The organism is Desulfosarcina sp. BuS5 (assembly GCF_028752835.1).
In the GTDB taxonomy this organism is placed as follows: Bacteria; Desulfobacterota; Desulfobacteria; order Desulfobacterales; family BuS5; genus BuS5.
Genome location: NZ_CP087952.1, coordinates 3,835,243 through 4,065,928, shown reverse-complemented (window position 1 = coordinate 4,065,928; position 230,686 = coordinate 3,835,243). Strand labels below are relative to the sequence as shown.

Annotated in this window: 235 protein-coding genes and 5 pseudogenes (2 of these 240 running past the window's edge); 71 read left to right on the top strand and 169 right to left on the bottom strand. The window is 40.3% G+C overall.

Annotation, left to right across the window (positions count from 1 at the left end):
- On the top strand, positions 1 to 187 hold the 3' portion of the coding sequence (locus tag BuS5_RS19675) for a response regulator (RefSeq protein ID WP_027353985.1). The gene continues 197 nt to the left of window position 1, outside the view; the window shows 187 of its 384 coding nt (coding positions 198–384); its start codon lies beyond the left edge, outside the window; it ends in the stop codon at positions 185 to 187.
- Positions 180 to 1,226: a sigma-54 interaction domain-containing protein gene (locus tag BuS5_RS19670; RefSeq protein ID WP_035265440.1), complete on the top strand. Its 1,047-nt coding sequence runs from the start codon at positions 180 to 182 to the stop codon at positions 1,224 to 1,226. Before BuS5_RS19675 ends, BuS5_RS19670 begins: the two co-directional genes overlap by 8 nt.
- A 39-nt stretch (positions 1,227 to 1,265) precedes the next feature.
- On the opposite strand, the gene BuS5_RS19665 is transcribed toward BuS5_RS19670, so the two are convergent.
- Genes BuS5_RS19665 through BuS5_RS19640 form a run of 6 tightly spaced genes read right to left on the bottom strand, consistent with a single transcriptional unit; the run spans position 1,266 to position 5,500 of the window.
- On the bottom strand, positions 1,266 to 1,682 hold the full coding sequence (locus BuS5_RS19665; protein WP_027353987.1) for a hypothetical protein: 417 nt from the start codon (positions 1,680 to 1,682) through the stop codon (positions 1,266 to 1,268).
- Entirely contained in the window at positions 1,679 to 2,170 is a 492-nt protein-coding gene (locus BuS5_RS19660) for a type II secretion system protein (RefSeq protein WP_035265442.1), read from the bottom strand. The genes BuS5_RS19665 and BuS5_RS19660 overlap by 4 nt, the downstream gene beginning before the upstream one ends.
- Entirely contained in the window at positions 2,160 to 2,549 is a 390-nt protein-coding gene (locus BuS5_RS19655) for a type II secretion system protein (protein WP_027353988.1), read from the bottom strand. The genes BuS5_RS19660 and BuS5_RS19655 overlap by 11 nt, the downstream gene beginning before the upstream one ends.
- A gap of 2 nt (positions 2,550 to 2,551) precedes the next feature.
- On the bottom strand, positions 2,552 to 3,040 hold the full coding sequence (locus tag BuS5_RS19650) for a type II secretion system protein (protein WP_051374785.1): 489 nt from the start codon (positions 3,038 to 3,040) through the stop codon (positions 2,552 to 2,554).
- 46 nt (positions 3,041 to 3,086) lie between these two features.
- Positions 3,087 to 5,000: a tetratricopeptide repeat protein gene (locus tag BuS5_RS19645; protein WP_027353990.1), complete on the bottom strand. Its 1,914-nt coding sequence runs from the start codon at positions 4,998 to 5,000 to the stop codon at positions 3,087 to 3,089.
- Positions 5,001 to 5,044: 44 nt separating this feature from the next.
- On the bottom strand, positions 5,045 to 5,500 hold the full coding sequence (locus BuS5_RS19640; protein WP_027353991.1) for a hypothetical protein: 456 nt from the start codon (positions 5,498 to 5,500) through the stop codon (positions 5,045 to 5,047).
- A 35-nt stretch (positions 5,501 to 5,535) separates the two neighbouring features.
- On the opposite strand from BuS5_RS19640, the gene BuS5_RS19635 reads away from it, so the two are divergent.
- From BuS5_RS19635 to BuS5_RS19600, 8 genes and pseudogenes are all read left to right on the top strand, one after another.
- The gene (locus BuS5_RS19635; RefSeq protein WP_274427635.1) at positions 5,536 to 5,922 is read left to right on the top strand and encodes a hypothetical protein; all 387 of its coding nucleotides are present in this window, start codon (positions 5,536 to 5,538) and stop codon (positions 5,920 to 5,922) included.
- Complete coding sequence (gene tnpB, locus BuS5_RS19630) at positions 5,919 to 6,281, top strand: IS66 family insertion sequence element accessory protein TnpB (RefSeq protein ID WP_274427634.1); 363 nt, start codon at positions 5,919 to 5,921, stop codon at positions 6,279 to 6,281. The genes BuS5_RS19635 and tnpB (BuS5_RS19630) overlap by 4 nt, the downstream gene beginning before the upstream one ends.
- A 53-nt stretch (positions 6,282 to 6,334) precedes the next feature.
- The gene (locus tag BuS5_RS19625) at positions 6,335 to 7,207 is read left to right on the top strand and encodes a DUF4338 domain-containing protein (RefSeq protein ID WP_274427862.1); all 873 of its coding nucleotides are present in this window, start codon (positions 6,335 to 6,337) and stop codon (positions 7,205 to 7,207) included.
- Positions 7,204 to 7,452, top strand: a complete 249-nt coding sequence (locus tag BuS5_RS19620) for a hypothetical protein (RefSeq protein ID WP_274427915.1) — start codon at positions 7,204 to 7,206, stop codon at positions 7,450 to 7,452. Before BuS5_RS19625 ends, BuS5_RS19620 begins: the two co-directional genes overlap by 4 nt.
- A 45-nt stretch (positions 7,453 to 7,497) precedes the next feature.
- Positions 7,498 to 8,617 (top strand): IS3 family transposase gene (locus BuS5_RS19615; protein WP_198028380.1). Its coding sequence is split into 2 segments (ribosomal slippage): positions 7,498 to 7,772 and positions 7,771 to 8,617, totalling 1,122 coding nucleotides; the frame shifts between segments, so codons are not numbered across the junction.
- A 234-nt stretch (positions 8,618 to 8,851) separates the two neighbouring features.
- Positions 8,852 to 9,049, top strand: a complete 198-nt coding sequence (locus tag BuS5_RS19610) for a hypothetical protein (RefSeq protein ID WP_274427654.1) — start codon at positions 8,852 to 8,854, stop codon at positions 9,047 to 9,049.
- Positions 9,050 to 9,476: 427 nt separating this feature from the next.
- Positions 9,477 to 10,775, top strand: a pseudogene (gene tnpC, locus BuS5_RS19605) (IS66 family transposase); the annotation flags it as partial.
- A 192-nt stretch (positions 10,776 to 10,967) separates the two neighbouring features.
- Complete coding sequence (locus BuS5_RS19600; RefSeq protein ID WP_274427914.1) at positions 10,968 to 11,126, top strand: hypothetical protein; 159 nt, start codon at positions 10,968 to 10,970, stop codon at positions 11,124 to 11,126.
- A gap of 140 nt (positions 11,127 to 11,266) precedes the next feature.
- Here the strand turns inward: BuS5_RS19600 and BuS5_RS19595 are convergent, their stop codons facing one another.
- The gene (locus BuS5_RS19595) at positions 11,267 to 12,421 is read right to left on the bottom strand and encodes an IS4 family transposase (protein WP_036019371.1); all 1,155 of its coding nucleotides are present in this window, start codon (positions 12,419 to 12,421) and stop codon (positions 11,267 to 11,269) included.
- A 551-nt stretch (positions 12,422 to 12,972) separates the two neighbouring features.
- Here BuS5_RS19595 and BuS5_RS19590 point away from each other — a divergent pair.
- Positions 12,973 to 13,278 carry a hypothetical protein gene (locus tag BuS5_RS19590; RefSeq protein WP_274427721.1) on the top strand — a complete coding sequence of 102 codons (306 nt, stop codon included), beginning with the start codon at positions 12,973 to 12,975 and terminating at the stop codon, positions 13,276 to 13,278.
- A 262-nt stretch (positions 13,279 to 13,540) separates the two neighbouring features.
- Here BuS5_RS19590 and BuS5_RS19585 read toward each other — a convergent pair whose 3' ends face one another.
- The 7 genes from BuS5_RS19585 to BuS5_RS19555 all read right to left on the bottom strand — a co-directional run bounded on the left by BuS5_RS19585 (position 13,541) and on the right by BuS5_RS19555 (position 16,755).
- Positions 13,541 to 13,969 (bottom strand): PglD-related sugar-binding protein, encoded by a 429-nt coding sequence (locus BuS5_RS19585; RefSeq protein ID WP_051375260.1) that lies wholly within the window; start codon positions 13,967 to 13,969, stop codon positions 13,541 to 13,543.
- Positions 13,970 to 14,098: 129 nt separating this feature from the next.
- Positions 14,099 to 14,497, bottom strand: coding sequence for a HEPN domain-containing protein (locus tag BuS5_RS19580; protein WP_027355168.1), 399 nt, complete (start codon positions 14,495 to 14,497; stop codon positions 14,099 to 14,101).
- Positions 14,494 to 14,808, bottom strand: a complete 315-nt coding sequence (locus BuS5_RS19575; RefSeq protein ID WP_027355169.1) for a nucleotidyltransferase domain-containing protein — start codon at positions 14,806 to 14,808, stop codon at positions 14,494 to 14,496. Before BuS5_RS19575 ends, BuS5_RS19580 begins: the two co-directional genes overlap by 4 nt.
- A gap of 258 nt (positions 14,809 to 15,066) precedes the next feature.
- The gene (locus BuS5_RS19570; RefSeq protein ID WP_274427806.1) at positions 15,067 to 15,669 is read right to left on the bottom strand and encodes a hypothetical protein; all 603 of its coding nucleotides are present in this window, start codon (positions 15,667 to 15,669) and stop codon (positions 15,067 to 15,069) included.
- Positions 15,666 to 15,776, bottom strand: coding sequence for a hypothetical protein (locus BuS5_RS19565; RefSeq protein ID WP_274428176.1), 111 nt, complete (start codon positions 15,774 to 15,776; stop codon positions 15,666 to 15,668). Before BuS5_RS19565 ends, BuS5_RS19570 begins: the two co-directional genes overlap by 4 nt.
- Before the next feature lie 83 nt (positions 15,777 to 15,859).
- Entirely contained in the window at positions 15,860 to 16,165 is a 306-nt protein-coding gene (locus tag BuS5_RS19560) for a hypothetical protein (RefSeq protein ID WP_274427913.1), read from the bottom strand.
- Between the two features lie 284 nt (positions 16,166 to 16,449).
- The gene (locus tag BuS5_RS19555; protein WP_274427721.1) at positions 16,450 to 16,755 is read right to left on the bottom strand and encodes a hypothetical protein; all 306 of its coding nucleotides are present in this window, start codon (positions 16,753 to 16,755) and stop codon (positions 16,450 to 16,452) included.
- 405 nt (positions 16,756 to 17,160) lie between these two features.
- Between BuS5_RS19555 and BuS5_RS19550 the strand changes: the two genes are divergently transcribed.
- Positions 17,161 to 18,531 (top strand): hypothetical protein, encoded by a 1,371-nt coding sequence (locus tag BuS5_RS19550; RefSeq protein ID WP_274427912.1) that lies wholly within the window; start codon positions 17,161 to 17,163, stop codon positions 18,529 to 18,531.
- A gap of 129 nt (positions 18,532 to 18,660) precedes the next feature.
- Here the strand turns inward: BuS5_RS19550 and BuS5_RS19545 are convergent, their stop codons facing one another.
- The 4 genes from BuS5_RS19545 to BuS5_RS19530 all read right to left on the bottom strand — a co-directional run bounded on the left by BuS5_RS19545 (position 18,661) and on the right by BuS5_RS19530 (position 21,193).
- A complete protein-coding gene (locus tag BuS5_RS19545) occupies positions 18,661 to 19,107 on the bottom strand; it encodes a 4-vinyl reductase (protein WP_274427911.1) in 447 nt (148 codons plus the stop codon).
- Positions 19,108 to 19,342: 235 nt separating this feature from the next.
- Positions 19,343 to 19,549 carry a hypothetical protein gene (locus BuS5_RS19540; protein WP_274427808.1) on the bottom strand — a complete coding sequence of 69 codons (207 nt, stop codon included), beginning with the start codon at positions 19,547 to 19,549 and terminating at the stop codon, positions 19,343 to 19,345.
- On the bottom strand, positions 19,530 to 19,652 hold the full coding sequence (locus tag BuS5_RS19535; RefSeq protein WP_274427809.1) for a hypothetical protein: 123 nt from the start codon (positions 19,650 to 19,652) through the stop codon (positions 19,530 to 19,532). Before BuS5_RS19535 ends, BuS5_RS19540 begins: the two co-directional genes overlap by 20 nt.
- Positions 19,653 to 19,822: 170 nt before the next feature.
- Positions 19,823 to 21,193 (bottom strand): hypothetical protein, encoded by a 1,371-nt coding sequence (locus BuS5_RS19530; protein WP_274427805.1) that lies wholly within the window; start codon positions 21,191 to 21,193, stop codon positions 19,823 to 19,825.
- A 405-nt stretch (positions 21,194 to 21,598) separates the two neighbouring features.
- On the opposite strand from BuS5_RS19530, the gene BuS5_RS19525 reads away from it, so the two are divergent.
- A complete protein-coding gene (locus tag BuS5_RS19525) occupies positions 21,599 to 21,904 on the top strand; it encodes a hypothetical protein (RefSeq protein ID WP_274427721.1) in 306 nt (101 codons plus the stop codon).
- An 85-nt stretch (positions 21,905 to 21,989) separates the two neighbouring features.
- On the opposite strand, the gene BuS5_RS19520 is transcribed toward BuS5_RS19525, so the two are convergent.
- The 22 genes from BuS5_RS19520 to BuS5_RS19415 form a co-directional block, all read right to left on the bottom strand.
- A complete protein-coding gene (locus BuS5_RS19520; RefSeq protein ID WP_274427910.1) occupies positions 21,990 to 22,346 on the bottom strand; it encodes a DUF5615 family PIN-like protein in 357 nt (118 codons plus the stop codon).
- Positions 22,346 to 22,579, bottom strand: coding sequence for a DUF433 domain-containing protein (locus tag BuS5_RS19515; protein ID WP_274427908.1), 234 nt, complete (start codon positions 22,577 to 22,579; stop codon positions 22,346 to 22,348). The genes BuS5_RS19520 and BuS5_RS19515 overlap by 1 nt, the downstream gene beginning before the upstream one ends.
- Positions 22,580 to 23,248: 669 nt before the next feature.
- A complete protein-coding gene (locus BuS5_RS19510; protein ID WP_274427903.1) occupies positions 23,249 to 23,593 on the bottom strand; it encodes a hypothetical protein in 345 nt (114 codons plus the stop codon).
- A 206-nt stretch (positions 23,594 to 23,799) separates the two neighbouring features.
- Positions 23,800 to 24,735 (bottom strand): SUMF1/EgtB/PvdO family nonheme iron enzyme, encoded by a 936-nt coding sequence (locus BuS5_RS19505; protein ID WP_027355130.1) that lies wholly within the window; start codon positions 24,733 to 24,735, stop codon positions 23,800 to 23,802.
- Entirely contained in the window at positions 24,702 to 25,043 is a 342-nt protein-coding gene (locus tag BuS5_RS19500) for a hypothetical protein (protein WP_027355131.1), read from the bottom strand. The genes BuS5_RS19505 and BuS5_RS19500 overlap by 34 nt, the downstream gene beginning before the upstream one ends.
- A gap of 206 nt (positions 25,044 to 25,249) precedes the next feature.
- The gene (gene tnpA, locus BuS5_RS19495) at positions 25,250 to 25,729 is read right to left on the bottom strand and encodes an IS200/IS605 family transposase (RefSeq protein WP_051375229.1); all 480 of its coding nucleotides are present in this window, start codon (positions 25,727 to 25,729) and stop codon (positions 25,250 to 25,252) included.
- Positions 25,730 to 25,794: 65 nt separating this feature from the next.
- Entirely contained in the window at positions 25,795 to 27,609 is a 1,815-nt protein-coding gene (locus BuS5_RS19490) for a hypothetical protein (RefSeq protein WP_274427907.1), read from the bottom strand.
- Positions 27,610 to 28,108: 499 nt separating this feature from the next.
- Entirely contained in the window at positions 28,109 to 29,368 is a 1,260-nt protein-coding gene (locus tag BuS5_RS19485) for a formylglycine-generating enzyme family protein (RefSeq protein WP_027354911.1), read from the bottom strand.
- 387 nt (positions 29,369 to 29,755) lie between these two features.
- Entirely contained in the window at positions 29,756 to 31,114 is a 1,359-nt protein-coding gene (gene ltrA / locus BuS5_RS19480; RefSeq protein ID WP_198028377.1) for a group II intron reverse transcriptase/maturase, read from the bottom strand.
- Between the two features lie 135 nt (positions 31,115 to 31,249).
- Positions 31,250 to 32,809: an IS66 family transposase gene (gene tnpC, locus BuS5_RS19475; RefSeq protein WP_274427632.1), complete on the bottom strand. Its 1,560-nt coding sequence runs from the start codon at positions 32,807 to 32,809 to the stop codon at positions 31,250 to 31,252.
- Positions 32,806 to 33,678, bottom strand: coding sequence for a DUF4338 domain-containing protein (locus tag BuS5_RS19470; RefSeq protein ID WP_274427862.1), 873 nt, complete (start codon positions 33,676 to 33,678; stop codon positions 32,806 to 32,808). The genes tnpC (BuS5_RS19475) and BuS5_RS19470 overlap by 4 nt, the downstream gene beginning before the upstream one ends.
- A 53-nt stretch (positions 33,679 to 33,731) precedes the next feature.
- Positions 33,732 to 34,094 carry an IS66 family insertion sequence element accessory protein TnpB gene (gene tnpB / locus BuS5_RS19465; RefSeq protein ID WP_274427634.1) on the bottom strand — a complete coding sequence of 121 codons (363 nt, stop codon included), beginning with the start codon at positions 34,092 to 34,094 and terminating at the stop codon, positions 33,732 to 33,734.
- Complete coding sequence (locus BuS5_RS19460; RefSeq protein ID WP_274427635.1) at positions 34,091 to 34,477, bottom strand: hypothetical protein; 387 nt, start codon at positions 34,475 to 34,477, stop codon at positions 34,091 to 34,093. The genes tnpB (BuS5_RS19465) and BuS5_RS19460 overlap by 4 nt, the downstream gene beginning before the upstream one ends.
- A gap of 858 nt (positions 34,478 to 35,335) precedes the next feature.
- Entirely contained in the window at positions 35,336 to 36,253 is a 918-nt protein-coding gene (locus BuS5_RS19455; RefSeq protein WP_027354949.1) for a PGN_0703 family putative restriction endonuclease, read from the bottom strand.
- A gap of 224 nt (positions 36,254 to 36,477) precedes the next feature.
- Complete coding sequence (locus tag BuS5_RS19450) at positions 36,478 to 37,380, bottom strand: cation diffusion facilitator family transporter (RefSeq protein ID WP_027354948.1); 903 nt, start codon at positions 37,378 to 37,380, stop codon at positions 36,478 to 36,480.
- 293 nt (positions 37,381 to 37,673) lie between these two features.
- Entirely contained in the window at positions 37,674 to 38,540 is an 867-nt protein-coding gene (locus BuS5_RS19445) for a hypothetical protein (RefSeq protein ID WP_027354947.1), read from the bottom strand.
- Positions 38,537 to 39,142, bottom strand: a complete 606-nt coding sequence (locus BuS5_RS19440; RefSeq protein WP_051375156.1) for a hypothetical protein — start codon at positions 39,140 to 39,142, stop codon at positions 38,537 to 38,539. The genes BuS5_RS19445 and BuS5_RS19440 overlap by 4 nt, the downstream gene beginning before the upstream one ends.
- A gap of 93 nt (positions 39,143 to 39,235) precedes the next feature.
- Positions 39,236 to 40,012, bottom strand: coding sequence for a hypothetical protein (locus tag BuS5_RS19435; RefSeq protein WP_274427906.1), 777 nt, complete (start codon positions 40,010 to 40,012; stop codon positions 39,236 to 39,238).
- A gap of 13 nt (positions 40,013 to 40,025) precedes the next feature.
- Positions 40,026 to 40,784, bottom strand: a complete 759-nt coding sequence (locus BuS5_RS19430; RefSeq protein ID WP_027354945.1) for a hypothetical protein — start codon at positions 40,782 to 40,784, stop codon at positions 40,026 to 40,028.
- Between the two features lie 20 nt (positions 40,785 to 40,804).
- Positions 40,805 to 41,122, bottom strand: coding sequence for a hypothetical protein (locus tag BuS5_RS19425; protein WP_157487473.1), 318 nt, complete (start codon positions 41,120 to 41,122; stop codon positions 40,805 to 40,807).
- 532 nt (positions 41,123 to 41,654) lie between these two features.
- Positions 41,655 to 43,028: a group II intron reverse transcriptase/maturase gene (ltrA, locus tag BuS5_RS19420; protein WP_036019348.1), complete on the bottom strand. Its 1,374-nt coding sequence runs from the start codon at positions 43,026 to 43,028 to the stop codon at positions 41,655 to 41,657.
- An 807-nt stretch (positions 43,029 to 43,835) separates the two neighbouring features.
- The gene (locus tag BuS5_RS19415) at positions 43,836 to 44,951 is read right to left on the bottom strand and encodes an HNH endonuclease family protein (protein WP_027355167.1); all 1,116 of its coding nucleotides are present in this window, start codon (positions 44,949 to 44,951) and stop codon (positions 43,836 to 43,838) included.
- 159 nt (positions 44,952 to 45,110) lie between these two features.
- Between BuS5_RS19415 and BuS5_RS19410 the strand changes: the two genes are divergently transcribed.
- From BuS5_RS19410 to BuS5_RS19390, 5 genes are all read left to right on the top strand, one after another.
- The gene (locus BuS5_RS19410; protein ID WP_274427635.1) at positions 45,111 to 45,497 is read left to right on the top strand and encodes a hypothetical protein; all 387 of its coding nucleotides are present in this window, start codon (positions 45,111 to 45,113) and stop codon (positions 45,495 to 45,497) included.
- The gene (gene tnpB, locus BuS5_RS19405; protein ID WP_274427634.1) at positions 45,494 to 45,856 is read left to right on the top strand and encodes an IS66 family insertion sequence element accessory protein TnpB; all 363 of its coding nucleotides are present in this window, start codon (positions 45,494 to 45,496) and stop codon (positions 45,854 to 45,856) included. The genes BuS5_RS19410 and tnpB (BuS5_RS19405) overlap by 4 nt, the downstream gene beginning before the upstream one ends.
- A 53-nt stretch (positions 45,857 to 45,909) precedes the next feature.
- A complete protein-coding gene (locus BuS5_RS19400) occupies positions 45,910 to 46,782 on the top strand; it encodes a DUF4338 domain-containing protein (protein ID WP_274427862.1) in 873 nt (290 codons plus the stop codon).
- Positions 46,779 to 48,338, top strand: a complete 1,560-nt coding sequence (tnpC, locus tag BuS5_RS19395) for an IS66 family transposase (RefSeq protein WP_274427632.1) — start codon at positions 46,779 to 46,781, stop codon at positions 48,336 to 48,338. The genes BuS5_RS19400 and tnpC (BuS5_RS19395) overlap by 4 nt, the downstream gene beginning before the upstream one ends.
- 1,027 nt (positions 48,339 to 49,365) lie before the next feature.
- Complete coding sequence (locus tag BuS5_RS19390; RefSeq protein ID WP_274427905.1) at positions 49,366 to 50,079, top strand: reverse transcriptase domain-containing protein; 714 nt, start codon at positions 49,366 to 49,368, stop codon at positions 50,077 to 50,079.
- On the opposite strand, the gene BuS5_RS19385 is transcribed toward BuS5_RS19390, so the two are convergent.
- The gene (locus BuS5_RS19385) at positions 50,036 to 50,341 is read right to left on the bottom strand and encodes a hypothetical protein (protein WP_274427721.1); all 306 of its coding nucleotides are present in this window, start codon (positions 50,339 to 50,341) and stop codon (positions 50,036 to 50,038) included. The two genes, BuS5_RS19390 and BuS5_RS19385, sit on opposite strands and share 44 nt — an antisense overlap.
- Before the next feature lie 405 nt (positions 50,342 to 50,746).
- On the opposite strand from BuS5_RS19385, the gene BuS5_RS19380 reads away from it, so the two are divergent.
- Positions 50,747 to 52,117, top strand: a complete 1,371-nt coding sequence (locus tag BuS5_RS19380) for a hypothetical protein (RefSeq protein WP_274427705.1) — start codon at positions 50,747 to 50,749, stop codon at positions 52,115 to 52,117.
- A 154-nt stretch (positions 52,118 to 52,271) separates the two neighbouring features.
- Entirely contained in the window at positions 52,272 to 53,054 is a 783-nt protein-coding gene (locus tag BuS5_RS19375; RefSeq protein ID WP_338000297.1) for a reverse transcriptase domain-containing protein, read from the top strand.
- 145 nt (positions 53,055 to 53,199) lie between these two features.
- On the opposite strand, the gene BuS5_RS19370 is transcribed toward BuS5_RS19375, so the two are convergent.
- From BuS5_RS19370 to BuS5_RS19355, 4 genes are all read right to left on the bottom strand, one after another.
- Positions 53,200 to 53,580 carry a DUF262 domain-containing protein gene (locus tag BuS5_RS19370; protein ID WP_274427904.1) on the bottom strand — a complete coding sequence of 127 codons (381 nt, stop codon included), beginning with the start codon at positions 53,578 to 53,580 and terminating at the stop codon, positions 53,200 to 53,202.
- Positions 53,581 to 54,454: 874 nt separating this feature from the next.
- A complete protein-coding gene (locus tag BuS5_RS19365) occupies positions 54,455 to 54,799 on the bottom strand; it encodes a hypothetical protein (RefSeq protein WP_274427903.1) in 345 nt (114 codons plus the stop codon).
- Between the two features lie 151 nt (positions 54,800 to 54,950).
- Entirely contained in the window at positions 54,951 to 55,256 is a 306-nt protein-coding gene (locus BuS5_RS19360; protein WP_274427902.1) for a hypothetical protein, read from the bottom strand.
- 355 nt (positions 55,257 to 55,611) lie between these two features.
- The gene (locus BuS5_RS19355) at positions 55,612 to 56,466 is read right to left on the bottom strand and encodes a restriction endonuclease (protein WP_027355184.1); all 855 of its coding nucleotides are present in this window, start codon (positions 56,464 to 56,466) and stop codon (positions 55,612 to 55,614) included.
- A 1,609-nt stretch (positions 56,467 to 58,075) separates the two neighbouring features.
- Between BuS5_RS19355 and BuS5_RS19350 the strand changes: the two genes are divergently transcribed.
- Positions 58,076 to 58,330, top strand: a complete 255-nt coding sequence (locus tag BuS5_RS19350; RefSeq protein ID WP_274427901.1) for a hypothetical protein — start codon at positions 58,076 to 58,078, stop codon at positions 58,328 to 58,330.
- 287 nt (positions 58,331 to 58,617) lie between these two features.
- Here the strand turns inward: BuS5_RS19350 and BuS5_RS19345 are convergent, their stop codons facing one another.
- The 10 genes from BuS5_RS19345 to BuS5_RS19300 all read right to left on the bottom strand — a co-directional run bounded on the left by BuS5_RS19345 (position 58,618) and on the right by BuS5_RS19300 (position 72,799).
- On the bottom strand, positions 58,618 to 58,992 hold the full coding sequence (locus tag BuS5_RS19345; protein ID WP_274427900.1) for a hypothetical protein: 375 nt from the start codon (positions 58,990 to 58,992) through the stop codon (positions 58,618 to 58,620).
- Positions 58,993 to 59,855: 863 nt separating this feature from the next.
- Complete coding sequence (locus BuS5_RS19340; protein WP_051375271.1) at positions 59,856 to 60,773, bottom strand: HNH endonuclease; 918 nt, start codon at positions 60,771 to 60,773, stop codon at positions 59,856 to 59,858.
- A gap of 1,603 nt (positions 60,774 to 62,376) precedes the next feature.
- Positions 62,377 to 62,607 carry a CopG family transcriptional regulator gene (locus BuS5_RS19335; RefSeq protein WP_274427899.1) on the bottom strand — a complete coding sequence of 77 codons (231 nt, stop codon included), beginning with the start codon at positions 62,605 to 62,607 and terminating at the stop codon, positions 62,377 to 62,379.
- A complete protein-coding gene (locus tag BuS5_RS19330; RefSeq protein WP_274427898.1) occupies positions 62,582 to 62,872 on the bottom strand; it encodes a BrnT family toxin in 291 nt (96 codons plus the stop codon). The genes BuS5_RS19335 and BuS5_RS19330 overlap by 26 nt, the downstream gene beginning before the upstream one ends.
- Positions 62,873 to 63,278: 406 nt before the next feature.
- Complete coding sequence (locus BuS5_RS19325) at positions 63,279 to 65,210, bottom strand: hypothetical protein (protein ID WP_157487498.1); 1,932 nt, start codon at positions 65,208 to 65,210, stop codon at positions 63,279 to 63,281.
- Between the two features lie 195 nt (positions 65,211 to 65,405).
- A complete protein-coding gene (locus BuS5_RS19320; RefSeq protein WP_027355075.1) occupies positions 65,406 to 66,002 on the bottom strand; it encodes a PEP-CTERM sorting domain-containing protein in 597 nt (198 codons plus the stop codon).
- A 320-nt stretch (positions 66,003 to 66,322) separates the two neighbouring features.
- The gene (locus BuS5_RS19315) at positions 66,323 to 66,766 is read right to left on the bottom strand and encodes a hypothetical protein (protein ID WP_027355068.1); all 444 of its coding nucleotides are present in this window, start codon (positions 66,764 to 66,766) and stop codon (positions 66,323 to 66,325) included.
- A 493-nt stretch (positions 66,767 to 67,259) separates the two neighbouring features.
- A complete protein-coding gene (locus BuS5_RS19310) occupies positions 67,260 to 67,838 on the bottom strand; it encodes a hypothetical protein (RefSeq protein ID WP_027355071.1) in 579 nt (192 codons plus the stop codon).
- A 146-nt stretch (positions 67,839 to 67,984) separates the two neighbouring features.
- Complete coding sequence (locus BuS5_RS19305; protein ID WP_027355072.1) at positions 67,985 to 69,313, bottom strand: HEPN domain-containing protein; 1,329 nt, start codon at positions 69,311 to 69,313, stop codon at positions 67,985 to 67,987.
- A gap of 369 nt (positions 69,314 to 69,682) precedes the next feature.
- Complete coding sequence (locus BuS5_RS19300; RefSeq protein ID WP_027355054.1) at positions 69,683 to 72,799, bottom strand: tetratricopeptide repeat protein; 3,117 nt, start codon at positions 72,797 to 72,799, stop codon at positions 69,683 to 69,685.
- Between the two features lie 649 nt (positions 72,800 to 73,448).
- Between BuS5_RS19300 and BuS5_RS19295 the strand changes: the two genes are divergently transcribed.
- The gene (locus tag BuS5_RS19295) at positions 73,449 to 73,595 is read left to right on the top strand and encodes a hypothetical protein (protein WP_274427893.1); all 147 of its coding nucleotides are present in this window, start codon (positions 73,449 to 73,451) and stop codon (positions 73,593 to 73,595) included.
- A gap of 237 nt (positions 73,596 to 73,832) precedes the next feature.
- Here BuS5_RS19295 and BuS5_RS19290 read toward each other — a convergent pair whose 3' ends face one another.
- On the bottom strand, positions 73,833 to 74,519 hold the full coding sequence (locus BuS5_RS19290) for a tetratricopeptide repeat protein (protein ID WP_051375243.1): 687 nt from the start codon (positions 74,517 to 74,519) through the stop codon (positions 73,833 to 73,835).
- A gap of 47 nt (positions 74,520 to 74,566) precedes the next feature.
- On the opposite strand from BuS5_RS19290, the gene BuS5_RS19285 reads away from it, so the two are divergent.
- A complete protein-coding gene (locus BuS5_RS19285; RefSeq protein WP_274427897.1) occupies positions 74,567 to 75,340 on the top strand; it encodes an IS110 family transposase in 774 nt (257 codons plus the stop codon).
- 79 nt (positions 75,341 to 75,419) lie between these two features.
- Here BuS5_RS19285 and tnpC (BuS5_RS19280) read toward each other — a convergent pair whose 3' ends face one another.
- The 4 genes from tnpC (BuS5_RS19280) to BuS5_RS19265 are packed head-to-tail and all read right to left on the bottom strand — an operon-like array spanning position 75,420 to position 78,647.
- Positions 75,420 to 76,979 (bottom strand): IS66 family transposase, encoded by a 1,560-nt coding sequence (gene tnpC, locus BuS5_RS19280; RefSeq protein ID WP_274427632.1) that lies wholly within the window; start codon positions 76,977 to 76,979, stop codon positions 75,420 to 75,422.
- The gene (locus BuS5_RS19275) at positions 76,976 to 77,848 is read right to left on the bottom strand and encodes a DUF4338 domain-containing protein (protein WP_274427633.1); all 873 of its coding nucleotides are present in this window, start codon (positions 77,846 to 77,848) and stop codon (positions 76,976 to 76,978) included. The genes tnpC (BuS5_RS19280) and BuS5_RS19275 overlap by 4 nt, the downstream gene beginning before the upstream one ends.
- A 53-nt stretch (positions 77,849 to 77,901) precedes the next feature.
- The gene (gene tnpB / locus BuS5_RS19270) at positions 77,902 to 78,264 is read right to left on the bottom strand and encodes an IS66 family insertion sequence element accessory protein TnpB (protein WP_274427634.1); all 363 of its coding nucleotides are present in this window, start codon (positions 78,262 to 78,264) and stop codon (positions 77,902 to 77,904) included.
- Positions 78,261 to 78,647, bottom strand: coding sequence for a hypothetical protein (locus tag BuS5_RS19265; protein ID WP_274427635.1), 387 nt, complete (start codon positions 78,645 to 78,647; stop codon positions 78,261 to 78,263). The genes tnpB (BuS5_RS19270) and BuS5_RS19265 overlap by 4 nt, the downstream gene beginning before the upstream one ends.
- Before the next feature lie 123 nt (positions 78,648 to 78,770).
- Here BuS5_RS19265 and BuS5_RS19260 point away from each other — a divergent pair, with 123 nt between their 5' ends.
- Positions 78,771 to 79,169: a transposase gene (locus BuS5_RS19260; protein WP_274427896.1), complete on the top strand. Its 399-nt coding sequence runs from the start codon at positions 78,771 to 78,773 to the stop codon at positions 79,167 to 79,169.
- A gap of 21 nt (positions 79,170 to 79,190) precedes the next feature.
- Here the strand turns inward: BuS5_RS19260 and BuS5_RS19255 are convergent, their stop codons facing one another.
- The 6 genes from BuS5_RS19255 to BuS5_RS19230 form a co-directional block, all read right to left on the bottom strand.
- Positions 79,191 to 80,603, bottom strand: coding sequence for a transposase (locus BuS5_RS19255; RefSeq protein ID WP_274427895.1), 1,413 nt, complete (start codon positions 80,601 to 80,603; stop codon positions 79,191 to 79,193).
- A 588-nt stretch (positions 80,604 to 81,191) separates the two neighbouring features.
- Positions 81,192 to 81,749, bottom strand: a complete 558-nt coding sequence (locus tag BuS5_RS19250; protein ID WP_338000296.1) for a tetratricopeptide repeat protein — start codon at positions 81,747 to 81,749, stop codon at positions 81,192 to 81,194.
- Between the two features lie 845 nt (positions 81,750 to 82,594).
- Positions 82,595 to 83,911 carry a transposase gene (locus tag BuS5_RS19245; RefSeq protein ID WP_274427662.1) on the bottom strand — a complete coding sequence of 439 codons (1,317 nt, stop codon included), beginning with the start codon at positions 83,909 to 83,911 and terminating at the stop codon, positions 82,595 to 82,597.
- A 221-nt stretch (positions 83,912 to 84,132) separates the two neighbouring features.
- Complete coding sequence (locus BuS5_RS19240) at positions 84,133 to 84,600, bottom strand: archaeosortase/exosortase family protein (protein WP_274427894.1); 468 nt, start codon at positions 84,598 to 84,600, stop codon at positions 84,133 to 84,135.
- A gap of 157 nt (positions 84,601 to 84,757) precedes the next feature.
- Positions 84,758 to 86,095: a hypothetical protein gene (locus BuS5_RS19235; protein WP_027354916.1), complete on the bottom strand. Its 1,338-nt coding sequence runs from the start codon at positions 86,093 to 86,095 to the stop codon at positions 84,758 to 84,760.
- Between the two features lie 604 nt (positions 86,096 to 86,699).
- On the bottom strand, positions 86,700 to 86,909 hold the full coding sequence (locus BuS5_RS19230) for a hypothetical protein (RefSeq protein ID WP_274428179.1): 210 nt from the start codon (positions 86,907 to 86,909) through the stop codon (positions 86,700 to 86,702).
- Between BuS5_RS19230 and BuS5_RS19225 the strand changes: the two genes are divergently transcribed.
- Positions 86,810 to 87,034, top strand: a complete 225-nt coding sequence (locus BuS5_RS19225) for a helix-turn-helix domain-containing protein (protein WP_027354914.1) — start codon at positions 86,810 to 86,812, stop codon at positions 87,032 to 87,034. The genes BuS5_RS19230 and BuS5_RS19225 overlap by 100 nt on opposite strands.
- Positions 87,027 to 87,809, top strand: coding sequence for a hypothetical protein (locus BuS5_RS19220; RefSeq protein ID WP_027354913.1), 783 nt, complete (start codon positions 87,027 to 87,029; stop codon positions 87,807 to 87,809). Before BuS5_RS19225 ends, BuS5_RS19220 begins: the two co-directional genes overlap by 8 nt.
- A gap of 3 nt (positions 87,810 to 87,812) precedes the next feature.
- Here the strand turns inward: BuS5_RS19220 and BuS5_RS19215 are convergent, their stop codons facing one another.
- From BuS5_RS19215 to BuS5_RS19200, 4 genes are all read right to left on the bottom strand, one after another.
- Positions 87,813 to 89,105, bottom strand: coding sequence for a hypothetical protein (locus tag BuS5_RS19215; RefSeq protein ID WP_027354912.1), 1,293 nt, complete (start codon positions 89,103 to 89,105; stop codon positions 87,813 to 87,815).
- 455 nt (positions 89,106 to 89,560) lie between these two features.
- The gene (gene ltrA, locus BuS5_RS19210) at positions 89,561 to 90,934 is read right to left on the bottom strand and encodes a group II intron reverse transcriptase/maturase (protein WP_274427762.1); all 1,374 of its coding nucleotides are present in this window, start codon (positions 90,932 to 90,934) and stop codon (positions 89,561 to 89,563) included.
- Positions 90,935 to 91,628: 694 nt separating this feature from the next.
- Positions 91,629 to 92,165, bottom strand: a complete 537-nt coding sequence (locus BuS5_RS19205) for a Panacea domain-containing protein (protein ID WP_051375258.1) — start codon at positions 92,163 to 92,165, stop codon at positions 91,629 to 91,631.
- Position 92,166: 1 nt separating this feature from the next.
- The gene (locus BuS5_RS19200) at positions 92,167 to 92,985 is read right to left on the bottom strand and encodes a hypothetical protein (RefSeq protein WP_027355161.1); all 819 of its coding nucleotides are present in this window, start codon (positions 92,983 to 92,985) and stop codon (positions 92,167 to 92,169) included.
- Positions 92,986 to 93,392: 407 nt separating this feature from the next.
- Between BuS5_RS19200 and BuS5_RS19195 the strand changes: the two genes are divergently transcribed.
- On the top strand, positions 93,393 to 93,539 hold the full coding sequence (locus BuS5_RS19195) for a hypothetical protein (protein ID WP_274427893.1): 147 nt from the start codon (positions 93,393 to 93,395) through the stop codon (positions 93,537 to 93,539).
- 343 nt (positions 93,540 to 93,882) lie between these two features.
- Here the strand turns inward: BuS5_RS19195 and BuS5_RS19190 are convergent, their stop codons facing one another.
- The 8 genes from BuS5_RS19190 to BuS5_RS19155 all read right to left on the bottom strand — a co-directional run bounded on the left by BuS5_RS19190 (position 93,883) and on the right by BuS5_RS19155 (position 97,692).
- Positions 93,883 to 94,656, bottom strand: a complete 774-nt coding sequence (locus tag BuS5_RS19190) for a hypothetical protein (protein ID WP_051375124.1) — start codon at positions 94,654 to 94,656, stop codon at positions 93,883 to 93,885.
- 79 nt (positions 94,657 to 94,735) lie between these two features.
- Positions 94,736 to 95,074: a type II toxin-antitoxin system PemK/MazF family toxin gene (locus BuS5_RS19185; RefSeq protein ID WP_027354850.1), complete on the bottom strand. Its 339-nt coding sequence runs from the start codon at positions 95,072 to 95,074 to the stop codon at positions 94,736 to 94,738.
- Positions 95,075 to 95,323 carry an AbrB/MazE/SpoVT family DNA-binding domain-containing protein gene (locus tag BuS5_RS19180; protein ID WP_027354849.1) on the bottom strand — a complete coding sequence of 83 codons (249 nt, stop codon included), beginning with the start codon at positions 95,321 to 95,323 and terminating at the stop codon, positions 95,075 to 95,077.
- A 135-nt stretch (positions 95,324 to 95,458) separates the two neighbouring features.
- On the bottom strand, positions 95,459 to 96,115 hold the full coding sequence (locus BuS5_RS19175; protein ID WP_027354848.1) for a DnaJ domain-containing protein: 657 nt from the start codon (positions 96,113 to 96,115) through the stop codon (positions 95,459 to 95,461).
- A 45-nt stretch (positions 96,116 to 96,160) separates the two neighbouring features.
- Positions 96,161 to 96,454, bottom strand: a complete 294-nt coding sequence (locus tag BuS5_RS19170; RefSeq protein ID WP_051375122.1) for a YgiT-type zinc finger protein — start codon at positions 96,452 to 96,454, stop codon at positions 96,161 to 96,163.
- Positions 96,451 to 96,768: a DUF4258 domain-containing protein gene (locus BuS5_RS19165; protein ID WP_027354847.1), complete on the bottom strand. Its 318-nt coding sequence runs from the start codon at positions 96,766 to 96,768 to the stop codon at positions 96,451 to 96,453. Before BuS5_RS19165 ends, BuS5_RS19170 begins: the two co-directional genes overlap by 4 nt.
- A 335-nt stretch (positions 96,769 to 97,103) precedes the next feature.
- Positions 97,104 to 97,520, bottom strand: coding sequence for a type II toxin-antitoxin system VapC family toxin (locus BuS5_RS19160; protein ID WP_027354846.1), 417 nt, complete (start codon positions 97,518 to 97,520; stop codon positions 97,104 to 97,106).
- Positions 97,513 to 97,692 carry a hypothetical protein gene (locus BuS5_RS19155; protein ID WP_027354845.1) on the bottom strand — a complete coding sequence of 60 codons (180 nt, stop codon included), beginning with the start codon at positions 97,690 to 97,692 and terminating at the stop codon, positions 97,513 to 97,515. The genes BuS5_RS19160 and BuS5_RS19155 overlap by 8 nt, the downstream gene beginning before the upstream one ends.
- Before the next feature lie 475 nt (positions 97,693 to 98,167).
- On the opposite strand from BuS5_RS19155, the gene BuS5_RS19150 reads away from it, so the two are divergent.
- Complete coding sequence (locus BuS5_RS19150; RefSeq protein ID WP_198012316.1) at positions 98,168 to 99,115, top strand: integron integrase; 948 nt, start codon at positions 98,168 to 98,170, stop codon at positions 99,113 to 99,115.
- A 243-nt stretch (positions 99,116 to 99,358) separates the two neighbouring features.
- Positions 99,359 to 100,999 carry a protein-disulfide reductase DsbD family protein gene (locus BuS5_RS19145; protein ID WP_027354843.1) on the top strand — a complete coding sequence of 547 codons (1,641 nt, stop codon included), beginning with the start codon at positions 99,359 to 99,361 and terminating at the stop codon, positions 100,997 to 100,999.
- 69 nt (positions 101,000 to 101,068) lie between these two features.
- Here the strand turns inward: BuS5_RS19145 and BuS5_RS19140 are convergent, their stop codons facing one another.
- The 3 genes from BuS5_RS19140 to BuS5_RS19130 are packed head-to-tail and all read right to left on the bottom strand — an operon-like array spanning position 101,069 to position 103,293.
- A complete protein-coding gene (locus BuS5_RS19140; protein WP_035266326.1) occupies positions 101,069 to 101,950 on the bottom strand; it encodes a deoxyribonuclease IV in 882 nt (293 codons plus the stop codon).
- A complete protein-coding gene (locus BuS5_RS19135; RefSeq protein ID WP_027354842.1) occupies positions 101,947 to 102,696 on the bottom strand; it encodes a glycine zipper domain-containing protein in 750 nt (249 codons plus the stop codon). Before BuS5_RS19135 ends, BuS5_RS19140 begins: the two co-directional genes overlap by 4 nt.
- Before the next feature lie 48 nt (positions 102,697 to 102,744).
- Positions 102,745 to 103,293 carry an ASKHA domain-containing protein gene (locus BuS5_RS19130; protein WP_274427892.1) on the bottom strand — a complete coding sequence of 183 codons (549 nt, stop codon included), beginning with the start codon at positions 103,291 to 103,293 and terminating at the stop codon, positions 102,745 to 102,747.
- 640 nt (positions 103,294 to 103,933) lie between these two features.
- On the opposite strand from BuS5_RS19130, the gene ltrA (BuS5_RS19125) reads away from it, so the two are divergent.
- Complete coding sequence (ltrA, locus tag BuS5_RS19125) at positions 103,934 to 105,307, top strand: group II intron reverse transcriptase/maturase (protein ID WP_036019348.1); 1,374 nt, start codon at positions 103,934 to 103,936, stop codon at positions 105,305 to 105,307.
- A 102-nt stretch (positions 105,308 to 105,409) separates the two neighbouring features.
- On the opposite strand, the gene BuS5_RS19120 is transcribed toward ltrA (BuS5_RS19125), so the two are convergent.
- The 5 genes from BuS5_RS19120 to BuS5_RS19100 form a co-directional block, all read right to left on the bottom strand.
- Positions 105,410 to 106,555 (bottom strand): ASKHA domain-containing protein, encoded by a 1,146-nt coding sequence (locus BuS5_RS19120; RefSeq protein WP_274427891.1) that lies wholly within the window; start codon positions 106,553 to 106,555, stop codon positions 105,410 to 105,412.
- Between the two features lie 3 nt (positions 106,556 to 106,558).
- Complete coding sequence (locus BuS5_RS19115; RefSeq protein WP_027353994.1) at positions 106,559 to 107,302, bottom strand: SIR2 family NAD-dependent protein deacylase; 744 nt, start codon at positions 107,300 to 107,302, stop codon at positions 106,559 to 106,561.
- Between the two features lie 23 nt (positions 107,303 to 107,325).
- Positions 107,326 to 108,165 carry an MBL fold metallo-hydrolase gene (locus BuS5_RS19110; protein WP_027353995.1) on the bottom strand — a complete coding sequence of 280 codons (840 nt, stop codon included), beginning with the start codon at positions 108,163 to 108,165 and terminating at the stop codon, positions 107,326 to 107,328.
- A 17-nt stretch (positions 108,166 to 108,182) separates the two neighbouring features.
- Entirely contained in the window at positions 108,183 to 108,956 is a 774-nt protein-coding gene (locus tag BuS5_RS19105) for a 50S ribosomal protein L11 methyltransferase (RefSeq protein WP_198012255.1), read from the bottom strand.
- 69 nt (positions 108,957 to 109,025) lie between these two features.
- The gene (locus BuS5_RS19100) at positions 109,026 to 109,772 is read right to left on the bottom strand and encodes an ATP-binding protein (protein ID WP_027353997.1); all 747 of its coding nucleotides are present in this window, start codon (positions 109,770 to 109,772) and stop codon (positions 109,026 to 109,028) included.
- A 331-nt stretch (positions 109,773 to 110,103) separates the two neighbouring features.
- Here BuS5_RS19100 and rplM point away from each other — a divergent pair, with 331 nt between their 5' ends.
- From rplM to BuS5_RS19080, 4 genes are all read left to right on the top strand, one after another.
- Positions 110,104 to 110,538 carry a 50S ribosomal protein L13 gene (gene rplM / locus BuS5_RS19095; RefSeq protein ID WP_027353998.1) on the top strand — a complete coding sequence of 145 codons (435 nt, stop codon included), beginning with the start codon at positions 110,104 to 110,106 and terminating at the stop codon, positions 110,536 to 110,538.
- Positions 110,539 to 110,676: 138 nt separating this feature from the next.
- A complete protein-coding gene (gene rpsI / locus BuS5_RS19090; protein ID WP_027353999.1) occupies positions 110,677 to 111,072 on the top strand; it encodes a 30S ribosomal protein S9 in 396 nt (131 codons plus the stop codon).
- Between the two features lie 308 nt (positions 111,073 to 111,380).
- Entirely contained in the window at positions 111,381 to 111,617 is a 237-nt protein-coding gene (locus BuS5_RS19085; protein ID WP_157487397.1) for a hypothetical protein, read from the top strand.
- The gene (locus tag BuS5_RS19080) at positions 111,611 to 112,003 is read left to right on the top strand and encodes a hypothetical protein (RefSeq protein ID WP_027354002.1); all 393 of its coding nucleotides are present in this window, start codon (positions 111,611 to 111,613) and stop codon (positions 112,001 to 112,003) included. The genes BuS5_RS19085 and BuS5_RS19080 overlap by 7 nt, the downstream gene beginning before the upstream one ends.
- A 178-nt stretch (positions 112,004 to 112,181) precedes the next feature.
- Here BuS5_RS19080 and BuS5_RS19075 read toward each other — a convergent pair whose 3' ends face one another.
- A complete protein-coding gene (locus tag BuS5_RS19075) occupies positions 112,182 to 113,021 on the bottom strand; it encodes a DUF4388 domain-containing protein (protein ID WP_084445968.1) in 840 nt (279 codons plus the stop codon).
- Positions 113,022 to 113,050: 29 nt separating this feature from the next.
- Here BuS5_RS19075 and BuS5_RS19070 point away from each other — a divergent pair, with 29 nt between their 5' ends.
- Positions 113,051 to 113,680 (top strand): hypothetical protein, encoded by a 630-nt coding sequence (locus BuS5_RS19070; RefSeq protein ID WP_027354003.1) that lies wholly within the window; start codon positions 113,051 to 113,053, stop codon positions 113,678 to 113,680.
- A 105-nt stretch (positions 113,681 to 113,785) separates the two neighbouring features.
- Here the strand turns inward: BuS5_RS19070 and BuS5_RS19065 are convergent, their stop codons facing one another.
- The 19 genes and pseudogenes from BuS5_RS19065 to BuS5_RS18975 all read right to left on the bottom strand — a co-directional run.
- Positions 113,786 to 116,131, bottom strand: coding sequence for an Lcl C-terminal domain-containing protein (locus tag BuS5_RS19065; protein ID WP_051374787.1), 2,346 nt, complete (start codon positions 116,129 to 116,131; stop codon positions 113,786 to 113,788).
- Positions 116,132 to 116,143: 12 nt separating this feature from the next.
- On the bottom strand, positions 116,144 to 117,811 hold the full coding sequence (locus tag BuS5_RS19060) for an Hsp70 family protein (protein ID WP_027354004.1): 1,668 nt from the start codon (positions 117,809 to 117,811) through the stop codon (positions 116,144 to 116,146).
- 26 nt (positions 117,812 to 117,837) lie between these two features.
- On the bottom strand, positions 117,838 to 118,584 hold the full coding sequence (gene grpE, locus BuS5_RS19055) for a nucleotide exchange factor GrpE (protein WP_027354005.1): 747 nt from the start codon (positions 118,582 to 118,584) through the stop codon (positions 117,838 to 117,840).
- Positions 118,581 to 119,678, bottom strand: a complete 1,098-nt coding sequence (ispG, locus tag BuS5_RS19050; protein WP_027354006.1) for a flavodoxin-dependent (E)-4-hydroxy-3-methylbut-2-enyl-diphosphate synthase — start codon at positions 119,676 to 119,678, stop codon at positions 118,581 to 118,583. The genes grpE and ispG overlap by 4 nt, the downstream gene beginning before the upstream one ends.
- 112 nt (positions 119,679 to 119,790) lie before the next feature.
- Complete coding sequence (fusA, locus tag BuS5_RS19045) at positions 119,791 to 121,824, bottom strand: elongation factor G (protein ID WP_027354007.1); 2,034 nt, start codon at positions 121,822 to 121,824, stop codon at positions 119,791 to 119,793.
- Entirely contained in the window at positions 121,821 to 122,384 is a 564-nt protein-coding gene (locus BuS5_RS19040) for a GerMN domain-containing protein (RefSeq protein WP_051374788.1), read from the bottom strand. Before BuS5_RS19040 ends, fusA begins: the two co-directional genes overlap by 4 nt.
- Positions 122,385 to 122,490: 106 nt before the next feature.
- Entirely contained in the window at positions 122,491 to 123,522 is a 1,032-nt protein-coding gene (locus BuS5_RS19035) for an elongator complex protein 3 (RefSeq protein WP_051374789.1), read from the bottom strand.
- Between the two features lie 21 nt (positions 123,523 to 123,543).
- Complete coding sequence (gene rnc / locus BuS5_RS19030) at positions 123,544 to 124,251, bottom strand: ribonuclease III (protein ID WP_027354008.1); 708 nt, start codon at positions 124,249 to 124,251, stop codon at positions 123,544 to 123,546.
- A gap of 144 nt (positions 124,252 to 124,395) precedes the next feature.
- Positions 124,396 to 125,268 carry a PHP domain-containing protein gene (locus BuS5_RS19025; protein WP_027354009.1) on the bottom strand — a complete coding sequence of 291 codons (873 nt, stop codon included), beginning with the start codon at positions 125,266 to 125,268 and terminating at the stop codon, positions 124,396 to 124,398.
- Positions 125,258 to 125,620 carry an RNA polymerase-binding protein DksA gene (gene dksA / locus BuS5_RS19020; protein ID WP_027354010.1) on the bottom strand — a complete coding sequence of 121 codons (363 nt, stop codon included), beginning with the start codon at positions 125,618 to 125,620 and terminating at the stop codon, positions 125,258 to 125,260. The genes BuS5_RS19025 and dksA overlap by 11 nt, the downstream gene beginning before the upstream one ends.
- A gap of 138 nt (positions 125,621 to 125,758) precedes the next feature.
- The gene (locus BuS5_RS19015; protein ID WP_027354011.1) at positions 125,759 to 128,050 is read right to left on the bottom strand and encodes a serine protein kinase PrkA; all 2,292 of its coding nucleotides are present in this window, start codon (positions 128,048 to 128,050) and stop codon (positions 125,759 to 125,761) included.
- A gap of 29 nt (positions 128,051 to 128,079) precedes the next feature.
- Positions 128,080 to 129,732: a SpoVR family protein gene (locus BuS5_RS19010; RefSeq protein ID WP_027354012.1), complete on the bottom strand. Its 1,653-nt coding sequence runs from the start codon at positions 129,730 to 129,732 to the stop codon at positions 128,080 to 128,082.
- A 10-nt stretch (positions 129,733 to 129,742) separates the two neighbouring features.
- Positions 129,743 to 131,119: a DUF444 family protein gene (locus BuS5_RS19005; RefSeq protein WP_027354013.1), complete on the bottom strand. Its 1,377-nt coding sequence runs from the start codon at positions 131,117 to 131,119 to the stop codon at positions 129,743 to 129,745.
- Positions 131,120 to 131,128: 9 nt separating this feature from the next.
- Positions 131,129 to 133,201: a serine protein kinase gene (locus tag BuS5_RS19000; protein ID WP_035265461.1), complete on the bottom strand. Its 2,073-nt coding sequence runs from the start codon at positions 133,199 to 133,201 to the stop codon at positions 131,129 to 131,131.
- A gap of 341 nt (positions 133,202 to 133,542) precedes the next feature.
- A complete protein-coding gene (locus tag BuS5_RS18995) occupies positions 133,543 to 134,190 on the bottom strand; it encodes a type IIL restriction-modification enzyme MmeI (RefSeq protein WP_338000295.1) in 648 nt (215 codons plus the stop codon).
- A gap of 6 nt (positions 134,191 to 134,196) precedes the next feature.
- Entirely contained in the window at positions 134,197 to 134,784 is a 588-nt protein-coding gene (locus BuS5_RS18990; protein ID WP_051374791.1) for a hypothetical protein, read from the bottom strand.
- Complete coding sequence (locus BuS5_RS18985; RefSeq protein WP_157487399.1) at positions 134,759 to 136,726, bottom strand: N-6 DNA methylase; 1,968 nt, start codon at positions 136,724 to 136,726, stop codon at positions 134,759 to 134,761. The genes BuS5_RS18990 and BuS5_RS18985 overlap by 26 nt, the downstream gene beginning before the upstream one ends.
- Before the next feature lie 187 nt (positions 136,727 to 136,913).
- Entirely contained in the window at positions 136,914 to 137,795 is an 882-nt protein-coding gene (locus BuS5_RS18980; protein WP_051374792.1) for an ATP-binding protein, read from the bottom strand.
- Positions 137,782 to 138,264: pseudogene (locus BuS5_RS18975) on the bottom strand (transposase); the annotation flags it as partial. The pseudogene BuS5_RS18975 and the gene BuS5_RS18980, both read right to left, overlap by 14 nt.
- A 141-nt stretch (positions 138,265 to 138,405) precedes the next feature.
- On the opposite strand from BuS5_RS18975, the gene BuS5_RS18970 reads away from it, so the two are divergent.
- Genes BuS5_RS18970 through BuS5_RS18960 form a run of 3 tightly spaced genes read left to right on the top strand, consistent with a single transcriptional unit; the run spans position 138,406 to position 141,032 of the window.
- Positions 138,406 to 139,560: an IS4 family transposase gene (locus BuS5_RS18970; RefSeq protein ID WP_274427886.1), complete on the top strand. Its 1,155-nt coding sequence runs from the start codon at positions 138,406 to 138,408 to the stop codon at positions 139,558 to 139,560.
- The gene (locus BuS5_RS18965) at positions 139,547 to 140,518 is read left to right on the top strand and encodes a hypothetical protein (RefSeq protein ID WP_027354039.1); all 972 of its coding nucleotides are present in this window, start codon (positions 139,547 to 139,549) and stop codon (positions 140,516 to 140,518) included. The genes BuS5_RS18970 and BuS5_RS18965 overlap by 14 nt, the downstream gene beginning before the upstream one ends.
- Positions 140,499 to 141,032 carry a hypothetical protein gene (locus tag BuS5_RS18960; RefSeq protein ID WP_027354038.1) on the top strand — a complete coding sequence of 178 codons (534 nt, stop codon included), beginning with the start codon at positions 140,499 to 140,501 and terminating at the stop codon, positions 141,030 to 141,032. The genes BuS5_RS18965 and BuS5_RS18960 overlap by 20 nt, the downstream gene beginning before the upstream one ends.
- Positions 141,033 to 141,138: 106 nt before the next feature.
- Here the strand turns inward: BuS5_RS18960 and BuS5_RS18955 are convergent, their stop codons facing one another.
- From BuS5_RS18955 to BuS5_RS18930, 6 genes are all read right to left on the bottom strand, one after another.
- On the bottom strand, positions 141,139 to 143,082 hold the full coding sequence (locus BuS5_RS18955) for a molybdopterin biosynthesis protein (protein ID WP_027354037.1): 1,944 nt from the start codon (positions 143,080 to 143,082) through the stop codon (positions 141,139 to 141,141).
- Between the two features lie 172 nt (positions 143,083 to 143,254).
- Positions 143,255 to 144,958, bottom strand: coding sequence for a DNA repair protein RecN (gene recN / locus BuS5_RS18950; RefSeq protein WP_027354036.1), 1,704 nt, complete (start codon positions 144,956 to 144,958; stop codon positions 143,255 to 143,257).
- 86 nt (positions 144,959 to 145,044) lie between these two features.
- On the bottom strand, positions 145,045 to 145,491 hold the full coding sequence (locus tag BuS5_RS18945; RefSeq protein WP_027354035.1) for a universal stress protein: 447 nt from the start codon (positions 145,489 to 145,491) through the stop codon (positions 145,045 to 145,047).
- Between the two features lie 16 nt (positions 145,492 to 145,507).
- Positions 145,508 to 146,413: a hypothetical protein gene (locus BuS5_RS18940; RefSeq protein ID WP_027354034.1), complete on the bottom strand. Its 906-nt coding sequence runs from the start codon at positions 146,411 to 146,413 to the stop codon at positions 145,508 to 145,510.
- 3 nt (positions 146,414 to 146,416) lie between these two features.
- Positions 146,417 to 146,983, bottom strand: coding sequence for a GAF domain-containing protein (locus tag BuS5_RS18935; protein WP_027354033.1), 567 nt, complete (start codon positions 146,981 to 146,983; stop codon positions 146,417 to 146,419).
- A 63-nt stretch (positions 146,984 to 147,046) separates the two neighbouring features.
- Positions 147,047 to 147,718, bottom strand: a complete 672-nt coding sequence (locus BuS5_RS18930) for a cytidylate kinase-like family protein (protein WP_027354032.1) — start codon at positions 147,716 to 147,718, stop codon at positions 147,047 to 147,049.
- A gap of 280 nt (positions 147,719 to 147,998) precedes the next feature.
- Here BuS5_RS18930 and mtaB point away from each other — a divergent pair, with 280 nt between their 5' ends.
- Positions 147,999 to 149,321 carry a tRNA (N(6)-L-threonylcarbamoyladenosine(37)-C(2))-methylthiotransferase MtaB gene (gene mtaB / locus BuS5_RS18925; RefSeq protein WP_027354031.1) on the top strand — a complete coding sequence of 441 codons (1,323 nt, stop codon included), beginning with the start codon at positions 147,999 to 148,001 and terminating at the stop codon, positions 149,319 to 149,321.
- Here the strand turns inward: mtaB and coaBC are convergent.
- From coaBC to argS, 15 genes are all read right to left on the bottom strand, one after another.
- Positions 149,305 to 150,549 carry a bifunctional phosphopantothenoylcysteine decarboxylase/phosphopantothenate--cysteine ligase CoaBC gene (gene coaBC, locus BuS5_RS18920; RefSeq protein WP_051374796.1) on the bottom strand — a complete coding sequence of 415 codons (1,245 nt, stop codon included), beginning with the start codon at positions 150,547 to 150,549 and terminating at the stop codon, positions 149,305 to 149,307. The genes mtaB and coaBC overlap by 17 nt on opposite strands.
- The gene (dnaB, locus tag BuS5_RS18915) at positions 150,539 to 151,906 is read right to left on the bottom strand and encodes a replicative DNA helicase (protein ID WP_027354030.1); all 1,368 of its coding nucleotides are present in this window, start codon (positions 151,904 to 151,906) and stop codon (positions 150,539 to 150,541) included. The genes coaBC and dnaB overlap by 11 nt, the downstream gene beginning before the upstream one ends.
- Positions 151,907 to 151,943: 37 nt before the next feature.
- On the bottom strand, positions 151,944 to 152,390 hold the full coding sequence (gene rplI / locus BuS5_RS18910) for a 50S ribosomal protein L9 (protein WP_027354029.1): 447 nt from the start codon (positions 152,388 to 152,390) through the stop codon (positions 151,944 to 151,946).
- Positions 152,391 to 152,418: 28 nt separating this feature from the next.
- Positions 152,419 to 153,369, bottom strand: a complete 951-nt coding sequence (locus BuS5_RS18905) for a YybS family protein (RefSeq protein WP_027354028.1) — start codon at positions 153,367 to 153,369, stop codon at positions 152,419 to 152,421.
- 182 nt (positions 153,370 to 153,551) lie between these two features.
- Complete coding sequence (rpsR, locus tag BuS5_RS18900) at positions 153,552 to 153,821, bottom strand: 30S ribosomal protein S18 (protein WP_027354027.1); 270 nt, start codon at positions 153,819 to 153,821, stop codon at positions 153,552 to 153,554.
- A 4-nt stretch (positions 153,822 to 153,825) separates the two neighbouring features.
- Entirely contained in the window at positions 153,826 to 154,320 is a 495-nt protein-coding gene (gene rpsF, locus BuS5_RS18895) for a 30S ribosomal protein S6 (RefSeq protein ID WP_027354026.1), read from the bottom strand.
- A gap of 286 nt (positions 154,321 to 154,606) precedes the next feature.
- Positions 154,607 to 155,854: a tetratricopeptide repeat protein gene (locus BuS5_RS18890; RefSeq protein ID WP_051374795.1), complete on the bottom strand. Its 1,248-nt coding sequence runs from the start codon at positions 155,852 to 155,854 to the stop codon at positions 154,607 to 154,609.
- Positions 155,855 to 156,314: 460 nt separating this feature from the next.
- A complete protein-coding gene (locus BuS5_RS18885) occupies positions 156,315 to 157,661 on the bottom strand; it encodes a two-component system sensor histidine kinase NtrB (protein ID WP_198012256.1) in 1,347 nt (448 codons plus the stop codon).
- A gap of 289 nt (positions 157,662 to 157,950) precedes the next feature.
- Positions 157,951 to 159,159 carry a type II secretion system F family protein gene (locus BuS5_RS18880; protein ID WP_027354025.1) on the bottom strand — a complete coding sequence of 403 codons (1,209 nt, stop codon included), beginning with the start codon at positions 159,157 to 159,159 and terminating at the stop codon, positions 157,951 to 157,953.
- 261 nt (positions 159,160 to 159,420) lie between these two features.
- Positions 159,421 to 161,202 (bottom strand): DNA mismatch repair endonuclease MutL, encoded by a 1,782-nt coding sequence (gene mutL, locus BuS5_RS18875; protein WP_051374793.1) that lies wholly within the window; start codon positions 161,200 to 161,202, stop codon positions 159,421 to 159,423.
- Positions 161,203 to 161,220: 18 nt separating this feature from the next.
- Entirely contained in the window at positions 161,221 to 161,400 is a 180-nt protein-coding gene (locus tag BuS5_RS18870) for a hypothetical protein (RefSeq protein WP_027354023.1), read from the bottom strand.
- A 130-nt stretch (positions 161,401 to 161,530) separates the two neighbouring features.
- Complete coding sequence (gene gatA, locus BuS5_RS18865) at positions 161,531 to 163,015, bottom strand: Asp-tRNA(Asn)/Glu-tRNA(Gln) amidotransferase subunit GatA (protein ID WP_027354022.1); 1,485 nt, start codon at positions 163,013 to 163,015, stop codon at positions 161,531 to 161,533.
- A gap of 16 nt (positions 163,016 to 163,031) precedes the next feature.
- Positions 163,032 to 163,319, bottom strand: a complete 288-nt coding sequence (gene gatC, locus BuS5_RS18860; protein WP_027354021.1) for an Asp-tRNA(Asn)/Glu-tRNA(Gln) amidotransferase subunit GatC — start codon at positions 163,317 to 163,319, stop codon at positions 163,032 to 163,034.
- A gap of 114 nt (positions 163,320 to 163,433) precedes the next feature.
- Complete coding sequence (locus BuS5_RS18855; protein WP_027354020.1) at positions 163,434 to 164,063, bottom strand: SPOR domain-containing protein; 630 nt, start codon at positions 164,061 to 164,063, stop codon at positions 163,434 to 163,436.
- Between the two features lie 9 nt (positions 164,064 to 164,072).
- Complete coding sequence (argS, locus tag BuS5_RS18850; RefSeq protein ID WP_027354019.1) at positions 164,073 to 165,749, bottom strand: arginine--tRNA ligase; 1,677 nt, start codon at positions 165,747 to 165,749, stop codon at positions 164,073 to 164,075.
- A 198-nt stretch (positions 165,750 to 165,947) separates the two neighbouring features.
- Between argS and BuS5_RS18845 the strand changes: the two genes are divergently transcribed.
- Positions 165,948 to 167,531, top strand: a complete 1,584-nt coding sequence (locus BuS5_RS18845; protein WP_027354018.1) for a peptide chain release factor 3 — start codon at positions 165,948 to 165,950, stop codon at positions 167,529 to 167,531.
- Positions 167,532 to 167,623: 92 nt separating this feature from the next.
- Here the strand turns inward: BuS5_RS18845 and BuS5_RS18840 are convergent, their stop codons facing one another.
- Both BuS5_RS18840 and BuS5_RS18835 read right to left on the bottom strand, forming a co-directional pair.
- Positions 167,624 to 167,911 (bottom strand): type II toxin-antitoxin system RelE/ParE family toxin, encoded by a 288-nt coding sequence (locus BuS5_RS18840; protein WP_255342816.1) that lies wholly within the window; start codon positions 167,909 to 167,911, stop codon positions 167,624 to 167,626.
- Positions 167,912 to 167,916: 5 nt separating this feature from the next.
- Positions 167,917 to 168,198, bottom strand: a complete 282-nt coding sequence (locus BuS5_RS18835) for a type II toxin-antitoxin system Phd/YefM family antitoxin (RefSeq protein WP_027354017.1) — start codon at positions 168,196 to 168,198, stop codon at positions 167,917 to 167,919.
- 358 nt (positions 168,199 to 168,556) lie between these two features.
- Here BuS5_RS18835 and trxA point away from each other — a divergent pair, with 358 nt between their 5' ends.
- The 4 genes from trxA to BuS5_RS18815 are packed head-to-tail and all read left to right on the top strand — an operon-like array spanning position 168,557 to position 170,950.
- Positions 168,557 to 168,883, top strand: a complete 327-nt coding sequence (trxA, locus tag BuS5_RS18830) for a thioredoxin (protein ID WP_027354016.1) — start codon at positions 168,557 to 168,559, stop codon at positions 168,881 to 168,883.
- 9 nt (positions 168,884 to 168,892) lie between these two features.
- Complete coding sequence (gene trxB, locus BuS5_RS18825) at positions 168,893 to 169,819, top strand: thioredoxin-disulfide reductase (RefSeq protein WP_027354015.1); 927 nt, start codon at positions 168,893 to 168,895, stop codon at positions 169,817 to 169,819.
- On the top strand, positions 169,806 to 170,507 hold the full coding sequence (locus BuS5_RS18820) for an outer membrane protein assembly factor BamD (RefSeq protein WP_232223057.1): 702 nt from the start codon (positions 169,806 to 169,808) through the stop codon (positions 170,505 to 170,507). Before trxB ends, BuS5_RS18820 begins: the two co-directional genes overlap by 14 nt.
- The gene (locus tag BuS5_RS18815; RefSeq protein WP_419761712.1) at positions 170,504 to 170,950 is read left to right on the top strand and encodes a 2-thiouracil desulfurase family protein; all 447 of its coding nucleotides are present in this window, start codon (positions 170,504 to 170,506) and stop codon (positions 170,948 to 170,950) included. The genes BuS5_RS18820 and BuS5_RS18815 overlap by 4 nt, the downstream gene beginning before the upstream one ends.
- 390 nt (positions 170,951 to 171,340) lie before the next feature.
- On the opposite strand, the gene BuS5_RS18810 is transcribed toward BuS5_RS18815, so the two are convergent.
- The 3 genes from BuS5_RS18810 to BuS5_RS18800 form a co-directional block, all read right to left on the bottom strand.
- Positions 171,341 to 171,715, bottom strand: coding sequence for a hypothetical protein (locus BuS5_RS18810; RefSeq protein ID WP_274427884.1), 375 nt, complete (start codon positions 171,713 to 171,715; stop codon positions 171,341 to 171,343).
- On the bottom strand, positions 171,706 to 171,840 hold the full coding sequence (locus BuS5_RS18805; protein WP_274427883.1) for a hypothetical protein: 135 nt from the start codon (positions 171,838 to 171,840) through the stop codon (positions 171,706 to 171,708). Before BuS5_RS18805 ends, BuS5_RS18810 begins: the two co-directional genes overlap by 10 nt.
- A gap of 90 nt (positions 171,841 to 171,930) precedes the next feature.
- Entirely contained in the window at positions 171,931 to 172,227 is a 297-nt protein-coding gene (locus BuS5_RS18800) for a transposase (RefSeq protein ID WP_274427882.1), read from the bottom strand.
- 157 nt (positions 172,228 to 172,384) lie between these two features.
- Between BuS5_RS18800 and BuS5_RS18795 the strand changes: the two genes are divergently transcribed.
- Together BuS5_RS18795 and BuS5_RS18790 are read left to right on the top strand one after the other, a co-directional pair.
- Positions 172,385 to 172,720: a type II toxin-antitoxin system RelE/ParE family toxin gene (locus BuS5_RS18795; protein WP_274427881.1), complete on the top strand. Its 336-nt coding sequence runs from the start codon at positions 172,385 to 172,387 to the stop codon at positions 172,718 to 172,720.
- Positions 172,713 to 173,000, top strand: a complete 288-nt coding sequence (locus BuS5_RS18790; RefSeq protein WP_274427880.1) for a helix-turn-helix domain-containing protein — start codon at positions 172,713 to 172,715, stop codon at positions 172,998 to 173,000. Before BuS5_RS18795 ends, BuS5_RS18790 begins: the two co-directional genes overlap by 8 nt.
- A gap of 317 nt (positions 173,001 to 173,317) precedes the next feature.
- Here the strand turns inward: BuS5_RS18790 and BuS5_RS18785 are convergent, their stop codons facing one another.
- Positions 173,318 to 173,692 (bottom strand): hypothetical protein, encoded by a 375-nt coding sequence (locus tag BuS5_RS18785; RefSeq protein WP_274427879.1) that lies wholly within the window; start codon positions 173,690 to 173,692, stop codon positions 173,318 to 173,320.
- A gap of 308 nt (positions 173,693 to 174,000) precedes the next feature.
- On the opposite strand from BuS5_RS18785, the gene BuS5_RS18780 reads away from it, so the two are divergent.
- A complete protein-coding gene (locus tag BuS5_RS18780) occupies positions 174,001 to 175,386 on the top strand; it encodes an IS1380 family transposase (protein ID WP_274427665.1) in 1,386 nt (461 codons plus the stop codon).
- 247 nt (positions 175,387 to 175,633) lie between these two features.
- On the opposite strand, the gene BuS5_RS18775 is transcribed toward BuS5_RS18780, so the two are convergent.
- Positions 175,634 to 176,077 (bottom strand): transposase, encoded by a 444-nt coding sequence (locus tag BuS5_RS18775; protein ID WP_274428174.1) that lies wholly within the window; start codon positions 176,075 to 176,077, stop codon positions 175,634 to 175,636.
- Positions 176,078 to 176,466: 389 nt separating this feature from the next.
- Between BuS5_RS18775 and BuS5_RS18770 the strand changes: the two genes are divergently transcribed.
- Positions 176,467 to 176,685, top strand: a complete 219-nt coding sequence (locus BuS5_RS18770) for a hypothetical protein (protein ID WP_274427878.1) — start codon at positions 176,467 to 176,469, stop codon at positions 176,683 to 176,685.
- A gap of 311 nt (positions 176,686 to 176,996) precedes the next feature.
- Here BuS5_RS18770 and BuS5_RS18765 read toward each other — a convergent pair whose 3' ends face one another.
- The 4 genes and pseudogenes from BuS5_RS18765 to BuS5_RS18750 form a co-directional block, all read right to left on the bottom strand.
- A complete protein-coding gene (locus BuS5_RS18765) occupies positions 176,997 to 177,209 on the bottom strand; it encodes a hypothetical protein (RefSeq protein WP_274427877.1) in 213 nt (70 codons plus the stop codon).
- A gap of 130 nt (positions 177,210 to 177,339) precedes the next feature.
- Entirely contained in the window at positions 177,340 to 178,134 is a 795-nt protein-coding gene (locus BuS5_RS18760; protein ID WP_274427876.1) for a transposase, read from the bottom strand.
- Positions 178,135 to 178,282: 148 nt separating this feature from the next.
- Complete coding sequence (locus BuS5_RS18755; RefSeq protein WP_051375220.1) at positions 178,283 to 180,400, bottom strand: trehalase family glycosidase; 2,118 nt, start codon at positions 180,398 to 180,400, stop codon at positions 178,283 to 178,285.
- A 233-nt stretch (positions 180,401 to 180,633) separates the two neighbouring features.
- Positions 180,634 to 181,524, bottom strand: a pseudogene (locus tag BuS5_RS18750) (transposase); the annotation flags it as partial.
- An 873-nt stretch (positions 181,525 to 182,397) separates the two neighbouring features.
- Between BuS5_RS18750 and BuS5_RS18745 the strand changes: the two are divergent.
- Positions 182,398 to 182,637: a type II toxin-antitoxin system Phd/YefM family antitoxin gene (locus BuS5_RS18745; protein WP_027355157.1), complete on the top strand. Its 240-nt coding sequence runs from the start codon at positions 182,398 to 182,400 to the stop codon at positions 182,635 to 182,637.
- Positions 182,634 to 183,032, top strand: coding sequence for a type II toxin-antitoxin system VapC family toxin (locus BuS5_RS18740; protein WP_027355158.1), 399 nt, complete (start codon positions 182,634 to 182,636; stop codon positions 183,030 to 183,032). Before BuS5_RS18745 ends, BuS5_RS18740 begins: the two co-directional genes overlap by 4 nt.
- Positions 183,033 to 183,349: 317 nt before the next feature.
- On the opposite strand, the pseudogene BuS5_RS18735 reads toward BuS5_RS18740, so the two are convergent.
- A pseudogene (locus tag BuS5_RS18735) lies at positions 183,350 to 184,282 on the bottom strand (transposase); the annotation flags it as partial.
- 313 nt (positions 184,283 to 184,595) lie between these two features.
- On the opposite strand from BuS5_RS18735, the gene tumA reads away from it, so the two are divergent.
- Entirely contained in the window at positions 184,596 to 184,826 is a 231-nt protein-coding gene (tumA, locus tag BuS5_RS18730) for an antitoxin TumA (RefSeq protein WP_274427874.1), read from the top strand.
- Complete coding sequence (tumE, locus tag BuS5_RS18725; protein WP_274427873.1) at positions 184,816 to 185,199, top strand: toxin TumE; 384 nt, start codon at positions 184,816 to 184,818, stop codon at positions 185,197 to 185,199. The genes tumA and tumE overlap by 11 nt, the downstream gene beginning before the upstream one ends.
- Before the next feature lie 67 nt (positions 185,200 to 185,266).
- On the opposite strand, the gene BuS5_RS18720 is transcribed toward tumE, so the two are convergent.
- Positions 185,267 to 186,271: a transposase gene (locus BuS5_RS18720; RefSeq protein WP_274427871.1), complete on the bottom strand. Its 1,005-nt coding sequence runs from the start codon at positions 186,269 to 186,271 to the stop codon at positions 185,267 to 185,269.
- A 70-nt stretch (positions 186,272 to 186,341) separates the two neighbouring features.
- Here BuS5_RS18720 and BuS5_RS18715 point away from each other — a divergent pair, with 70 nt between their 5' ends.
- The gene (locus tag BuS5_RS18715) at positions 186,342 to 186,515 is read left to right on the top strand and encodes a hypothetical protein (RefSeq protein ID WP_274427870.1); all 174 of its coding nucleotides are present in this window, start codon (positions 186,342 to 186,344) and stop codon (positions 186,513 to 186,515) included.
- A gap of 81 nt (positions 186,516 to 186,596) precedes the next feature.
- Here the strand turns inward: BuS5_RS18715 and BuS5_RS18710 are convergent, their stop codons facing one another.
- The 5 genes from BuS5_RS18710 to BuS5_RS18690 all read right to left on the bottom strand — a co-directional run bounded on the left by BuS5_RS18710 (position 186,597) and on the right by BuS5_RS18690 (position 191,216).
- Positions 186,597 to 186,902, bottom strand: a complete 306-nt coding sequence (locus BuS5_RS18710) for a PKD domain-containing protein (RefSeq protein WP_274428173.1) — start codon at positions 186,900 to 186,902, stop codon at positions 186,597 to 186,599.
- 169 nt (positions 186,903 to 187,071) lie between these two features.
- Positions 187,072 to 188,076 carry a transposase gene (locus BuS5_RS18705; protein WP_274427869.1) on the bottom strand — a complete coding sequence of 335 codons (1,005 nt, stop codon included), beginning with the start codon at positions 188,074 to 188,076 and terminating at the stop codon, positions 187,072 to 187,074.
- A gap of 26 nt (positions 188,077 to 188,102) precedes the next feature.
- Positions 188,103 to 188,264 (bottom strand): hypothetical protein, encoded by a 162-nt coding sequence (locus BuS5_RS18700; RefSeq protein ID WP_157487502.1) that lies wholly within the window; start codon positions 188,262 to 188,264, stop codon positions 188,103 to 188,105.
- Positions 188,265 to 188,531: 267 nt separating this feature from the next.
- Complete coding sequence (locus tag BuS5_RS18695) at positions 188,532 to 189,890, bottom strand: ATP-binding protein (RefSeq protein ID WP_051375225.1); 1,359 nt, start codon at positions 189,888 to 189,890, stop codon at positions 188,532 to 188,534.
- 321 nt (positions 189,891 to 190,211) lie between these two features.
- Complete coding sequence (locus BuS5_RS18690; RefSeq protein ID WP_274427867.1) at positions 190,212 to 191,216, bottom strand: transposase; 1,005 nt, start codon at positions 191,214 to 191,216, stop codon at positions 190,212 to 190,214.
- Positions 191,217 to 191,347: 131 nt separating this feature from the next.
- Here BuS5_RS18690 and BuS5_RS18685 point away from each other — a divergent pair, with 131 nt between their 5' ends.
- The 6 genes from BuS5_RS18685 (at position 191,348) to BuS5_RS18660 (ending at position 195,231) form a co-directional block, all read left to right on the top strand.
- Positions 191,348 to 191,581: a type II toxin-antitoxin system Phd/YefM family antitoxin gene (locus BuS5_RS18685; protein ID WP_027355021.1), complete on the top strand. Its 234-nt coding sequence runs from the start codon at positions 191,348 to 191,350 to the stop codon at positions 191,579 to 191,581.
- On the top strand, positions 191,578 to 191,949 hold the full coding sequence (locus tag BuS5_RS18680) for a type II toxin-antitoxin system VapC family toxin (protein WP_027355020.1): 372 nt from the start codon (positions 191,578 to 191,580) through the stop codon (positions 191,947 to 191,949). Before BuS5_RS18685 ends, BuS5_RS18680 begins: the two co-directional genes overlap by 4 nt.
- Positions 191,950 to 192,222: 273 nt before the next feature.
- Positions 192,223 to 193,773: an ATP-binding protein gene (locus BuS5_RS18675; protein WP_274427865.1), complete on the top strand. Its 1,551-nt coding sequence runs from the start codon at positions 192,223 to 192,225 to the stop codon at positions 193,771 to 193,773.
- 1 nt (position 193,774) lies between these two features.
- Positions 193,775 to 194,197: a type VII toxin-antitoxin system MntA family adenylyltransferase antitoxin gene (gene mntA / locus BuS5_RS18670; RefSeq protein ID WP_027355018.1), complete on the top strand. Its 423-nt coding sequence runs from the start codon at positions 193,775 to 193,777 to the stop codon at positions 194,195 to 194,197.
- Positions 194,198 to 194,218: 21 nt separating this feature from the next.
- The gene (hepT, locus tag BuS5_RS18665) at positions 194,219 to 194,638 is read left to right on the top strand and encodes a type VII toxin-antitoxin system HepT family RNase toxin (protein WP_051375185.1); all 420 of its coding nucleotides are present in this window, start codon (positions 194,219 to 194,221) and stop codon (positions 194,636 to 194,638) included.
- A 395-nt stretch (positions 194,639 to 195,033) separates the two neighbouring features.
- A complete protein-coding gene (locus BuS5_RS18660; RefSeq protein WP_027355016.1) occupies positions 195,034 to 195,231 on the top strand; it encodes a hypothetical protein in 198 nt (65 codons plus the stop codon).
- Positions 195,232 to 195,243: 12 nt separating this feature from the next.
- Here BuS5_RS18660 and BuS5_RS18655 read toward each other — a convergent pair whose 3' ends face one another.
- The gene (locus BuS5_RS18655) at positions 195,244 to 195,783 is read right to left on the bottom strand and encodes a hypothetical protein (protein WP_274427863.1); all 540 of its coding nucleotides are present in this window, start codon (positions 195,781 to 195,783) and stop codon (positions 195,244 to 195,246) included.
- 69 nt (positions 195,784 to 195,852) lie between these two features.
- Between BuS5_RS18655 and BuS5_RS18650 the strand changes: the two genes are divergently transcribed.
- The 5 genes from BuS5_RS18650 (at position 195,853) to BuS5_RS18630 (ending at position 199,812) form a co-directional block, all read left to right on the top strand.
- A complete protein-coding gene (locus BuS5_RS18650) occupies positions 195,853 to 196,239 on the top strand; it encodes a hypothetical protein (RefSeq protein WP_274427635.1) in 387 nt (128 codons plus the stop codon).
- Complete coding sequence (tnpB, locus tag BuS5_RS18645; protein WP_274427634.1) at positions 196,236 to 196,598, top strand: IS66 family insertion sequence element accessory protein TnpB; 363 nt, start codon at positions 196,236 to 196,238, stop codon at positions 196,596 to 196,598. Before BuS5_RS18650 ends, tnpB (BuS5_RS18645) begins: the two co-directional genes overlap by 4 nt.
- A gap of 53 nt (positions 196,599 to 196,651) precedes the next feature.
- Positions 196,652 to 197,524 carry a DUF4338 domain-containing protein gene (locus BuS5_RS18640; protein ID WP_274427862.1) on the top strand — a complete coding sequence of 291 codons (873 nt, stop codon included), beginning with the start codon at positions 196,652 to 196,654 and terminating at the stop codon, positions 197,522 to 197,524.
- Complete coding sequence (gene tnpC / locus BuS5_RS18635; RefSeq protein WP_274427632.1) at positions 197,521 to 199,080, top strand: IS66 family transposase; 1,560 nt, start codon at positions 197,521 to 197,523, stop codon at positions 199,078 to 199,080. The genes BuS5_RS18640 and tnpC (BuS5_RS18635) overlap by 4 nt, the downstream gene beginning before the upstream one ends.
- 111 nt (positions 199,081 to 199,191) lie before the next feature.
- A complete protein-coding gene (locus BuS5_RS18630) occupies positions 199,192 to 199,812 on the top strand; it encodes an IS66 family transposase (protein WP_274427861.1) in 621 nt (206 codons plus the stop codon).
- A gap of 80 nt (positions 199,813 to 199,892) precedes the next feature.
- Here BuS5_RS18630 and BuS5_RS18625 read toward each other — a convergent pair whose 3' ends face one another.
- On the bottom strand, positions 199,893 to 200,534 hold the full coding sequence (locus BuS5_RS18625; RefSeq protein ID WP_274427860.1) for a transposase: 642 nt from the start codon (positions 200,532 to 200,534) through the stop codon (positions 199,893 to 199,895).
- Between the two features lie 213 nt (positions 200,535 to 200,747).
- Between BuS5_RS18625 and BuS5_RS18620 the strand changes: the two genes are divergently transcribed.
- A complete protein-coding gene (locus BuS5_RS18620; RefSeq protein ID WP_274427859.1) occupies positions 200,748 to 201,500 on the top strand; it encodes a hypothetical protein in 753 nt (250 codons plus the stop codon).
- A gap of 245 nt (positions 201,501 to 201,745) precedes the next feature.
- Here the strand turns inward: BuS5_RS18620 and BuS5_RS18615 are convergent, their stop codons facing one another.
- Positions 201,746 to 202,750, bottom strand: coding sequence for a transposase (locus tag BuS5_RS18615; protein ID WP_274427858.1), 1,005 nt, complete (start codon positions 202,748 to 202,750; stop codon positions 201,746 to 201,748).
- A gap of 147 nt (positions 202,751 to 202,897) precedes the next feature.
- Between BuS5_RS18615 and BuS5_RS18610 the strand changes: the two genes are divergently transcribed.
- From BuS5_RS18610 to BuS5_RS18595, 4 genes are all read left to right on the top strand, one after another.
- Positions 202,898 to 203,533: a transposase gene (locus tag BuS5_RS18610; RefSeq protein WP_051375233.1), complete on the top strand. Its 636-nt coding sequence runs from the start codon at positions 202,898 to 202,900 to the stop codon at positions 203,531 to 203,533.
- Positions 203,534 to 203,546: 13 nt separating this feature from the next.
- A complete protein-coding gene (locus tag BuS5_RS18605; protein ID WP_157487503.1) occupies positions 203,547 to 203,840 on the top strand; it encodes a hypothetical protein in 294 nt (97 codons plus the stop codon).
- A gap of 112 nt (positions 203,841 to 203,952) precedes the next feature.
- Positions 203,953 to 204,255 carry a hypothetical protein gene (locus BuS5_RS18600; RefSeq protein ID WP_027355134.1) on the top strand — a complete coding sequence of 101 codons (303 nt, stop codon included), beginning with the start codon at positions 203,953 to 203,955 and terminating at the stop codon, positions 204,253 to 204,255.
- A complete protein-coding gene (locus tag BuS5_RS18595; RefSeq protein ID WP_027355135.1) occupies positions 204,245 to 204,622 on the top strand; it encodes a toxin-antitoxin system TumE family protein in 378 nt (125 codons plus the stop codon). Before BuS5_RS18600 ends, BuS5_RS18595 begins: the two co-directional genes overlap by 11 nt.
- 107 nt (positions 204,623 to 204,729) lie before the next feature.
- On the opposite strand, the gene BuS5_RS18590 is transcribed toward BuS5_RS18595, so the two are convergent.
- The 4 genes from BuS5_RS18590 to BuS5_RS18575 all read right to left on the bottom strand — a co-directional run bounded on the left by BuS5_RS18590 (position 204,730) and on the right by BuS5_RS18575 (position 208,401).
- Positions 204,730 to 205,734, bottom strand: a complete 1,005-nt coding sequence (locus BuS5_RS18590; RefSeq protein ID WP_274427857.1) for a transposase — start codon at positions 205,732 to 205,734, stop codon at positions 204,730 to 204,732.
- A 12-nt stretch (positions 205,735 to 205,746) separates the two neighbouring features.
- Positions 205,747 to 206,031, bottom strand: coding sequence for a hypothetical protein (locus BuS5_RS18585; protein WP_274427856.1), 285 nt, complete (start codon positions 206,029 to 206,031; stop codon positions 205,747 to 205,749).
- A gap of 387 nt (positions 206,032 to 206,418) precedes the next feature.
- A complete protein-coding gene (locus tag BuS5_RS18580) occupies positions 206,419 to 206,649 on the bottom strand; it encodes a hypothetical protein (RefSeq protein ID WP_274427855.1) in 231 nt (76 codons plus the stop codon).
- Between the two features lie 24 nt (positions 206,650 to 206,673).
- A complete protein-coding gene (locus tag BuS5_RS18575) occupies positions 206,674 to 208,401 on the bottom strand; it encodes a glycosyltransferase family 39 protein (RefSeq protein ID WP_274427854.1) in 1,728 nt (575 codons plus the stop codon).
- Between the two features lie 113 nt (positions 208,402 to 208,514).
- On the opposite strand from BuS5_RS18575, the gene BuS5_RS18570 reads away from it, so the two are divergent.
- A complete protein-coding gene (locus BuS5_RS18570) occupies positions 208,515 to 209,669 on the top strand; it encodes an IS4 family transposase (protein ID WP_036019371.1) in 1,155 nt (384 codons plus the stop codon).
- A gap of 7 nt (positions 209,670 to 209,676) precedes the next feature.
- On the opposite strand, the gene BuS5_RS18565 is transcribed toward BuS5_RS18570, so the two are convergent.
- The 7 genes from BuS5_RS18565 to BuS5_RS18535 all read right to left on the bottom strand — a co-directional run bounded on the left by BuS5_RS18565 (position 209,677) and on the right by BuS5_RS18535 (position 216,436).
- A complete protein-coding gene (locus tag BuS5_RS18565) occupies positions 209,677 to 210,003 on the bottom strand; it encodes a hypothetical protein (RefSeq protein ID WP_274427852.1) in 327 nt (108 codons plus the stop codon).
- A gap of 240 nt (positions 210,004 to 210,243) precedes the next feature.
- Positions 210,244 to 212,286, bottom strand: coding sequence for a hypothetical protein (locus BuS5_RS18560; RefSeq protein ID WP_027354985.1), 2,043 nt, complete (start codon positions 212,284 to 212,286; stop codon positions 210,244 to 210,246).
- A gap of 99 nt (positions 212,287 to 212,385) precedes the next feature.
- A complete protein-coding gene (locus tag BuS5_RS18555; protein WP_027354984.1) occupies positions 212,386 to 212,955 on the bottom strand; it encodes a hypothetical protein in 570 nt (189 codons plus the stop codon).
- Entirely contained in the window at positions 212,952 to 213,344 is a 393-nt protein-coding gene (locus tag BuS5_RS18550; RefSeq protein WP_027354983.1) for a GtrA family protein, read from the bottom strand. The genes BuS5_RS18555 and BuS5_RS18550 overlap by 4 nt, the downstream gene beginning before the upstream one ends.
- A complete protein-coding gene (locus BuS5_RS18545; protein WP_027354982.1) occupies positions 213,341 to 214,306 on the bottom strand; it encodes a glycosyltransferase in 966 nt (321 codons plus the stop codon). Before BuS5_RS18545 ends, BuS5_RS18550 begins: the two co-directional genes overlap by 4 nt.
- Complete coding sequence (locus BuS5_RS18540) at positions 214,303 to 215,256, bottom strand: UDP-glucuronic acid decarboxylase family protein (RefSeq protein WP_027354981.1); 954 nt, start codon at positions 215,254 to 215,256, stop codon at positions 214,303 to 214,305. Before BuS5_RS18540 ends, BuS5_RS18545 begins: the two co-directional genes overlap by 4 nt.
- Positions 215,257 to 215,431: 175 nt before the next feature.
- A complete protein-coding gene (locus BuS5_RS18535) occupies positions 215,432 to 216,436 on the bottom strand; it encodes a transposase (RefSeq protein WP_274427851.1) in 1,005 nt (334 codons plus the stop codon).
- 242 nt (positions 216,437 to 216,678) lie between these two features.
- On the opposite strand from BuS5_RS18535, the gene BuS5_RS18530 reads away from it, so the two are divergent.
- Positions 216,679 to 217,995, top strand: coding sequence for a transposase (locus BuS5_RS18530; protein ID WP_274427662.1), 1,317 nt, complete (start codon positions 216,679 to 216,681; stop codon positions 217,993 to 217,995).
- 367 nt (positions 217,996 to 218,362) lie between these two features.
- Here the strand turns inward: BuS5_RS18530 and BuS5_RS18525 are convergent, their stop codons facing one another.
- The 10 genes and pseudogenes from BuS5_RS18525 to BuS5_RS18485 form a co-directional block, all read right to left on the bottom strand.
- Positions 218,363 to 218,992, bottom strand: a complete 630-nt coding sequence (locus BuS5_RS18525; protein WP_157487435.1) for a hypothetical protein — start codon at positions 218,990 to 218,992, stop codon at positions 218,363 to 218,365.
- Positions 218,983 to 219,549 carry an FkbM family methyltransferase gene (locus BuS5_RS18520; protein ID WP_027354543.1) on the bottom strand — a complete coding sequence of 189 codons (567 nt, stop codon included), beginning with the start codon at positions 219,547 to 219,549 and terminating at the stop codon, positions 218,983 to 218,985. Before BuS5_RS18520 ends, BuS5_RS18525 begins: the two co-directional genes overlap by 10 nt.
- A gap of 177 nt (positions 219,550 to 219,726) precedes the next feature.
- Positions 219,727 to 223,155, bottom strand: a complete 3,429-nt coding sequence (locus tag BuS5_RS18515; RefSeq protein ID WP_027354542.1) for a glycosyltransferase — start codon at positions 223,153 to 223,155, stop codon at positions 219,727 to 219,729.
- Complete coding sequence (locus BuS5_RS18510) at positions 223,152 to 224,912, bottom strand: class I SAM-dependent methyltransferase (protein WP_274427850.1); 1,761 nt, start codon at positions 224,910 to 224,912, stop codon at positions 223,152 to 223,154. Before BuS5_RS18510 ends, BuS5_RS18515 begins: the two co-directional genes overlap by 4 nt.
- Positions 224,913 to 225,164: 252 nt before the next feature.
- Positions 225,165 to 225,401, bottom strand: a pseudogene (locus BuS5_RS20600) (DUF4214 domain-containing protein); the annotation flags it as partial.
- A 205-nt stretch (positions 225,402 to 225,606) separates the two neighbouring features.
- Complete coding sequence (locus BuS5_RS18505; RefSeq protein ID WP_027354541.1) at positions 225,607 to 226,830, bottom strand: ABC transporter ATP-binding protein; 1,224 nt, start codon at positions 226,828 to 226,830, stop codon at positions 225,607 to 225,609.
- Entirely contained in the window at positions 226,827 to 227,966 is a 1,140-nt protein-coding gene (locus tag BuS5_RS18500) for a glycosyltransferase family 4 protein (protein ID WP_035265904.1), read from the bottom strand. Before BuS5_RS18500 ends, BuS5_RS18505 begins: the two co-directional genes overlap by 4 nt.
- A 172-nt stretch (positions 227,967 to 228,138) precedes the next feature.
- Positions 228,139 to 228,918: an ABC transporter permease gene (locus BuS5_RS18495; protein WP_232223093.1), complete on the bottom strand. Its 780-nt coding sequence runs from the start codon at positions 228,916 to 228,918 to the stop codon at positions 228,139 to 228,141.
- Positions 228,919 to 228,960: 42 nt separating this feature from the next.
- Entirely contained in the window at positions 228,961 to 229,938 is a 978-nt protein-coding gene (gmd, locus tag BuS5_RS18490) for a GDP-mannose 4,6-dehydratase (protein WP_027354537.1), read from the bottom strand.
- 257 nt (positions 229,939 to 230,195) lie between these two features.
- Positions 230,196 to 230,686: the 3' portion of an AAA family ATPase gene (locus tag BuS5_RS18485; RefSeq protein WP_027354536.1), read on the bottom strand. The gene runs 31 nt beyond the window's last position; only the last 491 of its 522 coding nucleotides appear in the window; its start codon lies beyond the right edge, outside the window; its stop codon occupies positions 230,196 to 230,198.

Here is a 230,686-nt window from a genome sequence, read left to right as displayed (position 1 = left end):
TGCCATTATCTCGATAGCGAAAAAAAAATTTCCCGACCTCCCTGTCATTGCCATTACCGGCTGGGGGGAGCATCCTGAAGCATTGGCTGCCGAGGCTGATGCTGATTTGGTTATGGAGAAACCTTTTGAGCTTTCTGTTCTTGAAAGTAAAATTATGGAAATCCTTTCAGAGAAAAATAATGTATAATTTTGAGACCCCTTTAATCGGTGTCAGCCAGGCTATCATAAAGACACGAGAACTTATTGCACATGTTGCTGATACAGGTTTAAATATCGTAATCACAGGAGAAAGCGGTGTAGGCAAAGAAGTCGTGGCTCAGAATCTTTATTATAGTTCATCCAGAAGCGGAAAGCCTTTTGTGAAAGTAAACTGTGCCGCGTTGCCGGACGGTTTGCTCGAAAGCGAACTGTTCGGGTATGAACGTGGAGCTTTTACCGGCGCAGAAAAAAAGAAGCGGGGAAAATTTGAGCTTGCTAATGGGGGCGTTTTATTCTTGGATGAAATCGGCGATATGTCTATTCTTCTTCAGGCCAAACTCCTGCATGTCCTTCAGAGTGGAGAATTTGCGCCCCTTGGATCTGAAGCTGACAAAAAAACGGATACATGGGTTCTTGCCGCCACCAATCGCAAACTTGACAGTGATATAAAAAACGGAACTTTCAGAAAAGATTTATATTACAGATTAAACACAATAAATATTCATATTCCTCCTTTGCGTAAAAGACGTGAAGATATTCCTTTTTTGATTGAATATTTTGTGGATCTATATAACGAGCAATTTAAGCTAAAACCTCTTTATAAACCTGATAGGGAGACCATCGAGCGGTTGGTTTCATACCACTGGCCGGGCAATGTCAGAGAGTTGCAAAATATTTTAAAAAGATTAATGGTGGTGGGCGATTTTGAAGCCATCCGTCAAGAATTTGAAGAAGAAGCTGAATATGCAGCCGACCAGAGCCAACAGGGTACAAATGAAAAACAGGTTGCTACAACGCTGCCACATTCTAATGAGATCAAGGAGTCGGGAGAACCGGATTTTTCAAATTTTTCTTTGAAAAAAATCAAAAAAAAAGCTTCGGATAGGGCCGAAAAGAAAGCAATTGCTTTGGTGCTATCCAAAACTCACTGGAACCGGAGCAAAGCGTCAAAAATTTTACAGATCAGTTACAAGACCTTGCTGTACAAGATTAGCGAACTGGGGATAGAACCGACTGGGGGGCTATAGGACTACAGTTCCCTCGGGTTTTCCCCATAGCCTTATGAATTAATTATCTGAAAATCTATATTCGGTACCTGATTCATTAAGATTTTCTTTTACCATAATTGAGAGCAGCCGATTGTTTTTGGTCTCTTTTTTTACAAGAATTGAAAGCAGCCGGATAAGTTCCCTGTTTTGTTCAATGATTTCATCATATTTATCTTTTATCTCGTCTTTTTTGTTAATCAGTTCCTGGTTCTGGATGTGCAACAACCTGAGCGCCTTGATCGTATAAACCGCTCCAAGAGCTATTTGAGCCTGTTTAAAATCTGCATTAATGGAACTATTGGGCAGCGGTTTCAATGATTCAAATTCAACCCCGAATTCGTCTACAAGCTCATCAATCGACTCGCAAAAGGCATGACTGCCCCAGATAAAAGATAAAAACAATACAGCAATAGATAGCCTTTTTATTTTATTCATTTTTTTCCTTTCACCGTTTTGAGCAGATGTGTAAACTTCCAGTCGCTATATTTTTCGGAATCCTCAAAATCTTTATATTCTTTTGTAAAACCGCCTGTTTTTAAAGGTTTGTCGGTACTCTTGCTGTACACTCCCTTAATACCACCACCTGAATCCAAAATTTTTTCCCATTCCCCATCTTTTGTCATGGGGTCTTGATAAATTTTTCTCAAGTGCTTTTTTATTATATGGTGCCGGTTATCCTTCAGGAGATCTTTTAAGGTGCGGGGATATTTTTGCTGCCCGCCCTTAGCGCTGTTATAGTATGATTCAATAGCTTTTTCTATTTGATCACCCCGAAAAAGAAGTTCGGCCTCTTTGTCTCTCTTTACAGCGATGCTCCAGTACCTGCTTGCGCCGGTTAATGCTATTCCTGCAATAACTACCAGAATTAATACACTGATATATGTAAAACCGGCACTTTTCACATTTAAACTTTCACCATTCATTATACGGCACACCACTCAAGCTCACTTTATCACTGCCGCTGTGTACGTCATAAATTCCCCCGCCCTCTTCTTCTGCGTCTTCAGGAGGTATGATAATCCAGGTATCGGCTGAACCGGTAAAAGGGTCTTTTGGCACGGCTCTTATATATTTTTTGTCGCAAAGCTCATTAAGATTTTCGGGATATAAACCGTGATCTGCATAAAACTGATCGATTACATCGCGAAAGATAAAGAGTGAACGCTGAAGAGAAGTTTCTTTTGCCTTTATTCGTGATCTTTCATAATTCGGCTGCGCAATAGTCGCAAGAATAGCAATGATAGCCATTACGATCACGAGTTCTATCAGGGTATATCCTTTCCGGTTCATCATGGTTGGCATTTTCACCAATCCCTGTACCATGTTTCGTCAATGGCCTGTTTATCACTTAATGAATATATATCATAAACGTCCTGTCCTCCCCAGGTTTCACTATCCGGTTCATCGAAATATGATCTCAGGCCCCAGCTCCCGTCTTCTGAAAATGGATCTTTTGGAATTCTTCTTAAAAATTTTTTTTTAAACTTTACCTGTCCTTGCAGTTCAACCCCATCTACCAGTTCCTCAAGGGTTTTGGGATAACCGCTTGAAAGAGCCTCTTTGGGGATTTCGCCTTCATCAACGAAGCGTTTATATTCATCAAGGGCGGTTCTGATTATCCTTAGATTCTGCTTCAAGTCCAGCTCTCTTGTTCTTTTATATGTTGCCCGGGTAAGCGGGATTATCCCGGCTGCCAAAATAGAAAGAATAGCCATCGTAACAATAAGCTCTATCAGGGTGATCCCGTATATACCGTAAATACCTGTTTCAGCTTTTATTCTGCCAGCATCCATTTTCCATCTACCACGTTAATATTGTTTTCAAACCCTATTTCTTCCCTTAATTTTCGATTATAACTTCTGCCTTATCATGATTAACCACTTTGTTAATATCACTCAGCAATTTTTCAAGGTGCTGTTCCTCCGGTCTATCCAGATAATTGTCATTTTGAGCAGCATAGCTTTCATGTGGTTCTCTTAATGAAAAACTTTTTTCTTTTCCGGACCACATCTCTACAATATCATGTTGCGGAACTGTCTGGTTTCTTATAATTACCGGTTTAATCACCATAATGATATCTGTTTCTATGTTATCAGAATCCAGGTTGGAAAAGAGATGCCCTATTACAGGAATATCACCTATAAACGGAACTTTTCGTATGGTTTCACGTTCTATGTCTTTAATCAGGCCGCCAAATATGACACTATCTCCGTCTTTAACGGTCAGAACACTTTGGGCTGTCCTGGTGTTGATTGAATACTGGGGATCATCTACAGTCCCGACATTAGGCCCAAGAGAGCTGACATCGAGCAGGAGGCTCATGGAAATTTCACCGTCCATATTTATAACTGGCTCGACTTCCATTTTAACGCCGACATCATGATACTGATAGTCGGAAGTCACATCGCCTGTTGATGAATCTACCCGCCGGTTGACTCGCAGGGGAATCCTTTCACCTATGAGAATTGATGCTTTTTCTGCATTTTTTACGCGCAGCTGGGGATTTGCAAGTATTTTTGTATCAGTATCCTGTTTCAAAAGATTCAATGTTGCCTGGGGTGTTGTCATGATCAGCTCTTTATTGGATAGCCTCTCAAGGTCAGCCATTGATATCCATCCGACCAGACCTGTATCGCTGCTAATTCCATCGGTTTTTTCTCCTATGCCTATGGTGAATGATTCCGAATATTCAAGGCCGAATTGTTGCTCCTTGGTTTTGCTGACTTCAAGAATTTCAACATTCATGACCACCTCTGCCGGAAGCCTGTCATTGGCTTCGATGATTTTCGATGCAATTTCTATTACTTCCTTTGAACCTCGTATCACTAAAGAATTCAACTTTTCATTTGCCGTGATATCCCTGGCTTTCAGGATTTTGGAGAAAAGTCCGATAGCCTTTTGGGCTTTTAAGTTTGCGAGGTAAAAGGTTCGAACCTTAAGATCTTGATATTCTTTGGCCTTGGCAGGTGTGTCCGGATATATAATCAAAGTTTTTTCATCAACTGCTCTTGCAGCAAGATCGTTTGTTTTCAGCAGTACTTCCAGAAAGCGGTCAAAGGAAACATCATTCATAAAAAGAGTAACCTTACTTTCCTTCATATCCTTATCAAAAATAAAATTTATTCCGGCTATTTTTGTTAAAACTTCAAATACATTGATTATCGGTGTTTGTTTAAACTTAAGAGAAACAGGGGTGTCGGATTTATATTTTAATCTGAATTTTGGCGCATCTTCAACCAGTTTCCTATAATAGCCCAGGGCTGTTACAGCCTCTTTATTTTCAGGATTGAGTCGAACGGCTTTTTGAAAGGCTTTTCTTGCCTGCAGGTACTTCCTGTCTTTAATCAGGTTTTGTCCCTCTATAAAAAATTGATCAGATTTTTTTATATTATTAGCCTTTTTAATGAGAAAATCAGCTTTCCGGTTATCAGGATTTAAGTCAACGCTTTTTTTGAATTCAAGGATGGCATCATCAACAAATTTTTTTTCCAGCAATGCTTTTCCTCGTATTATATGTATCATAGATGCCTTCCACCTTGATTTAGTCAGCATCATCCTGGCCTCAATATCATCCGGGTTTGCCTTGCAGGCCTCCTGGAATATCTCCACGCTTTTGTCCCAGTCTCCCGCAGCCGCAGTTTCCTGCCCCTGTTTTATATATTGATTGCTGCCTAAACAACCAATTATAAATAAAAGCATACCTGTTAAAAACATCAATATCGGTTTTTTATACTTGAATTTTTTTATAATCATATTAATCACAAAATGCCTTATACGGACCAGGCTTGGTTTTAAAATTAAAAATCCCCCAGATCTATGTGCATCCGATCATCTATTTCTTCAGATTTCAAACTTACATCCTGTTGCGAAATTTTTTCCACAAGAAACTTACCATCTATTTTATCTCCCTTTCTAATCACCAACACCTGTTTTCCACGTTCAAAAAAGATAGCCTTATCATCCGAAGTTTCATACGAACCGAAAATTTTAAATTGACTTATCTCATTCTTTACTCTTTTAGTCGGGTTATCTTTCTGTGATATGACCTCTTTTTTTACAGCCTCCTCCTTGAAAAAAATATTTTTATATACCTTGTCGAAATGTTCAGGAGGATTCAAAAAATAATCCAGCATCACGTCCTGTATATTGGCAGTCCGCCTGGGATCGCGTACCGAGTCGGTTTTATTTGTTTTTGTGTGTCCTTTCGGCAAGCGTGCATGAAAAACAAATTCAAATAAGGTAGTATCGGTCATTCAAATCACGTAATATTATATAAGGAGGATGACCGATGAATCTTATGCAGCCTTCAGGCGAGTACAGTCTGGATGAAGTACGGGAAAAATTTAAACAATGGCGTAACAGCCGGGATAGAGGTAAAGCCATTCCGGAAGCATTATGGGAAGCCGCTGCCTCGTTATACCCTGCCTATTCTCTGCACCGTATATCAAAAGCCTTGAGCCTCAACCATACCAAGCTAAAGCATTACGTCCAGAATATATCACCAAATCCGTCCGTGCCGACGGCATCTTTCATCGAACTTGATGTAGCCCAAGCCCCTTTGCCTTTCAAGGGCATTATCGAGATGCAACATCAGAACGGTGCCAGGATGACAATGCAAATTGCGGACAGTTCTGACTTGATCAATATAACCCAACAGTTTTGGAGTCAGCCATGATTCAGATAACTCCGCAAATGCGTATCCTGCTGGCCATAGACCCGGTGGATTTCAGAAAAGGTATCGACGGTCTAAATGCTGTTTGTCGGCAGGTGCTGCGCTCCGATCCATTTTCAGGGTATGTTTTTATTTTTCGTAATAAAAAGGCAACTGCCATAAAGATCATTATGTATGATGGCCAAGGATTCTGGATGTGTCAGAAAAGGCTGTCTAAGGGACGTTTCAACTGGTGGCCAAACAAATCCGGTGAGGCGGTCAGGCCTCTGGCCGTTCATGAACTGCAGCTTCTGATCTGGAACGGTAATCCTGTAAAGGCTCATGTTGCACCATTGTGGCGGCCAATTCCTGTAAAAAAATAAAAAAAAATATTTAATGACTTGCGTTCCAGTAAAAAATGTGATATTTGATGCCCATGTTTACGTATAGAGGCAGAGTCGTTACTGACAAAGATATTATTTTTATCAAGGAGCTTATTGCTCAAAATCCGGATGCCAGCCGCCGGGCGCTTTCCAGAAAACTGTGCATAGCCTGGAATTGGGTCCAGGCCAATGGGGCATTGCGTGATATGGTCTGTCGGGGTATGATGTTAGAACTGCACCGTGCAGGATTCATACGTCTGCCGGACAAAAAATGTAATCCCCATAATCCATTTGTAGAACGTAGAAAACCTAAAAAAATTCAGATCAATCAAACTTTACTGGAAACAAAATTAGCCAAAATACGGCCGCTTGAATTTTGCCAGGTACGCAGAAGCCCGCATGAAAAAATGTTCAACAGCCTGATCGAGTATTACCATTATCTGGGTTACTGCCATTCAGTGGGCGAACAGCTGAAATACATCGTTTATACTGATGGGCGGCCAATAGCATGTTTTGCCTGGTCTTCTGCAGCGAGGCATATAGGCTGCAGGGACAGGTTTATCGGCTGGGATGCGAAGACGCGTAAAAAAAATCTGCACCTTTTGGCGTATAATACACGATTTTTAATTCTACCATGGGTGCGCGTACCACATCTGGCCTCCCATCTTCTTGGTCACATGATAAAAATCTTGGCCCTGGATTGGCGTAAAATCTACAATCATCCCATCTGGTACCTTGAAACTTTTGTGGACAAAACCCGTTTTGCCGGTACCTGTTACAAGGCTGCGAACTGGAAGTATCTTGGAGACACCACCGGCAGGGGTAAAAATGATCAAACATTTAAACCGAACCGATCTATAAAGGCTGTTTGGGGATATCCATTAGCCAAAAATTTTCGCAGCCTTTTACGGGGGGACACACAGTGAAGACCCCGGAACGTATAGACCTGGACGTCAAGCAGTTAGATGCTCTTTTAAAGCGTGTTAAAGAACTGTTGCCACCTGAGGACTATGAACTCATCAAGGCTATGGCTGACACTATCTACCTTTTAAGTCAGTGTGTGGACAATAAAGCCGCCTCCATACGACGGCTGTTGCGCATGCTGTTTGGTGCAACTACCGAAAAAACTGGAAAAACTATAATACTCCCCAAAAACTGGACAGTTGTTTAAGGTGTAAAATGAGTATATCCTGATCAACAAAAAGGAGGCTCATTAATGGGTAAAATTCGAAAAAATTACAGTGCATCATTCAAAGCTAAAGTAGCGCTTGAAACGGTTAAAAAGGAAAAGACGATTTCTCAACTATCTAGTGAATATGGAGTTCATTCAAATCAAATAAATCAATGGCGAAAGCGTCTATTAGAAGAATTGCCCGATATATTTTCAAAAAAGCGTCAAAAAAAAGAAAAAGACGCTGAAGAATTCCAGGCGGAGCTTTACCAACAAATCGGCCAATTAAAGGTCGAATTGGACTGGCTAAAAAAAAAATCTAACCTTCTCAATTGATATAAAGCGTCAATACATTGAGCCGAATCATTCTTTGATACCGGTAATGCGCCAGTGTGATCTTTTGGGAATAAACAGATCAACCTATTACTATCAATCCTGCAAAGATGAGAGCTATAACCTGGCTCTCATGCGATTGATAGACGAAGAATATACCCGATATCCGTTCTACGGTGTTGAAAAAATGACGGCCGTATTAAAGCGACAAGGGCACACTGTTAATCCTAAACGAATAAGACGTTTGATGCGGCTTATGGGACTTGAAGCTATATATCCAAAACCAAATTTGAGCAAAGCATCAAAAGAGCATAAAATTTATCCATACTTGCTGCGAGGCGTTTCCATTGAGCAAGTTGACCAGGTGTGGTCAACGGATATTACCTATATCCGTTTGAATTCAGGTTTTATCTATCTTGTAGCAGTGATAGACTGGTTTAGTCGGTATGTCCTGAGCTACGAATTTTCAACCACATTGGATAAGGATTTTTGTATAAAAGCCTTACAGGGTGCCTTAAAAATTGCAAAACCTAAGATTTTTAACACGGATCAAGGCAGTCAGTTTACCAGTGATGCCTTTACCGGCGTTTTAAAAAAAGCCGATGTGAAGATCAGCATGGACGGCCGGGGCCGTGCTCTGGATAACATTTTCGTAGAGCGCCTTTGGCGTACCGTGAAATATGAACGTGTTTATCTTCACAATTATGAGACCGTCAGGGAGGCTATTCAAAACATTGGAGAATATTTTGGCTTTTACAATAATGAACGACTCCATCAATCTTTGGATTACCAGACCCCGGCAGAGATATATTTTAAAACTTTTCCAGGGTAATTTCAGAACCACTTTGTATAATTAATTAGAATACCATTAAGTCGTATTGATATTATAAAAAATGTTTCCTGCTGCAAACAAGATAAAAGCGTACTATCCAACACATAATCAGTTGGTAGTAGAGTTTGTTTGAATATTGCATAACGCTAATCAAATATATAGCGTATTTTTAGGATGATTTTTTGAATAGCGTTGCACTTAATTCAACATACTATATGTTTTGGAGGTAAAAAAATGAGAGGAGGAAAACGTGCAGGGGCTGGTCGAAAAAAGAAACCAGACCATTTGAAACGAGAGCTTGTGACAATTAGATTACCACAGTGGATGATTTCACAGCTCAAGAGGAATGGTCAAATTGGTTATTTAATTGAGAGTCAATTGGCGAAAAAAGATTTTTTGAATTTGCCGGATGATTACGAAATTGATAGTTAAGATCGGACAAATTAAAGGAAGTAACAGGCAAGATTTATCAGCAATGGTGATCAATGTGAGGTTGTAAAAATAATATATTTTGGTGAATGCCCTATTCAACGTGCGGCATAAGTTATAAACATATTAATATTGAATTTTAACAGTATGTTAATGAGATACAAAAAAGTTATAAACATTTTATCAATAAGTTATGAACATTTTAGAATGGTATTATTATTTATTAAATCAATTAGTTAAGTTGTTTATGAACATTTTTATGATAAACAGAAACATATTTTTTTTATTTACTATTATTTTTTTAATTTTCAGGATTATTTATAGCTCAAAAGCGCACCTTAAAAAACCTTGTTTTTTGTCTTGACAATGGGGAGTACCTTAAACAAAGGCTCACCCAAAAAAGAAGAATTCTGTTAAAGCTAAAAAAGGTCATGGCCGCAAACCTGCTAAAAATTATACCGGGGCAAAAAAAGTCAGAGTCTTCCATGATACTCTTAAACCTGGAGACAACTGCCCTGAATGTTTAAAGGGCAAGGTATATGAATTAAAGGAGCCGCAGCGAATCATACGCATCACCGGAAACGCTCCATTAAGTGGAACTGTCTATGAAATGCAGCGTTTACGCTGTAATCTCTGTGGAGCAATTTTCACCGCATCGACACCTGAAAATGTGGGTGAAGACAAATATGATGCAAAAGCCAAGGCCATGATTGCTCTTTTGAAATATGGTACCGGTATGCCATTTAACAGACTTAAAGATCTTCAGCAAAGTCTTGGCATACCATTGCCTGCATCGACACAGTTCGAGATTGTCGATCAAATGGCAATGGAACTTACTCCGATTTATCAGGAATTTATCCGTCAGGGCGCTCAGGGCGATATCATTCATAATGATGACACCACTATGAAGGTTTTGTCCCTGATGAAGGAAAACAAAGAAAATAACCCGGAACGTAAAGGTATATTTACCACGGGTATACTGTCAAAAACCGATGATCATAAAATTGCACTGTTTTTTACCGGCCGTCAGCATGCCGGAGAAAACTTGATGGATTTACTTAAGCGTCGTATTGGTCTGAGCCCACCCATTCAGATGTGTGATGCTCTGTCCAGAAATGTTCCCAAAGAATTCGAAACTCTGCTGGCAAATTGTCTTACACATGGACGAAGACAGTTTGTTGACGTACTGCAAAGCTTCCCGGAAGAGTGCAGTTATGTACTCGAAATCCTCGCAGAGGTATATAAAAATGATAAGATTACCAAAGAACAGAACATGGAAGCTGAAGAACGGCTACGGTTTCATCAGGACAACAGCGGTCCGCTGATGAAAAAGCTCAACACCTGGTTTCACAAACAAATAGACCAACATTTGGTGGAGCCCAACAGCGGGCTGGGCCAGGCTATTGGCTACATGCTCAAACATTGGGAGGCGTTGACCCTTTTTCTCAGGGAACCAGGTGTACCTTTGGACAACAATATTTGCGAACAGGCTTTGAAAAAGGTCGTTCTGCATCGCAAGAATGCTCTGTTTTATAAAACTGAGCATGGTGCCATGGTAGGTGATCTGTTCATGAGTCTGATTCATACCTGTAATTTATCCGGTACCAATCCTTTTGATTACCTGACAGCACTGCTGGAACATGCCTCTGAGTTGTCAGAATCCCCAGATAAATGGATGCCGTGGAATTATAAATCCGCACTGATTGAACCGGACAATCCTGAAGCATAAAATCACTTTTTAATATTTCCATCCTGATTGATCAGCCGGGTGCCTGCAAAAAACAGGCACCTAACCGCTGACTGCTTACCTACGCCAAATTTTTTTTTGCGCTATGCACGCTTGCCGAAAGGACACGTTTTTGTATATACTTTAGAGTTTGTAAATGTTAACTGGGAAACAGTTTTCTGACGATAGGGATTCATGAGCCTATATGAAAGGGTAAGGGCAAAAATAACGCTTAATATTATTAAAATTTTTTTTTTGCTATCCATTGAAATACATAGGGAACTTACAGAAAATAATCTACGCATCCTGCTTGCCCTTTTGTCCGTCTTCTACGTTGCGGTAACAGTTGTATAGTTCACTATGCAACTGTTACCACGCCTTGAAGACGAACAAAAATTCTGCACGATATGCGTAGATTATTTCCTTCCAGTTCCCTTATCTGAAATAGGTTGACATTGTAATGGACATATCTACCTTTTCTCAGTAGTGTCCGGTTAAGTTTTTGCATATAGCATTTGCTCTTTGATAATCAGATTATTAGACCATACGTTTTTTTCGTCAGTACGTAATTCGTTCTGGATGGTATTTCTAAGCTGACGAATCCTCTTTATTGATACAGGTTCATTAAACTGTTCATGGCAGTATATGGCCATAAGCAGGTAGGTTATTAACCCCGCAAGGATTTGAACCATCAGGCCATATCTACTGTGAGCAATCAAGTGGTACACTTTTAAATGTTTCTTCCACCATTTGAAAAAAGTTTCGATATCCCATCTAAGCTTATAAACGGTTGCAACCTGCTCGGCTGTAAGATCATAACGATCAGTTGCCACAAAATATTTGACACCGGCAATTTTATAACCAACCAGTCGAACCGGCTTTCTGGTCTGGTTTACCCCAGGAGTGCCAAGAAGAACCACAGCATCATAAAAAATATAGCTGTCGGGATCAACAGGCTGCTCTTTGATAATAGTTCTTGTTGTTTTCGCTTTGATGCGGCAAACAAAATGTTTTTTTTCATCCTGAAGAAGATCAAAATCCTTATGTGATTGATACCCCCGATCCATGATTCCTGTTTGGCCTTTTGTAAGGATAGACCTGACAAAGGGGCGTTCAGCGCCATTTCCATTTGTCAGATGAATTTTTATAGGAATCTTGCGATTGACATCAAAGCCGAAATGGCCTTTTGCTTTTTTAGCGCCTTTTCTGTAATCAGCCCAGTACATGGACAGAACTGCATCAATTAAAGATCCATCAATGGAAACGAGTTCACCGAGATCTGAATAATTTGATGGTAAAGCATTTTGTGCCTGGCTGCAAAGAGCTTGAAAAACATATTCAAGCTGTTCAAGCCCTCGAGAATTGATAATTTCGGAAAAACTGCTACGACTGATCCCTCCATCTGGAGCGACACATTCTTTGGCAAAATCGTCTTCTTTAAGGTGTTGAATAAGATCACGAGCTGATTCATGTTCTTGTAGATGGAAAAATATCAGTGCGTGAAGCTGATCTTCAAAAGTCATTTTCAATGGCCTGTGACCTCGGGATTTAAGCTGTGGCGTGTCAGGAAAAATCTTTTGCAAAGGTTTGAGAAATCGAGCATGAGATTGGGGATTAAAATTCTTTTTTGGGATATTGAATATGTCCATTTTTGTCTTAACTCCTTGTTATAATTATATTTTATAACAAAACGATAAAAAATTTTTATTTGGTTTGTCAAGTAAAAAATGAACATTTTTCTAATTTTTTTATCCCATATAACATGCAAAAACCTAACCGGACACTACTGAAACATCCTTGATATTGCTCTGAATCCAACGTGTCCGACCAAAAATAGGCGTAAAGAAATAAAAATCAATTCCTCCTTACTATTAACCGACAATGTGTTCTTTTTACGTTCTTGTTCTAATTCTTGTCTATTTTTCCGGAGTTCAGACTTGTATTTATTTCGTTCATTTTTAGTACGTTTCAGCTCAGCTTTCTGATACTTAATTATACGAGTACGATCAACTGCTTTGTCTTTCCAGGCAGTTCTACTTTTTTTAATTTTGAAACTTTACTCATAGCAATAACCATCTTTTTGGTTAAAATATTTGAATATATAGGGAATAATAATTTTTTTCAATCAGCAATTTTGAATTATTGACGGCATTTTGTTATGGTCTACGCAAATTTTACTGAAAATATTGAAGGTGCCTGAATGACATATGATAGATTGCAAGCAAAAATAATCCCTGGCAAACATTGTAGCTTTTGTGGAAACGATTCTGTTCCTTTAATAAAAACAAAATGTTGTGACCAATGGATTTGCTGTGACACTTCTTTTGCATCTATAAAAGGTGGAGATTATTGCCAATATCATCACGAGCACGAGGGTCTCTGCCATTTTCATTACAATAACAGCCATTCAGGGATATGGCAGGAGTGCAAAGAATGCCGGGATTTGGTTGGGGAAGATAATTTTAATGCTGCATTTCATGACCCCAACAATGTGCCAAGATATTAATCGCACTCATGATAGGGCCAAAAGTTGAGCAAAAAAAGTAGCCACAAAACTGAGTTTTTGGACACCCCAGATTTAACGCTTCTTGTCACCACTGCACCCATTCCTACAACGGAGCCTTTTCCTATAATGATTGCCCTCTCATTAGTGCCTTGTTTAATCACAACCCCAGTTCCTATGTACTCATAATCCTCCACAACAACTTTTCCATTGCAATGAACGCTTGGAGCGAATGTAACAAAATCTCCAATTACACAATCATGAGCTACATAAGAATAAATATTAGCATGAAAAATCTTCCGATCTTTGCATTGGATGTTACAGTAGTAAAAGGGCATAGAATTGCACCTTCTCCTATTGTATTGTCGTCATAAGTGACGTTATTAAGGGCCTGTATAGTAAAAGGTTTAATATTGGACGTAAGCATTTTGTTGGCAATACGTTCGCGAGTTTTGTAGTCTGCAATTGCGATGTTAAAATATTTATTATCGGCTTGGCAAGAAAGGAAATATGACTCGCTAACCACTTTATGCCCATTAATGACTGTTTGTTTTTCGAGATTCTCAACAACAAAGACCAATTCATGTCCTTTGCTTCCATAAGTGTCGGCAATCATTTGGCGTGCAACCGGCATGACCTCTCGTCCAAATCCTCCCGCACCGATTATTCCATAGAGTTCTGTTCTGTAAATCATCGTGTAGCTCCTTTTGCTTTTGTCAAGTCTTTTTTTAAGAAATCGCATGAAGGCTAATCGCGGTGCCCGGCGACGCAGCCGCCTGGTTAGGGCAGGGCTTTCCCGAACCGGATAAAGAGAGTAAGTAAGTCAACTTATCTCTTTTTCAACCAAGCTGATGATAAACCCAACGAGTTGTTCTGCCTTTGAGATCCATGGCAAAACCTGTGGTTCTTGAAACCTTACAAAATCGATGTAGTCACCCTCTTGACGTCTCTCAAAAAGATCATTGTAGATCCGTGCCAAATCCTTCGGGATCTTACCCGTCCTCACATACTGCCTATTAAAAAGACTACGCACGCCCGTATGCTTGGATGATGACAGGCAGTGACGTACAAGAAGAGCCGATACCGCATAGAAGCAGGCATAATAGAGCCGGTTCACACAAGCATTCCACCGCCTTGCATTGGCAAGAATACGAGCATCTTCCAGAGTCTCTTGTGCTCGGGCCATACGGTACAACACCAGATCCTTGCTCCATTCCGTCATAGTCTGATTCCTTCCTGCTGCACTCTTTGGTGAAATGGTATAGCCTGATAGAGGTTACTATTCCATTCTTCACGAGTCCGCACAATCGATGAGATGACTTCTCCATATTCCCATTCTATTTCATAGAGCCTGTGCCGAATTCGATCTGTACGTTCATCGTTAATAGGGCCATCAACCAGGATGAGTAAGTCCCAGTCTGATTCCGAGAGAGCATCCCCACGGGAGCGTGAACCGTAAAGGATTATTTCTGCCTCAAGTTCCACCTCATGAATAGCCTGCCTTATTTGCTCAATTAATTCATCTCGTTTCATATGATCACCTCATATTCTCTGGAGCCCTAATCGCGGTGCTGACCGGTCGCCGTGGGCTTTTCAAGCAAGCTATGCTTGCTTGAAAAGCCCACGGCGACCGGTCAAGTACCTTGTTCCGGCGCAAGCGCCGGGGCAAGGAGCTGGACGAAGTCAGCACCGCGATTCCAGGCGGCGTAGCCGCCTGGAACGTTGCAAATAACCGGTGCAACTGGAGCGCAGCGGAATTTGCATCCGAGTTAATTTGCCTTGTTAGCCCATTTACACAAAATCCGGATACAGCTTTTTCATACATTCCGGACAAATAGAATGTGAAAATTGGGCTTCTGTTTTTTCGCTTATATAACTCTCTATTTGCACCCAGTTATCTTGCTTTTTCGGGTCAGTTCCTTCCAGTCTTATTTTTTTACAATTAGAACATATTGGTAGAATACCTTCCAGTTTTTTAATATGAGAAAGAGCGTTTTCCAGCTCATCGATTTTCCTCTTGAGCAGCTTTTCATTATTATCGAGAGAAACAATCATAGAGTTAAATGCTTCAGAGAAATCACCCATAAAGTCGACCCGCTGGCTAAAATCACCCTTTGCTACTTGGTTTGCCTGCCAAGTGAGATGAAGCAAGCGGGAATGCAATTCCTTGAAAGGTGATCCGAAAAAATTCTTTGGCGAAATTTTTATCTCGGCTAATTCCCCTTTCGATAACGGAATGATGAAATCATGTACCTCCTGCATAAAAGTAATAAGTTGATTCAGCGTTTTTGCAAGATTTTGTTCACGTTCATCAGTAATGTTTTCAGTGTCAATTTTTTCAGGGATTTTGCCTTGCAAAAGAATTGCAAGTTTTGCGGTAATTTTTTCCATCATTCAGTATCCTTTTGCAGTCTTACATCAAATCGGCAAAGCCTGTCACCACTTGCCCAACAGTCTATCTCTTTTGCATAGAAAGGTTTTCCTGTATAGGCCTCCATAATGCCGGCAATAAAACTGGGGTGTCCAAAAACTCAGTTTTGTGGCTACTTTTTTTGCTCAACTTTTGGCCCTATCATGAGTGCGATTAATATCTTGGCACATTGTTGGGGTCATGAAATGCAGCATTAAAATTATCTTCCCCAACCAAATCCCGGCATTCTTTGCACTCCTGCCATATCCTTGAATGGCTGTTATTGTAATGAAAATGGCAGAGACCCTCGTGCTCGTGATGATATTGGCAATAATCTCCACCTTTTATAGATGCAAAAGAAGTGTCACAGCAAATCCATTGGTCACAACATTTTGTTTTTATTAAAGGAACAGAATCGTTTCCACAAAAGCTACAATGTTTGCCAGGGATTATTTTTACTTGCAATCTATCATATGTCATTCAGGCACCTTCAATATTTTCAGTAAAATTTGCGTAGACCATAACAAAATGCCGTCAATAATTCAAAATTGCTGATTGAAAAAAATTATTATTCCCTATATATTCAAATATTTTAACCAAAAAGATGGTTATTGCTATGAGTAAAGTTTCAAAATTAAAAAAAGTAGAACTGCCTGGAAAGACAAAGCAGTTGATCGTACTCGTATAATTAAGTATGGGGTGTCCAAAAACTCAGTTTTGTGGCTACTTTTTTTGCTCAACTTTTGGCCCTATCATGAGTGCGATTAATATCTTGGCACATTGTTGGGGTCATGAAATGCAGCATTAAAATTATCTTCCCCAACCAAATCCCGGCATTCTTTGCACTCCTGCCATATCCCTGAATGGCTGTTATTGTAATGAAAATGGCAGAGACCCTCGTGCTCGTGATGATATTGGCAATAATCTCCACCTTTTATAGATGCAAAAGAAGTGTCACAGCAAATCCATTGGTCACAACATTTTGTTTTTATTAAAGGAACAGAATCGTTTCCACAAAAGCTACAATGTTTGCCAGGGATTATTTTTGCTTGCAATCTATCATATGTCATTCAGGCACCTTCAATATTTTCAGTAAAATTTGCGTAGACCATAACAAAATGCCGTCAATAATTCAAAATTGCTGATTGAAAAAAATTATTATTCCCTATATATTCAAATATTTTAACCAAAAAGATGGTTATTGCTATGAGTAAAGTTTCAAAATTAAAAAAAGTAGAACTGCCTGGAAAGACAAAGCAGTTGATCGTACTCGTATAATTAAGTATCAGAAAGCTGAGCTGAAACGTACTAAAAATGAACGAAATAAATACAAGTCTGAACTCCGGAAAAATAGACAAGAATTAGAACAAGAACGTAAAAAGAACACATTGTCGGTTAATAGTAAGGAGGAATTGATTTTTATTTCTTTACGCCTATTTTTGGTCGGACACGTTGGATTCAGAGCAATATCAAGAATGTTTGGCATTTTACAAGCATACCTTGGGATAACCAAAATACCGTGCCCTCAAACGATCATTAACTGGGTCACCAGATATTCACTATCAAAAATCTGGAACTATAAAGGGCTTTCTTCTGTTTCTTTTGATATGGATAAGATTGTAAATGGTGCTATTTGGATGATAGATACCTCAATAGCATTGGGAGCTGGTAAAATTCTTGCTATTTTGGAGCTTAGAACTGATCATTTTAAAAATCATGAAGGTGCTCCAACTCTTGAAAACATCAATTGTGTAGCAATTTCAGTGGCGAAATCATGGACTGGAGAATCCATTGCAAATTTTTTACAAAAGGTGATTCTCATCACCGGAAAACCTGCTGCATATTTGAAAGACGGAGGAATGGACCTCATGAAAGGTGTCAGACTCCTAAATGAAAGAGGATTTTCAAGTTTCTCCATTGATGATATTTCTCATGTTGTTGCCAATCTATTAAAAAAAGAATATACAAAACATCCTTCGTATGACTGTTTTATCTCTGCTTGCGGACAAGCCTCAAAAAAATTTAAGCAAACAGTACTTGCATTTTTTGCACCCCCAAAGGTTTCGACAAAAGCTCGATTCATGAATATTCATCGAATGGTGAAATGGGCTGAAATGGTTCTTAAGCACTCACCACGGGGGCGAGTTTCAAAGGACTCTGTAGTTTCAAAACTTAGGAATTATCTTGGTAAACTTCCTGAATATAAACAGTTTATCAAGCGATTTCTTCGTGATGCATCTCCTCTTTTAAAAAGCCAGGAAATTCTTAAAGCTCAAGGCTTGAATATGAAAACCTACAAAGAGTGCAAAGAACTTTTAAAAAATATCCCTCAAAGCTCTCAAGTACGTATCGGTTTTATTACCTGGATGGAAAAACAATTAATAGTCGCTGAATCATTGGGCATGGGCAATACTGGAATGCCTATTTGTTCTGATAATATTGAATCCCTGTTTGGACTTGGTAAAACACATGGTACAGGAGAAGTAAAAGATGCAAACCGAATTGCACTTCGTTTACCGGCTTTTTGCGGATCTGTGAATAGAGAATCCGTTCGGATGGCAATGGGCGTTACAGTAAAGGAACAACAGGAAGTTGAAAATAAGTTGTTGTCTTTAACTCGGCAGCGCCGAAAAATTTTACCAACCCCCGGAAGCCTTACAGATAGTTTGTCAACTGAGTTTGACTGTGGTTTAACTCTTCTACCGGTGCCAAAAAATGATGAAAAATCAAAAGATGTAACTGATATTACAGCAAATTTTGAACAATTAGGTGGGCCCGTAAATAAGTTTACAAAACAACCTTACGCGCTCAATAATGCCGAATATAATAACCGTGCCGCAGCTTAATAAGCATTTGTTTAACCACATTCAAATATAAATAATGGGTATTATCAACATGTTAATGCTTTGTTTATAAATGGAGCAAATTGACATACATAACTTATATTCTGAAGGGGGGGCCAAATCCTGAGCAAGCTAATTATGGGGATTTAGACACCCCACAATAAAACCCTCATCATATTGACAAACAACCTCATCGGAGGGCGGTAGGCCAGAACAATCAAGATCTTCAGCAACTGTTAATGTAAACCTCATGTTCTCAAGATCAACTTTTTCAATGCGAAGAATCCCGATGGCTTGCTCTCTGAGTACTTTTTGTAACTGAGATACAAATTCGTTAAAATCGAGTTCCCTGTTCAGCATATTCTCACAAAATTGCCTCCCGGCAAGACTGCCTGCCTTAATGATGATATCATTTGTTTTGTTTATACCTAACTCGGTTATCATCACGTCTCGAAAAGTATATTGGAGTAATCGATAAACAAAAACCGGAACACTTAAACCAAGGTTTGGTCTCCCGCTTTCAAGATCACCCAAGTCTTCCCATACAAATTTGTTATAATCACGCTCTTCATTAAACATAGATTCAATTCTCTGTGGCTAATCGCGGCGCAGCCGCCTGGAACGTCGCAATTAACCGGCGCGTTTTTTGCGTCCGTGTTTCCAGGTAGGAGCATCGGTTACCCGACGCCCCCCCCTACAGACCCGTACGTGAAGATTTCCCTCATACGGTTCCTCGGTTCAAATCCTTTTTACCGGATTATCAACCAAACAGGCGACACCCCGTTTGGCGTATAACTTTGCAGCCCTTACGGCATCAAATATTATGGACTATTCTGGGTAATGGCAGTGGGTATGTTGTGCGCAAGTCCTCGAACATTACTTCGCCCTTGTGACTTCTTCGGCTTAACCATCGACGCCATGCTTTCTCAGTATATTCAAACACAACTTCCAGCGCTTTGTAGTTACTTATTACACCAAAGTACTGGTAAAAACCTCGCAGTTTACTGCAAAGGAATCTCATACTGCTCGACCATTGGCTTATGACGGTTATCCTTGCACCATATCCATATTCTCTTCATAAAACGGCTTGAACGCTTTCTTGCCGTCTTTTTCTTTATTACCATGTACCCTTTTAATGTGGGGTGTCTAAATTCCCATAATTAGCTTGCTCAGGATTTGCCCCCCCCCTTCAGAATATAAGTTATGTATGTCAATTTACTACATTTATAAACAAAGCATTAACTTGTTGATAATACCCATTATTTATATTTGAATGTGGTCAAACAAATGCTTATTAAGCTGCGGCACGGTTATTATATTCGGCATTATTGAGCGCGTAAGGTTGTTTTGTAAACTTATTTACGGGCCCACCTAATTGTTCAAAATTTGCTGTAATATCAGTTACATCTTTTGATTTTTCATCATTTTTTGGCACCGGTAGAAGAGTTAAACCACAGTCAAACTCAGTTGACAAACTATCTGTAAGGCTTCCGGGGGTTGGTAAAATTTTTCGGCGCTGCCGAGTTAAAGACAACAACTTATTTTCAACTTCCTGTTGTTCCTTTACTGTAACGCCCATTGCCATCCGAACGGATTCTCTATTCACAGATCCGCAAAAAGCCGGTAAACGAAGTGCAATTCGGTTTGCATCTTTTACTTCTCCTGTACCATGTGTTTTACCAAGTCCAAACAGGGATTCAATATTATCAGAACAAATAGGCATTCCAGTATTGCCCATGCCCAATGATTCAGCGACTATTAATTGTTTTTCCATCCAGGTAATAAAACCGATACGTACTTGAGAGCTTTGAGGGATATTTTTTAAAAGTTCTTTGCACTCTTTGTAGGTTTTCATATTCAAGCCTTGAGCTTTAAGAATTTCCTGGCTTTTTAAAAGAGGAGATGCATCACGAAGAAATCGCTTGATAAACTGTTTATATTCAGGAAGTTTACCAAGATAATTCCTAAGTTTTGAAACTACAGAGCCCTTTGAAACTCGCCCCCGTGGTGAGTGCTTAAGAACCATTTCAGCCCATTTCACCATTCGATGAATATTCATGAATCGAGCTTTTGTCGAAACCTTTGGGGGTGCAAAAAATGCAAGTACTGTTTGCTTAAATTTTTTTGAGGCTTGTCCGCAAGCAGAGATAAAACAGTCATACGAAGGATGTTTTGTATATTCTTTTTTTAATAGATTGGCAACAACATGAGAAATATCATCAATGGAGAAACTTGAAAATCCTCTTTCATTTAGGAGTCTGACACCTTTCATGAGGTCCATTCCTCCGTCTTTCAAATATGCAGCAGGTTTTCCGGTGATGAGAATCACCTTTTGTAAAAAATTTGCAATGGATTCTCCAGTCCATGATTTCGCCACTGAAATTGCTACACAATTGATGTTTTCAAGAGTTGGAGCACCTTCATGATTTTTAAAATGATCAGTTCTAAGCTCCAAAATAGCAAGAATTTTATCAGCTCCCAATGCTATTGAGGTATCTATCATCCAAATAGCACCATTTACAATCTTATCCATATCAAAAGAAACAGAAGAAAGCCCTTTATAGTTCCAGATTTTTGATAGTGAATATCTGGTGACCCAGTTAATGATCGTTTGAGGGCACGGTGTTTTGGTTATCCCAAGGTATGCTTGTAAAATGCCAAACATTCTTGATATTGCTCTGAATCCAACGTGTCCGACCAAAAATAGGCGTAAAGAAATAAAAATCAATTCCTCCTTACTATTAACCGACAATGTGTTCTTTTTACGTTCTTGTTCTAATTCTTGTCTATTTTTCCGGAGTTCAGACTTGTATTTATTTCGTTCATTTTTAGTACGTTTCAGCTCAGCTTTCTGATACTTAATTATACGAGTACGATCAACTGCTTTGTCTTTCCAGGCAGTTCTACTTTTTTTAATTTTGAAACTTTACTCATAGCAATAACCATCTTTTTGGTTAAAATATTTGAATATATAGGGAATAATAATTTTTTTCAATCAGCAATTTTGAATTATTGACGGCATTTTGTTATGGTCTACGCAAATTTTACTGAAAATATTGAAGGTGCCTGAATGACATATGATAGATTGCAAGCAAAAATAATCCCTGGCAAACATTGTAGCTTTTGTGGAAACGATTCTGTTCCTTTAATAAAAACAAAATGTTGTGACCAATGGATTTGCTGTGACACTTCTTTTGCATCTATAAAAGGTGGAGATTATTGCCAATATCATCACGAGCACGAGGGTCTCTGCCATTTTCATTACAATAACAGCCATTCAGGGATATGGCAGGAGTGCAAAGAATGCCGGGATTTGGTTGGGGAAGATAATTTTAATGCTGCATTTCATGACCCCAACAATGTGCCAAGATATTAATCGCACTCATGATAGGGCCAAAAGTTGAGCAAAAAAAGTAACCACAAAACTGAGTTTTTGGACACCCCAGGTCAGATGTAAGTGATTATCTGATTCCTTTACGAATACGTACAATTCCAGGAGAAACCACCGTAAAAGATTGATAAAGCTTATCTGAGTGTTCTTGTACAACAGATGAAATAATTTTAGCTTTTGCAAGTTGAGATAATCCAGCCAAACGAAAAAACAATACTCCGTTTAAAATTTTATTCTGACGAAAAACTAACTCTCCAAAATCTTTGTCAGCTGTTAACAATAAAGCATTTTGTTGATTTGCCCTTTCAAATACAATGTCATCGGAAATACTTGGATCTATCTCCGCTATATAAAGCACATCATGACCTTCTTCTCTGAGAATTTCAACAATCTGTCTATCAACACATTCATCAGCCATTATATTCATTACGCAACTCTCGATATAGGGTAAATCACATCAGCTTTTAAAGCTTTTGCCGCAAAACCGAGGGCTGCTTGAATAGCATCCATAGTTAACCGAGGATGAGCATCTATAATCTGCTCAAATGTTTCACCAGCAGCTAACTTTTCTAAAATGAGTTCAACTGAAATTCGTGTTCCTGTAATTACTGGTTTTCCCATCATTACTGATGGTTCAGATTGAATAAATTTTTCATACATTTTGCACCTCATCTCTTAGTTAGCACATAACGGTTGCGTTCAGCCGCTTGGCGGGTTCGGCGCGAGCACATCCGCCTGCAAACCGACCCCAATGCGGGTGAGGAAACTCGAAAAGCGCGCCGATTAGCCAAGTCGGCTGCAACGCGTTGTTAGCGCGGCCCTTTACTTTTGCCCAACGAACCCGCTCCCAAGGCGCATTCCCCTCCACGTTCTCTCGACCTGTCGACAAATCCGCTTCCCGCTTCAACTGATTGCTTCACCAACATACTTTCGCTCACGAAACAAGCAAAAGTTATCCGCTCCTCGCTCGCGTTTCACCTTCGCCCCGCCGACGGTCTGATTCGCGTGTGTTCCTTCGACTGCCCCGAAGGATAGCTTTTGCGCTTTCACCATGCGAGCACGCTAACTCCCCATTCCAACTCACCACTTCTACCATCAGTAGCTTTCGCCGAGCGTCGATTACCACCTCTCCCCGCCTGAGACTAGCAAAAGGCATCCGTAGTCCGCGAAGGATGTCTTTTGCGGCTCTCACGAAACCCCTCCCGAACCACTGCAAGTTTCCCTCTCTCCCAGGCAGGGACGAAGCATACCTCCTAAACTGTCAAACGGCTTCGTTTGTCGCACTCACTGATCGCTACAGACTCCGCCACGTCCAATTGATTGACGCTCCTACATCTGCTGGATCTGCCCAAGGTCCTGCTCTAACCAATCCAGAGCTTCCTGATCCATTGTGCCTTCGTCCACGAACGACTTGGCTCTGGCAATCGCTTCCTCCATAAAAAACACGGATTCATCCTTGCGTCCCATCTTCTGATAGGTGAGCGCCAGACCGTGATACCCATTATGGTGTTTAGGCTGCGACATCACCAACTCTTTGAACTTCAGCTCGGCTGCTTCTAGCTTTGCGTTCCTCAGCAATGTCATTCCTTTGTTGTACCACTCAAAATCCTGGTTCTCGTATGGCTTGATGTACGCTATCTCTTTTCTAATTTGTTCCAGGTAGTCTGCGCCCATTTGCTCTCCTCGATTGTCTACTCCTCACAGGTATACTCCCGATTACTTTGGCCGCGCTAACGACCGAGTTAACCCGCCCGCCAACCAGTTTGGCAATTAACCTTGCGCGATGTAATTGTTTGAATCTAGCTCAAGAAAACGCACGTTCTCGCGGGTCGGTGTTGAACGCATTGTTATGTGATTTCAGGCACATAGGTTTGTTTGAGTTATTTTCTTTTTACAACTCTAAACCCAAAATGGTCGTTTGTTGCACCTACATTAGTTTCTGTAAAACATTGTTTATCATACGAAGCATACTCTTCGGGATATGTCCAACCACTGCCAACTGTAATAAATGTTTCATATTCGGATGAAACTTTTGAGCGACAATTATACTCAAATTTATTCTTAGATTGTGTCCATTCTATTACATTTCCTGATAAACCGTAAACACCATAAGGGTTTGAATGTAATAAAGTAACTGTTTGAACGTGTCCTTTATGTTGCCCTGGCCACTGGGTGTGGTCAAGACCACCTTTGGGTAATTTTTGATAATGTTTTTTTATTGAATGCCCATTGTAAACACAATTTTCGGGTATTATTGTTCCATCGCTTGTTCCATATTTATAGCCTTTTCCGCCATCAACAACCCATTTATACAGTTCAACTGTAGGTAAATCGTAGTCATAAAAATCGGCAAAGGCTTTAGCCGAATAATACTCAATGTAAATAATAGGCCAATTTTTAACCTCTTCATGAGTTGGCAGTTTTAAATCTAAATCGAACGATCCTGCAAATAAAATATTATCATCATATTCTCCTTTATCGAAGCTCACTGTTTTACGCCCTTTAACAGATATGCTTTCCGGACAAAAATCTTGCAATTCTGCCCAATTAGTAATTTTATCGGCAACTTCAATTCCTGCCGGCAAATTAGAATTGTCGAAATAAATATTCCAATCAACCTGTTTTGGATCAACAACACTAAATTTTTTCCCATCAAATTCAATCATGCACCTATTTAGTGGGTTTTTCATCTCCCACCTGTCAATTTCCCCATCGTGCCCGTGGTCTCCAGTCATTCGAATATTTAACAAATCGAGAATTCTATGACCATTTTTATCGTAAACTAATTGCTGATTTTTAGATTTATATCCACGCATTTGTTTTGCAAATTATCAGGAACATATGGCTTTGCAGAGTTCTGGCTTAATGGTTCTACCTCTCCAACAGTAATATGACCTGCTTTTAAAGCTGTATTTAAAAAATCAACATATTGCTGATTTGTAACTTCTGTTTTTGCCATTTGAAAAGCTTTAATATCCTTTCCGTTTCCAGGAATATTTGCAAATTCAACTCCTGAGTTTTTGTTTAGGTTACTTGCCTCACAAACTGGAAATGAAACTGTAAATAAGCAGGTGAAAAACATTATAATTGTAAAAATTGATTGCAGGGGTTTATTTGATTTCAAAGTTACTTCCTTCTATTGTATTTAACACTGGACTTCCCAACGAAAAGTGTACACCTTTAATTGGCTGTATTTAGAGTCATGACCACCGGCCCAGCCGGTGGCTTGCTTAAAGCCCTATAAGGGCATTAAATACTGATAACCCCTTAAGGGGTATTACTTTGTTAAAGTGACTGTTCTGCGACCAAATCCATTTTTATTGACTAATTTTACTTTATGTTATTATCGCATAGTATGCTACTTGCACCCCTGAAGGGGTCTTTCACTAAATCTGTATCATATTGATCTCCAATGGACTCGTTATTCTGTTGATTTTTTATATACTGCCGTATTTTGGCCTCATCTAACCCAACTGTATTGACATAATAACCACGTGCCCAAAATGTATGCCCACGGAAATTCCTCCGTAAATGGCTATATCTTTCAAACAAAATCATTGTACTCTTGCCTTTTAGATAACCAACGATTGTTGAGACTAAATACTTTGGCGGGATAGACAAACAAATATGGATATGGTCCGAACACGCCGTTCCTTCAATGACATCAATCTTTTTATACTCACAAAGTTTTCTGAGAATTTGACCAACATCTCGTTTAAGTTTACCATAAATAACTTTTCTCCTATTCTTAGGAACCCAAACTATGTGGTATTTGCACTCCCATGTTGTGTGTGCTAATGTTTTTTTCACTATCTTACTCCTTTTGGATTTTAGTCACAGAATCAGCACTGTTACCTTTAGTCCAAAAGGAGCATTTAATAAATACTCAGCATAGCTTTTTCCATTCTCCCCAGCGTAGCTGGGGGTTTAGCTCTGTAATTATAATCCTCAAGAGTAGAAACATCCACCTTTTCAGGCAGTTGTTTTTTCTCATTGAGGAGCTTTGTGAGCTCTGCCTCTAACTGGCTTATTCCTGATTCTAAACAGGCTTTCAAGCTGTTTTCGCGCCTTGAGCCATCTTTGTTTAAAACTTCCTTAGTCCTTGAATTTTTTTTATGCTTTTTATCAAGCTTTTTACGTACGGTCTTAATTTCTTTCTCAATGGATTTGATAGCAGGATTTGCTATAAGCTGTTTATCGCTATCTAATGTTTTAAAGCCGGGGTGATAATGAAAAGGATGCCTGTCATGGAGGTGTTTAAATGTATTTTCAGAGGCACCCCAGCGGTTCAATATAGCTTGTGCGCATTGAAGAGTAGTTATAGGTCTGCCGTCATCCCATGCAAGACAGCATGTCCGACGGTTGCTGGTCTGATTCCAAAGATAAATTTTCCTGAGTTCAAAGGTTTTAGTTTTACCATTTTCCTCCAGGGTGAAGGTCTTTTCACCCTCGAAAATGCGGTATTTTTTGTTGTTCATCTCAAAGGATTCGTTAAAACAATCATCATCTAACTCCTTGAGTTTTTTTGAATCAACGTGTTTTTCCCAAGTAACAAAGGGAATTTTATCTTCAATAAGAGAGTTAAAAAATGGAGCGCCATACCCTTCTCTGTCAAAGACCATGATGGGAGGCTCTGTAAGTTCCTTGGCCCATTTTTTTTTCAGTTCGACAATATGAGTTTTAAGATCGCCTTTTCCTTCTTGAATCTGAAAATCAACAATACGACCACTTTCATCGCATGTAACTATATTTGTTTGTCCCGGCATCATCATTTTGCGCTGTGTATTAAAGGCAAGATGAATTTTTCGTCTGCCTGTGTATGGAAGCAGATGCCCATCTGCAAACCATATACAGGTACTGACCAATCCGCCTAAAAGCTGTTGCTTAAAAAATAATTTACAAAGAGATGTGGAAAATCGTAAATTACAAGCTGCATAGAACCATTGCCAAACATCTCTTTTTGGAGGCAATTTATTGAGGCCCAAAATAAGCCCCGCTTCTTTCTGGTTAATATTTTTCAGTTGTTCTATGGATTTGATATTATTGGCGACCATCAACAAGAAAACTAAAAATATTTTATAGGCAGAACCAAAATAACCCATTATCAGCTTAAGCCATTGATTTGTACTAATTAAAACAATTAGATAAGGGAATATCCCTGCAAAACGAGTGAATTTCCAATCATGAAGGCTCTTAAATGGTTGTTCGTCTTTTGAAACAAGTTGTTCGCCGAATTCAAAATCAAGCTCCTGCTGTTTTTTTTGATTTTCTAATCGTTTAGCTTTTCTCTCTTTAGCGAGAATGACAGCCTTGGTGCCCTGTATGCGTTTGTGCTGCGTGCTCTTGCGATGTTGTTCAAGATTTTTGCCCATTTTGGGATTATATCCACCCAATAAGCCTTCTGTCCCAAATTTTTTTTTGCTCTCAATGTAATTGTGTATCGTTTGTCTGCTAATATTAAGGGCACCAGCCAATAAAGATTTATTCGCACCCAATTCAACGGCATCAACAACAAATATTTTTTTTGCCGGCTTGTCAGAAATATCAACCTTTTTAACAATGATATCGCGGTTTTTAAGGGTAATCATGTGCTTATTTCTTCTGTTAAAAACCAACGACAAATTTGCGCCAATCATTTTGGTGTTATCGTTTTTTTTCTTTGGTATATCTGGAAATAGTTGTTTTTGCATAATTGATACCTTAATGTGGTGTACGCAATGTGAATTTTTAATAAGGTATCACAAAAAAATATTTTTTACAAAATAAATTTACATTAAATAAAAGAAATAGTTAAAATAAAATAGGTTAAACATATGAATGTCCAACATTATGCTTGTCCAATAAATTACTGGAGAATAGTCTAACTACCTGAATAATAAGGCTTTACGCATTTCTATTCACTTTGTACGTTCCGAGGTCTGTAGGAACCCAAACTATGTGGTATTTGCACTCCCATGTTGTGTGTGCTAATGTTTTTTTCACTATCTTACTCCTTTTGGATTTTAGTCACAGAATCAGCACTGTTACCTTTAGTCCAAAAGGAGCATTTAATAAATACTCAGCATAGCTTTTTCCATTCTCCCCAGCGTAGCTGGGGGTTTAGCTCTGTAATTATTATTTATACACAACGCATTGTCATGTGATTATTGGCGACAATTCAGTCACATAGATTGCAAGACTTGAGTTTGTTTATCTTTGATTAACCACTCTAAAACCAAAATGATCATTTCCCCTGTGTGCTCCAGTATTTTTTGCCTCTTTTGTTGCTAGGGATTGAGCATCATCATAATAATTCCACGATCCCCCAATTCTTATATATGCTTCGGTATCCTTTCCTGTGCGGTCTACTGCATTAGGATAATCAGCTAATGCCGATTTTGTCCATTCGTAAACATTACCAGACAACCCATAAACACCATACGGGTTTGGAGGGAACAGCTTGACGGACTGAACATGCCCTTTATCTTTACCTGGAAATTTACTAAAATCTGGTATTTTAGGTTTTGATGTTTCCCCATTTCTTTGTCTTTTACCTTTTTTGGGGTATTCATCAAATGAATGGCCACTATAAACGGTATTATCAGTATTGACAGTTCCGTTGTTAGTTCCGTATTCGTAATTTTTCCCACCAGTACCTGCCCATTGTATTTGTTTCAGAGTAGGCAAATCGTACCCGTAATAATCAGCAAAAGCTTTTGCTCCATAGTACTCTATATGATTAACAGGCCAGTTTTTTACTTCTTCAAGGGTTGGTAGTTCTGTATCTAAATCAAGGTGACCTGCAAATACAACATTGTTATTATAATTGCCATAATTCCAAGTAACTATTTGTTCTTTCTTAATTACTTTTTTTTCAGGCCAAAAACGGTGTAACTCTGCCCAATTCATAATACTATCAACTGGTTCAACTCCATCTGGAAGATTTGCTTTCTCGAAATAAATTGCCCAATCAACTTTCTCTGGATTTACAACATTAAATGACTTTTTTACAGTATCGTATTCAATCATTATTCTATTTAAGGGGTTTTCCATTTCCCAAAGCTCAAATTCTCCGTTATGGTTATGGTCACCTGTAACTCTGACTCCTAGCAAGTCAAATAATCTTTTTCCGTTATTATCGTAAATACATTGTTGATTACGTGACTTAAAGCCTGCAAACATTAATTGGTCAGCACCTAAAGGTTCAATTTTACCAACTGTTATTTTGTTTTCACGTAATGCTGTATTCAAAAAATCCACATATTGCTGATTTGTGATTTCTGTATTGCTCATTTGAAATGGCTCAACATTCTCTCCATTTCCTGGAATATCAACAAGTTCTATTTTTGATTTTTCTGTCAATTTCGTTGTCTCCTTACAAGAGACAAGAGGCAAAATAAACGAACTAACAAGCAATAAAAAAAATAACGAAATCTTTTTTTGATGCATTGCTTCTATATTTGTTGCCATATTTTCTTCCTTCCTATTGTTATCAATTACGTCTTCACACGCTGGTCTTATCCACGAAAAATGGAGATTGTTTTGAGTTGAATTTCATTTTATTTTTTACACATAACGCGGCTGTTGGAGGAACTCGACAGCCGCGATAAGTGGACCGTGTGCGTAGCGCAGCGGAGCTCACGGTCCACTTATCGACCAAGCTCACCTGCCGCTATGGAGCGCCAGCGGAATAGCGGTCAGGTTCCAGGTAGGAGCATCGGTTACCCGACGCCCCCCCTACAGACCCGTACGTGAAGATTTCCCTCATACGGTTCCTCGGTTCAAATCCTTTTTACCGGATTATCAACCAAACAGGCGACACCCCGTTTGGCGTATAACTTTGCAGCCCTTACGGCATCAAATATTATGGACTATTCTGGGTAATGGCAGTGGGTATGTTGTGCGCAAGTCCTCGAACATTACTTCGCCCTTGTGACTTCTTCGGCTTAACCATCGACGCCATGCTTTCTCAGTATATTCAAACACAACTTCCAGCACTTTGTAGTTACTTATTACTCCAAAGTACTGGTAAAAACCTCGCAGTTTACTGCAAAGAATCTCATACTGCTCGGCCATTGGCTTATGACGGTTATCCTTGCACCATATCCATATTCTCTTCATAAAACGGCTTGAACGCTTTCTTGCCGTCTTTTTCTTTATTACCATGTACCCTTTTAATGATTTTGACCAGTAAAATGTAAACCCTAAAAAATCAAACGTCCCGTTTCCCTTTCCGCTAATGCGTTTGGAAAATCGAATCAGTTTTGTCTTTTCCGGGTGAAGTGACAGCTCGAACTGTTCGAACCGCCTGGGTAATACATCCATGACACGCAATGCGTCTTTTTCATACTCGAACCCGAGGATGAAATCATCCGCCCAGCGTATGATGGAGCATCTCCCTTTCATCCGGGGGATCACTTCTTTCACGTACCAGTCATCTAAAACATAATGAAGAAAGATATTACTGAGCACAGGGGAAATTACTCCTCCCTGTGGAGTGCCCGTTTCAGAGTACGTCAGGTTGCCTTCCTCCATTACGCCTGCATTCAACCACTTCCCTATCAGGCGAATCATTCCGCCGTCACTTACTCTCCGACGTATCATGTCTTTAAGTAACTCGTGATTAATATTGTCAAATAGTCCTGTAATATCTGCGCTTACTATCCAGCTGATATTCTGCTTCAAGCATTGCTCACGTAAATCTTTGATTGCCATGTGTTGGCTCCGACCTTTTCTGAATGCATGGGAAAAATTGTAAAAATTCCTGTCAAATATGACATTCAATATGGCTGCTGCTGCTTTCTGGACAATTTTATCCTCAAGTACAGGTATGCCAATTGGACGCTTTTTCCCTCCTTCCTTGTCTATCCAGATACGCTTTACAGGAGACGCAACGTACTGTCCTCTCCGCAGTCGTTCATACAGATTATAGAGGTTTTGATCAAGATTTTCGGCATACTCCTTTGCCGTAACCTTGTCCACTCCTGCAGATTTGCTTTTCCGAATTTTACGAAAGGATTGTTTCAGTAAATCAAAGTCTATCCGATGGACTACTGATGTAAATACCAGTTCAGGATTACTTTGAGCAAGCAGCTCGATTTTGATAAGGGATGACCCACCTGTTAACACCGGTGGTTGTCCCCATTCTATCGGTCTGGAATTGCAAGCGACCGTTCTTGCAATTTCTCGGCTTTTTGTTGATATGGTTTGTGACATCTGTGTATCGTGTCCTTTCGGCAAGCGTGCATAGCGCAAAAAAAAATTTGGCGTAGGTAAGCAGTCAGCGGTTAGGTGCCTGTTTTTTGCAGGCACCCGGCTGATCAATCAGGATGGAAATATTAAAAAGTGATTTTATGCTTCAGGATTGTCCGGTTCAATCAGTGCGGATTTATAATTCCACGGCATCCATTTGTCTGGGGATTCTGACAACTCAGAGGCATGTTCCAGCAGTGCTGTCAGGTAATCAAAAGGATTGGTACCGGATAAATTACAGGTATGAATCAGACTCATGAACAGATCACCTACCATGGCACCATGCTCAGTTTTATAAAACAGAGCATTCTTGCGATGCAGAACGACCTTTTTCAAAGCCTGTTCGCAAATATTGTTGTCCAAAGGTACACCTGGTTCCCTGAGAAAAAGGGTCAACGCCTCCCAATGTTTGAGCATGTAGCCAATAGCCTGGCCCAGCCCGCTGTTGGGCTCCACCAAATGTTGGTCTATTTGTTTGTGAAACCAGGTGTTGAGCTTTTTCATCAGCGGACCGCTGTTGTCCTGATGAAACCGTAGCCGTTCTTCAGCTTCCATGTTCTGTTCTTTGGTAATCTTATCATTTTTATATACCTCTGCGAGGATTTCGAGTACATAACTGCACTCTTCCGGGAAGCTTTGCAGTACGTCAACAAACTGTCTTCGTCCATGTGTAAGACAATTTGCCAGCAGAGTTTCGAATTCTTTGGGAACATTTCTGGACAGAGCATCACACATCTGAATGGGTGGGCTCAGACCAATACGACGCTTAAGTAAATCCATCAAGTTTTCTCCGGCATGCTGACGGCCGGTAAAAAACAGTGCAATTTTATGATCATCGGTTTTTGACAGTATACCCGTGGTAAATATACCTTTACGTTCCGGGTTATTTTCTTTGTTTTCCTTCATCAGGGACAAAACCTTCATAGTGGTGTCATCATTATGAATGATATCGCCCTGAGCGCCCTGACGGATAAATTCCTGATAAATCGGAGTAAGTTCCATTGCCATTTGATCGACAATCTCGAACTGTGTCGATGCAGGCAATGGTATGCCAAGACTTTGCTGAAGATCTTTAAGTCTGTTAAATGGCATACCGGTACCATATTTCAAAAGAGCAATCATGGCCTTGGCTTTTGCATCATATTTGTCTTCACCCACATTTTCAGGTGTCGATGCGGTGAAAATTGCTCCACAGAGATTACAGCGTAAACGCTGCATTTCATAGACAGTTCCACTTAATGGAGCGTTTCCGGTGATGCGTATGATTCGCTGCGGCTCCTTTAATTCATATACCTTGCCCTTTAAACATTCAGGGCAGTTGTCTCCAGGTTTAAGAGTATCATGGAAGACTCTGACTTTTTTTGCCCCGGTATAATTTTTAGCAGGTTTGCGGCCATGACCTTTTTTAGCTTTAACAGAATTCTTCTTTTTTGGGTGAGCCTTTGTTTTTCCAGTTTTTTCGGTAGTTGCACCAAACAGCATGCGCAACAGCCGTCGTATGGAGGCGGCTTTATTGTCCACACACTGACTTAAAAGGTAGATAGTGTCAGCCATAGCCTTGATGAGTTCATAGTCCTCAGGTGGCAACAGTTCTTTAACACGCTTTAAAAGAGCATCTAACTGCTTGACGTCCAGGTCTATACGTTCCGGGGTCTTCACTGTGTGTCCCCCCGTAAAAGGCTGCGAAAATTTTTGGCTAATGGATATCCCCAAACAGCCTTTATAGATCGGTTCGGTTTAAATGTTTGATCATTTTTACCCCTGCCGGTGGTGTCTCCAAGATACTTCCAGTTCGCAGCCTTGTAACAGGTACCGGCAAAACGGGTTTTGTCCACAAAAGTTTCAAGGTACCAGATGGGATGATTGTAGATTTTACGCCAATCCAGGGCCAAGATTTTTATCATGTGACCAAGAAGATGGGAGGCCAGATGTGGTACGCGCACCCATGGTAGAATTAAAAATCGTGTATTATACGCCAAAAGGTGCAGATTTTTTTTACGCGTCTTCGCATCCCAGCCGATAAACCTGTCCCTGCAGCCTATATGCCTCGCTGCAGAAGACCAGGCAAAACATGCTATTGGCCGCCCATCAGTATAAACGATGTATTTCAGCTGTTCGCCCACTGAATGGCAGTAACCCAGATAATGGTAATACTCGATCAGGCTGTTGAACATTTTTTCATGCGGGCTTCTGCGTACCTGGCAAAATTCAAGCGGCCGTATTTTGGCTAATTTTGTTTCCAGTAAAGTTTGATTGATCTGAATTTTTTTAGGTTTTCTACGTTCTACAAATGGATTATGGGGATTACATTTTTTGTCCGGCAGACGTATGAATCCTGCACGGTGCAGTTCTAACATCATACCCCGACAGACCATATCACGCAATGCCCCATTGGCCTGGACCCAATTCCAGGCTATGCACAGTTTTCTGGAAAGCGCCCGGCGGCTGGCATCCGGATTTTGAGCAATAAGCTCCTTGATAAAAATAATATCTTTGTCAGTAACGACTCTGCCTCTATACGTAAACATGGGCATCAAATATCACATTTTTTACTGGAACGCAAGTCATTAAATATTTTTTTCTATTTTTTTACAGGAATTGGCCGCCACAATGGTGCAACATGAGCCTTTACAGGATTACCGTTCCAGATCAGAAGCTGCAGTTCATGAACGGCCAGAGGCCTGACCGCCTCACCGGATTTGTTTGGCCACCAGTTGAAACGTCCCTTAGACAGCCTTTTCTGACACATCCAGAATCCTTGGCCATCATACATAATGATCTTTATGGCAGTTGCCTTTTTATTACGAAAAATAAAAACATACCCTGAAAATGGATCGGAGCGCAGCACCTGCCGACAAACAGCATTTAGACCGTCGATACCTTTTCTGAAATCCACCGGGTCTATGGCCAGCAGGATACGCATTTGCGGAGTTATCTGAATCATGGCTGACTCCAAAACTGTTGGGTTATATTGATCAAGTCAGAACTGTCCGCAATTTGCATTGTCATCCTGGCACCGTTCTGATGTTGCATCTCGATAATGCCCTTGAAAGGCAAAGGGGCTTGGGCTACATCAAGTTCGATGAAAGATGCCGTCGGCACGGACGGATTTGGTGATATATTCTGGACGTAATGCTTTAGCTTGGTATGGTTGAGGCTCAAGGCTTTTGATATACGGTGCAGAGAATAGGCAGGGTATAACGAGGCAGCGGCTTCCCATAATGCTTCCGGAATGGCTTTACCTCTATCCCGGCTGTTACGCCATTGTTTAAATTTTTCCCGTACTTCATCCAGACTGTACTCGCCTGAAGGCTGCATAAGATTCATCGGTCATCCTCCTTATATAATATTACGTGATTTGAATGACCGATACTACCTTATTTGAATTTGTTTTTCATGCACGCTTGCCGAAAGGACACTGTGTATCTCCCATAATTCCTGCCAAAAAAACGTTATACCCTGCTTCACCTTCCCTGCAGTGGGTCGCTTGGGCATCACTTCCCCACCTTTCCGATCAAGATAGTTCAATTCTTAATCATCGGTACTATGATCTGCTAAGACTTCCGAATGTTTATCTCAGGTTCGTTCGCTCTTCGCTATCCTCCCCTGATACCTTGTATCGCCCATCTTTTAATGTTTGTGTTTCTGCCAATGGCAGACTCGTTGCAAGGCGGGACATTCCTATGCAACGCCGGGATTTCGCTTGCGCTGGATTTCCTGTTACCGTTCTTTTTACCCAAGGAAACATCCGGGTCTCCCAAGTTCCCGAGCTACCCCTTTGAGTACATGCCCTGGTCTAAGACCCCGGTGGTGTCCTGAATACTTGCCTTAGCATATTCAGGACTGCTGCCTTCCGCTGTCTCCAAAGCGTCGGCTTTTTCCTGCAAGCAGGATTATCACAATGACCACAACCATACATTTTTCGGGGCTCAATACAGAGCCTGCAATCTTGCTCCGTCCAGCTCCAGACTCCCGTTACCGGGTTTACCTGTGGACTTCGCTACTGACCTGCTGGTTAGTCTTTAGTCAGGTGGGACTATCTTAACATCAATGCCAGAGCAAGCCCTGCAGAGATGAAGGAAACAAACCGTTTCCCGAGCACCCACTTGGTAACAATATCGAGTTTCAAAGACCTTGTGTCTTATCCCAACGATTCGGATTTATCTTGGCACGAGGAGCGCCTTGTTAGCTGTCTTTCCAATATCGTTCTTGCAGGTACGACAATATTGATTTTGTATCTTTACAGGTTGCAACTGGACTCAAAAATTCATCAGGTGAAATCACTAAGTACCTTTCTGGTTCTTTTAATACGGACTCCCATGCTTCCGACATATTTTTTCCTGACAGTTTTGGTGATGTAACTCTATCTCTCAACTCTGTATTTTGTTTAGGGATAATATGTAAATGGAGATATTCATCACATTGATATTCCCTTGCATTAACCATCATCCAACCAAGTAAAGTTTGCCTCATAAGCTGATAAAACGGTTCATAATAGAATGCCTCAAAATCTCTTATCGTTATTGGTGATTCAAAATGATCCATCAATTTATCGTAAATATTGTATCGTTGCGGAATATATTTATTCTCTTCCCTATATTCCTCTGTGTATTTCCACTCAATTAGAATTAAAACGTTACTTTCGTTGTCTTTTTTGCCAACCATAACCGCATCTACAGAGGTGCAATTAGCACCACGAGTGTGTGTTTTTTCATTCAAGTAATTGTCTTTACCAATCACTTCAAATTCCACAAACCCATCATCAACAAGTACAGCTTCTTTTATTTTGTTTGATATTTTTTTTAGAATTGCTGAGGCAATATCTTTTCTTTGACGAACAAAAAATAAATGATTAACACAAGCTATCTGAGAGGAAAGCAAATGCCCGGTAGGTTCATTTTTATCTTGCCCCATCCACCACGATATTTGATTTCTTTCAAAGTAGTTTATTGCATCTTCTCGAATACCTGCCCATAAATTTAGTGTTGGATCTTGTAAAACAAAATCTCGTTTCTTATTAAAAAATATTCCGTTTCCTGGGTCACGAAATAATTCCCCTCTTACCTTTGCAGCTTTTTTCCTTTCATTTTCACGATAACTCATAACAACTCCATTTTTACAGCTAATCGCGGTGCTGACCGGCACCGGGGGCCGGTCAAGTACCTTGTTCTGGCGCGGAGCGCCGGAGCAAGGTACTTGACGAAGTCAGCACCGCGATTCTCGGCGGCGCAGCCGCCGAGAACGGCGCGCATCACCGGCGGCAAAAAGCAAAGCGAGGAACGAGCGACGCTTTTTGCTGCCCGAGTGCATGCGATTGTTAGCCCATCTTATACACAGTTATTCCTATCCAGCATGCAGTTATTACCCTGCTCGGATGTCTCAACCTGAATTGTCGAATGCTCTATTCTAAAATGATCGTGAAGGTGCTGCTGGAGTCTTTGTAGGAAATTATTGTCTAACGATTCGCTGTTAACCACTATATGAACAGTCAGGGCAATTTCGGTCGTGCTCAAAGGCCAGACATGCAAATCGTGAATGCGGCAGACATGTTCGAAGCTGTTCAAGTATTGCCTGATTCCGGCAATGTCTATACTCTTTGGCACAGCATCGATAGAGTAGTTGATGGAATCACGTAGTAACCCCCATGTCCCGATAAAGGTAACAGCGACAATCACAAGGCTAACAACAGGATCAATCCAAAGCCAGCCTTTGGCTAGAACGAATATGCCAGCTATAACCACGCCCAAGGATACCCCGGCATCAGCAGCCATATGAAGGAAAGCCCCTCGAATATTTAAATCATGCTTTTGACCTTTGAAAAAAAGTAACGCAGTCAAAGTGTTGATCACGACGCCTATTCCCGCCACGATAATAACAGTCATACCTTTAACGGGCTGTGGGCTGGAAAAGCGCCCGACGGCTTTCCAAGTAATACCTCCAAGTGCAACAAGTAAAAGTATTGCGCTGACCATAGAAGCCATGACGGTAACCTTTCGGAGGCCATACGTTCTCTTTTCTGTTGCAGCTTTTGTAGCGAGTACGCTTGCCCCCCAGGCAAGCAATAAGCTGACCACATCACTTAAGTTATGTCCTGCGTCTGCTATCAGTGCAAGTGAGTCAGCAAATACTCCATAGCCGGCTTCAATCGCAACGAAGACGATATTGAGTATAACGCCAATAGCAAAGGAGCGATTGTAATTACCTATCTCATGACTGTGATCGTGACTCATATCATTTTCTGGTGTAGGGCTAACGCCGGCTGTTGAGCCGCGAGAATCGCAGGCACTGAATGAAAAAGGCGGTTTTTTTTCATTCAGTGTCGAGAATCGCAGTCGGCTCGAACGCCCTTGATAGGTGGAGCGTGAGCGGAACCTGTCAAGGACGTTCGAGGAACTCGACAGCCGGCGATAAGTTGACCGTGTGCGTAGCGTAGCGGAGCTCACGGTCAACTTATCGACAGGGTCTGCTGCGCCGGACCGCCAGAGCGAAGCGGCGGCGGTGCGGCGTCAGCAGCACCCATTTGTTAGCATTTCCTTCCGTGCTCCAGAATCAGGTCCGAAGCCCAGTCGATTGCTTCCGGGTATTCATCACAGTCGAGCACGAATTCCTGTCCTCGTGCCACCGCCCTCAGCTTTGAACGTGAGCCGACTCTCCCCCATCGGCCAGGGTCGGAATGGTACGTCAGGGGCGTTCGCCCCTCCCCGGGATGGAACCATCCCGGGAGTTCCCAGGTGCTGGTGTTGTCCGTGTTGGGCGCAGTCAATTGCAGCTCACGCGAGAACTGTGGAAATACCCCCGCACCCGGCAAATCGCCTTCCGCCGCGAGGTCGGTTGCGAGGTGGCGCCGCGCCACGTAGACCATATTGTTCCGGTCGCTTCCACGATGGAAGTGTGGATGGTACTCCGCCCAACGGCACTCAGTAGGCGTCGCCACGCCGAGCGGCAGAGTCTCGGCGATTTGGAGCCACCCCCACAGGACATGACGTGGCCGGCTATTGGCGGCCCAGTGATGGATCCCGTTGCTGCTCTCTACGCCACGAAAAAGACCGAAAAAGAGAAAGAGATCGCCAACTCCCACTTCGCACTTCCGAAGGTGACCTTGTGCTTGGCCGGTCTGCCCGAAGATTGGTCGCCATCCTTGTTTTCGGGAAAGGCTGTCCCGAACGATGTCTGGATCGATATGGGCACGGTACTTCGAGGGAACGCGCCCTCGAGTGAGTTCCTCAACAAGCGGGCCAATCGAGCCGCCCTCGTACTGTATCTCCCCGTAGGTGACAACCGATTTCTTGTCTGGAATGGGCAAGGAAAGCATCCGGCCATCCGGGAAGATCGGGCTTGGCACCCCACCTGAAGCTGAGTCGAATCCCTTTCTGCTGAGAATCAGCTTCATGCCTTCTGCCTCCATGACATGTCACTGCTCGGCCATTTCGTCGGTGGTGCGCTGACCCCCTGAGGAAACGATGAGATGAACTCCAGGAAGTCGTCAATGGTCTCTCTGGAGAACCGGTTCTTGTGCGCCCGCCCCACCTTTAGTTCTTCCAAGTACGGCGGCAACTCCGGCCCGGAAGCCCCGAAGTAGTGAAACCTCCTCGCTACGAGAACATTCACCCCACCCAAATCATGAGCCTTCGTCTTGGGGTTCTCTTCGTCTCCGTGCGAGTGCATGGAGCGTAACTGCTGGAAATCGCCATCCGGTAGTGGCTTGTAGATGTTGTCCCCCGCCTTCCAAACCACTTCGGCTCGGGTGTAGTCAGGTATCTTGTCGGAAAAACGTCGGTCGCGGAAGTAACTCGCGTAGTCGAGAATCTCATCGACCTCCATGGCGAAGACTACCCGATTCCCTCTGGCCTTTGGGCTGAGCCCGACGATCCATTCTCCCACTTCAGCCGTCCGTCGGATTGCGGGCTTACAGTCGGCAAGCGTACAGCAACCCCAGAACGGATTGGGCGAGAACCCGGTGTCGTGTGTCACGATGTAGGAATAGAGCTTCATGGGTTGCATGTCCTTCCGCTGCTAACACATGGGTCACTTGCCGACATGAGCGCAGCGAAATGGCGGTCAAGTGCACCCGCTTGTTATGTATCTTCAATTATTGTTCTCTGGATCAGAATCGATTTTCTTTATAGCTTTTTCAATTTCAAGCCGCAAATATTTATCTGTTTTCTCTTCCCGTAACATATTCTCAAGCACCGGCAGGGCAGAGCGGGCATCATGACCGATCTGCGATAAAGTTCTTACCGTAGATGCCTGAATCCACTTATCTTTATTGCTCTCTCTATTATTTTCAAGTGATGCTATCAACACATTTACAACATCAGAATTTATATATCCGAGGCCAACCATCCATTTAGCAGCCCGAAGTCTATAAGTTGTTTTTTGGGATTTTAAAATCCTCAACAAAACAGGCAAGGCAGGTTTCAACTGGACATCGAGAATCGCAGGAAACTTTGACAGTGGAGTAGTAGTCGAGAATGGATATGGTTGAGGCTTGGATGAATTTTTGGCCGCTATATAATATCCTGCAGAAAGGTATCCTTCGGCATAGACATCCAATGAAAAGGACCCCCCAAACCATCCGCCTCTGCGTCTTGGCCTTTTGATTTCATAATGTCCTTTTTCATCTGAAATAGCGTGAGCATAAACAACGTAATCTCCAATATGAGGATAGGGGAAATCCCAGCAAGCCCATATTGCAACAATTTTGGCACCTGCTATCGGTTTTCCTGTAGATGCATCCAAAACCGTTCCGCTGTACGGTCCGTCAAAAGGCAATGGATGTATTAAATAGCCTATATAACCACGATTGGTTAAAATGAACAAAACCAGGAATATCGAGGCCGGAATCAAAAATATTTTAATCAATATCTTTTTCAAGTCAGACATCCCTCTGAATCAAACATTTCATTAATGATTCGCCAAACTCAATTATAGCCATTACCTGCTTGGCATCCTTGGGGTAATTGGTTTCTGACAAATTGATAATTATTCCGTCTGGAGTAAAAACCATTCCGGAACTGTTTTTAAGAAAGTTCACAATTTCTGAATGTGATGATGCACTGTATTGAACCAATAGGTCCTGCAAGTGCCTGGGAACCAGTATGTCTCCCGATTCCCTGCTTCCTGTGTTTACAATGTATTTCTTCTTAAACTCTTCAGAAAGCCCCTGATCATACTCATCGAGGTTAATGCCCATCATCTTAGACATGGATATGGCAAATTTAAAGGTTGCATTCATATCAGGACGAACTCTTATCGTAAAACTGTCCGGCAACCCTGTCCCCTCCATGATGACAAACTTTAATTTATGATCATGACGTGCTTTTCTTTTCCCTCCTGAAGCACGGTATTTCTGGATATCCACCGCTTCGCAAAGATATCCTTGAAAACGCTTTATTTTATAGACTGCCCCCAGTTTCGTCTTTGTCCTCTTGCTCATTTTGGATGGGTTTAGAAACGATTCAATGTATTTTCTTTCTTGGGAACTCTTTTTAACCTTTTGCAAGTCCGCCACAGATCCGTCCTTTAGAAGTTTATCAAGTACTTTGGGAGGAGAGGTTATAAAGCGGTAGAGTAGATAAAAAGCAATTGTAAAAAGGGCGACTGAACTCCAACCAATTATATCAGTATTAGACATAGAAAAGTCTCCTTATGAACCTAAATTGGTGGAAACAGAACTAACAAAACAATAACGTATTGTATTGTCAGCAATGCTGCAACGGCAAGGCTACAAAAAATAAAACAAATGAATTTTCTTTTGCTTTTAAAAATGCTTAATTTATTTTCACCGCCTATTAAGCCCAATATAGCGTCAATAAACAATAGATATCCTAAGCCTATCATCGATATCCACACCCAGTCTGAAAAGCGATAACAAAGCAAAATTGGTCCAAGAAAAAACATACCAACAGCAATAATTATTTCAATTACTTCTTTGCCTAACAAACCAGAAAAAGAGAATCTATTAATGGTCAATTTATTCCTCTTTGACGTATGATCCATGAAAATACAACCTTGTAAATTATTCACTCGTTATTATTGTTTGGCATAACGCCGGCTGTTGAGCCGCGAGAATCGCAGGCACTGGCTGAAAAAGGCAATTTTTTTTCAGCCAGTGCTGAGAATCGCAGTCGGCTCCAACGTCCTTGATAGGTGGAGCGTGAGCGGGAACCTATCAAGGACGTTGGAGGAACTCGACAGCCGGCGATAAGTTGACCGTGTGAGTAGCGTAGCGGAGCTCACGGTCAACTTATCGACCGAGATCACTTGCCCGCCCCTGATTTGGCAACCAACTACATGCGGAGCATAAGGCTTGAACAACCTCATGAAAACGGGCGTGCTCGCGGGTCAAGTTCCAGGTAGGAGCATCGGTTACCCGACGCCCCCCCTACAAACCCGTACGTGAAGATTTCCCTCATACGGTTCCTCGGTTCAAATCCTTTTTACCGGATTATCAACCAAACAGGCGACACCCCGTTTGGCGTATAACTTTGCAGCCCTTACGGCATCAAATATTATGGACTATTCTGGGTAATGGCAGTGGGTATGTTGTGCGCAAGTCCTCGAACATTACTTCGCCCTTGTGACTTCTTCGGCTTAACCATCGACGCCATGCTTTCTCAGTATATTCAAACACAACTTCCAGCACTTTGTAGTTACTTATTACTCCAAAGTACTGGTAAAAACCTCGCAGTTTACTGCAAAGAATCTCATACTGCTCGGCCATTGGCTTATGACGGTTATCCTTGCACCATATCCATATTCTCTTCATAAAACGGCTTGAACGCTTTCTTGCCGTCTTTTTCTTTATTACCATGTACCCTTTTAATGATTTTGACCAGTAAAATGTAAACCCTAAAAAATCAAACGTCCCGTTTCCCTTTCCGCTAATGCGTTTGGAAAATCGAATCAGTTTTGTCTTTTCCGGGTGAAGTGACAGCTCGAACTGTTCGAACCGCCTGGGTAATACATCCATGACACGCAATGCGTCTTTTTCATACTCGAACCCGAGGATGAAATCATCCGCCCAGCGTATGATGGAGCATCTCCCTTTCATCCGGGGGATCACTTCTTTCACGTACCAGTCATCTAAAACATAATGAAGAAAGATATTACTGAGCACAGGGGAAATTACTCCTCCCTGTGGAGTGCCCGTTTCAGAGTACGTCAGGTTGCCTTCCTCCATTACGCCTGCATTCAACCACTTCCCTATCAGGCGAATCATTCCGCCGTCACTTACTCTCCGACGTATCATGTCTTTAAGTAACTCGTGATTAATATTGTCAAATAGTCCTGTAATATCTGCGCTTACTATCCAGCTGATATTCTGCTTCAAGCATTGCTCACGTAAATCTTTGATTGCCATGTGTTGGCTCCGACCTTTTCTGAATGCATGGGAAAAATTGTAAAAATTCCTGTCAAATATGACATTCAATATGGCTGCTGCTGCTTTCTGGACAATTTTATCCTCAAGTACAGGTATGCCAATTGGACGCTTTTTCCCTCCTTCCTTGTCTATCCAGATACGCTTTACAGGAGACGCAACGTACTGTCCTCTCCGCAGTCGTTCATACAGATTATAGAGGTTTTGATCAAGATTTTCGGCATACTCCTTTGCCGTAACCTTGTCCACTCCTGCAGATTTGCTTTTCCGAATTTTACGAAAGGATTGTTTCAGTAAATCAAAGTCTATCCGATGGACTACTGATGTAAATACCAGTTCAGGATTACTTTGAGCAAGCAGCTCGATTTTGATAAGGGATGACCCACCTGTTAACACCGGTGGTTGTCCCCATTCTATCGGTCTGGAATTGCAAGCGACCGTTCTTGCAATTTCTCGGCTTTTTGTTGATATGGTTTGTGACATCTGTGTATCTCCCATAATTCCTGCCAAAAAAACGTTATACCCTGCTTCACCTTCCCTGCAGTGGGTCGCTTGGGCATCACTTCCCCACCTTTCCGATCAAGATAGTTCAATTCTTAATCATCGGTACTATGATCTGCTAAGACTTCCGAATGTTTATCTCAGGTTCGTTCGCTCTTCGCTATCCTCCCCTGATACCTTGTATCGCCCATCTTTTAATGTTTGTGTTTCTGCCAATGGCAGACTCGTTGCAAGGCGGGACATTCCTATGCAACGCCGGGATTTCGCTTGCGCTGGATTTCCTGTTACCGTTCTTTTTACCCAAGGAAACATCCGGGTCTCCCAAGTTCCCGAGCTACCCCTTTGAGTACATGCCCTGGTCTAAGACCCCGGTGGTGTCCTGAATACTTGCCTTAGCATATTCAGGACTGCTGCCTTCCGCTGTCTCCAAAGCGTCGGCTTTTTCCTGCAAGCAGGATTATCACAATGACCACAACCATACATTTTTCGGGGCTCAATACAGAGCCTGCAATCTTGCTCCGTCCAGCTCCAGACTCCCGTTACCGGGTTTACCTGTGGACTTCGCTACTGACCTGCTGGTTAGTCTTTAGTCAGGTGGGACTATCTTAACATCAATGCCAGAGCAAGCCCTGCAGAGATGAAGGAAACAAACCGTTTCCCGAGCACCCACTTGGTAACAATATCGAGTTTCAAAGACCTTGTGTCTTATCCCAACGATTCGGATTTATCTTGGCACGAGAATTGATTTGTTGTGTGATTACTATGAGTTATCGTTAATATTAGCCCAAGTAAGTTATATGTGATCTATGCCCACCACCTAGTGGCGAAGTCTTCAACCAATAATTGGCTTCTCTCTTTAAGGTCTTTCTTCTTGAAGGATTTAGTCTGTGACAGCAGAGTAGCTAATTGTTGTGTCATCTTGAATTTGCTTTTGCTGTATCCCGCAACTTTGTCTGATAAATCTGAATTTTTAATAGAGCTATTTATCTTTTTCTCCAAGAGGGATAAATTGCCAATTAAATTTTTATATTCATCGAAGTCTTCATTGTTCTTGAAGCCAAAACTGCGTGGCTTAAATTTAGGTGTCTGAGATAAAATATGTTCAATAGTTGGATCGTTATCCATTATTTTTTTCAATTCTTTAAGTGTATATTTTCTTTTAGATAATCTTTCACAATAATCAATAAAAAGAAGCCTCAGTAGTCCTGTCTGCTTATAATAATCGTAGTCGGACAAGTAATCTTTGAATCTGTCATTGCTAATTTCAAAAGAGTTGAACCAAAGCAAATGTTCTTCTATTTCATCAATTGTCCATTCTTCATGGTTTAGGCTATATGCAAATTCTGCAACATGCTTTTTCCCTGCATAATCTCTAATCTTAAAAACACGAACATCAATTATTTCAATCATATCAAGAACAGAAATAGCTTTTGAAGGTAACTTCTTCTCTAGAAAGCCACATATTTCCAATTGAGTTATTACTGGATAGTAAACAGCAGACAATCCAAGGATGCTAAATATTTTGTAATATCTTTCATTTTCAGTTGTTCTTGAGATTATTTTCTTGAATGCTCTAACATAATTTAAAAGACTATCTATATATGTTGTTATGAACTCATCAAGTTCATCAGTTGTGCCATTCTTTCTGTAATCTACTAACGCTAGTTTTACATTGTCCATTACCTGTTGAGCTGTTGGGTCATAGCTGTCCTCAGAAAAACATATATGGTGTTGCCTCAAAAGGTCATCTTCAGTGAATAATTTCGAGCTAATTATGTTTATACCTTGTTCTTCACCAATTAATTTTATATCGTCATATAGTTCGAATATTTCACCAAATATATTGTTTATTTTGTCATCATATTTTGCTTCAAGGTATTTGTTGGAAAAGTAAAATATCAAACTTTTCATTTTATCCATGCGGGATAGTTCTTTTCCTCTATCGTTTACAGTTTGAAATATACGTATGGCATCTGACTCGTTATTCGTGTCCTTTCGGCAAGCGTGCATGAAAAACAAATTCAAATAAGGTAGTATCGGTCATTCAAATCACGTAATATTATATAAGGAGGATGACCGATGAATCTTATGCAGCCTTCAGGCGAGTACAGTCTGGATGAAGTACGGGAAAAATTTAAACAATGGCGTAACAGCCGGGATAGAGGTAAAGCCATTCCGGAAGCATTATGGGAAGCCGCTGCCTCGTTATACCCTGCCTATTCTCTGCACCGTATATCAAAAGCCTTGAGCCTCAACCATACCAAGCTAAAGCATTACGTCCAGAATATATCACCAAATCCGTCCGTGCCGACGGCATCTTTCATCGAACTTGATGTAGCCCAAGCCCCTTTGCCTTTCAAGGGCATTATCGAGATGCAACATCAGAACGGTGCCAGGATGACAATGCAAATTGCGGACAGTTCTGACTTGATCAATATAACCCAACAGTTTTGGAGTCAGCCATGATTCAGATAACTCCGCAAATGCGTATCCTGCTGGCCATAGACCCGGTGGATTTCAGAAAAGGTATCGACGGTCTAAATGCTGTTTGTCGGCAGGTGCTGCGCTCCGATCCATTTTCAGGGTATGTTTTTATTTTTCGTAATAAAAAGGCAACTGCCATAAAGATCATTATGTATGATGGCCAAGGATTCTGGATGTGTCAGAAAAGGCTGTCTAAGGGACGTTTCAACTGGTGGCCAAACAAATCCGGTGAGGCGGTCAGGCCTCTGGCCGTTCATGAACTGCAGCTTCTGATCTGGAACGGTAATCCTGTAAAGGCTCATGTTGCACCATTGTGGCGGCCAATTCCTGTAAAAAAATAAAAAAAAATATTTAATGACTTGCGTTCCAGTAAAAAATGTGATATTTGATGCCCATGTTTACGTATAGAGGCAGAGTCGTTACTGACAAAGATATTATTTTTATCAAGGAGCTTATTGCTCAAAATCCGGATGCCAGCCGCCGGGCGCTTTCCAGAAAACTGTGCATAGCCTGGAATTGGGTCCAGGCCAATGGGGCATTGCGTGATATGGTCTGTCGGGGTATGATGTTAGAACTGCACCGTGCAGGATTCATACGTCTGCCGGACAAAAAATGTAATCCCCATAATCCATTTGTAGAACGTAGAAAACCTAAAAAAATTCAGATCAATCAAACTTTACTGGAAACAAAATTAGCCAAAATACGGCCGCTTGAATTTTGCCAGGTACGCAGAAGCCCGCATGAAAAAATGTTCAACAGCCTGATCGAGTATTACCATTATCTGGGTTACTGCCATTCAGTGGGCGAACAGCTGAAATACATCGTTTATACTGATGGGCGGCCAATAGCATGTTTTGCCTGGTCTTCTGCAGCGAGGCATATAGGCTGCAGGGACAGGTTTATCGGCTGGGATGCGAAGACGCGTAAAAAAAATCTGCACCTTTTGGCGTATAATACACGATTTTTAATTCTACCATGGGTGCGCGTACCACATCTGGCCTCCCATCTTCTTGGTCACATGATAAAAATCTTGGCCCTGGATTGGCGTAAAATCTACAATCATCCCATCTGGTACCTTGAAACTTTTGTGGACAAAACCCGTTTTGCCGGTACCTGTTACAAGGCTGCGAACTGGAAGTATCTTGGAGACACCACCGGCAGGGGTAAAAATGATCAAACATTTAAACCGAACCGATCTATAAAGGCTGTTTGGGGATATCCATTAGCCAAAAATTTTCGCAGCCTTTTACGGGGGGACACACAGTGAAGACCCCGGAACGTATAGACCTGGACGTCAAGCAGTTAGATGCTCTTTTAAAGCGTGTTAAAGAACTGTTGCCACCTGAGGACTATGAACTCATCAAGGCTATGGCTGACACTATCTACCTTTTAAGTCAGTGTGTGGACAATAAAGCCGCCTCCATACGACGGCTGTTGCGCATGCTGTTTGGTGCAACTACCGAAAAAACTGGAAAAACAAAGGCTCACCCAAAAAAGAAGAATTCTGTTAAAGCTAAAAAAGGTCATGGCCGCAAACCTGCTAAAAATTATACCGGGGCAAAAAAAGTCAGAGTCTTCCATGATACTCTTAAACCTGGAGACAACTGCCCTGAATGTTTAAAGGGCAAGGTATATGAATTAAAGGAGCCGCAGCGAATCATACGCATCACCGGAAACGCTCCATTAAGTGGAACTGTCTATGAAATGCAGCGTTTACGCTGTAATCTCTGTGGAGCAATTTTCACCGCATCGACACCTGAAAATGTGGGTGAAGACAAATATGATGCAAAAGCCAAGGCCATGATTGCTCTTTTGAAATATGGTACCGGTATGCCATTTAACAGACTTAAAGATCTTCAGCAAAGTCTTGGCATACCATTGCCTGCATCGACACAGTTCGAGATTGTCGATCAAATGGCAATGGAACTTACTCCGATTTATCAGGAATTTATCCGTCAGGGCGCTCAGGGCGATATCATTCATAATGATGACACCACTATGAAGGTTTTGTCCCTGATGAAGGAAAACAAAGAAAATAACCCGGAACGTAAAGGTATATTTACCACGGGTATACTGTCAAAAACCGATGATCATAAAATTGCACTGTTTTTTACCGGCCGTCAGCATGCCGGAGAAAACTTGATGGATTTACTTAAGCGTCGTATTGGTCTGAGCCCACCCATTCAGATGTGTGATGCTCTGTCCAGAAATGTTCCCAAAGAATTCGAAACTCTGCTGGCAAATTGTCTTACACATGGACGAAGACAGTTTGTTGACGTACTGCAAAGCTTCCCGGAAGAGTGCAGTTATGTACTCGAAATCCTCGCAGAGGTATATAAAAATGATAAGATTACCAAAGAACAGAACATGGAAGCTGAAGAACGGCTGCGGTTTCATCAGGACAACAGCGGTCCGCTGATGAAAAAGCTCAACACCTGGTTTCACAAACAAATAGACCAACATTTGGTGGAGCCCAACAGCGGGCTGGGCCAGGCTATTGGCTACATGCTCAAACATTGGGAGGCGTTGACCCTTTTTCTCAGGGAACCAGGTGTACCTTTGGACAACAATATTTGCGAACAGGCTTTGAAAAAGGTCGTTCTGCATCGCAAGAATGCTCTGTTTTATAAAACTGAGCATGGTGCCATGGTAGGTGATCTGTTCATGAGTCTGATTCATACCTGTAATTTATCCGGTACCAATCCTTTTGATTACCTGACAGCACTGCTGGAACATGCCTCTGAGTTGTCAGAATCCCCAGATAAATGGATGCCGTGGAATTATAAATCCGCACTGATTGAACCGGACAATCCTGAAGCATAAAATCACTTTTTAATATTTCCATCCTGATTGATCAGCCGGGTGCCTGCAAAAAACAGGCACCTAACCGCTGACTGCTTACCTACGCCAAATTTTTTTTTGCGCTATGCACGCTTGCCGAAAGGACACCGTTATTCTCAACGAATTCTAGGATGTAGAGATCTTCTATAGCTCGAAGAAATTCAAGAGGCTTTTCTATTAACTGATCTATAATATTTAATATCTCGGTGTACACATCAAGCATAAATCTTTGGCTTTTACTGTGTGGTTCAACAGACAAATCTCCTTCTCGTGCCAAGATAAATCCGAATCGTTGGGATAAGACACAAGGTCTTTGAAACTCGATATTGTTACCAAGTGGGTGCTCGGGAAACGGTTTGTTTCCTTCATCTCTGCAGGGCTTGCTCTGGCATTGATGTTAAGATAGTCCCACCTGACTAAAGACTAACCAGCAGGTCAGTAGCGAAGTCCACAGGTAAACCCGGTAACGGGAGTCTGGAGCTGGACGGAGCAAGATTGCAGGCTCTGTATTGAGCCCCGAAAAATGTATGGTTGTGGTCATTGTGATAATCCTGCTTGCAGGAAAAAGCCGACGCTTTGGAGACAGCGGAAGGCAGCAGTCCTGAATATGCTAAGGCAAGTATTCAGGACACCACCGGGGTCTTAGACCAGGGCATGTACTCAAAGGGGTAGCTCGGGAACTTGGGAGACCCGGATGTTTCCTTGGGTAAAAAGAACGGTAACAGGAAATCCAGCGCAAGCGAAATCCCGGCGTTGCATAGGAATGTCCCGCCTTGCAACGAGTCTGCCATTGGCAGAAACACAAACATTAAAAGATGGGCGATACAAGGTATCAGGGGAGGATAGCGAAGAGCGAACGAACCTGAGATAAACATTCGGAAGTCTTAGCAGATCATAGTACCGATGATTAAGAATTGAACTATCTTGATCGGAAAGGTGGGGAAGTGATGCCCAAGCGACCCACTGCAGGGAAGGTGAAGCAGGGTATAACGTTTTTTTGGCAGGAATTATGGGAGATACACAGATGTCACAAACCATATCAACAAAAAGCCGAGAAATTGCAAGAACGGTCGCTTGCAATTCCAGACCGATAGAATGGGGACAACCACCGGTGTTAACAGGTGGGTCATCCCTTATCAAAATCGAGCTGCTTGCTCAAAGTAATCCTGAACTGGTATTTACATCAGTAGTCCATCGGATAGACTTTGATTTACTGAAACAATCCTTTCGTAAAATTCGGAAAAGCAAATCTGCAGGAGTGGACAAGGTTACGGCAAAGGAGTATGCCGAAAATCTTGATCAAAACCTCTATAATCTGTATGAACGACTGCGGAGAGGACAGTACGTTGCGTCTCCTGTAAAGCGTATCTGGATAGACAAGGAAGGAGGGAAAAAGCGTCCAATTGGCATACCTGTACTTGAGGATAAAATTGTCCAGAAAGCAGCAGCAGCCATATTGAATGTCATATTTGACAGGAATTTTTACAATTTTTCCCATGCATTCAGAAAAGGTCGGAGCCAACACATGGCAATCAAAGATTTACGTGAGCAATGCTTGAAGCAGAATATCAGCTGGATAGTAAGCGCAGATATTACAGGACTATTTGACATGGGGTGTCCAAAAACTCAGTTTTGTGGCTACTTTTTTTGCTCAACTTTTGGCCCTATCATGAGTGCGATTAATATCTTGGCACATTGTTGGGGTCATGAAATGCAGCATTAAAATTATCTTCCCCAACCAAATCCCGGCATTCTTTGCACTCCTGCCATATCCCTGAATGGCTGTTATTGTAATGAAAATGGCAGAGACCCTCGTGCTCGTGATGATATTGGCAATAATCTCCACCTTTTATAGATGCAAAAGAAGTGTCACAGCAAATCCATTGGTCACAACATTTTGTTTTTATTAAAGGAACAGAATCGTTTCCACAAAAGCTACAATGTTTGCCAGGGATTATTTTTGCTTGCAATCTATCATATGTCATTCAGGCACCTTCAATATTTTCAGTAAAATTTGCGTAGACCATAACAAAATGCCGTCAATAATTCAAAATTGCTGATTGAAAAAAATTATTATTCCCTATATATTCAAATATTTTAACCAAAAAGATGGTTATTGCTATGAGTAAAGTTTCAAAATTAAAAAAAGTAGAACTGCCTGGAAAGACAAAGCAGTTGATCGTACTCGTATAATTAAGTATCAGAAAGCTGAGCTGAAACGTACTAAAAATGAACGAAATAAATACAAGTCTGAACTCCGGAAAAATAGACAAGAATTAGAACAAGAACGTAAAAAGAACACATTGTCGGTTAATAGTAAGGAGGAATTGATTTTTATTTCTTTACGCCTATTTTTGGTCGGACACGTTGGATTCAGAGCAATATCAAGAATGTTTGGCATTTTACAAGCATACCTTGGGATAACCAAAATACCGTGCCCTCAAACGATCATTAACTGGGTCACCAGATATTCACTATCAAAAATCTGGAACTATAAAGGGCTTTCTTCTGTTTCTTTTGATATGGATAAGATTGTAAATGGTGCTATTTGGATGATAGATACCTCAATAGCATTGGGAGCTGGTAAAATTCTTGCTATTTTGGAGCTTAGAACTGATCATTTTAAAAATCATGAAGGTGCTCCAACTCTTGAAAACATCAATTGTGTAGCAATTTCAGTGGCGAAATCATGGACTGGAGAATCCATTGCAAATTTTTTACAAAAGGTGATTCTCATCACCGGAAAACCTGCTGCATATTTGAAAGACGGAGGAATGGACCTCATGAAAGGTGTCAGACTCCTAAATGAAAGAGGATTTTCAAGTTTCTCCATTGATGATATTTCTCATGTTGTTGCCAATCTATTAAAAAAAGAATATACAAAACATCCTTCGTATGACTGTTTTATCTCTGCTTGCGGACAAGCCTCAAAAAAATTTAAGCAAACAGTACTTGCATTTTTTGCACCCCCAAAGGTTTCGACAAAAGCTCGATTCATGAATATTCATCGAATGGTGAAATGGGCTGAAATGGTTCTTAAGCACTCACCACGGGGGCGAGTTTCAAAGGACTCTGTAGTTTCAAAACTTAGGAATTATCTTGGTAAACTTCCTGAATATAAACAGTTTATCAAGCGATTTCTTCGTGATGCATCTCCTCTTTTAAAAAGCCAGGAAATTCTTAAAGCTCAAGGCTTGAATATGAAAACCTACAAAGAGTGCAAAGAACTTTTAAAAAATATCCCTCAAAGCTCTCAAGTACGTATCGGTTTTATTACCTGGATGGAAAAACAATTAATAGTCGCTGAATCATTGGGCATGGGCAATACTGGAATGCCTATTTGTTCTGATAATATTGAATCCCTGTTTGGACTTGGTAAAACACATGGTACAGGAGAAGTAAAAGATGCAAACCGAATTGCACTTCGTTTACCGGCTTTTTGCGGATCTGTGAATAGAGAATCCGTTCGGATGGCAATGGGCGTTACAGTAAAGGAACAACAGGAAGTTGAAAATAAGTTGTTGTCTTTAACTCGGCAGCGCCGAAAAATTTTACCAACCCCCGGAAGCCTTACAGATAGTTTGTCAACTGAGTTTGACTGTGGTTTAACTCTTCTACCGGTGCCAAAAAATGATGAAAAATCAAAAGATGTAACTGATATTACAGCAAATTTTGAACAATTAGGTGGGCCCGTAAATAAGTTTACAAAACAACCTTATGCGCCCAATAATGCTGAATATAATAACCGTGCCGCAGCTTAATAAGCATTTGTTTGACCACATTCAAATATAAATAATGGGTATTATCAACATGTTAATGCTTTGTTTATAAATGGAGCAAATTGACATACATAACTTATATTCTGAAGGGGGGGCCAAATCCTGAGCAAGCTAATTATGGGGATTTAGACACCCCATATTTGACAATATTAATCACGAGTTACTTAAAGACATGATACGTCGGAGAGTAAGTGACGGCGGAATGATTCGCCTGATAGGGAAGTGGTTGAATGCAGGCGTAATGGAGGAAGGCAACCTGACGTACTCTGAAACGGGCACTCCACAGGGAGGAGTAATTTCCCCTGTGCTCAGTAATATCTTTCTTCATTATGTTTTAGATGACTGGTACGTGAAAGAAGTGATCCCCCGGATGAAAGGGAGATGCTCCATCATACGCTGGGCGGATGATTTCATCCTCGGGTTCGAGTATGAAAAAGACGCATTGCGTGTCATGGATGTATTACCCAGGCGGTTCGAACAGTTCGAGCTGTCACTTCACCCGGAAAAGACAAAACTGATTCGATTTTCCAAACGCATTAGCGGAAAGGGAAACGGGACGTTTGATTTTTTAGGGTTTACATTTTACTGGTCAAAATCATTAAAAGGGTACATGGTAATAAAGAAAAAGACGGCAAGAAAGCGTTCAAGCCGTTTTATGAAGAGAATATGGATATGGTGCAAGGATAACCGTCATAAGCCAATGGCCGAGCAGTATGAGATTCTTTGCAGTAAACTGCGAGGTTTTTACCAGTACTTTGGAGTAATAAGTAACTACAAAGTGCTGGAAGTTGTGTTTGAATATACTGAGAAAGCATGGCGTCGATGGTTAAGCCGAAGAAGTCACAAGGGCGAAGTAATGTTCGAGGACTTGCGCACAACATACCCACTGCCATTACCCAGAATAGTCCATAATATTTGATGCCGTAAGGGCTGCAAAGTTATACGCCAAACGGGGTGTCGCCTGTTTGGTTGATAATCCGGTAAAAAGGATTTGAACCGAGGAACCGTATGAGGGAAATCTTCACGTACGGGTCTGTAGGGGGGGCGTCGGGTAACCGATGCTCCTACCTGGAAAGTAGGCTGTTAAAGTAGTTTGCATCTCTCTCAAGCGGTGTAAGCTTATTTTGGCCTTTTGATTTAATATAAAATCTTTTGTAGTACTCCTTGTCGCGCTCATCAGAAAGATTTTCTATTATTGCGTTGATAAACATTATTATTGTCGTGATTCTTTGTTGTCCATCAACTATATTGTAGACATCTTTATCGCGTGTCCTCGCTAAAACAACTGTCCCAATATAATGTGTAGAGTTGGTCTCATAGGCCTCTTGTATGTCTTCATACAATTCTCTTACATTTTGTTTTTCCCACGCATAACTACGCTGATACTTGGGCACATGAAGAATTTTTCTAGTAAAAAATTGATTAAGGGATTGCTGATTAGACATTTTACACCTCGTTAATTTTTGTTCTTACACACAACGCCGGCTGTTGAGCCGCGAGAATCGCAGGCACTAAATGAAAAAGGCGGTTTTTTTTCATTCAGTGTCGAGAATCGCAGTCGGCTCGAACGCCCTTGATAGGTGGAGCGTGAGCGGAACCTGTCAAGGACGTTCGAGGAACTCGACAGCCGGCGATAAGTTGACCGTGTGCGTAGCGTAGCGGAGCTCACGGTCAACTTATCGGTTGCGTTCAGCCGCTTGGCGGGTTCGGCGCGAGCACATCCGCCTGCAAACCGACCCCAATGCGGGTGAGGAAACTCGAAAAGCGCGCCGATTAGCCAAGTCGGCTGCAACGCGTTGTTAGCGCGGCCCTTTACTTTTGCCCAACGAACCCGCTCCCAAGGCGCATTCCCCTCCACGTTCTCTCGACCTGTCGACAAATCCGCTTCCCGCTTCAACTGATTGCTTCACCAACATACTTTCGCTCACGAAACAAGCAAAAGTTATCCGCTCCTCGCTCGCGTTTCACCTTCGCCCCGCCGACGGTCTGATTCGCGTGTGTTCCTTCGACTGCCCCGAAGGATAGCTTTTGCGCTTTCACCATGCGAGCACGCTAACTCCCCATTCCAACTCACCACTTCTACCATCAGTAGCTTTCGCCGAGCGTCGATTACCACCTCTCCCCGCCTGAGACTAGCAAAAGGCATCCGTAGTCCGCGAAGGATGTCTTTTGCGGCTCTCACGAAACCCCTCCCGAACCACTGCAAGTTTCCCTCTCTCCCAGGCAGGGACGAAGCATACCTCCTAAACTGTCAAACGGCTTCGTTTGTCGCACTCACTGATCGCTACAGACTCCGCCACGTCCAATTGATTGACGCTCCTACATCTGCTGGATCTGCCCAAGGTCCTGCTCTAACCAATCCAGAGCTTCCTGATCCATTGTGCCTTCGTCCACGAACGACTTGGCTCTGGCAATCGCTTCCTCCATAAAAAACACGGATTCATCCTTGCGTCCCATCTTCTGATAGGTGAGCGCCAGACCGTGATACCCATTATGGTGTTTAGGCTGCGACATCACCAACTCTTTGAACTTCAGCTCGGCTGCTTCTAGCTTTGCGTTCCTCAGCAACGTCATTCCTTTGTTGTACCACTCAAAATCCTGGTTCTCGTATGGCTTGATGTACGCTATCTCTTTTCTAATTTGTTCCAGGTAGTCTGCGCCCATTTGCTCTCCTCGATTGTCTACTCCTCACAGGTATACTCCCGATTACTTTGGCCGCGCTAACGTCGCAAATCACCGGCTGCCAAAAGCTGCATAGCGAGGAACGAGCGGCGCAGCTTTTGGCAGTCCGAGTGCATTTGCCTTGTTATAAGGTTTATTTTTTGTTTGCTTCTTCTTGTCTTATTTTAGCTTGTATTCTATTGCCTTTAATAATTGCTATGGCTAAGATTGGCCCATAAGGAATCCATAAATAAAACCTGTATGGACTGGGTAGAAGAAACATCAAAACTAAAAACAATATTATTCCACTCCATCCAATAATACATGCTTTGATCATGAACGATTTCTCTTTTGGTCCATTTGTATTTTTTATACTAAAATATGTGCCAACTAATCCACCGATACATCCCAAAACTCCACCCAATATGCCACCGATGATTCCCCATTGAGATCCTTGCATTATTTTATTTTCTCCTTATAACGCCGGCTGTTGAGCCGCGAGAATCGCAGGCACTGAATGAAAAAGGCGGTTTTTTTTCATTCAGTGTCGAGAATCGCAGTCGGCTCGAACGCCCTTGATAGGTGGAGCGTGAGCGGAACCTGTCAAGGACGTTCGAGGAACTCGACAGCCGGCGATAAGTTGACCGTGTGCGTAGCGTAGCGGAGCTCACGGTCAACTTATCGCTACGGCTCAGGGGCGGCAAACATGCGATGCAACCAACTTGAAAATACAACCAGACTTTTTGCAGGGCACTGACTTTGAAAAACCGCCGCGCTGTTTGCCGTCCCCTGCAGCCGATTGTTGGCTGGTGATTTCAGCGGTATTCATCGAAAAATGAGTTATCCACTTCATAGGTGACCTTTCGCATTAACCCAAGCTGGCGTTGCTCGAAAAGCTCAACAAGTTTGTCACCATCGACAAGTTCAATAGGGGGAGTTCCCTCCCTAACAGCCTCTGCCTTAGCCTCGCTTGTAAACCTGCCAGTTGTGATAAAGATACCTTTTTCTGCTCGCCCCTGCATAGCTCCGCGAAAATCCCTTACATAAGAAACGGAAACGGCGTCTTTGTAACGTTTGCATTGGAAAATGACTTTGACACTGACCAGGGGATTGATTTCAAGAATACCCTCACCATCAATGCCTCCGTCTCCAGACCTGCCACTGACGATCACTTTCTTGAATCCAGAGGACCGAAGAAGGCGTTGACATAATCTTTCAAACCCTTGAGGTGGCAGAGAACGCAGAAGTTCTAATAGCTCGACTGCGTAAGGTTGCTTTTCGGCGGTTTCCTCTAAATCCACATGTTTTTCGGTCTTCTCCTTCACTTTCTTAGTGACAAAGCCTCTGTGGATTTTTTTAAATATCAAGAGTACGTCCTTCTCGTTTAACTCCTTGGACAGGCCATCTTCTGTTAAACTCAAGACATCTGGATCAGAGACATCAAGCAACCCCGACCGAACAAGATATATCTTGCTCCAAGTGATTTGATTATCAATACGATACATGCCATTCTTCAGTTTCTCCTCAAGTTTGTCCTCTGTAATCTTCATTATTTCGATTAACTTGTCTTTCAGCTCCGACGGTGTCGCAGAACCGCCAAGTTCGCGAAGTGCTTGCAAAATAGGGAGGAAAAATTGGACATGCATCGGTAACGCTTCATATTTCTTCATATAGACCACCTTTATTTAATCAAAGCTCTTTCTTGACCAGCCAACGCGGCTGTTGAGCCGCGAGAATCGCAAGCACTGGCTGAAAAAGGCAATTTTTTTTCAGCCAGTGCTGAGAATCGCAGTCGGCTCCAACGTCCTTGATAGGTGGAGCGTGAGCGGGAACCTATCAAGGACGTTGGAGGAACTCGACAGCCGCGATAAGTGGACCGTGTGCGTAGCGCAGCGGAGCTCACGGTCCACTTATCGGCAAGGATGAGCTGACACAAAAGCCGCCCTAAGTCTTTGATTTTATCTAAATCGGCTCGGCTTTTGTGGTCAGCTCCATCCTTTGGTTATACCAAATCAAGTATTATAAAAATCAGATACTTTATGCCTGAAATGATTGATGCGATTATTATTGAATAAGCCAACAAGTTCATGTATATGATCCAATTTGGAATAACCTCTAAAGGAACATTTTTGAGCCAATCAGTTCTTTTATCGATATCTAAATCAGGAACATATTGTTTTATAAAGTTTAAAATTGATTTCGTAAACATACTATATAAAACCAAACCCAAAGATAGTAGACTAGCAAAGCAAGACCATTTAGGTAAATGATTATTCTGAGCTAAAAATTCTCCAAAACAGAAAAAGAAAATCGAACCTAACGAAATTAAAAAATATATAAGTGGTTTTGGTAACATTCGTTATTATTTTTTGTTGTAATGGTATAACGCCGGCTGTTGAGCCGCGAGAATCGCAGGCACTGAATGAAAAAGGCGGTTTTTTTTCATTCAGTGTCGAGAATCGCAGTCGGCTCGAACGCCCTTGATAGGTGGAGCGTGAGCGGAACCTGTCAAGGACGTTCGAGGAACTCGACAGCCGGCGATAAGTTGACCGTGTGCGTAGCGTAGCGGAGCTCACGGTCAACTTATCGCTAAGCTGAGGTGCTGGGCAGGATAATCCGACAGCTTTGATTAAATTGTAAAATCCCGTTAAAAAATTGCCTTTCAAAAATGCCGAGCTCCTGCCCAGTCCCCTCCAGCGTTTTGTTCTGACCTCAAGGCTTCCCAAAAAACGATAAAAAACAAGCACATCCTCGGATTGAGAAATAAGCTCAAAGCTTGATTCAAAATCCGATAGGAGAGCCACCCTTTATGAGAGAACCTGCATTTTCAATAAAAAATGCGGAACTGCGAACCACCCTAAAGAAAACAATTTCCCATAATCAAATTAATTTCCAAAACTGCAAACCACCCTGGAACACGATTCAGTTTCTTTGAAATGAAATTTCCAGAAAAAGAAAAATACACAACCTCCAAAGAGAAACAAAAATCAAAGGCAAAAAAAAGAACTCCGGCAACCCTTCCCCAAAACCACCTGTCAGCAACGCAAGAGTCAGAACGCTAAGCTGAGGGGCTGGGCAGAGCCAACCCGACAGCATTGATTAAATTATAAAATCCCGTTAAAAAATTGCCTTCCGAAAATGCGGAGACCCTGCCCAGTCCCTTCCAGCGTATTGTTCTGACCTCAAGGCTTCCCAAAAAACGATAAAAAACAAGCACATCCTCGGATTAAGAAATAAGCTCAAAGCTTGATTCAAATTCCAATAGGAGAGCCACCCTTTATGAGAAAACCTGCATTTTCAAGAAAAAATTCGGAACTGAGAACCACCCTAAAGGAAATAATTTTCATAGTCAAATTAATTTTCGGAACTGCAAACCACCCTGGAACACGATTCAGTTTCTTTGAAATGAAATTTCCAGAAAAAGAAAAATACACAACCTCCAAAGAAAAACAAAAATCAAAGGCAGGAAAGAACTCCGGCAACCCTTCCCCAAAACCACCTGTCAGTAACGCAAGAGTCAGAACGCTAAGCTGAGGTGCTGGGCAGAGCAACCCCAAAGCAATGATTAAATTGTAAAATTCCGTTAAAAAATTGCCTTTCCGAAATGCCGAACTCCTGCCCAGTCCCCTCCAGCGTTTTGTTCTGACCTCAAGGCTTCCCAAAAAACGATAAAAAACAAGTACATCCTCGGATTGAGAAATAAGCTCAAAGCTTGATTCAAAATCCAATAGGAGAGCCACCCTTTATAAGAGAACCTGCATTTTCAATAAAAAATGCGGAACTGCGAACCACCCTAAAGAAAACAATTTTCCATAATCAAATTAATTTCCGAAACTGCAAACCACCATGGAGCACGATTCAATTTCCTTGAACTGGAACTTCCAGAAAGAGACAAAATACACAGCCTCCAAAGAAAAACAAAAATCAAAGACAAGAAAGAACTCCGGCAACCCTTCCCCAAAACCACCTGTCAGCAACGCAAGAGTCAGAACGCTAAGCTGAGGTGCTGGGCAGAGCAACCCCAAAGCAATGATTAAATTGTAAAATTCCGTTAAAAAATTGCCTTTCCGAAATGCCGAACTCCTGCCCAGTCCCCTCCAGCGTTTTGTTCTGACCTCAAGGCTTCCCAAAAAACGATAAAAAACAAGCACATCCTCGGATTGAGAAATAAGCTCAAAGCTTGATTCAAAATCCAATAGGAGAGCCACCCTTTATGAGAGAACCTGCATTTTCAATAAAAAATGCGGAACTGCGAACCACCCTAAAGAAAACAATTTCCCATAATCAAATTAATTTCCGAAACTGCAAACCACCCTGGAACACGATTCAGTTTCTTTGAAATGAAATTTTCAGAAAAAGAAAAATACACAACCTCCAAAGAAAAACAAAAATCAAAGGCAGGAAAGAACTCCGGCAACCCTTCCCCAAAACCACCTGTCAGCAACGCAAGAGTCAGAACGCTGAGCTGAGGTGCTGGGCAGAGCAACCCCAAAGCAATGATTAAATTGTAAAATTCCGTTAAAAAATTGCCTTTCCGAAATGCCGAACTCCTGCCCAGTCCCCTCCAGCGTTTTGTTCTGACCTCAAGGCTTCCCAAAAAACGATAAAAAACAAGCACATCCTCGGATTGAGAAATAAGCTCAAAGCTTGATTCAAAATCCAATAGGAGAGCCACCCTTTATGAGAGAACCTGCATTTTCAATAAAAAATGCGGAACTGCGAACCACCCTAAAGAAAACAATTTCCCATAATCAAATTAATTTCCGAAACTGCAAACCACCATGGAGCACGATTCAATTTCCTTGAACTGGAACTTCCAGAAAAGGACAAAACACACAGCCTCCAAAGAGAAACAAAAATCAAAGGCAAAAAAAGAACTCCGGCAACCCTTCCCCAAAACCACCTGTCAGCAACGCAAGAGTCAGAACGTCTAAATGAGCTGACACAAAAGCCGCCTAATCCTTTAAATTCACGACAAATCGGCTCGGCTTTTGTGGTCAGCTCTATTTTTTGGTTGGGCTTTATCTTTCATTTTTATGGTTTGTTTGAACTGTCCTTTCTATCCGTAATGCCTCTTCCTGTGGCAGTTCGGACAGATGGCAATTGTGTTGTCTGTTGTATCTTTTCCTCCCTGTGCCAGAGGTATTATATGGTGCGTTTCAAGAAAAGGCTCACCTGTCAATTTATTGATAAAAGGTGCCGGTTCATTGCAGTCCTGACATATACCGTCCGCAACTCTTTTAGCATATTCAGAGACATAAGGATTTCTGTTAAATTTTGAAGTTGTTACATTCATGCGTACAGGTATTTTATGGCTGTCTTTTATTTTAGCCTCTATTTCGGATAAGCTTAAAGTTCTGGCTTCTCTTTCTTCTTTCACCTGCCTGTCATAAAAATCGTTTTCAGAAACAGCATAAACAGGATTTGGAATCCGTTTTGAAACGAATTCTGATAAATATCTGATAAATCCGGCAGAGTGAGCCCTGTTCATTGACGGAAGCTGAACCGTATTGTTTATTGCGTATGAAATAAAACAGCGATTTGCTTCTTCCAGGTACGGCAATATATCAATTATATTGTCATGTGTTACATGACATCCCACTGATCCGGGAACTTTGGCAAGGCAGTTAGGGACAGTCAGCAGACTGTCAGTCAAAACTTTATTTTTGCCGTTGTAACCTTTAAACTTTATTTTCAGCCTGTTGCCGTCCACTTTATCGCTTAATACATCCCTCAATACAAGGATTAAAGAATATTTTTTGAATATTTCAATGCAATATTCATGTCCGACATTCAGCCTTATGAACCCGCCGTTTTTGTCCAGATTCAGGTTCCAGTTATCCGCTCTTAACCCGTTGGAAAAAATGATTGCATTGGATAAAAATGTCAGCAGTCTTTTTTTGACCGTATAGTCGGGCAGAAATACTTCAGTAATCTTTTGAGCATCTTCAATACTTTTCCGATCTATTATCGGCATTTTCATATTCCTTTATGTAAAAGCCCAACGCCGGCTGTTGAGCCGCGAGAATCGCAGGCACTGAATGAAAAAGGCGGTTTTTTTTCATTCAGTGTCGAGAATCGCAGTCGGCTCGAACGCCCTTGATAGGTGGAGCGTGAGCGGAACCTGTCAAGGACGTTCGAGGAACTCGACAGCCGGCGATAAGTTGACCGTGTGCGTAGCGTAGCGGAGCTCACGGTCAACTTATCGCAGAGCTGAGGTGCTGGGCAGAGCAACCCGACAACTTTGATTAAATTGTAAAATTCCGTTAAAAAATTGCCTTTCCGAAATGCCGAACTCCTGCCCAGTCCCCTCCAGCGTTTTGTTCTGACCTCAAGGCTTCCCAAAAAACGATAAAAAACAAGCACATCCTCGGATTGAGAAATAAGCTCAAAGCTTGATTCAAAATCCAATAGGAGAGCCACCCTTTATGAGAGAACCTGCATTTTCAATAAAAAATGCGGAACTGCGAACCACCCTAAAGAAAACAATTTCCCATAATCAAATTAATTTCCGAAACTGCAAACCACCCTGGAACACGATTCAGTTTCTTTGAAATGAAATTTCCAGAAAAAGAAAAATACACAACCTCCAAAGAAAAACAAAAATCAAAGGCAGGAAAGAACTCCGGCAACCCTTCCCCAAAACCACCTGTCAGTAACGCAAGAGTCAGAACGCAGAGCTGAGGTGCTGGGCAGAGCAACCCCAAAGCAATGATTAAATTGTAAAATCCCGTTAAAAAATTGCCTTTCCGAAATGCCGAACTCCTGCCCAGTCCCCTCCAGCGTTTTGTTCTGACCTCAAGGCTTCCCAAAAAACGATAAAAAACAAGCACATCCTCGGATTGAGAAATAAGCTCAAAGCTTGATTCAAAATACAATAGGAGAGCCACCCTTTATGAGAGAACCTGCATTTTCAATAAAAAATGCGGAACTGCGAACCACCCTAAAGAAAACAATTTCCCATAATCAAATTAATTTCCGAAACTGCAAACCACCCTAAAGAAAACAATTTCCCATAATCAAATTAATTTCCGAAACTGCAAACCACCCTAAAGAAAACAATTTCCCATAATCAAATTAATTTCCGAAACTGCAAACCACCCTGGAACACGATTCAGTTTCTTTGAAATGAAATTTCCAGAAAGGGACAAAATACACAGCCTCCAAAGAAAAACAAAAATCAAAGGTAGGAAGGAACTCCGGCAACCCTTCCCCAAAACCACCTGTCAGCAACGCAAGAGTCAGAACGCCGGCTGTTGAGCCGCGAGAATCGCAGGCACTGAATGAAAAAGGCGGTTTTTTTTCATTCAGTGTCGAGAATCGCAGTCGGCTCGAACGCCCTTGATAGGTGGAGCGTGAGCGGAACCTGTCAAGGACGTTCGAGGAACTCGACAGCCGGCGATAAGTTGACCGTGTGCGTAGCGTAGCGGAGCTCACGGTCAACTTATCGTTTGGGTAACGGGCAGCAAGGGTTTCCAAAAAAGTTGATTGAAAGCACATCATTTAAAAGTTTTTCAATCTTTAAAAAGAAGGAGACCCTTGCTGTCCAGTTCACCCGCTGGTTATAAAATGTTCACAGTTTATGCTTGATGGATTGCATACTCATCCAGAAGACGACGAATCATTTTTTGATATTGTGTGTTGTGTTTTTGAGCTTCCTTTTTAAAAAAATCAACGCTTGCCTTACTTAAAGCAATAGTAACTTTTATGGTTTCGTCCTTTAATGCCAGTTCTTCAGGGGATGGCAGAAAATCAGAAACAACTCTGACGTTACCCATTGGTTCATCAGTGTATTTTATTTTCTTTTTCATAGATTTTTCTTCCTTTCCGCCAATATCCAGCGCCAAAAATTCTAATTTTATTTGAACGGTATGTGAACCTTACAGTCAAAATGCCGTCAGAAATTTTGCCCAAACAATAGTATCTTTTTTCATCAACGCTATGTTCTAAATCTTCTAAAATAATACGCTTGTGGTCTAAAAAGGCTAATTGAGCAAATGCGAATGACACGTTATGTTTCTTTTGGTTGATTTTATCTTTATTCTCGTCCCATTCAAAATCGGCTTTGTTTTTCATAAAAAAATTATAATGCTATATTTAGGTGGTGTCAATATATTTATATGGCTTATTGTATGGCGAATTTTATAACGCCGGCTGTTGAGCCGCGAGAATCGCAGGCACTGAATGAAAAAGGCGGTTTTTTTTCATTCAGTGTCGAGAATCGCAGTCGGCTCGAACGCCCTTGATAGGTGGAGCGTGAGCGGAACCTGTCAAGGACGTTCGAGGAACTCGACAGCCGGCGATAAGTTGACCGTGTGCGTAGCGTAGCGGAGCTCACGGTCAACTTATCGCTGCGGCTCAGGGGCGGCAAACATGCGGGGCAACTAACCCTGAATTACCACCAGGCTTTATGCGGGGCAGAGACTTAGAAAAACCGCCGCGTTGTTTGCCGTCCCTTGCAGCCGATTGTTATGCAAAAATATTATTCCAGTCTCACATCATCAACATAAACCCTCTGTTGATCGCCAAACCCATCAAGACGTTGATCAAAATATATTCTGATTTTTTGACCGCGATATGCAGATATGTCTACTGATTCTTCACGCCAGCTTCCAGTATTCCAGTATGGCCCATAATTAGTACCAGGCTTGCCACCATGATTAACTATAGTAATCAAGGTGTTTCCATTTGTATCCTTAATATATGCGTCAAACCAATCCCAAACAGCAGTATCATAAGTCTCAAGCCACCAATTAAACTTCAGATAGGTTACGTTATCAGGTACTACAAAATCCTGATAAAACCATTCGTAACCGTATGGCTCGGCAGTTGGATCATAACCATGAAAACTAGTGTCCCAACGCCCCAATGATGCCGCCTCACTGCCATTATGAACGTGAGCACCTAATATTTTTTGCCAGACTTGACCATTTTCACCACCATGTACCCAGCCTGTCCAATCGCCTGTTTCAAAATCACCATTTATAAGGCCTCCTTCAAAGAAAACAAAGTCTTCCCATCCAGGCGCTGTTTTGAGTTCAAGCTTTGCTCCTTCCCCACCTATACAAAATCCAAATGGACACCATCCATCAATTTTGTCACCAACTGCATCATAAGCCTCCTTAGCAGAAAGAAGGTCATCATTCTCATCAGTCGGAACCATTTTATTTATGACTTCTTTAAATTTATCGTAATCGAAAGAAGGTTCTACTGTTTTGGTAAAGCCAAAAGCTACTTTAGCACCTTTGGAACGTAGAGCATCCCACATAGACGAGTCTTTTAGTGTATCGCACGCTCCAAGCCAAAAAAAAGTGTTCTTCATCGGTTTTGCTCTCTTTGTTATATATGAAGGTAAAAAAGCATAAACTTTTTTATCAGTTGTAATAATTCTTGGTGGACTATCATCTGTCGGCTGCAGATCTTTTTCTATTTCATCATTTGTTTGAGTAGTAGGCGTCCCTGTCGCTATCGCAACATATTTATGCCCTTTTATGGTTATGTATCCTCCGTGGCCGTTTAAAATTACGGTGCCAAAATCACCCCATGATTTAACATTTTCTAAAGATGCTGCCGAATCTTTAGTTATAGCCGGTGAATTCAAAGTGAATTCCATAAACACACTATTTGCAAAACGATTCTTTGCATAATTTGGTATTTCTGTTTTAGGTGCACTATAGAATGGAGCAAAAATTAGTAAGTTATCATTTCCTGGATATTTGGCGTTACTGGGTAGTTCATTTGGTGGGATAGCGTTTCCCGCCCCCTCAGAAGGAACGTCAGGATCTTCCAATGTAATCATTCCCCAAGTTCCATCCGTAAATTGAACAGAAATAGTATTGCCTGAGAGCGTTGCATCAGATACATATGGATCATTTAAAACGTCCTCAAGTGCTTTTTGTTTGGCATCCTCCGGGGTCATTGTCGTCAAGTATGAGTTAAAATTTTGTTTTACATTGTTTAAAGTATTGGCATGCTCTGCAGGAGCATCTGGTGCTAAGTGTTCAAAAATATTTATTTTCATAACAGGACTCAAGTACCTATTTCTATCCCTTCTATATGCGGCAGTAACTCTAACATAGATAGTAGATTTAACAGGTTCGTTCACGGTAAATTGCATGGTGAAGATGGTATCAGCTTCAATAGCATCTCCATGAGTACCATCATCATACATCTGTCCTAAAAAAGCAATCGGCTTACCATCCGCGGTAGTCTTATATGCTCGAACCGAAGAAATATATAAATTTTCTGAGCCTATTTCAGCTGTGACAGTTACTGTGGTAGGTTCATTGACAAATGCTTCATCAGGGGTCACTTTTGCATTAAACACCCCTTTATCGGCAAATGCTGAGCCAACAAAGATAACAACTAGAAATATTGCAAGAAAAAATCTTCTAAAATTTGTTCCTTTCATCATCAACCTCCATCAAATATATTGCCGAGATGAGCGGTCCGACGCATAATGAGGAGAGACGCAGTCTCGCCCGGTTGTTATGCGTTGGACGCTCAATCGATTTGTTCTGGCGGTGCGAATCAGCGCGCCGCCAGGGCAAATCGATAAGCACCGCTCATCTCGGCATTCCGGCGGCGCGCAGCGCCGCCGGAATATGAATTATGATTCCTTCGAGCTTAATTTCTTACGCCCAAAGCCTAAACCTGCTACCCCAATTAAGCCACTACCGAATAGAAACATAGTAGCTGGTTCAGGGACAGGAACATGCTGGTTAAGTTCATAATTGAGGTCGTCCATTATATAGGATCCGTCCCATTCTCCAGCAATTTGTAACTTGCTGACCCCGCTAAAATTTAAGGATATTAACTCAGAACTTCCTAGATTATCAGAATTTGGATTTATATATGTACCAATAATATCTCCTGCATCATTCCATGCAGTAAAAGTTAATTGGGAAGCATATGTAAAATGAGCAAAAATGTTTTCTGCAGGATTATCAAAAGTCAACAGTATTGGTGCCCAGTCATCACCGACAGCCACATTGCCACTACTCGGTGGATAGTCAATTTCATTGAGGGAAAAACCAGCAGTTAATGAAATCGCATTTTCAAAATGGATTCCAAGGGATGCATAAAAATCATCCACGGATGTTAAATCTGGAATATCCTCAAAATCTATTGTTATGGCCTGTGCGGGCACATAAATGGCAAAAACTAATAAAAAAACTGATAAAAGGATTGTATTAATTTTTTTCATTTTAATCTCCTCCTCTTTGCATATACGGTTTAGATAAAAAAACGGAATGAACAAAAAATTAAATATTCATAACAATCACCTCCTTTTTTTATTAGCATAACGCCGGCTGTTGAGCCGCGAGAATCGCAGGCACTGAATGAAAAAGGCGGTTTTTTTTCATTCAGTGTCGAGAATCGCAGTCGGCTCGAACGCCCTTGATAGGTGGAGCGTGAGCGGAACCTGTCAAGGACGTTCGAGGAACTCGACAGCCGGCGATAAGTTGACCGTGTGCGTAGCGCAGCGGAGCTCACGGTCAACTTATCGACAAGCTCAGCGGCGCGCTAGCGCGTCCGCTGGAGCGCCTTGTTAGCAAGTTTTAGTTCATTTATTTGCAATTTAGATTTCTTATTCCAGAGAGAATGGCGCATTGCTCTAGCAGTACGAATAAAATTTTCTTCATTCGGTTTTTCTATAAAATGCTTCAACGCTTCCAATACGTTGTCAGGAGCATATAGAATTGTTTGAAAATACTCGGCATTTAAAAAATCAACATGGTCATCATGAGTCATTTGGTTCCCTGTTCTGGGATCAATATGATTCATAAATTTCGTGTATTCATCATTCAACACAATAACCATGTGTGAAAGAATATTTTTATATCGCTCTTCATTGAGTTTATAGAGGCTGTTGTAAACTTCTTTCTTTTTATCTAACGCATATTTGATGAAATACCCAAGCACAGAACCGAGTCCGAGAGTGGTAAGAATTGTTATGATATCTTCCATGTTTCTTCTCTTGCTAACGACCGAGCTGAGGGGCTGGGCAGAGCCAACCCGACAGCGCTGATTAAATTATAAAATCCTGTTAAAAAGTTGCCTTTCCGGAATGCCGAGCTCCTGCCCAGTCCCTTCCAGCGTATTGTTAACCCCATAAACATACATACAAAATCAGCAATCGCAAAACAACGTCGGAGACGTTTAAATTCCAATTAAATTTAAACTGCTTTATGAGAACCACCCTTTATGCTTTACAGCAACTTGACTGTAGAAACTTTGAATTGGCGACCACTCTTTTTCCAGGGCGGTTGGCATTAAGACGAATTCCAATTTGCCAGTAAACAAAACAACCTCTGCCGAAAACAAAAAAGCCCATTTTTTGTCTGAACTTTCAGATGCAATTCCATTAGAACACAACGGAGCCAAGAGCGCCTGATACATCACGGGGGTTAACGTCGCTAATCAGCCGCGCTATTTTTCTGCGTCGGCTGAATTAGCCTCGTTAAGCACAGTTCTCTATTTTTATTCCTCTATTGTTAAAATATAGAACGATCTGCCCCATTAAAAGATTGAAATCAGAAATGACACCTTCAAGTCTTGTGACTTTTTGGGTATCTATTTCCACCATAATTTCTTTAGAGGGTGAAAGTAACTTATTGATAAATGAATTATGGGGAATTACTTTAACAACTATATGAAATACCTTTCCTGCTGGATATGACAGACTTTCCCCCTCATAGTCTGATATTAGTTTGTCAACCTCATCCCTATTGTCAACTATGTGGCCTAATTTCGAAAGACTACACCAGTCATACAAAAGATCAAAAACATCAGATCTCGCATCTTGACCGAAAAGGGAAAATTTCACAAATTGCTCTTTGAAGTGTGAAGGATTCTTTTTAAATTTTTTCTCCAGCCAATAAATAATTGCGTTTTCTTTTTCTTTGTTCGCCTCTGATCCAGATATAAAGCTCGAAACCTTATACACAGGAGGTTTACCCTTCAACACCTCACTCACAATTTGTGAGTAAAGAGACCTATGTAGGAAAACATGATAATTTGCTATTTTACAGTAAGGCATAGGAATAAACCATTAGTGCTTAACGACCGAGATCACTTGCCCGCCGAGCACCTACCGTTAAACTTTATAAACGGCGATGAGCTTGAAACTGCACGAAAATTCGCCGACGAGTTGCGGGTCAAGTGAATTGATTTGTTAACTGCTGTTTAATCTATTGATGTAAATTTGTTTTGATAGTCTTCACTTACTTCTCTTGAAACACCTAACTTCTCAAGGATATACGAAATAATTATAACATGAAGGTATTGTTCAATATGCACTAACTCCCTTAACGATAGAACTGGTAATAGTCTTTTTGGCCTGCCTACATGTGCTATTTCATTCCTTAATTCAGAAATATTTTTACCAATTGTATCTGAGTTGATTTTCTCAAATATCCTTCGCAGACCAGATTTAACTTTTTCTGAGCCATAAGAATTTATTGGATATTCATACTTTTCGTTTCGATCAATATTTTGGCTATAACTTATTGATTCTAACTGTGTTGCATAGAGCACAATTTCACCGTGAACAGTGTGTTCATCTCTGAACCCTGTTTCGTGCTGGATGCTTGAAATGATTGTTGAATAATCTTTATGGGTTAAAAGCCAATTTTCTAATATCGTGGGAAGGTTTATGGTGTTTTGAGTGATTGGCATATGAAAATGAGATCTATCCTCGGTGGCTATTTCTATAGTCCTGTGCTCTAACACCATTGAAGGGTATACCTGAACTACAAACTGACGTTCTTGATCCCCATAATTCCTGAAAATATTAATACTTTCCGGGTAAACAGGGCTGTAAATTAACAAAGCAAATAAATTGGCTATTTGATAAATGTAATCTCCGACCTCATGGATGGTACCACCATCGCTTATTTTTAAACGGACGTTATACCCGATATCTTTTTTAAGCATAAAGAATGAGTTGGGATATTTGCCTTGTATTTGATCAAATGAATTCTTTAAATCTTCTAATGCAGATTTGTCTATGCTGTAAATTTGCGAGGTAATATCTTTCCCAAAGTGACCAAAGCTTGCGGTGTTTCCAACTTCAATTTTTCCATATGAGGTTTCTAGACTAAAAATTGGCTCTTCTGAATATTTAACGAGATCCTTGTAGCCTTTTGGAAAGAAGAATTCTTGAAGATTAGTTAAATTAAAATATAGATTACTGTGCTTATCATCTATATTTATGAAGTCTCCAACCACTAAATATTGAAATCCGTTTTTCCCTTTTCGTGTTGTTAAGCCATGGTGAAAACTAACTCCAGAATGTACTGGCTTGAATTTTCCGACCAGCGTGCATTTTTGTCCGTTATCTAATATTCCAAAAAGGACAGGCGACTCATCAGGGACATCATGACCAGTGATAGCGTATTCAAGTATAACGCCACTTTCTGCGGAATAAGTTACTTTTCCAGGAAAGCGTTTTTCGTATTGATCTGGGATAAAGAATTCCCCGATCCAGTTTTTTGATTTAAACAATTCAGACATGTTGGTCTATAGGTGCCTTTAATGATGTTGGCAGTTAACGCCGGCTGTTGAGCCGCGAGAATCGCAGGCACTGAATGAAAAAGGCGGTTTTTTTTCATTCAGTGTCGAGAATCGCAGTCGGCTCGAACGCCCTTGATAGGTGGAGCGTGAGCGGAACCTGTCAAGGACGTTCGAGGAACTCGACAGCCGGCGATAAGTTGACCGTGTGCGTAGCGTAGCGGAGCTCACGGTCAACTTATCGCCAAACATCACCCGCCGCCAACCAGCCAAGGAAAGACTTGGCCGTAGTAAACAACTTTGAACTACCGCCAAAAATCGGCAGGGTTAAGCGGTCGGTGTGAATGTAATTGTTGGGCTATCTATTTGTATTTAATCATCATAATCTTCATCTAAGTCGTATTCAATCGGTTTGCGATACTCATAATCGTTTTCTATATTACTAAGTCTTTCCTTCAGATGCGTTGCATAGTCATACTCACCAGTCTCATTTAAGAACCTAGAGTAAAAAGTCAGGGTGTATTTATGGTAAGGATACTCATTTACGACCTCTTCAAATAAATCTCTCGCCAAATCATGCTCATCTTGACGCCAATGCATATATGCTAATGATGATTTTATAGATGGATCGTCAGGCCTATTATATGAAGCTTTTTCAAAATACTCTTTTGCATCATCAAAATAGTTGTAACGTGCTTTTATGTGACCCCAATCTCTATACAGCCACCATACTTGCTGACCAATTTTTCTTGCCACCTCAATAGCATCTTCAAAAGCTTTATCACAACTTTGCCATTGCCCCAACCTAGCGTTGCACCGACCAATATAAGCGAGTACCTCAATGTCATCTGGTACAATTGTATGTAATAATCTATATAGTTCAAAAGCTTTGCTGTATTGCTTTAATTCTCTATATAATTTTCTTGCTGTAGGCTTTATCTCTTCAACAATTAATATCTTTAATTCCCTGGCCTTATTTATTTGTTCTGAAAGGGATAGATGGTGCACAAATTCAGCAACAATGCTTGGGTTTTTCCTTATAAGGCCTATTCCGTGTTCGTATTTGTGCTGATAATAATTTGCGGCCACAGAATGAAGTCTGCTGCTGTTTTCATTTTTTATGGTAGCGACAAAATACCGCCTAACGGCCTCATTCATTTCCAAATATTTGCCATCATAATTTAAAATGCATCTTGCAGATAATTCATTAATCGTTTTTTCAAATTTTGATTCTGACACATTTTTGAGTAAGTTTAATTCGACAGGACTCCTAAATATAGATAAAAGTTGTAAACATTTTTTTTCATCTTCAGAGAGAGAGACATGTTTGAGTAATTCAGTAGCCACATAGCCACTAACTTCATTCAAATTTATTATACTTGAAAGCTCAATAAATTCTTTGTCTTTAATAGCATCAACAACAATTTTAGCTGACAAAGGATGCCCCTTTACTAAATCAAGTAAATCTTGAGGAGGTTCAGGTATTGACTCATCTTTAATCAGGTTGCAGCGACGCATATGAAATTCAATTATTCTTCGTATGTAAATATCATTCATTCTTTTTAGTGGTAAATGAGCGACACATGATCGGTTTACCCACTTCCAAGGCAGCCACTGACTGCTGACAATAAACAATCTACCTCCAATATATTGTTTACAGTTTGCTGCTTCTTCTATCATGATTGACAATTGATTGTGGTCACGAGCTGTACCTGATCTTAGAATGTCATGAAGATCATCAATCACTAAAGCTCTTTTAGATTTTTTATAAAATTTTTGAAATATTTTTTTGACAATTTGACGAAAAACCTTGCCTGTTGTGGTCGAAAGGCTGTCAATGTCAATACTTATACCAACTAAATAACCAATCTCAGCAATAAGCCTTGGTGCTCTTGCTTCTTTTGAAATATAGATTCTTAATAGTTCCCAATCCCCGAATTGTTTTTTGAACATCCAATTAATAAAAGAACTTTTTCCCATGCCAATGGCACCCGTCACAACAATCACTTTATTGTCCTGATTGCCCAAAAAATTACGAATTTTGTCGATATCAGAGCCTCGATTTTGGAAAGATTCAATTGTGTCTGATTCTCCGGAAAACTCTTGTTGAACAATATGTAATGATGGCAAAGCAGATGCTGTAGGGCAGTCATCAGGTACAACAGGTAAATTTTTACTATTGTTTCTGAGACCTTTTAGACATGAAAATAAATCGTCAGCTAAATTATCAGGGATTTTTTTTATCAGCTTAGAAAGGATGTCAATAGTTTTATTTACTCTATCTGCCCATAGAAAAATCGTATTTTCTATATCTTTATTGATGAGGACATGTGAAATAGACTTTTCAATAGTGTCAATTCTACCATCGTATAAAGGTATAATACTATGCCTGAGATACTTTAGATTTTGTCCTACCATATCAGGAAGTTTTGTAAAATTCTCTGATAAAAAAAGATCCATCCACTCTATAGCAGATTCTATGTTTGATGATTCGAGCCATTCAATGGTATCATTTTTTAAAGTATTGAGATCAGTTAACCATTCACTTTCTTTTTCATAAATTATTGGAAATGGAAAAGGGTGATAACAATTTGGCATATTATTCAATGAGCCTTTTTTGGCATAAAAGCAATTTTGATCAATGGTCAATTCGAGTATTGCTTCTGTTTTCGGTGGCAACTTATCATAAAAGTGAGGGTGACCCTTTAAGTATATGCCCCATGATTCTGGAATATTATAAAATGATCCACCAAATGCAGCTGTATTGACATAGCAAAATAATGTCTCACTGGAGGCAATATGATTTGCTATAGATTTAAATAAAGATGTAGATGGTGACTCTGAAGGGCAAATTATAATATTAGGTTGTTGTTTCTTGTCTGATATAACTTTACCGATAACATCTGTATGGAGACTGTCAATACAAGGAATAACAGAAATTGATATTTGTTCCCCTTTGCATTCAATTTGAAAAGATTTTGATTCTTTCTCAGGTGTAATTAAGTTCGGTTCCCATTTCGATTTTTTTATCTTTTTTGCAAGATAAACTGTCCCATCTGGACAAATGATTGGGCTACATGCGCACCCGACGAAATTAGAATCTTCATAAATTTGCAAATCACGGTATATCGATTCTACATTAGAACCAGCAGGAACTCGATGAGTTCCTGCAACAATAATCATCGAATATTCTACTGCTACTCTTCGCAATTCCAATAGAACTTGAGGGGGAACTGAATATTCTGGAAAAACAAGGAGATGACATTTATTTACACCTGACCAATTTGCTATATCCAATAATTTATAGCGAATATGCTGAAGATATATGCTTTTGGATTCAACGAGGTACTCTTGTATTTCATCAATTGAGCGTAATTTCCCGAGAGGGGTATCCTTTTCGTTAAAGGCAATAGGCTCTTCTAAATAATCAATTGGAGGATCGTAATAGGAAGTATTGTAATAAATTTGTGCAAGATGAATTTTAATCATTATTACTCCTTTATTGACTATTGACGATGTCTATTTTTTTGCCATTTAGTTTGCCATTTAGCCCAACGCCGGCTGTTGAGCCGCGAGAATCGCAGGCACTGAATGAAAAAGGCGGTTTTTTTTCATTCAGTGTCGAGAATCGCAGTCGGCTCGAACGCCCTTGATAGGTGGAGCGTGAGCGGAACCTGTCAAGGACGTTCGAGGAACTCGACAGCCGGCGATAAGTTGACCGTGTGCGTAGCGCAGCGGAGCTCACGGTCCACTTATCGATGAACTCACCGGCCGCCAACATGCGGGACAAGACCTTCCGCAAACGACAACATTTATGCGGAAGACAACATTTCAAAAAAAAGCACCGCTGTTGACGGTCGGGTGTAGTGTTTTGTTGTAAACCCCTACCGGATACGACGACCTGCTTTTTGTAAAGCAGCCGGATTTGAGAAAGCGTAATTAAACGCTTGCAAATAATGCAAAGTTGGCGAACACACCGCTGTTTGCCGGCGCTTGCAGCATAACCAGTTAAAACAATAAGCAACGCCTTGAGAAATAGTCACAGAAAGCGGAACGAGATGCAACCGAATGCTGGAATAATGACAATAAAAACATCGGTTGCCAAAGAGAAAACCGCTGTTTGCGGCATTCTGCAACAATGTTTGTTGATGCGATGCTGACTTTACCAAAAAAGCCGCAAAAAGCAAGGCGAGATGTCGCCGAGTACCGAAACAGTGAAACCTGTAAAATGCTTGCCGAAGCTGACGTTCAAAAAAGTAACAAGAAACGCCAGCAAAAACGATAACCGGCAGATACCGGCAACGGTTGTTAGCAAAACAGACAGTGAAAAATAAAACTCAAAATTAAGCCTGCGATAAGGTTTACAACGTTTGCATGAGGGGCTGGGAAAAGCTTGCTGCAGCCTTGGAAATAATCAAAAAGATGACTTTTTGACGGCCTGCGCAAAAGCAAAAAAGTCGCCCGCTTTTCCCAGTCCCTCTCTATGCCATTGTTATGTGCTGTAATGATCTGGAATTATTGACTATTTGCAGTACCCCTTAGCTCTTGCGATACCATAATTCCGGCAATTGCCCAATTCACATGCCCGTTTCCAATCGGTGCAAGCTTTTTGTACATTTTTAAATATCGACATATACACAGTACCATGACTAACGTAAGCATAAACTTCATCAGGATTGATCTCTATAGCTTTACTAAAATCAGATATGGCACTTTTATAAAGACCTTGTTTGACTTTGACTGTTCCTCTGTTTACATATGCTTCAGCAAACATTTGGTTGATCTCAATGGCCTTGCTAAAATCTGAATGTGCCTGGTCGTATTGTTCAAGGGCATAATGAACAAGCCCCTTTGCATTATAAGCGGTATAAAATTTCGGTTCTAAGGCTGCGATTCTGTCAAAATCGGATATAGCCTTATCTGATTCATTAATTTCTTTATAGCAAATCCCCCGTTTATAATAGGCTAATGGATCGTTTGAATTTATATGAATAGCTTGTGTGTAGTCAGTTATAGCGCGGGCATAATTTTTTTGCTTTAAATATACATTCCCTCGACTTTTATAAGCATTCGCGCATTTTGGTTTTATTTTTATGGCTTTGTTAAAGTTTAATAGGGCTTTATATAGCTCTCCTTTTTCTTTATAACCAGCATGCCCTGTCGGGCACAACAAAGAATGAAACAGTTGCATTTTAGTGATAAAGGTCATAACTATTCAATTTTTTTTTATCACCATATAAATTCAAAAGGATAATTATGACCAAGCCAATAGATAGCACATTTATTCAGATTATTCACCCTGTTTGTTGCGGATTAGATGTTCATAAAGACAAAATTTCCGCCTGTCTCATTACTCTTGATGAAAATGGTCAAGAACAATATGAACTTAGAGAGTTTACAGCATTTACCAAAGATCTGTTGGAAATGAAAAAATGGTTGATTGAAAATGATTGCCCCATATTAGCAATGGAGAGCACAGGTGTTTACTGGCGCCCTGTTCATAATGTTGTTGAAGGAGTCATGGAAGTCATTCTTGTAAACGCCCGACATATAAAAAATGTTCCAGGACGTAAAACAGATATAAGTGATAGCAAATGGCTTGCAGGACTTCTGCGTCACGGATTATTGCGAGGTAGTTTTATTCCTCCGGAAAAGATACGAGAGTGGCGAGAATTAACCCGTCTGAGAAAAACATATACGGAATCTCTTGCAGACTACAAAAGGCGAATTCATAAAATATTCATCACCGCTAATATAAAAATTGATTCTGTTGTTTCTGATTTGTTCGGTTTGACAGGCCTTAATCTCATTGGTTTGTTGTGTGGTGATGCTGAGTTAACAATTGAAAATGTTCAAAAATGTACAAAGGGAACTCTTACAAAAAAGGCTTCAGAACTTTTTGATAGTCTTCAAGGCTTTTTCAAAGAGCACCATCGCTTCCAGCTAATTGGAATGATGGAGACTATTAGCACATTTGAAAAACGTGTCCTTTCGGCAAGCGTGCATAGCGCAAAAAAAAATTTAGCGTAGGTAAGCAGTCAGCAGTTAGGTGCCTGTTTTTTGCAGGCACCCGGCTGATCAATCAGGATGGAAATATTAAAAAGTGATTTTATGCTTCAGGATTGTCCGGTTCAATCAGTGCGGATTTATAATTCCACGGCATCCATTTATCTGGGGATTCTGACAACTCAGAGGCATGTTCCAGCAGTGCTGTCAGGTAATCAAAAGGATTGGTACCGGATAAATTACAGGTATGAATCAGACTCATGAACAGATCACCTACCATGGCACCATGCTCAGTTTTATAAAACAGAGCATTCTTGCGATGCAGAACGACCTTTTTCAAAGCCTGTTCGCAAATATTGTTGTCCAAAGGTACACCTGGTTCCCTGAGAAAAAGGGTCAACGCCTCCCAATGTTTGAGCATGTAGCCAATAGCCTGGCCCAGCCCGCTGTTGGGCTCCACCAAATGTTGGTCTATTTGTTTGTGAAACCAGGTGTTGAGCTTTTTCATCAGCGGACCGCTGTTGTCCTGATGAAACCGTAGCCGTTCTTCAGCTTCCATGTTCTGTTCTTTGGTAATCTTATCATTTTTATATACCTCTGCGAGGATTTCGAGTACATAACTGCACTCTTCCGGGAAGCTTTGCAGTACGTCAACAAACTGTCTTCGTCCATGTGTAAGACAATTTGCCAGCAGAGTTTCGAATTCTTTGGGAACATTTCTGGACAGAGCATCACACATCTGAATGGGTGGGCTCAGACCAATACGACGCTTAAGTAAATCCATCAAGTTTTCTCCGGCATGCTGACGGCCGGTAAAAAACAGTGCAATTTTATGATCATCGGTTTTTGACAGTATACCCGTGGTAAATATACCTTTACGTTCCGGGTTATTTTCTTTGTTTTCCTTCATCAGGGACAAAACCTTCATAGTGGTGTCATCATTATGAATGATATCGCCCTGAGCGCCCTGACGGATAAATTCCTGATAAATCGGAGTAAGTTCCATTGCCATTTGATCGACAATCTCGAACTGTGTCGATGCAGGCAATGGTATGCCAAGACTTTGCTGAAGATCTTTAAGTCTGTTAAATGGCATACCGGTACCATATTTCAAAAGAGCAATCATGGCCTTGGCTTTTGCATCATATTTGTCTTCACCCACATTTTCAGGTGTCGATGCGGTGAAAATTGCTCCACAGAGATTACAGCGTAAACGCTGCATTTCATAGACAGTTCCACTTAATGGAGCGTTTCCGGTGATGCGTATGATTCGCTGCGGCTCCTTTAATTCATATACCTTGCCCTTTAAACATTCAGGGCAGTTGTCTCCAGGTTTAAGAGTATCATGGAAGACTCTGACTTTTTTTGCCCCGGTATAATTTTTAGCAGGTTTGCGGCCATGACCTTTTTTAGCTTTAACAGAATTCTTCTTTTTTGGGTGAGCCTTTGTTTTTCCAGTTTTTTCGGTAGTTGCACCAAACAGCATGCGCAACAGCCGTCGTATGGAGGCGGCTTTATTGTCCACACACTGACTTAAAAGGTAGATAGTGTCAGCCATAGCCTTGATGAGTTCATAGTCCTCAGGTGGCAACAGTTCTTTAACACGCTTTAAAAGAGCATCTAACTGCTTGACGTCCAGGTCTATACGTTCCGGGGTCTTCACTGTGTGTCCCCCCGTAAAAGGCTGCGAAAATTTTTGGCTAATGGATATCCCCAAACAGCCTTTATAGATCGGTTCGGTTTAAATGTCTGATCATTTTTACCCCTGCCGGTGGTGTCTCCAAGATACTTCCAGTTCGCAGCCTTGTAACAGGTACCGGCAAAACGGGTTTTGTCCACAAAAGTTTCAAGGTACCAGATGGGATGATTGTAGATTTTACGCCAATCCAGGGCCAAGATTTTTATCATGTGACCAAGAAGATGGGAGGCCAGATGTGGTACGCGCACCCATGGTAGAATTAAAAATCGTGTATTATACGCCAAAAGGTGCAGATTTTTTTTACGCGTCTTCGCATCCCAGCCGATAAACCTGTCCCTGCAGCCTATATGCCTCGCTGCAGAAGACCAGGCAAAACATGCTATTGGCCGCCCATCAGTATAAACGATGTATTTCAGCTGTTCGCCCACTGGATGGCAGTAACCCAGATAATGGTAATACTCGATCAGGCTGTTGAACATTTTTTCATGCGGGCTTCTGCGTACCTGGCAAAATTCAAGCGGCCGTATTTTGGCTAATTTTGTTTCCAGTAAAGTTTGATTGATCTGAATTTTTTTAGGTTTTCTACGTTCTACAAATGGATTATGGGGATTACATTTTTTGTCCGGCAGACGTATGAATCCTGCACGGTGCAGTTCTAACATCATACCCCGACAGACCATATCACGCAATGCCCCATTGGCCTGGACCCAATTCCAGGCTATGCACAGTTTTCTGGAAAGCGCCCGGCGGCTGGCATCCGGATTTTGAGCAATAAGCTCCTTGATAAAAATAATATCTTTGTCAGTAACGACTCTGCCTCTATACGTAAACATGGGCATCAAATATCACATTTTTTACTGGAACGTAAGTCATTAAATATTTTTTTTTATTTTTTTACAGGAATTGGCCGCCACAATGGTGCAACATGAGCCTTTACAGGATTACCGTTCCAGATCAGAAGCTGCAGTTCATGAACGGCCAGAGGCCTGACCGCCTCACCGGATTTGTTTGGCCACCAGTTGAAACGTCCCTTAGACAGCCTTTTCTGACACATCCAGAATCCTTGGCCATCATACATAATGATCTTTATGGCAGTTGCCTTTTTATTACGAAAAATAAAAACATACCCTGAAAATGGATCGGAGCGCAGCACCTGCCGACAAACAGCATTTAGACCGTCGATACCTTTTCTGAAATCCACCGGGTCTATGGCCAGCAGGATACGCATTTGCGGAGTTATCTGAATCATGGCTGACTCCAAAACTGTTGGGTTATATTGATCAAGTCAGAACTGTCCGCAATTTGCATTGTCATCCTGGCACCGTTCTGATGTTGCATCTCGATAATGCCCTTGAAAGGCAAAGGGGCTTGGGCTACATCAAGTTCGATGAAAGATGCCGTCGGCACGGACGGATTTGGTGATATATTCTGGACGTAATGCTTTAGCTTGGTATGGTTGAGGCTCAAGGCTTTTGATATACGGTGCAGAGAATAGGCAGGGTATAACGAGGCAGCGGCTTCCCATAATGCTTCCGGAATGGCTTTACCTCTATCCCGGCTGTTACGCCATTGTTTAAATTTTTCCCGTACTTCATCCAGACTGTACTCGCCTGAAGGCTGCATAAGATTCATCGGTCATCCTCCTTATATAATATTACGTGATTTGAATGACCGATACTACCTTATTTGAATTTGTTTTTCATGCACGCTTGCCGAAAGGACACTGAAAAACGTATAGATGAAATAAATGAGAGATTGGATTTACTTACAAAAGAACATCAGAGTTTATTGGATCGATTAGATGCAATTCCAGGAATAAATAAAAAATCAGCTCAAGCTATTTTAAGCGAAATTGGTGTTACACTGGATGAATTCATCTGCATGTCAGCTTTTGTGTCTTGGGCTGGCTTATGCCCTGGGAATAATGAAAGCGCAGGAAAGCGTAAAAATGGTAGAAATGGTGTCAGAAATCATCCTTTGAAAACCATTTTAGTCCAAGTCGCATGGGCGGCGATAAAGACCAAGGGCTCCTACTACAAGGCCAAATACTATAAACTGAAAGCGAGACGTGGTGCAAAAAAGGCCATAGTGGCCATAGCGCATAAGATTGGAAAGGCAGTTTTTAACATTATAACTCGATGTTCAAGTTTTTGATGATGAACTTGCCAAAAGCACTTAGCAAGGACAATATTTACGTGATAGAGAAGGTGTTGGCCCCAATCTACCTATAGTTCTTCCGCTCATATGTTTTCCCGATGGCATAAGTCGGAAAACTTTTTTGATAACTTGGCCCATTTCTTTAAGTTTTTCACCGGGATCTTGTTGTTGCAGCAAAGATTTGACACATTCCATCAAAACATCCATTTGAGTTTTTCTTTGCAGACTTCCCACGGTAAACACGGGAGTTTTGTTCTCTATGCAGGCCTCCTGCTCAGGGTGAAGGAGGAGGCAATGGTCTAGCAACAGACTCAAGATCAGGCCTCGGCTTGATCCTTCTTCGTCATATTGTTTGGCCTCTTGTCCCCATCCTTCATAAAGCTTCCAGTCTTCAAAAAAAACCTCTACAAGCCATCTCAAAGAATATGCTTGAATAATGTCAACTGTGCGCCAACTCACATCAGTGGCAGCTAAGTAACGGTATTCATCTTCCCCTTCATATTTAAGAGCTATCACAAAAAGCACATTGCCATCGTGTGCATCAACCTTAAGGCGGGCACTGCTCACTGTTGCATTGACTTTTTCACCGCCTCGCACACGAATGGTGCAATTTACACCTTTGTTAATCATGTTGAAATAATCCGTAATTGTCTTTTTTTTACCTTTGTATCGTATATTTTGATTTGACTTTAATTGGCTGATAATTTGCACTCCTCCCAAAATATTAGAGGCTCCATTCATAAATTCTTTTGAACCGTATAAAGCGTCAGCCAATACACATTTAACAGTAATTTTAGGATAATATTTTTTAAAATTCTCAAGTAAGAGCAGGGCTAATTGAATTTTTTTCGGATACTCAGGGTTAAATGCTGGTTTGACAGGACGCTTACTCTTCGGGAGTCCCTTTTTTTTCAATCTCTCTTCTTCTTTTTTCCAGGCACTAACAACTGGATCAGGCATGTAAAACTTAAAACCAATAGGTACGGTTATAGAGTCTGTGACCAAAAGAAGCAAAACAACTGTTTGCCCATTAACATAACCTCCGCTTGCTTTGTGTTTTTGCTTATGAGCCTTGTATATTCGCTTTGTATTCTTAGAACGGGCACGATCAGACTCATCAAAAACAATTACACCATTTGTGATACCATATTTTTTCAAAATACGCCTGACGCTTCCAACAAGTAAATTGTCCCATGAAATCTTACCCTTACGAAACATCCAAGATAGAGCTGCTAATTTATAATTGCCCAGACTCGCCCGTTCAAATTTTGCCCAACATACAGCATTTACCATTAATATACCGGTAAGACAAAAGCTTAGCCATGCTTTCTGGGTAAATGTTAATCCCGCACCAGGTTTGTATTGCTCCAGGCTATTGTTGAGATCTTCAATGTACTGTTTGATAAATGGTGCAGATTCAGTTAATAGCATTATGAATGGACTCTTTCAAAATTATTAATATTTTTCAATGGCCGTGATTATACTCTCAAGCTTAAAATTTAGCTAATCATAAAAACTTGATCATCGAGTATAAAATATGGAGACACCTATCGAGATCTTGGCGAAGATTATCTAATAGCTCCAAACAAACAAAAAGTGTTGAGAAATTTAAACAAAAGAGCCAAAGAAATGGGACTTAAACTGGTTCCTTGTGAAATTTAATTTTGCCATAAGCAATTTATAAAATCGTTTGAGTGGATTACAGTAATCTGATTTGCTTTGAATTGGAAAATGAAGTCGAGAGTACAACTGAAGCCTTTGAGCGCGAATATAACATGACTGGTCGGCCTTTTGCACAACTAACTGTTAGTCCTTCAGAGAAGGAACTACGCATATAAAACTTTTTTGATATAGGCCGACATTTCTAAATTCATTGAAAAGCTGATTACCGCAATCTTATTATTAACCAAGGAACTGATTTTATTTTATACAACATTGATAACTTACTAATAATATTAATAATTTTAAGATTACCTTAAAATCAATGGTACCCCTACGCTTTTTTTAGGGGAGTGTGTTTCATATAAAAAAAGATAACCCTCGGTTATAATAAGCTGCCATAAATCTTGGGGACATCCTGATAACCTTATTATATTCAGATATTGCCCGATCAAACTCTTTTTTGGCAAAATGGAACAACCCCATTTTGTTATGCATAGCAGATTGTCTTTTGATTCGATGAATAACTGCTTTCTCTGTAAGCGCCTGGATATTTCTTGGATTAATTCCAATTGCTTTGTTGAAATCATTGTTGGCTTTATTGTAAAACCCCATCATCCGATAAATAATCCCGCGGTGGCAATATGCGCTGCTGCTACGATGATTTATTGTTATCACCGTAGTATAATCATCTATGGCTGGTTTAAGGATTCCTTTCCTTACGTATATTTTTCCTCTCCTGATATAGGCATTAATATATCGGGGATTTGTTTCAATTGCTTTTGAATAGACGGATATAGCCTTGTCAAGCTTACCCGATAACTCATAAAGCTTGCCTTTCGCACAGTAAGCTTTCACATAAAACGGCTGTAGCGTGATCGCTTTATCAAAACATAAGATGCCATTGGTGAAATCCATTTTTTTACAATAGCTGATTCCTTTCAAATAAGCAGAAACTGCTTCAGGAGAAACTTGGTATTTTTTTAGCCTATCAACGTACCAAATGCTTAAAAATACACTTATAAAAATGAAAACTACAAAAATAACATCAAAAATTATTCCCCTAACCCTTTGATCCATTAAAGTAATACCCAGGGCATTTTTTTTATTGAACGCCTTTTATAAAAACAGACTAAACCAATCCATAGCCCTATTATAATAACACCTTGAAAAATCATTAAATAGTAAACCGAACTAAAAAAGAAATCTGCAAATTTTTGATTATATTCAATGATTTGATATGCGTTTACACCCTTCTTGATCCAGCTTTGATAATTTCGGAAAAGCCATGCATAGATATCAACTATGATATATAAAACTTGATATATTGACAAAAGCCAGATTGCAATAAAAACTATTTTAATTCTACTGAGCCACCGAATACTCGAGGTGGCAAGAAGAAGAGGCAGCACTGTCAATGTGCTAACCGTATACCATTGAAGCTTTGGATAATATATGAAATCACAAAGCCTGATGCAAAGTCTGCCGTCAGAACTTAACTCCGGCTGTTCCAATGGGAGGTTCAGAATAAAATTACAGGCTTTTGTGGTTAAATAGTATCCGCTGAATTTCGATAATAACATAGTATATCAGCATTGTTCATATATTAATCATAGAGAATTTTAATCTAAAATTTTAAGCTCATTTGTGGTATTTTAATTGAATTTTGGTAAAAAACGGCAAATTGTTAACACCTATAGACGCACCTCTCCTATCCGCATATTTTTTAAAATCAACTATTTTTGATAAAATCCTTGTTCGGCTTATGCCAGCCCGAGTTTCATCAGTTTTTTTTCTTCAATCTTTTCTCCCATTAGAAGCTGAATAAACTTTTTAAGATTATAAGCGGTTTGACAAAGCAATGACCATATACGGTCTCCTTCAAATCCTCTATAAAGACTGCATCCAAAACCTCTAATATTTTTTGCAATAGCTATGAAACCTTCTGTTGCTGAACGGGCTTTACAGCAAAAACTCTGTTTTTCTTCGGATACATCTTTTTTACGCCCCAAAAAAACGTTACTGATATTGTCTGCAATTTTAAAATTACCATTGCTTCTGTAACCAAGGTCGGTAATAATATTTTCCGGTTCGCCTTTCATCCGTTTTTTGAACTGTTCGAGTGTTCCAGCAAAAAGCGTTTTATCATTTGGATTACCGATAAAATTTTCAATGGTAATCATGAATCCTTCCCTATTGAAAGTCATTTCCATTGTTGTGCCGAATTCACACTTCGGATGCTCTTTTCCTTTTACAATCGGGCGGGCATCCGGTTCATCAATGGATACAATCCGGTTTTTTATCTGTTTTTTACCTTCGAGTTTTTCTAAGGTTTGTGCTTCAAGAATAGTAAGAATAGCAAACATATTGTCAGCTTTTATTTGTTTTTTCTTTGTGGTCTTTAATGATTCAACTTTTTTATCAAATATTTTTAGAGCAGGAATAAATAATATATTAAATTTGAGTAACCATTCCAAACGGTTTTGTTTTTTGTTCAAAAAAAATTCTCGCCATAATTTTTTTACTTCATTATTGTCCCACCACAAGGAGATTTGATGCAAAACGGCAAATTGTTTCATTTTGTCAAAAGCTTTAAAAATTAAATGTACATCATTTGGATAGATAACGTTATTTTTCAATACGCTTGAATCTATCATAGCATTATCACCCTGTATTATCCCAGCTTTGCGTAGAACCTCAAAAACTTCTTTTTCTATAATTTCAACACCTTCTTCACCTATACGTTTTCGAAATACACATATAGAACTCGGATCCAGGCATGTTTGCAATTCCTCATTTGTGATGTTACAAAAATATTGAATATAGTGGTTTTCTTTTATATGCTTAACCATTTGCCTATCACTTAATTGATAGTATTTTATACAAATCAAAATCGCTGTCATCATCCTGAGAGATTTTCCAAAAGCACCCTGACTGGTGTTATAAAATTTACACAACTTTGTAATCATTTTTTGCCATGGAATTATCCCACGGATAATAACCAATTCCTGAACTGGATTGGTTATATTTGCTTTCACCCATTCATCAGAAAGAACTTCTTCAAAAGTATTTTTTATCATCAGAATACCTCCTATCCTTTTTAGAGTGCTTAAAATACCATTTAGCTGCAATTTAAAAAATGGCATATACTGCTATGGATAGCAAAGCATTTCTTTCATAAAAAAGAAATTCAGCAGATACTAAATAGAAAAGTGGTGCTTCATAGTAAAGATGGACATATTTCCATAGAACAAGAAAGCTCATATAAAACAGGACAAACCTTAACATAAAACGCAGGAATTCACTGTTTTGATGCAGTTTTATTTGCTCTTGAGATCCAAAGTAGCCATAAAACGGCCACCAAAAATGTAAATATAGTTTGGGTAACATGTTCATGTGCCATATCAAAGCTGTTTCTAAAATATACACCAGTTATAAAAAGACTGGCCACGCGGAAAAGATTTAATAAATAGATAATTACTGTGCCCGCAATACATCCCGTTATTTTATGCTTAACAGGAGAAGGATAGGCAATTATCGCTGAGACGAGAAGCATCATTTTGTAGTAAGATGTGCATTCTTTGACAATGGTTAAACTAAATGTTTCTCCACAAACAATAACTCCCTGTGAATAAGCATTTATACCAAATATTTTAAGTAAAAACGCAACATGTAAAGCTGTACAATTTGATACAAACCCATTGAGAAAATTCGAAACAAAATTTTGGTGCAAAATAAACGCAAAGAGCATAAAGGTTAAAAAAAACACAATACTGAACTGTACAACCCTATTTCTCAAGACACTTAATAAGATTTTCCATACCTCCTCAAATCCAGTAAAGAAAACGCACATATTGAATCAAACACACAATATTGGCTTGATAAAAAAAGAACTATTATAGCCGAGGGTAATTGTTATATTTATTTCATTCGGACTGAACTCGCCATCGACGGAATATGAAAACGATGCCTGTAGAAATAAAGAAAGATATCAACAATCCCTGCATCCATCCGGATAGTGCAGGCACAGAAGGGAAAAAATCACCACCTGCAACCTGGCCGTTAGTCATTGTGTCGTTTTCCACAAATATATAAACTTCAACTTTAGCAGGAGGTGAACTTCCCTGAAAAATCCAGTCCCATATTATGCCAACGGTATATCCTAACGCACCACCAGCAGCTCCACCAAGAGCGCCTAATGAAGCTGCTGTAGGTACAGAAACAGGCGCACCTCCATCGGTTCCAACAAGTGCCACTAATGCACCGCCTCCTGCACCGCCTATAGCTCCTTTAAAAGTATCCTTCGCAAAATCATTCCAACTCCATCCGCTTCTATTCCGATCACCCAAAAGTTTTGAAAGATAAGTTAGCTGAATGGTATTGTCGACCTGATACTTAATTTTTTTATTCCCATCTGTTACATGTAGCAAATTCATAACCAGGCTTTCGGTGGCTGAATTTTCATCTATCTTGAGTACCTGGTGTGTAGAAGGTGTAGTATCCAGCTCATACGTAAGCTCGCCTCCGATCGTCACATCATACTTTGAAAAGGTCGCTATTGATCCATCTTGATCGGTAACGGTCTGATATTCTGCCAGCACGGTGGTAACCGGCCCCGGCGGATTAACAGGTGTACTCTGGCACGTTATAGTGAATTGGCTGGTTTCAGGTGTAATAATATCTTCAATAATTGTAATCGAGGCATTAAAATGTTCGCTGTTAAGCCCAACGTTACCCGTGATGTTTGTCGTCTTTGATGTTGGGGTAATAGTTTCCTCAGTATGTTTCGTTATTGAAAGGCTGGATCCTCCCAGAGATGCGTTGACTGTCTCATCCTTGACATCATTAGTAAAATCCCCGTCAGATGTATATTGAAATTCTAGAACATTATCACCATTAGAAAGGCTATAATTAAGCGTAATGTCAAGGGAATCAGCCGTTTCAATTGATACCCACGTCCCGGGACCGGAATAAGGTGTGCCGTCTAAAATAAATGTAAAATCCGCTGAAACAGTATTAGTTGTATCTGTAATTTCACTAACAGTATTAACGCGTGACACATTTGTAACTTTATCAAATCCAAGATTTTGAAAAGCCACGCTTGGAAGTGTTTCTGCAAAAAATATCGCATCATCGGAGCTTTGAAATATTGTTAGCCCAAATGAAAAAGATGGCATAATAAGGAGAGTCATAAAAATAAATAACGATATCACCATCAAATATTGCCTCGCAAAGCTACACATTCTTTTTTTTCTCTTGGTCATAATAATTACTCCTTATTAAATCGTCATTTAAAAATTCTCTTTATTTTTGTCAACGTTCTGTTTTTTTTTGCGAAAGCTTCCAAGTCCAGATTCCCAAACAATAACCTGCTATCGAAAATGCGATGAAGCTGATTATCAGTCGACTAAGTAAAAATGTTTCCTTAAACAAAAAATAGCCAATTAAAAGAAATAAAATTGCAGTTGGAACTCCCCACATTAGTACACCCAGAATCCATATATGCTGAGCCCGGGTTTTAATCTTGATTCTTTTCAAATAAATCATAACGACATCCCCTCCTTTTCAGTATGTATTCTTGCCAAAAAAATATCATAAAATAAAAATCAATGCTTGCACTTTCTTGCTATACTTTTTTTATTAAACATTAAACACATAACGCCGGCTGTTGAGCCGCGAGAATCGCAGGCACTGAATGAAAAAGGCGGTTTTTTTTCATTCAGTGTCGAGAATCGCAGTCGGCTCGAACGCCCTTGATAGGTGGAGCGTGAGCGGAACCTGTCAAGGACGTTCGAGGAACTCGACAGCCGGCGATAAGTTGACCGTGTGCGTAGCGTAGCGGAGCTCACGGTCAACTTATCGATTAGCTCACTGGTGGCTATAGAGCGTAGCGGAATAGCCATCCAGTGCAGCGCCTGGTTGGGCAATGCTACTTATAGTCTGTAGACTTTTAGTCATCATAATGTCACTTTGCCAACATGAATAATGATAACCGATTGCTTTTAATAATCTCAAATAATATTCGGAAGCTCCGGAAAGCGCAAGGCTTATCTCAGGAACAGCTAGCAGAACTTTCAAACTTGCACCGAACCTATATAGGTGCGGTCGAAAGAGCTGAACGCAATATCACTGTTAACTCATTAGATAAGATTGCTAAGGCATTGAATACAGACGCTAAAAACTTGTTGGCTGAAAATGACTAAAGATCCAATTATTCAAAAAATTGAAAAGAGATTTATCGAGGAAATTCGTCACCATCTGAATGGATGGGCAGAAAAAGTCGATGAAGATTTTAGCCAAAAATCTTTTGAGGATGAGCTTAGCAATTTAAATGGTGATTCAATTTATAAAGACTTTTGTTTTGATTCCGCAAGTTATGTCGCAATACGAAAGCTTGGAAGAATGAGCATAAGTATTGGGCGCAGATTGGGCGAAATTTACGACAAAATACCACGATTTGTCGCAGCAGCACGATTTGATTTAACGTCTGATCAAGTAAAAGAAAAATTCAAAAATCTTGAGCTTGATATATGTTTGAAAAATGAATTCCTTTCAGGAGAACACAAAAAGCATTTAAACGAAACGTGTCAAAAATATATCGAACATGGGAACGTTGAAAATAAGAATGGTGCTGGCATCGAAATAAGATATAATTTCAATCCTAATGATAGTGCTAGATTGAGAAAAGATGTAGACATGGTGACTTATCTGATAGAGGCCGATTTATTACCAATATATTTGATATTCAGCTCTATTAGCCCAAGAGATGAAGCAATAAAAAGGTTGACGAATGCAGGTTGGACATTTTTAGTCGGAGACGAAGGAATTAATTTTATGCAAGAGCTTTTATCTGTAGATTTCCAATCAATTCTTCAAAAAGAACATATTCGTGCGGAGATAAAAACGGCGATAAAAGATTTTATGAAAAAAATTTACCAATCTCCCATCCTAAAAGCGGCTATAGACGAGAACAAATAAGCTTTAAATCTTTGATGCAAAAACAATTGACTCATATAAATCTTTTCCGCTATGCCTTCTTCTGAATCTTTCAATTTTTGCAGATTTGTAACTTAGTTCACTATCCAGAAATATACTCTGCAAAATCTCATCTGTGTTTACATATATTCCTTTTATCCAACTATTCCCCACAACATAAGCGGCTTTGCTATTGTCGCTAAGAACATTTTCAGCCTGTAAAATCTGATGAGCTAACATATTAAAATATTTCATTACATAATTAGCCATCAAATTGTCTTTTTCACGGATATCAGAAACAACTTTTCCTGCTGCTTTGCCAACTGTGTCATTTAGCGGTTTGATAATTCCTTTTTGCAAACATGAGGTAGCCGTTCCCCATGTGCCACCTATAGTTTTTTTATCGAGGTCGGCAGCCTCTTTTGGTTTAGAGAAAAAATCGAAAAAGTACAAATGTGGTCGGGTATTCCAAACATAACTATACCTGTTTGGATATGGCGGCGATGTAACAATATAATCTGCGGTAAAGTCGTGAACAGTATTATCCAGGCAAGTTGAATCGCAATAATAAACTTTTGATATTACATCTTTTAAGTCAAAAACCTTACCAATATCATCGATCATCATCTTGGCTTTTTGTTTAAATGATCCTAACACATCAATGTTGTCATCATCTCTATTGATGAAATGAAGCTGCAACCGGCCAAGAGTAATATTAGTTAAATCTGGTATCAAACAACACGCAAAAGCCAATATGAAAAAATCTTTTACTGATTTGTCATTGATAGATAAAATCGTCTTTTTTAGACAAAGCATTTTTCGGAGTACATCCTCCCTCCACCACCTAAATGGATTATGTATTTTAGGTATTGGAAGTTCGTCTATTTGTGCACTGAGAAAGTGTTTTTCACTGCTCAGATATAATTTTTCAATATTCTGAAATTCTTTTTTTAAATCACTTCTATCGAGATCCCAGTTCAAACTTGTGGTCCCAACGAAATGCAATAATGGGTTTATTTCAAAACCGTAAGATGGGATTCCCATTAGTTTACATTGTATCTGAGTAGTACAAGCTCCAGAAAACGGGTCGAGAACTTTTTGGCCCTGCTGGTATCCCATAACGTTAAGCATATAATCAACGAGTTGCGGCCCAAAGCTTGGGGTTAACCGAAACCAATTGTGAACTGGCGCAATAAGGCCACCCTTAAAGGTGGATTTATTGACGTGCATCGGCTTAAATTGAACGCCGTTTTCGTCAGGATCATCAAAAAGTGTGAGTTGGTATGCTATATTTTTCATGAGGTATGAATACTATAAGTATCATTGATTGTCAATTGTTTTATGCCCAACGCCGGCTGTTGAGCCGCGAGAATCGCAGGCACTGAATGAAAAAGGCGGTTTTTTTTCATTCAGTGTCGAGAATCGCAGTCGGCTCGAACGCCCTTGATAGGTGGAGCGTGAGCGGAACCTGTCAAGGACGTTCGAGGAACTCGACAGCCGGCGATAAGTTGACCGTGTGCGTAGCGTAGCGGAGCTCACGGTCAACTTATCGACCAAGCTCACCTGCCGCTATGAAGCGTCAGCGGAATAGCGGTCAGGTTCCAGGTAGGAGCATCGGTTACCCGACGCCCCCCCTACAGACCCGTACGTGAAGATTTCCCTCATACGGTTCCTCGGTTCAAATCCTTTTTACCGGATTATCAACCAAACAGGCGACACCCCGTTTGGCGTATAACTTTGCAGCCCTTACGGCATCAAATATTATGGACTATTCTGGGTAATGGCAGTGGGTATGTTGTGCGCAAGTCCTCGAACATTACTTCGCCCTTGTGACTTCTTCGGCTTAACCATCGACGCCATGCTTTCTCAGTATATTCAAACACAACTTCCAGCACTTTGTAGTTACTTATTACTCCAAAGTACTGGTAAAAACCTCGCAGTTTACTGCAAAGAATCTCATACTGCTCGGCCATTGGCTTATGACGGTTATCCTTGCACCATATCCATATTCTCTTCATAAAACGGCTTGAACGCTTTCTTGCCGTCTTTTTCTTTATTACCATGTACCCTTTTAATGATTTTGACCAGTAAAATGTAAACCCTAAAAAATCAAACGTCCCGTTTCCCTTTCCGCTAATGCGTTTGGAAAATCGAATCAGTTTTGTCTTTTCCGGGTGAAGTGACAGCTCGAACTGTTCGAACCGCCTGGGTAATACATCCATGACACGCAATGCGTCTTTTTCATACTCGAACCCGAGGATGAAATCATCCGCCCAGCGTATGATGGAGCATCTCCCTTTCATCCGGGGGATCACTTCTTTCACGTACCAGTCATCTAAAACATAATGAAGAAAGATATTACTGAGCACAGGGGAAATTACTCCTCCCTGTGGAGTGCCCGTTTCAGAGTACGTCAGGTTGCCTTCCTCCATTACGCCTGCATTCAACCACTTCCCTATCAGGCGAATCATTCCGCCGTCACTTACTCTCCGACGTATCATGTCTTTAAGTAACTCGTGATTAATATTGTCAAATAGTCCTGTAATATCTGCGCTTACTATCCAGCTGATATTCTGCTTCAAGCATTGCTCACGTAAATCTTTGATTGCCATGTGTTGGCTCCGACCTTTTCTGAATGCATGGGAAAAATTGTAAAAATTCCTGTCAAATATGACATTCAATATGGCTGCTGCTGCTTTCTGGACAATTTTATCCTCAAGTACAGGTATGCCAATTGGACGCTTTTCCCCTCCTTCCTTGTCTATCCAGATACGCTTTACAGGAGACGCAACGTACTGTCCTCTCCGCAGTCGTTCATACAGATTATAGAGGTTTTGATCAAGATTTTCGGCATACTCCTTTGCCGTAACCTTGTCCACTCCTGCAGATTCGCTTTTCCGAATTTTACGAAAGGATTGTTTCAGTAAATCAAAGTCTATCCGATGGACTACTGATGTAAATACCAGTTCATGATTATTTTGAGCAAGCAGCTCGATTTTGATAAGGGATGACCCACCTGTTAATACCGGTGGTTGTCCCCATTCTATCGGTCTGGAATTGCAAGCGACCGTTCTTGCAATTTCTCGGCTTTTTGTTGATATGGTTTGTGACCTCTGTGTATCTCCCATAATTCCTGCCAAAAAAAAACGTTATACCCTGCTTCACCTTCCCTGCAGTGGGTCGCTTGGGCATCACTTCCCCACCTTTCCGATCAAGATAGTTCAATTCTTAATCATCGGTACTATGATCTGCTAAGACTTCCGAATGTTTATCTCAGGTTCGTTCGCTCTTCGCTATCCTCCCCTGATACCTTGTATCGCCCGTCTTTTAATGTTTGTGTTTCTGCCAATGGCAGACTCGTTGCAAGGCGGGACATTCCTATGCAACGCCGGGATTTCGCTTGCGCTGGATTTCCTGTTACCGTTCTTTTTACCCAAGGAAACATCCGGGTCTCCCAAGTTCCCGAGCTACCCCTTTGAGTACATGCCCTGGTCTAAGACCCCGGTGGTGTCCTGAATACTTGCCTTAGCATATTCAGGACTGCTGCCTTCCGCTGTCTCCAAAGCGTCGGCTTTTTCCTGCAAGCAGGATTATCACAATGACCACAACCATACATTTTTCGGGGCTCAATACAGAGCCTGCAATCTTGCTCCGTCCAGCTCCAGACTCCCGTTACCGGGTTTACCTGTGGACTTCGCTACTGACCTGCTGGTTAGTCTTTAGTCAGGTGGGACTATCTTAACATCAATGCCAGAGCAAGCCCTGCAGAGATGAAGGAAACAAACCGTTTCCCGAGCACCCACTTGGTAACAATATCGAGTTTCAAAGACCTTGTGTCTTATCCCAACGATTCGGATTTATCTTGGCACGAGAAGCGCTTTGTTCGCCCTTTAATTGCTTTTGTTTTTTATATTCCTTTGCCTTGTCAATCAAGTTTAAATGAGTATATTTTTCAGAACTTAAAATAGGATAAGTTGAATAAACAAGTTTGATAAAATCATTCCAGTACATTGACTTTGTTTTCTCAATAACTTTATCAATGATTTCTTTTTCTGATTCAGAAATCTCTGGGGTTTCCTTTTTCTTTAAAGTAACAAGCTTTTTTTCTCCGCCATATAAATTATAGGTTGCTTCAATACTAAACAAGTCATCATTTTGGGCTATTTCATTAAATACATCCCAAACGAACGGCCCATAATTGTCATAAAACCATTCGATATCTGTAATTTGCTTCCCATGCTTTATCGAGTTTAGCCAATCAGATAAGTATATCATTTTGGTTAATCGAGCATTTGAAAGCTCATCTTTATGTGGGTATTTTCTTAGTATATACAAACAGATATCTCTTATCGATGCCATCCTAATCCTCCTCTATGGTGCTTGCGTCATGCGGAGTAGGGATAAATCCAATTAGAACACTTATCATTTCCCACAAATACTCCTTGTGTTCATAAAGTATATTTCTTATTTGACGCTCAGTGTATTTACTGTTATCCATTGACTCAACAACCAACACACCAATTGGTTCCCTATCATTATTGTCAATTCTCGCAACTGCAAATAGCAATGACCTCATTTTTAAAGTGTCAACGACATCTCTGTCCATTCCATACTCATCGCAACTCAGAATAGTCATTTCCGCATCATTCTCAAATGTACGAAAATGCCACTTATCTTCCCACCCTCTACATATGCACCCTGCATTTGCTGGATACAAGGTCCTTCCTGGCTTGCTAAAATTTGGGTTTGAAGAGTACCTTGCAAATGGAACAAATGAATTGTTACCATTATGTAAATACAATGTTATTCTCTCAGTTGGAGAGAAAGAAAGTCTCTGATTTGCTAGTTTATATAAGTGCCCACTAAACAATTCCTTTATATTTTCAGATATTTTTTCATTTATTTTTTCTGAATTTTTAAGACTTCTGCTTAGTTTAGATATTGTTTTTCTGTTACGATAATTAACAGCGGTAACGATCAATAACAACAAAGCGAAAACAATAAAAACATAAATGTTTATATCATGATAAGCATTATATATTTTTATTTTAATTGGATGGGAGTTCTGATACTCCAGTGAAGGCTCGTAACTAAACAAAGCAGATGTAACAGTAGTAAAGAAAATAAGTACTGGATTCAGCCAGCCATAATGTTTATCTATAATTTTCCCCAAATCCATTGTGTTGTCTTTCTGTGAAGGCGAACGATGAACTCACCGGCCGCCAACATGCGGGACAAGACCTTCCGCAAACGACAACATTTATGCGGAAGACAACATTTCAAAAAAAAGCACCGCTGTTGACGGTCGGGTGTAGTGTTTTGTTGTAAACCCCTACCGGATACGACGACCTGCTTTTTGTAAAGCAGCCGGATTTGAGAAAGCGTAATTAAACGCTTGCAAATAATGCAAAGTTGGCGAACACACCGCTGTTTGCCGGCGCTTGCAGCATAACCAGTTAAAACAATAAGCAACGCCTTGAGAAATAGTCACAGAAAGCGGAACGAGATGCAACCGAATGCTGGAATAATGACAATAAAAACATCGGTTGCCAAAGAGAAAACCGCTGTTTGCGGCATTCTGCAACAATGTTTGTTGATGCGATGCTGACTTTACCAAAAAAGCCGCAAAAAGCAAGGCGAGATGTCGCCGAGTACCGAAACAGTGAAACCTGTAAAATGCTTGCCGAAGCTGACGTTCAAAAAAGTAACAAGAAACGCCAGCAAAAACGATAACCGGCAGATACCGGCAACGGTTGTTAGCAAAACAGACAGTGAAAAATAAAACTCAAAATTAAGCCTGCGAGAAGGTTTACAACGCCGGCTGTTGAGCCGCGAGAATCGCAGGCACTGAATGAAAAAGGCGGTTTTTTTTCATTCAGTGTCGAGAATCGCAGTCGGCTCGAACGCCCTTGATAGGTGGAGCGTGAGCGGAACCTGTCAAGGACGTTCGAGGAACTCGACAGCCGGCGATAAGTTGACCGTGTGCGTAGCGTAGCGGAGCTCACGGTCAACTTATCGTATTTCTCACCTGCCGGTGTGGAGCGGCAGCGGAACACCGGTCAGGTGCAGAAAATGGTTAGGGTCCGGTACTTGTGCTCAAGCCCTTGAGACGCTTTTCAAGAGAGTCTTTCAGCTCCCTTAGGTTTTTGAAAAATAATACTGGGTAATCTTTCAAGTCGAATTCAAGCTTTGATCCTTGTCTGGCAATATAAATTGGAATCTTCCCAAGGCCATGTGCATAGCCAGCCTCGAAGAAAACATTAGGTCGAGAATGTGTCAAATCAACAATTATGTATCCTGCACGACTGATTGATTCGAGTATTCTATCAGTGATTCTTTCATTCGATTGAGGCTCGTCGATTCTTTCCGCATGGATATCACATTTCTTGGCAGCCTCCTTAATTGCGTCTAGAACATCTATCAGTTGATGATCATCAGGGTCTATTGGCATCGCTATGAATGCATAACTTGAGTCCACTGATAGCTGCTTAATTGATGGCAAAATATTTGTTTGAGGTTCAAGCAATGGTGAATCAAGCATGACTAGTGCTCCAGCAAGCAGCTGTTGTATTTTGTGAACTAGAATAGATTTACTGTGATACCTCTTTGAGGCATTCTTCTCATCTGTATAGTCCTTGTAAATATCTTTAAATATAGGATAACTATTTGACAACTGACTCAATATTGATCGCGATTCAATCTCCCAAGTTACAAATGCATCAACGTTTAGCTCCTCATCAGTTACAGTACCGTACTTCCCACCTGTTTCTACACGTTTTATTGACGGGGCAATTACAAGAGCCTCATCTATCAGCCGCTTTAGGATAGTTTTTAACTCATTTTTATCCAAGTATTTCTCCTTTTTGAAACCCTAACGGCGGGCATCAGCAGCCGCGGCTGTTTGCGGTCTGCTGAATGCCTTGGTTGGCCTATTCATATATACAAGCATCTAATATTGAAAGTACTTCAGACAACAGTTCGTCGTTCCGCCGCTCGATACGTTTAACACGGCGAGCTCGGAAATCAACTGATTTTACTTGCTCAACCATGACGAAACCGGTCAACTTGCTTGCCTCTGGTATTGATACGTGAAAGGGAAAGTCACGGTCAGTATTTGTAATTGGGCACACAATAGATAAACCAGTGCTTCTATTGAATAGATCCTTGCTGACAACCAATGCTGGTCGGCGTCCTTTTTGCTCATGCCCAGCTTGTGGATCAAATGTAATTGCGATTATGTCTCCCTGCTTCGGAATATAGACTGACATTTACCAGACCTCTTTTCCAACTGGTTCTCCCCAATCGGTTTCTTTGGTTTGATGTCCTTTGGGAATTTTCGCAACAAGATCCTTGAGATTATATTTCTTACGGACTTTTTGGGCCGGGGTGACGATTAAGGCGCCGTCTTTTACAAAAATATTGACGTCATCGCCTACATTTATCTGCGCATCTGAAAGCAATGCCTTTGTGATGCGAAGTCCTTGACTATTTCCCCATTTTTGAATTTTTGCAAGCATATGATCACCTCCTAATGTATATCCGAAGTATATACATAAAAAATTTAATCGTCAAGGATTTTTTCAGGCCAACGGGCTAATCAGCCGCGCGGCTTTTTGCGTCGGCTGAATTAGCGAGGTTATACCAAAGTCATTCTACATTTTTCCATGATGTTCTGCAATCCAATCATAGGCAGCATTAATACGAGATAGCAGATTATTCTTTTGTTTTATTGATAATCTATTAGTTCTCATGTGTTTGTCAGGATGATAGATTTGTACGAGTTTTCTATAAACCTCTTTAATTGTGTCAAATGAATCATTTTCATGAACTCCTAGTACATTATAAGGATTTTCCATGTCATGTTTAGATGCATTCAAATTTGTTCTGATTTTCTCCCATTCCTCAAAAGCTTTTCGCCTTATTTCTTCGGCTTCTTGACGTGCCAACCTTGCTTTTTCCCTGTCTGTCTCAGCTTCTTTTTTTAACCTTTCTGCTTTAAAATATTCAGAACGAATCTTTTCAAAATCCTCAGAAAGAGCACCATGATCTTCAAAAGAAGTTGAATTATCATCAATGTCTTTTTGATCCAGCGTGTCGTTTTCGTAATCTTCTTGTAGCTGACCGTTATTGGTTAAAGTTTTATTATAATCAAATTGATCCCATGGTTTGATTAGCCCAACGACTAGAAGTGATATCCCAGGCACCAATGCGCCAAAGATGAACCATTCTACTGGGCTTCTTCCTTTGAGTTTTGCATGCCTTGCTACTATAAACCCACTAATTGCCACCATAAATAAATAGGGAATCATGAAAAACCTCTAAATCAAATTATTGTACAGGTATAACGTTGCAAATCAGCCGCGCGAGGTACGAGCGTCGGCTGCATTTGCTTTGTTAGGCCAATTGACATCTACCTTAAATGATTGTCCCAAGGGCTGAAAACCCAACAGCTCCTGGTGTTTCAATTTGTTTCTGATTTGCTCAAAGAACCTTACCGTCTCTTCAGTATATAAGCGTTCCCCACAATACAAGCATACTTCAGCATGGACTCGTAGAGTTGCCGTATGATTTCCACCACGCAGAAGTTTTTCTACTTCCTTCTCTTTCAGTTCACCACCGCAAATTGGACATTTTTTAAATGGCATCATGATTTTTTTCTCCTTACTCGGAAATTAATCCAGCGATCGGGATCTGGGCGATAGACTGTTATGAGAACAGCCCATTGATTCTCATCATTAAAAGCCCAAACGCTGTGAACAGGATCACCGCTAAAAGTTTGGCCATAAATAAGGCAACTCGGATATGGCTTATCATCTGGATAATCTTCAATAATTGCGCCATGAAAAACCGAGAAATATATTTCATCAAATGTCAATTGATCGGATTCACCTTCTTCATCAGCATGATCGGTAATCCGTATTCTGTTGCCTTGTATAGCATTAATGATATTGTCAATTTCCATTATAGCAATTTATCTCTCTGTTGTAACCATCTCTGGCCTAACGCCGGCTGTTGAGCCGCGAGAATCGCAGGCACTGAATGAAAAAGGCGGTTTTTTTTCATTCAGTGTCGAGAATCGCAGTCGGCTCGAACGCCCTTGATAGGTGGAGCGTGAGCGGAACCTGTCAAGGACGTTCGAGGAACTCGACAGCCGGCGATAAGTTGACCGTGTGCGTAGCGTAGCGGAGCTCACGGTCAACTTATCGCAAAGCTCAGTGGCGAGCAACCGCTAAGCCATAGGCGCAGGCGGGTTGCGAGTCCACTGGAGCGCCTTGTTAGCGTAACCGTTTGTAATGATTATATTTCTTTTATACTTATTTCCTTTATTCGTCTAAAATCAGAAACATTTCTCGTAACTATAGTTGAAACACCATATGAAATGCCAATACTAGCTATTTCCACATCATGTATCCATAAACCACGAGGATTATATTTTTGAATTAATTCCTCAAAGATTTTAAATGATTTCGGGGTGGGATAAAGCACAACAATATCTCTTAATAATTCTTTTAATATCTCCAAACATTCACCTGTTGATAATCCTATCTCTACATTTCTTGTCAAGACTACTAAAAATTCAGAAATATTCTTTGATGTTGTAAAAAGTCTTACTTCTGGATCTAATAAAATATTCCATGCTCGGTTATGAAACTGAGAATCAGCATCAACTGCGTAAATAAGAACATTTGTGTCTATTAATATAGAATTACTCATATGCCATTTTTCTTATGTTTACTTTGTCAAATTTTCCTTGTAAATGAAGAGTTTTTATTCGTTTTTCCTTTTGAATGTTATTTTTTAAAATTTTAATATATTTTTCTAACTGAAATAAATATTCTTCTGGGATAGAGTCAATTTCTTTTTTTATTTTTTCTTTTAATTCCATTTATTTTACCCTTTTTTAACTTTATTAAAAAAATAGTCTAAATTATATATCCTTATACGCTAACGCCGGCTGTTGAGCCGCGAGAATCGCAGGCACTGAATGAAAAAGGCGGTTTTTTTTCATTCAGTGTCGAGAATCGCAGTCGGCTCGAACGCCCTTGATAGGTGGAGCGTGAGCGGAACCTGTCAAGGACGTTCGAGGAACTCGACAGCCGGCGATAAGTTGACCGTGTGCGTAGCGCAGCGGAGCTCACGGTCAACTTATCAGAGCAATAAGTGTAAAAAAGTACATGTTATTTTCGCATATAGGTTGCGCTTTTTTACGCATATTGTTATATTAAACAACAAAATCCGCATAAAATATATATTTAGTACACATATTACATTTATTGACCAATTTTTACACTTATTACGATATTAAAGTAAATATGATGCAGAATAAACGCAGATTCCGTCCTGATCCAAAAGCAAAATTAATGGATCAAGTCAAAGAAGTTTTACGTTACCATCATTATGCATATCGCACAGAAGTTACGTATTGTCAATGGATTGTGCGGTATATCCACTATTATGGAGGAAAGACCCATCCACGAGAAATGGGGAGACAACAAGTTGAAGCCTTTCTGTCAAACCTGGTGGGTAAAAAAAATGTGGCGGCATCCACACAGCGTCAGGCTTTAAATGCCCTGGTTTTCCTTTATAGGGAGGTTTTGGATATGCCTATTGAGGGAGAAATGATGCCTATACGCTCAAAGAAAAAGGTACATCCTCCAACGGTTTTGACGAAAGAGGAAGTTCAAGGCATGTTTTTAAAACTGAAAGGAACCCATTTGTTAATGGCAAAACTGTTGTATGGCGCCGGGTTACGCTTGATGGAATGTATTCGATTAAGGATTCAGGATGTCGATTTTGGTCAAAACAAAATTTATGTCAGAGGAGGAAAAGGAGGAAAAGACAGGCTGAGCGTGCTTCCACAAAATATTCGGGATGAATTACGTTTCCATATTGATCGAGTGATTGTGCAGCATCACGAGGATCTGGTGGAAGGATTCGGGGCGGTTTACTTGCCCCACGCACTGGACAGGAAGTATCCGAATGCGGCAAGGGAAACGGGATGGCAATATGTTTTTCCCGCAAAAAAACGATCAATTGATCCTCGGTCAGGTAGGGAAATGCGTCATCATGTTTTAGAAACAGGACTTCAAAAAGCGGTAAAACGGGCAGTGACTCAATCGGGAATTCATAAAAAAGCAGGATGTCATACCCTTCGTCATAGTTTTGCAACGCATATGTTGGAAAATGGTATAAATATCAGAGTATTGCAAACATTGATGGGTCACGCTGATGTAAAAACCACAGAAATTTATACCCATGTGATGAAAAAAGATATTGACGCGATAGAGAGTCCATTGGATCAGTGGTGATTGACAATAAAAGATGGCCTTGATCATCGTTTCGGCCAGGTAGCAAATGCTGTCAGCCCGACTGTCCATGTAAGAAATAAAAGTTTTAGGTTTTAAGTTTTAAGAAATACACCACGTAACACTTAAAACTTTGCTCACCATCATTCCTGCGAAGTTTCAAGGCGTCTGAGCCGGATCTGTGGCCGAAACGATGATCAAGGCCAAAAAGATATATTTCCCAACGGAACGTAAAAAAGGTTATTTATGAATTTTGCCGTAAGAATTTGTGCGTTCATATTTTTAGTATCTTGTTTTAACTCCGTCGGATCCGGATTATGCCGGGATGGTGTTGATATATCGGCCGCGCTCCGGGCGGAAAAAGGAACGGAAAAAATTCTTGTTATAAATTTCTCTGTTCCGAGTGACCATTATATATATGCGGATAAAATTAAAGTAGACGTGAAACAACCTCCCGATGTTCTGCTTGTGCCGGATAATATCCCCGAACCGATTAAAAAAACTGATCCGTTTTTCAACAAAATACTTTTAGTATATACGGAAAATTTTTTTGTTAGATATAAAGTCAAAAACCTGGATAATAATGAACATCTGAATATTGAAGTATCTTATCAGGGATGCGACCGGAAACTCTGCTTTATGCCGGCATCAAAAAGGTTTCAATTAACCCTGTTGAAAAAAAGCCGCTCATCGCAAGATGTTTTAAAAGACTTCAAGGCGGTAGAGCCTGACAAAAAATTAGATTGGAAAGAACTCGCCGGTTCTTTTAAAATCAGTAAAAGGCTGGTCGGGTATACTGATGCCGATGAATTTCTAAATTTTATTGATCCTGCAAAAGCAGATGCAGCCGGCAGCAGCTCCGGCCTTCTGGAACGTTTTAACCAAGGGGGTATCCAGCTTGCTCTTATTTTGATTTTGCTGGGCGGGCTGGCTTTAAACTTAACCCCTTGTGTGCTGCCGATGATTCCGGTTAATATTGCGATAATAGGTGCAGGTGCGCAGGCCGGTTCCAAAATCCGCGGTTTTTCCATAGGTCTTGTTTATGCTTGCGGGATAGCTCTTGCGTATGGAATTATCGGAGGGATTGTTGTAATAACGGGCTCCACATTCGGTGCGCTGAATTCAAATCCATGGTTTAATCTGGGAATAGCTTTAATTTTTATTATCCTTGCCCTTGCGATGTTCGATATTTTAACTATAGATTTTTCAAGGTTTCAACCTGCCGGCCGTTTAAATAAAAACAAGGGTTTTTTTATAGTATTTTTTATGGGAGGCGTGTCAGCGTTGCTTGCGGGCGCCTGTGTTGCGCCGGTTGTAATTGCGATGCTTGTTTTTGCAAGCCAGGTCTATTCGCAGGGCAATTTTATTGGTATTTTTATGCCGTTTTTTTTAGGCATAGGCATGGGCAGCCCCTGGCCGTTTGCCGGCGCGGGATTATCTTTACTGCCCAGGCCTGGAAAATGGATGCTTGTTATAAAAAAAATATTTGCTGTAATCATTCTGCTTTCAGGATTTTATTACGGCCATCTTGCCTACGGCATCTATAAAACGGCGCAGGACCCGAATAAAACATTTTATTGGCATTCAACCATCAGGATTGATTATAAAGGTTGGCATGATAATCTTGGCCGGGCTTTGGGAATTGCTAACAAAGAAAAAAAACCTTTATTAATCGATTTCTGGGCAAGCTGGTGCAAAAATTGTACGGCAATGGACAAAACGACCTTGAAGAACGAGCTGGTGAATAAAAAATTAAAACCTTTTATCAAGCTTAAATTCCGGGCTGAACGGCCGGATTCAAAAGAAATAAAAGAAGTTTTGGATTATTTTGGAGTGATGGGGCTTCCGACTTTTCTGATCCTGGAACCTATTAGGGATGTAGACTGATGGGCACGATGCATCGTGCCCCTACGCAGGTTTTGACCGATAACGCATTGAAATTATTTAAGTAAAAATCTATAATGGGCGTTCATAAATAAGGCCGACAAGGGTATCCAGATTAATCCGGTCCATTTTATTCCCTTCCTTACCTTTGGGGGTCTCGATTATTTTGGGGATATTTCGGAGCCTGTTATCGTTCATAATCAGTTCAAAAGCCTTTAATCCTATAAATCCCTTGCCGATCTGCTCGTGGCGATCGACCCTTGATCCCAGCTCTTTTTTTGAGTCATTCAGATGCATCAGATATAGTTGCTGAAGGCCTATAATTTCATCAAATATTTTAATTGTTTCATTATATACTTCCCCGGTTCTAATATCATAGCCGGCTGCAAAAATATGGCAGGTATCAAGACAGACCCCGGCTTTATTTATATTTTCAATTTTCTCTAAAATTGATGCAATCTGTTCAAAGCTATGTCCAATGCCGGAACCCTGGCCGGCAGTAGTTTCAAGCAGGAGCCGTGTGTTTAAATCAGGAATACCGGAAAAAATTTCATTTATGGAATCCGATATCTGTTCTATTCCTTTTTGTTCACCGCTTCCCATATGTGATCCCGGATGCAGTACAACATACGGAATGCCGAGGAAGGAGGATCTTATCAGCTCATCCTGAAGAGCCTTGCGTGACATGGCATGTTTTTTTTTGTCTGTGGCCGCAAGATTGATAAGGTAGGATGTATGGGAGGCTATTTGTTTGATCCCGGTTTCCGTCATGGCAAGTTTAAATAGATCAATATCATCAGGGGTTACGCGCTTTTCCTTCCAGGTTGCTGCATTTTTTGTAAAAATCTGAAGAGCGTTGCAATTAAGCTTCTCTGCTTCATAAATTGCCGTATGCAAACCTTTGGCAATGGAGAGATGCGCCCCTAAAATAGATTTTGGTACTATTATATTCATTTTTCGGTTCTTTTCCTGAACCCCAAAACAACTACATGCCCATCTCCGGTATCCTCTTCAACCAGCCTTAGGCGAAGTTTAATTGCCGAATTAGCTTCACCAGGAAAAAACAGGAATCCATAGGCAAGATTTTTCGGTTCAATAGATCTGTTTTGCAGTGATTTCACGCGCAGGTCGGTTGCAATTTTTCTTCGAGCGTCATCCGAACTGTAACCGACCATTCCACCTGCGGTGGCGCCTGCCGCGGCTCCCACGGCAGCGCCTATGCCTGCAGCCTCGGCCACATTGTCACCGGTTACTATTCCCACAGCCGCGCCTATGATAGAGCCGGCTGCTGCGCCCCACAGGCTTTTTGATGCTCCCTCTTTGACTATCTGCCCTGTTTTGGCATATTTTGTAGCTCTTTCATGGGCGATTTCACTGCTTAAAATCGGCCATAAATTGCCCTTTGCATCCTCAAGAAAAGTCTGCGCGCCATCAATTTCCAGCGCGTGGGGTCCCTGGTTATCGAATACAACCTGGACAGGAAGCATTTTTGCGCCGAGTATATCAAATCCAAAGGCATCTTTTGTTTTAACTGGATCGGTGAATGCTTCGGCAGCAATCTCAGCACCCGCAACATCTACACTATTTCCGTACGAAGCAGGAATTTTAAATGGCATTGGTTTAACTTTATAGGCCTTGGAGCAGCCCGCAGAAATAAGCAGGCTAATTGTTAAAATCGATAATAACGTATATTTTTTCATGGTTACCCCTCTAACTGTTATAAATTATTATTATTTTTTATAAATCAGCTATGACACGGAAGGGAAAAGCGCCCTGTTGGTATGGGGGAGAAACCTGGCTGCGCTGAAACGGTTCATAAAATCCTGATTAACATTGAGTTCAAGGTAAGTAATGCTGTCCCTTATGCTATAAATCTCATCAATATGCTCGCATGAAGTAAGCGCCATAGAAGCGCCACCAAGGGAACTATTGCCGAGAGTCTGATAAGTATCTATGGGCAGATCTGGAAGCATGCCGATAGATATTGCAGATCCGGGATCTATAAAAGAACCGAATGTTCCTGCAACATAAAACTTCGAAAGTTCATTCAAAAGAATACCGACTGATAATGTAATCGTCTCCAGGATTGTGTACATGGCAGCCTTGGACCTGATCAAACTGTCAAGGTCAACCTGACTTATTGTAAGATCCTCGCCTGTGGCCGACTCTGCTTCAGGCACCACAACAAGATGCTTTTCGTGCCAAGATAAATCCGAATCGTTGGGATAAGACACAAGGTCTTTGAAACTCGATATTGTTACCAAGTGGGTGCTCGGGAAACGGTTTGTTTCCTTCATCTCTGCAGGGCTTGCTCTGGCATTGATGTTAAGATAGTCCCACCTGACTAAAGACTAACCAGCAGGTCAGTAGCGAAGTCCACAGGTAAACCCGGTAACGGGAGTCTGGAGCTGGACGGAGCAAGATTGCAGGCTCTGTATTGAGCCCCGAAAAATGTATGGTTGTGGTCATTGTGATAATCCTGCTTGCAGGAAAAAGCCGACGCTTTGGAGACAGCGGAAGGCAGCAGTCCTGAATATGCTAAGGCAAGTATTCAGGACACCACCGGGGTCTTAGACCAGGGCATGTACTCAAAGGGGTAGCTCGGGAACTTGGGAGACCCGGATGTTTCCTTGGGTAAAAAGAACGGTAACAGGAAATCCAGCGCAAGCGAAATCCCGGCGTTGCATAGGAATGTCCCGCCTTGCAACGAGTCTGCCATTGGCAGAAACACAAACATTAAAAGATGGGCGATACAAGGTATCAGGGGAGGATAGCGAAGAGCGAACGAACCTGAGATAAACATTCGGAAGTCTTAGCAGATCATAGTACCGATGATTAAGAATTGAACTATCTTGATCGGAAAGGTGGGGAAGTGATGCCCAAGCGACCCACTGCAGGGAAGGTGAAGCAGGGTATAACGTTTTTTTGGCAGGAATTATGGGAGATACACAGATGTCACAAACCATATCAACAAAAAGCCGAGAAATTGCAAGAACGGTCGCTTGCAATTCCAGACCGATAGAATGGGGACAACCACCGGTGTTAACAGGTGGGTCATCCCTTATCAAAATCGAGCTGCTTGCTCAAAGTAATCCTGAACTGGTATTTACATCAGTAGTCCATCGGATAGACTTTGATTTACTGAAACAATCCTTTCGTAAAATTCGGAAAAGCAAATCTGCAGGAGTGGACAAGGTTACGGCAAAGGAGTATGCCGAAAATCTTGATCAAAACCTCTATAATCTGTATGAACGACTGCGGAGAGGACAGTACGTTGCGTCTCCTGTAAAGCGTATCTGGATAGACAAGGAAGGAGGGAAAAAGCGTCCAATTGGCATACCTGTACTTGAGGATAAAATTGTCCAGAAAGCAGCAGCAGCCATATTGAATGTCATATTTGACAGGAATTTTTACAATTTTTCCCATGCATTCAGAAAAGGTCGGAGCCAACACATGGCAATCAAAGATTTACGTGAGCAATGCTTGAAGCAGAATATCAGCTGGATAGTAAGCGCAGATATTACAGGACTATTTGACAATATTAATCACGAGTTACTTAAAGACATGATACGTCGGAGAGTAAGTGACGGCGGAATGATTCGCCTGATAGGGAAGTGGTTGAATGCAGGCGTAATGGAGGAAGGCAACCTGACGTACTCTGAAACGGGCACTCCACAGGGAGGAGTAATTTCCCCTGTGCTCAGTAATATCTTTCTTCATTATGTTTTAGATGACTGGTACGTGAAAGAAGTGATCCCCCGGATGAAAGGGAGATGCTCCATCATACGCTGGGCGGATGATTTCATCCTCGGGTTCGAGTATGAAAAAGACGCATTGCGTGTCATGGATGTATTACCCAGGCGGTTCGAACAGTTCGAGCTGTCACTTCACCCGGAAAAGACAAAACTGATTCGATTTTCCAAACGCATTAGCGGAAAGGGAAACGGGACGTTTGATTTTTTAGGGTTTACATTTTACTGGTCAAAATCATTAAAAGGGTACATGGTAATAAAGAAAAAGACGGCAAGAAAGCGTTCAAGCCGTTTTATGAAGAGAATATGGATATGGTGCAAGGATAACCGTCATAAGCCAATGGCCGAGCAGTATGAGATTCTTTGCAGTAAACTGCGAGGTTTTTACCAGTACTTTGGAGTAATAAGTAACTACAAAGTGCTGGAAGTTGTGTTTGAATATACTGAGAAAGCATGGCGTCGATGGTTAAGCCGAAGAAGTCACAAGGGCGAAGTAATGTTCGAGGACTTGCGCACAACATACCCACTGCCATTACCCAGAATAGTCCATAATATTTGATGCCGTAAGGGCTGCAAAGTTATACGCCAAACGGGGTGTCGCCTGTTTGGTTGATAATCCGGTAAAAAGGATTTGAACCGAGGAACCGTATGAGGGAAATCTTCACGTACGGGTCTGTAGGGGGGGCGTCGGGTAACCGATGCTCCTACCTGGAATCCCATCGATCTCCCTAATTTTATTATTACACATGTCCGATACGAATCGTCCCCTGATATCGATCATTTTGGAAAGAAAAAGATGGGCCGCAAGATCGATAAGCCCGGAGCCGCAAATTCCCCGGGGAGTATTATTCTCAATTGTATGTATGTGGAATATGGATGAATCGGGCTCTATGGAAATCCGGTCTATTACTCCGGGGCCGGCCATCATCCCCATTTTTGTCACTCCTCCTTCAAGAGCCGGCCCTGCTGCTCCGGCGCAGGCCATCAGCCAGTTTCTGTTTCCCAGCACAACTTCGGCGTTTGTCCCCACATCGACAAGAATTGCCGTATCATTACTCTTGTTTAAGCCTGAAAAAAGAATCCCGGCAATTAAATCTCCTCCAAAATAGCTGCCTATATTCGGAAAAATAAGGACCCGGGCAAGGGGATTAACCTTGATCCCAAGTGTCGAGGCTTTTTCAACATCAGGGCTGTTTACTACCGGAATATAAGGCTCACGTATTATCCACCTGGGATTAATGCCCATGAAAAGATGGGTCATGGCAGTATTTCCTGCGACAGACAATAAATAAATATCAGCGGGCCTGGGGCCGCAAAGGTCGCACAGATTTTCTATTTCCTTATTCAAACCGTCAATAATCAGCCTGTTTATTTTCTCAAGGCCTCCTTCCTGGTCCGTAAAATGTATCCTGGCCAATATGTCCGGCCCCACTGATATTTGCGGATTATCAAAAGAAGTCTCGCCAAGAGTTTTATTCGAGACAAGATCAATGAGCCGTAACACCACTCTGGTTGTGCCCAAATCAACGGCAAGCCCGGCAATTATTGTATTATCATCACACCCGGCAGCGTCCAAAAGAAGCCAGCGTCCGTGTTGCTTAAAAAGAATACACCTGATCTTATACCCGGATTCTCTAAGGATTTGAGGCAGCCTTTTTAAAAGATCAAACTCAATATCAATCGATTCAGCGCCAAGCTCTTTTTTTAAAGCGCCGGCAAGCCGGTCTGCATCCGCAGTATTATCCTGCAGGGTTGGAGGCGTTAATTCTATATTTCTGACCCATCCGCCGTTTTTACCTTCATCCATTCGTTAGCTACTCTCCATTGCTGCCAGAATATCAGTTACTACGTCCCCAGCCTTTCCCTTGACCAGATAATCGCTGACCCTGCTTGTCAATGGCGTCCTTTCCGGGTTTATTTCTATAACCTTGGCGCCGTTTTCTTTTGCAATTACAGGTATATATGATGCGGGCTGCACCAATGCTGATGTCCCTATCACCAGCATCACATCGCACCGGGCAGCCGCCTGTTGAGAGCGTGCAAGATAATCGGGGGGTATCATTTCGCCAAAAAAAACACATTCAGGCCTGAACATGCCGCCACATTTACATTTTGGAGGAATCCGGGACAGATCCACCTTACCGGTTTCGCACCTGTTGCCGCATTTCATACACTTCTGCCACGCAAAATTGCCATGAAATTCAATCACATCAGTATTGCCGGCCATCTGGTGAAGCCCATCTACATTCTGGGTGATAATAGTCTTCAGTTTATTCATTTTTTCAAGTTTTGCCAGGCCGAGGTGGGCTGCATTAGGCTTTGCTTTGTCTATAATTTCTTTCATATCCTTTAGCAGAACATCCCAAACCTTAACAGGATCCCGCATAAATGTATCTATATGGGCAAACTCCATGGGATCGATTTTCTCCCATATTCCACCCTTTCCCCTGAATGGAGGAATGCCGCTCTCAACTGAAATCCCGGCCCCGGTGAGGGCTGCGACATTACCGGCATTTCCTATATCATCCGCCGCTCTTTTAACCAGTTTATCCATAATATTTTCTCTTTTTCAAAGGTCTACAACTCAAAGGTCATATCACAACCCACGGCAAAACATTCGAGAGTGCTTCCTTTTTCCGAAATATGCATCCTGCATATATCAACAATCTCATCAATTTCCTGATCTGTTCTATCCTGATTATGATGAAACAGACCTAGCTTTTTTACCCCGGCCTCTATTGCCAGTTCGACCGCCTCCATATATATGGAATGGCCCCAAAGGATTCTGCTTTCATATTCATCTGCTGTATATTCAGCGTCATGAAAAAGAAGATCAGCAGATGATACGAATCCGCAATATTCATCATAGGAGGCTCCACCGGGGTGGATATAGCCTAGTTCATTATCAGTAAGAAAAACAAAAGCCTTTCCATCTTCAATAAACTTGTATCCTATTCCTTTGTTGGGGTGACTTAAAGGTATGGGAACCACTGTAATCGATCCTATCTGAAATTTATCCGGGTGGCCATTTTTATATAAAAATCTGGCCTTCAATTCTGAATATCTTACAGGAAAATTGGGAGGAGTCATTACTTTTGAGATCATATTTTCCATAAATTTTTTGGGAAAGGGAGACCTGTGCATATGAATTTCGGTTCTATCATCATAGAGTGGTTTAAAAAAAGGAAACCCCATCAGGTGATCCCAATGAGCATGGGTGATGATAAAGTTATACTTATAACGTCCTTCCGCGCTTAGGCTGTTGCCAAGCCTTCGAATTCCGGTTCCGGCATCGATAATAATGATATCATCGCTTTTAGTTCTTATCTCTATACAGGTTGTGTCGCCCCCGTATTTCATAAACTCGTTACCGGAAACAGGGATTGACCCCCTGGAACCCCAGCATTTGATAAGCATTCACCAACCCTTTAAAATTATACGCTTATTTCTCCCAAATAAGTATGCCAGACACCTTCCCGTTCCCATTTTTTAATAATCTTAACAGGATATTGTGACAATATGGAGAGTACATTTAAGGCCTGACTCCGTAACAGACCAGAGATAATAAACATTTTTTTATTCAAAAACTCTTCAGAATAGATAAGGCGCTTCATGACATCATAATGAATATTAGCAATCACCAGATCAGCGGGACAAAAAATCAAATCCTCGGCTCTGCCGTGCACAGCCAACAGTCTGTCTTCAAATCCGTTTAACTCTATATTTTTCCTTGCAGTCTTTACGGCCAGCAAATTAAAATCAACGGCCAGGACCTTACTGCATCCCAAACCCGCTGCGGCAAGCGCAAGCAGACCTGTGCCGGTACCTAGGTCGATTACGGATTTTACGTCTTTCCTGTAAAATACAATTTCAAGCGCCTCAAGGCAATCATTTGTTGTGGGATGGGTTCCTGTGCCGAAAACAATACCCGGATCGAGTATGATCTTTTTATCCTTGAGAGACCTTTCAGATTCAGTGTGCCAGGGAGGCTCTATCAGGAAACCTCCCGCCCGGAAGGGAGCAACTGCTCCTCCCTGCCACTCATCATAAGTCATATTATATTTATCTATAAGGGTCAAGGAAGGGTGCTTTTTCAGTAGTTCCTCCACCTCTGCATGGGAAGGCCTGGAAAAAAAGAGAAAGGAAAAACCATCCTCTTCCCAGTTGCCGATAAATCCACTGAAGGAAATATCTGTGCCATGTTCCATGCAGCCCTCAAGATAATATATATAAAGGTCTTTATATGGCTTGTGCATTTATTCGTAAAAATTGTCCAATTAAATTATATTATCAAATATTGCAAAAGCAGCCTTTATCGCCCGATTATCATCAGAAATCTCAATTGTAGGCCGCCCGTTCAGGTCATATTCATAAATCGTTTTATCTTCCGGGATTGTACCGGCAAGTTCCAAGTCTGCTTTATCCAACATTTCCAGCACAGTACCGGAGAGTTCCTCTTTGACCTGATTTACAATAAGATATGTTTTACCAACCCCGATGCTCAAATTTTTTGCAAGGTCATTTATTCTTACGGCTGCCAGGATGCCACGCCGGGAAGTATCAGAAACAATAAGAAGTATGTCAACATTTTTAGTTGTCAGGCGGCTTATATGCTCCATACCGGCCTCATTGTCCATCACAAGATAAGGGTAATTATCCGTCAGACGTTCAATAAAACCGGTCAGCAAAGTGTTTGCCGCACAATAACATCCCTGACCCTCAGGCTGTCCCATTACAATTAAATCATAATCCGGGGTTTCTACCACAGCCTGTTCCAGTTTCATCGACATAAATACATCCTTGGTTATTCCGCCCGGCACTACCCCTTTTTTCATCTCTTCCCGGGCATTTCCTATAGTTTCAGTTACTTCAAGCCCCAGTACCTCATTAAGATTTGCATTACTGTCGGCATCTACGGCTATAATCGGAGTCTTTTCCTTATTTACCAAATATTTAATAAGCATACCAGCCACGGTGGTTTTCCCGGTGCCACCCTTGCCGGCCAAAGCAATGGAATATGTCATTGTATTTTCTTCCCTTCCATGTATTATATAAAAATTTCAGATAATTAATTTTTTTCATTTAATCAATACAAAGTAGCAGGCAGGGGCAAACCATTACCACTACAATGTTGCAAAATATTTATAATAATATACAGAAGCCTTTCTTTCAAGTATAAAACCGAAAAGGACTGGTAAATGCATTTGAAAAATATAAATTTTAATTTGTTTTATATGACAATTTAAAATACAAAATGGTATGTTTTAAAAAATTACAAATACAGATAATTTATATTGACATCGGTAGTTATGCCGTTTATTGTAATTTGATTTATAAAATCAGGAGTGAGACACTTTGAAAAAATATACATACAGCGCAAAAACAAAAGACAATCAGAACAAGTGGCTTGTGGTAGATGCGGATGGGGCCATCCTTGGAAGACTGGCTTCTAATGTAGCCTCCCGTCTGAGAGGCAAGCATAATCCCCTGTTTACTCCGCATGTTGATATGGGGGATTCAGTTATAGTGATTAATGCCGGGAAGATACGGCTTACCGGTAGAAAATTAAAGCAAAAGCAATATTATAGACATTCAGGCTACATTGGTGGACTCAAATCTATTTCTGCTGAAAAACTGCTTGAGAAAAGACCTGAAGATCTTATCCGTTTTGCTGTAAAGGGAATGCTTCCCAAGAACAGGCTCGGGTCAAAACTCTTTAAAAAGTTGAAGGTATATGCGGGAAATAGTCATCCCCATGACGCCCAGCAGCCTGAAGCCTTAGAATTATAGATTTTCAGATAATTAATTGCACAAGGCCGGAGGGAGGAAGGCGTATTGTAATATTCCGACGACCGATAACGCAGTGAAATTATTTATGTGACAATCTATATAATAATATTTATAACCAAGACACTAACGGACAATTAAATGGAACAAGAAAATACTTATTACGCAACAGGAAGACGGAAAAAAGCTATTGCCAGAACCTGGCTGAAATCAGGGACAGGCAACATTACAATTAACAAACGATCGGCAGACAATTATTTTTCAGTTAAATCTCTTATGGATATTATGGCTGAGCCCTTAGTCTTAACTGATAACTTAAGTAAATATGATGTAGTAGTAACAGTCAAGGGGGGCGGAAGTACGGGTCAGGCCGGAGCTATAAGGCACGGTATAACCAGGGCGCTTATGCTCGTCGACCCCGACCTTAGGACAGCACTTAAAAAAGCCGGCTTTGTAAGACGCGACTCCAGGGTTAAAGAAAGAAAGAAATACGGCCAAAAAGGGGCACGCGCGCGCTTCCAGTTCTCAAAACGGTAAATATTTTTTATTCAAACAGGCTGGACCTCTTCCCGCCTGTTTGAATAATTTTCAATTATGAACTGCTTTGCCTATCTATTAACAGTCCTTGCCATACAGACCATTTCAAACCTGTCAAAAGCCGGAACAAAACTTCATGGTCAAGAGAATATCCCCCACGGCTCAATAATATATGTTACAAATCATTCCACTATGATGGAAACCCCTTTCCTGCCATATAACATTTTTAGGGTTACAGGTATTCCCATATGGTCTTTGGCTGATAATAGACTTTTTCAAGGGGCCTTCCCGGAGCTTATCCGGAAAAAGTGGGCACAGTCTCGACCATGGATCCTGACAGGGATCTTTTAATCGTAAAGGCCCTTCTCACCGGTGAGGCGGACTGGATTATTTATCCTGAAGGCCGGATGGTTAAAAATAAAAAAATTTTACAAAAGGCAGTTTCATGGTCTCATATGCCGGAAAAAAGCATAAACTCCATTCCGGTGCCGCAACACTTGCTCTCCGAACAGAATTTTATAGACAGAGGCTCAGGGCTATGGTAAAAACCAAACCTGGGGAAGCAAAGCGTATCATGGATCTTTTTGGAATAGATTCGATAGAATATGTTTTAAAAAGAGATACATACATTGTTCCTGTCAACATAACCTATTATCCTGTAAGAGCCATGGCAAACATATTAAGCAAATTGGCCGGCTATCTACTGGAGGAGATAGAGGAACGTCTGCTGGAAGAGATAATGATCGAAGGAACGATGCTTTTTTCGGGTGTAGATGTAGATATTAGATTCGGAGAACCTCTAAAAATAAACCGGTTTATGGAACATCCTAAAATTCAGCAGGATATCTCTGCCAAGATAAAAATCAATTTTGACGATGATCTACCTTCAAAAAGTATTATGCAGAAAGCAGCTGGGGAAGGCATATTATAATACTCCGACGACCGATAACGCACCCAAAATTTTTATATTAAAGTCGGCATCCTTCATTTGTCGTTGACACTTTTGAAACAACAATGGGACACAGATGCACACAGATAAACACAGATAGGTTTATTTGTTAAAAAAAGTGTAAAATACTTTTGAAGTGATATGAAGGATGCCTTAAAGTCTATATAAAACAACTTCTGACTGTCTGCAGAATATTATAATATTCGCATATAATAGCAGAAAAATTAACAGTATCTTTTTCTTCCACCTGTCCCGCGGCGCATTCTTCAACCAGGCCATATGAAATCAGGGAGTACAATATTCTATAGACTGAATATTTATCAAAACCGCTTTTTTTTATTATTCCTTCAACAGAGCATGTTCCGTCGACAAATGAGAGCATCCGCCATTCATTTAATTGAAGTATTATACCTTCATTATCCAGTATTTTTTCAGTTATATTAAAGACCATTTTTTCGTTATTGATCTTTTTTTTAAAAATTGACATTTCATCTATGCGACGCGCTGCTTCAAGGATTATGTTCATTGTGTTGAACGGAGCAACAATCATTTCGTCAAAATTATGCGCCTGGTCTTTATATTCAAAATTACCTTCATTCCACAGGAAGATGTTATAAAGAATCTCTTCCACCTGCTTGTTGCTGAATTGTTTTAGAATATCGGTGGTAATATGTTTTTTTATTACAAGAAATTTGCCGATGGCAAGGTTTTGCTTTTTGCTTTCAGCAATTGCATCCATCAGCTGCTTATAGGTTATGATTCCTTCATTAACCATAAGAGTTCCTAAGCGGAATTCTTTTTGTGAACTTGTGGCGTATATAATGGAGCCATCCTTAATAATAATTTTGACTTCATTCTTTTCATTTGTTATTTTAAGAATTCCAGTCTTCTGATCATTGCATAGAAGTTGCAATAAGTCTGCAAGGTCGATAGTATTAATATTGCCTGTGAGTGACATTTTACTCCATTTAAATTGTTTATAATTTTTTGTATATCCCATTATAATTCTTGTCAATTATTTTACAGCATATGAAACAGGGTAATGCTATAAAAATAGAAAAAATACAACAAATCCTTCAAAAACGGGGGATCGGTGTTGAAAAGTTTGAACATGGAATAAGGCTCTCCCTTGAGCATGCAAAAACACCGAATGTTGCTGCCGATTTTTATATTACAAACCCCGAAATTGATATTAAAAAGTTGTTCAAGAGTCTGTCCGTCGGCAGTCATAAACACGAAACAGCACAAACCGCTATGTTCGGATGCACCAGCGACACTCATGCCTGCTATGCAATGATTACATTAAAAAAAAATACTGGAGTTTACCATATTCACCACAAGGGCGCAAAAGCGGTTATTGAAGAGCTTCAGGGAGTCGACTCCAAAATGTTCAGGCAGGCTATGGACCAGCTTGGGCTTCCAAGATCCGGGAAGGTAAGGCTTGCGTTAACAAGAATTTTCAGAGATGCAATGGATGCTGATGAGCTTATGGCAACAATTGCAGATGAGGCGGACAGAATAGTAAAAGCAGGCGAGCAGGATATCATCAGGGATTTGCGTAAGGTCGGTCAGGTGACCTTTATTACAAATATTCTTCATATATTGTGGGAGACGATAGTATTAAAGCATATCAAGTCACCTGATAAATTTCTAACCTGATTTTTTGGCCACTATAGAGCTTCACATAATTCATTTCACAAGGCCAGAGGTGGTAGGGGTTCAAAATCTTGAACCCCTACTCCGACGACCGATAACGCAGTGAAATTATTTATGTGAAGCTCTATACCTTACCGCACGTACGGATCCGCAGTCCCGCGAATCTCTCTCCTCCTTTTCCCACATAACTTCATTTTTAGAAGTTACAATGTCAACCACTTTGCTCCAGCCGTCAGCATAGCGTGAATAATTTTTTGATGTCCAGTACCATTCAGATTCACCTTGAGGAAAAAAAGGCTTTTGCTTATAGAGCTGAGCCAGTTCAACGACAGTCGGCAGGCGCCAGTCGTTATATCCGCCTGTCTTTAAATTATTAGTATATTCTATTGCAGAGTCGTAGTCTAGACAATCATCCGTATCGAGCAGGGAATCAGCCACGCACCATGTCAGGCCGGTCTTTATGTCCCTTACAGTATCATTACTGTTGAGAATAAAACGGTTGCCGGATTTTTTAATTAACCTTATCAGACGTTCTTTTTTAGCGGCAGTTTTTGCCATTAATTCCTTTTTGTCCAGATTGGCCAGTTCCACCTTTATCTTATCATTTATGTAAGAATCGGGATAAGCATTTAAATAATCAATAAAAATTTGTCTTCCGGCCTGGTAATCCCCCCCTTTAGCATTTACTTTTTGCAGCATCCGGGCGAAAGTTTCTTTTTCCCATAAGCGGGTGCGTAGAATATCCTGTTGTTCTTTAATTTCTACAGCACGTTGATGCCCATTATATATTTTAATAAAGTCATCGCATGAGAGCACTCCTTTTTCCCAGTCCTCATTTTTTGCACATTTCTCAATCTCCTTAAGCAGAGTCAGGTAATATTCCTCGCGTATGTTCGATAGGATTTTTTTTGCATTTTTGATATTTTTACCTTTTGGATGTTCCTTTAAATATGCGGAATATGCCAATGCTCTTACCTGCACCAGCTTGCCGTGTAACCTGTCCAGTTCTTTGTAATCAATATCATCAAGCAGCACCGATAATTCCTCGATTTTTTTTTTAATTTTATCCGCGTAAAGGCTTTTCGGATATCTCCTTATAAACTCCTTGTAAATTGCCAGAGCATTTTGATATTTTTTTTCCGCCAATAATTTATCCGCATCGGCAGTGAACTCTTTTGCTTTCAGCTCATCTATGGCAAGGCGCAACTTTTCCAGCCGTTTTACAGCATCAATAGTACGGTCGCTCTCTTTATGTGTGCTGATATAATTATTGAATACCCGCACCTTTTTTTGCAGATCATTATCATTTTCTATACCAGCAAGCACCTGCTGATATTCTTTTTTCAGCTTGCTTTCATTTTTTATATGTAAATATATTCCAGTGCCGGCGCCTATAAACAGCAATGCAGCAATGACTACAGCATACAGAACCCAGCCCGGCCTTTTTGCTTTAGTCTCAATTTTCCATTTTTTTTTCCTGGAGTAATCTCTAATATACTTGTGAGCTTCATTTCTGTTCATGCCTAATTTGACGGCGGAATCGACCAGAGCATTATAATATTCCGTTCTTATTGTACCATCCATCCCCGCCACATCAATATCTGAATCCAGACCTTTAAGAAGAGAGCGGGCATTGGTCATGTCATACGAGTTGCGGGTGTTTTCAGTCTTGAAAATCGTTCGACAATGCCCTGCCAAGGCTATTCCGGCTGTGCCAAGAGCGTCTTTTTTACCTCTTTTGTGTAATTCGGACTCTCTTTTTTTTGATTTTTCTTGCAAGGATTCCAGACTGGAGTCCGAAGGAAGATCAAGGAATTGATAAAGAGATGATTTTCCTACGATTTTAAGATTATCAGTTATAATTTTTTCTATAGCTTTATCTAAAGGTTTGGGCTTTTTTGCTGATTTTTGTAAGCTTTTTTTGATGGGGCAGGTTACTCTCTTGCGGATCTCTTTGGCGCTTACAGAGTGAATTTTCGCAAGCTCTAACAGCTCGTCTTTAGTTATGTATCCTTTAGCGGAGCGTAACTTAACCTGCTTGTTTATCTCCGCATTTTTTGCATCTTCCCTTTGCTTTACCCTTTTTCTGATTTCATTGTCTTTAACAGAATGGCGTTTGGCCAGATTAAAAATTTCTTCGTCGGTTATGAAACCCTTGCTCATACAGATGGCAATATGCCTGTCTATCACCAAAAATTTTTCGCCGGCTTTTTTTGAAAGGATTGTTGCCGCATTTGAGGCTTCGGTTTTCCGCAGCTCCGGATCACCCATGATCCTGCGGATTTCAGGAAGCAGGCCGATATACTGTTTAGCTTTTAAGCCCTTGGTGGGATGATTGCGGGAGCGGCTCCATTCAGCCTGCTTTTGCTTAATCGCCAGCTCAATTATTTTTTGCTCCTCTTCAGGGGGATCGATTGACAAATCGAGCAGTATATAGAAATTTTTTCTTCCCATTATAGGCCATTTTTAGTGAACAAACAGATTATTGCACCTTGCCTTGGCTTCTTCAAGTTCCTCTCCATTTATTACAGCGCATGTATTCAGGGTAACATCCACACATCGAGATTTGTAAGTTTCTACAGCATTAATTTGCAGACAGCCATCCATATCCAGATTAAAAGTGATTTCAACTGGGAGATCGGCCGGAAGACCGTCAGGTAGATCGAGGACAGCGGTTCCGATCTCTATTGCATATTGCGGAGGAAGAGTCTTTTCACTGGTTTCATTCTCCATGATCCGGATCAGGACTGTCTCCTGATCAGCGATCCCTGTAAAAAAGGCCTTTTTGGTGTTTACAGGTACAGATGTGTTTCGTGTAATGAGATTAAATACAAGCTCTTCGTTCTGCCTGTTTCTTACTATAACTCCAAAGCTCTTGCTAGTGACGTTTTTAACCTTTACGGCAGACCGCTCAACCGCGGCAAGAGTATATCCTGTTTCACCTGCAACCTGCCGGGCAGCTTCCTGGATCTGCGCAGGAGTCACATCAACCGCGTCTGTCAGTTCAATAAGGTCATCAAATGGCTTTATTTTTTTACCTGTATTTTCGGAAATTTTTTTAATCAGGCCATCATTAAGAACAAGTTTACATCCATATATTGCAGCGCCTTTTGCTATGGATTCATCAGGATCGAAGGACTTGGGCTCCATGGAGAACTCTTCCTTAATACGTTTCATTATCAGCGGCATGCGTGTGGCTCCGCCTACCAGTATGATTTCATCGAATTTATCATAACCTTTTTTTCTTGCCTCTTCCAGCATATCATGGATAAAAGCGATCGTTCTTTCAAGTAGATCCGTTGTAATCTCTTCAAACTTTTTTCGTTCCAGTTCAACCTTAACTCTTTCTCCCCCGTGAGTGATGGCAATCGGGGTCTTCTCCCTCTGGGAGAGGACTTTTTTTGCTTTTTCAGCCGAAAGCTGCAGTTCCTGGCAGGTGTCGGGATCATCGAGAATATCCTCTTCAATTCCTGTCTTATTCTTAAATTTTTCAACAAGGTATGATACAATTCTATCGTCCCAGTCTTTTCCTCCCAGGTTATGATCTCCTCCTGTGCATATTACTTCGATTGCATCGGGTTTAATCTCTATCATTGTTATATCAAATGTCCCGCCTCCTAGATCGTAAACAAGTACGGTTTTTCTTTCGGATGATTCGACAGTTCCATATGCAATGGCGGCGGCGGTCGGTTCATTTATAATTTGGCGCACATTATATCCTGCTATCTCACCGGCTTTTTTAGTTGCCTCACGTTCATTAATCCCGAAATATGCAGGACATGTGATTACCACGTCGGTAATCTTTTCACCCAGGTTCTGTTCCGCATCCTGGACTACTTTTCTTATAATATAACTCGAAATTTCCTCGGCCCTGTACATCTTTGAATCATACTCGAAGAGAAAATTAGGCTCACCCATGGACCGTTTTACAAAACTAACCACCTCATCAGGATAAATTTTTGAGCTTTCTTTTGCCACATCACCGACAACTATGTTGCCTTCATCAAAGAAAACCACTGAAGGGGTAAGATGCTGGTTTTCAACATTAGGCAGAATAACAGGTTTTCCGTATTCATCCACATAAGCTATAGACGAATATGTGGTGCCTAAATCTATGCCAAAAACTTTTTTCATCTTCTCACTCATCGCGGATCTCCATTTTAAGAATTTTTGTATGTTAAAATTTGAACCATTTCCGGGCGGATTACCTTATCGTCGCATTCATAGCCGTGAGATATGGTGGCTGTTACCATTTTATCTTTTGATTTATCTGTTGTTGCTGTTTTTTTTACTATTTTTTGCCTGGCGGGGTCGATAACCTCATTGTTGCAGGTAAAAGTATTTACACCTTGCAATAAAAAAACATCTTCTATATCTGAAGGGATGCTTTCAATAAAATCAAGCAGTTTCCCGAACTCCGAATCGGAAGGTTCTTTATCTTTATGATACGCTAAAAATTTTCTGATCCCATCGACAACTTTTATCATATCCAGGATGATGGCCATTGACTGCTTTTTTATAATATCATTTTTGTATTGCTGGAGTTCATGATGAAGATCATCTATTATTTTTTCCTTATGAGCATCATATTTCAGTTTGCTTGTAAACTCATTGGATAACTGTTCTATCTGCTTTTCAAGACTCTCCAGTTTTAGGATTGTGAGGTCAATCCCGTCATCTTCAATAATATCAGCAGCATCTTCAAGTTGATTCTCTTCACCGACAAATGCGCCGAAATCCGGTTGATCAAAGTCCCTTTCAACTTTTGCTGCAATCGCTTTAAAATCGTTATGAGCAGGCTGGAAAATTTCAGTAAGTTCCAGGATTTCTCCGGAGTCCTCCGAAGGTATGGCCTGTGTTTGTTCTTTTTCAAAAAAAACGGGGTCATTTAGATGATTTTCAATCATTGTAATTTACCACCCTCCAAGTAATTTTTTTCGTATTCCTTGATCTCTTTCAACAAAATATCAACTAATCTATCCTCCGGGATTTTTTTAACAACCTTACCTTTTTTGAATAGAATGCCTGCGCCTTTCCCTCCGGCAATACCTATATCCGCTTCCCTGGCTTCTCCCGGCCCGTTTACTATGCATCCCATGATCGCAATCTTTAAAGGCATTGATGATGTTAAAAGCGCCTTCTCTACCTGTTTCGCAATATTAAAGAGATCGATTTTGCATCTTCCGCAAGTCGGGCACGAAATTATTTCCGGTCCGTGTTTTCGCATTCCAAGGGCTTTCAGAATCTCAAAACCGGTTCTAATCTCTTCCACAGGATCCCTGGTCAATGATACGCGTATGGTGTCACCAATACCTTCTGCAAGAAGCATGCCTATGCCAACGGACGATTTGACTATCCCGGGGAAAAGCCCTCCGGCCTCTGTTACGCCGACATGAAGAGGAATATCTGTATGGCAGGAAAGCAGCCTGTATGCATCCAGTGTCCTTGGTATATCAGACGCTTTTAAGGAAAGCTTGATTTCATGAAAACCGAGCGAATCCAACAGGTCAACGTGCCTCAAGGCGCTTTCAACCATTGCTTCGGCCGTTACACCGCCATGTTTTTCCAAAAATTCCTTTTCCAGGGAACCGGCATTCACACCGATTCTTATGGGGATATTAAAATTTTTCGCGGCATCTGTAACTGCTTTGACCTTTTTTCTGCCTCCAATGTTCCCCGGGTTTATCCTGAGAGCATCAGCGCCTGATTCTGCTGCGGCAACAGCCAGGCGATAATCAAAGTGTATATCTGCTATCAAAGGGATGGAAATCTCTTTTTTGATCTTTACGATAGCTGTTGCAGCCTCCATATCAGGAACCGCCACACGTATGATTTCACAACCGGCTTCTTCCAGGCGTTTGATCTGCGAAACAGTTGCCTGGACATCCTCTGTGGGTGTATTGGTCATGGACTGAACCGCAACGGGCGCAAAGCCCCCGATCTTTACCTTGCCCACATAAATCTCTTTTGTCTTTTTACGCTTTATTAAAAAAGGAGTCATAATTTTGATTATGGTTTGCGGGTTGTGGATTATATATTGAAGGTTGCTTGCAGATTATAGTATTTCAATGTCAATTAATTGACAATTTTATCCATAACTGTTCCCGGACGGGCTATCTTTTATCAAAATGAGAAAATTGCATCGTAAAAGTTCCTCGGCCCTGGGTGGCGGATCTTAATGATGTTGAAAACCCGAACATTTTAGCAAGTGAAACAGAGGCCTTTATGGCCTGTGATCCGATCTGATGTTCAACCGATTCTATCTGGCCGTTTCGTGAATTAAGGTCGCCAATAACATCTCCGGTAAAGGATTCAGGCACAAAGACCTCAACACTCATTACGGGGTCAAGTAGAAACGCTCTTCCGTCTTGCAGGGCCTTCTTGACGGCCATGGAGGCACAAACATTATATGCAAGTTCCGTACCCATAGATTCTTTGTAAGAACCTCCAGTGAGTACTGCCTCAACATCGACCACAGGATAACCCATTAATGCTCCGCTATCCAGGGCTTCCATTACACCTTTTTTTATGGCCGGCAGGAAAATTTTCGGTATTTTATCTTCGGGCAGCTCTGATATGAATATAGTCTCACTTCCTCTTGGTAATGGCTTAAGCCTTATTGTGACCTCGCCGAAATGGTGCCGGCCGGCAACCTCCTTATCGAAAACCGCTGAGGCTTTAACTTCCCGCTCTATCGACTCCCTGTAAACCACTTGTGGTTTGCCGACATTAACAGATGTTTTAAATTCACGCTGCATACGGCTTATTATTACTTCCAGGTGAAGTTCACCCATTCCGGACAGAATAATTTGGCCGGTATCCTCATCTTTTTTGCATCTTAAGGTTGGATCTTCGGCGATAAATTTTTCTATCACATCGTCAATTTTCTCTTGATCCGCATGGGTTTTTGGTTCAACTGCAATAGAAATGACAGGTTCGTAAAAATCTATTTTTTCCAGGAGAACAGGGTGTTCTTCGGAACATAGGGTCTCCCCGGTGGAAGATTCCTTTAATCCCACAATCCCGACTATGCTGCCTGCACCCGCCCTATCTATCCTTTCTTTTTTGTTCGCATGCATTCTGAGAATCCTGGTAAGCTTCTCTTTTTTTTGGCGAACCGGATTGTAAAGATCCTCTTTAACCTTGATATTTCCGCTGTATATCCGAAGGTAAGAAAGCTTTCTTCCTTCTGACATAGACACTTTAAAGATAAGAGCGGCAAGGGGTTCTTTATCACTGGCCCTGCATTCAATTATTTCTTCCGTTTCAGGATTAATCCCCTTTATCGGCGGCACATCCAAGGGGCTTGGAAGAAAAAAATTAATCGCATCCAGTAGAGGCTGTATGCCCTTGTTCTTTAATGCGCTGCCGCACAAAGCAGGAACGAGCTTTAAATCAATGACAGATTTTCGTATAGCAGCAAGAAGTATGGTGTTGTCGATGGGAGCTTCGGATAGATAGGCTTCCATTATATCGTCATCATATTCGGCAAGCAATTCTATAAGTTTCTCACGGTACTCTTCGGCGCGTTCGATATAATCTGATGAGATTTCTTCTATTGTAAAAGTTTCACCCCTGGTCTCGTCATGGTAGAGTATCTGTTTCATGTTCAGAAGGTCGATTACACCGATAAAATCGTCTTCTGATCCGATCGGCAGTTGAATTATAAGAGGTTCGGCATTAAGTTTTTTCTTCATCATTTCTACGGTTTTAAAAAAATTTGCGCCGATTCTATCCAGTTTATTGATAAATGCTATTTTGGGGACAAAATATTTATCAGCCTGGCGCCAAACGGTTTCGGACTGAGGCTCGACTCCTCCAACAGCGCAAAAAACACCAACTACACCGTCTAACACTCTTAGTGAGCGCTCCACCTCGATAGTAAAATCGACATGACCTGGAGTATCTATTATCTGAATTTCACCCCCCTTCCAGTGACAGGTTGTAACAGCGGAGGTTATTGTAATTCCACGTTCCTGCTCGTCCAGCATCCAGTCCATTACAGCCTCGCCATCATGGACTTCTCCTATTTTATGAGATCGGCCGGTATAGTAGAGAATCCGCTCAGTCACCGTAGTTTTTCCAGCATCAATATGTGCAATAATACCGATATTTCGTATTTTTTTTATTTGGTCAGTTTTTTTCATCGTATCAAAAGCATGTCGGCTTTAAAATGCGGCCGCAGACTAATATGTCCTGCAAGAGTCATTGATTCGCGTCCGCATATTAATATCTTTACCCTGTTAATTTCAGGAATATTAAGAATTAGTGAATTTACAATTGAATATATGGTTAAAAGTTCAGTTGTTGCTCCTCCAGGTTGATTATCTCTTACCTCTTCCGACAGATCTACATAAGCGGTTGCAGCATCAGTTATATAAAAAGCTGAAATTTTGGTACCTTCCGGTATTGTCCGCATCAGACCTTGAGCAGGACCTTGAATCAGCATTTTTAGAATGTTTTCTCCAGCTTCAGCCGGGTCGGATAGAGATGCAAGACGCCTTTTTTCAGCCCTTAAAAATAACTGTTTCCTGTCGGCAAAATAGAGGTGTATTTCCTGATATTCAGATTGATCATTATAAGATTCTACCTGTAAAGTATTATCTTTATCCTGATTATTCTGTCCTTCCGGTTTATTAAAAACCACAATTAATACTGTCAAGAGAACAACTATGAGCACTGATAATATGGTTTTCAAACTTGTCATAATTTTAAACGGGCAATAGTGTTCATCTTCCGTTGTTCATGGGATTTAATCTCTTAAGACTGTAGCTCGACTTTGTCAAGGAAAGAAGGAACCGGTTCAGACTATTTTATTGAAATATGATCGAACAGTCATCGTTTTTTGTACTGGGGTCAGGGATGATCTTTATGGTTTTTATTTTATATCTCTGCTTTAATATCTCTATATTCCGGTTTTTTAAGCCTCTCATTCTTGAAACACTCTTAGGATGAACTTTGATGAGAATATCATCATGCAGCCCGTTTCTCATATTAATTATCTTTTCCGCATGATCCAGTAAAATCTCGGAAAAAACCAAATGACCGAATGCCGGATGGTAAGGCCCTGCCAAAACTGTTGAATCTTTTTCAAGGTCCGACGAAGCCTGCAGTCCCATTCTGATAACCTTGACTTTCCTTTTTGTAAAAAAAAGGTAGATTTTTTTTACAAGGGTTACAGCTATGTCGAGAGGCAGAGGATTATATTCGCCTTTTTTGTACCATTTTGCAAGCAGAGAACCATCAATTACCAGGGTAGGATAGATTCTGACAAAATCCGGAGACAAATTTGCAATACTACGGCATGAGGCAAGGCACTTGGTCTCGTCATCACCCGGCAAACCCACCATTAGTTGAGCGCCTGTTGTATAATTGCTGTATTTACGTTCTTTCAGCATAGAAAACGCCCGTTCCGTGTCTTTACAGGTATGCCCGCGTCCGGCTTTTTTAAGCACCTGATTATCCATGGACTGAACACCGACTTCTATGGTCGATACAGAAAACCGGCTTATGAGATCTATTTTTTCCTTTACTATTGTATCAGGCCTTGTTGAGAAGCGTATGCTCTCCACCAAGCCTTTTTTTACTAGTTTTTCCGCCTCATTAAGAAGAGATAGCATATAGACGGTTTGCAGGCCGAGAAAGTTGCCCCCGTAAAACGCGATTTGAACGGCACCGCGATTTTCTTTTTTAAAATCCAGGAATTCGTTTGCAATCACCCCGATTTTTTCAGGAGATATCAGTTGATCACCAGCGCCTGTTATGGATCTCTGGTTACAAAAGGCGCAATAGTGTGGGCAACCGGCATTCGGGATGAATATTGGTATAATAAAAGGTTTTGGCATTGTAAGTAAAAGGAAAATTTTTCAGATGCTGCCAAGATTTTTCTTTTCAAGAATATCAAGGGCTTTTCTTGCCGCATCCTGTTCAGCCAGCTTCTTGCTTTTTCCTGCTCCTATAGTGACTATACTGCCCACATTCAGTTGCACGGTAAAGGTCTTATCGTGATCAGGCCCCCTCTCCTTAATGACTTTATAAACGGGTATCAGATGAGTTGTAGTTTGAACAAGTTCCTGAAGTTGGCTTTTGTAATAATGATTTGTGCTGCGTGCGGATATCGAATCAAACAAAAACGAAAAATGATATTCAATCATACGGTATGCCGCATAATAGCCGCCGTCCAAGTAAACCGAGGCTATTATGGCTTCATAAGTATCTGAAAGAATAGAGTTTTTATCCATGCCCTTTGTCTGCGCCTCTCCTTTGCCAAGCTGCACATGCCGGCCCACATCCAAAGAACGGGCAATGCCGGCTAGTTGTGTTTCATTTACAAGATCGGCACGAATCATAGAGAGGTCGCCCTCTTTGAATTCCGGATGGCGGAGCATCAGAATATTGCCGATCACAAGGCTTAACACAGCATCTCCCAAAAATTCAAATCGCTCATTATCGTTCATATCAATATCCTGTTCATTAACATAGGAACGATGCCTTAAAGCCTCCTCGAGGAGAGCGATATTCTTAAATTTATAATGAAGCTTTTTTGTTAATTTGGAAATATTGCTATCATACATTTTTCACAGTTATAAATATTATATAAATTTTCAAATAATTACCCATTTAAAATTTAGCACAAGGCCAGAGGGAGGTAGGGGTTCAAAATCTTGAACCCCTACCTCCGACGACCAATAACGCAGTGAAAATATTTATATGGAAATCTATATAACGCTGATTAATTTTTCAAACAGTGCATAAGGCACGGACAGGCTGCCCTTGCCCGAGCCCATTTTTATTGTAGGCTTTAATGAACCATGAAAGTCAGAACCGCCTGTCATCATCAATCCGTTTTTTTTTGCTATTCTTTTATAAAAAGCGGTATTCTCCGGCGTATGTTCAGGGTAATATACTTCAATACCCTTCATGCCCATTTCGGTTAAAGCGATAACAAATTTCTCTAAATGTTCCTTGCTTTCCATTTGCATAAGAACGGGGTGGGCAAGCACCGGAATACCGCCGGCAGATTGTATAATTTCTATAGCCCTTGAACATTCGACGCGATATTTGTCAACATAGGCCGGCCGGCCTGTCCCAAGGTATTGATCAAAAGCCTCATTAATGGATGCGACAAAACCTTTTTTTATCATTACCTGGGCAATGTGCGGTCTTCCGATCTGTCCATCTGTTCCGGCCTCTTTTATTATATCATCAATGGATATATGAAACCCAAAATTGTTGAGACGTTTTATTATCTGTGGGTTTCGGTTCTTTCTGGCCTCCTGAAGAGCATCGAGGGTCTGATTAAGTAGATGGTCGTTGAGTCGTATGCCATAACCCAAAATGTGCAAACTACCGATTCTAGAAAAATTCGACGGCCAGGATGCGCTTATTTCGACTCCTGTTAAAAATTGAATATCGGAAGGTATGCCGTGCGCAATAAGCTCTTTTGAACCATCAATCGTGTCATGATCGGTAATTGCTATGGCAGCCAGTTTGAGGCTGCGAGCCATGGCGAGGATTTCGACCGGGGTCAGCGTTCCATCGGATGCGGTGGAATGAATGTGAAGGTCGATGGTTCCATTATTACAATCCAAGGGCTTTCTCGGAAGCCTCCTCTTTGGTCTTACAGTCAACGCAGTAAGTTGTAACCGGTCTGGCCTTGAGTCGCTCTATGGAAATCTCTTCTTCACAGGCTTCGCAATTTCCGAATGTGCCGTTGTCAATACGCTCCAGAGCTTTCTTAATTTTTTTGATCAGCTTATTTTCCCTGTCCCTCATCCGAAGCATAAAATTACGATCTTCTTCTAACGATGCTCTGTCAGTAGGGTCGGGAAAATTTTCCATATGAGAAGTCATGTTTGAAACCGTATCGTCAGCCCTGGCAAGTAGATCTTCAAGACGTTCAGTAAGCAAGTCACGGAAATATTTAATATCTTCTTTTTTCATAACAGAACCCTTTCTTTTTGAACATTATTTAATAATATAATACAAATAGAATGTAAAGAATAAATTAATCCGATCGAGTCCTTTTTATGATTGTTTTACATTAAATAGGAGAAACGAGAAGTTATTTCGTCCTATTTTCTAAGTATTGGAAAAACTCTTCGCCAGTTCATTGTCTATAACATATATGCATACTTCCTGGGCTCCCTTCTCAGTATAATTGAATTTCTTACAAAGATTATTCATGAGAAACGTTACATCATTCCTGATCTTTTCATCGTAGGTTTTAAAATCATCCTTGTTGTAATCTTTAATAGCGCGTCTGAAATTTTCGTTTTCAAGGAAGGGGTCCAGCACTTTTTCCTTAATATTATATTCATATTGACTATACAGGTTTTGATATAGCTCTGTTTCAACAATCGGTTTACCTTCCAGCATGATCTCTTTTGTCAATGTCTTGGAGGTATACTCCTTCTGGGTTACATTCCTGAAATCTGTTCGTTTCTGCTCGGAGCTGCCAGCGCCAAGCAGACGGTTCTCTATGTCTTGAATAAATCCATTGGTGATCTCCAGTTTCTCGCCGGTGAAATTACATGTTTCCACTGATCCGATCTCAAAGTTTATGGCGAACACGTAATGCTGAATATCTTTGGAAATCTGTTCTTCATTATAGTAGTATAATGATTCCTTTACTTCCTGCAAAACCGTATAATTGTACATTCGGAGCAGGGAGTCAAGAAAACCTTCAGGGATCGTTTTTTTAAGATCGCTATGGAATTTTGTAAAAAAATCACATAAGTTAGACATATTAATCGGCCGCTCCGCTTTTGCGTACGGTGAATAAAACTCGTTGAATATTCTGATGGAATCCCGTCCTGAAAATCCACTTGCTCCTTCTTTTTCAGATTCGCTTATGATATTTCGCCTCCGTTTGGCAGTTAATCTCTTCCGGTCTTCTTCGGATAACCAGGTGGGAATCAAGCCGGTGTAAAGCGCCATCTTAAGCAGATGCAGATTTTCATCACAATAGAGGCTGTATTTTTTAGGATTTTTGATCCATTCCAGCATACCTTCGGATTTTTTGTTCAGGCGTGTCGATATAACCACCCTGGCAAAATTATGAAGTATTCTGGGGAGAAAACTTTCATCTATCTGCTTGCCGAAAATATTCCGATAAATTTCAGCCTCTGTATGATGATCCAGGACATAAGGAATATTTATATATTCAATCCGGTCAGAAAAGGACTGGATATTCTGGATATTTTTTTTATCCTCAGGATTCATCAAGGCCACCAGCAGTGAATTGACATTCTCCTCAATATCCTCAACCTTATGCACTCCTTCACTGACGATATTATGAAGTTCGATCAGGCGGTCGGTATTGTGTGATTTGATATCCATCAGGGCATAAACACCGTTGTTTGTTTTGGCATATCTTGAATAAATATATTGAATAGTATTTCTTTCTTTAAAAAGGCTGTTGATTCTCTTTTGAATCATCTCGTTTTTCAGGATGTTCTGTTTGAGCGGTTTATCGCCCGGGTTAAAAACGCTGATCCCTTCTCCCAGGCGCCGGTTGAACCTGTACGGTTGCGCATATATCATCTTGTAGACTTCACCAGGGCTTTTCAGGACACCTGAAAGCGCCTGATATATTGAACTGCAGATAGTGCATGGTTTGTCACTGAATACCCATTCATACTCTTTTCCAGTGAAAAGTTTTTCTTTGAATTCATCATTATCAAAAAGGGCATCGAAAAAATCCCGGCGGTATATTTTGGGAATCATAAGAAGAGGGTGGTCATGACTCGGGCAGGGGATATCAATGTAATCGGTTTCAGTATCAATAAAGTCCTCTTCATCCGGCAAAGCGTCCTCCCCTTCAATGGGAGCTTCAAGCGCCTTGCATAATTTCATTATCAAAGTATTTTTAGTATGGTGTCGAAAATCTCCCAGGATTTTTTTGTCAAGCCGCCAGACCGTTTCATAGCGCAAACCTTCTTTTATATTGGCATATTCTTCAAATTTTTTCAGCAGATTATTTAAGAATGTGCTTTTACCACATCCGGGAGGCCCATAGAAAATATAGATCTTGTTTTGCTGTGCTCCCCGCTTCAGCGCTTCCACTTGTCTAAGCAGCCGGTTGGCAAACGGCCGGTCTGCAAGGAAGGGTCGGTCGGAATCCTCCACAAAAAGTCTGCTGCAATCATAGTCAAGGAAATGAATCGATTCCGGATCATCCGGATATTCGTCAATACCTTGATCAACATAATTCTTTACCATATCATGAAAAATCTGGAACACATTCCGAATAGCTGATTCAGGCTTGTCATGCGCCAGTTTAATCCACTCCTCAAATGGCAATAGAGCTTTTTCCGTCGGTCCGTTTGTGCTTTTGTTCAGAAGCTGCAAAGCTTTCTCGATATTTTTCATATTTGATCCTCTCACAAGCACCGGCGCCGTTATAAAATTTTTCTGGTAAGTTTTCGATTTTTCATGGAATACAAAACTTTCTGCCATTTAATTCCCGGTGCTGCAGTCTCATCTCCTGTCGGGGTGGGCCCCAGAAGTGTCAAATCCTGGCTGGGAACAGACCGCGCTGCTACGACTTCATGGGTCTCAAGATGCACAGGAGAGCCCCACAGGTACTCGATTCCCACCATGGTATTGGAAATAAACTCTTTAACCAGCGGTTTGTTTTCAAAAGTGTGGGTGAGATAAAGTGAGTTGTCTTTCATCTTTTCGGTATCGATCTCAATCTGCGGAGGATGATAAAGTGAATCCAGCACCATTGCCCGGTAGTCTTCGAGTTTCCGGCTTTTTATGTAATACTCATAAACCTTTTTGGCCCGGTTCAATCTCCTTCCGGCAACAAAAAGCCTGTTCCGGGTAGCAAAATCCTGATCAAGAAATTTATTGATAAACATAAAATCCGAATAGTTTTCACGGACACTAAAAATAAAAGATCTTCCATTTTTTGTACTACGATCAAATGTTTTCCGTTCCTCGGCATTGGCAACTTTTTGAAATTCAAAGCTTAACTTTCCCTTATCAGCTATCTCTTCAATATAGTAAAAAAGACGCATTCCAAGCGCGTATGGATTCAGGCCGACCCTGGGCATCGATGTGACCCCGGCATTCAGCCTGGCAAAGTCAACCTCATGGCCGCCTATCCGGTCATCGCTCAGGAAGAGGGTTTCGTGCCAGTAACTGGCCCAGCCTTCATTCATTATTTTTGTCCGGATCTGGGGCTGAAAAAAAATCGAAGTGTTTCTGACAACCTGTAAAACAGAGTTCATCCACTTATTTTTTTCCTTATTCAAAAATTCGGAATGCTCCATTAAATATTGTATAAGATCCTGCTTGCTCTTCGGTTTCTCCTCCAGGCTCTTGCGAAAGAGCTCTTTAAATTCAGGATGTTGTGAATCTATTTCAGCCATGAAGGTCTCTTCTCCCAAATCGCCGGATTCCTTCAAACACTCATTATATCTTTCGATTTCTTTAATATACTCATGTACGCTGAGTTTGTTTATTTTCTGTATAAATACATCAAAATAAAAATCGATCTGATTTGACCAGCCCGCATTCTCCTTACGATTAAGTCTTGATAGTTCATAATAATATCCTGCCAGGTTATCTATTCCCCTGGAAAATTCAATCACATAATCCACCCAGCGGCCGTGTTCGGATCTCAGTTTTGCGATCAGGCGTTTATCCGAAAGAGCCTGACCTGCAAAATCGTAGTCCCATGTATGACGATAAAACAGGTTGTTCTGAAAAAAATCTATATGCGCCAGAACATGATAGAATATCATAACGTTGAGCCAATCCGGATTATTGTCATTGTAAAAAGAGATAGCCGGGCGGGTATTGATGACTGTTTCATACGGGTTGCCGGGATATAGTTCGTATTTTCCTTTTTCTTTAAGGACCTCCACATCATGGACCCAGTAATCATAAAGGGTTGGAATCATTATTTTCGGTGACAGTTCCAGTAAATCCCGGTTGGTTACAATATATTCCAGGGTTTCATCCTGAAACTTGAGGCCCGCGTCCCGAGCTCTCTCCTTGCAGCCTTCCATAATTTTTTTGGTATGTTGATCAATAAGTTCCATAACATTCCTATTATGAGATAAGTTTTTTGATGCCTTCGATCAAACGCGGCTCATCCGCATCCGACTTCATAACGTCCATACGGAGCAGGTCAGGATGTTTTTCAAGAAAGCCCGATTTTTTAACGTATTTTTCAACTTCCGTGTTCCCGCTCGAGCCGTAGGAATGTTCCACTATGGTTATTCCGGCCCGGTTGGAATAGGTCAGCATTTTTTTTAATTCCGGAACAGCCTCCTTGCCCCCTGTATCCCAGTCGTCGCCGTCGGTTCCATAAAATATATATATATTATAATCCCGGGCCAGACTCTCCTTTTCCACTATTTCGTTAAGCAGCCGGAAAGCAGAAAAAACCTTTGTGCCGCCCGCCACCTTCGAGTTGTAATAGGTGTAGAAATCAGGAACCTCAGTAGCATCAGTATCATGCAGGATAAACCGCGACTCCACCCGTTTATCATACTGATAGAGCAGCCAACTGTAAAGCAGGACATGCTGCGCCACTACCAGCTGGGTTGGTTTACCGCTCATTGAACCGGAGTAATCTCTTAAAAAAAAGACCATCGCCTGGGACTCATAATCCTTTTCCCGTGAGAGTATCCGATATATCTTGTCCCTTGGTGAAATCAGAAAACCGGTGGGATCGATATTTCCCGGATCAGGAATATTTCCAAGGCTTATATTGGTTTCAACAATTTGACGCAAAGTGGCTTTTTTGTCTAGAAACTGGCCGAAGCCACGATTTCTGTCGGTCATGTCATATGTATAACGGGACAGAAAACGTTTTTTCCCTTTGTCTTTAAGATTCGGCAGTTCAAAATGCTCAGACAGAATTTTTCCAATATCATAAGCATTCGACTCCATTTCGTGGGGGCCTCCTTCTCCTTCACCGGGGCCGCTTCCTGAACCATCCTGTTCATGCACCGGCTGCTCACCTATAATCTCTCCTTCTTCACCTTCCCCTGATCCTCCGGAAGAGGACTCTTCTTCCGAAGTTTCACGGATAGAATCGTGCAAAAATTTTTCCTCAACAGTTGTTGGCACAACCACAATTTTATCTTTGCCGCCTTTCCCGGGTTTAATTAACCGGCCCACCCTGATCTTGCGGGGGAACCCGTCTTCTTCCCGCTGTTTATCACGTTCCAGGAGTTCATCCAGGGATTTAAGCCTGAGCGCATATGAAGACGAGGGTTCCGACAAGGCCTGAAGCATTAATAGATCATTATAGCCGTAAAAGCCGATGGATGAAGGTGATGCGGAAGTGATATTTTGCAAACCGCCGGGATCATCATGGGTGCGGTTGTCATGCAGTTCCTTGAGGATTCTCTTTTCCCGCTCTGGTGTAAAGCCCCTGTCTTTTATCCTGTCAAAATATTTCAAGAGTTTTGGGTCCATGCTGTCCCCCTACTTTTCATCCTCCTGGGTGCAGAAGTATTCTATGGTTTTCTGAGCGCAAGTCTTGCAGTAGTTTAATTTTGTAAGCATTGTATCTATCATCCGGTCGTATAGCTTCTGGTTCTCCTCGTTGGTTCTGTTTGCAAGCGCACCGATAAGGCTTCCCGCTCCGGATATATCCGATTTAAGCCTGACATCAGTTACAGCTTTTACCAGCTCCAGGTTGTCCATAAAATCATACTCAGGATCTACGGAAAGTTTTTGACCGTAAATCTTTCGAATAGTCGTCCGGAATGTACTCCGCTGCTCCTCGGTCTTGAGCCCCAGTTGCTCTTCCACGCTCTTGATATAGCGCTCATCAATTTTCATGGCCTTGAGTTCGCCGGTCTGGGGGTCTTTATATTTCCACATCTTGTCCGGCCCCAGGTTTTCAGCGTCTATACCTATTATCATGTTGACGTAGTTCATAACATCCTTTTTAATGGCATGGGGTTCATCCATATAGGCATTGAACATCTCGGTCATGATCCTTTCGCGATACAAGCCCTTGGCTGTTTTAAGATCTTCAAGGTATTTTGCCCTGTCATTGGCTTCTGATACATAATCCAGGATAATCCTCTCAACCGCCTTAAAGACATTATATGCGAACATACACTTGCCTTCATTTGTTTCAGAGCTTTCGAGCATAAGTTGAATGGCTCTTCCAAGATTACGCTGACCAAGCCCTTTTTGGCCGAATCTGTTGGTGATTTCAGGGTCTTGGTTTAATGTATCTATAACTTCGGCCAGGGCCTTGATGCTTTTTTCACCTGCGATTTCACCCGCAGCCAGTTTCATCGTTTCAATAGGAGTAAGTTTTTCCGATCTTGGGAGACGAGTAAGAACAGCAGCCAAAGAAGCTGCGTAGTTAAGGTTGGGGTCCTGATGCAGTTTCTCATTATCCAGGGTGGTTTTTGTTTCACTGCCTATGGCATATGAGGTAAGTTTCTCCTGCAGCTTGTAATCGGTGTTGTGGGAAACATGGGAGATACGACACCTGTCAACAATGGGGGCCTCCTCCTTTTCAGCCAGAAACCGGTTAAATTCCGAATTATTACTGGTGGCTACTATAAGGGTATCTATAGGCCACTTAAAGCCGTCTATCTCAATGTTCCGGTTTTGGATAACACCAAGGTAGACCTGCACCAGGTCTCTCTTATTCTTGAAAATTTCATCGCTGAAATGAATTCCGCCGCCGGCCACCCGTGCAAGCGCACCGCGTTTAAGATCAAAACGATAGGGATTACTTGTATCTGTAATATGAAGCAGGCGCTGGATAGACTCTTCCCCTAGAAGGTCCACGGATGAAGAGGTTATTTTATCTTTGGCAGGATATTTACCTGTAATGGTTCCCAGACTTTCAATAAGCGGAACCGGCACGATCTCTATGCATTTCAACATATCATCCATATTGCCGTCCATATAAACCTGGATATCATTCCAGATATATCCGGTGCACGCGCCCAGGGGTCGGTAGTTTTCATAAAGCTTTTCGATTTCCGAATCGGAAAAACCGATTTTTTCGGATAAAAAATTTCTGTTTTTGTCAGGATCTTCATAAAGATTCATCGCAAGAATCATCGGATCTTCGTATGTCTGTGATTCAATCGTGGGAATCCTTCCATAACCACCGACTTTGTCAAGATTATGTAATTTGAAAGAATATTTGCGATTTTTGTCGTTCGAGAGAAATTTGCGGTACAAGGAGCATAAAAATTCCACAAAAAAAGTCTTGCCATTGCCCGGCTCACCCACAAGAACATAAGCCATTTCTTTGGAAGAGCCTCCTTCAGCGGCATCCTTGACAAAGGATACAAAACTATTGATCTCATCATACATGCCTATTATATGCTTTGCCCCGCGGTTGAAAATTTTATAATTATAAGTGGTTATACCTTTTACGACAACTTTTTCGATCTCATCCTCCAAAATCATCCTAGAAACAGCCTGGAAGGCATTTTCAAAGGATCGTTCCCCCTCTTTTACTGCGTTGAGATGATACTCAAGAGTTCGGTTCGGTTTAATCTCTTTTAAATCGGCCATGTTCCCTCCCATATTCGTTTGATGGGATTAATGTATGTTTTGAAACTATTAAACGGAAAATCAAACTAAAATATGCTAAAATATTAAAGGCAAAAAAACATGCCTTGAAAAACAAATACCCTACCATATTATAATACCATAATCTCCAGCTTCCAATCACAAAATAATCTCCCCGGTTTTTTCGGTGCTGTATCCCCCTATGGCAGCAATATACGCCCAAAAATATTTTATGTAAAATTATTTAACTATTTACCCTTGAATTTGGTGTTATGGGGACGTGTCAATCTTAGGTCAGCCTGAAGTGGATCGATAATGCTTTAATATAGGGCTGGCCCAGCAGGCTAAAACATCTCCATTTGTTTTGGCGTGCCTGTTTTTTGTTTCTTTTTTATTTTTTTCTTTTTGGTTTTTTCTTTTGCGAGCAGGCTGGCTTTGACTTCCTGTTCATGGATTTCGTGGTTTAGCTTTAAGAGGCGTTTTAAGATTTCTTTTCTGGCATCGGGTGAAATTGTATATCGAATACGGTCGTTTTCCGGGAGATAATCCACTTCGTAAAAATCATGGGCAAGCTTTATATCCTCCCAGCCATATGCACTGATAACTTTTTCATCCATTTGTTTATGAAAATTGCGGAGAGTTAGAATGTTTTTGTGGGCATCTTTACAATCTTCTTGGCATTGCCTACTTCCTTTTACGATATCCTCAACTGTTAGGTCGTCTTTGTTAAACAGGTTGTAAGTTTTGGTGAGTCCAATTTTCGTTTTGAACATTATTAGGCTGCGCAACTCATGATATTTCTCCCCAATTTCATCCAATTCACTTTCAGCCAGTTGTCCTACATTTTGTGGAAAGGGAAATGTCTCGAAAATTCTGCTTGGCCCATAACTCAAGTCTGTCTTCATAGTAGTACAATATTTCCAGGCCCAATTGACATGCATATTTGACTGTAATACAGCAAATTGGCTATATTTATCAAAAGCAAATACAATTAATTTTTAATCGTAAACCTGATTTATGGGCACAAAAACGAAGGCAACCGTTTTGCTAACCTGTGCTACTACGAGAACCCTATGTAACCCTTTTATTGCACTATATAAATAAGGCCTTATTCTGGCATGTTGCCACCATTTTTCTCTACATGATTTATCCGCTTTTTTTTGCCGTTCCGGTTTTACTTTTGTCTCCACAATACTGAAACATTCTTCATATTCCTTTGCTTTCTCAATCCACCAGTCAAAGAAGTTGATTACATATCTATTTGGTCTCTGATCGAAGTTGGAATTAAAATTATTACCATTTAAATAAGGATATATAACATCACCATTCTTTTTATCTCTTTTTAATAAAGTATTACCTTCATCAATAGATAAGATAAACCCAGTACCTAAGACATAATTGCCAATAAAGCTTCTATTACTATTTGCGACCAATGGATGTGGGTTCTCTAAAGTATCCCCTGTTCTTAATAGAGTGCTAATTGACGATACTTTTTCATTACCAAAAACGACTTGGCCCTTCCATGTTCCCTTAAATATGGAAACAAGAGACACTACGACCTCAGCAGCTCCAGACCATATGTTCATAGAAAATTTTTCTTTTTTCAGCGCTTTTCCTTTCTCCTTTATTTCTCTTTGCCAGCGCAGCCCTTATATCCTTGTCATCACCAGGCATCTTTTTAAACGCCTCGTCGGCAATTCCGTTTTCAAGCTCCTCCTTATATGCAAGCCCGACAATGGCATCACCACATTTGATATGATGATCAAGAAAATTTAATGGCTCTCCTGGATTATGCGCCTCAAGCCACAGGGAAACTTTGCATAACTCAACAGCGAGACGATTCTTATCCACGCCATAAATACACGATTTAATCACATCCCTGATCGCCAACCGCAAAGGCGCAGGGGAAGGCTGATCTTCTCCTGTCCTGACCTTTGCAAGTTCAGCTCCGATTCTTCTCGCTGCATTAAGCAATATATGTCCGCTGCCGCATGCAACATCACAAACCTTAATGGATAATAAAGCTTTTTCCTTTTCTGCTTTTTCGTCAGGCGATTTCAGCTTGTCTTTAATTACATAATCCAGAGAATGCTTTATAAGCGGCTGAACAAGTTCATCAGGCGTATAGTGGGAACCGGATGAAGACCGGCCTGACCCTTTAACAAAATCAAATTGAAAAACCCCGCCCTGTTTTGTAATCACCGGATCATATTCAAGCAGGCCCTCATAAACCGATCCAAACTCTTCAACATTCAGGGAGGCATAATTCACACGCATCTTTTGGCCTGTTTTTTTATTGATGAATACGCTTAGGTTCCTTAGGCACTCCAGAAGTATCTTGTTATCAAGATTACAGTTGTTTAATATGCCAATTGCATTATATCCGAACAGGTCGCCGGCCAAGGGGCTTAGCCCCAGATGCTTCCCTTTTATTTCACTTTCAAAAAGATGAAATGTATTTTTAAGTGCAATCCAAAGGTCGTTAAACCGCTGGTCGGCAAGATAGGGTTTTTCACAAAGCCTTCTGAGGTGGTTTACGCTGTAATATTCATAGTAGATTTCTCTTTTGGTTTTATCCGCATTGGCAGGAAAAATCAGGTTTCTTTCTTCAATAACCATTAAAAATAAAAGCCTGTATATAAGGCGAAGCTGGTATTGATAAAATTTAGATGCTGAAATATTCTCGTTATCAATTTTTTCCTGGAGATTTTCATTGTCTGCATGTTCCAGAAAACCGTTTGCAAGAGAACGTATGGAATATTCTACGGCATTACTTAAGCCTTCTCGAATTCTTGATCCTGAATCCAGCGCGTCCTGATGGTATTTTTCAATCAGGCTCTCTGCATCCTGATCCCTTTTTGCAGGCATGCGGCTTGAATGGAGAAGGCGAAACATTATGGCAAAGTCAGCATAATGTTCTTCCTCCATCATTGTTTCGAGATCAAACTCGATAAATGACAGCCTGATAAGCCTGCTGCTGTTTCGCAGAAGCCTTAAATGAATGCCGTTTGTAATAATTGCATAAAGATGTTCGGTAAGATTTATATATTCCTGCAAAAGGGCATGTGGGGACATGCGGGGTCCGCTGTCTGTCCGCTTTTTATCAAGACTGTCATTAAACCCCACTATATGAATCGGGAATCCGGCAAGATTGGTTACGCGGTGGCTTACTGCATACGATTTACCATGAACGGTTTCCGCCTTTGATAGCTGGGCATCATATCCTAACAATCCGAGCAGGGGGATCATCCAGAACTTTCTTGTTTCCGTGGTTCCGTATTTCTGCTCAGCAACTTTTTCTTTCTGCCTTTTGAATATTCTCCACAGATCCTGGGCATCCGCCCATGCCCTTGCGATTTCATCCTTGACCTTTATTTTTGTATCAAAGCCAAAATTCTTGGTAAGCTGGCCGCCAATATCTCCCTGCTCGATCTTGTCCAGGATATCTGCTGAAAGTATCGCGCCTTCTATGCGTATGGTTGTGTATTTCATTTCAATAATTTTTAATTGTATAGTAATTTCCTTCAAATCTTTATTGCTTAAATTCCGAGACACTGTTTCGGAATTTTGCACTTTAACTTGCGCCAAACTTGCGCCTTAATTATATCTATCGCAATTATTAAAAATAGCAAAATAATTGTATATACAAATAGTTAACGGATTAGATTGTGCCAAACTTAGGCCAAACTTAGGCCAAAATCAGTATCTTTCTGAATTAATCACCAGTACCTGGATACCATCTGGCTGCGCTGGTCTTGCCGACAACACATATCATTTTCCCCCCTTTCATTTCAGCAAGTATCTTTTTCACCTGATCCCTTGAGAGTGAGGGTAATACCTCCTTTAAATCACGGAATTGGCTCCCCTGATTTTTATTGTCTTTAATGTGCTTGAGCAACAATTGCTTATTGGTTTCGCGGTCCAATCCGCATTTCCTGGTGTACACGCCTTTTTTGCCCATGAATTCATAAAATTTTCTGGAAAGAATATATTTGCGAGCAACACGCTCAACAGCGCCTGATTTAATCAGAACGAAGACTTGATCTTTGGCCCATTGGGGCAGCTTTTGCTCCCTGTTGATTAAATCCAAAATGATAAAGTCGGTCGAATCAAATGATACCTGCCGCTCTCGTCCTATTTTTTCTAGAAAGCGCAAGAATTGGGGATCTTGCACCTTACCGTTTAACGTGAGAAACACTTGGTAATCATCTGTCCAAGAAAAATCAGGGGGGATTTTGCTCTCCCTGGCGCATTGCTCGAACATTCGGTTGGCTCCCTGACCAGACCGTTCCACCAAACCGCATCGGCCAAATGCCTCTGCAATGCGACGATTACGGGGATACTGTTTCCATAATATGTTTTCTGCCGTTATTCCTGGAGGAAATCCACCAGGACTGATAATTTCGATTTTTGAAGGATATTGTTTAACAAAAACCGAACCGGCAAGGCGGTAATCCCTATGACTGACAGCGTTGAGGATAGCCTCACGAATAACAGCTTCGTTGAAAGAAGGAATAGTCAGCATGAAAAGGCCATCTTGATATTGATAGTTATCATTGCGTAAATTAATCAGTAGTGTCCGGTTAAGTTTTTGCATATAGCATTTGCTCTTTGATAATCAGATTATTAGACCATACGTTTTTTTCGTCAGTACGTAATTCGTTCTGGATGGTATTTCTAAGCTGACGAATCCTCTTTATTGATACAGGTTCATTAAACTGTTCATGGCAGTATATGGCCATAAGCAGGTAGGTTATTAACCCCGCAAGGATTTGAACCATCAGGCCATATCTACTGTGAGCAATCAAGTGGTACACTTTTAAATGTTTCTTCCACCATTTGAAAAAAGTTTCGATATCCCATCTAAGCTTATAAACGGTTGCAACCTGCTCGGCTGTAAGATCATAACGATCAGTTGCCACAAAATATTTGACACCGGCAATTTTATAACCAACCAGTCGAACCGGCTTTCTGGTCTGGTTTACCCCAGGAGTGCCAAGAAGAACCACAGCATCATAAAAAATATAGCTGTCGGGATCAACAGGCTGCTCTTTGATAATAGTTCTCAGTAGTGTCCGGTTAGGTTTTTGCATGTTATATGGGATAAAAAAATTAGAAAAATGTTCATTTTTTACTTGACAAACCAAATAAAAATTTTTTATCGTTTTGTTATAAAATTATAATTATAACAAGGAGTTAAGACAAAAATGGACATATTCAATATCCCAAAAAAGAATTTTAATCCCCAATCTCATGCTCGATTTCTCAAACCTTTGCAAAAGATTTTTCCTGACACGCCACAGCTTAAATCCCGAGGTCACAGGCCATTGAAAATGACTTTTGAAGATCAGCTTCACGCACTGATATTTTTCCATCTACAAGAACATGAATCAGCTCGTGATCTTATTCAACACCTTAAAGAAGACGATTTTGCCAAAGAATGTGTCGCTCCAGATGGAGGGATCAGTCGTAGCAGTTTTTCCGAAATTATCAATTCTCGAGGGCTTGAACAGCTTGAATATGTTTTTCAAGCTCTTTGCAGCCAGGCACAAAATGCTTTACCATCAAATTATTCAGATCTCGGTGAACTCGTTTCCATTGATGGATCTTTAATTGATGCAGTTCTGTCCATGTACTGGGCTGATTACAGAAAAGGCGCTAAAAAAGCAAAAGGCCATTTCGGCTTTGATGTCAATCGCAAGATTCCTATAAAAATTCATCTGACAAATGGAAATGGCGCTGAACGCCCCTTTGTCAGGTCTATCCTTACAAAAGGCCAAACAGGAATCATGGATCGGGGGTATCAATCACATAAGGATTTTGATCTTCTTCAGGATGAAAAAAAACATTTTGTTTGCCGCATCAAAGCGAAAACAACAAGAACTATTATCAAAGAGCAGCCTGTTGATCCCGACAGCTATATTTTTTATGATGCTGTGGTTCTTCTTGGCACTCCTGGGGTAAACCAGACCAGAAAGCCGGTTCGACTGGTTGGTTATAAAATTGCCGGTGTCAAATATTTTGTGGCAACTGATCGTTATGACCTTACAGCCGAGCAGGTTGCAACCGTTTATAAGCTTAGATGGGATATCGAAACTTTTTTCAAATGGTGGAAGAAACATTTAAAAGTGTACCACTTGATTGCTCACAGTAGATATGGCCTGATGGTTCAAATCCTTGCGGGGTTAATAACCTACCTGCTTATGGCCATATACTGCCATGAACAGTTTAATGAACCTGTATCAATAAAGAGGATTCGTCAGCTTAGAAATACCATCCAGAACGAATTACGTACTGACGAAAAAAACGTATGGTCTGATAATCTGATTATCAAAGAGCAAATGCTATATGCAAAAACTTAACCGGACACTACTGAAGGGCCATGGTGACAACAGAATTCCATTATTTCCGACAGTATTCTCAAGGATTTCAGGCCATGAATTTATCTGTGTGAATAAAGATCTTGATAATGAAGTTTTAAAGTCACGTGAGTTCAGAGAAATTTTAAGCGATGAAGAAGACATTACATCAGGATATATTATTAAAGGCACGAATGTGTGGAATCCTGATACAGATATTGAACAGCTTCCTCCTGCCTGGGTTAAAGTTGACAAATCGGGCAATTACAAGCCTCAAAAAAGATATAAGGACAGATTACCCCAAAAAATATATTTTGATCAAAAAGGAAATTTTTCAAGCAGAAACGAATATGAATTTGAAGGCTGGTTTATGCCGGCAAAGCTTTTATTCGATCCTACATGCGGGGCGCAATACGATCCAAAAACAAGTGAATCAACGAAACTCACAAGGCTGGGCAGTGAAGGCCGCAGCACGTCAACAACAGTGTTGTCATATTCAGTTTTAACTCAACTTGAGGGACATGGATTTAAGCCAAAAGACCAGAAGTTATTAAGTTTTACAGATAACAGGCAGGATGCCGCCCTTCAGTCAGGCCATTTCAATGATTCATTAAAAGTTGTTCAGCTTAGATCAGCAATTTGTCAGGCTCTTATTAAACACAAAGAAAGGGACTTTACAAATCTGGATCAGGCCATATTCGAGGCACTTGATCTTTCTCCTGAAGAATATGCTGCTAATCCCGCAACAAAATTTCCTGGAGCAATAAAGGATAATGAAAATGCATTAAAAAACTATTTAATGTATCGTGCCCTCTATGATTTAAGACGCGGCTGGCGGGTTGTTCTTCCCAACCTTGAGCAATGCGCTCTTTTAGGCATTGACTACAAACATCTCAATGAGAACTGCACGTCTGATGAAAGTTGGCAAGGCGTGCCGTTTCTTGAGGACCTTTCCACATAAAGAGCGGACAGATATTGTTTCTGAAATTCTGGAATTTTTCAGGAAATCTTATGCACTGTCCAGTGAGGAGTATTTAACTCAAAACGCTATTAATGAAAAGTACAAGGAAATTAAAGAAAGGTTAAAATCCCCATGGAAATTTGATGAAAACGAAAAAATAGCAACTCCGGTCAGAATGGCATATGAACCATTAAAAAGAGGTTCCAGGATTTTCTGGAAAAGTATAGGGCCAACAAGTGCTTTGGGAAAATATCTTAAATATGAAGCTAACCGCAAGGGAATTGTTTTCAACAATAAAACTTACAGGGGCTTTATAAAACTATTACTAAAACTGCTGGCAGAAGCAGGCTGGCTGAAGGAAACAACTGAAAAAAACAGGGATAATCAGGAAACATATTTATATCAGCTTAGGATTGACCAGATTATATGGAAGACAGGTGATGGAAAAACCATAAAGCCGGATTATGTGAAAATCAGATCCTATAAAGGTTATGAACAAAAACGAGATGTTTAACAACACAATTGAGGACTTGCCGTTAGCAGGCAGCTTAGGGCTCGATATTTTTTGCCGAGCCCTTAATGAGTGTAACTTTTTTGGATTGCACCCGAGGCAATGTCAATCACAAAATAATCTCCCCGGTTTTTTCGGTGCTGTATCCCCCCAGGGCCGCGACCCTTTTTTGGAATTCTTTTGTATTGATAATTTCGAGCAGCGCCCTGATCTTTTCAGATTCAAAATATTCTTCCGGAATAACAAGATCGTACTGTTCAGTTACAACAGGAATAAAATCCAGCTTTAACGCCCTGGCAGCGGCATAAATACCGAGGCCGGCATCTGCTGTTCCACTGAGAACGGCAACGCCCACAGACATGTGAGTATATTCCTCGTTCTTATATCCATTAATATTTTGCGGGTTGATCCCCAATTCTTTTAATCTGTAATCAAGAAGTATTCTTGTGCCGGAACCTGACTGTCTGTTGATAATAACTATATCATCCCCGGCAAGGTCTGCAATACCTTTAATTTTTTTGGGATTGCCTGCCGGTACAATCAGGCCCTGGTCACGTATTACAAGATTGACCAGTTTAATCTTCATATCAGGCAAAAATTTTTTTATATACGAGATATTGTATGATCCGTCTTCCGTATCCAGCAGATGCGATCCGGCCAGATGGCAAACCCCCTTTTTTACTGCTATCAGCCCGCCCATGCTGCCGACATGGCTTGATGAAAGCGTCAGACCGGCATGACTGGCCTTGGTTTGATCAGCCAGCAGATCGAGGGTATTGTCATGGCTGCCCACAACTACAATAGTATTATCAACAGAAGCAAGAGGACGAAGCAGTTTCGCCGTGACCTGTTTCTTATCCGTCAATCCTTCTACATGGTTAGGAATGCGGATGATACCGTCCGCCTCGGTTATGGTAGTTATGCATCCTGCTCCTCCCGGCAGAGGAATGGCTGAAATCTTATCCCCTACTCTTCCTAATTTAACACGCAAAAATTCCTCTATTCCGAGCTTTGAAGGAACCTTTCTTGTCAGTTCCACCTGAACTTCAGGCCTGTCTTCTTCAGGTCGCCCAAGCATTTTGCAGATCAAGGGCTGTACAAACTCTTCAAAGGCGATGATGGCGGATACCGGGTATCCCGGAATGCCGAAAAATGGCTTATCCTTAATTTTACCGATTAAAATCGGTTTGCCGGGCATGATTGTGACACCGTGAACCAGAACCCGGCCGATATTTTCTACGATCCATTTGGTAAAATCCTCTGATCCTGCGGAAGAACCGCCGACAGTGAGTATTATATCAAAATCCCGGCTGCAGGCATCCTTTACGATTTTTTTTATTACTTCCCTGTCATCTTTCAATATGTTGTGCCGCACAAACACTCCGCCGCAGGCTTCCGCCATTTTGCCAAGCACAAACGAATTGGACTCAATCACCCGGCCGGGCTTTAGATGTTCCAGGGGGCTGATTTGGAACTCTTCCGGTTGCCAGTCAAGCAGCTCGGAACCAGTAGGTATTATAAGCACTTTCGGCTTCGTCCTGACAGAAACGGAAAATATGCCTCCTGAAAGCAAGGCTCCGACACAGTATGGCGTCACAAGATGATTTCTGGGAAAAATCAGCTCAGTAGCAACGATATCTTCTCCCATTTTACGAACATTCTGCCAGGGGAAAGCCGGAGCCTCTATTTCAATTATATCATCATCTATAATATTGAGATGCTCCATCATAATGACCGCATCCGTATTATCCGGCATTACATGGCCGGTGTTAACGAAAAAAGCATTCTTGCCGACCGCTAATTTTTTAGGTTTCATTTCGCCGGCTCCGAAGGTCTGTTTCGCTTTTACGGCTATTCCATCCATTGCAGCAGAATGAAAGCCCGGAGAGGAAAAATTCGCCGTCACAGGTTCAGACAGCACCCGGCCGACTGCATCCGGCACAGGAATCATCTCCTTTGAAAGCAAGCCCCCTGTTGGAAAATTTTCCATCAAAATTTTTTTTGCCTCTTGCAGTGTCTTCATGTTTAAATAAACATTGCGTTTAGTTACCATTAGCTCCTCGCTCCGCTTTACAGCATACAGCTTCTTGTTTTTATATGCTCGACTATAGATTTTAATATAATGAATTTCACAAAGACCGAGTGAAAAATTTGAAGGAATCGTACTGGTATTTCGTCTACCGCAGGTTGTGACGATAATGTAATGAAATTATTGCCCTGGAAATCTATAATGCCTGCTTCAGCATTTCCCTGGCATGCTCAAGGGTTGCTGCTGTAATTTTTTCACCGCCCAGCATTCTGGCTATCTCATTCAGACGGTCTTTCCCCTTGACAGGCTTAATGACCGTGGTGGTGCGATCGTCTTTGACCTCTTTGTATATCCTGAAGTGATGGTTACCGAATTTTGCTATTTGAGGCAGGTGAGTAATGCAAATAACCTGGTGATGACGGGCAAGCAAAGCGAGCTTTTGGCCGGCAACCTCGGCTGTACCCCCTCCGATACCGGCATCTACTTCGTCAAACACTATTGTTTCGACGGATTCCGATTTTGCCATTATAGCCTTTAATGCAAGAACTATCCTTGAGAGCTCTCCGCCGGAGGCAATGCCTGATAAAGGCTTAAGAGCTTCCCCGACATTTGGAGCGATAAAAAAGAGAGCCTTGTCCACTCCTGTTTCAGTTATGGCTTTACCGTCAACTGAAAGAAAAGAGTCTCTGCCGGCATCAACTCCAATTATTTCCAAAAAAATTTTAAACCTTGTATTATCCATTTTTAAAGTGGATAGTTCTTCCTCCACTTCCCTGGCCAGTCCTTCAGCCGCTATTCTCCTTTTTGCGGATAATTCAGTTGCCATCGCTACCAGCAATTCGTGAAGTTCTGCTACTCTTTTTTCTGTATCAACTATCTTGCCCGATATATTTTTAGCTTCATTCAGTTCTTTATCTATATTGCCGAGGAAAGAAAAAACAGCTTCAAGTGTGCCGCCATATTTGCGCTTCAGTTTATGGAGTAAATCAATCCGCTCTTCCACTTCTTCAAGACGCTTCTCATCTGTATGAATACCTGCAAGATAAGATCGAAGTTCTTCCACTATATCTTCAACCTGCAATGCAGCGCTTGCTAACCTTTTGGCTTGCATGGACAGGCTTTCATCAATACTGCGCAGTTTGCTTAAATCCTTTTCAACTTCCATAAGCCTTTCTACAACAGCGCCTTCACCCGTATATAACACTTCCAGCCCATGGTTAACAGACTTGAGCAGCTCTGCCATGTTTTTAAGGCGCATCCTTTCCTGCTCCAGATCTGTGTCTTCATTGATTTTTATGGAAACTTCCAAAATTTCTTTTTTTTGAAATTCAAGCAGTTCTATCTGTTCAGCCTGCCGGGCTTGGGAAAGTTTAAAATCATGCAACCTTTTAATCAGTGGCAATATTTCATTAAAACGCCTTGACAGATTCTCTCGAAGTGCCGCAAGTTCCCCGAACTGATCTAGAATTAATAAATGCTCTTCTTCTTTTAAAAGTCTTTGATGTGCATGCTGTCCCGATATACTGGCAATATTAGCTGTTACAGAATGCAGCATCCGGATAGTTGCTGTATGCCCGTTGATATAAACTCTGTGCTTATTATTACGTGATATAATCCTTCTGATCAAAAGTGTTTCATCTGTGTCAAATCCCAGGTCGGCAAGTACCCTGGCCGCATAGCTATCCGGGGCGATTTGAAATAAGGCCTCTAGTTCAGCATTTTCCGAGCCTGTGCGTATCAGTGCAGGCACAGACCTGCTGCCTAACAAAAGATTGACGGCATTTATAATAATAGATTTACCGGCGCCGGTTTCACCGCTGAGGATCGTCAGGCCAGTAGAAAATATAATATGCAGATCATCGATGATGGCAAAATTTTTTATTGATAGTTCCAGGAGCATGAGAAGCAGATACTAAAAAGGCAGGTTATAGTAACATTATGTTATAAAACTACAATATTATAATTAAGTGGTTAAAACTATCCGGGTTATTTTGACTTTACCACCACCACAGCCGTTTCCTCAAGAGCCCTGACAAGTTTAATACTGATATCACCCAGCACAAACTCTTCAGATTTGGACATCCTTCTTCTGCCGATCATTACCATTTTATATTGATTCTTTTTGAACTGATCGATAATTCCGTCAGTAACACTTAAGTACTGTTTTGTTAGTATCTTTATTTTTGTCTGAGCTTCAAAAAAACCATTATCAACAAGTTTTTTTCTGATCCGGTTTAAAAATTTTTTTATCTTGGGAATCCTTTCCTTTGCGAACTTCTTCCCCATAAGCTCTTCTTCGGCTGATGGCTTTCGGAATATATGAAGCAGCGTAATATCAACCTGTTCAGGGTCAAATCCGATATTAATCAGATAATCTATGACCATCTGTGATATAATAGACTCATTTAAAGGTACGAGAATTGTATTTTTCAAAATCGCCTCCGGATAATTAAAAAATTGTGTATATACATCTATTTAAATCCTCAATTAATTCATCTGCAGTTTCATAAAATATACTTGAGCCACCGGAGAAATGCATGAGAATATCATTAAGCCTGTTTGGCATATAAGGATATAATTTTTTAAGATTTAACAGCCTGGACGGATCAAGAAGCGAAAAATCATCTACGGTTATTCTATCCTTCAAGTCCCCGTATTGTAAAGCATCATGCATTATTGCATAATAAATATGAAAACCCTTACCGATCACATATAGTAGAATGTTGCACATCCCGAAGAGATCTAAACTGAACGGATTTTCCGGGGCAGAATAATCATAGTCAAAATCAATCCACACATAGTTTCCGGTATTATGTTCAATTATAATATGATCATTTCTGACATCTCCATGCCTGAAGCCGTTTATGTGAAGAAAACGGATCGCTTCGAAAGCCTTTGCCAGTCGTTTAATAATAACAGGAAGAAATGATTGAAAATAGTCCTCGTGTTTCATATTCAAGGATTCGATATAAACAAAAAGATTGGTTCCACGTACAACATCAATTATCCTGACATTATTCCCTTCTGAATCCCTGGTTGAAGTACCGTGCATAAAAAAAGGATGCTGTTCTACCAGTTTTAAAATATCCGCTTCTTTTTCAGGATTTCTGAAACATTTTATTTTAACTCCACCAAGTGTAGTGTCAAAGGTTTCATAAAAAACCAGCTTTAGGATCTTTCTCTCATTGGTCTCGGTATCTATCACCCTTTTGACCCAAAATTTTGGGTCCTCAATACCGAACCTAAGCTCCTTTGCGTTTCCTATGACTTTATAATGTTTATTGCCAAGTAATATTAAATCGTTATAGCCTATATCATAAAAACCGGTCGTATCCGTGATGATACGGTCAGCCATCTGCTAATGTCCTTCTGTAATATAAAGCGGAAGATTGGACATGGCTGCTTTTACGCTGTCCATAAAATTTTTCATTCCATTGCTTTCGATTACCAGTCCCAGTTGCTGTAACAGCACTTTAATCGATTCAATATCATCTTCATGCATCAATATAGGTTTGTTCTGATAACCTTTAAGTATCCCGATAACTGTATTTCTGCATTTAATAGGCACCGAGAATATGGATACAATCCCTTCTTTTATTGCTGCATCAGCATATTGTACTCTTTGACTATTTTTAATGTTTGCATACAAGACTATCTCCCCTTTCATAAACTCATCAAGCTCGTCGTCCACATACAGAGATCCTTTAGCTAAATATTCATCGCTTAATCCATAACTGCTTATGCGAAACAATTCCTTTTCTTTATCATCATAAAGCAGGATACTGCTGCCTTTAAAACCGAATGTGCGGCAAAGCCCTTCAACAAGATGCTGAAACAGCAGGTTCATGTCTTCATATGTTGAAATAGCATGACTGATGGCCCTGTATTCCCGTAAATAAAATTTTCTATTATTCTTCTGTTTCATTACAGCTTCTCCTGATTACCAAAGACAAGAGGTAATCTATAGCTTTTACAGCCTTATAAAAACTTATGCCCCCAACGCGCCTTTTATTGCGTCAGCTGCGACATCTAAACTAATGGCCCCCGTATTTATCACAAGATCATAATTTGCGGGATCTTTGATATCTGCATTGAAATATTTCCTGATAAAAGCCCGCCGATCAGATTCGGTTTTTATGATGCGTCGTTTAGCCTCGTTTAAAGAGATCCCGTAATCGATAGATATTTTTTCTATCCTTTTTTTCTCCGGCGCCACGATGCGTACTCTAAACCGTCTTAAAGGGGGGAGTACGAAATTAGCTCCTCTTCCAACTATTATGGCTCGTCCATGTTTACCGATTGTACCAATAACTTGCATCAGATGCTTGAGATACTGATCAGGCCAGAGATGTCTGTAATCCACAAGAGATGATATCCATTCATTCCAAACGGAGACTCCTTTCTCATCTACTGTCTCAAAGAATCTCTCGCTGATTTTAGTGCCCTCAGCCATATCTTGAACGAAACTCTTGTTAAAGATATCAAATTCAAGTTTTTCAGCAAGTTTCTTTGCAACTATACTTCCACCGCTGCCTGGCTCCCGGGATATAGTAACTATGGGGAGAGCCTCTTTTTCGTCAGCCTTCTCAATCTGCGAAACATGCCATTTCTGAACTTGTTCTTCTACGATCTGCCCTATGGAACGATTCTTTGTTTTCATGACTCCTCCTTTTTTATATGCTCCGTTAATTCTTTATGCATATCAACAAGAAATTTCAATATTTTTTAAAAAAAGTATTCCAAAGACTCTATTCCGTGTCAAGAAGTAATTCAACATAAAACAGAAAAACAGAAATTATAATTATGGTATTTTTTCTTTTATAATTTTGCGCGTAGATTTTGTTTAATAAAAAACCCTTTAAAAAAATGAGGAAGTATGGCATAAATAAAGGTTTAACTTCTTGATATAATAGAATCCATCTGGGTATTATAATAATAGAATGCTACGTTTTTCAATTAAATCACTTGGCTGCAAAGTTAATCAATGCGAATCCGAAGATATTGCGGATGCCTTGAAAAAGGCGGGCATGGAGGAAACATCACCTGTGGCATGCCGGCAGAATTCAGATATTTGCATTATAAATACATGCACTGTCACACAAAAGGCATCCATGCAGTCAAGGCAGGCAATCAGACAAGCCATCCGCGCCAATCCTGAAGCAAGAATAATTGTAACAGGATGTTACGCTGCAACTGAACCGGATGAAATAAACCGAATAAACGGGGTTCACTCGGTTATCGCCAACTCCAAAAAGAAAATACCGGAAATTATCCTTTCAGACTCTGAGCTTAAGTCTCATTTTACAGAATCGGATCATCAAAAAAAAATAGAGTCTGATAATCAAGTACTTTTAACGGAGCCGGATTCGAGAAAAAGAACCAGGCCGTTCTTAAAAATACAGGACGGATGCAATGCTTTCTGCACTTATTGTATAGTCCCTTATGCCAGGGGGCGCAGCAGAAGCATGTCACCCGATCAGGTTCTGGAAAAAATCAATAAATTCAGTAAAAAAGGTTTTAATGAAGTTGTCCTTACCGGCATACACCTTGGAGTCTTCGGTTTGGATCTTAAACCTGCAAGCAGCCTTTCTGAATTACTGGAAAAGATAGAAAAAGCAAAACCGGAATGCCGGATACGATTAAGTTCCATAGAGCCCCGAGAGCTGACAGGGAGTATCGTAAAACTTGTGGAACAATCGAATGTTTTCTGCCGCCATTTTCATCTACCACTGCAAAGCGGCGATAATTTCATTCTCAAAAAAATGAACAGACCATATGACAGAGAACTTTTCAGGAAACTGGTTTTAAAAATTCATAAATCGATTCCTGGAGCCGCCATAGGAGTAGACATACTTGCAGGTTTTCCAGGTGAAACGGAAGAAGCTTTTTATAATACATATTCCCTGATAAATGAACTGCCGGTGACTTATCTGCACGTTTTCCCATTTTCACCCCGCAAAGGCACCCCGGCCGCCGGATATCCGGATCAAATCTCTCCGCAAACGCTAAAGCTCAGAACCGGCATGCTGCGTGAATTGGGAGCATTGAAAAAAAAAGAATTCTACTCCGGATTTATCGGAAAAAAAGTGAAAATCATAATAGAGGGGAAAAGAACCAAAAACGGAGAATTAAAAGGGCTGACTTCAAATTATATACCGGTTCATGTAAATGGTGGCGATGATCTGAAAAATTCAATAGTAGAAGCAAGGATAGTGCAATTAAAAAACAATTCCACTAGCGGCAGGATCATTTCACGGGTTTAAAAAGAGGCGGGGAATAGACCTGGCTTGCAAACTTTTGATCAAGGATGCTTTGCAGGATGGCATTCGCAACGTCTTCTTTTTCCATTAGAGGCAGAGATTGTTTTGCGCCATCCTTGAAAAATAGAGTCACTTTGTTGGTTTCTGACTGAAAGCCTGATGATGAGGAAGAGCCTACTATATTTCCGACTATAAGATCGAGATTTTTTTCGCGGAGTTTTTGCTGTGCGTATTGCTCAAGATTTTCTGTTTCAGCTGCAAAGCCGACGAGAATACGGTCTTTTTTATTTTTCCCGAGTTCTTTCAGGATATCCCGGGTTTTCTGCATAGAAAGAGTTATAGTCTCTTTACCTTTTTTTATTTTGTGCTCCGCCGGATCAACAGGTCTGTAGTCAGAAACAGCAGCCGTTTTTATTATTATATCCGATTTATCCATGTACTCAAACACAACGTCTGCCATTTCCATAGCTGTATTTACTCTGAGTGTGGTGATTCGGGGCGGGTCGGGCAAGCTTACCGGGCCGGTGATCAACACTACTTCAGCTCCTCTCTGCTCCGCTGCTTTTGCCACGGCAAAGCCCATTCTGCCTGATGAGGGGTTGCTGATAAACCTGACCGGATCAACCGGTTCTCGTGTGGGGCCGGCTGTGACCAGCACCTTGCGACCTGAAAAATCCTTTGATGTAATCAGGGAGTTGAGCCGGTCAATTATACTTTCAGGGTCCGGAAGACGCCCGGGGCCTGTGGTCCCGCATGCGAGATCCCCTGATTCAGGTTCCATAATAAAAAAACCGTCGCTTTCCAGTATATCAAGATTCCTCTGAACAGCCCTGTTTTCATACATGTGGGTATTCATGGCGGGACATATGATTTTGAAAGAGGTAACAGCAAGCATAAATGTACTGATAGCATCATCTGCTATACCGTTTGCCAATTTACCTATGATGTTGGCAGTGGCAGGCGCTACTATAACAGCATCCGCTTCTTCAGCCCATACAATATGTTTGATGGAAGGATCGGCGGCCCGGCCAAAAAAGGTAGTACAAACAGGTCTGCCTGATATGGCTTCAAAAGTCAGCCGCCCGACAAATTCCACGGCATTTTCCGTCATTACAACCCTTACAGCCGCCCCATGCCTTACAAGAAGCCTTAAAAGTTCGACAGCCTTGTAGGCGGCAATGCCGCCGCATACGCATAGTACTATATTTTTATTCTGAATACTATTGTACATAGCCGCTTCCGAAATCATGCTCAAAAGCCATATCTTCAAAGCGGGTATAGGCGCTCAAAAAAGTCAAATTCACCTTGCCTATCGCCCCGTTTCTATGTTTGGCGAGTATAATCTCGGATGTGCCTTGTTTAGGATTATTTTCGTCCTTGTTGTATACTTCGTCCCTGTAAATAAATGCTACCAGATCGGCATCCTGTTCCAGGGCGCCGGATTCCCTTAAATCGGAAAGCAGGGGCCGCTTGTCGCCCCGTTCTTCCAGCTTTCTGTTCAACTGCGACAAGGCAACCACCGGAATGTCAAGCTCCTTTGCCAGGGCCTTTAATGATCTTGAAATTTCCGAAATTTCCAGATCCCTCCGCTCGGCCGGAGAACTACCCCTCATAAGCTGAAGATAATCTATAACGACAAGGCCCAAATCATTATCCATTTTGAGCCTGCGGGACTTTGCTCTTATGGATAACGATGTAATATCGGGTGAATCATCAATAAAAATTGGAGCCGAAGTCAAAACGCTGGCTGCATCTGTAAGCTTTAACCAATCATCATCACCTAAAAAACCGCCCCGCACACGGGAAGAATCCACCCTTGCTTCAGAACATAGCAAACGCATGGATAACTGTTCTTTTGACATTTCAAGTGAAAATACGGCTACCGATATATTCCCTTCGACAGCAGCATTCCTTGCGATGTTAAGAGCAAGGGCTGTCTTGCCCATGCCGGGCCGCGCGGCTAAAATTATCAGATCCGAGCCCTGGAATCCCGAGGTCAGCTTGTCAAATTCTTTAAATCCCGATGGCACTCCTGTTAGAAAAGCTCTATTTCCCTGCTGTTCTTCAAGAGCAGCAATGTTGCCATCGACAAGTCTGCTTATGGAAAAGAATGAAGGTCTTATTTTATTTTCAGCTATTTCAAAAACTGATTTTTCGGCAAAACCTATCACTTCATCGACATCACCCCTGTCCTCGTAACACCGCCTGGAAATTTCGTTAGCTTTTTCAATAAGACGCCTCAAGCATGCCTTGTCATGAATGATTTTGGCGTAATACTGGGCATTTACAGCAAGAGGCACCGTATCGACTATACCGGCGATATATGTAGCGCCACCCACTTCGTCAAGCTTTCCACGTTCTTTAAGAATATTTGTAAGTGTTATGAGATCTACAGGTTCGTTTTTAGAATAAAGCTCGGTAATGGCTTCATAAATCACTTTATGAGATGACCTATAAAAATCATCAGGCGCCACAATCTCGACAACATCATGAAGCACATCATTATCAAGGAGAATCGCACTTATAATATTCTCCTCGGATTCAATATTCTGCGGTGGCAGTTTATATAAAGAAGTATCCTTTTCCATAACCACACCCAAATGCCCATCTCTTAATAAAAGCGCCCTATTTCTCCGGCACTATTTCAACAGTTATTTCAGGTTCAACATCAGCATAAACCCTTATGGGCACCTTGTAGGAACCTATCTGCTTTATCGGCTCAGCAAGAAGAATCATCCTCTTTTCAACCTGGATATCCTGATCGCCAAGCGCTTTAGCAATATCACGAGATGTTATCGAGCCGTATAGATTATCTTCATCAATAACTCGCGCGGTTATTCTGCAAGAGACGTCTTTAAGCTGTTCAGCCATATCCTCCGCTATCTTCTTTTCTTTGGCTATCTGCAAATCAAATTTCTTTTTCTGCTGCCCAAGGATCCTATGATTTTGAGGCGTATCAAGAACAGCCTTGCCTTGCGGCAAAAGATAATTTCTGGCATAACCGTTGGCAACATCCACCTGGGTCCCGATAATGCCAAGAGTTTCTATTGTTTCTTTTAAGATTAATTTCATTTAAACAACCTCTTCCATTTATAAAAAATCAACTTTCTCCGATTTCCAGTTTTCTGAAGTTCAGCCATGTATCAAAAAACCCAAGCCCGATCACCAGGATAAGAATTATCTGCTGAAAGGCCATGATGCTGTACAAAATAAACCTGAGCATGCGGGGAAGTCCTTTTTTTTCAAAAAGAAAAGAAATAATAGCTATCCCCACAAAAAAATATATACTCATAAGTACTATTAAAGCGTTAAGTCCCAAAATCTTTAAATAAGTGTAAGGTAAAAGCAGCATCACGCCGGATAAAATGACAACCCATACCAGAAATTCGGGAGCCTTCCATATATTCAGAGAGCCAAAGTCAGGGTAAAAGAGTTTTCCTGCCTTCAACAAAGGCTTTGAAAGCAATATGCATGCCCAACTTACAAACAATGTCGACACTACAATCAAAGCTGGAATGATTCGCACCAGTATGTACTGAATAGTATCAACGGTACTCGAAATAGCATACAGACTCTCTTCGGGCAACCCCATATCTTCGTAAAGGGCAATGGTAAGCTCAAGGTTTTGTTTAACATATTCAGATACAACATTATAAAGGTTTATATCAGACATGTTACAGTAAAAAATCACCGCTATGGAACCTGTAAATAGAACTATGCAACATGAATATAGAACTGTTTTTTCAATAGAAAGATCAAGTTCAAATATTTCGCTTAATGCAAAACCGAGCAACATAAGTTCAATTAACAAAAACAGATCAAAGGATATATTGCCAAGCAAAATAATCATTACAATTATTGCCAGTCCTGAAATCATCATCCCGGCCTGCCGGCCGAGCTTTGAACGATAAAAAAGGACGGGCAACGGTATCAGCATGGCGCATACGAACCCTATAAAAGGCACATAAACAGATGCAGCGAACATCAGGGTGATAACGGCAATACCCTTTGCAATATCCCCGGATATTCTTCCTTGGGCACTATGATGCACAGATCTTGACCCTCTCTCTTGCTAAGGGAACTTACAGAAAATAATCTACGCATCCTGCTTGCCCTTTTGTCCGTCTTCTACGTTGCGGTAACAGTTGTATAGTTCACTATGCAACTGTTACCACGCCTTGAAGACGAACAAAAATTCTGCACGATATGTGTAGATTATTTCCTTCCAGTTCCCTAAAGGCCCTTACTAGTGCCTACATAAGGTAATAGTGCAATAGTACGTGCACGTTTTATTGCGCGCATAAGCGCTCGCTGGTGCTTGGCGCATGTCCCGGATATGCGGCGAGGTATAATTTTGCCTCTCTCGGCAACAAAATACTTTAATTGTGAAGAATTTTTATAATCAATATCAAGGCTGGAATCAGCACAGAAACTGCAGACCTTGCGCCGATGATAGACCTTCTTTTTACTGAAGGTTTTCTTTCTTCTTGGTTTAAAAGCCATAGTGTCACTCCTTTTCGTCAGCTTCGGTTTCTTCTGCTTCATTATCTGCAGCTACTGGTTCCGGAGCGTCGGATGAATTTTCTTCATCCCTTGTCACAGAATCCGGCTTATCATTTCCCGGGTCACTTTCCTTATCCATATCTATCTTTTCAGATTCAGCCTCTGCTGCTTTTCTGTTCTTTATCTCTTCTTGAACTGCATCAACATCAACATCTTTGTCAAGTAATACAGTCATATATTTGAGGACGTTGTCGTTGATTCGGCAATATCTTTCAATTTCATTAACAAGCTCCCCATTGCCGCAATAATCGATACGAACGTAAAAGCCTCTGCTCTTTTTCTTGACATCATAGGCTAATTTTTTATCACCCCATTCATCTAAAAAAACAAGGAACCCGTCCCCATGCGCAATCGGATCTGTGATCCTTTCAAAAAGTTGACCCCGATCTTCATCTGAAAGATCAGGGTCGGAAATAATCATAGTTTCATAACGTCTCATATAAACTCCTTATGGATAATAAAGCCCAGGAAAATAATGCCTGAGCAAGGATTATGTAGAATCCAACCTATACATACTTTGATTGAAAATCTATAAAACAATAAAATTGATAAGGATATATTAAAGTATCATAAATGTCAACTTTCTATTCTTAATTTTTAATAATGTCTCTTTAGGAACGTGGACTATGGATTGCCACATAATGAATTTCACAAGGCCAGAGGGAGGAAGGCGTATTTTAATACTTCGACGACCGATAACGCAGTGAAATTACTTATGTGAACATCTACATCAAACTATCTGTGTCGATTTCGACCTCCGTAGCCAAATCTTTCTTAACTTTTGACGCTTCCTTTAGTTTGTTATAGGCAAGCTCTCTATTATGTAATGCTTCGGCAAAATCCGGAGATATCTCTATAGCTCGGGTCAAATCCGCTATTGCCTCTGTATATAATCTTAAAGAAATAAAGGTCATTCCCCTGTGAAAATAAGCTTTTGCGTAATCCGGGTTTAATTCAATGGCTTTGTTATATTCAAAAATAGCTTCCTCATAGTTCCCCAGGTTAGCGTAAATAGCGCCTATATTCAAATAAGCTTCAGGAAATTTCTTATGATAGTAATTTGCCTTATTATAATCATCTACAGCCTTATTCCACTGTTTTCGTTGGGCTCTTACGCCTCCACGATTATAGTAGGTTCTTGCATCTTTGGGATTAATTTCAATGGCTTTGTCATAGCATGCAACAGCATCATCAAACTGCCCTAATTTTTCATAGGATAGCCCTTTATTACTGAATGCTTCAGGATATCTTGGATTTAATTTCAGGGCCTGATTATAATATTGAATAGACTGTTCACTATCAGCCAATATCCCCTTGTTTAAACAAATAAAGGAAATGATACCCTTTTGATCTGTAATTGTAAATCTTCTATTAATCAACAAGGGATTCTGGTCATCAATTAATTCCCAATACTCTCCTTTGTGCATAAAAGTTTCTTCCAAATTAAATGGCTTACTGATAATAGGTCCCACAGCCAGATCCACCATCATCATCCGTCCATCAACAAGTTTAAAGAGACAGGCACAATGAAATTTTCCCACCGGCAATGCATCAGCGAGAACTATTTCGGTTACGCCAATAGGAAGAACAGAAAAGCCCAGAGATACGCCCAGGATATAAACCAGGGCCGTATAGCTAAGGCACTGGGCCTTCTTATCTTTAACAACCTCAGCTAAATCAAAACATTTTTCTTCTTCATCAAACTCGAAAGCCCTTCTTATCATTACACTCATATTTCTAATAATGACTTGCTCAATCTCAGTTAACTTTACAAATGAAATTTTTCCCTTATCATGCTTCTCTTTCATTTGTTGGAGAATATCATACCAGAAAACGATAAAAGGTTTTCCCTGACTGGTTTCATCCTGCCAGCTACACACAATTTGTATCAATTTTTCTGCAACATCAGAAGAATAAGTAAGCTCCTGTACAAGTTTTATTATATTAGATAGAACTTTACTCTCTTTCTTCATTATCTCTCTCCCTTAATTCCGAAATTATTAATTGGAAGTTTTTACCTATGTTTTTTATTTCTTTTCATTTCACATAGTAACCTTGACCACCCTTTAATTTTGTACCAAGAAAGGGAACCAGAACAAAAGCATATGACCTTTTTGCATTTGAAGCGCAACAAAAATAAAAACTTCGAGAAACTTGATTTTCATTGTTTACTTGAAGTTTAGATTCATTCTTTTCATTAAAGCGTATCCGATGTCAAGGACAGATTCTATGTTTTTAAGTTGTGCCCATCATTAGCATCAACAAAAAAAATAAAATTTGTGGCATCCTTGAGTAAGATAAAAAAAATAGTTTACAGTTTAGAGATTATCGTTCCCATGTTCCGGTGGAGGGACGAGCAAACGGGAGCTGAAAGTAAGGGTACAGATTTATTCTTTTGGTTTTTTATTTTACCCGGTTATCTTTGAAAATAACTCAGCCGTGCGCCAAAGAGGGCAAGTCTTTGTATACTTTGGAGCATTCCATTTGAAGTAAGGGCGGATCGATTTTTTTAAAATGCACTATGAATGTCGTTCCTTTGTTAATAGTGCTTTTGACATCTATACGGTTGCCATAGGCTTCAAGTATATTATGAACAATCGATAAGCCAAGGCCGGTTCCTTTTTGCTTTGTCGTAAAGAATGGATCAAAGATAGATTGAATCGTATCATCGGTCATACCGCAACCGGTATCGAAAATCTCTAAAGCTGCATTATGGCCTGAGGTGTTGAATATTTTTATGTTTATCATGCCGGTATCCTCAATAGATTCAGCCGCATTTAATAGCAGGTTCAAGAGTATCTGGCGAAGATGGCGAGGATCAATTTCAGTCCATATATCTTCGTTCAGGTTGTTTATAATTCTGATTCGTTCTTTGCAAAGATTATCCTTTTCGAAAAGCCTTATTGTATCAGCCAGTTCTTTGCGGACTTCAGTTGCTTTGGCCTGTCCCCTGGAAGGAGGCTTTGCATACATAAGAAAATTGTTGACCAGATCGTTTAGCCTGCCTGCTTCACGTAAAAATATCTGTATAAGTTTATCATGATATGAATTAAATTGTGTATCCTCCCTTAGCAACTGGATTGAACCCGTAAGGGAAGCGAGGGGATTTTTAAGTTCGTGCGCCAGACCGGCCGCCATTTCTCCAACTGCCGCCATTTTTTCAACCCTCTTGACATGATCCTCCATGGCCACAAGCTGATTTTTCGTATTTTTGGCCTGTTCCGATAGTATGCTGCTCAAATAGGCGACTGCAAAACAGGCTCCCATGGTAAATACTATTTTGTACAGAACATGGTTCCAGTCATGATTGGCGGTCAAAAGAGTCTCTTCTATTATAAAGGGCTTCAGGATGCCATAGTATTCAAGGTCTATCATAACACCATACTGAATACTGCACATAGCTGCCATTATCATACTCCCCCGTCTGAAAAGGAGCATGCTTGAATATATAATTACAACAAGATAGAAAAATACAAAACTGCTTGAGTAACATCCGGTAATATATACTATCAAGGTAACGATAAATGTATCGAATATGATTTGCCAATATGCAAACAGCAGTTCCCGTTTTACATGGTAAAGGATAAGGGTATAGCAAAAAGCGAGGAGAAAGATCCCTCCTGTAAGCCCGTAAAGGAACAATAGGGGCTTATCAACAAGGGAACTGTTTTTTTCAATCTGCAGGAATATAGTAGCCCCTAACAGGAGCGTGGTAAAAACCAGCCGGATAAGCATAAGCAGTTTAAGCTTATAATAAAGGCTGCTTTCTGATTTTATCAATTGCCTGTTCATGTTATTAATTAAGAATTGAGAGCATCCTTCAAATTTAGTTTACACTGATTTTCTATAAAAAATTAAATTTTACCGCGGAGAACGCAAAAAGCGCAGAGGGAACTGCTTGGTTTTGAATGTAATATCTCAGCGTTCTTTGCGAACTCTGCGGTAAAATATTGATTCCGGCATTTAAAAAAGTGTTAACTACTTTTAGGCATAAATGAAGGATACCGAATTGAGAATTACAAATTACAAATTCATAATTCTCAATTCATAATTCATAATTTATAATTAACTATGCGACCGCCGATGCCATGGTGAAGATAGGAAGATACATAGCAATGACCAGGCCTCCGATTACGACACCTAGAAAAACCAGCATAAACGGCTCAATCATGGAAGTCAGGTTTTCTACGGCCTGATCAACTTCTTCATCATAAAAATCTGCGATTTTTGTCAACATGGAATCGAGAGCTCCTGTTGATTCTCCAACCGAAATCATCTGGCATACCATAGCCGGAAAAACTCCGCTTTCAGCCAGGGGTGTAGACATGGTCTGACCTTGTGAAATCCCTGTTTTGACGTTATAAATTGCCTTTTCAACAGTTACGTTGCCCGCTGTTTTAGCAACAATGTCGAGAGCATCCAGGATAGAGACTCCACTTGAAAGCATAGTCCCCATTGTTCGTGTAAATTTGGCTACGGCTACTTTCCTGATCAATATGCCGAACATGGGCAATTTAAGAAAAAGATCATCAAGGATAGCCCTTCCTTTTATGGTTTTATAAAATCTTTTGTAGGCAAATATGAAAATGACAATTGCGCCAATGATATATGCAATATTATGTCTGACAAAATCGCTCATCGCCACAACAATTAAAGTCGGGGCAGGAAGCGATCCGCCCATATCGTTGAACATACCCTGAAAAACCGGTATAACAAATACCATGATCACCGCTACAACGATTACTGCTATTATCATTGTTATAACAGGGTAGGTCATGGCGCCTTTTACTTTGGCTTTAAGTTTGGCGGCTTTTTCCATGTAGGCGGAAAGGCGCTGAAGAATTGTGTCTAGGATACCGCCTGCTTCACCGGCTGCAATCATGTTGACAAAAAGATCATCGAACTGTTTGGGATATTTTTTTAACGCTTCAGCAAGTGTTGCTCCACCTTCTACAGCTACTTTTATTTTTTTTAGAATTTTTTTAAACGTGGCGTTGTCCTGCTGACCATAAAGTATGTCCAGACACTGAATTATTGGAAGCCCCGCATCTATCATTGTGGAGAATTGCCTGCAAAAGAGAATAACGTCTTTAATTGTGACGCTCGGTTGGAAAAAAGCAATATTTTCAAAAAGATCTTTTGGTTTTTGTTTAATTTTTGAGGGATTTATCTTGAGTCTGCGCAGATTAGCCCGGATAGCGTCTTCATTAGCAGCCTCCATCTCCCCTTTCTGAATTTCGTTTCTTTTATCTTTACCTTCCCAAAGATAAACAGGCATATTTTCCCCCTGAAAATAGAACTTTCGAGTTTTTATTTTTGATACGGTCAAATTTAGGTTTATTGGAGATTATAGAAGCAACAAGCGTGCCATATTAGGGGCTTAATGAGCATAGACCAAGAAAAAAGTCAGGTTCTTATTTTGGGTGCGGACTGTTGGTTATTTATGTGAAAATCTATAAATATTTTTACAAGATCCGCGTCAATAATATCTTTAATTATACGGGGCTGACAAAAAAAGAGTACCCTTTGTTATAGATTTTCAGAGTATTCGCTTGAAAGATTTTTCAAGGGTTTTTATAGGCCGGCTTAACCATGTTGGTCTGCCGTGGGGGCAGCAGGAAGGATTCTCGCATTCATCAAGCTGGTCGAGCAGTCGCTGTATCTGTTCATCCGAAAGACGCTGCTTCGCTCTTATGGATCCGTGACATGCCATGATTATCAGGCATTCATCAACAGCATCGGATACACCTGATGTAAAACCTGTTTCAGCCAGTTTTTCTACCATCTCTATAATAAGCGGCTGCGCCTCCCGGTCTGCCAAAAGGGAAGGTATAGCTTTAACCACGAAGGTATTGCCGCCAAAGGGTTCAATCTCAAGACCGAACTTTTGAAGTTCCGGCAGTATCCTGGTAAGTATTGCGGCTTCACTGTAGGATAAATCTATGGTTTCGGGAATCAAAAGTTTTTGAGACACCGTCGGCAGTCCTTTTGCTCTGACTTTTAGTTTTTCAAAAACAATCCTTTCATGGACAGCATGCTGATCCAGGATAACAAGCCCTTCATCTGATTCGCATAATATGAAAGTATTATGAAGCTGACCGATTATTCTTAAATCCCTGAAACTGCTTTTTGCCCATAAAGGAGACTGTTCGGCTTTTTGGGGTATTGAAAAAATTTCATCTTTTCTGTTTATTGATGAAACATTTTCTTTATCAATAAAAATTTTTGGTGAGGAATGCTCCTTTTTTTTTATATATCCGTATTCAGGCTCAATCCCTGAGATATGAGAATCCTTTGCAGATAGGGGACTTGCTTCAGCCCACCTGGGGCGCTCAGCCAGGTTTAAGGTTTGCGATACCGATTTTACAATAGCGTCATGAATTCTTGTTTGCTCTGCAAATTTGACCTCTGCTTTTGCAGGATGAACATTGATATCAACTTGATCAAAAGGAATTTTCAAAAAAAGCACTGCCACAGGAAACTGCCCTTTCATTAATCTGCCGGCATATCCTTTAAACAGAGCGTGCTGAACCATCCTGTCGCGCACAAAGCGTCCATTTACGAAAAGATAGGTGCCGCGCGCTGTACTGCGCGCAATTCCCGGAGCAGAGATCCAGCCCGTCAGGATAGAGTCTGCGCCGCTATCTGCAATTTTATGAAGATCATTTTTTATATTGCTCCCAAGTACATCCACGGCACGATCCAGCGGATTTTGAACAACCGGCCAGTTTTTCAACTGTTTATTATTATGAAGGAGCTTGAACGTGACATCATAACGGCTCATTGCAATACGGGCGACAGTATCCGCCACATGACTCATCTCCGTATTGATTGTTTTCAGAAATTTGCGCCTGGCGGGTGTATTATAAAATAGCTGTCTGATGGTCACCATTGTCCCTGTGGGAGCGCCTGTTTTCGTGACTTTTGTTATTTTCCCGCCGTCTATAAAAATACTTGTACCGGTTTGTGAATTTTCATCACGAGTAATAAGCTGAAATCTGGAAACAGATGCTATGCTCGGCAATGCCTCGCCCCTGAATCCGAGCGTTTTTATGGCAAACAGGTCGGAATCGTTAAAAATTTTACTTGTTGCATATCTTTCAATAGACAAAAGCGCGTCGTCATAATTCATCCCCGTGCCATTATCTGAAATCCGAATAAGAGATCTGCCGCCCTGTTCGATCTCTATTATGATTTTTTTGCTTCCGGCATCGAGCGCATTCTCCAATAGCTCTTTAACAACCGAAGCAGGCCTTTCAACTACCTCACCGGCGGCTATTTTGTTTGATAGAATTTCGGGTAATATTTTTATTTTTGACACGATGGACACCCCACAAACCTACAGCTTTTCATCCTTTACGTACTTTAACAAGAAGTCTGTCTTCTTTGGGGAGAGGTTAAACTGCAAGCTGGCCTGCTCAACTAATTTTATTATTTTAATTGACGGATTGTTCATGCGCTCTTCTGATATCCATTTAACAGCCTTGCGCAGATCTTCACCTTCCGGGAGTATACTCATTTTTACCTCAGTTTTTTTTATATAGATTTTCACATAAATTAATTATCTGAAAACCGGGATTTTCCATGTTAGAACCTGTTTTTTAACCGCAGAGGACGCAAAGAAACTGATTAAATTTTAACGTAATATCTCAGCGATCTCTGCGTTCTCCGCGGTGAAATTCAGGCTTTTTATTATGAAATTCCGTTGCCTGTTCAAAATTAAAAGCCGTTCTGAAAATTTTTTCCTCATTAAAGTGCATACCCATGATCTGCAGGCCTATGGGAAGTCCTGTTTTCGAGAATCCGCAGGGCAGAGACATGCCCGGTATACCCGCAAGATTTGCTGAGAGCGTAAATATATCGGAAAGGTACATTGTAAGAGGATCACCAGACTTTTCTCCTATAGTAAACGCAGGTGTCGGAGCTACAGGAGAAAGGATTACATCGCATTTTTTAAATGCTTTTTTGAAATCTCCTGTTATAAGTGCCCTGACCTGTGACGCTTGTTTGTAGTAAGCATCATAATAACCTGCAGAAAGAACATATGTTCCTAAAATAATCCTGCGCTTAACCTCATCTCCGAACCCTTGAGATCTTGTCCCTTTGTACATTTCAATAAGGTTTTTTTTATCCATGTCCCGGAATCCATATTTTACTCCATCATATCTGGCAAGGTTGGAACTCGCCTCTGCAGGTGCAATGACATAATATGCCGCTACGGTATATTGCGTGTGGGGCAAAGATATTTCCACAGATGAAGCGCCCATATCCTCAAGGGTTTTAACGGCATTTTTTACCGCCAGATCCACTTCAGGATCCAATCCCTTGTGAGAATGGAATTCCTTCGGTATGCCCACCCTTAATCCGTTCAGGCCTTTTTGACAAAAAGAAGTATAATCCGGCACATCGACAGGTACGGAGGTTGAGTCGTTCCGGTCATACCCCGCAAATGTATTCATCATAATAGCGCTATCGGTAACATCCTTGGTCAACGGACCGATCTGATCCAGTGATGAGGCAAAAGCTACCAGGCCGAACCTGGAGACGCGCCCATAAGTGGGTTTAAGCCCCACCACACCACAGTGTGATGCGGGTTGGCGTATGGATCCGCCTGTATCGGAACCAAGGGATCCGAGGCATAAATCCGCCGCCACCGAAGCTGCAGACCCGCCGCTTGATCCTCCTGGTATGCGCGAGAGATCCCAGGGATTACGGGTTATCTTGATACCTGAATTCTCAGTTGATGATCCCATGGCAAATTCATCCATATTAACTTTCCCAAGAATTACGGCATTCTCTTTTTTTAATTTTTTTATCACAAAGGCATCATAGAAAGGGACAAAATTTTCCAGGATTTTAGATGCGCAGGTTGTACGAATCCCTTTTGTGCAAATAATGTCCTTAATAGAAACAGGAATTCCTGTGAGAGGGGAAATTCTGCCTTTTGCAATAGCATCATCGGCAATTTTTGCCTGGTCCAGTGCCATTTCACCGGCTATAGAAATATATGCGCCGATTTTTTTATCCTGGACATCTATGCGCTCAAGCAGAGACTTGGTAAGTTCCATAGACGAAATTTTCTTCTGCTTTAAAAGTTCATGAGCCTTATGTATAGTAAGTTCATAGAGTTCCATCGATTCTTGATCCTTATCATTCGATTATTTTGGGCACTATAAAAGCCCCATCTTCTTTCTCTGGAGCATTTGAAAGCACTGTATCCCTGTTTACATGCTCTTTTTCATCATCATTGCGAAAAGCATTTGACAGGGAAATTGCGTGGGTTACAGGTTCAACACCATCTGTATTTACACTGTCAAGAGTATGGACATATTCGAGAATTTTTCCGATCTGTTCGGCAAACATTTCCACATCATCTTCATGCAGATCAAGTCGTGCAAGGCTTGCCACATGCATGACCTCATCATCTGTTATTTTCACTATTTAATCCTTTTTATATTTAGCCACGAACACACACGGATACACACGGACAAAACACCATGCCGGCAGAACAAAATATCCGTGTCAGTCTGCGTGAGTCTGTGACTAATAAATCTATATCGCAACAAGCATTACGTTAAATTTATCTTTTTGTAATCTGTTTATTATTGTCCGGGCATCGGCTTTATCTTTATATGAACCGATTCTAATCCTGAACCAGGTTCCTTTTCCGGGAATAACAGCCTTTGATTTATAGGCAGGATACCTCATTTTTTTTAGTTTTGCCACCAGTTTATCGGCAATTTTTGAATCTTTTAATGATGCCACCTGGATGGTATAGTTTTTTTGAGTTCTATTTTTCGGGGTTATATCTGATTTTTTATTATCAATTGTTTTATGAACTAAATATTTTTTTTTTAAAGATTTTTTGCTGGATAATGACGATATTATTTTATTTTTTTTATCTTTTGTTCCAGTTTTTTTCAGATCTTCGTAAAAGCCGAACGAAGTCTTGTCTGAAGCTGCATCCTGATCAATTTTGTAGTAGTTTTGTTCCTTTTGGCTCAATTCAGCCAGACTGTCTTGAACACTTTTAATATCAACCTTTAGCGGAGCACACCCCCGACCCACAAGGACACCAAGGATAAACATCCATGCAGACGTGAAAAAGAGGATAGAGAACAGAAGCAAGGATCCTTTTTTTTTCGTTCCAGGAGAAGTTTGTTTCTTTGTTTTTGAGCCCATTTGTTACGCTCACATTTTTTCAGGAGCTGAAACGCCAAGAAGTCCGAGGCCGTTACGTATAATTTTTTTTACTGCCAGCACAAGATAAAGCCGTCCGCATGACAATAGCGGGTCATCATTCAGAACCCTGTGCTTATTGTAATAAGCATGAAAAGAAGATGCCAGATTCATCAGGTAGAACGTTATACGATGCGGCTCCAGTCTCATGGCAGATTGTTTTACAATTGCAGGAAAACGGTTCATGCTTTTAAGGAGATCGATCTCTTCGGGTTCTTTAAGCATATTAACCGCCTCAGCATTCCAGTTTATATCGGCTACCCCATTTTCTTTACCTTTTCTTATAATACTCGAAATTCTGGCATGAACATATTGAACATAATAGACAGGATTATCATTTGTTTTCTTTTTTGCAAGTTCCAGATCAAAATCTAACGGGCTATCAGAGTTGCGGGTCAAAAAAATAAACCTGGCAGCATCGCGGCCTACCTCGTTTATCACCTCATTTAAAGTTACAAATTCACCGGCCCTGGTCGACATCGCAACGGGGAGACCGTCCCGCAGCAGGTTAACCAGTTGGATCAGGATAACATCGAACCGGTTCCTGTTTACCCCGGAGGCTTCTATTGAAGCGGCAATACGAGGAATATAGCCGTGATGATCTGCCCCCCATATATCGATAATCCGTTCAAAACCACGATTAAATTTATCCTGATGGTATGCAATATCTGATGCAAAATAAGTTGTCAGTCCATTATTACGTACAACAACACGATCCTTTTCATCGCCGAAATCACTGGTTTTAAACCATAGCGCCCCTTCTTTATTATATATTATTTTTTTATTTTGAAAGTTTTCTATGGCTTTTGCAACTTTTCCGGAATCAAAAATAGACTGTTCGCTGAACCAGTTGTCGAATTGAACACCAAAGGACTCTAAAGCTTCTTTTATTTCCGCGAGTATTTTTTCTGCCGCGAACCTGGCGCAATTATTGACAGCCGTTTCTTCTTCAATATTTAAAAAGTTATCGCCATTTATCGATTTAATATTTTCGGCAAGTTCTACGATATACATTCCCTGATAACAGTCTTCAGGAAATACTATATCTTTTCCGAAGAGTTCTTTATACCTGAAAAAAACCGACCGTCCAAGAGTGTTAATCTGTCTCCCGGAATCGTTTATATAATATTCCTTTTCAACATTAAAACCGCAAAAATTCAGAATATTCGCAATGCTGTCACCCACTGCTGCTCCGCGGCCATGGCCCACGTGAAGCGGACCTGTTGGATTGGCGCTTACAAACTCAACCTGAATTTTTTTACCTTTTCCTATATTCTCAGCCCCATACTCTAAATCCATATGATGAATTTCTTTTAGAATTGGATACCACGCAGCTTTGTTTATGAAAAAGTTTATAAAACCCGGCCCCGCTATCTCGATTTTATCAAAAAAAGAATCATGATCATTTATATTCCGTAGTATTGCTTTGGCAATTTTTTGCGGCGCCATTTTTTGTATGGAGGCCAGGATCATGGCAATATTGGTTGAATAATCACCCTGGGTCTCCACCTTAGGTTCCTCAATCAGAACTTCAGGCAAAGCTTCATCGGTTTCAGGCGAATTCAAATCTCCATTGTTATACGCCCCGGTTAATGCGGAATTAATTAAACTTTTAATTTTATGTTTCATTTTAAATCGGCTTCCATCTGTTATCTTATAGGTTTTTACGGTTAACTGTTAACGGTTACCTATTATTCAATCAAAAAAATGTCAAACATTCCTTTACGGTATTCAGCCTTCCTGCTTGACAATTTACGACGTTGACAATACTTGACCATATTCTTACTATACTTATAAAATATTAAGTAAAATTATTTAGGGTAAAAAATGAATCATAATACTAAAGAGATAAACAAACGCCGGACTTTCGGAATTATAAGCCATCCTGACGCAGGTAAAACCACATTGACCGAAAAACTGCTTCTTTATGGTGGAGCCATTCAGCAGGCAGGAGCCGTAAAGGCCCGCAAAGCAGAAAGATATGCGACAAGTGACTGGATGGCCATAGAAAAAGAGAGGGGCATATCTGTAACCACATCGGTTATGAAATTTAATTACAGAGATTTTGAGATAAATCTTCTTGATACCCCAGGTCATCAGGATTTTTCAGAGGATACCTACAGGGTCCTTACCGCAGTTGACAGCGCCCTTATGGTAATCGACAGCGCCAAAGGGGTTGAGCCCCAAACAGAAAAACTTATGGAAGTCTGCCGTATGCGCAACACTCCCATCATTACCTTTATAAACAAACTGGACCGAGACGGCATGTCGCCCATTGATATTCTTGACGATATTGAGGATAAGCTGCAGGTTGAGTGCACCCCCCTTTCCTGGCCAATAGGCATGGGAAAAAATTTTAATGGAGTTTACAATATCTATAACAAAGAACTCCATCTTTTCAAGGCCGGTCAAAACAAAAATATTAGTGACGGCATTATTATAAACGACCTTTCCGACTCAAAGCTTGATGATATTTTGGGAATACAGTCTGACGAGCTGAGGGAGGATATCGAATTGATCGAAGGCGCTACAGATCCTTTTGAGCTTGACCACTATCTTAACGGCACACAGACTCCTGTATTTTTCGGAAGCGCAGTCAATAATTTCGGAGTAAAAGAACTGCTGAATACATTTGTGGAGATGTCGCCACCTCCGGGCCCAAGAGCCGCAGTTACACGGGAAGTCTCTCCTTACGAGGAAGCGTTTTCCGGCTTTGCATTTAAAATTCAGGCCAATATGGATCCTGCCCACCGGGACAGAATTGCCTTTCTCAGAATCTGCTCGGGAAAATTTACCCGTGGCATGAAGGTTCTCCACCACCGGTTAGGAAAAATTGTTACCTTTGCCAATGCCACAATTTTCATGGCCAATGAGCGTGAAAACGTATCAGAAGCATATCCCGGCGATATCATAGGTATCCACAACCATGGCACCATCAAGATCGGCGACACCTTTTCGGAGAAAGAGCCCTTAAAATTCTGCGGAATCCCCAATTTTGCTCCTGAATTTTTCAGAAAAGTTATTCTGAAAAATCCTATGAAGGCCAAACATCTTCACAAAGGCCTAACCCAGCTTGCGGAAGAAGGTGTTATCCAGGTCTTCCGGCCGGTGGCAACAAACGACTATATACTTGGCGCTGTTGGAATACTCCAGTTTGACATCACAATGGCACGTCTCGAAACTGAATATGGCGTTGCTGCAGTTTACGAGCCGTCGCAATATAATGTGGCAAGATGGATCGAATGCGATGATCCCAAAAAAATGGACGACTTTGAAAAAAATAACAAAAACAATCTTGCAAGGGATGCCGAAGGGGCAAAGGCTTTCCTCACCACAAGTGAATGGCAGCTTGAGTACGGTATGGAACATTGGCCGGGAATAGAATTTTACAAGACCAGGGAAAATAATTGATAAAACCGCTAAGGAAACTGCCGGGGACATTTTTCTATTCCTTGTCGATTATTTTATCAACAACAGACATGGGATCCTCTTCCATCCCATTGTTATGCCATAATTTCATTTATTGGTAGTATTTGGCAGCCATGACGAATCGTAAGAATAGATATTTGTTCCTTTTCTATACGATAAAGGATGCGGTAATTGCCGTAAATCAGTTCTTTAAATTGGCTATCATTAATTTCAGGTACAATTCGGCCGATTTCAGGAGACGAGTTTAGTTGCGCAACTTTAGAAAATACTGTATCAATCCATTTTTCTGCCGCTGATGGTTTATCTTGGGCAATGTAATCGGCGATTTCTGATGCTCGATCGACAGCAAGAGGAGACCAGATTATTTTTATTTTAGAACTCGCTTGAGTACTTTCTCTTTTGCATCTTTATGGCTTATTCCTTCTCCTTTTCCCAGTTGGTTGAGAGAAGTTTGAATATCTGATAGAAGCTCGATTTTTTCTTGCATGGCTTCAAATTCATTTACAGCTAAAAGCACCGCTACGCCTTTACCGTGCTGTATAATTATCACCGGTCTTTTAGTATCGTGAACTTGCTTTATGAAATTTGTCATGCCATTCCTGACTTCTGAAAGGGATCTGATGTCTTGATTAATTTTTAGTTTTTGCATGTTGCACCTCATTAAGTATATATTTAGTACATTATATAGCACGTCTTATGGTACATACAAGCGTTATTTTTGGGCGAAAACAAGTAACTGCAGTGAAATTATTTATGTGGAAATCTATATACTATTGCCGTTTAACACTCACCAAATAAAGCCTGTACGACTCCCTCGGATTTCCCCTCTATATTAATTGTCTGAAACTCTACATATCCCGCATTGACTCCAAGTTAAAAATTAGTAAGGTGTCCCCGAAATTAACCGTGTCAATTTATAAAGTTGACAATATTTAACCATCCTATTATATTTTTTTTAAAAGTGCAGTAAAAATATGGGATAAATAAAAATTGAAAGGTGGAATATTATGGCAGAAGATGTTTTGGAAATTAATGACAGCAATTTTGAAGCGGAAGTGTTAAAAGCAGACGGCCCTGTTATGGTAGATTTTTGGGCTCCTTGGTGCGGTCCATGTAAAGCTATTGGTCCCATTATTGAAGAGCTGTCCGGTTCCCTGGGTAATAAGATAAAATTTACCAAGTGCAATGTGGATGATAATCCCGCGACTCCAAGTAAATATGCTATAAGATCCATACCGACTCTTATCTTTTTTAAAGACGGAGCTGTAGCGGATCAGGTTGTAGGGCTTGTTGGGAAATCAAAACTTGAAGAGATAATTAATAAAATTTCATAGGTGTTTTGTATGCGGAACGTAGATTACGATCTGGTTATCATTGGAGGAGGGCCGGCAGGTCTTACCGCGGGTCTATATGCAGCACGGGCACGGCTTAATGTTATTCTGCTGGAAAAATCAGTAACGGGCGGACAAATTATTATCACTGACTGGATTGAAAACTATCCCGGCTTTCCTGAAGGAATCAGCGGCATCGACCTTACCGGCAGAATGAGTGAGCAGGCTAAACGGTTCGGCCTTGAAATTGAAACAGAAGAGGTTCTTTCACTGGATTGCTCGAACAAGGTCAAGAAGATCGAATTGGGTGACAGAACAATCAGCGCCCATACCATTATTATAGCCACAGGCGCTTCCCCGAGAACATTGGGTGTTCCCGGCGAAGATGATTTTTACGGCAAGGGTGTCTCCTCTTGCGCAACATGTGACGGTCCTTTTTTCAGCGGTGCAGTTGTGGCGGCAGTCGGCGGCGGGGATACCGCCGTTCAGGAAAGTATCTTTTTAACAAAATTTGCAAAAAAAGTTTTTCTTATACATCGCAGGAATGAATTGCGCGCTTCCAAAATACTGCAGGAACGGGCTTTTGCAAATGATAAAATCGAGATTGTTTGGGACTCGGTATTAACAGGTATTAATGGTGGCAAAACCGGCGTTACCAATATTACGATAAAGAATGTTAAAACGGGAGATACCAGTGACCTTGCTGTAGACGGTTGTTTTATGTGGGTTGGCATCCAGCCTGATTCCGGTTTTCTTGGCGATGATATTAAGGTTGATGAGTATGGCTTTATTATCGTGAATGAGAGAATGGAAACCTCCGTACCGGGAGTTTTTGCCGCAGGTGACGGGCGCAGAACACCTCTGCGTCAAATTGCAACAGCAATAGGCGATGCGGCGATTGCCGCAGTTTCAGCGGAACATTATATTGGAAATTTATAAATTAATTCAGATAGTTATCCAGATGAAACAAATCATAATACTCTGCCTTCTTTCTCTATTCATATGTTCGGGCTGCGCACTGTTTTCTTCACCCAAAAAAGAAAAAAGCGCCCAGGAGCTTGCAGATCTCGGTATGAAGGAATTCAATAAAGGCAACTATAGTTATGCGGTTGAACACTTTGAAAAGCTGAAAGACTGGTATCCATTCAGCAAATTAGCTGTTCTTGCTGAAATTAAAATAGCTGATTCTCACTACAAATTAAAAGAATATGAAGAAGCTGTGCTGGCATATGAGCAGTTTGAAAGCCTTCATCCGCGTAATGAAAAAATTCCTTATGTCTTGTACCGGATCGCGCGCTGTTATTATGATCGGATTGATACAATAGACAGGGACCAGACACCTGCCAGGAATGCTTTACATGCTTTCAACAGATTGATAAAACAGTTTCCTGCAAACAGATATTCGAGGCAATCCGAAGCGTATATAAGAAAATGTTTGAGGAGCCTTGCCGAACACGAACTCTATGTGGGTCGTTTTTACTTTAAGACCAAGCAGTACAAGGCTGCGCTTTACCGTTTCAAAGCGGTGATTTCCAATTATCCTGATCTTGGTGTCAACTGGCAGGCTTTACAATATATTATTCTCTGTGAAGACATCCTTAAAGAGAAAAAGAATAAAACCCTATGATAGCCGTAAGCGCCTGCCTTCTTGGATGCAATTGCAGATATGACGGACAAAATAAAAGAAATAATTTTATTTTTGAGTTATCAAAAAAGGAATCGGTCTTACCTGTCTGCCCTGAAGTGTTGGGTGGATTATCAGTGCCCAGAAAGCCGTCCCGAATTACAGGCGGTGATGGCTTTGATGTTCTTGACGGCAATGCAGAAGTAATCAATATTCATGGCACAGATAATACAAAAGCTTTTATAGGCGGCGCATATGCTGCTTTAAAAATGTTTAAGGAAAACGGAATAGAGCGTTGCATATTAAAAGATAAAAGCCCGTCATGAGGATCCGGCAGCAGAGCGCAGGCGCACTCTAAAACAGCTTGTGACACGGAAGCCGGGAAAGTTACAGGTGTTACAGCCGCACTTTTAATTCGTGAAGGTATTAAAATAGATTATCTCTGATTTTAAAACTTTGCACTTACAATTTTAAACCTCTACGATAGATTTTCAGATAATTAACTGATTTTAAAATTTGGCACAATGCCAAAGGGAGGAAGGCGCATGAGCAGGTATGGGGACGTCTATGATATTATGCGTTTTTACCCTATCAACTCAAATCTGTTTTCTCTTTCAATTTTTTCACCTCTTATGGATGAACAACTTACCGCTGATTGGCATATATTCAGCTTTTTTCCAATTTCAATGGTTGTCATGCCGAGCTTTCGATGAGCCCAAAAACATAAAAGACTTCGCGCTTTAAAAGGGTGTTGCAAAGTAAAAAAACTTTGATAATAAAATCAATTAGTTAACCCAGAAAAACCCCATTTTTCCATTATGGCGTAACTATTTGTTTTAACTACCGATAATAGCAATCTTTGCAACACCCTTTTTAACTGTTGGCGGTGATTTCCCGAAAGCCGTTACCTGCTCAATCTCCATGCCCATCACTTCGGCAACCCGCTGTATTACCCGATTGAAATCATAACCTTTGGCTCTTAATTCATATTTCTGCTCAAATTCTTCTTCGGCGGCCTTTAAAACATTTTCAACAAAATCACTGTCACCTAAAATGCGTTCATCTCCCTTAACACGTATGCCTGCTTTGCGAAAATCTTTGAGAACCGACCAGCCGCCTATACTCCTTAATAATCCACCACCGGTAAGATCCTGCCGTTTACCTGCGCTTATACCTTTTTTAATAAACGCTCGATACCCTTTTATTGCCAATTTTTTTTGCCGGAAAACTGTTTATAAACATAATCGATATTCTGCCATTCCTCACTGGCTTTATTCATCAGAACACTGTGACCGCACCACTTATATTTATCCAGGCTTTTTTTCATATCTTCCACAAGACCCGCCCTCAACGGGTTTAAGTGGATATAACGCACCAATTCCTTTAGATATATATCTTCCTGGCATAAAATTGACTTGTACCTGTTTTAAAAAAGTTGACCGTGGCGACGGTATTTCTTATTGAACCATACCGCGTATCCGGTGAGCAAACGACTCATTAACACAGAAACCGGAATCAATCCGGTTTTTAATAATAAGTGGACGTGGTTTGGAATCAATACCCATGCAAAACACTCGGTTTGTGTTTCAGGAATCAAATTATTGAGCCGACTTAAAAAGTTTTTCCGATCATAATCTGATCTGAAAATTTTCTTACGTTCTATCCCCCTGACAATTATATGATGCAGTGCTCCAGGTGCATCTATTCTCGCTTTTCGTGCCATGTTTAAGATGTATCATATAATTATTTCTAAGTAAAGCATAATATCATAGATGTCCCTATACTTCCCCATGGGTAGCAAGCCCGTTCAAGTTAAAATGTTAACATAACGTCTCCAATTCTTTTCTTGACAATAAATAGCAAAATTGCTATAAATTATTATGGATACGGAATGGAAGGTAGAATTTCTTAATGACACTGCCGAGGCTGAGTTCGACCAACTTCCAACAGAAATTAAAGCGAAAATTATCCGAATTTCACAATTGATTGAACAAGTTGGACTTTTGTCTGTTAAAGAGCCTTATGTTCGGCACGTACATGACAAGATTTGGGAAATACGTGCCAAAGCTAAAGAAAAACTTGCCAGATTGCTCTATACTACTATAACAGGAAAACGTGTCGTTATTCTCAGAACTTTTGTCAAAAAGACACGCAAAACCCCAAAACGGGAAATAGAACTTGCTCTGCAAAGAATGAAGGAATTTGATCATGGGTAAAAGATTACAAGATAAGCATAAAAAATTGCTAAGTGATCCTGAATATAGAAAAGCCTATATGAAACTTGAAGATGAATTTACTGTTGCAAAGGCGCTTATCCAGGCCAGAACAAAGGCAAACCTGACTCAAAAACAGATCGCAGAACGTATGGGAACAACCCAATCTGTTGTTGCCAGGATAGAATCGGGTAAACCTTTACCCAGCCTCAAAAGTGTAATCAGATATGCTGCGGCTGTAAATAGCAGAATAGATCTAAAACTTGTACAAGCTAATAAATAAATCCCAGCATTTGCTTTTATCTTACATGGGGCAGGCATGGGGACGTCTATGATATTATGCGTTTTTACCCTATCAACTCAAATCTGTTTTCTCTTTCAATTTTTTCACCTCTTATGGATGAACGACTTACCGCTGATTGGCATATATTCAGCTTTTTTCCAATTTCAATGGTTGTCATGCCGAGCTTTCGATGAGCCCAAAAACATAAAAGACTTCGCGCTTTAAAAGGGTGTTGCAAAGTAAAAAAACTTTGATAATAAAATCAATTAGTTAACATAGAAAAATCCCATTTTTCCATTATGGCGTAACTATTTGTTTTAACTACCGATAATAGCAATCTTTGCAACACCCTTTTTAACTGTTGGCGGTGATTTCCCGAAAGCCGTTACCTGCTCAATCTCCATGCCCATCACTTCGGCAACCCGCTGTATTACCCGATTGAAATCATAACCTTTGGCTCTTAATTCATATTTCTGCTCAAATTCTTCTTCGGCGGCCTTTAAAACATTTTCAACAAAATCACTGTCACCTAAAATGCGTTCATCTCCCTTAACACGTATGCCTGCTTTGCGAAAATCTTTGAGAACTGACCAGCCACCTATACTCCTTAATAATCCACCACCGGTAAGATCCTGCCGTTTACCTGCGCTTATACCTTTTTCCACAAACGCTCGATACCCTTTTATTGTCAATCTTTTTTTGCCGGAAAACAGTTTATAACCTAAGTTGAGCGATTTCCAACATCAATGAGAGATAATTTTTCCATAAAAGTCTTAATTATCAAAAAGTTATCAATTTATTAAGTTCATTTTTTTATTCACCCAACGGGTGATGTAATTTTTTTCCCATATAGTGCAATTATTTTTAAATTACTTCCTGGCAACTCACTGAAAATTAAGCTAAATTTTATATTTTAGGCTTGCACTTTTTTTCTTTTGTGATATATTGTTGTATCAAATACTGGAGAATGAATTTAATTCATAATTGAAGAGAAATTAACATGAAAAAAGCCCGCAGTTCACAAAGAATAAACAAAATTGATACGACGACTGACACTATTACTGGCAGGGGAGGCTTGGTATTGTTTAGCCGCTATCTTGAGATGACTGGTATTTTGGACATTCTGAATACGAAATTTGGATTTATGCGTAAAAGCTCTAAAGGACTCTCCGTTTGGATTTTGTTCAAGCAAATTTTTTGTTTCTTTTTTGATGGAACATCTCGCCATTTGACATACTTTGATCAATTAAAAAATGACAAAGGTTATGCAGGTGCAATAGAAACAACAACTTCACAGATGGCATCATCTCACATGATTAAGCGATTTTTTCAAACTTTTGGTTGGTGGTTTGCCAATCACTTCCGCTGGGTGCTTCGTACGATGTTTATTTGGCGCTTAAACATCATAAAGCCCGATGAAATAGTACTATATATTGATTCGATGGTGATGGACAATGATGACGCCAAAAAACGACAAGGTGTTCAGCCCACCTACAAAAAAAAGAAAGGGTTTCATCCCCTACAGATCATCTGGAACGGCAAAATTGTTGATGCCATCTTCAGGGGCGGAAGCAAAAATGGCAACTTTGGCGATACCGTTGTCAACATGATAATTGGCCTGGTGAATCTTATTCGTAGCGACTACAGTAAAACTGTAACGATAATCCTGCGTTGCGATAGTGGCTTTTTTGACAAAAAAAATTTTGCAGCCTTTGATGAACTCAATATTGGATTTATTGCCAGTGGGAAAATGTATGCTGGGGTCAAACAACAGGCCAGCAATGCGGCAAATTCCGATTGGGACTCATATAATATCAAAGAGCAGACGTGGTCATTTTTAGAGTTCGGTTTTCGGTGCGACAAATGGAAACGTTTTTATCGGACATTTTACACTCGCTGTCTTTATGAAGGTAAACAAATACTGCTTGATTTTGCCCGCCCGGACAATGTCATTCTTACCAATATCGGTATTAATGATAAAGTGCTGAAAAATTGCACCGAAGAGAGACGGCAGTACTGGCTCATCCCCGAGGCGATTATCAACAGCTATCATCAGTGTGGCGCAGATGAACTTGCTCATCGAGGATTCAAAGATTTTGATTTCGAGCAATTACCCTTTAAAAAATTTGGTCCAAATTCCGCATTTTACTACTGCATGCTGATTTCTTTTTTCCTGTTTGAAACCTTCAAAGAAGACGTGACAGCAGAAGTAATACCTATAAGAAGTTATGCCACATCTGTACGCCGCAAGATAGTCGATATAGGAGCTAAAATTGTAAAAAAAAGTCATATGATCACTTTAAAGCTATCTCAATCTGTTATGCAAGCCATTAAGTTTGATAAACTATGGGCCAATTGCCAGAATCCATCTCCCATCCTGATTTAAAATTCATTTCTCCATTTCCAATATACAATAATAATTGAACAACCTATGGTGAGCTATACTCAAAATTTAGCATGAATGCCGCTAAATTCAAAAAAAAGTGCCTGATTGTTGCAATTTTCGAATTTTTTCAAGTCTTGCTGAAATAATACGCCATCCGTTTACCGAAAAAAATATTTTGGCTTAAAAACGATGCTCAAGTGGAATGTTTTACATTATAGAATACGATTCGATCTTAAAACCGCTCAATTTAGGTATAAACATAATCGATATTCTGCCATTCCTCACTGGTTTTATTCATCAGAACGCTGTGACCGCACCACTTATATTTATCCAGGCTTTTCATATCTTCCATAAGACCCGCCCTCAACGGGTTTAAGTGGATATAACGCACCAATTCCTTTAGATATATATCTTCCTGGCATAAAATCGACTTGTACCTGTTTTGAAAAAGTTGACCGTAGCGACGGTATTTCTTATTGAACCATACAGCGTATCCGGTGAGCAAACGACTCATTAACACAGAAACCGGAATCAATCCGGTTTTTAATAATAAGTGGACGTGGTTTGGAATCAATACCCATGCAAAACACCCGGTTTGTGTTTCAGGAATCAAATTATTGAGCCGATTTAAAAAGTTTTTCCGATCATAATCTGATCTGAAAATTTTCTTACGTTCTATCCCCCTGACAATTATATGATGCAGTGCTCCAGGTGCATCTATTCTCGCTTTTCGTGCCAGGTTTAAGATGTATCATATAATTATTTGAGTGCGGCTCTTTTAGAAACGAACAAGTCTATTCGTCATAAGGGCTTAAAAATCAGCTGGTTAAGTGGAAAAGACATTCGACGTCGATATTGACAAGTTTTTTTCTGATCAATTTTCATGTAATAATGGATAGTTATCCTTTAGGGGTTTGCATAGGAATAGTTATTTTTGATTTTTTTGAATTTCCATTTAGATAACCTGTTGATTTTATTAAAACTAAGATTGTCCTAAAAGAGCCGCACCCTAATTATTTCTAAGTAAAGCATAATATCATAGACGTCCCTATACTCCCCCCAGGCTATGATAAGGAAAGGATGGGATATACCCTGGCGTATCCAAATTTTGAGGTGAAAAATTCAATGATCGAATGCCTGGCCGAGGCATATTCTTTTGTGGAAAGAGAGTTGATTAATGGTTACGCATGGAAGTTGATTGATGCGCTGCGCGGGCATGATTTTGAAATATTTTTTAATACCTTGCGCGTCTTTTTTGCCAACATTCCATACGATCTTCAAATAAACAAAGAAAAATAGTAACCATTCACGGTTATAGATTCACAGTTAACGGTTGAAAAATACAGCGGGTTTCGGTGGATTCGCTTCGCTTAATCCACCCTACAAATTTACGTTGCTCTTGAACCGTAGGGTGGATTAAGGAGCGTAAGCGACGAATCCACTAAAGTAGCTGTCCCGCCTTACGTTGATGGCCTGAGATTCAATTTATAAACAGGAAATTATGCCGCTTGTAACCGTGAACGGTTACGAAAAATATTATCAGACAATTTTTTACCTGATATTTTCTCTTATTGGGGCAGGTATAGGGACGTCTATGATATTATGCGTTTTTACCCTATCAACTCAAATCTGTTTTCTCTTTCAATTTTTTCACCTCTTATGGATGAACGACTTACCGCTGATTGGCATATATTCAGCTTTTTTCCAATTTCAATGGTTGTCATGCCGAGCTTTCGATGAGCCCAAAAACATAAAAGACTTCGCGCTTTAACTGTTGGCGGTGATTTCCCGAAAGCCGTTACCTGCTCAATCTCCATGCCCATTACTTCGGCAACCCGCTGTATTACCCGATTGAAATCATAACCTTTGGCTCTTAATTCATATTTCCCCCCAAATTCTTCTTCGGCGGCCTTTAAAAGGGTGTTGCAAAGTAAAAAAACTTTTATAATAAAATCAATTAGTTAACCCAGAAAAACCCCATTTTTCCATTATGGCGTAACTATTTGTTTTAACTACCGATAATAACAATCTTTGCAACACCCTTTTTAAAACATTTTCAACAAAATCACTGTCACCTAAAATGCGTTCATCTCCCTTAACACGTATGCCTGCTTTGCGAAAATCTTTGAGAACCGACCAGCCGCCTATACTCCTTAATAATCCACCACCGGTAAGATCCTGCCGTTTACCTGCGCTTATACCTTTTTCCACAAACGCTCGATACCCTTTTATTGCCAATCTTTTTTTGCCGGAAAACAGTTTATAAACATAATCGATATTCTGCCATTCCTCACTGGCTTTATTCATCAGAACACTGTGACCGCACCACTTATATTTATCCAGGCTTTTCATATCTTCCACAAGACCCGCCCTCAACGGGTTTAAGTGGATATAACGCACCAATTCCTTTAGATATATATCTTCCTGGCATAAAATCGACTTGTACCTGTTTTGAAAAAGTTGACCGTGGCGACGGTATTTCTTATTGAACCATACCGCGTATCCGGTGAGCAAACGACTCATTAACACAGAAACCGGAATCAATCCGGTTTTTAATAATAAGTGGACGTGGTTTGGAATCAATACCCATGCAAAACACTCGGTTTGTGTTTCAGGAATCAAATTATTGAGCCGATTTAAAAAGTTTTTCCGATCATAATCTGATCTGAAAATTTTCTTACGTTCTATCCCCCTGACAATTATATGATGCAGTGCTCCAGGTGCATCTATTCTCGCTTTTCGTGCCATGTTTAAGATGTATCATATAATTATTTCTAAGTAAAGCATAATATCATAGACGTCCCTATACTCCCCCCTATACTCCCCCTTTATTCATAGTGTCCCCTTTATTCACTCTTATTCTATTCTCTTGAAGAGCAACATCCCATTTATTTCCTTATTTAGATATTTTTTTATATTCAGTTACAAGTTCGATTTGCCCCTCATTTAAATCAATCCTGATCATATTATCATGATCAAAAGTACTACCCGCATTTGATAAGGCCAGCTTACCATTTATTTTCAAGCAGGCATAATTATAATTATCATCATCATCGTTATTATTATATGATTTTGGCAGAACGAGTGTAATGGGGCATGTCAGATTGGAACCAAAAGAAAATTTAACATACAGTTTGTCGGAATTAGGTGACATCTTACATTTATAAATATATGATAAATATCTTTTATTCTCAATTTGAGGAACATATATATATCCGGTATGATGTGATAGACGGGGTTGGATGCGCACTTGTTTATAATTCCAGTCAATACCGAAAAGGCCTTCTACAACAGACCTGTATATTGATGCAGCACTACCGGAATAGTGGGATGAGCCTTGCCCTTTTCCATCCATGGTATCCCACTCAAAAAAACCTTTATTAAGAAATGCCTTGTGGCAAATTTGCTCCAATTTATTAAAAGCTTCCTGACGATTATTAATAAACATCTGCAACACAAGACGACCTCCAAACCAATCCCATTGTCCGCCATTCTGGTATTCAAAGTAATCGTCAAGCGCAGGGTGCTTAAAAAAATCTTTTGGGTAAGGCGGCAGCAAAACTCCACTTATGGTAGAAAAATTAAAAAGTTGCTGCCGATAAACGGCCTGGTCAATTATACGCTTAATCTGCACTGGCGTTGCTACACCCATTTCAATAGCTACTGCATTACCTCCCATGGGAAATATATTCCTTTCATCAACATTGCTGTTATTTGAGCCATCCACATGCTGATGAATACAAAAAAAGCCCTTATTTTCCTGCCATAGATTGCGTTGTATGCTGTTCCTTAATGCTGAAGCCTTTGTTTTCCAATAAGTTGCTTTCCCCTTGTTACCGGTTACATCAAACAAAAATGATAATTTTTCTGCCGCACCAAAAGCTAAAGCATTAGTATAAATTCCAACTACTTCGCTGGATCCTTTTTGCAGATCAACAGCCCTTTGATCAGGAAATTCATTACTCACATCACCCCAATCAGCAGTATAGCCGGACTTAATTAATCCTGTTTTCAAATCAAGTCTATAAACAAAAAGAAAATTTAAAGCATCATTCAAACGGAGTAAAATTGATTTTGATCCTACATCTTTTTGCAGCCATTTATAACCTATGGTTTTCGAAATTTCATAGGCAGCAATAATCAAACTTGATTCCTGATCACTTTCCACGGTGTTTTTGCCAAACTTGCCATTTGCCATTATCCAGTCCTGCAATTCTCCATCCTGCTTTTGTATGGTTAAATGAGCCATTATCCATGAAATCAATTCGGATTCAGTGTGGGTGCAGCGGGCTGCAGGCATGATCGTAGCTGAATCCCGAATCCAGATTTGTGGATATCCTGAACCTGCAGCAAATCCATAAACAGGAATACTTTTAAATTTAAATGATAAAAAATTATCTTCAAGAGTTTTTTCAGAAAGTAATGAGCAATAGTTGATATCCGGCATTCCTTCAACATACCATACCGGATCAGGACTAAAATTTTTTAATTTATATTTTGGCTTTGAAATATTAGTCGGCGATTGAATAATATTAAGGGGTACATTTAACGGCTTTGTTCCCTGGTCATTAAACCAGATTACTCCTTCCGCAACCAAATCAATCTGAAGAATATATTTACCGGGTTGAAGAGGTTGAACATTAAGATTAATTATTTGCTTTGTACCAGAAGCAATTGCCTGTCGAAACGGGGTCCTGATATTATCGTAGATCAACATTTTCCCATTATCCCCGGACAATAAATGATATGATATGAAAACCGGTCCTTTTGAAGCAAAAGAATCCCATGTTTTAGAACCGGTATTTTTGACCATAATGGGAATAGTTATTCTTTCAAAATCATATTTATCGACTGTTTTCCCTACAAAAGAAATCTGAGCAGAATATTCAGGGGAGCAGAAAGCGCAAGTACAAGAAATACCCAAATAAACAAGCACACAAAAAATCAGTAATAGCATGTTAACATAGGATATTATGCAGGCTATACAGGCTAAAGATCTATTTTTTAGATTCATTATTTTTCTCCATAATAAATAAGGGGACAGGAAATAAGGGGACAGGAACTATTTTTATATATTATTTAAGTTACTTAAATTCCGCCTCAACCATCATCCCTGCCACCTTGTCCTGCTAAAGCATCAGCCACATTGCCAAGACATATTCAGGAGACTTAAAAGACACCGCAACATGTTACGATTGAGCAACAAGGTTGGGGCAGGTATGGGGACGTCTATGATATTATGCGTTTTTACCCTATCAACTCAAATCTGTTTTCTCTTTCAATTTTTTCACCTCTTATGGATGAACGACTTAGCGCTGATTGGCATATATTCAGCTTTTTTCCAATTTCAATGGTTGTCATGCCGAGCTTTCGATGAGCCCAAAAACATAAAAGACTTCGCGCTTTAACTGTTGGCGGTGATTTCCCGAAAGCCGTTACCTGCTCAATCTCCATGCCCATCACTTCGGCAACCCGCTGCATTACCCGATTGAAATCATAACCTTTGGCTCTTAATTCATATTTCTGCTCAAATTCTTCTTCGGCGGCCTTTAAAACATTTTCAACAAAATCACTGTCATCTAAAATGCGTTCATCTCCCTTAACACGTATGCCTGCTTTGCGAAAATCTTTGAGAACCGACCAGTCGCCTATACTCCTTAATAATCCACCACCGGTAAGTTCCTGCCGTTTACCTGCGCTTATACCTTTTTCCACAAACGCTCGATACCCTTTTATTGCCAATCTTTTTTTGCCGGAAAACAGTTTATAAACATAATCGATATTCTGCCATTCCTCACTGGCTTTATTCATCAGAACACTGTGACCGCACCACTTATATTTATCCAGGCTTTTCATATCTTCCACAAGACCCGCCCTCAACGGGTTTAAGTGGATATAACGCACCAATTCCTTTAGATATATATCTTCCTGGCATAAAATTGACTTGTACCTGTTTTGAAAAAGTTGACCGTGGCGACGGTATTTCTTATTGAACCATACCGCGTATCCGGTGAGCAAACGACTCATTAACACAGAAACCGGAATCAATCCGGTTTTTAATAATAAGTGGACGTGATTTGGAATCAATACCCATGCAAAACACTCGGTTTGTGTTTCAGGAATCAAATTATTGAGCCGATTTAAAAAGTTTTTCCGATCCTAATCTGATCTGAAAATTTTCTTACGTTCTATCCCCCTGACAATTATATGATGCAATGCTCCAGGTGCATCTATTCTCGCTTTTCGTGCCATGTTTAAGATGTATCATATAATTATTTCTAAGTAAAGCATAATCTCATAGACGTCCCTATACTCCCCCCGTCCCTATACTCCCCCAAGACCTTTAAAAAATGATAACCTTGCAAAACATCTGATTTTTTTGTTGCCTTCCGCCTCTGTGCCTTATATATTTTATCTTGTTCTCGTTCTTCTCGTTCATAAGGGCTCGCTCAAAAATAAATTCAATTTTTTATCCAAAGTAAACATAAACTGAAAATGAAGGCTGCCCAATATTCCAATGGATGTCCCTTTGATACCTACAGTTAATCAAATGCCTTTATCAAAGGCAGAGAGGAAAGAGTTTGAGCAAATATTTTTTTCGACACCAGCGCTATTGTCAAACGATATCACTGGGAAGATGGCAGCGATCTTATAAACAGATTATTTACAGAATCAGACGCTGAATTTATAATCTCAGATATCAGCATTATTGAATTCTATTCAGCACTGTCTTCAAAAGTCAGGGTTGATGAAATTGACGAAGGGAATTTCCTGTAGGGTTCAGCCTAAAAATGATGTTCCCTTTATTGTATGGCTGCATGGTTTATTTTTGCTGAAATCGTAAATGGCTCTGCGGGATTAGTTGTTTCAAACGCCCACCTGATCAAGAAAATGATCTTTCATTCACGCCCTGCCCAGCTATTCCCGCTCTCCCTTGTTGTTTTTTTGTTCTTGACAAGTTGTCAAGAACTGTGTAATGTTGCATAAATGCACAATATGAAGGAGGCTCATATGCAAACACTTACGATAGGAGAACTGAAAACCGATTTTTCGGAAGTTTTGAAAAAAATAAGAAGTGGTCAGGAAATTGTTATAAGTTACGGCAAAAAACGGGAAAAAGTCGCTGTAATTGTACCATATTCAGCCTATACCTCTACACAGGAAAGGAGTATTGGCTTACTTAAGGACCGGGCCGGATGCATAATCCATGACGACTTTAAGATTAGTGAGAAAGAAATGCTTGCCTCATGAACTTATTACTGGATACCCATGTATTTTTATGGTTGCTTTTTACCCCCGACAAATTGAGCGAGGCAGTAATTAGTGAGATAAAGTCTCCGAACAATGACGTGGCTGTCAGTGTAGTTACATTCTGGGAAATTTCCTTGAAGTATGCACTTGGAAAACTCGAATTGACTGGAGTAATGCCGGAAGAATTGCCTGATTTTGCCGTTCAGATGAGTCTGGAAATATTATCGATCACCGCCGCTGAAGCATCTAATTTCCATAAGTTGCCAAAGCTCACACACAAGGACCCCTTTGACCGTATCATTATCTGGCAGGCTATTCAGCGAAAAATGACCTTGCTATCAAAGGATCGCGATTTCAAAGCATATCATAAATTTGGGCTTAGAACTTTTTGGTGAGGATTGAAATATATCAAAAACTCAGTAGTGTCCGGTTAAGTTTTTGCATATAGCATTTGCTCTTTGATAATCAGATTATTAGACCATACGTTTTTTTTCGTCAGTACGTAATTCGTTCTGGATGGTATTTCTAAGCTGACGAATCCTCTTTATTGATACAGGTTCATTAAACTGTTCATGGCAGTATATGGGGCAGGTATGGGGACGTCTATGATATTATGCGTTTTTACCCTATCAAAAGGGTGTTGCAAAGATTGTTATTATCGGTAGTTAAAACAAATAGTTACGCCATAATGGAAAAATGGGGTTTTTCTGGGTTAACTAATTGATTTTATTATAAAAGTTTTTTTACTTTGCAACACCCTTATCAACTCAAATCTGTTTTCTCTTTCAATTTTTTCACCTCTTATGGATGAACGACTTACCGCTGATTGGCATATATTCAGCTTTTTTCCAATTTCAATAGTTGTCATGCCGAGCTTTCGATGAGCCCAAAAACATAAAAGACTTCGCGCTTTAACTGTTGGCGGTGATTTCCCGAAAGCCGTTACCTGCTCAATCTCCATGCCCATCACTTCGGCAACCCGCTGTATTACCCGATTGAAATCATAACCTTTGGCTCTTAATTCATATTTCTGCTCAAATTCTTCTTCGGCGGCCTTTAAAACATTTTCAACAAAATCACTGTCACCTAAAATGCGTTCATCTCCCTTAACACGTATGCCTGCTTTGCGAAAATCTTTGAGAACCGACCAGCCGCCTATACTCCTTAATAATCCACCACCGGTAAGATCCTGCCGTTTACCTGCGCTTATACCTTTTTCCACAAACGCTCGATACCCTTTTATTGCCAATCTTTTTTTGCCGGAAAACAGTTTATAAACATAATCGATATTCTGCCATTCCTCACTGGCTTTATTCATCAGAACACTGTGACCGCACCACTTATATTTATCCAGGCTTTTCATATCTTCCACAAGACCCGCCCTCAACGGGTTTAAGTGGATATAACGCACCAATTCCTTTAGATATATATCTTCCTGGCATAAAATTGACTTGTACCTGTTTTGAAAAAGTTGACCGTGGCGACGGTATTTCTTATTGAACCATACCGCGTATCCGGTGAGCAAACGACTCATTAACACAGAAACCGGAATCAATCCGGTTTTTAATAATAAGTGGACGTGATTTGGAATCAATACCCATGCAAAACACTCGGTTTGTGTTTCAGGAATCAAATTATTGAGCCGATTTAAAAAGTTTTTCCGATCCTAATCTGATCTGAAAATTTTCTTACGTTCTATCCCCCTGACAATTATATGATGCAATGCTCCAGGTGCATCTATTCTCGCTTTTCGTGCCATGTTTAAGATGTATCATATAATTATTTCTAAGTAAAGCATAATATCATAGACGTCCCTATACTCCCCCCGATTTAAAAGACATTGAAAATTTTAAAGAATTGACAATACCCTGAATTTGTAATATTTTTTTGTTAAAAAGATAATTAAAAAAGGTATCAAAATAAGTTGAAGACTTTTAGGGACAAACTAAGGAGGAGCTATGCGTAAACAAAGAATTGAGTATGATTCACCTGTAGACGCCCTTGTAGCTGTTGCTAAGCGCCTAAGCGTTTATGAGGATCGATACCGGATGGCATCGGAGGAGTTTTTCGATAAATTCTGCAAGGGACAGATGGAAGATTCTATTGATTTCGTCGAATGGGGGAATGACTATCAATATTATATGAAGATTAGTCTTGAAATAGAAAAAGGCCTGCGGCATGTTGCTTGATTTGCTATCTCAATACCTTGGAGATATTGCGATCGAGGTTCGAGAGTTAGAAAATGCCAAAGTTGAGCACTATGAAGAGGAGCTTCTTGCGACTAATCGTGTGAACTTGCGAATTCGAGTTCGCTTTTTGAATGGATATCTGCTGGAGCTTAATGAAGCTGCTATTGTTGAAGCAGGTCAACTCATTCATCTTGGCTATCGCTATCATTTTCAGGACAAGCAAAACAAACTTGTTTTTCGATATGACAACACACCACATTTTCCTGATCTTGAGGGTTTCCCCCATCACAAACACCTTTCAGATAAAGTAACTGGTACCGAAAAACCTTCAATTCTTGAGGTGATTAATGAGGCAAGGCTGTTGGCTAAATGAAATGACATCGAAAGAATTGGACGAACCATCGGGGCAGGTATGGGGGCAGGTATGATATTATGTGTTTTTACCCTATCAACTCAAATCTGTTTTCTCTTTCAATTTTTTCACCTCTTATGGATGAACGACTTACCGCTGATTGGCATATATTCAGCTTTTTTCCAATTTCAATGGTTGTCATGCCGAGCTTTCGATGAACCCAAAAACATAAAAGACTTCGCTCTTTAACTGTTGGCGGTGATTTCCCGAAAGCCGTTACCTGCTCAATCTCCATGCCCATCACTTCGGCAACCCGCTGTATTACCCGATTGAAATCATAACCTTTGGCTCTTAATTCATATTTCTGCTCAAATTCTTCTTCGGCGGCCTTTAAAACATTTTCAACAAAATCACTGTCACCTAAAATGCGTTCATCTCCCTTAACACGTATGCCTGCTTTGCGAAAATCTTTGAGAACCGACCAGCCGCCTATACTCCTTAATAATCCACCACCGGTAAGATCCTGCCGTTTACCTGCGCTTATACCTTTTTCAATAAACGCTCGATACCCTTTTATTGCCAATCTTTTTTTGCCGGAAAACAGTTTATAAACATAATCGATATTCTGCCATTCCTCACTGGTTTTATTCATCAGAACGCTGTGACCACACCACTTATATTTATCCAGGCTTTTCATATCTTCCACAAGACCCGCCCTCAACGGGTTTAAGTGGATATAACGCACCAATTCCTTTAGATATATATCTTCCTGGCATAAAATCGACTTGTACCTGTTTTGAAAAAGTTGACCGTGGCGAGAGTATTTCTTATTGAACCATACCGCGTATCCGGTGAGCAAACGACTCATTAACACAGAAACCGAAATCAATCCGGTTTTTAATAATAAGTGGACGTGGTTTGGAATCAATACCCATGCAAAACACTCGGTTTGTGTTTCAGGAATCAAATTATTGAGCCGATTTAAAAAGTTTTTCCGATCATAATCTGATCTGAAAATTTTCTTACGTTCTATCCCCCTGACAATTATATGATGCAGTGCTCCAGGTGCATCTATTCTCGCTTTTCGTGCCATGTTTAAGATGTATCATATAATTATTTCTAAGTAAAGCATAATATCATAGACGTCCCTATACTCCCCCCTGATGCTGCAAAAGGAGATTGCCGAAATAAAAGGCGCTTTACAAAAGGAGATTGCCGAAACCAAAGGCACTTTACAAAAGGAGATTGCCGAAACCAAAGGCGGGGTCATAAAATGGGTGGCCGGAATGCTTCTGGCCCAGTCCGCTGTTATCGCAACTCTGGTTAAGTTGCTTTAATAAGTTGTTAAGTTTTAAGTTATTAAGTTTTAAGAAAAACACCACCTAACACTTAAAACTTAACAACTTAAAACTGTTTTTTTATTTAACCCCTACAGCCGATACAATCGCAGGCGGTGTAAGATCCGCCGCAATAACAACATCAACAGAATCCTCCCCGGAAGCGCCCTCATTATCAGTTACCGTAAGAGTTACATTATAGGTATCGGGAGCGGTGTATACATGGGACGGGTTTTGCTCCGAGCTGGTTGTGCCGTCTCCGAAATTCCATAAATAAGACACAATACTTCCGTCAACATCGGAATCGGAACCGGAACCGGCGAAATAAACAGCCTCGTTAGCCGCACCGGAGGTCTGGCTTCCGGACGTGGAAGCGCCGGGCGCAATATTGGAAGCAGCCGTGGGAGTCGCGCTGACAGTAACAGCCGTATTATAATTGCCGGCCGCGCTGTAAGAAAAAGCGGAATAATAATAGGTTGAATCGTTTGCAACACCCTGAGTATGAGTAAAGCCGCTGCCGGGGCAGGTATGGGGACGTCTATGATATTATGCGTTTTTACGCTATCAACTCAAATCTGTTTTCTCTTTCAATTTTTTCACCTCTTATGGATAAACGACTTACCGCTGATTGGCATATATTCAGCTTTTTTCCAATTTCAATAGTTGTCATGCCGAGCTTTCGATGAGCCCAAAAACATAAAAGACTTCGCGCTTTAACTGTTGGCGGTGATTTCCCGAAAGCCGTTACCTGCTCAATCTCCATGCCCATCACTTCGGCAACCCGCTGTATTACCCGATTGAAATCATAACCTTTGGCTCTTAATTCATATTTCTGCTCAAATTCTTCTTCGGCGGCCTTTAAAACATTTTCAACAAAATCACTGTCACCTAAAATGCGTTCATCTCCCTTAACACGTATGCCTGCTTTGCGAAAATCTTTGAGAACCGACCAGCCGCCTATACTCCTTAATAATCCACCACCGGTAAGATCCGACCGTTTACCTGCGCTTATACCTTTTGCAATAAACGCTCGATACCCTTTTATTGCCAATCTTTTTTTGCCGGAAAACAGTTTATAAACATAATCGATATTCTGCCATTCCTCACTGGCTTTATTCATCAGAACACTGTGACCGCACCACTTATATTTATCCAGGCTTTTCATATCTTCCACAAGACCCGCCCTCAACGGGTTTAAGTGGATATAACGCACCAATTCCTTTAGATATATATCTTCCTGGCATAAAATCGACTTGTACCTGTTTTGAAAAAGTTGACCGTGGCGAGAGTATTTCTTATTGAACCATACCGCGTATCCGGTGAGCAAACGACTCATTAACACAGAAACCGAAATCAATCCGGTTTTTAATAATAAGTGGACGTGGTTTGGAATCAATACCCATGCAAAACACTCGGTTTGTGTTTCAGGAATCAAATTATTGAGCCGATTTAAAAAGTTTTTCCGATCATAATCTGATCTGAAAATTTTCTTACGTTCTATCCCCCTGACAATTATATGATGCAGTGCTCCAGGTGCATCTATTCTCGCTTTTCGTGCCATGTTTAAGATGTATCATATAATTATTTCTAAGTAAAGCATAATATCATAGACGTCCCTATACTCCCCCCCGTCCCTATACTCCCCCCTGTGAACGGCCCGTCACCGGAAAGGTGCGATTCAACCACCGCCTGGGCAATGTTATAAAGCTCTTTGCCGACAATAAACGGCTTGTTAAATGGTATTTTCATGTTTTTATATCCTCACGCAAAGGCGCTAAGGCACCAAGTTAAGGGAAGGATAAAGAATAGAGAAAAGGAGAATCCTGATAATGACCCGGTCATTCTCTATCCTATTTCCTCTTTCCTCTCCCCCATATCCCCTTCCCTACTCTCTATTTCCCCTATTCTCTATCCACTTTCCGATCTGCCAAGAGTGAAGACACGAACCCATGTTAAACCCTTCCTTCGTTTCGCCTTCGTTCCATTTTGCACATAACATGGTGATATAAAACGATATCATCGTTCCTCCTGCTTGCCGCTGCACATAGAAACATTACTTAAAGCATAATTAGTGCTCCGGCCTGAACCGTGAACTTCGATCCACCCATCAGCTATCAATTTTGTAATGCGCCGATGGACTGTTGTCTTGGAGATGTGGAAAGCTCTCATAATATCTTGCATTGATGCCGGGCCATGGAGAACAAGCCACCTGCAAAGCTTCGCTCCTTCCGATGAAACGCCGACAGCCTCAAAGGAGGTAAAAACTTCAACGAGAAAGGCATTAATGGTGGGTAAAAATTTGGGGACCGGAAGGCGTGCGCCAACCATTGCTTCCCGCATACGGTGAATTCCGCTGCCAAGACGCTCCACATAGCCCATTCTGTGGAACATATCAGCAATCAGACGGTTGCGAGGAACAGATCGTGTACCGAGTTCTTCAAGGGTTAATCCGTACGGCAAACCACCTGGACTCGTTATAACCATGCGGCATGGATGCATATGAACAAAGATATGTTCTCTGTCGGCAAAATAATCACGATGAGTCAAAGCATTCAGCAAAGCCTCACGAAAAACTGCTTCGGGGATTTCCTGCACCTCTTCTCTTGGCCCTGCTTGTTCGATCTTGTAAGAGACACGAAGATTTCGGCGAATAAATCCCACTGCGCTCTCAAACTGTTCTTCCATGGTACCTTTGGCGTCAATACGATCCAGAATTGTTGCACGAGTGTCATCCGCATAAAGGGCACAGGTAACAAAAGCTTCTGGAAAAAAGCGTTGTGGCTTACGGCAAAAAAACAGCACTGCAGCACGGGTCAAGAGTAGATGCTTTTGTTGTTTTTGAGCAATGCCAATATTTGTTAGCAGGTCGCCCGGCAGTGTTTTTTCCGGAAGGCCTTTGCGGCGGCAAAAGGCACGCAATCTATCATTGTCCAGCAGTTTCCCTGCATTGATAGCCGGCTCAAATTGCTCATCAAATCGGACTTTATTGCTTTTAATTGCAAAACGCAGAATTTCATCTCTATTAAGCTGTTGCGAATTAGGACCGATACGCAAGAAAAAACCATCTTTGCAGCGGTATGGTTTATCTGTACCCTCTGGAACAATAATCTCGACAACATTGCCGCGAGGCACTATATGAATATCAATACGGGGATCGCATCCGTTTGCGACATCCTGGATCTGACTTCTGAGCCTATTGGAATCATCAACCCCCACGATCTTGCCGTCATCGGATATGCCAAGAAATACCGAGCCGCCTGAGGCGTTGGCAAACGCAACCATCTCCTTAGCCAAAGCCGTAATTTTGGCTTTAAACTCTATTTTTTGCCCCTCGCCCTCGGCACATACAATGCGAAAAAAATCAAATTTGTTCATTCTTTGAGACCACAATGTTTTTGGTGAAACTTATCGAAAAACTCCTCTCTGCCAACTTCCTTCCGTCATCACGCCAATATCTCCTCTTGCCTCTCTCCTATTTCCCATTTCCTCTTTCCTCTTTCCTCTTTCCTCTTTCCCACGAACTTATTCTTTCACTCCCACACAAAGCAACGACCCGCCAACAGGAAACGATGTGCCATTCCTGATAAAACTTCTTTCAATGTCACAAATCCTTGTCAGCAGCGCATTAATCAATCGGGGCTGCCGCAACTCGCTCCCACGGGGCAGGTATGGGGACGTCTATGATATTATGCGTTTTTACCCTATCAACTCAAATCTGTTTTCTCTTTCAATTTTTTCACCTCTTATAGATGAACGACTTACCGCTGATTGGCATATATTCAGCTTTTTTCCAATTTCAATGGTTGTCATGCCGAGCTTTCGATGAGCCCAAAAACATAAAAGACTTCGCGCTTTAACTGTTGGCGGTGATTTCCCGAAAGCCGTTACCTGCTCAATCTCCATGCCCATCACTTCGGCAACCCGCTGTATTACCCGATTGAAATCATAACCTTTGGCTCTTAATTCATATTTCTGCTCAAATTCTTCTTCGGCGGCCTTTAAAACATTTTCAACAAAATCACTGTCATCTAAAATGCGTTCATCTCCCTTAACACGTATGCCTGCTTTGCGAAAATCTTTGAGAACCGACCAGCCGCCTATACTCCTTAATAATCCACCACCGGTAAGATCCGACCGTTTACCTGCGCTTATACCTTTTTCCACAAACGCTCGATACCCTTTTATTGCCAATCTTTTTTTGCCGGAAAACAGTTTATAAACATAATCGATATTCTGCCATTCCTCACTGGCTTTATTCATCAGAACACTGTGACCGCACCACTTATATTTATCCAGGCTTTTCATATCTTCCACAAGACCCGCCCTCAACGGGTTTAAGTGGATATAACGCACCAATTCCTTTAGATATATATCTTCCTGGCATAAAATCGACTTGTACCTGTTTTGAAAAAGTTGACCGTGGCGACGGTATTTCTTATTGAACCATACAGCGTATCCGGTGAGCAAACGACTCATTAACACAGAAACCGGAATCAATCCGGTTTTTAATAATAAGTGGACGTGGTTTGGAATCAATACCCATGCAAAACACTCGGTTTGTGTTTCAGGAATCAAATTATTGAGCCGATTTAAAAAGTTTTTCCGATCATAATCTGATCTGAAAATTTTCTTACGTTCTATCCCCCTGACAATTATATGATGCAGTGCTCCAGGTGCATCTATTCTCGCTTTTCGTGCCATGTTTAAGATGTATCATATAATTATTTCTAAGTAAAGCATAATATCATAGACGTCCCTATGCTCCCCCCTTGACCAACATGACCTAAATAGCTATACTATAAAATATAGCTTTTTTAAAACAGGAGCACACAATGATTATCAATGTATCCAAAGCCAAGGCAAACCTTTCTAAACTTATAGATATGGCTTATCACGGCGAAGAGGTGATAATTGCAAAGAATAATTTGCCCCTCGTTGAATTAGTCATACATAAACCTAAAGCAAAACGCAAACTCGGTTTGCTTGCAGGACAGATCAGTATCCCGGATAATTTTATGGATGAGGATGAGGAAATAAATGCCATGTTTTATGGTGAACACTCGTGAAAATTTTAGTTGATACCCATATTTTCCTGTGGATGCTGTCTTGCCCGGACAGACTCAATCAGAAAAGGCATTATGACCTTGTGTCTCCAGCAAATGAAGTCTTCCTAAGTTCCATGAGCATTGCCGAGCTTATGATTAAACATTCGATTGGCAAAATCAACATTGAGTTTGATCCGCTTGAAATGGCGCAGGAAATGGGGCTTGAAGTTCTTGATTTCTCCGGATCTGATGCAATGGTTTTAGGTGAATTGCCGCTTCACCATAAAGATCCTTTTGACCGGATGTTAATCGCACAGTCCTTGACAAACAAGCTTTCCCTGATGTCTGATGATTCTAAATTTTTGCAATATGACTGTAAAATTATTTAAGATGTAATAATCATATGATGGTCTCGTAAAAAGTCGGAAACTCGATTTCCTGACTCAATATATTGGCTACAAAAGAGATAAAACAACTGTATATTGTGGTCAAAATAAAATGTTGGGACTTTTTACGAGTTCATCATATAAAGGGCATAGCGAAATTTGACAGCCTTCATTAATACTCAAAAACAGTTTACACTTTTAACGATTCTCGTTTTCTATTCCCCACGCCGGGTGACTCTGGAGATTTGAGTACGAGATTGTCATGAGGTGCAGAATATGAAAAATCTTCCAATAGGGATACAAACATTTTCTGATATCATTCAAAATGATTATCTGTATGTGGACAAGACGGAAAAGATATTCGACCTTGTAAAAAATCCAAAGGGTGTATATTTTCTTTCCAGGCCGAGACGGTTCGGCAAAAGCCTTTTGATCTCCACGTTGAATGAGATATTTGAAGGTGAGAAGGAGCTGTTTAGGGGGCTGTGGATATACAAGGCAGATTTAGCATGGGAAAAACATCCGGTTGTGAAGATAGATTTCAGTAAATCAAAGGCGCGAAACGGAGATGAGCTGATAAACTATATTGTATATCAGCTTGATAAAACAGCGCAGCTTTACGGAATCACCCTTGAACAAACGCAGTATGATATAAAGTTTGATGAACTTTTGACCAAATTGAGTGGAATCAATAAAGTCGTTGTTCTTATTGACGAATATGACAAGCCGATCATTGACAATATAGAAAACAAGGAACTGGCTATTGAGCTTCGTGAAATATTAAAGGGGTTTTATACCATTATCAAGGCATGTGATGAACATATCAGGTTTGTTCTCCTGACATGTGTGAGCAAGTTTTCCAGGGCGGGTGTTTTCAGCGGATTGAACAATCTAAAAGATATTTCCATGAATGCCGGATATTCATCGCTTCTCGGAATAACCCGGCAAGAAATGGAGAGCTGTTTTAAAAAGCATATTGATCAGTTTTTAAAATCCGAAGGTATTGATAAATCCGAACTGATTAAAAAGATAACATACTGGTACGATGGTTTTTGCTTTAGCCGGAGCGGTGAAAAGATTTTTAATCCGTTTTCATTGCTTCTTTTGTTCGATAACTCAGAATTTAGCAATTACTGGTTTGAAAGTGCTACCCCGAGTTTTTTAATAAAACTTATAAAGGAAAAAAGATTTGATTTAAATAGATTAGACAGAGTCGAGGTGAGTGAATCCGCGTTTAGCTCATACGAAATGGAAAATTTGAAAGTCGTACCGATACTCTTTCAGACCGGATATCTGACCATCACAGGCTATGATAAGGAAAGGATGGGATATACCCTGGCGTATCCAAATTTTGAGGTGAAAAACTCAATGATCGAATGCCTGGCCGAGGCATATTCTTTTGTGGAAAGAGAGTTGGTTAATGGTTACGCATGGAAGTTGATTGATGCGCTGCGCGGGCATGATTTTGAAATATTTTTTGATACCTTGCGCGTTTTTTTTGCCAACATTCCATACGATCTTCAAATAAACAAAGAAAAATATTATCAGACAGTTTTTTACCTGATATTTTCTCTTATCGGGTTAAAGGTAAAAGCAGAAGTAAAAACAAACAAGGGCAGGATAGATGCTGTCATTATTGATAAAGATATCTATATTTTTGAATTCAAATTTAATGGGGATAAGAATAAAGCTTTAAGTCAGATTAAAGAGAAGAAGTATTTCGAGAAGTATTTCGAGAAGTATCAAAACACGGGCAAGGAAATTTATCTGTTCGGGGTTGAATTTACCGATCGTAACGTGGGTGAATGGATGGTTGAGAAGATATAAAATGAAAAGTGCTAAAATCATAAAAAAGCTGTTAAAAATTGCACCGGATGTTTTCGGCGATTCCAAAGTTCTTTTTGCCTATCTGTATGGCAGCATTGCTGTTGGTCAGTCTCACCCGTTTAGTGATCTGGATATTGGCATTTATGCGCCTCAAATGCCCCTGAGAGAAATGCTTGATTTAGAAATGGCTCTGGCATTGGATATAGATAGAAAACTTAAGAGTAGTCCGCTGAGTGATGTCAGGATAATGAACACCCTTCCATTGGTGCTTGCAGGCAAAATTATCACTGAAGGTACCCTGATTTATTGCCGTGATGATAACGCCAGGATTGAATACGAAACGTCCATCCGAAGTGCATATTTTGATTTTTTACCGGTTATTCACAATTATCAGAGGACATATTTAGAACAAATAGCATTGTAATCCTGTACAAAGGGTTGAAAAATGGTTTCAATTGAAAAGATATCACAAAAGTTTATTCAACTGGAAAACTATCTGGGATTATTAAAAGAGATTTCCAAAGAACCTGAAGAAGCCTTCTTGAAAAACCAAATCATCATCGGCAGCGCCAAGTATTATTTACAAGTCAGTATAGAATGCTGCCTTGATGTAGCGAATCATATCATCGCTTCGGAACGATTAAGAGCTCCGAACGATTATGCCGATTCTTTTACAGTACTGGAGGAAAAAGGCCTTTTCCATCAACAGCTTGGACAAAGACTGAGGCAAATGGCAAAATTCAGGAATCGGCTCGTCCATTTGTATGGAGAGATCGATGATAAATTTGTGCACGAGTTTTTAAAAACCGATGTCGAGGATATTCGAAAGTTTAGAAAAATCATAATCGAACAATATGCGAAGTAGCAGGGTCACATCTTAAATGTGAACTATTCTGTCATTAATCATGAAAGATAGTTTGATAAGTCAATAGTTAATATTTAAGATATGACCCCGTTGTTTCCCCTATAAGATATACTTTTCCACAGAAATATGTAATTTTTTACCATTTAGCAGAAAAGTTTTGCCCATATATTGGCTTCTTTTTTACATACTATTTTTTAAACGATTATTCATATAATACAATAACCACCTTATATTATTCAATAAAACTCATAGTATCCAACAATGGCATGCTCCTTGCTAATTACCATGATAACTTTATTATTTTTAGATGCGCCGAACGGTAGCGATTTCACGCTTGCGGCTGAAATTAAAAGCGCATACTGATTAGAAATCTTAACATAAAAGGAGGAATTGTTTTGAGAAATTTAACTTTATTTTGGGCTTTGGTTTTTTCAGTACTTATATCTTTTTCAGGAACGGCATTGGCCGCTTCAGCGGTTTATGATGACCTCTGGGATATAAGCCAGGGGGCAATCATGGGGAATCATAGTGATCTTATGAATTATGGTGCCCCTTGGGTGTCGGATATTGGGGCAGGTATGGGGACGTTATGATATTATGCGTTTTTACCCTATCAACTCAAATCTGTTTTCTCTTTCAATTTTTTCACCTCTTATAGATGAACGACTTACCGCTGGTTGGCATATATTCAGCTTTTTTCCAATTTCAATGGTTGTCATGCCGAGCTTTCGATGGGCCCAAAAACATAAAAGACTTCGCGCTTTAACTGTTGGCGGTGATTTCCCGAAAGCCGTTACCTGCTCAATCTCCATGCCCATCACTTCGGCAACCCGCTGTATTACCCGATTGAAATCATAACCTTTGGCTCTTAATTCATATTTCTGCTCAAATTCTTCTTCGGCGGCCTTTAAAACATTTTCAACAAAATCACTGTCACCTAAAATGCGTTCATCTCCCTTAACACGTATGCCTGCTTTGCGAAAATCTTTGAGAACCGACCAGCCGCCTATACTCCTTAATAATCCACCACCGGTAAGATCCTGCCGTTTACCTGCGCTTATACCTTTTTCAATAAACGCTCGATACCCTTTTATTGCCAATCTTTTTTTGCCGGAAAACAGTGTGTCCTTTCGGCAAGCGTGCATGAAAAACAAATTCAAATAAGGTAGTATCGGTCATTCAAATCACGTAATATTATATAAGGAGGATGACCGATGAATCTTATGCAGCCTTCAGGCGAGTACAGTCTGGATGAAGTACGGGAAAAATTTAAACAATGGCGTAACAGCCGGGATAGAGGTAAAGCCATTCCGGAAGCATTATGGGAAGCCGCTGCCTCGTTATACCCTGCCTATTCTCTGCACCGTATATCAAAAGCCTTGAGCCTCAACCATACCAAGCTAAAGCATTACGTCCAGAATATATCACCAAATCCGTCCGTGCCGACGGCATCTTTCATCGAACTTGATGTAGCCCAAGCCCCTTTGCCTTTCAAGGGCATTATCGAGATGCAACATCAGAACGGTGCCAGGATGACAATGCAAATTGCGGACAGTTCTGACTTGATCAATATAACCCAACAGTTTTGGAGTCAGCCATGATTCAGATAACTCCGCAAATGCGTATCCTGCTGGCCATAGACCCGGTGGATTTCAGAAAAGGTATCGACGGTCTAAATGCTGTTTGTCGGCAGGTGCTGCGCTCCGATCCATTTTCAGGGTATGTTTTTATTTTTCGTAATAAAAAGGCAACTGCCATAAAGATCATTATGTATGATGGCCAAGGATTCTGGATGTGTCAGAAAAGGCTGTCTAAGGGACGTTTCAACTGGTGGCCAAACAAATCCGGTGAGGCGGTCAGGCCTCTGGCCGTTCATGAACTGCAGCTTCTGATCTGGAACGGTAATCCTGTAAAGGCTCATGTTGCACCATTGTGGCGGCCAATTCCTGTAAAAAAATAAAAAAAAATATTTAATGACTTACGTTCCAGTAAAAAATGTGATATTTGATGCCCATGTTTACGTATAGAGGCAGAGTCGTTACTGACAAAGATATTATTTTTATCAAGGAGCTTATTGCTCAAAATCCGGATGCCAGCCGCCGGGCGCTTTCCAGAAAACTGTGCATAGCCTGGAATTGGGTCCAGGCCAATGGGGCATTGCGTGATATGGTCTGTCGGGGTATGATGTTAGAACTGCACCGTGCAGGATTCATACGTCTGCCGGACAAAAAATGTAATCCCCATAATCCATTTGTAGAACGTAGAAAACCTAAAAAAATTCAGATCAATCAAACTTTACTGGAAACAAAATTAGCCAAAATACGGCCGCTTGAATTTTGCCAGGTACGCAGAAGCCCGCATGAAAAAATGTTCAACAGCCTGATCGAGTATTACCATTATCTGGGTTACTGCCATTCAGTGGGCGAACAGCTGAAATACATCGTTTATACTGATGGGCGGCCAATAGCATGTTTTGCCTGGTCTTCTGCAGCGAGGCATATAGGCTGCAGGGACAGGTTTATCGGCTGGGATGCGAAGACGCGTAAAAAAAATCTGCACCTTTTGGCGTATAATACACGATTTTTAATTCTACCATGGGTGCGCGTACCACATCTGGCCTCCCATCTTCTTGGTCACATGATAAAAATCTTGGCCCTGGATTGGCGTAAAATCTACAATCATCCCATCTGGTACCTTGAAACTTTTGTGGACAAAACCCGTTTTGCCGGTACCTGTTACAAGGCTGCGAACTGGAAGTATCTTGGAGACACCACCGGCAGGGGTAAAAATGATCAAACATTTAAACCGAACCGATCTATAAAGGCTGTTTGGGGATATCCATTAGCCAAAAATTTTCGCAGCCTTTTACGGGGGGACACACAGTGAAGACCCCGGAACGTATAGACCTGGACGTCAAGCAGTTAGATGCTCTTTTAAAGCGTGTTAAAGAACTGTTGCCACCTGAGGACTATGAACTCATCAAGGCTATGGCTGACACTATCTACCTTTTAAGTCAGTGTGTGGACAATAAAGCCGCCTCCATACGACGGCTGTTGCGCATGCTGTTTGGTGCAACTACCGAAAAAACTGGAAAAACAAAGGCTCACCCAAAAAAGAAGAATTCTGTTAAAGCTAAAAAAGGTCATGGCCGCAAACCTGCTAAAAATTATACCGGGGCAAAAAAAGTCAGAGTCTTCCATGATACTCTTAAACCTGGAGACAACTGCCCTGAATGTTTAAAGGGCAAGGTATATGAATTAAAGGAGCCGCAGCGAATCATACGCATCACCGGAAACGCTCCATTAAGTGGAACTGTCTATGAAATGCAGCGTTTACGCTGTAATCTCTGTGGAGCAATTTTCACCGCATCGACACCTGAAAATGTGGGTGAAGACAAATATGATGCAAAAGCCAAGGCCATGATTGCTCTTTTGAAATATGGTACCGGTATGCCATTTAACAGACTTAAAGATCTTCAGCAAAGTCTTGGCATACCATTGCCTGCATCGACACAGTTCGAGATTGTCGATCAAATGGCAATGGAACTTACTCCGATTTATCAGGAATTTATCCGTCAGGGCGCTCAGGGCGATATCATTCATAATGATGACACCACTATGAAGGTTTTGTCCCTGATGAAGGAAAACAAAGAAAATAACCCGGAACGTAAAGGTATATTTACCACGGGTATACTGTCAAAAACCGATGATCATAAAATTGCACTGTTTTTTACCGGCCGTCAGCATGCCGGAGAAAACTTGATGGATTTACTTAAGCGTCGTATTGGTCTGAGCCCACCCATTCAGATGTGTGATGCTCTGTCCAGAAATGTTCCCAAAGAATTCGAAACTCTGCTGGCAAATTGTCTTACACATGGACGAAGACAGTTTGTTGACGTACTGCAAAGCTTCCCGGAAGAGTGCAGTTATGTACTCGAAATCCTCGCAGAGGTATATAAAAATGATAAGATTACCAAAGAACAGAACATGGAAGCTGAAGAACGGCTGCGGTTTCATCAGGACAACAGCGGTCCGCTGATGAAAAAGCTCAACACCTGGTTTCACAAACAAATAGACCAACATTTGGTGGAGCCCAACAGCGGGCTGGGCCAGGCTATTGGCTACATGCTCAAACATTGGGAGGCGTTGACCCTTTTTCTCAGGGAACCAGGTGTACCTTTGGACAACAATATTTGCGAACAGGCTTTGAAAAAGGTCGTTCTGCATCGCAAGAATGCTCTGTTTTATAAAACTGAGCATGGTGCCATGGTAGGTGATCTGTTCATGAGTCTGATTCATACCTGTAATTTATCCGGTACCAATCCTTTTGATTACCTGACAGCACTGCTGGAACATGCCTCTGAGTTGTCAGAATCCCCAGATAAATGGATGCCGTGGAATTATAAATCCGCACTGATTGAACCGGACAATCCTGAAGCATAAAATCACTTTTTAATATTTCCATCCTGATTGATCAGCCGGGTGCCTGCAAAAAACAGGCACCTAACCGCTGACTGCTTACCTACGCCAAATTTTTTTTTGCGCTATGCACGCTTGCCGAAAGGACACAAAGAATTCGAAACTCTGCTGGCAAATTGTCTTACACATGGACGAAGACAGTTTGTTGACGTACTGCAAAGCTTCCCGGAAGAGTGCAGTTATGTACTCGAAATCCTCGCAGAGGTATATAAAAATGATAAGATTACCAAAGAACAGAACATGGAAGCTGAAGAACGGCTGCGGTTTCATCAGGACAACAGCGGTCCGCTGATGAAAAAGCTCAACACCTGGTTTCACAAACAAATAGACCAACATTTGGTGGAGCCCAACAGCGGGCTGGGCCAGGCTATTGGCTACATGCTCAAACATTGGGAGGCGTTGACCCTTTTTCTCAGGGAACCAGGTGTACCTTTGGACAACAATATTTGCGAACAGGCTTTGAAAAAGGTCGTTCTGCATCGCAAGAATGCTCTGTTTTATAAAACTGAGCATGGTGCCATGGTAGGTGATCTGTTCATGAGTCTGATTCATACCTGTAATTTATCCGGTACCAATCCTTTTGATTACCTGACAGCACTGCTGGAACATGCCTCTGAGTTGTCAGAATCCCCAGACAAATGGATGCCGTGGAATTATAAATCCGCACTGATTGAACCGGACAATCCTGAAGCATAAAATCACTTTTTAATATTTCCATCCTGATTAATCAGCCGGGTGCCTGCAAAAAAACAGGCACCTAACTGCTGACTGCTTACCTACGCTAAATTTTTTTTTGCGCTATGCACGCTTGCCGAAAGGACACGATCCTGCCGTTTACCTGCGCTTATACCTTTTTCAATAAACGCTCGATACCCTTTTATTGCCAATCTTTTTTTGCCGGAAAACAGTTTATAAACATAATCGATATTCTGCCATTCCTCACTGGCTTTATTCATCAGAACACTGTGACCGCACCACTTATATTTATCCAGGCTTTTCATATCTTCCACAAGACTCGCCCTCAACGGGTTTAAGTGGATATAACGCACCAATTCCTTTAGATATATATCTTCCTGGCATAAAATCGACTTGTACCTGTTTTGAAAAAGTTGACCGTGGCGACGGTATTTCTTATTGAACCATACCGCGTATCCGGTGAGCAAACGACTCATTAACACAGAAACCGGAATCAATCCGGTTTTTAATAATAAGTGGACGTGGTTTGGAATCAATACCCATGCAAAACACTCGGTTTGTGTTTCAGGAATCAAATTATTGAGCCGATTTAAAAAGTTTTTCCGATCATAATCTGATCTGAAAATTTTCTTACGTTCTATCCCACTGACAATTATATGATGCAGTGCTCCAGGTGCATCTATTCTCGTCTCGCTTTTCGTGCCATGTTTAAGATGTATCATATAATTATTTCTAAGTAAAGCATAATCTCATAGACGTCCCTATACTCCCCCCGAACAGTGATTCTTTATGTGCGTCAGTTACATCATGCGGCGGGATGATATCCGGGTTAGCAAAACTCACTGCCTTTCCTTTCTGAACACAATAACAGTTGACTTTTAGTCCAAAATTTGTTTTTTTTAAATAAAACCTGATGGAGAAAAGGAGCTATCCGGATGCTTGCTGCAATCGAATTTGACACCTTAAGTTATGCCAATGAATTACAAAAAGTCGGCTTTACCGGACAACAGGCTGAAGTCCAGGCCAAAACTTTAAAAAGGATCATCGACAGCAACCTTGCCGCCAAGCAGGATATCCTGATGCTGCAAAAGGAGATTGCCGAAACCAAAAGCGCTTTACAAAAGGATATCGAAAACAACGCGAATGCCGCCAAGCAGGATATCCTGATGCTGCAAAAGGAGATTGCCGAAACCAAAAGCGCTTTACAAAAGGATATCGAAAACAACGCGAATGCCGCCAAGCAGGATATCCTGATGCTGCAAAAGGAGATTGCCGAAACCAAAAGCGCTTTACAAAAGGATATCGAAAACAACGCGAATGCCGCCAAGCAGGATATCCTGATGCTGCAAAAGGAGATTGCCGAAATAAAAGGCGCTTTACAAAAGGAGATTGCCGAAACCAAAGGCGCTTTACAAAAGGATATCGAAAACAACGCGAATGCCGCCAAGCAGGATATCCTGATGCTGCAAAAGGAGATTGCCGAAACCAAAAGCGCTTTACAAAAGGATATCGAAAACAACGCGAATGCCGCCAAGCAGGATATCCTGATGCTGCAAAAGGAGATTGCCGAAATAAAAGGCGCTTTACAAAAGGAGATTGCCGAAACCAAAGGCGGGGTCATAAAATGGGTGGCCGGAATGCTTCTGGCCCAGTCCGCTGTTATCGCAACTCTGGTTAAGTTGCTTTAATAAGTTGTTAAGTTTTAAGTTATTAAGTTTTAAGAAAAACACCACCTAACACTTAAAACTTAACAACTTAAAACTGTTTTTTTATTTAACCCCTACAGCCGATACAATCGCAGGCGGTGTAAGATCCGCCGCAATAACAACATCAACAGAATCCTCCCCGGAAGCGCCCTCATTATCAGTTACCGTAAGAGTTACATTATAGGTATCGGGGGCAGGTATGGGGACGTCTATGATATTATGCGTTTTTACGCTATCAACTCAAATCTGTTTTCTCTTTCAATTTTTTCACCTCTTATGGATGAACGACTTACCGCTGATTGGCATATATTCAGCTTTTTTCCAATTTCAATGGTTGTCATGCCGAGCTTTCGACGAGCCCAAAAACATAAAAGACTTCGCGCTTTCACTGTTGGCGGTGATTTCCCGAAAGCCGTTACCTGCTCAATCTCCATGCCCATCACTTCGGCAACCCGCTGTATTACCCGATTGAAATCATAACCTTTGGCTCTTAATTCATATTTCTGCTCAAATTCTTCTTCGGCGGCCTTTAAAACATTTTCAACAAAATCACTGTCACCTAAAATGCGTTCATCTCCCTTAACACGTATGCCTGCTTTGCGAAAATCTTTGAGAACCGACCAGCCGCCTATACTCCTTAATAATCCACCACCGGTAAGATCCTGCCGTTTACCTGCGCTTATACCTTTTTCCACAAACGCTCGATACCCTTTTATTGCCAATCTTTTTTTGCCGGAAAACAGTTTATAAACATAATCGATATTCTGCCATTCCTCACTGGTTTTATTCATCAGAACGCTGTGACCACACCACTTATATTTATCCAGGCTTTTCATATCTTCCACAAGACCCGCCCTCAACGGGTTTAAGTGGATATAACGCACTAATTCCTTTAGATATATATCTTCCTGGCATAAAATTGACTTGTACCTGTTTTGAAAAAGTTGACCGTGGCGAGAGTATTTCTTATTGAACCATACCGCGTATCCGGTGAGCAAACGACTCATTAACACAGAAACCGGAATCAATCCGGTTTTTAATAATAAGTGGACGTGGTTTGGCATCAAGACCCATGCAAAGCACTCGGTTTGTGTTTCAGGAATCAAATTATTGAGCCGATTTAAAAAGTTTTTCCGATCATAATCTGATCTGAAAATTTTCTTGCGTTCTATTCCCCTGACAATTATATGATGCAGTGCTCCAAGTGCATCTATTCTCGCTTTTCGTGCCATGTTTAAGATGTATCATATAATTATTTCTAAGTAAAGCATAATATCATAGACGTCCCTATACTCCCCCCATTCTCTCCCCTTGACAATATCTTTTAATTTATATAAAAGGAGACGCTACCCTTTAGGGGACGCTAAGGATGGAGTTCCATGCCAAGATTACCACGAACTGTTTTTGCTGGAATTCCTCATCATATTACTCAGCGAGGGAATAGAAGGGAAAATGTATTTTTCAGCGATGGTGATAGAGCCGCTTATTTAGAATGGTTACAGCTATATTGTGAACAACATGCCGTGCAAATACAGGCCTACTGTCTTATGACTAATCATATTCACATAGTTGCAACACCAGATACAGCAGAAGGCTTGCAGAAGGTGTTCAAGCCTTTGCATATGCGCTATGCACAACGTGTAAACAGGCTAAAAGGCTGGAATGGTCATTTATGGCAAGGTCGGTTCTTTTCTTCACCGCTGGATGATCAATATCTTTGGTCGGCTATCCGTTATGTTGAGCGAAACCCTGTGCGTGCGGGCATGGTGGAAAAGGCTGAGGATTATCCTTGGTCAAGTGCGCCTGCACATTGTGGTCTGAAAGAGGACGATATTCTTGGTAAAAAAGAAGACTGGGGTAATATGCTTGTTTCTACAGATGATTGGTCTAGCTGGCTTGCGGTTAAAGAAGATAGTGAACGGCTGGATGAGTTGCTTAAACATGTTGAAAAAGGGCTTCCTTGTGGTTCGGAGAGTTTTGTAAAAGCGCTGGGTGATCAAGCGTCCCCTTATTAATGGGAGGTGTGATATGCAGACTGTAATCGATAAGACACTCGACGTTTTAGCTAAAGAGTTTAATCTTTCCAGAGATCTACTCATTAAGGAGAGCTTGAAAATTTTTCTGGAAAGAAAATTAAGGGAAATAAAGACCGAGGTATTCAGGCTATCAGGGAAATACAGGGTTTCATCTGTAAAAGAAATGGAGGAGCTATACAAGAAGGGAGAAATAGAAGAAAAAGATTCCTGGCGTGACTATCAGAAATTAGATCATCTGGAATACAAGAAAGCCGAGATCGAAAAGCTTTTAGATGAGTTGACATGATCGTTGATATTGAAAAGCTTAAAGATATTATTGAGATCGAATTTAGCGAAATCATTGAAGATGTGGTGCCAACTTCCCCTTATTACCCAAAATAAATAAAAAGGGAGCAAAGATGAGCAAAATAATTTTAAAAACAAATGAGCCTGGTAAGCCTGGTAAGACAGCAAGTATATTATTTGAAGCATTGGAAACTGAAGAGAGGCGTTTGCAATACAGTCTTAGTCTTGCAAAGAAACGACTAAAAAAATTTGAAAATAAATATAATGTTTCATCGGATAAATTTATTGCTGAATGGAGTGCGGAAGATCTAAAAGGTCAAGATATGGAATATGTAGAATGGTCGGGTGAGTATCAGTTAGCTTTACGATTAAATGAACGCCTTTTTAGCCTAAAAAGCATTGAAAATGTTACTTAATGAATATTTAAATCGCTTTCGTAAAAGTATACAAAAGATTGAAAATTATGGCTATGCGGATTCTATTGATATTAGAGAAGAAATACGCGCCAACAAGCAAGCAATTTTAAATGTAAAAGTTGTTTTGATTAACCAATTTGTTTTACATATCAAAGAGTACATTGATGCTAAATATGGAATAAACAGAGTGAGTTATGCTTATCAATATCAGGATAGAACTGGTCGACTGATTTTCAGATACGATAATGCCGCGCACAGGCCTGTACTAGGTTTCAATGAGCATAAACATTTAAGCGATGGAACAATCTATGAAGCTGCGTTGCCAGATCTAATTGATTTTATTGATGAAGTTATAAGTCATTTGTAATGAAGCCAAAATAAAATCCTGTCAATTTCCCCTTTTCTTTTTTAAGGAGGAAAAATTATGCTTGTAGCCGGGAGCAGGTATATGGACGTCTATGATATTATGCGTTTTTACCCTATCAACTCAAATCTGTTTTCTCTTTCAATTTTTTCACCTCTTATAGATGAACGACTTACCGCTGATTGGCATATATTCAGCTTTTTTCCAATTTCAATGGTTGTCATGCCGAGCTTTCGATGAGTCCAAAAACATAAAAGACTTCGCTCTTTAACTGTTGGCGGTGATTTCCCGAAAGCCGTTACCTGCTCAATCTCCATGCCCATCACTTCGGCAACCCGCTGTATTACCCGATTGAAATCATAACCTTTGGCTCTTAATTCATATTTCCCCCCAAATTCTTCTTCGGCGGCCTTTAAAACATTTTCAACAAAATCACTGTCACCTAAAATGCGTTCATCTCCCTTAACACGTATGCCTGCTTTGCGAAAATCTTTGAGAACCGACCAGCCGCCTATACTCCTTAATAATCCACCACCGGTAAGATCCGACCGTTTACCTGCGCTTATACCTTTTTCCACAAACGCTCGATACCCTTTTATTGCCAATCTTTTTTTGCCGGAAAACAGTTTATAAACATAATCGATATTCTGCCATTCCTCACTGGCTTTATTCATCAGAACACTGTGACCGCACCACTTATATTTATCCAGGCTTTTCATATCTTCCACAAGACCCGCCCTCAACGGGTTTAAGTGGATATAACGCACCAATTCCTTTAGATATATATCTTCCTGGCATAAAATCGACTTGTACCTGTTTTGAAAAAGTTGACCGTGGCGACGGTATTTCTTATTGAACCATACAGCGTATCCGGTGAGCAAACGACTCATTAACACAGAAACCGGAATCAATCCGGTTTTTAATAATAAGTGGACGTGGTTTGGAATCAATACCCATGCAAAACACTCGGTTTGTGTTTCAGGAATCAAATTATTGAGCCGATTTAAAAAGTTTTTCCGATCATAATCTGATCTGAAAATTTTCTTACGTTCTATCCCCCTGACAATTATATGATGCAGTGCTCCAGGTGCATCTATTCTCGCTTTTCGTGCCATGTTTAAGATGTATCATATAATTATTTCTAGGTAAAGCATAATATCATAGACGTCCCTATACTCCCATACCGCGTATCCGGTGAGCAAACGACTCATTAACACAAAAACCGGAATCAATCCGGTTTTTAATAATAAGTGGACGTGGTTTGGAATCAATACCCATGCAAAACACTCGGTTTGTGTTTCAGGAATCAAATTATTGAGCCGATTTAATCTGAAAATTTTCTTACGTTCTATCCCCCTGACAATTATATGATGCAGTGCTCCAGGTGCATCTATTCTCGCTTTTCGTGCCATGTTCAAGATATATCATATAATTATTTCTAAGTAAAGCATAATATCATAGACGTCCCTATACTCCCCTTACTCACATCACCCCAATTAGCAGTATAGCCGGACTTAATTAATCCTGTTTTCAAATCCAGAGTATAATGCTTATATGGCCTTTTTGGGCATCAAAAAGTGTGCTCTAAGCCCTTTTTTACCCATGTTTTAGACAACATTACGTATAGAAACAAAGACTTAACGGGGTCAGACCCCCATGTCCCATTTAAATTTTAGGTCAGATAACCATCGGCATATGGATTATCTTGCCAGGAAGTAATGTAAAACCAATGTCAGCGATACTTAACGCCCTATTCACGGCTGGTTTAAGTTATTTCATAAGAGCCGCACCCTTTTGATTTAGTACCAAGATTTCAAATAAATTCTTTGGCGTCGTAGTTTTATAAAATTTGCGAGGGCATCATTTTTGAGATAATCCTCAAGTTCCGAATCAATGATTGGAGACTGTTTAAGGTTAAGCATTTCCACTTTTTCGGATATGATATCAATAGCAACAACCTCATTATGTTGGGAGAGAAGTACTCCATTAGACAATCCAACATATCCAGTGCCGGCAATAACAATTTTCATTTTTTATCCTTCAATAATTATCAGTTATTCCCACGGGATGGATAAAGGCTCAACCCCAACATCGTGACCCCAAAAAACACCTTCTTGAACAATTGATATTTGCAAAGTACCACCTTTTATTTCTGTCCCATGTTTAATAGGTATCTGCATTGTCAATTCACCATTTGCCGGGATATCAAACGGTAGATCTTTGCGAGGATCCCACCCTGTTGTTGGCTTCCCTACTTTATCCAAAAATCGCCAAGATAATCTTATCGGTTGCCCTCTAATAGAGAGTGCCGAAAAATTCATATCGCCAGAATTGACAATTTCAACCCGTACAAATAATTGATCATCCTCAGAGAGTATTTTCCCACTGTTAAGCCTAAAATGGCGGAATTCCTTAGCTGTATACTCCCTCTGTGACATTGTGATCTTCGAACATAAGTTATCGTCTTTTATTCTATAAAGGGTATTAATCACCTCTCCATCTATTTTTTTTTGATAAAAGACTTGATAATCTTCCAAAATATCGTAAGTAACTGTTTTGTCCTCGTCAATTTTAGAAATCCCTCGATAATTTGTAAAAATATATTTTGGTACAAAATCATGGTTTGATTTATTTAGAAGATAAAACCTGTTTTTGACATGAGTTGAAAATAACAATAATGACCGTGCCAACGGGGTTGCACTATCAACTCTCACAGAAATCAGTGGAGTAGAGTCTCTATCTAAAATAAATTGTAGTGCCTCCTTGTTACCTAACCCCCAGTAATCTAGTTCAAATTTATTTTTCCAATCAGAGCCCACAAATAAATTAAAGTAAACATTTTGAAGAGGATGCGCACGCATAATCCAATTACCATAATAACAAAAGCTAAAAGCAAGAATGCTTATAAAAAAATTTTTTTTCCATTTCCATTTATCAATTGAGTACCACACAACAACCACGCCACGAGTAGATAGCAATACAAAAGCAGGATAAATAAAATATAACTGTCGCCATCCATCATATAGGACGGAAGAAAATAATATGACAGCAACTATTGGAGCTAAAAAAAATATCAAAAGAATAATATAATACTTCTCTTCCACACCTGACCAAATTGTGAACTTATTACCACATAGATCAGCAGTTGTTTTACATACACCAACAATTGCTAGAATTGAATACAACGGCGGTGTTGTCACAAAAAGCCACACAGGGACATAATGCCACGGCAGATTTGTTGCGCTATACAGACTACCTATATATAGTACCGAACCACCCCACCTAAACTTTGACATATTTCCGAAAGCTATAAGGAAATTTCCAACGGGGTCGGTCCATAAGAAAGGGAAAAAAGCAACAACACCCACTAATGTTACCAACAAATAAAATAAATTCAATTTAAACCAAGTGGTCACAGCCATTTCTTTTTTAACAACCATGACAATAAGTGTCATAATTGTAACAATAAATATCAAGACCCCCATAATCCTAATATCAACAGCAAAAGCAGAAGCAATTCCGTGCAATACTGCCCATGTCATATTCAATGTCTCAAGTAATTTTATTAAAGTATATATGGCTATCGAAAAAGCAGCCATAAATACAATATCCTTTGAGTTATAAAAAGATTGTGCAAATATTCGTGGCGATAAAATAACAATTAAGACTGCGATTATACCTATGCGGTCATCTTTGAAAATATTTTTTGCGGTGCCATAAATAGCTAAAACACCGAGAAAAGAAAAAATAAAAGTCAGTAGTGTCCGGTTAGGTTTTTGCATGTTATATGGGATAAAAAAATTAGAAAAATGTTCATTTTTTACTTGACAAACCAAATAAAAATTTTTTATCGTTTTGTTATAAAATATAATTATAACAAGGAGTTAAGACAAAAATGGACATATTCAATATCCCAAAAAAGAATTTTAATCCCCAATCTCATGCTCGATTTCTCAAACCTTTGCAAAAGATTTTTCCTGACACGCCACAGCTTAAATCCCGAGGTCACAGGCCATTGAAAATGACTTTTGAAGATCAGCTTCACGCACTGATATTTTTCCATCTACAAGAACATGAATCAGCTCGTGATCTTATTCAACACCTTAAAGAAGACGATTTTGCCAAAGAATGTGTCGCTCCAGATGGAGGGATCAGTCGTAGCAGTTTTTCCGAAATTATCAATTCTCGAGGGCTTGAACAGCTTGAATATGTTTTTCAAGCTCTTTGCAGCCAGGCACAAAATGCTTTACCATCAAATTATTCAGATCTCGGTGAACTCGTTTCCATTGATGGATCTTTAATTGATGCAGTTCTGTCCATGTACTGGGCTGATTACAGAAAAGGCGCTAAAAAAGCAAAAGGCCATTTCGGCTTTGATGTCAATCGCAAGATTCCTATAAAAATTCATCTGACAAATGGAAATGGCGCTGAACGCCCCTTTGTCAGGTCTATCCTTACAAAAGGCCAAACAGGAATCATGGATCGGGGGTATCAATCACATAAGGATTTTGATCTTCTTCAGGATGAAAAAAAACATTTTGTTTGCCGCATCAAAGCGAAAACAACAAGAACTATTATCAAAGAGCAGCCTGTTGATCCCGACAGCTATATTTTTTATGATGCTGTGGTTCTTCTTGGCACTCCTGGGGTAAACCAGACCAGAAAGCCGGTTCGACTGGTTGGTTATAAAATTGCCGGTGTCAAATATTTTGTGGCAACTGATCGTTATGATCTTACAGCCGAGCAGGTTGCAACCGTTTATAAGCTTAGATGGGATATCGAAACTTTTTTCAAATGGTGGAAGAAACATTTAAAAGTGTACCACTTGATTGCTCACAGTAGATATGGCCTGATGGTTCAAATCCTTGCGGGGTTAATAACCTACCTGCTTATGGCCATATACTGCCATGAACAGTTTAATGAACCTGTATCAATAAAGAGGATTCGTCAGCTTAGAAATACCATCCAGAACGAATTACGTACTGACGAAAAAAACGTATGGTCTAATAATCTGATTATCAAAGAGCAAATGCTATATGCAAAAACTTAACCGGACACTACTGAATAAAAGTCAACAAATGGCGAAAATAATATATTTCTTGTTCACTGATTGATAAAACTTGCTCCAACGCAACCAGTGGCATTTCAAACGCAACACCGTAGTCTTTGTCCATCCAGTCCTTAAGATTAGGGGCGTTCCTAACCTCTTTTGTAAGTAAAAATGAGCCAACTTTTTGCCCTACATATTTACAATTTACCAAACCATTCATTCGCGAGACGGGTTCATCCCATGAAATCCCATAATCTGCATAAACAAACATACCCATTACAAAATAAGCCCCAAGTATAAGGGGAACTACAAAACCATAAACATTTGACTTCACTTATTTTGCTCCAATCATGACTGAGATAAAACACTGTACCTACCTTAACGCCGATACTATCGATAACAATGTTCATCCATCCATCAATAATTATTGATGATCTAGTAAAAAGTAACGTAGTTTTCTGAAACGAATAAAACTGACTTCCTATTTCCGTAAAGATAAACGATCTCGTAGTTTGGAATGATTTTTAGTCGTTTTTTACAATATATTAGGAATTAGCAAGGCTCTAATTATCAGTTATTCCCACGGGATGGATAAAGGCTCAACCCCAACATCGTGACCCCAAAAAACACCTTCTTGAACAATTGATATTTGCAAAGTACCACCTTTTATTTCAGACTCAGGTTTAATAGGTATCTGCATTGTCAATTCACCATTTGCCGGGATATCAAACGGTATATCTTTGCGAGTATCCCAACCGGTCACAGGTTCGCCGTTTACAGCTAAGAACCGCCAAGAAATTCGCATTGGCTTGCCAATGCTTGATAATGCTGCAATCGGAGCTTGTCCATTATTTATAATAGTAAATTTAACCATTGATTTACCATTAACTTGCATTATACTTTCAAATTTATAGGTTAGATTTCGAATTTCATCAGCGCTATATTCACGATCTATTTTTGTAATACTCGGTGGGTTGGTACGCCAGCCTGGGACACAATCCTCAAAGCCTATAGGTACGATACAATTCATCAACTCCAGATACTTATTTGTTTCACCATTTTTACCAATAAAGGACAAATAAGAGAGTACGCGCTTCGGCAATTCTACACAGTCTTTATTATATTCGGGTGAATATCCGGGAGGGAAAAGACCTGAATAGCCATTTAATGTCTTAACTCCATGATTAAGACTAACCCACATCGCATCAATCTCGTCTGCAAACCAAGGCCCTTTGTTCTGAGAAAAAAATAAAATTGAATCTTTGGCAAGATGTTTTGGTATTACACTTTCTTTAATAGCCAATCTCTCACGCCACTCCTTTTTTGAACTTACATACATAGTTGTAGCTGAAAATTCAACAATTAGTAACGGTACAATAATTACTATTACAAACTTATTAACACATTGATGATTAGTGCGTAAGTCATCTATGCAAATACACACAAGATAGGCAACAGGAAACAATAGCACTTGATCAAGGCGTGACATCGCACGAATTGCCGAACACAAAGGCAAATTATGGACTAAATACCACAAGCTAAAACCATTAATATATAGTGTTGAAAGAATAACAACACCAAGCATGCCACTCATCAAAATAAAAACGTGTCCGTTTTTCTTACGACTGCCGAGGAGAAAACCCAACACAGATAGGAACATGGGTACAAAACCAATAAACATTTGATGCTCATGACGCATTGGTATATTTGAAAATATTCTAGCAGTAGGAATTGACCAAAAATAAGAAGCGTCTGAAAGAAAATAGCTTTGCGGCCTAGGCAACATAGTAGAAATTTCTCCCCATGTACGCTTAGCACCATAAATATTAGATACTTGAAGATAAGGATAAAACAACCATAAAATAGCACCAAATAACGCCATTAAGATAATAAGGAATTTTATCTTGTCCTTCTTGCTTTGTGCCTTCCACGGGGAGATAAACTCATTGAGTAACAGGATGAAAGAACACTTTAACGAATATTTAGTGTAAAGAAAATGCACCGCTGTTGCGGCAACAAGTAGTAATAAAGTAAAAAATCCCATGTAAATGCCACAATAAAACTGCCACACTAACCAAGCACCAGCTATGGCCAACAAGCGATATTCTTTCCTTTGCAGAAACAGGACAAAAAATGTTGTCGCTAATGGCACCCCAAAACGATAATGCAATTGTGCATGTCCAGCTTGGGCCGTTGTGGGCAACGCAAAAGCAAAAATCAGTGCGCCAACAGTAGAAGCCATTTGGCTTCTACCAAGACGCCGCAAAGAATAATAGGCGGCACTAAAGTTTACAACATAAGCAAACATGAACCATATTTGAAAGGCCGTATCTGATTGACCTGTAAACAATCTAGCAATGAGGTATACTGGCGCGGATCCAAACAGGTTATCCGAGAAACCCAAAACATAAGGAAATGGCCAAAAAAAACCGAGATGCCAAAGAGACTCACTATTCCCAGCAAAAAACTGATAAATATTTTCAAGGAAATAATTATTTAATCTTGCATCGCCTATATCACCTGGCATCATTGTGAAATGATGCAACTGCTCAATCGGTAATGCAAATAATACAAATATTAACAATAAAGATAGGAGCAATATTCTTAAAAGAGCCATCTATGTATTCCATTCAGAGCATATATATACAGATAATTAACACGTAAATACTATGATCTGTAGTACGAGCAGATGATAATCTGCGGGGGAGTTTATTTATTATCTATCCTTAAAAGGATCTATCAAATCATCGGTATATTCACCCATAATAAGACGTTTCTTCGGCAACCAATGTTCGTGGAAATAACGACTAAATATAGCTAATGAGTTGCCTTTTTCGGTAAGTCTAACAATACCATTGTCAATAATTATTGTTCCAGACTCCAGCTGCTCAGTCAATCTAATATCAACCAAACGGTACTCTTTCATGTACTCTTCAGTAAATATCCGTTCAAAATCATTTTGCCGAATTTCACCGCCCCGTTGCTGTAATTTTTCAAGCAGATAAAAAGATAACGATCGATCGATAACCGTAGGCACTGAGATCGCAAAAATATAGCCTAACAAAAACCAGACAATACACAATTGCAACTTTTCAAAACTATTCAGCTGGTTGAAATAACGGACAAAAAAAACAATACAACCCGTGATTATTGAAGCAAAAATACCATCTGCTATCGATGCATAAAAAACAACATTCACTCTAAAATATGTAATATGAAAGTAATAGAACATTACTAAAACAATTAAAAAAATGAGTGTTGCTATTACTGATTGTAAAAACTTCATGCCGACATCCTAAAAACAAAAAATTTATTACCAATATAACTCAAAGAAACCTGCAAGGCGGTGGCGATCAAGAAACCAGCCCGATAATCAAAGCCAAACCAGTCAGACCAAATCAATAACACAAAGCCATGCAATATCGCAATGCCACCGTAAAGACCGCTAAATTTAAGTAGTTGAGAGGCAACAGTTTCACCGGTAACTGGAAACACAAAATAACGGCTACCAATAAATGAAGCAGTAATACCAAAGATTGCGGCAATTAAATTTGCAAAACCGGCTGAAGGAACACCAACCACCTTAAGACAAAAGCTCAACACTCCAAAATGGATCAAGGTCGCAACTACACCGTTAATGACATATTTCAACACCTCTAATGCATGTTGATTCATACCGCACCAGAAGAACTTTTAGTTTTAATTACATGATCAATAAAATCATGATACGTACCGGCTGTTGTTACCGATCCAGCTCGAATAACGCCAGTCAACATCAAAGTCATAAGGGTTAACGTACCAGTTTGTATGAACATCAATACCAGTATGCCTAATGCGATCGAAAACCAGCCCGGCGTTGAAAATCCTAAAATTTTAAGTACAACAGCTAACCCCGCACCAGCCACTGAAAGACCTGCAATCAATGCACAAGCAATACCCACCCTAACTAAAACATCTTCGGCAAATACCATTAAGCCCTTAAATCCATGCAGAACTAAACCAACAAAATTCATTTTAGACTGCCCCGCATAGCGTGGCCCACGATCAAGTGAGCAAACTACTGTGCGTAACTTCGAGGCAATAACTGCTCCGGCTACGTGTGTAGATAGTTCCTGCATCACTACCAACCGCTTTACTGCCGCAGGCTTTAGTGCCATAAAATTGCCAAAGCTTATGGCTCGCCCAGTCATCAATTTGAAAAACAGTTTATACCCAGCGTAAAATGCTTTGAATTTAAATGTTTCAACTCTGCTTTTACGTTGAGCCACCACGATATCTACTTGGTCAGAATTAAGACCATTGAGCAAATCAGGTATGGTCGATGGAACATCTTCACCATCTGAGTCCATTACGACAACTTGCTGACCAGATTGAAGGGTTTCTGACACATACTTCAAACCAATTGCAATGGCACGTTGATGACCAACATTACGACAAAGTTTCAAGACCACGCCATCAAGTCCAGCATTTTCCAAACCAGAAACACCCAACGGTTGCTTAACTGAGCCATCATCAACAGCTACCACAAATATTTTCTGTTTAAACTGTAGAGCCAACTCTTGAAACAAACGGTTACTAGCATCAACATCTTCATAAACTGGAGTAACAACAATCAATTCATACGCAGTAAAACTCATAGTTTTAAACGCTCCCTAAAGTAACTAATCGTTTTCTCCAAACCCTGCTCAAGATCAACCTTTGGTTCCCAACCAAGGTTCTTGCGTATTAAGCTAATATCAGGTTTTCGCTGTCTCGGGTCATCTTGTGGAAGTGGCTCAAATACTAATTTAGAAGAACCACCAACCATTCTTAAAACAGATTCAGCAAGTTCTTTAATAGTAAACTCCACAGGATTACCCATATTGAATGGCCCTGTTATTTCATGAGGGGTCGCCATCATGCGAATAAACCCTTCAATCAAATCGTCAACATAACAAAAGCTACGTGTTTGTAACCCGTCACCGTAAATAGTAAGATCCACCCCCTGTAATGCTTGCACAATAAAGTTACTTACAACACGCCCGTCATTGGGGTGCATATGCGGCCCATAAGTGTTAAATATTCGTACAACTTTGATATCAAGATCATGCTGACGTCGATAATCAAAAAATAACGTTTCAGCACACCGTTTACCTTCGTCGTAGCATGACCGAAGCCCTATCGGGTTCACATGCCCCCAGTAAGTCTCTTGCTGTGGATGGACTTCAGGATCACCATACACTTCACTGGTTGATGCCTGTAAAATTTTAGCTTTCGTGCGTTTAGCCAGTCCAAGCATATTAATGGCACCATGCACACTGGTTTTAGTTGTTTGCACTGGATCCCATTGATAGTAAACTGGTGAAGCGGGGCATGCCAAATTGTATATTTCATCAACTTCAACATACAGTGGAAATGTTACATCGTGACGCATCAATTCAAAATTAGAGTTCCCTATCAAATGTGACACATTATCTTTACTGCCACTATAAAAGTTATCCATACAAATAACTTCACAACCATCCGCAAGTAATCTCTCACACAAATGAGACCCTAAAAAGCCTGCACCACCAGTTACCAGCACCCTCTTCCTGTCTGTAAAACTCATATAATCTCCTTATGTCACTAGTGTCACGTTAAATTATTGAATAAATTAATTGGTTATCTTTTTCATGTTGTATTCCCGTTATTCCCGGGTCGGACTGTTAGCGGCGGTGTAAAAATGTACCCAAAGCGCCGTTTTAAAAATGGGGCAGGTAGGGACGTTATGATATTATGCGTTTTTACCCTATCAACTCAAATCTGTTTTCTCTTTCAATTTTTTCACCTCTTATGGATGAACGACTTACCGCTGATTGGCATATATTCAGCTTTTTTCCAATTTCAATGGTTGTCATGCCGAGCTTTCGATGAGCCCAAAAACATAAAAGACTTCGCGCTTTAACTGTTGGCGGTGATTTCCCGAAAGCCGTTACCTGCTCAATCTCCATGCCCATCACTTCGGCAACCCGCTGTATTACCCGATTGAAATCATAACCTTTGGCTCTTAATTCATATTTCTGCTCAAATTCTTCTTCGGCGGCCTTTAAAACATTTTCAACAAAATCACTGTCACCTAAAATGCGTTCATCTCCCTTAACACGTATGCCTGCTTTGCGAAAATCTTTGAGAACCGACCAGCCGCCTATACTCCTTAATAATCCACCACCGGTAAGATCCTGCCGTTTACCTGCGCTTATACCTTTTTCCACAAACGCTCGATACCCTTTTATTGCCAATCTTTTTTTGCCGGAAAACAGTTTATAAACATAATCGATATTCTGCCATTCCTCACTGGCTTTATTCATCAGAACACTGTGACCGCACCACTTATATTTATCCAGGCTTTTCATATCTTCCACAAGACTCGCCCTCAACGGGTTTAAGTGGATATAACGCACCAATTCCTTTAGATATATATCTTCCTGGCATAAAATTGACTTGTACCTGTTTTGAAAAAGTTGACCGTGGCGACGGTATTTCTTATTGAACCATACCGCGTATCCGGTGAGCAAACGACTCATTAACACAGAAACCGGGATCAATCCGGTTTTTAATAATAAGTGGACGTGGTTTGGAATTAAGACCCATGCAAAGCACTCGGTTTGTGTTTCAGGAATCAAATTATTGAGCCGATTTAAAAAGTTTTTCCGATCATAATCTGATCTGAAAATTTTCTTGCGTTCTATCCCCCTGACAATTATATGATGCAGTGCTCCAGGTGCATCTATTCTCGCTTTTCGTGCCATGTTTAAGATGTATCATATAATTATTTCTAAGTAAAGCATAATATCATAGACGTCCCTATACTCCCTCCTGAATAATCTCTGAAAATCAGGATTAATAATAATTTCTTCTTTTTCATACATAGTATCTGCTGAATTTCTTTTTTATGAAAGAAATGCTTTGCTATCCATAGCAGTATATGCCATTTTTTAAATTGCAGCTAAATGGTATTTTAAGCACTCTAAAAAGGATAGGAGGTATTCTGATGATAAAAAATACTTTTGAAGAAGTTCTTTCTGATGAATGGGTGAAAGCAAATATAACCAATCCAGTTCAGGAATTGGTTATTATCCGTGGGATAATTCCATGGCAAAAAATGATTACAAAGTTGTGTAAATTTTATAACACCAGTCAGGGTGCTTTTGGAAAATCTCTCAGGATGATGACAGCGATTTTGATTTGTATAAAATACTATCAATTAAGTGATAGGCAAATGGTTAAGCATATAAAAGAAAACCACTATATTCAATATTTTTGTAACATCACAAATGAGGAATTGCAAACATGCCTGGATCCGAGTTCTATATGTGTATTTCGAAAACGTATAGGTGAAGAAGGTGTTGAAATTATAGAAAAAGAAGTTTTTGAGGTTCTACGCAAAGCTGGGATAATACAGGGTGATAATGCTATGATAGATTCAAGCGTATTGAAAAATAACGTTATCTATCCAAATGATGTACATTTAATTTTTAAAGCTTTTGACAAAATGAAACAATTTGCCGTTTTGCATCAAATCTCCTTGTGGTGGGACAATAATGAAGTAAAAAAATTATGGCGAGAATTTTTTTTGAACAAAAAACAAAACCGTTTGGAATGGTTACTCAAATTTAATATATTATTTATTCCTGCTCTAAAAATATTTGATAAAAAAGTTGAATCATTAAAGACCACAAAGAAAAAACAAATAAAAGCTGACAATATGTTTGCTATTCTTACTATTCTTGAAGCACAAACCTTAGAAAAACTCGAAGGTAAAAAACAGATAAAAAACCGGATTGTATCCATTGATGAACCGGATGCCCGCCCGATTGTAAAAGGAAAAGAGCATCCGAAGTGTGAATTCGGCACAACAATGGAAATGACTTTCAATAGGGAAGGATTCATGATTACCATTGAAAATTTTATCGGTAATCCAAATGATAAAACGCTTTTTGCTGGAACACTCGAACAGTTCAAAAAACGGATGAAAGGCGAACCGGAAAATATTATTACCGACCTTGGTTACAGAAGCAATGGTAATTTTAAAATTGCAGACAATATCAGTAACGTTTTTTTGGGGCGTAAAAAAGATGTATCCGAAGAAAAACAGAGTTTTTGCTGTAAAGCCCGTTCAGCAACAGAAGGTTTCATAGCTATTGCAAAAAATATTAGAGGTTTTGGATGCAGTCTTTATAGAGGATTTGAAGGAGACCGTATATGGTCATTGCTTTGTCAAACCGCTTATAATCTTAAAAAGTTTATTCAGCTTCTAATGGGAGAAAAGATTGAAGAAAAAAAACTGATGAAACTCGGGCTGGCATAAGCCGAACAAGGATTTTATCAAAAATAGTTGATTTTAAAAAATATGCGGATAGGAGAGGTGCGTCTATAGGTGTTAACAATTTGCCGTTTTTTACCAAAATTCAATTAAAATACCACAAATGAGCTTAAAATTTTAGATTAAAATTCTCTATGATTAATATATGAACAATGCTGATATACTATGTTATTATCGAAATTCAGCGGATACTACATACTTATTATTTCACCGAAAGACATGTCTAAGCGGTCAGTTGAAAGACTATTTCTTGTTTTTTCTATTTCTTCTTCAAGAGAATTTTTTGTTTCTATTTCAGAACTCATTATTATGTCCTTATGTTTTATTTGGGTGCTAACTATAATACAGCATTTTATCCGACAATCACAGACACAGTAGCACAACGGAAATCTTTATCTTCAAACCAGCAAATACCTTCCTGAACCAGCGTTAAAACAAGCTGAAAATGCCCCTTTTTTTCCGGTGCAATGATATAAACAGTTTCCTCAAATTGCTTGTCCGGGAGTATTGTTTCGCAAGTCAATGTCGTTCTTATCCCATCATATTGATAGGTGCTTCCGCCTGCATTTAACCAGTGATACGAAAGCAATACGGGATGTATTCCATTGCAGTGCCATGGCTCTCCACTTTTGTTGGTCAAGGTAACCACCCCCTCAAACCGTTCTCGCTGCGACACGGTTTCAGGCACCGATTTGGCTTTTATCTCGCCAGAAGTATTTAAGATATCTGGCACAGGTAAATTCAGTGAGTCAAGTTTTAACTTTATTTCCCGCGAAAAACCACCCACCAAATTCGGGAATCGGTGTTGGATAACATGCTCATACATCACAAAATAGGCTTTATCCGGCACATGCAGGTTGACAATAGATTTATTGTCCGCATCGATTGCATACAAGACAGGAAATACGGAACGCATAAAATCCAAAAAATCTGGAATTGTGATGCGCTGAAGCACATCAAGACAAAAATGGTTCATCTCCATGACCACCGTAGGTTGATGATTTGAGAGGAATCCCCCCCCCCTTGAATTACGTTTTGCTCAAACCCTTCAACATCGATTTTGAGGAAACTCGGTGTTGGTTTCTTATCTGCAAAAAAATTATCAAGGGTGTCAATACGGATATTTTCTGTCATATGTCCTTCTACTGGGCGGATCTTCTCGCTTACAAAGCCGCCGGAGCGATTATTTTTTGCAAATGTTATCGATAACTTTTCATTTTTATGACCTAAGCCTATGTTAACCGCCTCAACATTAGATGTGCTGTTTGAACGCAAATTGCTTTGCAATATTTTGAAAGTGCTTGGACTGGGTTCGAATGAGTAAACGTATTTGACCAGATTTGAAAACAAAAGTGAAGTCAATCCGATATTAGCACCGATGTCAGCGACCACATCTTCTGGTCCTAAAAGTGCCCGAAACAATTGCACCATATGTGGCTCAAAATTGTTGCCCATCGCGGTAAGGTATTGATCATCTGACGAAACCTGATAGTTCTTGTTATCGATTTTAATATTCTTATTTTCCATCTTATTTTCCATCTTATTTTACCTCAGTTTTCAATTTACGATTACACTGTATCGCACAGCAAGCTAACCAGTTTATCTGCAAAAATTTTTACAGTGTGTCCGATTTCACCATTTTTGACGGTAGTATTAAACACCCTCATTTCTGAATTAAAATAAATTTACCGTGGTCCCCTTTATCCCTTTATCCCTTTATCCCTTTATTGCATCCCCTTTATTGCCATTTATTTTTCCTTGTATCAAATTTAATATCTCTTTTTTTACAATACCTACATTGATCTGTCTCAAACAGACCAAATCATACTTACAACATTCTGTGCTTGGGCAATGGCATGGTGAGCAGGATACATCGGAATAGATAATAGTATTCTTACCGTATACTGGTTCCCACTCTTCTACAGTTTCTTGTCCACCGTAAATAGCAATCGTGTTTAAATTCAAATATGAACAAATATGCGCACCAAAAGAATTGTTTACAATCGCAATGCTATTTTCCTGAAGCGAATCAAATAGTTGCGAGTAATTCAAACCACACAATATACTTAATTTATCTATTTTGGTAAAATAATCAGCCAATTTTGCATCATTTTTTGTCAAATATACATTTATTGCATCTATAGAACTATTTTTTGACAATTCTTTTGAGAGTTTAACAAAATTTTCCAAAGGCCACTCTTTTATACTATTGCCTGCCTTTGGAAATATGGCTATCTGAGTCCCAGTTGTTTTCTTGGAAGAAAGTGACGGAAAAAATATGTAATCATTTATATCTGATGGAAGACTGTCTATTAGTCTAAGCATCTGCAAAGAGATTGACTCTTTGTTGTGAGAGATAATTTTGTATGGTTGATCTATTTGCGAATCTAAACATATTTCTAACTTTTTATCTATAATTTCATCATAAACTTGGTATCCTACATGCAAATCTGATACTACTCTAGTAAGTAAAAACCTAGTATCTCTTTGCCTTCTTAAATCTATAGCTATATCATATTTTTCAAGCTTAGACAAAAGAGATACTACCTCTTTCTCTATTACCTTTGGAGATTTGCTTGATTGCATCTTAAAATAATCAAAGGTATAAATATTATCAAATAAATTTAATTTTTCTGCTATCTCAACATTCCAACTACCCACAATGATGTCAATCTGTGCATCTCTATACCTGCTTCTAAGCTTACTAAGAGCCGGTATAGCCAATATTAAGTCACCATTATGATCTAACTTCAAAGTTAAAATTTTTTTTCCTTTTCTTTCAAATACTTTACTGTGAATAACTTTAACTCCATTGTTTATAATTGAGTTATGCTGTAAATTTTCCATATCATCTATAAATTTATCTGCCAAGATACCAGGATAGTATTTTTTATAATTTAATATTCCATTTTCAATCAAATAATCTTTTACACTCTTATTATTATATACAATATGAATTGCTGCGGCAAAAGTAATATAATCTGCATCATTAAAAATCAACTGTTCTTTGCCAATAGTATAGCCGACCGCAGTAGTATTGAGTGCTATCACAGGAAGTCTATAGTATTGTGCTTCCAAGACAGGAACACAAAAGCCCTCATGCTCTGACATAACCAAAAATATATCTGAATTGATATAAAATGTTTTGAGCGATTCTATGCTGACCATATTATGAAATTTGATTAGAGGGTTTAATTGATATCTGTCTATCAATGTTAAAAGCTCTTCAAAATATCTATTTAGATTTGGATCAATACCTCCAACTATATTTAACTCTATATTAGTACCATAGTTATCTCTATATGCTTTCATAACTTCTATGAGATGTTTATGTCCCTTATTTGGCGAGACTCTGCCAACAAAAAGGAGTTTGATACTTTTGCTGTTTTGTAAATCTGAAGAAAGTTTTGAATCAATCATAGTATATTTTTTTAGCTCATTATACTTATAAAATGGAGGATGTATCCTAACATTTAAAGGCTTGGCACCATATTCTATCAATTCATCTGCATTGAATTGAGAATCTGCAAAAAATATTATATCTTTCTTTAGAATTACGATCTTTTTTGTTTGTTCAATACCATTTCTGCAGTTTATATATGCGTCTTCAAAATATGGTTTAAAAAAATCTGGTGGTGTTATATTGTGATATTTTACAATGATTTTACATTTAGCTTTTGATAACAGTTGATAACCATTCTCCCAGTAGTTTGCATGATGATAGATGAAGGTCGTATCTAAATCAGCAATATAGCTGTTTAAATTTTTTTTATTTATAATGTTGTACCGCGATAAATCCAATGCAGGATCGAACTCTTCAGCGTAGATAGCAACATCATCATATCCATTTAATTTTAAAATCTCATATTCATATAATATATCAAATCCTACAGCATCATTTTTGCCTATATTGAAATATGTTAGAATTATCCTTTTATTTTTATTTGATTTTATCTTATTCGCAATGATATTGAACTCATCAATATATCTATCTATTACTTTATCCCAGTTTGCTATCTCTTTAGCATATATAAATCCTTTTTCTCCTAAGCTTTTTATCTCTTTTATATCCATAATATTAATTTTCTTGAGAACTTCCACAAAGCCATCTTGAGTATCAGCAGAGAAACCCGCTTCACCTGCATCAATTAGAGCATTGTATGTTGCTAAACATTTTTTGTTCACTATAATAGGCTTTTTAGCATACCAAGATTCAAATATAACTCTTGAAAAACTTTCATTTTCACTCGGATTTATAAGTGATAGACACTCTGAAAGTAATTTTGATTTCTGCTCTTCGCTGACTAAGCCTAAATCTACTATATTTTCACTTTTAGGCTGTACAGGTAATTCGCCCACACCGGCAATCATTAATTTCAAATCTGAATTTGTCTCTTCTACAAATTTATCAAAACTTTCTATTAAAAGGTGGGTGTTCTTACCTTTATCTCTTCTGCCAAGATAAAGTAGATATTGACTATATTTAATGTCAAAATGTTGATCTACTTCCACACCTCCATACACTACTTTTGATTTGTGAATAATAGACGGACCAAAAATTTTCTGTGCTACTTCATACTCACCAGATGAAAGGAAAAGAATACTTTTAGCATTATAAAAATTCTCTTGAACACAATCTAAATAAGCGTAAGATTCATTATGTAAACAAGGTTGTATTACAGCTTTTTCTTTGACCGCATTTATTCCTTTTATAATATTTGGAAAAAGGTAAGGTAAAAAAAGAAAAATATCATATTTTCCTTTTTGTTTAACAATGTAGTTATGTAAATCTGGAGAATATATATTTTCATTTAAAAAAATTTGTTCTTCTTCGTTAGAAAGTGGTGATAATCCAGGTATAAAAGATGTTTTTGGTACTTGCATTAATTTTAGGTTGATACTATCAAAAGCTAATGTGTCTCGTTGTTTAACTTTAAATCTTTTTATTTTTATTTCATCTTCGACATACTCTTTTGCCTCATAAAAATTTTCAGACCAATCAGATAAAAAATCTTTAGAGCAGGTAGTCAATACCTCTATATCAATCTTTCTATCTGTAAATCTTTTTGCTATTTGCCAAGCTTGTTGTTCTGCCCCACCTTTTAAATCTTTCCCAAACCAGGGAATTACTAATGCCATTTTCATATTTTATATCCGATTACTGAATAATCCATTGAACTAGCAAACAAATGATTAAGATTAGGGTCTTCATAATGTGTATCTTCAGGTTTATTTACTCGTTCAAGTTTAATTTTATTAAAACCTATTTTACTTAGCAAAAATTCTGTAGTTTTTGGAGGGATAGGGTTAATATGAGTAGGGTCAGTATAAAAATTACAAGCACCAACTAAGACATTTTCTGGATTTGGTGTTTCAAATATAACCATTCCTTCTGGTTTCAAAACCCGGAGCACCTCGTCATACATTTTCATTAAAATTTGAAAAGGAAGGTGCTCGATAATGTGAAAACCTGTAACGACTGAAAGAGATTCTTCTTCTAATGATGTTAAATATTCTCTGACATCAGCCTGTTGTACATTCAAGCCTAATTCTTTGGATTTAGCCACCATTATTCGATTAATATCTATACCCTGGGCTTTATAGCCATGTTCACCAAGGAGTTCAAGCCATTCACCTCTGCCACAGCCCAAATCCAAAGCTCTTATTTCTTCTTTTTTAAACGGTAAAGCTTCCAAATATGGTAAATACACCTCAACTCTTTTTTTTATGTCTTCTCTTGTGCCCCTGAAACGATCTTCAAACTCAACATAAAATGGATCTAATTTATGTTTTTCTTCATCCGTTAATAACAGCAATTCTTTTTCATTAAAAATTTCATCAGGGAGCCTTTTTTTAGCTTCATCTATAAGATTCTGCATATTTTGTTGTGATATTTTCATATACTCTTTTGCATAACTTACGGTTTGCAGATATAATTTTAACTCTGTTTTGTCGGCTTTTGAAGCAATTTTTGAGTGTAAATCATCTGACATTAATTCTAATCCTGCAGTAAAATCTGTCTGCGTATTTGTCAGGTCAGCCTTTGTTGTGGTCAGGCTTTCCGACACCTCGTGAATATCATTGCTAAGAGCTGCTTTGGTGGATGTAATCTTTTCTGCTACCTCGGTGATCTCTTTTGAAAGACTTGCATTGGTGGTGGCAATCTCTTCTGAAACTGCAGTGATTTTCTTTGTAAAATCTGTCTGCGTATCTGTTAGCTTCTCTGAAATTTCTGTTATATCATTTTTCAAATCTGTCCGGGTGGATAACAGATCTGCATTAGTGGATGCCAAGTCTGATTGAGTGTCTGACAAATCTGCATTGGTTGTGGCAAGCTCTTCCGAAACTGCGGTGATTTCTCTTGTCAGATCAGCCTTTGTTGTGGTCAGGCTTTCCAACACATTCTGAATATCATTGCCAAGAGCTGCTTTGGTGGATGTAATATTTTCTGCTACCTCGGTGATCTCTTTTGAAAGACTTGCATTGGTTGTGGCAATCTCTTCTGAAACTGCAGTTATTTTCTTTGTAAAATCTGTCTGCGTATCTGTCAGCTTCTCTGAAATTTCTGTTATATCATTTTTCAAATCTGTCCGGGTGGATAACAGATCTGCATTAGTGGATGCCAAGTCTGATTGAGTGTCTGACAGATCTGCATTGGTGGTGGCAAGCTCTTCCGAAACTGCGGTGATTTCTTTTGTCAGATCAGCCTTTGTTGTGGTCAGGCTTTCCGACACCTCGTGAATATCATTGCCAAGAGCTGCTTTGGTGGATGTAATATTTTCTGCTACCTCGGTGATTTCTTTTGAAAGACTTGCACTAATGGTGGCAAAATGCTCATACAATTTATGAATATTTTCCTTTCGGGCTTTTGTATTCAGGATTGAAGCAATTTCATTCTGCATATCTGAAACATGATTTCTTAGAGTATGAATATGTGAGTGAATTTCTTTTGTCTGATTATTTAAAAGATTGTTTTTTATGAAAAGTTGATTTTCCAGAACCTGAATATTTTTTAAAATAGCCGGCAGGTTGAGTATTCCGGTTAAAATTCGGATTATGTATCCAAGCAGTGGTATTTTAAAAGAAGTCTGAACAATAAAAGGTAAAAAAAGGCCTTTAACAGAAATTTTACGGCTGCGTCCTTCACGGGAATAATGGAGTCTGCCTAATATTTCCGCTTTGGTCAATCTGCCATTCCGCAAATTTGTTAAATAATGCTGTTTACCATTATTATCAGCAGACCGACGTAACAATGCCTTATAGGCATTAGTAATAAAATCAAGATCGTGATATCCTGATAATTCATTCAGAGTATAAGCTTTTTTAACCGGCAGTGGCGGCACATCTGATTCAACAGGGGATTGTGGCAAAACCGGACATGTTGATAACATTAAATCAGGCCCATCATTGTTAAATGGTAAAAAAGCTTGATCAGCATTATCAGGCAGTGATGAGGGCTTTTCTAATATTTGTGAGGAGGATCTATCATCATTACGGTCGGAAGATTGATGGGATGCAGATTGCAGCTTTCTCAATTTTACTTCTTTCCGGATGCGCTCCATAATTTCTTCTACACTGATTTTCGGTATGTTCGTCTCAATCATCTTTATTACCTGTTTCACTCTTAATATGGAAATCCGGTTTTAACCGGACAAAACCTATGAAAATATCATCCCCCCCGGCAACCACTTCAAAAGCTACACTCTTGTCCAACCAGTGAAAACATTCATTAACATGGGTATCTCCGGTATGGAGAGCCACAGAAACTGTGTATTTGCCGGGCCCTACATTAAACTCTTTAAAATAATACTCAATTAAAAGGATCTGCCCTTTTTTAATACAGATCTTTTTTTTTAAATGAAAAGAATTTGTTCCATATATATCCTGACCGAATTTATCTCTGATTCCAATTCCTACGGTAAGATCATCTATGGTCTCTTCTCCGGCTAATCGGATCACAATTTTGGCCGGACGGCCGGATATTAATATTTCCGAGGGGTTATTATTTTCATCCTGCAAAGAAACATCATCAATTCTGACCATATAATTACCATACCCTGAAGATGTATCATCACCCTGATATCTGATATCTTCTCCTTTTGAACGTTTTGCAATGAGAAAATTATATGTGTTTATAATAGTTTCAGGGTCGGCCTGTTGAACAACATTACCTCCTTCTAACAAAATGGCCTCATCACAAAGAATCTTCACCGCATTTGAATCATGGGATACAAATATGATGGAACCCCCATTATTTTTAAATGCCTTTATTTTCTGCATGCACTTCTGCTGGAAATAAGCGTCTCCAACCGACAAAGCCTCGTCCACCACAAATGCATTGGGGTCGGCATGAATTGCAACAGAAAATGCCAGCCGCATGACCATACCGGAGGAATATGTTTTTATGGGTTCATTGATAAACTCGTGCAGTTCTGTAAATTCAATTATTTCATCAAGTTTTTTTTCTATATCATTGCGTGAAAGCCCAAGGTATGTGGCATTATGAAAAATATTATCCAAGCCTGAGAATTCAGCATTAAATCCGGTTCCCAGCTCAAGAAGTCCTGTAATTTTACCATCAATATTCACAGAACCTCTATCCGGCATCAAAATACCCGTTAAAATTTTAAGAATCGTTGATTTACCGGCGCCATTCTCACCGATAATCCCTAAGGTTTCTCCCTGTTTCACTTCAAAACTTACATTATTCAGCGCCTGGAATACCCTGTGATAAGAACGATGCAGAATAATTTCTTTTAAACGGTCAGATGGAGACTGGTAAAGTTTAAAGGTTTTTGAAATATTTTTAACGGAGATCATTTACCAACCACCATTTTAAAAAGTTCAAGGGTTTCACCTGCGGTCCGGTACCAGGAAAATTTTTCTGCCTGCTTTTGGCCAAGTTTAACAAGCTGATTTCTGTACTCCTGGTCATGGATTATGGTTTCAATGGCCGCTGCCAATTCATCGCTGCGGGCAGGATCTATGAGAATTGCGGCATCCCCTGCAGCTTCAGGCATGCTGGCTGCATTGGAACAGATTACCGGGCATCCACAGGCCATGGCTTCAACAATAGGCAGCCCAAAACCTTCGTAGATGCTGGGATAGACAAGGGCTAAGGCTCCATTATAAATAGCTGTCAGGTCATTATCCGAAATATGGCCTGTAATATAGATACGATCCTTAAGTCCTGCGGATTTAATTTTCTCAAGCCATTCCTTATCACCCCAGCCCTGCCAGCCTACAAGAACCAGCGGAACATCAACGCTGACTGCCTGCATGGCGTTAATGAGAAGGTCTATATTTTTACGGGGCTCAAGGGAGCTTACAAACAGCAGGTATGATTCAGGAAGGCGATATTTTTCTTTTACCTTTTTTACTTCAGCAGCAGATTTCAGGCCGAAAACAGGATCAGGCGCCAGGGGAATTGATGTAACCATTTCCGGAGGGATACTGAACTCTTCTATAATTTCCTGACGGATAAATTCGGATATGGTTAAAATATGGCTGACAAACTGCATTCTGTTTTTAAGGAAATACTCAAAAAACCAGACCCTCTCGCGGGGGTGGGTTGACCGGAACCTGCGCAGGGAAAGATCATATATTGAATATATGGTTGGAACGGCAGTCAATTTTGCAGGAACAAATGCAGTTTCGTGGTAGATGTCAAAAGAATTTTTTCGGCAGATTCCACGCAATAATTTCTCATATCGCAACCAATGAACAGAACGTAGACCAAAAACAACCGGATCCGGCAAATTCCATACAGCGGCTGTCGCCTTTTGCCATTTCCTTGAATCAGCAAGAAACGGCATATCATCAACCAGTTTCTTTCCTGTCAAATAGGAAATCTCAACATTGTTCATTGCGGCCATGGCAGAGTACATATTCCGCAAGTATCTGGCAATACCGGTCAGAAGGCCGGTCATTGGTATTGCATCAACCAGAATTTTCATAGCTTATTCTTCAGCTCCAAAACCACTGGATAAAAATAAAAAATCCCGGTAAGGTAAAAAAAATGTAAAATTAATAAAAGGTAAACTTTAATATGGGCTTTGATTCGCTTCCGGATTAAAACATATCCGCCAAAAAAAATAATTGCCCAAATGAGAAGAAACAATAATTCAATCATAAAAAATCTCTGATATCCTTTTCGAGGTAACGAAACATAACGTAAGAAAAAAACAGGATAAAATGTGTAATGACTGCCAGGATAACAAGGGCATTGAAGGCAGGATAGTCATTAAAGATAAAAATCCTCTGATATGATTCGACTAAAATAAAGGCAGGGTTATAAACAAGCATCTTCTTGACAAAATCCGGCAGGATATCAAAGACATAAACAATAGGAGTAAACCAGAACCAGAGCTGTAGAATTACTCCTGTTATTTCACGAACATCTCTAATAAAAACAGTCAGCGCCGCTACAAATAATCCTATGCCAAAAGCAAGAAGCTGCTGAAGATAGTAAATAAACGGCACCAACAGTAGATTCGTATGAAAAGGATAATCCTGAAAAGCAAGGAAAACAAAAAAAAACAGCATGGATAATAGATATGTTATGGTTTCCGACAGGTTAATGTGTATAAGCAGTGAGGGAAGCGAGGTGTTTATTTTTGTGATTATATGCTTTTTGTCTATAAATGCCGAAGCTGAACGGCTGATTGTTCCTGCAAAACTGGTCCAGGGAATCAGGCCGGCTGCAAGGTAAATACCATAGGCGTTCATATTTGATGTGCCGGGAAGGCGCGCTCCCATCAGTTTTCCAAAAATAATTAAATAGATAAAAAGATTTACCAGCGGCCAGATTATAGCCCACAGGGAACCAAGCACGGAACCGGCAAAACGTTCAGCAAAATCACGCCTGGTAATTTCCAGGATAAATGAAGCATTCAGTGTTGACATCATTGTAACGAATCTTTTATTTTTCAAGGATGCGTACGAAACAAGCTATAAATTCAGGTCTGACTCTACCATCATCCTGACAAGCTCTTCAAATTTAACCTTTGGTTCCCAACCTAATTTTTTATATCCCTTACTATAATCTCCCTGCAGCAAATGAACCTCGGCAGGACGATAAAATCTTTTATCAATAGAAACATAATCCTCCCACTTAAGGCCGGCGCAGCCAAAAGCCTGCTCTAAAAACTCTCTAACGGAATGGGTCTCATTTGTTGCGACAACAAAATCATCCGGCTCATCCTGCTGAAGCATCAGCCACATCGCTTTAACATAATCCCCGGCAAAGCCCCAATCCCTTTTTGCATCCAGATTGCCTAAACGCAATTCATTCTTTTGGCCTGATTTTATTTTTGCAACACTACTGGTTATTTTTCTTGTAACAAATTCAAAGCCCCGTCGCGGTGATTCATGATTAAACAATATTCCGCTGACAGCAAACAATCCATACGATTCCCGAAAATTCCTTATTAAATCAAACCCCACAACTTTGGTAATCCCGTACGGTGAGCGTGGATAAAAAGGGGTATTCTCATTTTGCGGCGTTTCTTTGACCTTCCCGAACATTTCGCTTGTCGCGGCAAAATATATTTTGCATTCAGGCGACTTTTCTTTAATAGCGGACAATACATGAAGAGTTCCATTTATGTTTGTATTAAATGTTGAAAATGCGTCCTCAAATGAATCTCCGACAAAACTCTGAGCGGCCAGATGGTAACATTCATCAGGCTTTATTTTTTCAATAACATTAAAAAGGCTCGGGTAACTTTCCATAGAAGCCGTATGCAGCGTAATCCGCTTTAATATATGATTAATCCTGTATAATCTATGGGCAGGATCTTCAAAAGCGACTCTGCGGATAATACCATGAACTTCATAGCCTTTGCCAAGCAAAAATTCAGCTAAATATGAGCCATCCTGTCCAGTAATCCCTGTAATCAGTGCACGTTTCATTTCATTATTTCTCATCTATATCTCCGCGTAAATAATTTCACTGCGTTATCGGTTAAAAACCTCGGTCGACGTACTATCAGTACGTCTCTCTCTGGCTTTTCTCTATATCCTTGTAAAATTAATTATCTCTAAATCGGCGGCCTGCATCTTCCTCTTTAAAGTAAGGAGCGATAAAGAGCTGCGTAGTCATTCCCCATCCTGGGACCCATAAATAATGATTCATACCTTTGTCTGGCTGCCCTTCCCATCGCCTCGCTTAATTTAACATCACCCTATAAAAAAAAATAATTATCCCCGACTTTCCGTCTCCAATATTCCTTCCTTGACTCTTCCGGTTGCGGATAACTATATTCTTCAACACTGACAGGGATAACACTGGTTTTATGTTGGTATGGTAAAAGATCCAGACTTGTTTGCAAATAATTATGGGAAGTAACCACAATTTCCACAGCATAATGCCTGGCATTCTCTTTTATTAAAGCATGAATGCTTTTATCCAGGATTTCCCGTGTTTCAATTACACCTCCACCGAAACTGATATGAATAACGGGATATTTCTGCGTCCAGTCCCGGTTTTTTTCCAAAAACAAGCCTTTGAAATATTCTTTTTCCGCTAAAAAGGCCTGCTTCAGGGTATCAAGGAATAAACTCTTGCCGAATCTTCGCGGCCTGAAAAGAAAATAATATTTTCCGTTGTCGATCAATTTTTTCAAAAGCGCTGTTTTATCAACATAATAACCATACTTTTGTCTGATTTCCTTAA

What these genes read in the sequence shown, in the direction of transcription:
- BuS5_RS19310 (WP_027355071.1), bottom strand. Translation starts at nt 67,838, where the DNA reads ATGCCTTACTGTAAAATAGCAAATTATCATGTTTTCCTACATAGGTCT.
- BuS5_RS19335 (WP_274427899.1), bottom strand. Translation starts at nt 62,607, where the DNA reads ATGAAAAAGAAAATAAAATACACTGATGAACCAATGGGTAACGTCAGA.
- BuS5_RS19455 (WP_027354949.1), bottom strand. Translation starts at nt 36,253, where the DNA reads ATGAGTTATCGTGAAAATGAAAGGAAAAAAGCTGCAAAGGTAAGAGGG.
- BuS5_RS19130 (WP_274427892.1), bottom strand. Translation starts at nt 103,293, where the DNA reads ATGAAGGAAACAAACCGTTTCCCGAGCACCCACTTGGTAACAATATCG.
- BuS5_RS19285 (WP_274427897.1), top strand. Translation starts at nt 74,567, where the DNA reads ATGACCAAGCCAATAGATAGCACATTTATTCAGATTATTCACCCTGTT.
- argS (WP_027354019.1), bottom strand. Translation starts at nt 165,749, where the DNA reads ATGAAACATAAAATTAAAAGTTTAATTAATTCCGCATTAACCGGGGCG.
- dksA (WP_027354010.1), bottom strand. Translation starts at nt 125,620, where the DNA reads ATGAAAAAAGAAGATATTAAATATTTCCGTGACTTGCTTACTGAACGT.
- BuS5_RS19385 (WP_274427721.1), bottom strand. Translation starts at nt 50,341, where the DNA reads ATGACATATGATAGATTGCAAGCAAAAATAATCCCTGGCAAACATTGT.
- BuS5_RS18610 (WP_051375233.1), top strand. Translation starts at nt 202,898, where the DNA reads ATGCCAAGATTACCACGAACTGTTTTTGCTGGAATTCCTCATCATATT.
- BuS5_RS19015 (WP_027354011.1), bottom strand. Translation starts at nt 128,050, where the DNA reads ATGAAAAATATCGAGAAAGCTTTGCAGCTTCTGAACAAAAGCACAAAC.
- BuS5_RS19305 (WP_027355072.1), bottom strand. Translation starts at nt 69,313, where the DNA reads ATGTCTGAATTGTTTAAATCAAAAAACTGGATCGGGGAATTCTTTATC.
- BuS5_RS18595 (WP_027355135.1), top strand. Translation starts at nt 204,245, where the DNA reads ATGTTACTTAATGAATATTTAAATCGCTTTCGTAAAAGTATACAAAAG.
- BuS5_RS19625 (WP_274427862.1), top strand. Translation starts at nt 6,335, where the DNA reads ATGTTTACGTATAGAGGCAGAGTCGTTACTGACAAAGATATTATTTTT.
- gmd (WP_027354537.1), bottom strand. Translation starts at nt 229,938, where the DNA reads ATGAGAAATAATGAAATGAAACGTGCACTGATTACAGGGATTACTGGA.
- mtaB (WP_027354031.1), top strand. Translation starts at nt 147,999, where the DNA reads ATGCTACGTTTTTCAATTAAATCACTTGGCTGCAAAGTTAATCAATGC.
- BuS5_RS19360 (WP_274427902.1), bottom strand. Translation starts at nt 55,256, where the DNA reads ATGCAAGGATCTCAATGGGGAATCATCGGTGGCATATTGGGTGGAGTT.
- BuS5_RS19665 (WP_027353987.1), bottom strand. Translation starts at nt 1,682, where the DNA reads ATGAATAAAATAAAAAGGCTATCTATTGCTGTATTGTTTTTATCTTTT.
- gatA (WP_027354022.1), bottom strand. Translation starts at nt 163,015, where the DNA reads ATGGAACTCTATGAACTTACTATACATAAGGCTCATGAACTTTTAAAG.
- BuS5_RS18790 (WP_274427880.1), top strand. Translation starts at nt 172,713, where the DNA reads ATGGGTAAAAGATTACAAGATAAGCATAAAAAATTGCTAAGTGATCCT.
- BuS5_RS19255 (WP_274427895.1), bottom strand. Translation starts at nt 80,603, where the DNA reads ATGCTATTAACTGAATCTGCACCATTTATCAAACAGTACATTGAAGAT.
- BuS5_RS19640 (WP_027353991.1), bottom strand. Translation starts at nt 5,500, where the DNA reads ATGACCGATACTACCTTATTTGAATTTGTTTTTCATGCACGCTTGCCG.
- BuS5_RS18780 (WP_274427665.1), top strand. Translation starts at nt 174,001, where the DNA reads ATGAAAAAAGCCCGCAGTTCACAAAGAATAAACAAAATTGATACGACG.
- grpE (WP_027354005.1), bottom strand. Translation starts at nt 118,584, where the DNA reads ATGATTGAAAATCATCTAAATGACCCCGTTTTTTTTGAAAAAGAACAA.
- BuS5_RS19390 (WP_274427905.1), top strand. Translation starts at nt 49,366, where the DNA reads ATGGGAGATACACAGATGTCACAAACCATATCAACAAAAAGCCGAGAA.
- BuS5_RS19160 (WP_027354846.1), bottom strand. Translation starts at nt 97,520, where the DNA reads ATGAGTAATTCTATATTAATAGACACAAATGTTCTTATTTACGCAGTT.
- BuS5_RS18940 (WP_027354034.1), bottom strand. Translation starts at nt 146,413, where the DNA reads ATGGCTGACCGTATCATCACGGATACGACCGGTTTTTATGATATAGGC.
- BuS5_RS19070 (WP_027354003.1), top strand. Translation starts at nt 113,051, where the DNA reads ATGAAACAGGGTAATGCTATAAAAATAGAAAAAATACAACAAATCCTT.
- BuS5_RS19520 (WP_274427910.1), bottom strand. Translation starts at nt 22,346, where the DNA reads ATGAATATAATGGCTGATGAATGTGTTGATAGACAGATTGTTGAAATT.
- rpsF (WP_027354026.1), bottom strand. Translation starts at nt 154,320, where the DNA reads ATGAGACGTTATGAAACTATGATTATTTCCGACCCTGATCTTTCAGAT.
- BuS5_RS18685 (WP_027355021.1), top strand. Translation starts at nt 191,348, where the DNA reads ATGATTATCAATGTATCCAAAGCCAAGGCAAACCTTTCTAAACTTATA.
- rpsI (WP_027353999.1), top strand. Translation starts at nt 110,677, where the DNA reads ATGGAACAAGAAAATACTTATTACGCAACAGGAAGACGGAAAAAAGCT.
- BuS5_RS18545 (WP_027354982.1), bottom strand. Translation starts at nt 214,306, where the DNA reads ATGAGTTTTACTGCGTATGAATTGATTGTTGTTACTCCAGTTTATGAA.
- hepT (WP_051375185.1), top strand. Translation starts at nt 194,219, where the DNA reads ATGGTTTCAATTGAAAAGATATCACAAAAGTTTATTCAACTGGAAAAC.
- BuS5_RS19570 (WP_274427806.1), bottom strand. Translation starts at nt 15,669, where the DNA reads ATGATGGAAAAAATTACCGCAAAACTTGCAATTCTTTTGCAAGGCAAA.
- BuS5_RS19650 (WP_051374785.1), bottom strand. Translation starts at nt 3,040, where the DNA reads ATGGATGCTGGCAGAATAAAAGCTGAAACAGGTATTTACGGTATATAC.
- BuS5_RS18930 (WP_027354032.1), bottom strand. Translation starts at nt 147,718, where the DNA reads ATGAAAACAAAGAATCGTTCCATAGGGCAGATCGTAGAAGAACAAGTT.
- coaBC (WP_051374796.1), bottom strand. Translation starts at nt 150,549, where the DNA reads ATGTACAATAGTATTCAGAATAAAAATATAGTACTATGCGTATGCGGC.
- BuS5_RS18745 (WP_027355157.1), top strand. Translation starts at nt 182,398, where the DNA reads ATGCAAACACTTACGATAGGAGAACTGAAAACCGATTTTTCGGAAGTT.
- BuS5_RS19325 (WP_157487498.1), bottom strand. Translation starts at nt 65,210, where the DNA reads ATGATGAAAGGAACAAATTTTAGAAGATTTTTTCTTGCAATATTTCTA.
- BuS5_RS18740 (WP_027355158.1), top strand. Translation starts at nt 182,634, where the DNA reads ATGAACTTATTACTGGATACCCATGTATTTTTATGGTTGCTTTTTACC.
- BuS5_RS18570 (WP_036019371.1), top strand. Translation starts at nt 208,515, where the DNA reads ATGGACATATTCAATATCCCAAAAAAGAATTTTAATCCCCAATCTCAT.
- BuS5_RS19035 (WP_051374789.1), bottom strand. Translation starts at nt 123,522, where the DNA reads ATGCCAAAACCTTTTATTATACCAATATTCATCCCGAATGCCGGTTGC.
- BuS5_RS18795 (WP_274427881.1), top strand. Translation starts at nt 172,385, where the DNA reads ATGGATACGGAATGGAAGGTAGAATTTCTTAATGACACTGCCGAGGCT.
- BuS5_RS19245 (WP_274427662.1), bottom strand. Translation starts at nt 83,911, where the DNA reads ATGATAAAAAATACTTTTGAAGAAGTTCTTTCTGATGAATGGGTGAAA.
- BuS5_RS19340 (WP_051375271.1), bottom strand. Translation starts at nt 60,773, where the DNA reads ATGCCGATAATAGATCGGAAAAGTATTGAAGATGCTCAAAAGATTACT.
- BuS5_RS19075 (WP_084445968.1), bottom strand. Translation starts at nt 113,021, where the DNA reads ATGGGATATACAAAAAATTATAAACAATTTAAATGGAGTAAAATGTCA.
- BuS5_RS19155 (WP_027354845.1), bottom strand. Translation starts at nt 97,692, where the DNA reads ATGGAATTAAAAGAAAAAATAAAAAAAGAAATTGACTCTATCCCAGAA.
- BuS5_RS18980 (WP_051374792.1), bottom strand. Translation starts at nt 137,795, where the DNA reads ATGCAAAAACTTAACCGGACACTACTGATTAATTTACGCAATGATAAC.
- BuS5_RS18615 (WP_274427858.1), bottom strand. Translation starts at nt 202,750, where the DNA reads ATGGCACGAAAAGCGAGAATAGATGCACTTGGAGCACTGCATCATATA.
- BuS5_RS18540 (WP_027354981.1), bottom strand. Translation starts at nt 215,256, where the DNA reads ATGAGTTTTACAGACAGGAAGAGGGTGCTGGTAACTGGTGGTGCAGGC.
- BuS5_RS19670 (WP_035265440.1), top strand. Translation starts at nt 180, where the DNA reads ATGTATAATTTTGAGACCCCTTTAATCGGTGTCAGCCAGGCTATCATA.
- BuS5_RS19550 (WP_274427912.1), top strand. Translation starts at nt 17,161, where the DNA reads ATGTTTGGCATTTTACAAGCATACCTTGGGATAACCAAAATACCGTGC.
- BuS5_RS19080 (WP_027354002.1), top strand. Translation starts at nt 111,611, where the DNA reads ATGGTAAAAACCAAACCTGGGGAAGCAAAGCGTATCATGGATCTTTTT.
- BuS5_RS19110 (WP_027353995.1), bottom strand. Translation starts at nt 108,165, where the DNA reads ATGCTTATCAAATGCTGGGGTTCCAGGGGGTCAATCCCTGTTTCCGGT.
- BuS5_RS18935 (WP_027354033.1), bottom strand. Translation starts at nt 146,983, where the DNA reads ATGAAACAGAAGAATAATAGAAAATTTTATTTACGGGAATACAGGGCC.
- BuS5_RS19115 (WP_027353994.1), bottom strand. Translation starts at nt 107,302, where the DNA reads ATGGATAAACTGGTTAAAAGAGCGGCGGATGATATAGGAAATGCCGGT.
- BuS5_RS19175 (WP_027354848.1), bottom strand. Translation starts at nt 96,115, where the DNA reads ATGATTCCCTATTTATTTATGGTGGCAATTAGTGGGTTTATAGTAGCA.
- BuS5_RS19265 (WP_274427635.1), bottom strand. Translation starts at nt 78,647, where the DNA reads ATGAATCTTATGCAGCCTTCAGGCGAGTACAGTCTGGATGAAGTACGG.
- BuS5_RS19490 (WP_274427907.1), bottom strand. Translation starts at nt 27,609, where the DNA reads ATGCAAAAACAACTATTTCCAGATATACCAAAGAAAAAAAACGATAAC.
- BuS5_RS18520 (WP_027354543.1), bottom strand. Translation starts at nt 219,549, where the DNA reads ATGGAAAATAAGATGGAAAATAAGAATATTAAAATCGATAACAAGAAC.
- BuS5_RS19635 (WP_274427635.1), top strand. Translation starts at nt 5,536, where the DNA reads ATGAATCTTATGCAGCCTTCAGGCGAGTACAGTCTGGATGAAGTACGG.
- BuS5_RS18510 (WP_274427850.1), bottom strand. Translation starts at nt 224,912, where the DNA reads ATGCAGAATGAAATTGCTTCAATCCTGAATACAAAAGCCCGAAAGGAA.
- BuS5_RS19655 (WP_027353988.1), bottom strand. Translation starts at nt 2,549, where the DNA reads ATGCCAACCATGATGAACCGGAAAGGATATACCCTGATAGAACTCGTG.
- BuS5_RS18600 (WP_027355134.1), top strand. Translation starts at nt 203,953, where the DNA reads ATGAGCAAAATAATTTTAAAAACAAATGAGCCTGGTAAGCCTGGTAAG.
- BuS5_RS19585 (WP_051375260.1), bottom strand. Translation starts at nt 13,969, where the DNA reads ATGATTTACAGAACAGAACTCTATGGAATAATCGGTGCGGGAGGATTT.
- BuS5_RS19065 (WP_051374787.1), bottom strand. Translation starts at nt 116,131, where the DNA reads ATGGGAAGAAAAAATTTCTATATACTGCTCGATTTGTCAATCGATCCC.
- BuS5_RS19430 (WP_027354945.1), bottom strand. Translation starts at nt 40,784, where the DNA reads ATGTCTAATACTGATATAATTGGTTGGAGTTCAGTCGCCCTTTTTACA.
- BuS5_RS19185 (WP_027354850.1), bottom strand. Translation starts at nt 95,074, where the DNA reads ATGTCAGTCTATATTCCGAAGCAGGGAGACATAATCGCAATTACATTT.
- ltrA (WP_198028377.1), bottom strand. Translation starts at nt 31,114, where the DNA reads ATGTCACAAACCATATCAACAAAAAGCCGAGAAATTGCAAGAACGGTC.
- BuS5_RS19145 (WP_027354843.1), top strand. Translation starts at nt 99,359, where the DNA reads ATGAATTTTGCCGTAAGAATTTGTGCGTTCATATTTTTAGTATCTTGT.
- BuS5_RS18515 (WP_027354542.1), bottom strand. Translation starts at nt 223,155, where the DNA reads ATGAAAATGGCATTAGTAATTCCCTGGTTTGGGAAAGATTTAAAAGGT.
- BuS5_RS18970 (WP_274427886.1), top strand. Translation starts at nt 138,406, where the DNA reads ATGGACATATTCAATATCCCAAAAAAGAATTTTAATCCCCAATCTCAT.
- BuS5_RS19120 (WP_274427891.1), bottom strand. Translation starts at nt 106,555, where the DNA reads ATGGATGAAGGTAAAAACGGCGGATGGGTCAGAAATATAGAATTAACG.
- tnpB (WP_274427634.1), top strand. Translation starts at nt 196,236, where the DNA reads ATGATTCAGATAACTCCGCAAATGCGTATCCTGCTGGCCATAGACCCG.
- BuS5_RS19485 (WP_027354911.1), bottom strand. Translation starts at nt 29,368, where the DNA reads ATGGCAACAAATATAGAAGCAATGCATCAAAAAAAGATTTCGTTATTT.
- BuS5_RS19600 (WP_274427914.1), top strand. Translation starts at nt 10,968, where the DNA reads ATGAGCCTATATGAAAGGGTAAGGGCAAAAATAACGCTTAATATTATT.
- BuS5_RS19215 (WP_027354912.1), bottom strand. Translation starts at nt 89,105, where the DNA reads ATGAAAAATATAGCATACCAACTCACACTTTTTGATGATCCTGACGAA.
- BuS5_RS18700 (WP_157487502.1), bottom strand. Translation starts at nt 188,264, where the DNA reads ATGAAAATACCATTTAACAAGCCGTTTATTGTCGGCAAAGAGCTTTAT.
- BuS5_RS19450 (WP_027354948.1), bottom strand. Translation starts at nt 37,380, where the DNA reads ATGAGTCACGATCACAGTCATGAGATAGGTAATTACAATCGCTCCTTT.
- BuS5_RS19660 (WP_035265442.1), bottom strand. Translation starts at nt 2,170, where the DNA reads ATGAATGGTGAAAGTTTAAATGTGAAAAGTGCCGGTTTTACATATATC.
- BuS5_RS19370 (WP_274427904.1), bottom strand. Translation starts at nt 53,580, where the DNA reads ATGTCTAATCAGCAATCCCTTAATCAATTTTTTACTAGAAAAATTCTT.
- BuS5_RS18625 (WP_274427860.1), bottom strand. Translation starts at nt 200,534, where the DNA reads ATGATACATCTTAAACATGGCACGAAAAGCGAGACGAGAATAGATGCA.
- BuS5_RS19470 (WP_274427862.1), bottom strand. Translation starts at nt 33,678, where the DNA reads ATGTTTACGTATAGAGGCAGAGTCGTTACTGACAAAGATATTATTTTT.
- tumE (WP_274427873.1), top strand. Translation starts at nt 184,816, where the DNA reads ATGTTGCTTGATTTGCTATCTCAATACCTTGGAGATATTGCGATCGAG.
- BuS5_RS19595 (WP_036019371.1), bottom strand. Translation starts at nt 12,421, where the DNA reads ATGGACATATTCAATATCCCAAAAAAGAATTTTAATCCCCAATCTCAT.
- BuS5_RS18800 (WP_274427882.1), bottom strand. Translation starts at nt 172,227, where the DNA reads ATGGCACGAAAAGCGAGAATAGATGCACCTGGAGCACTGCATCATATA.
- BuS5_RS19445 (WP_027354947.1), bottom strand. Translation starts at nt 38,540, where the DNA reads ATGAAGCTGATTCTCAGCAGAAAGGGATTCGACTCAGCTTCAGGTGGG.
- BuS5_RS18890 (WP_051374795.1), bottom strand. Translation starts at nt 155,854, where the DNA reads ATGAAGAAAGAGAGTAAAGTTCTATCTAATATAATAAAACTTGTACAG.
- BuS5_RS19645 (WP_027353990.1), bottom strand. Translation starts at nt 5,000, where the DNA reads ATGATTATAAAAAAATTCAAGTATAAAAAACCGATATTGATGTTTTTA.
- BuS5_RS19330 (WP_274427898.1), bottom strand. Translation starts at nt 62,872, where the DNA reads ATGAAAAACAAAGCCGATTTTGAATGGGACGAGAATAAAGATAAAATC.
- BuS5_RS18880 (WP_027354025.1), bottom strand. Translation starts at nt 159,159, where the DNA reads ATGCCTGTTTATCTTTGGGAAGGTAAAGATAAAAGAAACGAAATTCAG.
- BuS5_RS19165 (WP_027354847.1), bottom strand. Translation starts at nt 96,768, where the DNA reads ATGGAAATTGACAATATCATTAATGCTATACAAGGCAACAGAATACGG.
- BuS5_RS18770 (WP_274427878.1), top strand. Translation starts at nt 176,467, where the DNA reads ATGGGATATACCCTGGCGTATCCAAATTTTGAGGTGAAAAATTCAATG.
- BuS5_RS19510 (WP_274427903.1), bottom strand. Translation starts at nt 23,593, where the DNA reads ATGGGCGCAGACTACCTGGAACAAATTAGAAAAGAGATAGCGTACATC.
- trxA (WP_027354016.1), top strand. Translation starts at nt 168,557, where the DNA reads ATGGCAGAAGATGTTTTGGAAATTAATGACAGCAATTTTGAAGCGGAA.
- BuS5_RS18590 (WP_274427857.1), bottom strand. Translation starts at nt 205,734, where the DNA reads ATGGCACGAAAAGCGAGAATAGATGCACCTGGAGCACTGCATCATATA.
- BuS5_RS19545 (WP_274427911.1), bottom strand. Translation starts at nt 19,107, where the DNA reads ATGTTTAATGAAGAGCGTGATTATAACAAATTTGTATGGGAAGACTTG.
- BuS5_RS18620 (WP_274427859.1), top strand. Translation starts at nt 200,748, where the DNA reads ATGCTTGCTGCAATCGAATTTGACACCTTAAGTTATGCCAATGAATTA.
- BuS5_RS19290 (WP_051375243.1), bottom strand. Translation starts at nt 74,519, where the DNA reads ATGACCTTTATCACTAAAATGCAACTGTTTCATTCTTTGTTGTGCCCG.
- BuS5_RS19150 (WP_198012316.1), top strand. Translation starts at nt 98,168, where the DNA reads ATGGATCAAGTCAAAGAAGTTTTACGTTACCATCATTATGCATATCGC.
- BuS5_RS19515 (WP_274427908.1), bottom strand. Translation starts at nt 22,579, where the DNA reads ATGTATGAAAAATTTATTCAATCTGAACCATCAGTAATGATGGGAAAA.
- BuS5_RS19355 (WP_027355184.1), bottom strand. Translation starts at nt 56,466, where the DNA reads ATGAAGAAATATGAAGCGTTACCGATGCATGTCCAATTTTTCCTCCCT.
- BuS5_RS19220 (WP_027354913.1), top strand. Translation starts at nt 87,027, where the DNA reads ATGACTAAAGATCCAATTATTCAAAAAATTGAAAAGAGATTTATCGAG.
- ispG (WP_027354006.1), bottom strand. Translation starts at nt 119,678, where the DNA reads ATGACTCCTTTTTTAATAAAGCGTAAAAAGACAAAAGAGATTTATGTG.
- BuS5_RS18535 (WP_274427851.1), bottom strand. Translation starts at nt 216,436, where the DNA reads ATGGCACGAAAAGCGAGAATAGATGCACCTGGAGCACTGCATCATATA.
- BuS5_RS18580 (WP_274427855.1), bottom strand. Translation starts at nt 206,649, where the DNA reads ATGAAAATTGTTATTGCCGGCACTGGATATGTTGGATTGTCTAATGGA.
- tnpB (WP_274427634.1), top strand. Translation starts at nt 5,919, where the DNA reads ATGATTCAGATAACTCCGCAAATGCGTATCCTGCTGGCCATAGACCCG.
- BuS5_RS18705 (WP_274427869.1), bottom strand. Translation starts at nt 188,076, where the DNA reads ATGGCACGAAAAGCGAGAATAGATGCACCTGGAGCACTGCATCATATA.
- BuS5_RS19140 (WP_035266326.1), bottom strand. Translation starts at nt 101,950, where the DNA reads ATGAATATAATAGTACCAAAATCTATTTTAGGGGCGCATCTCTCCATT.
- BuS5_RS18760 (WP_274427876.1), bottom strand. Translation starts at nt 178,134, where the DNA reads ATGGCACGAAAAGCGAGAATAGATGCACCTGGAGCACTGCATCATATA.
- rplI (WP_027354029.1), bottom strand. Translation starts at nt 152,390, where the DNA reads ATGAAATTAATCTTAAAAGAAACAATAGAAACTCTTGGCATTATCGGG.
- BuS5_RS19560 (WP_274427913.1), bottom strand. Translation starts at nt 16,165, where the DNA reads ATGACATATGATAGATTGCAAGTAAAAATAATCCCTGGCAAACATTGT.
- BuS5_RS19250 (WP_338000296.1), bottom strand. Translation starts at nt 81,749, where the DNA reads ATGGATTTCACCAATGGCATCTTATGTTTTGATAAAGCGATCACGCTA.
- BuS5_RS18965 (WP_027354039.1), top strand. Translation starts at nt 139,547, where the DNA reads ATGCAAAAACTTAACCGGACACTACTGAAGGGCCATGGTGACAACAGA.
- rpsR (WP_027354027.1), bottom strand. Translation starts at nt 153,821, where the DNA reads ATGGCTTTTAAACCAAGAAGAAAGAAAACCTTCAGTAAAAAGAAGGTC.
- BuS5_RS19205 (WP_051375258.1), bottom strand. Translation starts at nt 92,165, where the DNA reads ATGGCATCGATAAGAGATATCTGTTTGTATATACTAAGAAAATACCCA.
- BuS5_RS18990 (WP_051374791.1), bottom strand. Translation starts at nt 134,784, where the DNA reads ATGAACATATGGTCTGGAGCTGCTGAGGTCGTAGTGTCTCTTGTTTCC.
- BuS5_RS19225 (WP_027354914.1), top strand. Translation starts at nt 86,810, where the DNA reads ATGAATAATGATAACCGATTGCTTTTAATAATCTCAAATAATATTCGG.
- BuS5_RS19380 (WP_274427705.1), top strand. Translation starts at nt 50,747, where the DNA reads ATGTTTGGCATTTTACAAGCATACCTTGGGATAACCAAAATACCGTGC.
- BuS5_RS18955 (WP_027354037.1), bottom strand. Translation starts at nt 143,082, where the DNA reads ATGGTAACTAAACGCAATGTTTATTTAAACATGAAGACACTGCAAGAG.
- BuS5_RS18495 (WP_232223093.1), bottom strand. Translation starts at nt 228,918, where the DNA reads ATGATGTCAACACTGAATGCTTCATTTATCCTGGAAATTACCAGGCGT.
- BuS5_RS18765 (WP_274427877.1), bottom strand. Translation starts at nt 177,209, where the DNA reads ATGGGCATGGAGATTGAGCAGGTAACGGCTTTCGGGAAATCACCGCCA.
- BuS5_RS19525 (WP_274427721.1), top strand. Translation starts at nt 21,599, where the DNA reads ATGACATATGATAGATTGCAAGCAAAAATAATCCCTGGCAAACATTGT.
- BuS5_RS19200 (WP_027355161.1), bottom strand. Translation starts at nt 92,985, where the DNA reads ATGGATTTGGGGAAAATTATAGATAAACATTATGGCTGGCTGAATCCA.
- dnaB (WP_027354030.1), bottom strand. Translation starts at nt 151,906, where the DNA reads ATGGAAAAGGATACTTCTTTATATAAACTGCCACCGCAGAATATTGAA.
- BuS5_RS19350 (WP_274427901.1), top strand. Translation starts at nt 58,076, where the DNA reads ATGAGAAAACCTGCATTTTCAAGAAAAAATTCGGAACTGAGAACCACC.
- BuS5_RS19535 (WP_274427809.1), bottom strand. Translation starts at nt 19,652, where the DNA reads ATGGTAATAAAGAAAAAGACGGCAAGAAAGCGTTCAAGCCGTTTTATG.
- BuS5_RS19180 (WP_027354849.1), bottom strand. Translation starts at nt 95,323, where the DNA reads ATGCTTGCAAAAATTCAAAAATGGGGAAATAGTCAAGGACTTCGCATC.
- BuS5_RS18550 (WP_027354983.1), bottom strand. Translation starts at nt 213,344, where the DNA reads ATGAATCAACATGCATTAGAGGTGTTGAAATATGTCATTAACGGTGTA.
- BuS5_RS18575 (WP_274427854.1), bottom strand. Translation starts at nt 208,401, where the DNA reads ATGCAAAAACCTAACCGGACACTACTGACTTTTATTTTTTCTTTTCTC.
- ltrA (WP_036019348.1), top strand. Translation starts at nt 103,934, where the DNA reads ATGGGAGATACACAGATGTCACAAACCATATCAACAAAAAGCCGAGAA.
- BuS5_RS19575 (WP_027355169.1), bottom strand. Translation starts at nt 14,808, where the DNA reads ATGAAACGAGATGAATTAATTGAGCAAATAAGGCAGGCTATTCATGAG.
- BuS5_RS19540 (WP_274427808.1), bottom strand. Translation starts at nt 19,549, where the DNA reads ATGAGATTCCTTTGCAGTAAACTGCGAGGTTTTTACCAGTACTTTGGT.
- BuS5_RS18655 (WP_274427863.1), bottom strand. Translation starts at nt 195,783, where the DNA reads ATGCACGCTTGCCGAAAGGACACACTGTTTTCCGGCAAAAAAAGATTG.
- BuS5_RS18505 (WP_027354541.1), bottom strand. Translation starts at nt 226,830, where the DNA reads ATGATCTCCGTTAAAAATATTTCAAAAACCTTTAAACTTTACCAGTCT.
- BuS5_RS19005 (WP_027354013.1), bottom strand. Translation starts at nt 131,119, where the DNA reads ATGGACCCAAAACTCTTGAAATATTTTGACAGGATAAAAGACAGGGGC.
- BuS5_RS18845 (WP_027354018.1), top strand. Translation starts at nt 165,948, where the DNA reads ATGAATCATAATACTAAAGAGATAAACAAACGCCGGACTTTCGGAATT.
- BuS5_RS18675 (WP_274427865.1), top strand. Translation starts at nt 192,223, where the DNA reads ATGAAAAATCTTCCAATAGGGATACAAACATTTTCTGATATCATTCAA.
- BuS5_RS18720 (WP_274427871.1), bottom strand. Translation starts at nt 186,271, where the DNA reads ATGGCACGAAAAGCGAGAATAGATGCACCTGGAGCACTGCATCATATA.
- BuS5_RS18605 (WP_157487503.1), top strand. Translation starts at nt 203,547, where the DNA reads ATGCAGACTGTAATCGATAAGACACTCGACGTTTTAGCTAAAGAGTTT.
- BuS5_RS19365 (WP_274427903.1), bottom strand. Translation starts at nt 54,799, where the DNA reads ATGGGCGCAGACTACCTGGAACAAATTAGAAAAGAGATAGCGTACATC.
- BuS5_RS18555 (WP_027354984.1), bottom strand. Translation starts at nt 212,955, where the DNA reads ATGAAGTTTTTACAATCAGTAATAGCAACACTCATTTTTTTAATTGTT.
- BuS5_RS19505 (WP_027355130.1), bottom strand. Translation starts at nt 24,735, where the DNA reads ATGCGTGGATATAAATCTAAAAATCAGCAATTAGTTTACGATAAAAAT.
- BuS5_RS18695 (WP_051375225.1), bottom strand. Translation starts at nt 189,890, where the DNA reads ATGAACAAATTTGATTTTTTTCGCATTGTATGTGCCGAGGGCGAGGGG.
- BuS5_RS19590 (WP_274427721.1), top strand. Translation starts at nt 12,973, where the DNA reads ATGACATATGATAGATTGCAAGCAAAAATAATCCCTGGCAAACATTGT.
- recN (WP_027354036.1), bottom strand. Translation starts at nt 144,958, where the DNA reads ATGCTCCTGGAACTATCAATAAAAAATTTTGCCATCATCGATGATCTG.
- BuS5_RS19060 (WP_027354004.1), bottom strand. Translation starts at nt 117,811, where the DNA reads ATGAAAAAAGTTTTTGGCATAGATTTAGGCACCACATATTCGTCTATA.
- BuS5_RS19040 (WP_051374788.1), bottom strand. Translation starts at nt 122,384, where the DNA reads ATGACAAGTTTGAAAACCATATTATCAGTGCTCATAGTTGTTCTCTTG.
- BuS5_RS19010 (WP_027354012.1), bottom strand. Translation starts at nt 129,732, where the DNA reads ATGGAACTTATTGATCAACATACCAAAAAAATTATGGAAGGCTGCAAG.
- mntA (WP_027355018.1), top strand. Translation starts at nt 193,775, where the DNA reads ATGAAAAGTGCTAAAATCATAAAAAAGCTGTTAAAAATTGCACCGGAT.
- BuS5_RS19295 (WP_274427893.1), top strand. Translation starts at nt 73,449, where the DNA reads ATGTTTGTTGATGCGATGCTGACTTTACCAAAAAAGCCGCAAAAAGCA.
- BuS5_RS19530 (WP_274427805.1), bottom strand. Translation starts at nt 21,193, where the DNA reads ATGTTTGGCATTTTACAAGCATACCTTGGGATAACCAAAACACCGTGC.
- BuS5_RS19400 (WP_274427862.1), top strand. Translation starts at nt 45,910, where the DNA reads ATGTTTACGTATAGAGGCAGAGTCGTTACTGACAAAGATATTATTTTT.
- trxB (WP_027354015.1), top strand. Translation starts at nt 168,893, where the DNA reads ATGCGGAACGTAGATTACGATCTGGTTATCATTGGAGGAGGGCCGGCA.
- BuS5_RS19315 (WP_027355068.1), bottom strand. Translation starts at nt 66,766, where the DNA reads ATGGAAGATATCATAACAATTCTTACCACTCTCGGACTCGGTTCTGTG.
- BuS5_RS18690 (WP_274427867.1), bottom strand. Translation starts at nt 191,216, where the DNA reads ATGGCACGAAAAGCGAGAATAGATGCACCTGGAGCACTGCATCATATA.
- BuS5_RS18870 (WP_027354023.1), bottom strand. Translation starts at nt 161,400, where the DNA reads ATGAGTATACTCCCGGAAGGTGAAGATCTGCGCAAGGCTGTTAAATGG.
- BuS5_RS18530 (WP_274427662.1), top strand. Translation starts at nt 216,679, where the DNA reads ATGATAAAAAATACTTTTGAAGAAGTTCTTTCTGATGAATGGGTGAAA.
- ltrA (WP_274427762.1), bottom strand. Translation starts at nt 90,934, where the DNA reads ATGGGAGATACACAGAGGTCACAAACCATATCAACAAAAAGCCGAGAA.
- BuS5_RS19555 (WP_274427721.1), bottom strand. Translation starts at nt 16,755, where the DNA reads ATGACATATGATAGATTGCAAGCAAAAATAATCCCTGGCAAACATTGT.
- BuS5_RS19000 (WP_035265461.1), bottom strand. Translation starts at nt 133,201, where the DNA reads ATGGCCGATTTAAAAGAGATTAAACCGAACCGAACTCTTGAGTATCAT.
- BuS5_RS19195 (WP_274427893.1), top strand. Translation starts at nt 93,393, where the DNA reads ATGTTTGTTGATGCGATGCTGACTTTACCAAAAAAGCCGCAAAAAGCA.
- BuS5_RS19100 (WP_027353997.1), bottom strand. Translation starts at nt 109,772, where the DNA reads ATGACATATTCCATTGCTTTGGCCGGCAAGGGTGGCACCGGGAAAACC.
- BuS5_RS19105 (WP_198012255.1), bottom strand. Translation starts at nt 108,956, where the DNA reads ATGGAACATGGCACAGATATTTCCTTCAGTGGATTTATCGGCAACTGG.
- BuS5_RS19170 (WP_051375122.1), bottom strand. Translation starts at nt 96,454, where the DNA reads ATGATGCCATTTAAAAAATGTCCAATTTGCGGTGGTGAACTGAAAGAG.
- BuS5_RS18715 (WP_274427870.1), top strand. Translation starts at nt 186,342, where the DNA reads ATGCTGCAAAAGGAGATTGCCGAAATAAAAGGCGCTTTACAAAAGGAG.
- tnpB (WP_274427634.1), top strand. Translation starts at nt 45,494, where the DNA reads ATGATTCAGATAACTCCGCAAATGCGTATCCTGCTGGCCATAGACCCG.
- BuS5_RS19415 (WP_027355167.1), bottom strand. Translation starts at nt 44,951, where the DNA reads ATGGATAAAATGAAAAGTTTGATATTTTACTTTTCCAACAAATACCTT.
- BuS5_RS18500 (WP_035265904.1), bottom strand. Translation starts at nt 227,966, where the DNA reads ATGAAAATTCTGGTTGATGCAATACCAATGACCGGCCTTCTGACCGGT.
- BuS5_RS18640 (WP_274427862.1), top strand. Translation starts at nt 196,652, where the DNA reads ATGTTTACGTATAGAGGCAGAGTCGTTACTGACAAAGATATTATTTTT.
- ltrA (WP_036019348.1), bottom strand. Translation starts at nt 43,028, where the DNA reads ATGGGAGATACACAGATGTCACAAACCATATCAACAAAAAGCCGAGAA.
- BuS5_RS18585 (WP_274427856.1), bottom strand. Translation starts at nt 206,031, where the DNA reads ATGGCACGAAAAGCGAGAATAGATGCACCTGGAGCACTGCATCATATA.
- tumA (WP_274427874.1), top strand. Translation starts at nt 184,596, where the DNA reads ATGCGTAAACAAAGAATTGAGTATGATTCACCTGTAGACGCCCTTGTA.
- BuS5_RS19300 (WP_027355054.1), bottom strand. Translation starts at nt 72,799, where the DNA reads ATGATTAAAATTCATCTTGCACAAATTTATTACAATACTTCCTATTAC.
- BuS5_RS19235 (WP_027354916.1), bottom strand. Translation starts at nt 86,095, where the DNA reads ATGACCAAGAGAAAAAAAAGAATGTGTAGCTTTGCGAGGCAATATTTG.
- BuS5_RS19410 (WP_274427635.1), top strand. Translation starts at nt 45,111, where the DNA reads ATGAATCTTATGCAGCCTTCAGGCGAGTACAGTCTGGATGAAGTACGG.
- tnpB (WP_274427634.1), bottom strand. Translation starts at nt 34,094, where the DNA reads ATGATTCAGATAACTCCGCAAATGCGTATCCTGCTGGCCATAGACCCG.
- BuS5_RS19440 (WP_051375156.1), bottom strand. Translation starts at nt 39,142, where the DNA reads ATGAAGCTCTATTCCTACATCGTGACACACGACACCGGGTTCTCGCCC.
- BuS5_RS19460 (WP_274427635.1), bottom strand. Translation starts at nt 34,477, where the DNA reads ATGAATCTTATGCAGCCTTCAGGCGAGTACAGTCTGGATGAAGTACGG.
- BuS5_RS18525 (WP_157487435.1), bottom strand. Translation starts at nt 218,992, where the DNA reads ATGGAGATGAACCATTTTTGTCTTGATGTGCTTCAGCGCATCACAATT.
- BuS5_RS19135 (WP_027354842.1), bottom strand. Translation starts at nt 102,696, where the DNA reads ATGAAAAAATATACGTTATTATCGATTTTAACAATTAGCCTGCTTATT.
- fusA (WP_027354007.1), bottom strand. Translation starts at nt 121,824, where the DNA reads ATGAAAAAAACTGACCAAATAAAAAAAATACGAAATATCGGTATTATT.
- tnpB (WP_274427634.1), bottom strand. Translation starts at nt 78,264, where the DNA reads ATGATTCAGATAACTCCGCAAATGCGTATCCTGCTGGCCATAGACCCG.
- BuS5_RS19320 (WP_027355075.1), bottom strand. Translation starts at nt 66,002, where the DNA reads ATGAAAAAAATTAATACAATCCTTTTATCAGTTTTTTTATTAGTTTTT.
- BuS5_RS19580 (WP_027355168.1), bottom strand. Translation starts at nt 14,497, where the DNA reads ATGACGGAATGGAGCAAGGATCTGGTGTTGTACCGTATGGCCCGAGCA.
- BuS5_RS18560 (WP_027354985.1), bottom strand. Translation starts at nt 212,286, where the DNA reads ATGGCTCTTTTAAGAATATTGCTCCTATCTTTATTGTTAATATTTGTA.
- BuS5_RS18855 (WP_027354020.1), bottom strand. Translation starts at nt 164,063, where the DNA reads ATGGGCTCAAAAACAAAGAAACAAACTTCTCCTGGAACGAAAAAAAAA.
- BuS5_RS18650 (WP_274427635.1), top strand. Translation starts at nt 195,853, where the DNA reads ATGAATCTTATGCAGCCTTCAGGCGAGTACAGTCTGGATGAAGTACGG.
- BuS5_RS18755 (WP_051375220.1), bottom strand. Translation starts at nt 180,400, where the DNA reads ATGAATCTAAAAAATAGATCTTTAGCCTGTATAGCCTGCATAATATCC.
- BuS5_RS18835 (WP_027354017.1), bottom strand. Translation starts at nt 168,198, where the DNA reads ATGCAAAAACTAAAAATTAATCAAGACATCAGATCCCTTTCAGAAGTC.
- BuS5_RS19610 (WP_274427654.1), top strand. Translation starts at nt 8,852, where the DNA reads ATGAGAGGAGGAAAACGTGCAGGGGCTGGTCGAAAAAAGAAACCAGAC.
- rnc (WP_027354008.1), bottom strand. Translation starts at nt 124,251, where the DNA reads ATGTATGATAGCAATATTTCCAAATTAACAAAAAAGCTTCATTATAAA.
- BuS5_RS19275 (WP_274427633.1), bottom strand. Translation starts at nt 77,848, where the DNA reads ATGTTTACGTATAGAGGCAGAGTCGTTACTGACAAAGATATTATTTTT.